The sequence below is a fragment of the Erwinia psidii genome (genome assembly GCF_003846135.1).
In the GTDB taxonomy this organism is placed as follows: Bacteria; Pseudomonadota; Gammaproteobacteria; order Enterobacterales; family Enterobacteriaceae; genus Erwinia; species Erwinia psidii.
Map to the genome: position 1 here is coordinate 57,672 of NZ_RHHM01000006.1, position 213,184 is coordinate 270,855.

180 protein-coding genes, 14 pseudogenes, 2 CRISPR repeat arrays and 1 riboswitch (1 of these 197 running past the window's edge) are annotated in these 213,184 nt (G+C 51.4%); of the genes and pseudogenes, 105 read left to right on the forward strand and 89 right to left on the reverse strand.

Annotated features, from left to right (window positions below):
• A protein-coding gene (gene hrpB, locus EB241_RS08965) for an ATP-dependent helicase HrpB (RefSeq protein ID WP_124232854.1) crosses the window boundary here: on the reverse strand, nt 1–750 show its 5' portion. 1,692 nt of this gene lie to the left of the window's left edge; only the first 750 of its 2,442 coding nucleotides appear in the window; its start codon is at nt 748–750; the stop codon falls past the left edge of the window.
• 75 nt (nt 751–825) lie between these two features.
• Here hrpB and thpR point away from each other — a divergent pair, with 75 nt between their 5' ends.
• The 12 genes and pseudogenes from thpR to EB241_RS09030 all read left to right on the forward strand — a co-directional run bounded on the left by thpR (nt 826) and on the right by EB241_RS09030 (nt 10,131).
• The gene (thpR, locus tag EB241_RS08970) at nt 826–1,365 is read left to right on the forward strand and encodes an RNA 2',3'-cyclic phosphodiesterase (RefSeq protein WP_124232855.1); all 540 of its coding nucleotides are present in this window, start codon (nt 826–828) and stop codon (nt 1,363–1,365) included.
• Complete coding sequence (sfsA, locus tag EB241_RS08975) at nt 1,362–2,066, forward strand: DNA/RNA nuclease SfsA (protein ID WP_124232856.1); 705 nt, start codon at nt 1,362–1,364, stop codon at nt 2,064–2,066. Before thpR ends, sfsA begins: the two co-directional genes overlap by 4 nt.
• Before the next feature lie 189 nt (nt 2,067–2,255).
• Nucleotides 2,256–2,711, forward strand: coding sequence for an RNA polymerase-binding protein DksA (gene dksA / locus EB241_RS08980; RefSeq protein ID WP_034937242.1), 456 nt, complete (start codon nt 2,256–2,258; stop codon nt 2,709–2,711).
• 60 nt (nt 2,712–2,771) lie between these two features.
• Nucleotides 2,772–3,644 carry a tRNA glutamyl-Q(34) synthetase GluQRS gene (gluQRS, locus tag EB241_RS08985; RefSeq protein WP_124233013.1) on the forward strand — a complete coding sequence of 291 codons (873 nt, stop codon included), beginning with the start codon at nt 2,772–2,774 and terminating at the stop codon, nt 3,642–3,644.
• A 142-nt stretch (nt 3,645–3,786) separates the two neighbouring features.
• Entirely contained in the window at nt 3,787–5,208 is a 1,422-nt protein-coding gene (gene pcnB, locus EB241_RS08990) for a polynucleotide adenylyltransferase PcnB (RefSeq protein ID WP_233592580.1), read from the forward strand.
• Nucleotides 5,205–5,684: a 2-amino-4-hydroxy-6-hydroxymethyldihydropteridine diphosphokinase gene (gene folK / locus EB241_RS08995; RefSeq protein WP_124232858.1), complete on the forward strand. Its 480-nt coding sequence runs from the start codon at nt 5,205–5,207 to the stop codon at nt 5,682–5,684. The genes pcnB and folK overlap by 4 nt, the downstream gene beginning before the upstream one ends.
• Before the next feature lie 60 nt (nt 5,685–5,744).
• Nucleotides 5,745–6,539 (forward strand): 3-methyl-2-oxobutanoate hydroxymethyltransferase, encoded by a 795-nt coding sequence (gene panB, locus EB241_RS09000; protein ID WP_124232859.1) that lies wholly within the window; start codon nt 5,745–5,747, stop codon nt 6,537–6,539.
• A 15-nt stretch (nt 6,540–6,554) separates the two neighbouring features.
• Nucleotides 6,555–7,409 carry a pantoate--beta-alanine ligase gene (gene panC / locus EB241_RS09005; RefSeq protein ID WP_124232860.1) on the forward strand — a complete coding sequence of 285 codons (855 nt, stop codon included), beginning with the start codon at nt 6,555–6,557 and terminating at the stop codon, nt 7,407–7,409.
• 88 nt (nt 7,410–7,497) lie between these two features.
• Nucleotides 7,498–7,878 carry an aspartate 1-decarboxylase gene (panD, locus tag EB241_RS09010; protein ID WP_124232861.1) on the forward strand — a complete coding sequence of 127 codons (381 nt, stop codon included), beginning with the start codon at nt 7,498–7,500 and terminating at the stop codon, nt 7,876–7,878.
• Between the two features lie 319 nt (nt 7,879–8,197).
• The gene (locus tag EB241_RS09015; RefSeq protein ID WP_124232862.1) at nt 8,198–8,413 is read left to right on the forward strand and encodes a hypothetical protein; all 216 of its coding nucleotides are present in this window, start codon (nt 8,198–8,200) and stop codon (nt 8,411–8,413) included.
• A gap of 90 nt (nt 8,414–8,503) precedes the next feature.
• Nucleotides 8,504–8,881: pseudogene (locus tag EB241_RS09020) on the forward strand (IS1 family transposase); the annotation flags it as partial.
• Between the two features lie 752 nt (nt 8,882–9,633).
• Nucleotides 9,634–10,131: a hypothetical protein gene (locus EB241_RS09030; protein WP_124232863.1), complete on the forward strand. Its 498-nt coding sequence runs from the start codon at nt 9,634–9,636 to the stop codon at nt 10,129–10,131.
• A 285-nt stretch (nt 10,132–10,416) separates the two neighbouring features.
• Here the strand turns inward: EB241_RS09030 and EB241_RS09035 are convergent, their stop codons facing one another.
• Nucleotides 10,417–11,187 (reverse strand): ABC transporter permease, encoded by a 771-nt coding sequence (locus EB241_RS09035; RefSeq protein ID WP_124232864.1) that lies wholly within the window; start codon nt 11,185–11,187, stop codon nt 10,417–10,419.
• On the reverse strand, nt 11,184–12,110 hold the full coding sequence (locus EB241_RS09040; protein ID WP_124232865.1) for an ABC transporter ATP-binding protein: 927 nt from the start codon (nt 12,108–12,110) through the stop codon (nt 11,184–11,186). Before EB241_RS09040 ends, EB241_RS09035 begins: the two co-directional genes overlap by 4 nt.
• Nucleotides 12,111–12,215: 105 nt before the next feature.
• Between EB241_RS09040 and can the strand changes: the two genes are divergently transcribed.
• Nucleotides 12,216–12,881, forward strand: coding sequence for a carbonate dehydratase (can, locus tag EB241_RS09045; protein ID WP_124232866.1), 666 nt, complete (start codon nt 12,216–12,218; stop codon nt 12,879–12,881).
• Nucleotides 12,882–12,961: 80 nt separating this feature from the next.
• On the opposite strand, the gene hpt is transcribed toward can, so the two are convergent.
• Both hpt and EB241_RS21780 read right to left on the reverse strand, forming a co-directional pair.
• Nucleotides 12,962–13,498, reverse strand: coding sequence for a hypoxanthine phosphoribosyltransferase (hpt, locus tag EB241_RS09050; protein WP_124232867.1), 537 nt, complete (start codon nt 13,496–13,498; stop codon nt 12,962–12,964).
• 148 nt (nt 13,499–13,646) lie between these two features.
• Nucleotides 13,647–13,781: a hypothetical protein gene (locus EB241_RS21780; protein WP_267432147.1), complete on the reverse strand. Its 135-nt coding sequence runs from the start codon at nt 13,779–13,781 to the stop codon at nt 13,647–13,649.
• Between the two features lie 721 nt (nt 13,782–14,502).
• Between EB241_RS21780 and EB241_RS09055 the strand changes: the two genes are divergently transcribed.
• The 3 genes from EB241_RS09055 to EB241_RS09065 are packed head-to-tail and all read left to right on the forward strand — an operon-like array spanning nt 14,503 to nt 17,453.
• Complete coding sequence (locus tag EB241_RS09055) at nt 14,503–15,552, forward strand: phosphotransferase (protein ID WP_124232868.1); 1,050 nt, start codon at nt 14,503–14,505, stop codon at nt 15,550–15,552.
• Nucleotides 15,553–15,566: 14 nt separating this feature from the next.
• Nucleotides 15,567–16,937 (forward strand): aspartate aminotransferase family protein, encoded by a 1,371-nt coding sequence (locus tag EB241_RS09060; RefSeq protein WP_124232869.1) that lies wholly within the window; start codon nt 15,567–15,569, stop codon nt 16,935–16,937.
• Between the two features lie 12 nt (nt 16,938–16,949).
• A complete protein-coding gene (locus EB241_RS09065) occupies nt 16,950–17,453 on the forward strand; it encodes an Lrp/AsnC family transcriptional regulator (RefSeq protein ID WP_124232870.1) in 504 nt (167 codons plus the stop codon).
• A 198-nt stretch (nt 17,454–17,651) separates the two neighbouring features.
• Here the strand turns inward: EB241_RS09065 and EB241_RS09070 are convergent, their stop codons facing one another.
• Genes EB241_RS09070 through EB241_RS09080 form a run of 3 tightly spaced genes read right to left on the reverse strand, consistent with a single transcriptional unit; the run spans nt 17,652 to nt 20,398 of the window.
• Nucleotides 17,652–18,980 carry an NAD(P)/FAD-dependent oxidoreductase gene (locus EB241_RS09070; RefSeq protein WP_124232871.1) on the reverse strand — a complete coding sequence of 443 codons (1,329 nt, stop codon included), beginning with the start codon at nt 18,978–18,980 and terminating at the stop codon, nt 17,652–17,654.
• Between the two features lie 23 nt (nt 18,981–19,003).
• Complete coding sequence (locus tag EB241_RS09075) at nt 19,004–19,609, reverse strand: helix-turn-helix domain-containing protein (protein WP_124232872.1); 606 nt, start codon at nt 19,607–19,609, stop codon at nt 19,004–19,006.
• A gap of 21 nt (nt 19,610–19,630) precedes the next feature.
• Nucleotides 19,631–20,398, reverse strand: coding sequence for a substrate-binding periplasmic protein (locus tag EB241_RS09080; protein WP_199737340.1), 768 nt, complete (start codon nt 20,396–20,398; stop codon nt 19,631–19,633).
• Nucleotides 20,399–20,671: 273 nt separating this feature from the next.
• On the opposite strand from EB241_RS09080, the gene EB241_RS09085 reads away from it, so the two are divergent.
• Entirely contained in the window at nt 20,672–21,322 is a 651-nt protein-coding gene (locus EB241_RS09085; protein WP_124232873.1) for an amino acid ABC transporter permease, read from the forward strand.
• Between the two features lies 1 nt (nt 21,323).
• Nucleotides 21,324–22,091 carry an amino acid ABC transporter ATP-binding protein gene (locus EB241_RS09090; RefSeq protein ID WP_124232874.1) on the forward strand — a complete coding sequence of 256 codons (768 nt, stop codon included), beginning with the start codon at nt 21,324–21,326 and terminating at the stop codon, nt 22,089–22,091.
• Between the two features lie 316 nt (nt 22,092–22,407).
• Here EB241_RS09090 and cueO read toward each other — a convergent pair whose 3' ends face one another.
• The gene (gene cueO, locus EB241_RS09095; protein WP_124232875.1) at nt 22,408–24,009 is read right to left on the reverse strand and encodes a multicopper oxidase CueO; all 1,602 of its coding nucleotides are present in this window, start codon (nt 24,007–24,009) and stop codon (nt 22,408–22,410) included.
• Nucleotides 24,010–24,195: 186 nt separating this feature from the next.
• Here cueO and EB241_RS09100 point away from each other — a divergent pair, with 186 nt between their 5' ends.
• From EB241_RS09100 to speD, 3 genes and pseudogenes are all read left to right on the forward strand, one after another.
• A complete protein-coding gene (locus EB241_RS09100) occupies nt 24,196–24,543 on the forward strand; it encodes a YacC family pilotin-like protein (protein WP_124232876.1) in 348 nt (115 codons plus the stop codon).
• A gap of 106 nt (nt 24,544–24,649) precedes the next feature.
• Entirely contained in the window at nt 24,650–25,507 is an 858-nt protein-coding gene (gene speE / locus EB241_RS09105; protein WP_124232877.1) for a polyamine aminopropyltransferase, read from the forward strand.
• Between the two features lie 27 nt (nt 25,508–25,534).
• Nucleotides 25,535–26,344: pseudogene (gene speD / locus EB241_RS09110) on the forward strand (adenosylmethionine decarboxylase).
• Nucleotides 26,345–26,395: 51 nt separating this feature from the next.
• Here speD and EB241_RS09115 read toward each other — a convergent pair.
• The 3 genes from EB241_RS09115 to dtnK are packed head-to-tail and all read right to left on the reverse strand — an operon-like array spanning nt 26,396 to nt 29,447.
• Complete coding sequence (locus EB241_RS09115; protein WP_124232878.1) at nt 26,396–27,154, reverse strand: DeoR/GlpR family DNA-binding transcription regulator; 759 nt, start codon at nt 27,152–27,154, stop codon at nt 26,396–26,398.
• Nucleotides 27,155–27,160: 6 nt separating this feature from the next.
• Nucleotides 27,161–28,141, reverse strand: a complete 981-nt coding sequence (locus EB241_RS09120; protein ID WP_124232879.1) for a D-threonate 4-phosphate dehydrogenase — start codon at nt 28,139–28,141, stop codon at nt 27,161–27,163.
• Entirely contained in the window at nt 28,134–29,447 is a 1,314-nt protein-coding gene (gene dtnK, locus EB241_RS09125) for a D-threonate kinase (RefSeq protein ID WP_124232880.1), read from the reverse strand. The genes EB241_RS09120 and dtnK overlap by 8 nt, the downstream gene beginning before the upstream one ends.
• 202 nt (nt 29,448–29,649) lie before the next feature.
• On the opposite strand from dtnK, the gene EB241_RS09130 reads away from it, so the two are divergent.
• From EB241_RS09130 to EB241_RS09160, 7 genes are all read left to right on the forward strand, one after another.
• Complete coding sequence (locus EB241_RS09130) at nt 29,650–30,801, forward strand: iron-containing alcohol dehydrogenase (protein WP_124232881.1); 1,152 nt, start codon at nt 29,650–29,652, stop codon at nt 30,799–30,801.
• Between the two features lie 13 nt (nt 30,802–30,814).
• A complete protein-coding gene (locus EB241_RS09135) occupies nt 30,815–31,699 on the forward strand; it encodes a dihydrodipicolinate synthase family protein (RefSeq protein ID WP_124233015.1) in 885 nt (294 codons plus the stop codon).
• 224 nt (nt 31,700–31,923) lie between these two features.
• Entirely contained in the window at nt 31,924–33,339 is a 1,416-nt protein-coding gene (locus tag EB241_RS09140; protein WP_124232882.1) for a sodium:solute symporter family protein, read from the forward strand.
• A 4-nt stretch (nt 33,340–33,343) separates the two neighbouring features.
• A complete protein-coding gene (locus tag EB241_RS09145) occupies nt 33,344–34,531 on the forward strand; it encodes a sialidase family protein (protein ID WP_124232883.1) in 1,188 nt (395 codons plus the stop codon).
• Complete coding sequence (locus tag EB241_RS09150) at nt 34,528–35,004, forward strand: YhcH/YjgK/YiaL family protein (protein ID WP_124232884.1); 477 nt, start codon at nt 34,528–34,530, stop codon at nt 35,002–35,004. The genes EB241_RS09145 and EB241_RS09150 overlap by 4 nt, the downstream gene beginning before the upstream one ends.
• Nucleotides 35,001–35,678 (forward strand): SDR family NAD(P)-dependent oxidoreductase, encoded by a 678-nt coding sequence (locus tag EB241_RS09155; protein ID WP_124232885.1) that lies wholly within the window; start codon nt 35,001–35,003, stop codon nt 35,676–35,678. Before EB241_RS09150 ends, EB241_RS09155 begins: the two co-directional genes overlap by 4 nt.
• Nucleotides 35,679–35,971: 293 nt before the next feature.
• Complete coding sequence (locus EB241_RS09160) at nt 35,972–41,122, forward strand: hypothetical protein (protein WP_124232886.1); 5,151 nt, start codon at nt 35,972–35,974, stop codon at nt 41,120–41,122.
• 50 nt (nt 41,123–41,172) lie between these two features.
• Here EB241_RS09160 and EB241_RS20910 read toward each other — a convergent pair whose 3' ends face one another.
• The 4 genes from EB241_RS20910 to EB241_RS20915 form a co-directional block, all read right to left on the reverse strand.
• Nucleotides 41,173–41,331 (reverse strand): hypothetical protein, encoded by a 159-nt coding sequence (locus tag EB241_RS20910; protein WP_158612401.1) that lies wholly within the window; start codon nt 41,329–41,331, stop codon nt 41,173–41,175.
• A gap of 26 nt (nt 41,332–41,357) precedes the next feature.
• Nucleotides 41,358–41,720: a protein YacL gene (yacL, locus tag EB241_RS09165; RefSeq protein WP_124232887.1), complete on the reverse strand. Its 363-nt coding sequence runs from the start codon at nt 41,718–41,720 to the stop codon at nt 41,358–41,360.
• Nucleotides 41,721–42,426: 706 nt separating this feature from the next.
• Nucleotides 42,427–43,116, reverse strand: coding sequence for a bactofilin family protein (locus EB241_RS09170; RefSeq protein WP_124232888.1), 690 nt, complete (start codon nt 43,114–43,116; stop codon nt 42,427–42,429).
• Nucleotides 43,082–43,276 carry a hypothetical protein gene (locus tag EB241_RS20915; protein WP_158612402.1) on the reverse strand — a complete coding sequence of 65 codons (195 nt, stop codon included), beginning with the start codon at nt 43,274–43,276 and terminating at the stop codon, nt 43,082–43,084. Before EB241_RS20915 ends, EB241_RS09170 begins: the two co-directional genes overlap by 35 nt.
• Before the next feature lie 228 nt (nt 43,277–43,504).
• On the opposite strand from EB241_RS20915, the pseudogene EB241_RS09175 reads away from it, so the two are divergent.
• Nucleotides 43,505–44,163: pseudogene (locus EB241_RS09175) on the forward strand (DDE-type integrase/transposase/recombinase).
• Between the two features lie 556 nt (nt 44,164–44,719).
• Nucleotides 44,720–45,526: direct repeats of the CRISPR family, unit length 28 nt; unit sequence TTTCTAAGCTGCCTGTACGGCAGTGAAC.
• A 128-nt stretch (nt 45,527–45,654) separates the two neighbouring features.
• Here EB241_RS09175 and cas6f read toward each other — a convergent pair.
• The 6 genes from cas6f to cas1f form a co-directional block, all read right to left on the reverse strand.
• Nucleotides 45,655–46,215, reverse strand: coding sequence for a type I-F CRISPR-associated endoribonuclease Cas6/Csy4 (gene cas6f / locus EB241_RS09180; protein ID WP_124232889.1), 561 nt, complete (start codon nt 46,213–46,215; stop codon nt 45,655–45,657).
• Between the two features lie 8 nt (nt 46,216–46,223).
• Nucleotides 46,224–47,228 (reverse strand): type I-F CRISPR-associated protein Csy3, encoded by a 1,005-nt coding sequence (gene csy3 / locus EB241_RS09185; RefSeq protein WP_124232890.1) that lies wholly within the window; start codon nt 47,226–47,228, stop codon nt 46,224–46,226.
• A 17-nt stretch (nt 47,229–47,245) separates the two neighbouring features.
• Nucleotides 47,246–48,199 (reverse strand): type I-F CRISPR-associated protein Csy2, encoded by a 954-nt coding sequence (gene csy2, locus EB241_RS09190; RefSeq protein ID WP_124232891.1) that lies wholly within the window; start codon nt 48,197–48,199, stop codon nt 47,246–47,248.
• Nucleotides 48,196–49,548, reverse strand: a complete 1,353-nt coding sequence (gene csy1, locus EB241_RS09195) for a type I-F CRISPR-associated protein Csy1 (protein ID WP_124232892.1) — start codon at nt 49,546–49,548, stop codon at nt 48,196–48,198. The genes csy2 and csy1 overlap by 4 nt, the downstream gene beginning before the upstream one ends.
• 414 nt (nt 49,549–49,962) lie before the next feature.
• Entirely contained in the window at nt 49,963–53,211 is a 3,249-nt protein-coding gene (gene cas3f / locus EB241_RS09200) for a type I-F CRISPR-associated helicase Cas3f (RefSeq protein ID WP_124232893.1), read from the reverse strand.
• Nucleotides 53,208–54,188: a type I-F CRISPR-associated endonuclease Cas1f gene (cas1f, locus tag EB241_RS09205; RefSeq protein ID WP_407644265.1), complete on the reverse strand. Its 981-nt coding sequence runs from the start codon at nt 54,186–54,188 to the stop codon at nt 53,208–53,210. Before cas1f ends, cas3f begins: the two co-directional genes overlap by 4 nt.
• Before the next feature lie 549 nt (nt 54,189–54,737).
• Here cas1f and EB241_RS09210 point away from each other — a divergent pair.
• Entirely contained in the window at nt 54,738–55,241 is a 504-nt protein-coding gene (locus EB241_RS09210; protein WP_124232895.1) for a hypothetical protein, read from the forward strand.
• A gap of 177 nt (nt 55,242–55,418) precedes the next feature.
• Nucleotides 55,419–56,046: direct repeats of the CRISPR family, unit length 28 nt; unit sequence TTTCTAAGCTGCCTGTACGGCAGTGAAC.
• 323 nt (nt 56,047–56,369) lie between these two features.
• On the opposite strand, the gene acnB is transcribed toward EB241_RS09210, so the two are convergent.
• The gene (gene acnB / locus EB241_RS09215) at nt 56,370–58,967 is read right to left on the reverse strand and encodes a bifunctional aconitate hydratase 2/2-methylisocitrate dehydratase (RefSeq protein ID WP_124232896.1); all 2,598 of its coding nucleotides are present in this window, start codon (nt 58,965–58,967) and stop codon (nt 56,370–56,372) included.
• A gap of 300 nt (nt 58,968–59,267) precedes the next feature.
• Between acnB and umuD the strand changes: the two genes are divergently transcribed.
• The 10 genes from umuD to EB241_RS09265 all read left to right on the forward strand — a co-directional run bounded on the left by umuD (nt 59,268) and on the right by EB241_RS09265 (nt 71,774).
• Complete coding sequence (umuD, locus tag EB241_RS09220) at nt 59,268–59,702, forward strand: translesion error-prone DNA polymerase V autoproteolytic subunit (protein WP_124232897.1); 435 nt, start codon at nt 59,268–59,270, stop codon at nt 59,700–59,702.
• Nucleotides 59,686–60,948, forward strand: a complete 1,263-nt coding sequence (gene umuC / locus EB241_RS09225) for a translesion error-prone DNA polymerase V subunit UmuC (protein ID WP_124232898.1) — start codon at nt 59,686–59,688, stop codon at nt 60,946–60,948. Before umuD ends, umuC begins: the two co-directional genes overlap by 17 nt.
• A 128-nt stretch (nt 60,949–61,076) precedes the next feature.
• Nucleotides 61,077–61,430, forward strand: coding sequence for a hypothetical protein (locus tag EB241_RS09230; protein WP_124232899.1), 354 nt, complete (start codon nt 61,077–61,079; stop codon nt 61,428–61,430).
• Nucleotides 61,390–62,403, forward strand: a complete 1,014-nt coding sequence (locus tag EB241_RS09235) for a 2-oxoglutarate and iron-dependent oxygenase domain-containing protein (protein WP_124232900.1) — start codon at nt 61,390–61,392, stop codon at nt 62,401–62,403. Before EB241_RS09230 ends, EB241_RS09235 begins: the two co-directional genes overlap by 41 nt.
• A gap of 3,050 nt (nt 62,404–65,453) precedes the next feature.
• Complete coding sequence (locus EB241_RS09240; protein ID WP_124232901.1) at nt 65,454–65,861, forward strand: winged helix-turn-helix domain-containing protein; 408 nt, start codon at nt 65,454–65,456, stop codon at nt 65,859–65,861.
• 101 nt (nt 65,862–65,962) lie between these two features.
• Nucleotides 65,963–66,499, forward strand: coding sequence for a fimbrial protein (locus EB241_RS09245; RefSeq protein WP_124232902.1), 537 nt, complete (start codon nt 65,963–65,965; stop codon nt 66,497–66,499).
• A gap of 78 nt (nt 66,500–66,577) precedes the next feature.
• Nucleotides 66,578–67,276: a fimbrial biogenesis chaperone gene (locus EB241_RS09250; RefSeq protein ID WP_124232903.1), complete on the forward strand. Its 699-nt coding sequence runs from the start codon at nt 66,578–66,580 to the stop codon at nt 67,274–67,276.
• Between the two features lie 61 nt (nt 67,277–67,337).
• Complete coding sequence (locus EB241_RS09255) at nt 67,338–69,917, forward strand: fimbria/pilus outer membrane usher protein (protein ID WP_124232904.1); 2,580 nt, start codon at nt 67,338–67,340, stop codon at nt 69,915–69,917.
• Between the two features lie 40 nt (nt 69,918–69,957).
• Nucleotides 69,958–71,073, forward strand: coding sequence for a fimbrial protein (locus tag EB241_RS09260; RefSeq protein WP_124232905.1), 1,116 nt, complete (start codon nt 69,958–69,960; stop codon nt 71,071–71,073).
• Between the two features lie 50 nt (nt 71,074–71,123).
• Nucleotides 71,124–71,774, forward strand: a complete 651-nt coding sequence (locus tag EB241_RS09265; RefSeq protein ID WP_124232906.1) for a helix-turn-helix domain-containing protein — start codon at nt 71,124–71,126, stop codon at nt 71,772–71,774.
• On the opposite strand, the pseudogene EB241_RS09270 reads toward EB241_RS09265, so the two are convergent.
• Nucleotides 71,756–72,416, reverse strand: a pseudogene (locus EB241_RS09270) (oxidoreductase); the annotation flags it as partial. The gene EB241_RS09265 and the pseudogene EB241_RS09270 overlap by 19 nt on opposite strands.
• A 186-nt stretch (nt 72,417–72,602) precedes the next feature.
• Here EB241_RS09270 and mrdA point away from each other — a divergent pair.
• Complete coding sequence (mrdA, locus tag EB241_RS09275; protein ID WP_124232907.1) at nt 72,603–74,498, forward strand: penicillin-binding protein 2; 1,896 nt, start codon at nt 72,603–72,605, stop codon at nt 74,496–74,498.
• 23 nt (nt 74,499–74,521) lie between these two features.
• Here mrdA and EB241_RS09280 read toward each other — a convergent pair whose 3' ends face one another.
• The 5 genes from EB241_RS09280 to EB241_RS09300 form a co-directional block, all read right to left on the reverse strand.
• Nucleotides 74,522–75,301, reverse strand: coding sequence for a heme ABC transporter ATP-binding protein (locus tag EB241_RS09280; RefSeq protein WP_124232908.1), 780 nt, complete (start codon nt 75,299–75,301; stop codon nt 74,522–74,524).
• Entirely contained in the window at nt 75,298–76,296 is a 999-nt protein-coding gene (locus EB241_RS09285) for a FecCD family ABC transporter permease (RefSeq protein ID WP_124232909.1), read from the reverse strand. Before EB241_RS09285 ends, EB241_RS09280 begins: the two co-directional genes overlap by 4 nt.
• Nucleotides 76,293–77,111: a heme/hemin ABC transporter substrate-binding protein gene (locus EB241_RS09290; RefSeq protein WP_124232910.1), complete on the reverse strand. Its 819-nt coding sequence runs from the start codon at nt 77,109–77,111 to the stop codon at nt 76,293–76,295. The genes EB241_RS09285 and EB241_RS09290 overlap by 4 nt, the downstream gene beginning before the upstream one ends.
• On the reverse strand, nt 77,108–78,142 hold the full coding sequence (locus EB241_RS09295) for a hemin-degrading factor (protein ID WP_124232911.1): 1,035 nt from the start codon (nt 78,140–78,142) through the stop codon (nt 77,108–77,110). Before EB241_RS09295 ends, EB241_RS09290 begins: the two co-directional genes overlap by 4 nt.
• A 73-nt stretch (nt 78,143–78,215) precedes the next feature.
• Nucleotides 78,216–80,630, reverse strand: coding sequence for a TonB-dependent receptor domain-containing protein (locus EB241_RS09300; protein WP_124232912.1), 2,415 nt, complete (start codon nt 80,628–80,630; stop codon nt 78,216–78,218).
• Between the two features lie 254 nt (nt 80,631–80,884).
• On the opposite strand from EB241_RS09300, the gene EB241_RS09305 reads away from it, so the two are divergent.
• Both EB241_RS09305 and EB241_RS09315 read left to right on the forward strand, forming a co-directional pair.
• On the forward strand, nt 80,885–81,166 hold the full coding sequence (locus EB241_RS09305) for a SelT/SelW/SelH family protein (RefSeq protein WP_124232913.1): 282 nt from the start codon (nt 80,885–80,887) through the stop codon (nt 81,164–81,166).
• A 760-nt stretch (nt 81,167–81,926) separates the two neighbouring features.
• Nucleotides 81,927–82,781 carry an MBL fold metallo-hydrolase gene (locus EB241_RS09315; RefSeq protein ID WP_124232914.1) on the forward strand — a complete coding sequence of 285 codons (855 nt, stop codon included), beginning with the start codon at nt 81,927–81,929 and terminating at the stop codon, nt 82,779–82,781.
• 79 nt (nt 82,782–82,860) lie between these two features.
• On the opposite strand, the gene EB241_RS09320 is transcribed toward EB241_RS09315, so the two are convergent.
• Both EB241_RS09320 and yghX read right to left on the reverse strand, forming a co-directional pair.
• Nucleotides 82,861–84,312, reverse strand: a complete 1,452-nt coding sequence (locus tag EB241_RS09320; RefSeq protein ID WP_124232915.1) for a methyl-accepting chemotaxis protein — start codon at nt 84,310–84,312, stop codon at nt 82,861–82,863.
• 668 nt (nt 84,313–84,980) lie between these two features.
• Nucleotides 84,981–85,868 carry a YghX family hydrolase gene (gene yghX / locus EB241_RS09325; protein WP_124232916.1) on the reverse strand — a complete coding sequence of 296 codons (888 nt, stop codon included), beginning with the start codon at nt 85,866–85,868 and terminating at the stop codon, nt 84,981–84,983.
• Between the two features lie 200 nt (nt 85,869–86,068).
• Here yghX and EB241_RS21410 point away from each other — a divergent pair, with 200 nt between their 5' ends.
• The 3 genes from EB241_RS21410 (at nt 86,069) to EB241_RS09335 (ending at nt 89,008) form a co-directional block, all read left to right on the forward strand.
• Nucleotides 86,069–86,479 carry a membrane dipeptidase gene (locus tag EB241_RS21410; protein WP_233592574.1) on the forward strand — a complete coding sequence of 137 codons (411 nt, stop codon included), beginning with the start codon at nt 86,069–86,071 and terminating at the stop codon, nt 86,477–86,479.
• A 210-nt stretch (nt 86,480–86,689) separates the two neighbouring features.
• Nucleotides 86,690–87,064 (forward strand): membrane dipeptidase, encoded by a 375-nt coding sequence (locus EB241_RS21415; protein ID WP_233592575.1) that lies wholly within the window; start codon nt 86,690–86,692, stop codon nt 87,062–87,064.
• 258 nt (nt 87,065–87,322) lie between these two features.
• On the forward strand, nt 87,323–89,008 hold the full coding sequence (locus EB241_RS09335; protein WP_148089641.1) for a methyl-accepting chemotaxis protein: 1,686 nt from the start codon (nt 87,323–87,325) through the stop codon (nt 89,006–89,008).
• A 63-nt stretch (nt 89,009–89,071) separates the two neighbouring features.
• On the opposite strand, the gene EB241_RS21420 is transcribed toward EB241_RS09335, so the two are convergent.
• From EB241_RS21420 to EB241_RS21430, 3 genes are all read right to left on the reverse strand, one after another.
• Nucleotides 89,072–89,500: a LysR substrate-binding domain-containing protein gene (locus tag EB241_RS21420; RefSeq protein WP_233592576.1), complete on the reverse strand. Its 429-nt coding sequence runs from the start codon at nt 89,498–89,500 to the stop codon at nt 89,072–89,074.
• Nucleotides 89,501–89,706: 206 nt separating this feature from the next.
• Nucleotides 89,707–89,784 (reverse strand): hypothetical protein, encoded by a 78-nt coding sequence (locus EB241_RS21965; protein WP_233592581.1) that lies wholly within the window; start codon nt 89,782–89,784, stop codon nt 89,707–89,709.
• The gene (locus EB241_RS21430) at nt 89,757–89,972 is read right to left on the reverse strand and encodes a hypothetical protein (RefSeq protein WP_233592577.1); all 216 of its coding nucleotides are present in this window, start codon (nt 89,970–89,972) and stop codon (nt 89,757–89,759) included. The genes EB241_RS21965 and EB241_RS21430 overlap by 28 nt, the downstream gene beginning before the upstream one ends.
• A 345-nt stretch (nt 89,973–90,317) precedes the next feature.
• Here EB241_RS21430 and ftnA point away from each other — a divergent pair, with 345 nt between their 5' ends.
• The 3 genes from ftnA (at nt 90,318) to EB241_RS09355 (ending at nt 93,924) form a co-directional block, all read left to right on the forward strand.
• Nucleotides 90,318–90,827, forward strand: a complete 510-nt coding sequence (ftnA, locus tag EB241_RS09345) for a non-heme ferritin (RefSeq protein WP_124232917.1) — start codon at nt 90,318–90,320, stop codon at nt 90,825–90,827.
• Between the two features lie 1,027 nt (nt 90,828–91,854).
• Entirely contained in the window at nt 91,855–93,321 is a 1,467-nt protein-coding gene (gene katB / locus EB241_RS09350; RefSeq protein ID WP_199737345.1) for a catalase KatB, read from the forward strand.
• Nucleotides 93,322–93,384: 63 nt separating this feature from the next.
• A complete protein-coding gene (locus EB241_RS09355; RefSeq protein WP_124232918.1) occupies nt 93,385–93,924 on the forward strand; it encodes an ankyrin repeat domain-containing protein in 540 nt (179 codons plus the stop codon).
• 542 nt (nt 93,925–94,466) lie between these two features.
• On the opposite strand, the gene EB241_RS09360 is transcribed toward EB241_RS09355, so the two are convergent.
• Both EB241_RS09360 and EB241_RS09365 read right to left on the reverse strand, forming a co-directional pair.
• Nucleotides 94,467–94,964, reverse strand: a complete 498-nt coding sequence (locus EB241_RS09360; protein WP_124232919.1) for a GNAT family N-acetyltransferase — start codon at nt 94,962–94,964, stop codon at nt 94,467–94,469.
• An 87-nt stretch (nt 94,965–95,051) separates the two neighbouring features.
• The gene (locus tag EB241_RS09365; protein ID WP_124232920.1) at nt 95,052–95,996 is read right to left on the reverse strand and encodes a LysR family transcriptional regulator; all 945 of its coding nucleotides are present in this window, start codon (nt 95,994–95,996) and stop codon (nt 95,052–95,054) included.
• A 128-nt stretch (nt 95,997–96,124) separates the two neighbouring features.
• Here EB241_RS09365 and EB241_RS09370 point away from each other — a divergent pair, with 128 nt between their 5' ends.
• The 3 genes from EB241_RS09370 (at nt 96,125) to abgT (ending at nt 100,500) form a co-directional block, all read left to right on the forward strand.
• On the forward strand, nt 96,125–97,438 hold the full coding sequence (locus EB241_RS09370) for a M20 family metallo-hydrolase (RefSeq protein ID WP_124232921.1): 1,314 nt from the start codon (nt 96,125–96,127) through the stop codon (nt 97,436–97,438).
• Nucleotides 97,438–98,886 (forward strand): M20 family metallopeptidase, encoded by a 1,449-nt coding sequence (locus EB241_RS09375; RefSeq protein ID WP_124232922.1) that lies wholly within the window; start codon nt 97,438–97,440, stop codon nt 98,884–98,886. Before EB241_RS09370 ends, EB241_RS09375 begins: the two co-directional genes overlap by 1 nt.
• A gap of 87 nt (nt 98,887–98,973) precedes the next feature.
• Nucleotides 98,974–100,500 (forward strand): p-aminobenzoyl-glutamate transporter, encoded by a 1,527-nt coding sequence (abgT, locus tag EB241_RS09380; RefSeq protein WP_124232923.1) that lies wholly within the window; start codon nt 98,974–98,976, stop codon nt 100,498–100,500.
• 35 nt (nt 100,501–100,535) lie between these two features.
• Here abgT and EB241_RS09385 read toward each other — a convergent pair whose 3' ends face one another.
• The 3 genes from EB241_RS09385 to EB241_RS09395 form a co-directional block, all read right to left on the reverse strand.
• Nucleotides 100,536–101,813 carry an acid phosphatase gene (locus EB241_RS09385; RefSeq protein ID WP_124232924.1) on the reverse strand — a complete coding sequence of 426 codons (1,278 nt, stop codon included), beginning with the start codon at nt 101,811–101,813 and terminating at the stop codon, nt 100,536–100,538.
• 414 nt (nt 101,814–102,227) lie between these two features.
• The gene (locus tag EB241_RS09390; protein WP_124232925.1) at nt 102,228–102,413 is read right to left on the reverse strand and encodes a hypothetical protein; all 186 of its coding nucleotides are present in this window, start codon (nt 102,411–102,413) and stop codon (nt 102,228–102,230) included.
• A 15-nt stretch (nt 102,414–102,428) separates the two neighbouring features.
• Nucleotides 102,429–102,992, reverse strand: coding sequence for a helix-turn-helix transcriptional regulator (locus tag EB241_RS09395; protein WP_124232926.1), 564 nt, complete (start codon nt 102,990–102,992; stop codon nt 102,429–102,431).
• A 652-nt stretch (nt 102,993–103,644) separates the two neighbouring features.
• Between EB241_RS09395 and EB241_RS09405 the strand changes: the two genes are divergently transcribed.
• Both EB241_RS09405 and btsR read left to right on the forward strand, forming a co-directional pair.
• Complete coding sequence (locus tag EB241_RS09405; RefSeq protein ID WP_124232928.1) at nt 103,645–105,330, forward strand: sensor histidine kinase; 1,686 nt, start codon at nt 103,645–103,647, stop codon at nt 105,328–105,330.
• Complete coding sequence (gene btsR / locus EB241_RS09410; protein WP_124232929.1) at nt 105,324–106,037, forward strand: two-component system response regulator BtsR; 714 nt, start codon at nt 105,324–105,326, stop codon at nt 106,035–106,037. Before EB241_RS09405 ends, btsR begins: the two co-directional genes overlap by 7 nt.
• 13 nt (nt 106,038–106,050) lie before the next feature.
• Here the strand turns inward: btsR and EB241_RS09415 are convergent, their stop codons facing one another.
• The 9 genes from EB241_RS09415 to EB241_RS09455 form a co-directional block, all read right to left on the reverse strand.
• Nucleotides 106,051–106,254, reverse strand: coding sequence for a YbdD/YjiX family protein (locus EB241_RS09415; RefSeq protein ID WP_124232930.1), 204 nt, complete (start codon nt 106,252–106,254; stop codon nt 106,051–106,053).
• Nucleotides 106,255–106,301: 47 nt separating this feature from the next.
• Entirely contained in the window at nt 106,302–108,455 is a 2,154-nt protein-coding gene (locus EB241_RS09420) for a carbon starvation CstA family protein (RefSeq protein WP_124232931.1), read from the reverse strand.
• A gap of 559 nt (nt 108,456–109,014) precedes the next feature.
• Nucleotides 109,015–109,725 carry a proteasome-type protease gene (locus EB241_RS09425; RefSeq protein WP_124232932.1) on the reverse strand — a complete coding sequence of 237 codons (711 nt, stop codon included), beginning with the start codon at nt 109,723–109,725 and terminating at the stop codon, nt 109,015–109,017.
• 17 nt (nt 109,726–109,742) lie between these two features.
• A complete protein-coding gene (locus EB241_RS09430; RefSeq protein WP_124232933.1) occupies nt 109,743–110,543 on the reverse strand; it encodes a transglutaminase family protein in 801 nt (266 codons plus the stop codon).
• The gene (locus tag EB241_RS09435) at nt 110,540–111,469 is read right to left on the reverse strand and encodes an alpha-E domain-containing protein (protein WP_124232934.1); all 930 of its coding nucleotides are present in this window, start codon (nt 111,467–111,469) and stop codon (nt 110,540–110,542) included. Before EB241_RS09435 ends, EB241_RS09430 begins: the two co-directional genes overlap by 4 nt.
• Nucleotides 111,463–112,899: a circularly permuted type 2 ATP-grasp protein gene (locus EB241_RS09440; protein ID WP_124232935.1), complete on the reverse strand. Its 1,437-nt coding sequence runs from the start codon at nt 112,897–112,899 to the stop codon at nt 111,463–111,465. The genes EB241_RS09435 and EB241_RS09440 overlap by 7 nt, the downstream gene beginning before the upstream one ends.
• Nucleotides 112,900–113,071: 172 nt before the next feature.
• Entirely contained in the window at nt 113,072–113,659 is a 588-nt protein-coding gene (locus EB241_RS09445) for a cupin domain-containing protein (protein WP_124232936.1), read from the reverse strand.
• A 259-nt stretch (nt 113,660–113,918) separates the two neighbouring features.
• Nucleotides 113,919–114,617 carry a FliA/WhiG family RNA polymerase sigma factor gene (locus EB241_RS09450; protein WP_124232937.1) on the reverse strand — a complete coding sequence of 233 codons (699 nt, stop codon included), beginning with the start codon at nt 114,615–114,617 and terminating at the stop codon, nt 113,919–113,921.
• Nucleotides 114,617–115,090 carry a hypothetical protein gene (locus EB241_RS09455; RefSeq protein ID WP_124232938.1) on the reverse strand — a complete coding sequence of 158 codons (474 nt, stop codon included), beginning with the start codon at nt 115,088–115,090 and terminating at the stop codon, nt 114,617–114,619. The genes EB241_RS09450 and EB241_RS09455 overlap by 1 nt, the downstream gene beginning before the upstream one ends.
• Nucleotides 115,091–115,874: 784 nt before the next feature.
• Between EB241_RS09455 and EB241_RS09460 the strand changes: the two genes are divergently transcribed.
• The 3 genes from EB241_RS09460 (at nt 115,875) to EB241_RS09470 (ending at nt 117,590) form a co-directional block, all read left to right on the forward strand.
• Nucleotides 115,875–116,870, forward strand: coding sequence for a winged helix-turn-helix domain-containing protein (locus tag EB241_RS09460; RefSeq protein ID WP_124232939.1), 996 nt, complete (start codon nt 115,875–115,877; stop codon nt 116,868–116,870).
• Nucleotides 116,845–117,219, forward strand: coding sequence for a hypothetical protein (locus EB241_RS09465; RefSeq protein ID WP_124232940.1), 375 nt, complete (start codon nt 116,845–116,847; stop codon nt 117,217–117,219). The genes EB241_RS09460 and EB241_RS09465 overlap by 26 nt, the downstream gene beginning before the upstream one ends.
• A gap of 104 nt (nt 117,220–117,323) precedes the next feature.
• Nucleotides 117,324–117,590, forward strand: coding sequence for a hypothetical protein (locus tag EB241_RS09470; protein WP_124232941.1), 267 nt, complete (start codon nt 117,324–117,326; stop codon nt 117,588–117,590).
• A gap of 151 nt (nt 117,591–117,741) precedes the next feature.
• Here the strand turns inward: EB241_RS09470 and EB241_RS09475 are convergent, their stop codons facing one another.
• Together EB241_RS09475 and EB241_RS09480 are read right to left on the reverse strand one after the other, a co-directional pair.
• On the reverse strand, nt 117,742–118,446 hold the full coding sequence (locus tag EB241_RS09475; RefSeq protein ID WP_124232942.1) for a response regulator: 705 nt from the start codon (nt 118,444–118,446) through the stop codon (nt 117,742–117,744).
• A pseudogene (locus EB241_RS09480) lies at nt 118,436–120,074 on the reverse strand (ATP-binding protein). The gene EB241_RS09475 and the pseudogene EB241_RS09480 overlap by 11 nt, the downstream one beginning before the upstream one ends.
• 337 nt (nt 120,075–120,411) lie before the next feature.
• Between EB241_RS09480 and EB241_RS21100 the strand changes: the two are divergent.
• The 8 genes and pseudogenes from EB241_RS21100 to EB241_RS09515 all read left to right on the forward strand — a co-directional run.
• A pseudogene (locus tag EB241_RS21100) lies at nt 120,412–120,900 on the forward strand (2-hydroxycarboxylate transporter family protein); the annotation flags it as partial.
• Nucleotides 120,901–120,960: 60 nt separating this feature from the next.
• Nucleotides 120,961–121,282, forward strand: a pseudogene (locus tag EB241_RS21105) (fumarylacetoacetate hydrolase family protein); the annotation flags it as partial.
• Between the two features lie 11 nt (nt 121,283–121,293).
• On the forward strand, nt 121,294–122,313 hold the full coding sequence (gene citC, locus EB241_RS09490) for a [citrate (pro-3S)-lyase] ligase (protein WP_124232943.1): 1,020 nt from the start codon (nt 121,294–121,296) through the stop codon (nt 122,311–122,313).
• 16 nt (nt 122,314–122,329) lie between these two features.
• A complete protein-coding gene (gene citD, locus EB241_RS09495) occupies nt 122,330–122,623 on the forward strand; it encodes a citrate lyase acyl carrier protein (protein WP_124232944.1) in 294 nt (97 codons plus the stop codon).
• Complete coding sequence (gene citE, locus EB241_RS09500) at nt 122,620–123,501, forward strand: citrate (pro-3S)-lyase subunit beta (protein WP_124232945.1); 882 nt, start codon at nt 122,620–122,622, stop codon at nt 123,499–123,501. Before citD ends, citE begins: the two co-directional genes overlap by 4 nt.
• Before the next feature lie 3 nt (nt 123,502–123,504).
• Nucleotides 123,505–125,031, forward strand: a complete 1,527-nt coding sequence (gene citF / locus EB241_RS09505) for a citrate lyase subunit alpha (RefSeq protein WP_124232946.1) — start codon at nt 123,505–123,507, stop codon at nt 125,029–125,031.
• Entirely contained in the window at nt 125,028–125,564 is a 537-nt protein-coding gene (gene citX / locus EB241_RS09510; RefSeq protein WP_124232947.1) for a citrate lyase holo-[acyl-carrier protein] synthase, read from the forward strand. The genes citF and citX overlap by 4 nt, the downstream gene beginning before the upstream one ends.
• Nucleotides 125,542–126,345, forward strand: coding sequence for a triphosphoribosyl-dephospho-CoA synthase (locus tag EB241_RS09515; RefSeq protein WP_124232948.1), 804 nt, complete (start codon nt 125,542–125,544; stop codon nt 126,343–126,345). Before citX ends, EB241_RS09515 begins: the two co-directional genes overlap by 23 nt.
• Nucleotides 126,346–126,419: 74 nt before the next feature.
• Here the strand turns inward: EB241_RS09515 and EB241_RS09520 are convergent, their stop codons facing one another.
• Nucleotides 126,420–127,448, reverse strand: coding sequence for a sigma-54 interaction domain-containing protein (locus EB241_RS09520; protein ID WP_124232949.1), 1,029 nt, complete (start codon nt 127,446–127,448; stop codon nt 126,420–126,422).
• An 867-nt stretch (nt 127,449–128,315) separates the two neighbouring features.
• On the opposite strand from EB241_RS09520, the gene EB241_RS09525 reads away from it, so the two are divergent.
• Entirely contained in the window at nt 128,316–128,993 is a 678-nt protein-coding gene (locus EB241_RS09525; RefSeq protein ID WP_124232950.1) for an EscU/YscU/HrcU family type III secretion system export apparatus switch protein, read from the forward strand.
• Between the two features lie 156 nt (nt 128,994–129,149).
• On the opposite strand, the gene EB241_RS09530 is transcribed toward EB241_RS09525, so the two are convergent.
• Nucleotides 129,150–130,142, reverse strand: coding sequence for a lysozyme inhibitor LprI family protein (locus tag EB241_RS09530; RefSeq protein WP_124232951.1), 993 nt, complete (start codon nt 130,140–130,142; stop codon nt 129,150–129,152).
• 167 nt (nt 130,143–130,309) lie between these two features.
• On the opposite strand from EB241_RS09530, the gene EB241_RS09535 reads away from it, so the two are divergent.
• Nucleotides 130,310–130,792 (forward strand): YlaC family protein, encoded by a 483-nt coding sequence (locus EB241_RS09535; protein WP_124232952.1) that lies wholly within the window; start codon nt 130,310–130,312, stop codon nt 130,790–130,792.
• A 22-nt stretch (nt 130,793–130,814) separates the two neighbouring features.
• Here EB241_RS09535 and EB241_RS09540 read toward each other — a convergent pair whose 3' ends face one another.
• Nucleotides 130,815–132,230: an aminotransferase-like domain-containing protein gene (locus EB241_RS09540; protein WP_124232953.1), complete on the reverse strand. Its 1,416-nt coding sequence runs from the start codon at nt 132,228–132,230 to the stop codon at nt 130,815–130,817.
• A 131-nt stretch (nt 132,231–132,361) separates the two neighbouring features.
• Complete coding sequence (locus tag EB241_RS09545) at nt 132,362–133,255, reverse strand: SDR family oxidoreductase (protein ID WP_124232954.1); 894 nt, start codon at nt 133,253–133,255, stop codon at nt 132,362–132,364.
• Between the two features lie 298 nt (nt 133,256–133,553).
• Between EB241_RS09545 and tcuC the strand changes: the two genes are divergently transcribed.
• Entirely contained in the window at nt 133,554–134,873 is a 1,320-nt protein-coding gene (tcuC, locus tag EB241_RS09550) for an MFS transporter (RefSeq protein WP_124232955.1), read from the forward strand.
• A 756-nt stretch (nt 134,874–135,629) separates the two neighbouring features.
• Here tcuC and exbD read toward each other — a convergent pair.
• Together exbD and exbB are read right to left on the reverse strand one after the other, a co-directional pair.
• The gene (gene exbD / locus EB241_RS09555; protein ID WP_124232956.1) at nt 135,630–136,052 is read right to left on the reverse strand and encodes a TonB system transport protein ExbD; all 423 of its coding nucleotides are present in this window, start codon (nt 136,050–136,052) and stop codon (nt 135,630–135,632) included.
• A gap of 5 nt (nt 136,053–136,057) precedes the next feature.
• Nucleotides 136,058–136,792, reverse strand: a complete 735-nt coding sequence (gene exbB / locus EB241_RS09560; RefSeq protein WP_124232957.1) for a tol-pal system-associated acyl-CoA thioesterase — start codon at nt 136,790–136,792, stop codon at nt 136,058–136,060.
• 240 nt (nt 136,793–137,032) lie between these two features.
• On the opposite strand from exbB, the gene metC reads away from it, so the two are divergent.
• Both metC and EB241_RS09570 read left to right on the forward strand, forming a co-directional pair.
• Nucleotides 137,033–138,232, forward strand: coding sequence for a cystathionine beta-lyase (metC, locus tag EB241_RS09565; protein WP_124232958.1), 1,200 nt, complete (start codon nt 137,033–137,035; stop codon nt 138,230–138,232).
• A gap of 105 nt (nt 138,233–138,337) precedes the next feature.
• Nucleotides 138,338–138,994 carry a DedA family protein gene (locus EB241_RS09570; protein WP_124232959.1) on the forward strand — a complete coding sequence of 219 codons (657 nt, stop codon included), beginning with the start codon at nt 138,338–138,340 and terminating at the stop codon, nt 138,992–138,994.
• A 392-nt stretch (nt 138,995–139,386) separates the two neighbouring features.
• Here EB241_RS09570 and EB241_RS21440 read toward each other — a convergent pair.
• Nucleotides 139,387–139,609, reverse strand: a pseudogene (locus tag EB241_RS21440) (IS3 family transposase); the annotation flags it as partial.
• 1,188 nt (nt 139,610–140,797) lie between these two features.
• Nucleotides 140,798–141,697 carry an AraC family transcriptional regulator gene (locus tag EB241_RS09580; protein WP_124232961.1) on the reverse strand — a complete coding sequence of 300 codons (900 nt, stop codon included), beginning with the start codon at nt 141,695–141,697 and terminating at the stop codon, nt 140,798–140,800.
• 231 nt (nt 141,698–141,928) lie between these two features.
• On the opposite strand from EB241_RS09580, the gene dkgA reads away from it, so the two are divergent.
• Both dkgA and EB241_RS09590 read left to right on the forward strand, forming a co-directional pair.
• Nucleotides 141,929–142,753: a 2,5-didehydrogluconate reductase DkgA gene (dkgA, locus tag EB241_RS09585; RefSeq protein WP_124232962.1), complete on the forward strand. Its 825-nt coding sequence runs from the start codon at nt 141,929–141,931 to the stop codon at nt 142,751–142,753.
• Between the two features lie 406 nt (nt 142,754–143,159).
• On the forward strand, nt 143,160–143,438 hold the full coding sequence (locus tag EB241_RS09590) for a YdgH/BhsA/McbA family protein (RefSeq protein WP_158612403.1): 279 nt from the start codon (nt 143,160–143,162) through the stop codon (nt 143,436–143,438).
• A 232-nt stretch (nt 143,439–143,670) separates the two neighbouring features.
• Here the strand turns inward: EB241_RS09590 and ftsP are convergent, their stop codons facing one another.
• The 4 genes from ftsP to EB241_RS09610 form a co-directional block, all read right to left on the reverse strand.
• Nucleotides 143,671–145,086 carry a cell division protein FtsP gene (ftsP, locus tag EB241_RS09595; RefSeq protein WP_124232964.1) on the reverse strand — a complete coding sequence of 472 codons (1,416 nt, stop codon included), beginning with the start codon at nt 145,084–145,086 and terminating at the stop codon, nt 143,671–143,673.
• A gap of 89 nt (nt 145,087–145,175) precedes the next feature.
• Entirely contained in the window at nt 145,176–145,913 is a 738-nt protein-coding gene (locus EB241_RS09600) for a 1-acylglycerol-3-phosphate O-acyltransferase (protein ID WP_124233018.1), read from the reverse strand.
• 121 nt (nt 145,914–146,034) lie between these two features.
• Entirely contained in the window at nt 146,035–148,308 is a 2,274-nt protein-coding gene (parC, locus tag EB241_RS09605; RefSeq protein WP_124232965.1) for a DNA topoisomerase IV subunit A, read from the reverse strand.
• A gap of 148 nt (nt 148,309–148,456) precedes the next feature.
• Nucleotides 148,457–149,227: a transporter substrate-binding domain-containing protein gene (locus EB241_RS09610; RefSeq protein ID WP_124232966.1), complete on the reverse strand. Its 771-nt coding sequence runs from the start codon at nt 149,225–149,227 to the stop codon at nt 148,457–148,459.
• Between the two features lie 152 nt (nt 149,228–149,379).
• Here EB241_RS09610 and EB241_RS09615 point away from each other — a divergent pair, with 152 nt between their 5' ends.
• From EB241_RS09615 to EB241_RS09625, 3 genes are all read left to right on the forward strand, one after another.
• On the forward strand, nt 149,380–149,961 hold the full coding sequence (locus tag EB241_RS09615) for an NAD(P)H-dependent oxidoreductase (protein ID WP_124232967.1): 582 nt from the start codon (nt 149,380–149,382) through the stop codon (nt 149,959–149,961).
• Nucleotides 149,962–150,083: 122 nt separating this feature from the next.
• Nucleotides 150,084–150,395, forward strand: coding sequence for a putative quinol monooxygenase (locus EB241_RS09620; RefSeq protein ID WP_124233019.1), 312 nt, complete (start codon nt 150,084–150,086; stop codon nt 150,393–150,395).
• A 150-nt stretch (nt 150,396–150,545) separates the two neighbouring features.
• Nucleotides 150,546–151,472, forward strand: coding sequence for a nucleoside hydrolase (locus EB241_RS09625; protein ID WP_124232968.1), 927 nt, complete (start codon nt 150,546–150,548; stop codon nt 151,470–151,472).
• 136 nt (nt 151,473–151,608) lie between these two features.
• On the opposite strand, the gene EB241_RS09630 is transcribed toward EB241_RS09625, so the two are convergent.
• The 5 genes from EB241_RS09630 to EB241_RS09640 all read right to left on the reverse strand — a co-directional run bounded on the left by EB241_RS09630 (nt 151,609) and on the right by EB241_RS09640 (nt 155,295).
• The gene (locus EB241_RS09630) at nt 151,609–152,787 is read right to left on the reverse strand and encodes a prolyl oligopeptidase family serine peptidase (protein ID WP_233592578.1); all 1,179 of its coding nucleotides are present in this window, start codon (nt 152,785–152,787) and stop codon (nt 151,609–151,611) included.
• A gap of 23 nt (nt 152,788–152,810) precedes the next feature.
• On the reverse strand, nt 152,811–153,059 hold the full coding sequence (locus EB241_RS21110; protein WP_199737342.1) for a hypothetical protein: 249 nt from the start codon (nt 153,057–153,059) through the stop codon (nt 152,811–152,813).
• Between the two features lie 20 nt (nt 153,060–153,079).
• Entirely contained in the window at nt 153,080–154,279 is a 1,200-nt protein-coding gene (locus EB241_RS09635) for a hypothetical protein (RefSeq protein ID WP_124232969.1), read from the reverse strand.
• 5 nt (nt 154,280–154,284) lie between these two features.
• On the reverse strand, nt 154,285–154,422 hold the full coding sequence (locus tag EB241_RS20920; protein ID WP_158612404.1) for a hypothetical protein: 138 nt from the start codon (nt 154,420–154,422) through the stop codon (nt 154,285–154,287).
• Between the two features lie 219 nt (nt 154,423–154,641).
• Nucleotides 154,642–155,295, reverse strand: coding sequence for an O-methyltransferase (locus EB241_RS09640; RefSeq protein WP_124232970.1), 654 nt, complete (start codon nt 155,293–155,295; stop codon nt 154,642–154,644).
• A 118-nt stretch (nt 155,296–155,413) separates the two neighbouring features.
• On the opposite strand from EB241_RS09640, the gene EB241_RS09645 reads away from it, so the two are divergent.
• Nucleotides 155,414–156,073: a TetR/AcrR family transcriptional regulator gene (locus tag EB241_RS09645; RefSeq protein WP_124232971.1), complete on the forward strand. Its 660-nt coding sequence runs from the start codon at nt 155,414–155,416 to the stop codon at nt 156,071–156,073.
• A 206-nt stretch (nt 156,074–156,279) separates the two neighbouring features.
• Here EB241_RS09645 and parE read toward each other — a convergent pair whose 3' ends face one another.
• The 5 genes from parE to nudF are packed head-to-tail and all read right to left on the reverse strand — an operon-like array spanning nt 156,280 to nt 160,752.
• Nucleotides 156,280–158,175 (reverse strand): DNA topoisomerase IV subunit B, encoded by a 1,896-nt coding sequence (gene parE / locus EB241_RS09650; RefSeq protein ID WP_124232972.1) that lies wholly within the window; start codon nt 158,173–158,175, stop codon nt 156,280–156,282.
• Nucleotides 158,176–158,228: 53 nt separating this feature from the next.
• Entirely contained in the window at nt 158,229–158,810 is a 582-nt protein-coding gene (yqiA, locus tag EB241_RS09655; RefSeq protein ID WP_124232973.1) for an esterase YqiA, read from the reverse strand.
• A gap of 3 nt (nt 158,811–158,813) precedes the next feature.
• Complete coding sequence (cpdA, locus tag EB241_RS09660; RefSeq protein WP_124232974.1) at nt 158,814–159,641, reverse strand: 3',5'-cyclic-AMP phosphodiesterase; 828 nt, start codon at nt 159,639–159,641, stop codon at nt 158,814–158,816.
• Between the two features lie 47 nt (nt 159,642–159,688).
• Nucleotides 159,689–160,120 carry a DUF1249 family protein gene (locus EB241_RS09665; RefSeq protein WP_124232975.1) on the reverse strand — a complete coding sequence of 144 codons (432 nt, stop codon included), beginning with the start codon at nt 160,118–160,120 and terminating at the stop codon, nt 159,689–159,691.
• Entirely contained in the window at nt 160,117–160,752 is a 636-nt protein-coding gene (gene nudF / locus EB241_RS09670; RefSeq protein WP_124232976.1) for an ADP-ribose diphosphatase, read from the reverse strand. The genes EB241_RS09665 and nudF overlap by 4 nt, the downstream gene beginning before the upstream one ends.
• Before the next feature lie 238 nt (nt 160,753–160,990).
• Here nudF and tolC point away from each other — a divergent pair, with 238 nt between their 5' ends.
• From tolC to EB241_RS09685, 3 genes are all read left to right on the forward strand, one after another.
• Complete coding sequence (gene tolC / locus EB241_RS09675) at nt 160,991–162,457, forward strand: outer membrane channel protein TolC (protein ID WP_124232977.1); 1,467 nt, start codon at nt 160,991–160,993, stop codon at nt 162,455–162,457.
• A gap of 140 nt (nt 162,458–162,597) precedes the next feature.
• Entirely contained in the window at nt 162,598–163,269 is a 672-nt protein-coding gene (locus EB241_RS09680) for a DUF1190 family protein (protein WP_124232978.1), read from the forward strand.
• A 6-nt stretch (nt 163,270–163,275) separates the two neighbouring features.
• On the forward strand, nt 163,276–164,436 hold the full coding sequence (locus EB241_RS09685; RefSeq protein ID WP_124232979.1) for a glutathionylspermidine synthase family protein: 1,161 nt from the start codon (nt 163,276–163,278) through the stop codon (nt 164,434–164,436).
• A gap of 16 nt (nt 164,437–164,452) precedes the next feature.
• Here EB241_RS09685 and ygiD read toward each other — a convergent pair whose 3' ends face one another.
• Nucleotides 164,453–165,256 (reverse strand): 4,5-DOPA-extradiol-dioxygenase, encoded by an 804-nt coding sequence (gene ygiD / locus EB241_RS09690; protein ID WP_124232980.1) that lies wholly within the window; start codon nt 165,254–165,256, stop codon nt 164,453–164,455.
• A 199-nt stretch (nt 165,257–165,455) separates the two neighbouring features.
• Between ygiD and EB241_RS21115 the strand changes: the two are divergent.
• From EB241_RS21115 to EB241_RS09715, 5 genes and pseudogenes are all read left to right on the forward strand, one after another.
• Nucleotides 165,456–165,924: pseudogene (locus tag EB241_RS21115) on the forward strand (sigma factor-like helix-turn-helix DNA-binding protein); the annotation flags it as partial.
• Nucleotides 165,925–165,980: 56 nt separating this feature from the next.
• Nucleotides 165,981–166,502 carry a PAAR domain-containing protein gene (locus EB241_RS09700; RefSeq protein ID WP_124233020.1) on the forward strand — a complete coding sequence of 174 codons (522 nt, stop codon included), beginning with the start codon at nt 165,981–165,983 and terminating at the stop codon, nt 166,500–166,502.
• Nucleotides 166,503–166,512: 10 nt separating this feature from the next.
• A complete protein-coding gene (locus EB241_RS09705) occupies nt 166,513–167,043 on the forward strand; it encodes a PAAR domain-containing protein (RefSeq protein WP_124232981.1) in 531 nt (176 codons plus the stop codon).
• Nucleotides 167,044–167,046: 3 nt separating this feature from the next.
• Complete coding sequence (locus EB241_RS09710; protein WP_124232982.1) at nt 167,047–168,225, forward strand: hypothetical protein; 1,179 nt, start codon at nt 167,047–167,049, stop codon at nt 168,223–168,225.
• A gap of 2 nt (nt 168,226–168,227) precedes the next feature.
• Entirely contained in the window at nt 168,228–168,623 is a 396-nt protein-coding gene (locus EB241_RS09715) for a hypothetical protein (RefSeq protein ID WP_124232983.1), read from the forward strand.
• A 451-nt stretch (nt 168,624–169,074) separates the two neighbouring features.
• Here EB241_RS09715 and ribB read toward each other — a convergent pair whose 3' ends face one another.
• Nucleotides 169,075–169,731: a 3,4-dihydroxy-2-butanone-4-phosphate synthase gene (gene ribB / locus EB241_RS09720; RefSeq protein WP_124232984.1), complete on the reverse strand. Its 657-nt coding sequence runs from the start codon at nt 169,729–169,731 to the stop codon at nt 169,075–169,077.
• 106 nt (nt 169,732–169,837) lie between these two features.
• Nucleotides 169,838–169,988, reverse strand: a riboswitch (FMN riboswitch).
• Nucleotides 169,989–170,135: 147 nt separating this feature from the next.
• Here ribB and ubiK point away from each other — a divergent pair.
• A complete protein-coding gene (gene ubiK / locus EB241_RS09725) occupies nt 170,136–170,414 on the forward strand; it encodes a ubiquinone biosynthesis accessory factor UbiK (protein WP_124233021.1) in 279 nt (92 codons plus the stop codon).
• 63 nt (nt 170,415–170,477) lie between these two features.
• On the opposite strand, the gene hldE is transcribed toward ubiK, so the two are convergent.
• The 3 genes from hldE to EB241_RS09740 form a co-directional block, all read right to left on the reverse strand.
• Nucleotides 170,478–171,905 (reverse strand): bifunctional D-glycero-beta-D-manno-heptose-7-phosphate kinase/D-glycero-beta-D-manno-heptose 1-phosphate adenylyltransferase HldE, encoded by a 1,428-nt coding sequence (hldE, locus tag EB241_RS09730; RefSeq protein ID WP_124232985.1) that lies wholly within the window; start codon nt 171,903–171,905, stop codon nt 170,478–170,480.
• Between the two features lie 104 nt (nt 171,906–172,009).
• The gene (gene glnE, locus EB241_RS09735) at nt 172,010–174,862 is read right to left on the reverse strand and encodes a bifunctional [glutamate--ammonia ligase]-adenylyl-L-tyrosine phosphorylase/[glutamate--ammonia-ligase] adenylyltransferase (protein WP_124232986.1); all 2,853 of its coding nucleotides are present in this window, start codon (nt 174,860–174,862) and stop codon (nt 172,010–172,012) included.
• 49 nt (nt 174,863–174,911) lie between these two features.
• Nucleotides 174,912–176,216 carry a CYTH domain-containing protein gene (locus tag EB241_RS09740; protein ID WP_124232987.1) on the reverse strand — a complete coding sequence of 435 codons (1,305 nt, stop codon included), beginning with the start codon at nt 176,214–176,216 and terminating at the stop codon, nt 174,912–174,914.
• Nucleotides 176,217–176,421: 205 nt separating this feature from the next.
• On the opposite strand from EB241_RS09740, the gene EB241_RS09745 reads away from it, so the two are divergent.
• Both EB241_RS09745 and EB241_RS09750 read left to right on the forward strand, forming a co-directional pair.
• Complete coding sequence (locus tag EB241_RS09745; protein ID WP_124232988.1) at nt 176,422–177,042, forward strand: TIGR04211 family SH3 domain-containing protein; 621 nt, start codon at nt 176,422–176,424, stop codon at nt 177,040–177,042.
• A 180-nt stretch (nt 177,043–177,222) separates the two neighbouring features.
• On the forward strand, nt 177,223–178,470 hold the full coding sequence (locus EB241_RS09750) for a multifunctional CCA addition/repair protein (protein WP_124232989.1): 1,248 nt from the start codon (nt 177,223–177,225) through the stop codon (nt 178,468–178,470).
• A gap of 103 nt (nt 178,471–178,573) precedes the next feature.
• Here EB241_RS09750 and bacA read toward each other — a convergent pair whose 3' ends face one another.
• Both bacA and folB read right to left on the reverse strand, forming a co-directional pair.
• Nucleotides 178,574–179,398, reverse strand: a complete 825-nt coding sequence (gene bacA, locus EB241_RS09755) for an undecaprenyl-diphosphate phosphatase (RefSeq protein ID WP_124232990.1) — start codon at nt 179,396–179,398, stop codon at nt 178,574–178,576.
• Nucleotides 179,399–179,541: 143 nt separating this feature from the next.
• A complete protein-coding gene (gene folB, locus EB241_RS09760) occupies nt 179,542–179,901 on the reverse strand; it encodes a bifunctional dihydroneopterin aldolase/7,8-dihydroneopterin epimerase (RefSeq protein ID WP_124232991.1) in 360 nt (119 codons plus the stop codon).
• 107 nt (nt 179,902–180,008) lie between these two features.
• Between folB and plsY the strand changes: the two genes are divergently transcribed.
• Together plsY and EB241_RS09770 are read left to right on the forward strand one after the other, a co-directional pair.
• Complete coding sequence (gene plsY, locus EB241_RS09765) at nt 180,009–180,605, forward strand: glycerol-3-phosphate 1-O-acyltransferase PlsY (protein WP_148089643.1); 597 nt, start codon at nt 180,009–180,011, stop codon at nt 180,603–180,605.
• Nucleotides 180,606–180,734: 129 nt separating this feature from the next.
• The gene (locus EB241_RS09770) at nt 180,735–181,022 is read left to right on the forward strand and encodes a hypothetical protein (RefSeq protein ID WP_124232993.1); all 288 of its coding nucleotides are present in this window, start codon (nt 180,735–180,737) and stop codon (nt 181,020–181,022) included.
• Nucleotides 181,023–181,073: 51 nt separating this feature from the next.
• Here EB241_RS09770 and tsaD read toward each other — a convergent pair whose 3' ends face one another.
• Nucleotides 181,074–182,096, reverse strand: coding sequence for a tRNA (adenosine(37)-N6)-threonylcarbamoyltransferase complex transferase subunit TsaD (gene tsaD, locus EB241_RS09775; protein ID WP_124232994.1), 1,023 nt, complete (start codon nt 182,094–182,096; stop codon nt 181,074–181,076).
• Nucleotides 182,097–182,405: 309 nt separating this feature from the next.
• Between tsaD and rpsU the strand changes: the two genes are divergently transcribed.
• The 4 genes and pseudogenes from rpsU (at nt 182,406) to tnpA (ending at nt 187,256) form a co-directional block, all read left to right on the forward strand.
• A complete protein-coding gene (gene rpsU / locus EB241_RS09780; RefSeq protein WP_001144069.1) occupies nt 182,406–182,621 on the forward strand; it encodes a 30S ribosomal protein S21 in 216 nt (71 codons plus the stop codon).
• A 98-nt stretch (nt 182,622–182,719) separates the two neighbouring features.
• Nucleotides 182,720–184,465, forward strand: coding sequence for a DNA primase (dnaG, locus tag EB241_RS09785; RefSeq protein WP_124232995.1), 1,746 nt, complete (start codon nt 182,720–182,722; stop codon nt 184,463–184,465).
• Nucleotides 184,466–184,827: 362 nt separating this feature from the next.
• Nucleotides 184,828–186,672: an RNA polymerase sigma factor RpoD gene (gene rpoD, locus EB241_RS09790; RefSeq protein WP_124232996.1), complete on the forward strand. Its 1,845-nt coding sequence runs from the start codon at nt 184,828–184,830 to the stop codon at nt 186,670–186,672.
• Nucleotides 186,673–186,838: 166 nt separating this feature from the next.
• Nucleotides 186,839–187,256: pseudogene (gene tnpA / locus EB241_RS09795) on the forward strand (IS200/IS605 family transposase).
• Between the two features lie 138 nt (nt 187,257–187,394).
• Here the strand turns inward: tnpA and mug are convergent.
• Both mug and EB241_RS09805 read right to left on the reverse strand, forming a co-directional pair.
• Entirely contained in the window at nt 187,395–187,928 is a 534-nt protein-coding gene (mug, locus tag EB241_RS09800; protein ID WP_124232997.1) for a G/U mismatch-specific DNA glycosylase, read from the reverse strand.
• A gap of 54 nt (nt 187,929–187,982) precedes the next feature.
• Nucleotides 187,983–188,897 (reverse strand): LysR family transcriptional regulator, encoded by a 915-nt coding sequence (locus EB241_RS09805; RefSeq protein ID WP_124233022.1) that lies wholly within the window; start codon nt 188,895–188,897, stop codon nt 187,983–187,985.
• Nucleotides 188,898–188,958: 61 nt separating this feature from the next.
• Here EB241_RS09805 and EB241_RS21785 point away from each other — a divergent pair, with 61 nt between their 5' ends.
• From EB241_RS21785 to fucO, 6 genes are all read left to right on the forward strand, one after another.
• A complete protein-coding gene (locus tag EB241_RS21785) occupies nt 188,959–189,090 on the forward strand; it encodes a hypothetical protein (protein WP_267436185.1) in 132 nt (43 codons plus the stop codon).
• A 45-nt stretch (nt 189,091–189,135) separates the two neighbouring features.
• On the forward strand, nt 189,136–189,525 hold the full coding sequence (locus EB241_RS09810; protein ID WP_124232998.1) for a tautomerase family protein: 390 nt from the start codon (nt 189,136–189,138) through the stop codon (nt 189,523–189,525).
• A 511-nt stretch (nt 189,526–190,036) separates the two neighbouring features.
• Nucleotides 190,037–192,340 (forward strand): phosphatidylglycerol--membrane-oligosaccharide glycerophosphotransferase, encoded by a 2,304-nt coding sequence (gene opgB, locus EB241_RS09815; protein ID WP_124232999.1) that lies wholly within the window; start codon nt 190,037–190,039, stop codon nt 192,338–192,340.
• A 319-nt stretch (nt 192,341–192,659) separates the two neighbouring features.
• Complete coding sequence (locus EB241_RS09820; protein ID WP_124233000.1) at nt 192,660–194,246, forward strand: methyl-accepting chemotaxis protein; 1,587 nt, start codon at nt 192,660–192,662, stop codon at nt 194,244–194,246.
• A 314-nt stretch (nt 194,247–194,560) separates the two neighbouring features.
• Nucleotides 194,561–195,754, forward strand: a complete 1,194-nt coding sequence (gene ampH, locus EB241_RS09825) for a D-alanyl-D-alanine-carboxypeptidase/endopeptidase AmpH (protein WP_124233001.1) — start codon at nt 194,561–194,563, stop codon at nt 195,752–195,754.
• A 571-nt stretch (nt 195,755–196,325) separates the two neighbouring features.
• On the forward strand, nt 196,326–197,477 hold the full coding sequence (gene fucO / locus EB241_RS09830) for a lactaldehyde reductase (protein WP_124233002.1): 1,152 nt from the start codon (nt 196,326–196,328) through the stop codon (nt 197,475–197,477).
• Nucleotides 197,478–197,675: 198 nt separating this feature from the next.
• Here fucO and EB241_RS09835 read toward each other — a convergent pair.
• A pseudogene (locus tag EB241_RS09835) lies at nt 197,676–197,854 on the reverse strand (IS6 family transposase); the annotation flags it as partial.
• Nucleotides 197,855–197,948: 94 nt separating this feature from the next.
• Here EB241_RS09835 and EB241_RS09840 point away from each other — a divergent pair.
• A complete protein-coding gene (locus tag EB241_RS09840; protein ID WP_124233003.1) occupies nt 197,949–198,275 on the forward strand; it encodes a hypothetical protein in 327 nt (108 codons plus the stop codon).
• Between the two features lie 289 nt (nt 198,276–198,564).
• Here EB241_RS09840 and mqo read toward each other — a convergent pair whose 3' ends face one another.
• The 3 genes and pseudogenes from mqo to EB241_RS21445 form a co-directional block, all read right to left on the reverse strand.
• Nucleotides 198,565–200,217, reverse strand: a complete 1,653-nt coding sequence (gene mqo, locus EB241_RS09845; protein ID WP_124233004.1) for a malate dehydrogenase (quinone) — start codon at nt 200,215–200,217, stop codon at nt 198,565–198,567.
• An 851-nt stretch (nt 200,218–201,068) separates the two neighbouring features.
• On the reverse strand, nt 201,069–201,227 hold the full coding sequence (locus EB241_RS20930; protein WP_158612405.1) for a transposase: 159 nt from the start codon (nt 201,225–201,227) through the stop codon (nt 201,069–201,071).
• 46 nt (nt 201,228–201,273) lie between these two features.
• Nucleotides 201,274–201,638, reverse strand: a pseudogene (locus tag EB241_RS21445) (GTPase family protein); the annotation flags it as partial.
• Nucleotides 201,639–201,889: 251 nt separating this feature from the next.
• Between EB241_RS21445 and EB241_RS09850 the strand changes: the two are divergent.
• From EB241_RS09850 to EB241_RS09870, 5 genes are read left to right on the forward strand one after another with little or no spacing between them, the layout of a single operon-like run.
• Nucleotides 201,890–203,446, forward strand: a complete 1,557-nt coding sequence (locus EB241_RS09850; protein WP_124233005.1) for a type I restriction-modification system subunit M — start codon at nt 201,890–201,892, stop codon at nt 203,444–203,446.
• Nucleotides 203,443–204,705 carry a restriction endonuclease subunit S gene (locus EB241_RS09855; RefSeq protein WP_124233006.1) on the forward strand — a complete coding sequence of 421 codons (1,263 nt, stop codon included), beginning with the start codon at nt 203,443–203,445 and terminating at the stop codon, nt 204,703–204,705. The genes EB241_RS09850 and EB241_RS09855 overlap by 4 nt, the downstream gene beginning before the upstream one ends.
• A gap of 1 nt (nt 204,706) precedes the next feature.
• Nucleotides 204,707–205,900 carry an ATP-binding protein gene (locus EB241_RS09860; RefSeq protein WP_124233007.1) on the forward strand — a complete coding sequence of 398 codons (1,194 nt, stop codon included), beginning with the start codon at nt 204,707–204,709 and terminating at the stop codon, nt 205,898–205,900.
• Nucleotides 205,893–209,015 (forward strand): HsdR family type I site-specific deoxyribonuclease, encoded by a 3,123-nt coding sequence (locus EB241_RS09865; RefSeq protein WP_124233008.1) that lies wholly within the window; start codon nt 205,893–205,895, stop codon nt 209,013–209,015. Before EB241_RS09860 ends, EB241_RS09865 begins: the two co-directional genes overlap by 8 nt.
• 53 nt (nt 209,016–209,068) lie before the next feature.
• Nucleotides 209,069–211,156 carry a DUF262 and DUF1524 domain-containing protein gene (locus EB241_RS09870; RefSeq protein WP_124233009.1) on the forward strand — a complete coding sequence of 696 codons (2,088 nt, stop codon included), beginning with the start codon at nt 209,069–209,071 and terminating at the stop codon, nt 211,154–211,156.
• 63 nt (nt 211,157–211,219) lie between these two features.
• Here the strand turns inward: EB241_RS09870 and EB241_RS21450 are convergent.
• The 3 genes and pseudogenes from EB241_RS21450 to EB241_RS09890 all read right to left on the reverse strand — a co-directional run.
• Nucleotides 211,220–211,330: pseudogene (locus EB241_RS21450) on the reverse strand (hypothetical protein); the annotation flags it as partial.
• Nucleotides 211,324–211,512, reverse strand: a pseudogene (locus EB241_RS21455) (Arm DNA-binding domain-containing protein); the annotation flags it as partial. The pseudogenes EB241_RS21455 and EB241_RS21450, both read right to left, overlap by 7 nt.
• 913 nt (nt 211,513–212,425) lie before the next feature.
• Entirely contained in the window at nt 212,426–212,959 is a 534-nt protein-coding gene (locus EB241_RS09890; protein ID WP_148089644.1) for a DUF2778 domain-containing protein, read from the reverse strand.
• Between the last annotated feature and the right edge of the window lie 225 nt (nt 212,960–213,184).

Here is a 213,184-nt window from a genome sequence, read left to right on the forward strand (position 1 = left end):
CGGCAGCGCGCCATATAAAGGGCAGAGATCGATATGGCTGGCTACCAGCGTCATAAGATGGGCCTGCACCCGTTGGATCTCGCCCACGCCGGGCAAAAACAGCAACAGCGAGCCGCTCTCATCACGCAGCAGCTGGCTGACCTGACGGGCGACCGCCTCATCAAATCGCAGGCTGGCAGGCAGTGAAACGTATCGGCGTTCAACCGGAAATGCGCGACCTTCAGAACAGACCGTCGGCGCATCAGGCAGGAGTGTCTGCAAGCGTGGATTATCGAGGGTGGCCGACATCAGCAAAATTTTCAGGTCGTCACGCAGTCCATCCTGTACATCCAGCAACAGCGCAAGGGCCAGGTCGGCCTGTAAACTGCGCTCGTGGAATTCATCGAGGATCACCAACGACACCCCTTCCAACATGGGGTCCTGTTGCAACATGCGGGTCAGGATGCCTTCGGTCACTACCTCAAGCCGGGTAAGCGGGCCACTGCGGCTTTCCGAACGCATACGGTAGCCCACAGTTTTGCCTGGCGATTCACCCAGCTGTTCCGCCAGCCGCTGTGCCACATTTCGCGCCGCCAGCCGACGGGGTTCCAGCAGCAGGATTTTACCCGGAAAATCGCCCTGTTGCAGGAGATGCAGAGGTAGCCAGGTGGATTTTCCCGCACCGGGAGGTGCCGCCAGCAACACCTGAGGCGAGCGTTGCAAGGCTGACAACAGCTCAGATAAAATCTCACTGACCGGTAATGCACTCACTTTTGCTCCATAACGTCATGGTCTGAATGTGCCGGGCATTGTAGCATTCCTCCTTCAGGAATACCGGAGAGCACCATGAGTGAGCAGAAAAGGCTGTTTTTTGGCATCAGTCTGCCGGAAGAGAGCAAAAAGAGCATCGTAAAATGGCGGTCGGATACTTTCACAAAAGAGGCAGGTCGCCCGGTTGCTGCGGCGAATCTGCATCTGACGCTGGCGTTCCTTGGCGATATCAGCCTGGAGAAATCCCTTGCATTGCAACAGCTCGCGGCGAGGGTTAAACAGCCGGGCTTCACCCTCGCGCTGGATGACGCCGGGCACTGGCCGCGATCGGGCGTGGTGTGGCTGGGACCAAAACGATCGCCACGCGGGTTGCTGCAACTGGCAGAGATGCTGCGCTCACAGGCCGCTCGCTGTGGCTGCTATCAAAGCCCAACGCCCTTTCATCCGCATGTCACGCTGTTACGCAACGCCACACGGCCGGTGGCATTGCCGCCACCCAATTTCCACTGGCCGTTTCACGTTGAACGTTTCGCGCTGTTTATGTCTGTTTTTTGCCGTGGCCGCACCGCATATCAACGGCTGGCAGAATGGGACCTGGAGCTGGAAAAGAGATGATTTTTGATCCCCCCTTACGGCCCGCGACGCTGGTTATGCGTTACAAACGTTTTCTCGCAGATGTTATCACCCCTGCCGGCGAAAGGCTGACGCTACACTGCGCCAATACCGGTGCGATGACCGGCTGCGCCACGCCAGGTGACAGGGTGTGGTACTCCACTTCTGACAGCCCGACGCGGAAATATCCCCACAGCTGGGAACTGACAGAGACGCAGCAGGGAGAGTGGATTTGCGTCAATACATTACGTGCCAATGCGCTGGTGAAAGAGGCGCTGGATCATCAGGCCATTACGGCATTATCCGCCTATCCCCGCCTTCGCGCTGAAGTGAAGTATGGAGAGGAAAAAAGCCGCATTGATTTTATGCTTCAGGCAGACGGACGCGCCAACTGCTATATTGAAGTGAAATCCGTGACGCTATGCCAACAGGGCAGAGGCTATTTCCCGGATGCGATAACCGTACGCGGCCAGAAACATCTGCGTGAACTTACGAAGATGGTTGAACAGGGGCATCGTGCGGTTCTGTTTTTTGCCGTTTTGCACTCGGGGATTGAGGACGTTGCCCCGGCGCGTCATATTGACGCGCACTATGCAGAACTACTGGCACAGGCGCAACGTAGTGGGGTTGAAGTGCTTTGCTATAAAGCACAGTTATCACCTGATCAAGTCTTACTTGAAAAAGCACTGGCTGTGAGGTTGTAGAGTTGTAAATTACGACGCAATTTGCTGTTATAGAGGCGATCTCAGCAATGCCGCCGTTACGCTTTTACTCACAGGTTTGTCAAGGGATGTTCAGGAATAATTGCCAACCTTGATCGCTTCTGCTATTTATAGCGACCTGTTTTTATCCCCGTAGGGGATCGATAGTGCGTGTTATCCAGGAGAAACAACATGCAAGAAGGGCAAACCCGTAAAACCTCGTCTCTGAGTATTCTCGCCATCGCTGGGGTGGAACCTTACCAGGAGAAACCGGGCGAAGAATACATGAATGAAGCCCAGCTGGAGCATTTCAAGAAAATCCTGGAGGCCTGGCGTAACCAGCTTCGTGATGAAGTTGATCGCACGGTTTCTCATATGCAGGATGAAGCAGCCAACTTCCCCGATCCGGTTGACCGGGCGGCACAGGAAGAGGAATTCAGTCTTGAACTGCGTAACCGCGACCGTGAGCGTAAACTGATCAAGAAGATCGAAAAAACGTTGAAGAAAGTGGAAGATGACGATTTCGGCTACTGTGAATCCTGTGGTGTTGAAATTGGTATCCGCCGTCTTGAAGCCCGTCCTACCGCCGATCTCTGCATCGACTGTAAAACACTGGCCGAGATCCGCGAAAAGCAAATGGCCGGTTAACGACCTGAAAGCATGTGCAGTGAGGCTGGCTCGTTGCCTGCTTCACTGCCATTGTCACCGATGATGTCATCTTCCTGCGTCGGGCGTTTTGCCCCTTCCCCCTCCGGTTCATTGCACTTTGGTTCCCTGATCGCCGCGTTGGGTAGCTATCTACAGGCTCGCTCGCAGCACGGTAGGTGGCTGGTGCGCATCGAAGATATCGATCCCCCTCGTGAAGTGCCCGGTGCCGCACAGCATATTCTTGCGCAACTTGAGCATTATGGTCTGTGCTGGGATGGCGAGGTTTTGTGGCAGTCGCAGCGCCATCAGGCCTACCGTGAAGTACTTGCCTCGCTGGCAAAAAAACAGCAGAGTTACTGCTGCACCTGCACACGTCGTCGCATCCAGCAAAACGGCGGGATTTATGACGGGCACTGCCGTAACCAACATAACGATCCTGACAATGCCGCGATCAGATTGCGTAACAGCCATCCCGTTGGCCATTTCCACGATCGCGTGCGGGGTGAAATCATCGCTGACAGAACGCTGGCCGGAGAAGATTTTATTATTCACCGCCGCGACGGGCTGTTTGCCTATAATCTGGCCGTGGTGGTGGATGACCACTATCAGGGCGTGACCGAGGTAGTCAGAGGGGCCGATCTGATCGTCCCGACGGTAAGACAAATTGCCCTTTATCAGCAATGCGGCTGGCCGGTTCCGGGTTATCTGCATCTGCCGCTGGCGATAAACCGTGATGGCAGTAAGTTATCGAAGCAGAATCATGCGCCGCCTTTGCCGCCGGGAGATCCGCGTCCCACGCTGGTCGATGCCCTGCGATTTCTTGGGCAGCCGGTGTGCGACGGGTGGCGTGACTTGTCACTGGATGCGCTGCTCCGACAGGCCGTTGAGCGCTGGAATGTGGCGACAATTGCGCGCGAAGATCTTTTTATTTAAGCCCGGCGGTATTTCAGGATTGCCAGCCACAGCCAGAAAGAGCGTCAGGACGAGAGATGAGCATTCTCAAACGGGCCACACTGAGCTATGATTAGCCGCTGTTTTTATTGCCCGGCTTTTACTGTCACTATCGAGGTGTCCTATTTTTACCCGCGTTGCTAATTTTTGCCGAAAAGTTCTGAGTCGCGAAGACAAGATGCCCACCGACACCGGTGAAGCGCTACCTCCACAGATGACCGTAATTCCTCGCGACGGCCATAACATCTCGCGTAAAGACATCAGTGAAAATGCCCTCAAGGTGCTGTACCGCCTGAATAAAGCTGGGTTTGAAGCCTACCTGGTCGGCGGCGGCGTTCGTGACTTACTGCTGGGCAAAAAACCAAAAGATTTCGATGTCACGACCAATGCCACCCCGGAGCAAATGCGTAAGCTGTTCCGCAACTGTCGGCTGGTGGGACGTCGCTTCCGCCTGGCTCATGTGATGTTCGGCCCGGAGATCATTGAAGTCGCAACCTTCCGTGGACACCACGAAGCAGAGCTGGTAAGCGAAGATCGCAACAGTTCACAGCGCGGCCACAACGGTATGCTGCTGCGTGATAATATCTTCGGCTCCATTGAAGATGACGCCCAACGCCGCGATCTTACCATCAACAGCCTTTATTACAGCGTTGCCGACTTCAGCGTGCGTGACTATGTTGGTGGCCTCAACGACCTGCAACAGGGCATTATTCGTCTGATTGGCGACCCGGAAACCCGCTACCGCGAAGATCCGGTCAGAATGCTGCGCGTCATTCGTTTCGCCGCCAAACTGAATATGTCCATCGCCGCCGGGACGGCAGAGCCGATCCCGCGTCTGGCCACCCTGTTGAATGATATTCCCCCGGCGCGGCTGTTTGAGGAGGCGCTGAAGCTGTTGCAGGCTGGCTTTGGCTACAATACCTATCTGCAACTGCGTGAATATAAGCTGTTCCAGCCTCTGTTCCCCATCCTCACCCGCTATTTTACTGAGACGGATGACAGTAATATGGAGCGGATGATTGCTCAGGTGCTGAAAAATACCGATAACCGCATTCATAATCAGATGCGCGTGAACCCGGCGTTTCTCTTCTCCGCGCTGTTCTGGTATCCCCAGCTGGAAGCGGCACAGAAAATTGCTCAGGAGAGCGGCCTCGCTTATTACGACGCCTTCGCGCTGGCGATGAATGATCTGCTGGATGAAGCCTGCCGCTCACTGGCGATCCCCAAACGCATCACCACGCTGGTGCGCGATATCTGGCAATTGCAGCTGCGTCTGTCACGCCGCCAGGGCAGGCGCGCATGGAAACTGATGGAGCATCCCAAATTTCGTGCGGCTTATGATTTGCTGGCGCTGCGTGCTGAAGTGGAAAACAACGCTGAGCTACTGCGTCTCTCCGCCTGGTGGAGTGAATTCCAGGTAGCCGCGCCGCCACAGCAGAAAGCCCTGCTGAGCAATCTCGATAACGAGCCGGCACCGCGACGTCGCACGCGTCGTCCGCGCAAACGTGTTCCCGGCGCGCGCCGGGATGGCAATAATAACGCATGAACCGCGTCTGGCTGGCAGTCGGCAGTAATCTTGCCGCTCCGCTACTTCAGGTGCAGGCCGCCCTTGATGCGCTGGCGAAACTGCCACAGACCCGGCTGGTTGCTACTTCCTCTTTCTGGCGTACTCCGCCATACGGCCCTGCGGATCAGCCAGATTACCTCAACGCGGCGGTGGCGCTGGACAGCGAGCTGACGCCAGAAGCCCTGCTGAATCACACCCAGCGCATTGAACTGGAGCAGGGGCGAGTTCGTAAAGACCATCGCTGGGGGCCACGCACACTGGACCTGGATATTATGCTGTTCGGCAATCAGACGCTGAACACACCGCGTCTGATCGTACCGCATTACGATATTCACAATCGTGCCTTTATGCTGGTGCCTTTGCTGGAAATCGCCCCGGATATCACCTTCCCGGATGGCCGTCGAGCCTCGGATATGCTTGCCAGACTGGATAGTGGTGCCATTCAGCCCTGGTAGTGCAAAGCCCCTCCCCATCCATTAAGATACGCCATCCAGACAATATCTTGAGAGATTGCGATGAAACCAACGACGGTATCAACCCTTCGCCAGTGGAAAAAGAGCGGACGCAAATTTGCTTCCATCACCGCTTATGACTTCAGCTTTGCCCGCCTGTTTGCCGATGAAGGCATCCAGGTGATGTTAGTGGGCGACTCGCTGGGTATGGTGGTGCAGGGGCATGATTCCACACTGCCCGTCACCCTGACGGACATTGTTTATCACACCCAGGCAGTGCGCCGCGGTGCGCCGAAAGCGCTGCTTCTCGCGGATCTGCCGTTTATGACCTACGCCACGCCGGAACAGACCTTCGAAAGTGCAGCACAGCTGATGCGGGCCGGCGCAAATATGGTCAAACTTGAAGGGGGGCAGTGGCTGGCCGATACTGTCCGGCTGCTTAGCGAGCGCGCCGTGCCGGTGTGCGGTCATCTTGGCCTGACGCCCCAGTCGGTGAATATCTTCGGCGGCTACAAAGTGCAGGGACGTGAAAGCGCATCGGCAGAAACGCTGCTGAATGATGCGCTGGCGCTGGAAGCCGCCGGGGCACAAATGGTGGTGCTGGAGTGTGTTCCGGTCCCGCTGGCTGAACGCATTACCAGGGCACTCACTATTCCGGTGATTGGTATTGGTGCGGGTAACCGAACCGACGGGCAAATTTTGGTGATGCATGACGCTTTTGGTATCACCGGCGGGCATATTCCAAAATTCGCCAAAAACTTCCTCAGTGAGACCGGTGAACTGCGCGCCGCAGTCAGACAATATATTGCAGAAGTCGAAGCGGAAAGCTATCCCGCAGAAGAACACAGCTTCTATTAACCCAGGAGAAACATCGTGCTGATTATTGAAACGCTGCCGATGCTGCGCCGCGAGATCCGTCGCTGGCGGCAGGATGGTAAACGTATCGCGCTGGTGCCGACAATGGGTAACCTGCACGACGGACATATGACGCTGATTGACGAGGCACGCGAACAGGCTGACATTGTGATTGTCTCGATTTTTGTCAATCCGATGCAGTTCGAGCGTCCTGACGATCTTGCCAGCTACCCCCGAACGCTACAGGAAGATTGCGAGAAGCTGAACCGTCGCAAGGTGGACCTGGTGTTTGCTCCGGCCCCCGACGATATCTATCCGCAAGGGCTGGGCGAACAGACCTTTGTCGAGGTTCCCGGTCTTTCCACGCTGCTGGAAGGGGCCAGCCGTCCCGGCCATTTCCGTGGTGTTGCCACCATCGTCAGTAAACTGTTCAATCTGGTGCAACCGGATCTGGCCTGCTTTGGCGAGAAAGATTACCAGCAACTGGCGGTGATCCGCCGGATGGTCGCAGATATGGGGTACGATATTGAGATTGTGGGTGTACCGACGGTACGGGCCAAAGACGGACTGGCACTCAGCTCCCGCAACGGCTACCTCACCACGGAGGAACGAAGGATCGCCCCTGAACTGAGTAAGGTGATGAACAGCCTCGCGCAACAGTTGTCCACAGGAGACCGGCAAATTGGCGAAATGCTCAGTGCTGCCGAAGCCACGCTGGCAATAAAAGGGCTGCGTGCTGATGGTCTGGCCATTTGCGACGCCGATACGCTGCAACCGCTGACGGTGGACAGCCAGCGCGCGGTGATCCTGATGGCCGCCTGGCTGGGCAAAGCACGACTGATTGATAACCAGCAGGTTGATCTGCTCGTCTGACCCCGCTTACGGCAGACGGCAAGCCATCGGCCTGGGTGCTTTCACGCCCGGTCGTTTTTTTCTGATTTTCCGGTAAAGGTAAAAGGTTATGAACCGTACTATGCTGCAGGGCAAGCTGCACCGGGTCAAAGTGACCCAGGCAGATCTTAATTATGAAGGCTCCTGTGCTATCGATCAGGATTTTCTTGATGCTTCCGGCATCCTGCAATACGAAGCGATTGATATTTATAACGTGACCAATGGCCAGCGCTTTTCCACCTACGCTATAGCGGCTGAACGTGGGTCGAAAATTATCTCCGTTAACGGGGCCGCCGCACGTTGCGCCTGCGAAGAAGATATTCTGATTATCTGTTCTTATGTCGATGTGCCCGATGAACAGGCGCGCCAGTGGCAGCCCAAAGTAGCCTATTTCGAAGGCGACAACCTGATGAAGCGCCTGGCGAAAGCCGTTCCTGTTCAGGTTGCCTGAACCCTATTTAAAGGCCGGTTATCCGCTAATGCCGAGGGGTAAAAACGATCGGCGGAAGACTAAAACGGTGCGGCAAAGATCCGTCATCTCTCAGGGATGTCGGATTTTTTTTTATGCCTTTCAGCCGGCTCCCACTTAATCCAGATGGCTCTGGCGTATCATGGGGATGTATAACTTTTTATCGTTCTGCTGAATGTCAGCTACTCAGGAGATCATTGCTAAATCGTCAAAAGGTCCGCGTACCCGGTAGTAAAGGCCTTATGGCTTATGGTCGGATTGATGTCCGTGGTGTCCCTGACTTTTCTAAATGTGCCGCAAGATGAAAATAATCATTTTCCTTATCGTATTTGTAGCCTCTATGGCGCTGATTCCCGACAGTCTGATTGGTGGTTTTGTTAACCACAACATAACTATCAGTGGTGATGGTGAAGAAGCGATGAACAATTTTGAGTTTACCGTCATTCTCATCAAAGGTGCTTTGTCTGCTTCGATCGCCACTATAGCACTCTGGTTTTATCGTAAACGAAGAGAGTGATTCAGTGGCCAGGTGAGACGGTGGTGCATCTAATTGGTTGAATCTGATGTATAATGCGGGCTTTTGAGGTTTTCCCATGGCCAGCGTTAACGTGTTAACGTTCATTGTTCCCGTTGTCAGTCTGCTCAGGTTTACCGCCATGGTCAGAACCCTAAAGGCCATGACAGATTTCGCTGCCGTGACTGCCACCGCGTGTTTCAGCTCACTTACGTTTATGAAGTCCGTAAGCCGGGCGTTAAAGAGCAGATCACTGAAATGGCCTTCAATGGTGCCGGGGTTCGCGATACAGCCAGAACACTGAAAATTGGTATTAACACCGTCATCCGGGCTTTAAAAAACTCGCGCCAAAGCGGATAACGTCTTGAACGTAATAACCTGACGCTCCGCACACACGTTAAGCGGTTGGCTCGTAAAACAATCTGCTTCTCGCGTTCAGTGGAGATCCACCCAATCCTCAGGCTCTTGTGAAGTCAGGCCCGGATCATACAAACAGACGTCAGTTTTTACTGTGTACATATCTTTTACCCTATAAAAAAACCACCAAAGTAAGCCTCAATAACGATTACGCCAGGTTATGCAGCGGCCTGGCGCATTTCCTCAATTTAACCGTACAACTTATAATGAATCGGCTCCGGGTGATTAAAAGCAAAAAACCCCGCCAGATGGCGAGGTTTCAGGATGAATAGTGGCATATGCATATAAAAATCCCATTTTGGCTGGACATTACGCCAACGTCAGACAAAAGCAATTTTTAATTGATCTACGCTATGCAATCTGTACTTTCAATTAATTTTAACTGGAAAAAAAATTAAACAAACCGCTTAACTGTTTGCGTTAATGAAGTATTAACCTGCTAAACAGCATAAGGATATATGACATGGACTTATAATGTAATAAACAAAGCTTTTACTCATAATGGTGAGTATAAATTTAACGCTGAATATGCGGGGGCACCAGGTTATAAGAACACCCCTGATTATGAATGCATTAAAAACAAGGGGCCTTTGCCACGCGGCAGGTATCGTATAACCGGCCCGATTGCAAATCATCCCACACGTTATTCGGCTTACGCCCGATACTGGAAACAGTATGTGTGGGCGTGACGGCTTTCTTATTTATGGTGGCAATGGCAGGGGAACTGCATCTAATGGTTGCATTGTTTTGCAGCCAGGATTCAGAGAAACAATAATAACAAGTGGCGACAGGGAACTAATCGTACAATGAAAATGGGTATTTTTTTACTTATCGTGACGCTGCTCGCCGGGTGCTCAACAGGCGCTTTAAAAAAACCAGAAGATAAACTTTATGAAAAGGTTTTGCTGGCAATAAAAACGCATGAAATAAATGAATTGTCAGAATCAGATTTTAATGAAATCTCCGATTATTTTTCAAAGGGTAAAGCGCGCTGGTTAGCACTGTATCCCAGCCTGAGTAACGAACCATTTTCAGGAATAACCTACTTTCAGGAAGGGCTGGATATATCTATGGCAAAAGCCCTGTCAAAAAAGGCGTCCGAAACATTGAAATTTGTAAACAAAGAAAATATTAAAAAAATCTGCGGCATTCCTTTCATTGAACCTGCTGATGAAGAAATAAAATCCTACTATATAAAAACGCGAACAGCTTTAAAATCACTCTCTTCTGAAAGCAAATGGAAAGATGCCTGCTTAATACAGCTGGAACAATCATTCGCTTACCTGAACAACCATAAAACTTAATTGCGTTCCCCCCTGAGCCAATCTGCACATGCGGGTTATTCGCATGTTAACGCATCACCTTTCTGAACTCTGCGCCAGCATGGCTGCCTTCAATCTCATATGTAGCCACCAGCGTTGCAAAAAACGGCTTCCGGTTTCGGCTCCTTTCCCGTAAGCCTGGCGCTGTCGGACAGCAGAGCACCATATTAGCCCGGAGCGCTAAAAAAAGAGGCCACAACGTTATTCGCTGCGGCCTGCGTTCAGAACGTCACCATCAGGGTTACGGTTATCCTGCCTTTTATCTCATCAGGTGCGGAGTCCTGTGCCGCGCTCAATAAGCCACCAGACCACGACATAGATGACCAGGATAAAAGCCAGCAGCACCCCCAGCGTAAGCACCAGCGGCACATCAGTAATCCCCAGAAAACCAAAGCGAAAACCGCTGATCATATAAACGACAGGATTGAGTTTTGACACCCCCTGCCAGAAAGGCGGCAACAGCGTCAACGAGTAAAACACCCCTCCCAGATAGGTCAGTGGCGTCAGGACAAAGGTGGGGATCAGGCTTATATCATCGAAGGTGCGGGCAAACACCGCATTCAGCAGACCCGCCAGCGAAAACAAAATGGCGGTCAATAACAGCGTTACCGTAATCATCGTCCAGGAGTGAACCTGGAACGGTACAAAAAACAAAGAAACTGCCGTGACCAGCACGCCAACACAAAGGCCCCGCGCCACGCCGCCGCCGACATAGCCAGCGATAATCACATGCGTCGGCACGGGGGCCACCAGTAGTTCTTCGATATTGCGCTGAAACTTGGCGCTGAAGAACGAGGAGGCCACATTAGCGTAGGCGTTGGTGATCACTGACATCATAATCAGCCCCGGCACAATAAACTGCATATAGCTGAAACCATGCATATCACCAATCCGCGAGCCGATCAGATTACCAAAGATGATGAAGTACAGCGTCATGGTAATGACCGGCGGCAACAACGTCTGGATCCAAATGCGGGCGAAACGGATCACTTCTCTTTCCCACATACTTTTCAGGGCAACCCAGTATAAATGCGTCATGCTTTCTCTCCTCTGCGACCATTTACCAGGTCAACAAACAGCTCCTCAAGACGGTTGGCTTTGTTACGCATACTCAGTACCTGCACCCCCTGATGGCTGAGCTGGCTGAATACGCTGTTCAGCCCCTGCTCACGCAGCACTTGCACCTCCAGCGTGGAGGTATCCACCAGCCGGTACTGAAAACCTTCCAGCTGCGGCAGTGGGCTTTTGGCCGCCAGATCGAGGATAAAGGTTTCAGATTTCAGCTTCGACAGCAGCCCTTTCATGGTGGTATTTTCCACCAGCTCTCCCCGCTGAATGATGCCGATATGGCGGCACAGCATCTCTGCCTCTTCCAGATAGTGCGTGGTCAGAATGATCGTGGTGCCTTGTGCATTCAGCTCCTGTAAGAAGCTCCACATTGAGCGCCGCAGTTCAATATCCACGCCTGCCGTCGGTTCGTCGAGGATCAGCAGTTTAGGTTCATGCATCAGCGCGCGGGCAATCATCAGGCGTCGCTTCATGCCACCGGAGAGCATTCGCGCACGCTCGTCACGCTTGTCCCAGAGATCGAGCTGCCGCAGATACTTTTCAGCACGTATCCGCGCCTCTTTTTTCTCCACGCCATAATACCCGGCCTGGCTAACCACAATCTGCAATACGGTTTCAAACTGATTGAAATTAAACTCCTGCGGCACCAGGCCCAGCTGGCGTTTAGCGTTAACGACATCCTGTTGTAAATCATAACCAAACACCCGCACCTTACCGGCGGTTTTATTCACCAGGGAGCTGATAATGCCGATGGTGGTGGATTTTCCCGCGCCGTTAGGCCCAAGCAATGCATAAAAGTCACCGGCCTCGACGTTAAGGTCAATCCCCTTAAGCGCCTGCACGCCGCCGGCGTAGGTTTTGGTCAGTTTTTCAAGTTCCAGTGCATAAGTCATAGGTTAACGAGCGCCCTGTTCTGAGTGGTTTTTTATTTACCGTTTAAAATCACGTTTCATTGCCCTATATTACAGCAACGCATATAAAGTCATGGCTAAACAGAAATGAAAGATATTGATACCCTGATTAACAATAACCGCGAGTGGTCCAGGCTGCTTAAAGAAGAGGATCCCGGCTTTTTTGAACGCCTCTCTCTTGCACAGAAACCCCGCTTTTTATGGATTGGTTGTTCTGACAGCCGCGTTCCCGCCGAGCGCCTGACCGGGCTGGAGCCGGGTGAACTGTTTGTTCACCGTAATGTCGCTAACCTGGTGATCCACACCGATCTCAACTGCCTGTCGGTGGTGCAGTACGCGGTTGAAGTACTGGAAGTGGAGCACATCATTATCTGTGGTCACTATAGCTGTGGCGGCGTACAGGCGGCAGTGGAAAACCCGGAACTGGGTCTGATCAACAACTGGCTGCTGCATATTCGCGACTTATGGTACAAGCACAGCTCATTGTTGGGCGAGCTTCCGCCACAGAAGCGCTTCGACAAATTATGCGAAATCAATGTGATCGAGCAGGTGTATAACCTGGGTCACTCCACAATTATGCAGTCAGCCTGGAAACGTGGTCAGAAAGTAACCATTCACGGATGGGTATATGGCGTTCAGGATGGCCATCTGCACGATCTGGAAGTGACTGCCACCAACCGTGAAATCCTCGAACAGCGCTACCGCCACGGCATTGCCAACCTGCTGAACAATCTGGAAAAACCCGATTCCTGACAGCAAGCGATCGTCAACAACAGGCCGGAAATTCCGGCCTCAGTCGATTGGACAGTGACCATATGCGCTGATGCAACGATCTACTCTTCGAGCATCACAACTTTGCCCACGTAGGGCAGATGGCGATAACGCTGCGCATAATCAATCCCGTAACCCACCACAAACTCGTCCGGGATGGTAAAACCAACATACTCAACGGAGACATCCACCTCGCGGCGATCCGGTTTATCCAGCAGCGTACAAATTGCCAGCGACTTTGGCTGACGCAGGCTGAGGATCTCACGGACCCTGCTCAGGGTATTACCCGAATCGATGATATCTTCAACGATTAACACATCCTTTCCGCAAATATCCTCATCCAGATCTTTGAGAATTTTGACATCCCGCGTACTCGACATGCCGCTGCCGTAGCTGGAAGCGGTCATAAAATCCACTTCGTGCGTCACCTCAATTTTGCGGCAAAGATCCGCCATAAACATAAAGGAGCCGCGAAGCAGGCCGACCAGCACGATACCACTGTCGCTGTCACGATAGCGTTCGGTGATCTGTCGGCCCATCTGTGCAATGCGACGGGCGATCTCATCTTCAGAGATCATGATATCTACAGTGTGTTTCATTATTTACATATCTCACTGATTTTATTCAGTTAATAACCATGTAAAGCCTGTGTGAGAATCAGATATTGATACCCGGTTACGATATGGGGCATCAAACAATCATGTACAACAGCGATAGCATGAGAACCTTTTGAAACGGATGATTATATCAGGGATGGTAGTGGATGGGGGAAGGATGAGAACAAATCGCCGGGCCGCTGCCAGACCAGGGCGTCCCTCTGATACGCAGACCACGGCGGCGTTGCGCGTTCAGGGCTGTCGCAACATCAGGAAGATCAATCATGCTGCGGGCGGCTGATAATTGAGCAGAAGTTACCTGATTCACACCGCATTAAGAAATTTTGTATTCGTTCAGAACGATATACTTATTTTATGTCAAAGAAAGAAGGTTAACTGAATGATTTTTAAGATAAAGTCAATCATCCACCGAACGCCCGTTAACGGCGCAATCGGACCTGCTGCGAAGGCACTTTGCACCGATCGCGTTGCTGGGAAAAGATCCCCGCCTCGCCCGATAGCGTCCGCCTCTCTCGTTCCGCGAAGGTTGCGCCTGGCCGGAGTCCCTTTCTTTGGGATGCCGGAAACACTATTCAGCGGGCCTGTAAGGCATATCACACCCAACACTGCGCCTCCGACGCCAGCCATACCAGTCTGGCGGCGCGGCGCTGATGCGGATTGCCCAACGTTTTGTGTTAGTGATCCTGTCGGATGCAAACACCGGACTTATCGCACAGGGTCTCGCCCGTCGGAAAGCAGGCTTCCACGCCGTATACACCACAAACAAATACGCCCCCGAATCGTTGCGTATTTGTTTGACCAACGGCGTTGCGCTCCTGAAGAGGGAATACACTGCTCGCCCGGCTTACGCCATGACCGGATGACAACTTCCGATGCCGGTTTGATGGCTGAGGCGAACCCTCCACCCGCCGTTGATGGCGTCCGTTAACGCCCGCGCTGCACGGCCCTGGATTTGTCCACGGGCGCCAGATGATTAAGCGAGGTAAATGATGTTGAAGGTAAACCCGACTGACGCTGCCGCATTAAGCACTGCGCCTCCCGCGATCCCTCTCTCAGAGATACCGTCTCTGGTGGCCAGGCTCTACGGGATCGAGGGCACGGTGCGGCCGCTGGCAGGTGAGCGTGATCAGAACTGCTGCATCGAACAACCTGATGGGACTCGCTATGTATTTAAGATCGGTAATCCGTCTGAATCGGCCGCCGTTGTCGATTTCCAGATTGCCGCGCTGCATCATATCGCTGATAACTCACCAACGCTGCCCATCCCCCGTGTCGTGCCGACACTGACCGGACGAACCTGTGACCACGTCAGGCTGAATAATGGGACAGATACGATTGTGCGGATGCTGACCTATCTGAACGGGATGCCGATCAAGGAAACGGTGCGAACGCCTGCACAACGTCGCACCATGGGAACCTGTCTGGCCAGGCTTAACCTCTCCCTGCAGGGATTTTCACATCCTGCTGCAAACCACGATCTGCTGTGGAATGTCTCTGCCGCACACCGTCTTACGGATAAGCTGGAAGACCTTATCGATCCTGAACGACGCCGGCTGGCCAGGAAATTTATGGCACGCTTTAAAGAGCAGGTATTACCTGTTCTGCCGATGCTCAGAGCCCAGGTTATCCACAACGATTACCATTTTTACAATGTGCTGGTCGCACCGGGGGAGCAGGAGCGTATCACAGGTATCATCGACTTTGGCGATATGCTGTATGCGCCACTGGTAGGCGAAGTGGCCACCGCTGCGGCATTCCATATGACCGGTTGCACCGATCCATTCGTGGGCGCGGCACAGTTCGTCGGCGCTTACCACCGGACGCTTGCGCTCACCGAGACAGAGCAGGAGATCGTTGCCGACCTGATGGCAACCCGTCACCTTATCACCGCGCTGATCTCCGAATGGCGTGCCGTCCGCTACCCTGATAACCGCGCCTATATCATGCGTCATAATCCCGCCGCCTGGGAGGCGCTGTCACAAATGGCCGATATCTCCCGCCACGGTGCGCGAGACCGGTTACTGTCCGACATCTGAAACGGGAGAAATCAATGAAAAGCACCACAGACCTGAATATGGTGAACGCTTACATCCCTGGTCTTGCTGACGTGGGAGAGAGTACCGCGGCGATGATCCGGCGGCGCGACGCGCTGCTGGGGCCTGCCTATCGCCTTATGTATGAACATCCTTTACATATCGTGCGCGGTGAAGGTGCCTGGCTGTTTGATGCAGAAGGCCATCGCTATCTGGACGCCTACAATAACGTGACGTCGCTGGGACATTGCCACCCGGCCGTGAGCGAGGCGATTTGCAGACAGGTTCAGACCCTGGCGACCAATACCCGCTATCTGCATGACACCATCCTGACGCTGGCCGAACGCCTGCTCTCAACCGTGCCGGAAACCTCACTGGCCCATCTTATGCTGACCTGCACGGGTAGTGAGGCAAATGATCTTGCCTATCGTATCGCCAGGATACGTACCGGCGGCACCGGGGTGATCGTCACCGAGACGGCTTATCATGGTATCACCGACGCGGTGTCTCAGTTCTCACCCTCACTGGGCACCACGGTTAATCTCGGCCCTCACGTGCGCCTGGTTCCCGCACCTCGTTCCTGGCATGCCGGGGATGTCGATACTGGCGAACGCTTTACGCGCGACGTCAACGCCGCCATTGCCGATCTGGAGCGCCACGGGATCGTGCCGGCTGCGCTGATCGTCGACTCGCTGTTCACCAGTGATGGTATTCTGCCCGGCACGAAAGGCTTTCTTAAAAGCGCGGTCGATGCAATCAGGCAAGCCGGTGGCTTATTTATTGCCGACGAAGTGCAGCCCGGATTTGGACGAACCGGAGAAAATATGTGGGGCTTTCAGCGCCACGGTGTTATCCCGGACATCGTCACGATGGGCAAACCGATGGGTAACGGTCAACCGATCGCAGGTCTGCTGGCAACTGCCGACGCGTTAGAGGAATTTGGCCAGCGCTCCCGCTACTTTAATACTTTTGCAGGCAATACCGTATCCTGTGCGGCAGCACTGGCCGTTTTGCAGACCATTGAACAGGATAACCTGATCGACAATGCCCGCCACGTTGGCAAAGTTCTGCTCGATGGTATTGCCGGGCTAAACAAACGACACGAGGCAATAGGCGATGTGCGGGGGGCCGGCCTTTTTGTTGGCGTGGAGCTGGTTACAGATCGTCAATCGCGTGCCCCGGATCGTTGGCTCACCAGCCAGGTGGTCAACCGGATGCGCCAGAAGGGCGTATTACTGAGCGCCTGCGCAATGGGGCATAACGTGCTGAAAATCCGCCCACCGCTGGTGCTGACCGCGGATCAGGCCGGCAGGATAACGGACGTACTGGATCAGGCGCTGACGGAAGCCACCGCCGCCAGAACCCGGCAATCGGCTTCGACGCTATGATATGATGCAGCGATGACAACATTTAAATCTCCAGACCGCACCGACATCAGGATCCTTGAGCACCTTCAGCGCGAGGGCCGTTGTTCAAACCTGGAACTGGCCGAGGCGGTTAGCCTCAGTCCCAGTCCCTGTCTGACGCGCACCAAACGTATGGAGCAAAGCGGTATCATCGCCGGGTACGGCGCAAAAATTGCGCTGAACAAGCTGGGCAGTCATGTCGTGGTATTTTCCGAGATTACCCTTAGCAGTCACTACCCGGATGATTTCCGCACGTTCGAGAGCGGGGCTGCCCGGTACCGTGAAATCGTTGAATGCTACAACGTCAGCGGCGGTTACGATTATCTGCTGAAAATCATCGCGCCTAACGTCGCCCTGTTTCAGGATCTGATGGAGCATCTTTTGCAAGACGAAATAGGCATCGCGAAATTCGCAAACCGCATCGTATTACGTGAGCCTTATCAGCGACGCGGAGAACCGCTCACCATGATTGCCACCGGGACAGCGAGTTGGGAATAACATCGCACTGACAGCGGGCACGGGTTGCCCTTTTATCCTGCCGGGGCCAGATCGCCCCGGATGCTCCTCTTCCCGCTGGCCGTCAGAGTTAAGTGACGGTCCTGAACGCATCAAAAACCGTTGACACCGCCGATCACCGGGCGATTTTTCACCTCAGCGTAAACCACCGGATGTGCTTCCCGCCGCACTGCGGCGTTTTTACATCATTTGCGGTTGGCGAATCGCCTTGCCCGGCGCAAAGCGGCTCAGTCTGTACGGCGACAAATCGGTGTAAGTCTGCTCATTGAGCACCAACTGTGAACACAACTTACCGGCCCCCGGACCGATGCCAAAGCCATGTCCGCTAAAGCCGGAGGCCACGATCAGACCTGGGATCTGTGAAACTTCATCAATTACCGGCACCAGATCCGGGGTGGTATCAATCCAGCCAGCCCAGGCATGATCAACGGCTATACCCGCCAGTTGCGGGAATTCATAAACCAGTTTGGCAATTGACTCGCGCAGAATTTGCTTATCTGCTGCCGGATCCAGGATGCGCATTTTCTCAAACGGAGAGACCGCATCCATCGACCAGGAGCCTGCTGCCTCCGGGCCGGAAAAGAATGAACCGTTAATGCGGATTTTCAGCTTCTTGGCAATTTTGCTGCGATACATCGGATAAAAGCGCGTTGCGTAACGCAGGTTTTGCGGTGCAAGGTCCAGTTGACCTCGCCCGGTGATCGCCACGGTGTAGCTTCCATCCAGACGACGGCGTATCGCCAGTCCCGGTATGCTCAGACAGCCTTTGGTGACTTCAGCTGCCACCGTGCTTTTAAATGCCGTGCCAAGAATATTGGCGCTGGGTAGCGCAATGCCGTAGCGCGTACAGAAGCGTGAGCTCCAGGCACCGCCGCAACAGACTACCCTGCTGGTTTTGACCAGCCCGCGCTCTGTCCATACGCCGGTGACATGCCCGCCGCTGATATCAAGCCCGCGCACGGCACAGCGCTGCTGAATATTCACGCCCAGCTGCTGTGCCCCGACAGCCAGCGCGGGCACCGCCTGTGAGGGTTCGGCGCGGCCATCGCCAGGTGACCAGACGCCCCCCATCCACGCTGTCTGACCGCCAATACGTCCACGGGCTTCACTGGCCGACAACAGCTGGCTATGGAAACCGATATTTTTAGCCTGCTGGCCCCAGCTTTCCCATTTGGCCAGATCGCTGGCACTGGTAGTACCGTACAGGATCCCGCTGCGCCGGAATCCCACATCTTTACCAATCTCATCGCCCAGCTCAGACCAGCGTTGCAGGCTGTACATAGCCATCGGCAGCTCGTAAAGGTCGCGGTTTTGTTGCCGCACCCAGCCCCAGTTGCGACCGGACTGCTCACCTGCCATCACGCCTTTTTCAAACAGCGCCACCGACACGCCACGCTTCGCCAGCTCATAGGCAACTGAAGTACCGATGATCCCGCCGCCAATCACCACCACATCGGCCTGTTCGGGAAACGTCGGGCTGTCCGGCACTGCATCAATCTTTATGCGCATAAATTGTCCTCAACGTATCGGGTTCAAAGATGGTTGTCTGGCTTGATATGCATTATCCATAACACCTCCGCCTGCTGGGAAGTATGATTAAAAATGTTATGAATCAATGCACTACTGAACTGAAAGCTGTCACCGGGAGATAAAATGGTGCGTTCCCCCGCCAGCTCCAGCGTCAGTTCGCCGCTCATCACCAGACCCGCTTTTTCACCCATTCCCATCAACATTTCACCGGAGCGCACTCCCGGCGGGATGATGATAAACATAAACTGAATATCGTGATCGCCCGTCGGCGACAGCATCTTTTTGGCAATACCGTTTTTACCTACGTTAAAATGCGGACGTTCCGCACTACGCCGGACGTAGTGACCGATGCCTTTCAGCGACGGGTCCGATTCCTCAATAAATGCGGTGAGCGGAACTTTTAACACCAGCCGTAGCTGCTCTAACACGCGAATAGTCGGGTTAGTGAGATTACGCTCAATCTGGCTGATGGCCCCCGCCGAGACATTAGCCAGCGCCGCCAGTTCATTGATGGTCATGTTGCGCGCCTTGCGAAGGCGTTTTAAGCGCGCACCAATATCGGCCTCAAGCGAACCGGGGTCATTCACCCCGGCAATCTGTTTATTCATTCCATGTATTCCCTGAAGGGTTTACGGCATACCCCATTTCGCTTTCAGCTTATCCAGCGAACCATCCGCTTTCATGGCGCTCAGCGCCGCATTGATTTTTGCCAGTAATGCTTCATTACCTTTCTTCACCCCAAACGCCATTGGCGAAACGGACTCTGGCTTGTATCCTTCCACAACATGCATTCCTTTCAGGCCACCCGCCTTTTCCTGCGCCTTGAGGATCGGGTAATCATTCAGTGCGCCGGCGATACGACCAAGCGACAGGTCACGCGTCATGTCCGCCGGGCTGTCATACACTTTAACTTCTTTTGCGATACCGCTTTTCATCAGGCTTTGCGTGTAATCAGTTCCCGCCATGCTACCCACCACCTCTCCCTTCAGGTCCTGCCATGAGCGGTACGTTTTGTGGTTGTCATCGCGGACAATCAGTCCGGCACCAAAAGCGGTGACCTGCTGCGAAAACGAAATGCGCTTTTCCCGTTCCGGGGTGGGCGTCATACCCGCGACAATCACATCGATTTTACCGGCAATCACCGACTGGATCAGCGTGGAAAAAGGCACGGCGGTAAAGGCAATATCAAGCTGCGCACGACTGGCCACTTGATGCGCAACATCCGGCATAAACCCCTCAATCCTGCCGGTTTTGGTATCAAGAAAGGTGGTGGGGGCGCTGGAAGGTGGCGATCCAGCGGTAAGACTGGCGGCCTGCGAAACCACGCTGGTCGTCATCAACAGGGCAATGGTCAATCCCCGGCAGAACGCAGTAACGATAAAACGCGATGCAAACATAGTTCACTCCTGATAGCGGTGAATGAAATGACGCAGGTTTTTTCACTATAATGAAAATAAACACTATCTGGCGCGACAGTAAATGAATAAATTTACCTGCCCGGAGAACTGGCTATATTATTCATTGATTTTAAATAAATTTAATATCCATTCTATCGTTTTATGACGGCAATAAGTAAAGCCTATGTTGATTAAAGATAAAGCCGTTGACACCATCCTGCTCAGTGGCGATATTCATTTTAATGAAAACAGGCTACCCCACAGGAGCGCGAGATGGACTGGAACAGCATCCCGAACTATTTACCTTTTCTCCTGAAAGGGACGGAAATGACCATCGTCATCACGCTTTTTTCGCTGCTCATCAGCACGCCGTTAGGGTTACTGTTTGCCGCAGGCAAAATGAGCCCGTGGAAAATAATTTCATGGCCGGTTTCATTGGTCATTAATATTACCCGCGGACTGCCGATGATCGTGGTGTTGTTTTATATCTACTTCGTCTTCCCCGATATTGGCATTACCCTTACCTCATTTCAGGCCAGTGTCATCGGCATCGCCTTCTGTTTTTCAACCTATATCGCTGAAATCTTTCGATCGGGGATTGAATCTGTCGATCGAGGTCAGTTAGAAGCCGCCCGTTCGATGGGCATGAGTGTTGGCAAAGCGATGCGGCGGGTGATCCTGCCTCAGGCGTTCCATGTCGCCCTGCCCCCTTACAGCAACACGCTGGTGATGATGCTGAAAGATTCAGCACTGGCGTCGACTATCGCCGTCACCGAAATGACGCGCCAGGGGCAGTTAATCGCGGCGTCAACGTTCGATAATACCACCGTCTACACCCTGGTGGCCGTGCTCTATCTGCTACTTTGTCTGCCGCTACTGGCCGTCAGCAAACGGCTGGAAATACGCCGGATAAACGGAGCCTGAAATGATTGAAATCAATGAGGTTCATAAGCGTTTCGGCCCGGTTGAAGTGCTTAAAGGCGTGACTTTCACCGTCAGCGAGGGTGAAGTGGTATGCCTGATTGGCCCGTCAGGATCGGGAAAATCGACAATCCTGCGCTGTATCAACGGGCTGGAGAGCTATGAAGAAGGTGAGATCCGCGTGTTAGGTCAGCGCGTTAATCATCGGGATAAAAACATCAACGCGCTGCGGCGGCAAATCGGAATGGTGTTTCAGCGCTTCAATCTTTTTCCACACCGCAGCGTGCTGGAAAATGTCATGGAAGGCCCGATACATGTCAATGGCGAGCCGCGCGCCATCGCGGAGAAACGGGCAAAGGACCTGCTGGCGATGGTCGGGCTGGCGGAAAAAATACAGGCGTGGCCCATGCAGCTGTCGGGGGGACAGCAACAGCGCGTCGCCATTGCCCGTACTCTCGCGCTACAGCCACGCGCCATTTTGTTTGACGAGCCGACCTCGGCGCTTGATCCTGAACTGGTTGGCGATGTGCTGCAAGTGATGCGCAACCTGGCGCGGGATGGCATGACGATGGTGGTGGTTACGCATGAAATGCAATTCGCCCGCGAGGTGGCGGATCGGGTGTGCTTCCTGCACAGCGGACAGATAGTTGAACAGGGGCCGGCAGAGCAGATCCTGCTACGCCCGCGGGAACCCCGTACTCAGGATTTTCTCAGAAGGGTGCTGGGTTCGCCGGAGCCTGGCGTGTGCAACCATTGTCAGATGAAAAAGTAAATAACCGGTGTCGCCTGGCGGACGTTTTCACACTTTCAATGCGCTTAACGGCCATAACCGCAACGCCCTGGTAAACGAATGCCGGATGTCGTGCCGTCAGCCAGCGTTTCCACTAAAACTGCAAACCAATCATTGCCCGAAATCTGTTCCGCTGGCACTGGCGGAATGGGCAGAAAAACGCTGCTGTCACATAGCAGTTTATTAAGCCCGGAAACCAACGCAGAGTGCGTTTATCGGGTGCTTCAACCGGGCTTGCCGGACAGAAACAGTGGATTTTCATCTGTTGAGCACCCGGTCATCAGGTACGGGAAACGACTCATTCACTCACCGTAAATCCCAGCATCATGCCGGTATCTTCATGCTCCAGCAGATGGCAGTGTGCCATATAAGCCTGCGCTTTACTGGCAGGATGATTAAAACTCACCAGCACTTCACTGCGCCAGCCTTCCACCCGAACCATATCTTTCCAACCGCTGCGGTGGGGAGCCGGCGGTTTACCATTTTCAGAAAGAATACGAAACTGGGTGCCATGAATATGAAAAGGATGCAGCATCAGATCGCCCTCGCCGGAAATGGTCCATTTCTCCATGACACCCTGCTTCACATCAAATGATGGCGTGTTCATATCAAAAGCAACACCGTTGATTTTATTGGCATTGTGGAAATCAAATGCCGCTGGGGCAGGTTTCTCATGCGCCATGCCTGGCATTGCACCATGATCCATCTCCGCCATTGGTTGCGCATCGTCAGGGGCATTATCATGCGCATCGCCACTCATACCCGCCATTGCGGCGTGACCATACCTTTCCATCAACGCCAGCATACCGCGCCTGTCCAGTTCCGGGTCCATCGTCAGTTGCAACAGGCGCGATGGTATCCCTTCCTGCTTTGGCAGGGCTGGCACCGCCACCAGCTTATCCGGCAGGGTACCACTGGCCAGAATCGCCAACGGCTGAATGGTCAGCAGCGGTAACGGCTGCTCAAAGGGTGCCAGCGTCATCCCCATCTGCTGCACCGGCAACGTTTGCAGATCAAAGGTCTTGCCATCATGCGTATCAACCAGCACTTCAAAACGCTCACCCGGCATCATCGGCAGTTCATTGAGTTGCACCGGCTCCGCCAGCAATCCACCATCGCTACCAATCACATACAGCGGGCGGCTGTCACTGGTCGCCAGCATCAGCGAACGGGCGTTACATCCGTTTAGCAGCCGCAGACGCAGCCAGCCACGCGGTACGGCATGCAGTGGACAGACAGCGCCATTGGTGAGCATGGTGTCACCGAACCATCCCGTTGCCGCACTCATGATGTCCAGCTGATAATCAATCCTGCTGCCATCCGCGCTCAGTCGCTTATCCTGCAAAATGACCGGAATATCATCCACGCCCCAGATTTTGGGCAGCAGCAGTTTTTCACTGTCGTCATCTTTCAGCAACAGCATTCCGGCCAACCCCTGTGCCACCTGGTAGCCGGTACGACCATGTTGATGTGGGTGATACCAACAGGTTGCGGCAGGCTGATCGGGAGTAAAGCTGACACGGCGAAACTGACCGGGCGCAATCAGCCCCTGTGGGCCGCCCTCTGTTTCGCCAGGAATGGCCAGTCCGTGCCAGTGGACCGTCGTCGCTTCCGCCAGCCTGTTATGCAGATTCATCGTCACCGGCTTCCCGCGCTCCAGGACAATGGCTGGCCCCAACAGTGCGCCATTGTATCCCCAGGTGGTGACGGCTTTCCCCAGCAGCCGCGTCTGTCCCTGCTGCGCTGCAAGGTTGATAACGCCGCGTGGGTCCGGCGTTAACAGTGGCGGGACAGGCAGGCTGGGACGGGGCTGCTGCGCCATCAGTGAACGGCTCCACAATGGCAGCGCACTGGCAGCGGCCATCGCGCTACTCAGCTTAATAAAATCACGACGATGCATCCGTTTTTCCTTCACCAGAAATGGTTTACAGATAGCAGCATAACCCCTGCCCCTGCACCGGGGTCAAGTTGCCTGCGGCATCACTGAAAGTTATTACAAGAAAATCGCCCACGCTCAGGCAAAATTGCCTGAAGCCTGTTAATAACTGTGCTAACGTCTGGCTATTCCAATCGGTTGAGAACAATTATGAAGAAAAGCATCCTGGCTCTGCTGTTTCTGGGGCTATCTGGCTTCTCGTCGGCAAGTTTTGCGCTTAACGAGTCAGAAGCAGAAGATCTGGCGGATCTGACCGCTGTGTTTGTCTACCTTAAAAATGACTGCGGCTATCGGGATCTGCCGGATGATCAAATCCGCCGGGCGCTGATGTTTCTTGCGCGTCAGAATCGCTGGGATTTGAGTAATTACAGCAGCTATAACATGAAGTCGCTGGGCGAGGACAGTTATAAAGATCTCAGCGGTATCGCTGTACCCAACGATATGAAATGCAAATCCCTGGCCCGAGATTCCCTGAGCCTGCTCGCATACGTCAGATAATCCTCATAATGCGCCCTCGCTGATAATTTGACCGTGCAACCACGGTCAGAGTTAGCTATTATACCGCCCCATTTTTCATGGCTATTTTCACCAGGAGAGCCTCATCATGGCTGAAAAGGACAGGTGGTATGAAACGCTTCATACCGGTTTTGGGCAGTGTTTTTCTGTTGACCAGGTATTGTACCGTGAGCAAACCGGGCATCAGGACCTGATCATCTTTGAAAATGCCGCACTGGGCCGCGTCATGGCGCTGGATGGTGTGGTACAAACCACCGAGCGTGATGAATTTATTTATCACGAGATGATGACCCATGTGCCCTTGCTTGCCCACGGCAACGCGAAGCGCGTACTGATTATCGGCGGCGGCGATGGTGCCATGTTGCGTGAAATCAGTCGTCATCAAAACATCGAACAGATAACGATGGTGGAAATCGACGCGGGCGTGGTGGAATTCTGCCAGCAGTATCTGCCCAATCACAGCGCCGGTGCTTATCAGGATCCGCGTCTGAATCTGGTGATTGACGATGGCGTGAATTTTGTCAGTCGCTGCAACGATAAGTTTGACGTAATTATTTCAGACTGCACCGATCCTATCGGTCCCGGTGAGAGCCTCTTTACTTCCGCCTTTTACGAAGGTTGCCACCGCTGCCTTAATGAAAACGGCATCTTCGTGGCACAAAACGGCGTGTGCTTCCTGCAACAGGAAGAAGCCGTTAACAGCCATCGCAAACTGAGCCACTACTTTCGTGACGTCACGTTTTACCAGGCGGCGATCCCGACCTATTACGGTGGCATCATGACCTTCGCCTGGGCCAGCGATAATCCGGCACTGCGCCAGCCGGATACCACAACATTGCAGGCTCGTCTCGCTGCTACTGGCCTTAACTGTCGTTATTACAATCCGGCAATTCATACTGGCAGCTTTGCCCTGCCACAATATCTGTTAAATGTGCTGGCCGAGTGACCGGACATTTCAAGGGGGTGAACAAAATTGCAAAAGCTTAAACTACATGGCTTCAACAATCTGACCAAAAGCCTGAGTTTTTGTATCTACGATATCTGTTATGCCAACTCCGACGCGGAGCGTGACGGATATATTGCTTATATTGATGAACAGTATAACGCTAACCGGCTGACTGAAATCCTCAGTGAAACCTGCTCAATTATTGGCGCGAATGTGCTGAATATTGCCCGTCAGGACTACGAGCCATAGGGTGCCAGCGTCACCATTCTGGTTAGCGAAGAGCCAATTGACCCGGATGATATCGATACCTCTGAGCATCCAGGCCCACTGCCTAACTCGGTAGTGGCTCACCTCGATAAGAGTCATATCTGCGTTCACACCTACCCGGAAAGCCACCCTGAAGGCGGCCTTTGTACTTTTCGTGCCGATATTGAAGTATCGACCTGCGGCGTCATTTCACCGTTGAAAGCGCTGAACTATCTGATCCACCAGCTGGAATCCGATATTGTCACCATCGACTATCGCGTGCGCGGCTTTACGCGCGACGTTAACGGCGTGAAGCACTATATCGATCATCAGATCAACTCTATTCAGAACTTTATGTCGGAAGACATGAAGTCGATGTACGACATGGTGGATGTGAACGTGTATCAGGAAAACATCTTTCATACCAAGATGTTACTGAAAGAGTTTGATCTTAAACACTACCTGTTTAATACCAAACCGGAAGAGTTAAGCCCACTGGAACACAAACGCATCACCGACCTGCTGTGGAAAGAGATGCGTGAAATTTACTATGGACGCAACATTCCCTACGTGGTGCCCAAAGCGCCCTGAATAAGAGCGAAAGCGGGCTGCCAGCGCATTGCCCGCTTTTTTGCTCCAGGATCAGGTCAACTGCAAACGGAAAGGCTGGTCCCCCAGTTCACGCTGTATCTCTTCACCCAGATGTTTATCAGTAATGATATCCGTGAGATTTTGCAACGGCGTTGCGCAAAACAGTGACCATGAACTGTACTTACTGCTGTCGGCCAGCAACACCCGACGGCGGGCATTCACCAGCAGATCCTCTTTCAGTCCGGCTTTTTCCTCGGTGGGTGCGGTAATACCCTTTTCCAGACTCCATGAATTACAGCTGACAAAGGCGACGTCAGGGTAGAGATTACGCAACAGCCTGCGGCCATGATCGCCGACACAGGACTGGCTGGAATCATCAATGCGCCCACCAATAATGGTCACTTCAATCTGTTTGAACTCCGACAGAAACAGCGCAATATGCAGATCGGCGGTGATCACCCGGAGTTGCAGATGCGTCAACTGGCGCGCCAGCTCCATCATGGTAGTCCCCGCATCCAGCACCACCGCATCGCCCGAACGCACCAGGGTCGCCGCCGCGCGGGCAATCGCCTGTTTTTCTGCCAGATTGCGCTGCATTTTCTCAAGCGTGGTCGGCTGGGCGGGAATAAAACGGTTCAGGGTCACGCCACCGTGTGAACGGCTGATCACCCCTTCACGATCGAGTTTGATTAAATCCCGCCGGATGGTGGCTGGTGACGCCTCAATGGCTGCCACCAGCTGCTCGACGGTGACCAGGTTATGGCTTTTCAGATAGTCCATAATCTGGTCGAGGCGGCTTTGTCCCTTCATATATCCTTATGCAAGCTGCATTGCCAGCTGAATGGAAATCGTCATGCTCTCAGACTTCGCTTTACCTGTCCAGGCAATATCAAATGCCGTGCCGTGGTCAGCAGAGGTGCGGATAAACGGCAGACCGGCAGTAATATTCACCCCGTCGTAGAAACCCAACAGCTTCAGCGGAATGTGTCCCTGATCGTGATACATCGCCACCACCATATCGTAGTGGCCTTCATGGCATTGCAGAAAAACGGTATCCGGTGGGCACGGCCCGGAAACATTCAGCCCCTGCGCCTTCATCGCCTCAACCGACGGACCGACGATGTTAATCTCTTCGTCGCCAAACAGGCCATTTTCACCGGCATGTGGGTTGACTCCTGCCACCGCAATGCGCGGATCCCGGTAGCCCACGCGTCGCAGGAAGGTATCCGCCATGCCAATCACCGTCGCCACGCGTTCACCGTTCAGCGTATCAAGGAATTTACGCAACGCGATATGGGTGGTCACATGGATCACCTTCAGCCGATCGGTATAAAGCACCATCGCGTAGTCTTTACTGTCGGTCAGTTTCGCCAACAGTTCAGTGTGGCCAGGGTAGAGATGCCCGGCCGAATGCAACGCCTCTTTGTTCAGCGGGGCGGTGGCGATGGCCTGCACCTCACCCGTCATCGCCAGTTCCGTCGCCCTTTTCACGCAGCGAAATGCCAGGTCGCCTGCGGCAACCTGCACCACACCCGGCCTGAGCGCCTGAGGATCGGCCAGCGGCTCGTCGATAATATTAATGATCCCCGGTGCAAAATGGGCCTCCGATACGCGGTTAAGCACCCGCAATTCCGCCTGCGGTGTGACAGCCATACTCATCACCCGTCGCAGCGTACTGGCACACCCCACCACCACGGCCGACGCCCCCGACAGCGCGCCTTCAGCCAGCGATTTAATAATAATTTCCGGGCCAATGCCCGCCGGATCGCCCATGGTAACCGCAATAATTTTACTCACCTGACTTCTCCTCAATAAAATGAAAAACGTCTACCAGGGTATTTTCATCTCCAAAACCGCCTGCTTTGGTCAGCACCAGCAGATCATTTTTACTGTTCAGCAGTTGCCCCCACGGGACACAGCCTGCCACCAGCCCACCGAGATGAATCCCCTCAGCACCCAGCCCACTGGCCACGGCGATCGCCACATCACCGCCGGAGAGATAAAGTCCTCGCGGCTGTACCTCACCCACAACATCCCGCACCAGCGCGGCCAGAAACTCACAAATATGTTCGCCCATCTGCTGACGGCTCAGGCCATAATGCTGGCAGAGGGCGTGAATGTCGTATCGCTGGCTGACCTGCTGGCAGGTGCGCACTACGCAGTGCTGCCCCCGTTGCAGGGCCTCAGTCGCCTGCTGTCGCCACGGCATATCACCCGCTCCGTCGCATAAAACCTGCCGGATATCGATGTCAATCAGGCACAGCGGATAGTGCTGCTGCAGGCGAACAATCTGGCGGCTGGCGATATCACTCATTGAGCCGATGACCGCCAGCATCGCAGCCTGCTGTCCTGGCGTTATGGGCAAGGCAGCAATGGAATTACCGTTGCCACCCAGAAACTCGCTCAGGGCGTCGCTCAGCCCGGCGGCACCCACCAACAGTGGACGCGGCGAAAGCGCTGCCGCCGTCCGCACGATATGGTGTAAATCCTCCTGCCGTTCCGCATCCAGCACAATCAGCCGCTGGCCTTCAGCTATCGCGGCGGCGAGACGGGCGGCCAGGTCCGGCTGGCGCACCGCATCCAGCGGCAGCAGGCCAGCGTTCAGCGAGCTTTGCTCCTGTAGTCGCGTAATGATGCTGGCGCTGCTGACCGGCGTCTTTGGGTCGCTGGCGTATTCCGTTTCGCTCAGTAGCTGGCCGTCGATATAACACATCCCCTGCCGCGTGGTTCGGCCCAGCGTCGGCACCGCCGGAACCACCAGCGCCGCCGGGGCGTTACTGGCCAGCAAAGCCGCTTCTGTCTCAGCGCCGGGATTGCCGCGTAGCGTGGAATCCATTTTTTTGAAGATCCAGCCGTCGCCTGTCAGCACGCGACCCCGGGTCACCGCCTCGGTGGTTCGCTGTGCAGCCAGCGCCGCATCACATGCCCGGCTGTCGGTATTGATCACCCAGACATCCGCGTCATCTCGGCTCCCCTCTCCGGTCGGGTTAAACAGGACATTAACGCGAGCGCCGGCCCTCGCCAGTCCGCCACCGGTATCGTTGGCACCGGTCAGATCGTCCGCCACCACCAGCACCGGCGTTTTCCATTGCACGTAGGCCATTTCGTCTCCTGCGCCCCTTCGGGAAAAACCTGTCGATTTGCGTAATATTGATTATATTCAATCATAATTGATTATATGTGAGCAACTTCAAATTAATATAAATCAATTTACCCTATAAAATTAATCACGAACTGCAGCACACTGCGGAAAATTGAGCGAATACAATCAATTCTCTCCAACAAGGCAGACAAGGGTAAGGCAAATGAATATCAACAGCACCGTCATCAGTGGTTATCGGGCGCTTCAGGACATCAGCTGGCTGTTACAGGGTGTACAGCGCGCCCTGCTGGTGACGGATAAAAATATCGTCGGTATCCCGGCAGTGCAGGCGCTGATCGGGGAGATGGGCAATCAGGTTGGCACCCTGATCCTGATTGATAGCGTCCCGGCGGAACCCAGTCAGCATGATGTGACGACAATTCTCGCCGGGCTGGATTGCCATGAGGTGGATCTGGTGATTGGCGTCGGCGGCGGCAGCGTGCTGGACGTTGCCAAGCTACTGTCGGTGCTTTGCATTAAAAACGCCCCCACGCTGGATGCGTTGTTGAAGGGTGAAAAACCACAGCATCGTACCGCGTCACTGCTGATCCCGACCACGGCAGGAACCGGTTCAGAAGCCACCCCTAACGCCATTCTGGCCATTCCTGAAAAAGAAACCAAGGTGGGAATTATTTCGCCGGTGATGTTGCCTGATTATGTGGTGCTGGCACCGGAGCTGACCACCACTATGCCCGCCCATATCGCTTCCTCCACCGGTATTGATGCACTGTGCCATCTGATCGAATGCTTCACCGCCACGGTTGCCAATCCGGTCAGCGATAACTACGCGCTGATGGGGCTGCATAAGCTGTTTGCCAGCCTGGAAAAAGCCGTGGCCGAACCGGACAATCTCACCGCACGCCTCGATATGCTGTGGGCATCGTATTACGGCGGTGCGGCGATTGCCCATGCCGGGACGCATTTGGTCCACGCCATGTCTTACCCACTGGGGGGCAAATACCATCTTCCGCACGGTGTGGCGAATGCCATCCTGCTCGCCCCCTGTATGCGCTTCATTCGCCCGGCGGTAGTCAGCAAATTTGCACAGGCTTATGACCTGCTGCCGGATGCAGACCCCGCCCTCACTGAAGATCAAAAATCCCATGCGCTGGTTGACTACTTCACCGCGCTGGTGAAACGGCTGCAACTGCCCGCCAGCCTTGACGAACTGGGTATTGGCGCCGATCGGCTGCCCTCACTGGTTGACGCCGCGCTGGATGTACAGCGCCTGATGAAGAACGTGCCTGCCCCGGTCAGCGCCAGCGAGGTTCGTGAGGTTTATCTGTCGCTGTTCCCGGCTCGCACCCCTGACTGATGACGAGGACATGATGAGTAAAAACATTTCCGGCGTACTGACCGCTATCGTCACGCCATTCACCCGTGACGGTGACTACCACGACGCCGCCATGCGCATCCAGATCCGGCGTCAGCTGGCCGCCGGTAACGGCATTTTCTGCGGCGGCACCAACGGCGAATTCTTTGTGCTCAGCAGTGAAGAGAAGCTGGCTGTCGCCAGAACCTGCGTGGAGGAGGTGGCTGGCAGGGCACCGGTTATCGCGCACATTGGTGAAATCGCTACCCGTGAAACGGTTCGCCTGGGCAAACAGATTGCGGCGACAGGGGTGGATGCCGTTTCCGCGATCACGCCGTGGTTTGTGCCACTCAGCCAGCAGGCACTGATGGCCCATTACCGCCAGATTGCTGACGCACTTGACGTGCCGCTGTTTCTCTACAACATCCCGGCGCGCACCGGCAACACCCTGGAACCGGAGACGGTGCGCCAGCTGGCTTCCCACCCGAATATCGTCGGCATTAAAGATAGCGCTGGCAGTTATGACAGCCTGAGCGGTTTCCTGCACGCCGCCGAAGGTATTGATCGCTTTGATGTACTGAACGGCCCGGATTCCCTGATCCATCAGGGGTTCGTTGACGGCTGTTCGGCCTGTATCTCCGGCCTGGCCAACGTTGCGCCACAAGCGATCAACGCCATCTGGTCACAGTTCCTCGCCGGGAATATTGCAGGTTCACGCCGCGCGCAGGAAAACGTCACCGGCCTGCGTACCGATCTCTACAGCATCGGTTTTTCGCCCGCGGTGGTGAAAAAAGCGGTGGCGTTGATGGGCCATGATGTGGGTGAAAGCCGCTATGCCGTGCGCTTCAGCGCCGAAGAAGAGCAGCGCATTCGCCAGCTGGTCAGGCAATACACACACTGATGTGCCACAGCGGCAATCGCCGCGACACCGGGACAGGCAAGATACCCCTGGGCGGCACTGCCTGGCTGGCCCGTCACGTTGCCACCTTCATCAACCGCTGAAACTACCGGCGTGGTGGGCGGGCAGGCCACACCTGTGCTCACCGCCTGACGTTACCTTAACCCAGCAAGGCGCGAACAGCCCCCTCAGGTCGGGCGCGCCATGAGAAACTGTGAGGCATTACAATGAAAGAGTTTTCCTCCTCAGGCACGCTGATCATTATCGGGATGGTGGTAGCCTATATTCTGTTTACCACCTGGCTCACTTACCGCCTGCGTAGTAAAAGTTCCGGCGATTTTATGGAAGGTTCACGGGCGATGCCGGCTTTTATCGTTGGCATTATGCTGATGTCTGAATATATCGGTGCCAAGTCAACCATTGGCACCGCACAGGCCGCCTTTGAGGATGGTTTTGCCGCCTCATGGTCCGTGATTGGCGCAGCGATTGGCTTCCCGATTTTCGGGCTGCTACTGGTGAAACGCATCTACAATACCGGCAAAATCACCATTTCAGGTGCGGTGGCCGAAAAGTTCGGTAGCACCACCAAAAACATTATTTCCCTGATTATGATTTACGCTCTGCTACTGGTGAACGTAGGCAACTACGTCAGCGGCGCGGCGGCTATCTCCACGGTACTGAAAGTCAATCTGCCGGTGGCCGCCTTTATCACCGCCATTGTCAGTACATTCTACTTCGCCTTTGGCGGGATGAAGGGGATGGCGTGGGTCACCCTGTTACACAGCGCGCTGAAGTACGTTGGCATTCTGATTATTCTTGGCGTGGCGCTGAAGATGACTGGCGGCATTACGCCGATGGTGCAACAGATGCCGGACTTTTACTGGACGTGGGACGGCCATGTCGGGGCCAGCACCATCGTGGCCTGGCTGATCGGCACCATTGGTTCAATCTTCTGTACCCAGTTTGTTATCCAGGCGATCTCTTCAACCAAAAGCCCTGCCGCCGCCCGTCGGGCAACCTGGGTCGCCTTTTTCTTCTGCCTGCCCATCGGTATTGCTATTGCGGTGATTGGCGTGGCGGCAAAATACCTGCATCCCGACATTAAGAGCCTCTATGCCCTGCCGGTTTTTTTACAGGATATGAGCCCGTGGCTGGCCGGGATTGTCACCACCTCGCTGGTGGCGTCTATTTTCGTCAGCGTCGGCACGGTGGCGCTGGCTATCGCCTCGCTGATTGTCAAAGATTTCTATGTGCCATACCGCCACCCCACGCCGGAGCGGGAGTTCAGAATGACCCGTCTGCTGTCGCTGGCGATCGGTTTTGCACCGCTGATTTTCGTGCTGCTGGTACCGGAAGTGCTGAAGCTCTCTTTCTTTACCCGCGCTATTCGCCTGTCGATTTCCGTGGTGGCGATCATCGCATTCTATCTGCCGATGTTCAAAAGCGCCCGCGGCGCAAACTGGGGACTGGTGGGTGCCTGCGTGGTGACCTCGGTGTGGTTCCTGCTGGGCGATCCCTTTGGCATTAACAACATGTATATCGCCCTGATCACACCGGCGGTGATCATGGTAATTGATCACCTGATCCCACGTCGGGAAAGCGACAAGCACACCAACGACAGTTTACAAAAAAGTGGAGCGTAAAATAATGGATACCGTAACCGTGGAGCATGATGGACTGATCCGTCTGGCAGATGACGACAGCGCGTTACGCGTCGCAATGCTGCCCTCCCCTTGCCCCCAGAATCACGCGGCTAATTTGCTGCCGTTGCCGGATGGCGACGTGCTCTGCTGCTGGTTTGGCGGTACACAGGAAGGGATTGCTGATATTTCCATTTGGTGTTCGCGTCTGGCAAAAGGCAGCCCACGCTGGAGCGAGCCGCAGAAGCTCTCGCAAGACAACGGCCGCTCGGAGCAAAACCCGGTGCTGTTTCTTGCCCCGGATAACATTCTGTGGCTGATGTATACCGCGCAGAAATCAGGTAATCAGGATACCGCCATCGTCCGCTATCGTCAGTCTGCCGACTTTGGCAAAAGCTGGGGGCCCATCGCCACACTGCTGGAGACGCCCGGTACGTTTATCCGCCAGCCGCTGGTGGTGCTACCCAATGGTAACTGGCTGCTGCCGGTGTTTTACTGCACAACCCGGCCCGGCGAGAAATGGGTGGGGAATGATGATACCAGCGCGGTGAAGATTTCATCGGATCAGGGGAAAACGTGGCGTGATGTGATGGTGCCGGAAAGCACCGGCCGTGTGCATATGAATATTACACTGCTGAAGGATGGCTCGCTGCTGGCGCTGTTTCGCAGCCGGTGGGCTGACCATATCTGGCTCAGTCGCTCATACGATAACGGCGAAAGCTGGTCGGTGCCGCAGCCCACCGACCTGCCAAATAACAATTCCTCCATTCAGGTCACCACGCTTGCCAATGGCAATCTGGCGTTGGTGTTCAACGCCATGAGTGCCGAAGGCGCCAGCGAGCGACGCCTGTCGCTGTACGATGAAATTGAGGATGAGGAGGACACCGCTTCCGCCGTTGCGCCGGTATCGCAGGCCGGAAAAACCGCGTTCTGGGGCGCACCGCGCGCACCAATGACGCTGGCTGTGTCGCAAGACGGTGGCAGAAGCTGGCCGTGGCGGCGAAATCTTGATGAGGGTGATGGCTATTGTATGACCAACAACTCACAGCTGAAGCTCAACCGTGAATTCTCCTATCCCACCATCAAACAGGGGATCAACGGCGAACTGCACATCGCCTATACCTACTTTCGCCAGGCGATCAAATATGTCTGCCTCAACGAAGAGTGGGTCACCCACGCAGGAGCGCAACGATGATTACCGGCAATCTGAACACCCTGACGATGGCAAACTTACCGCCTTCTCTTTACTCGCTGCTCACCAGACCGGAGCACAGTCTGGCGGCCCTGCGGGCGCAGGATGACGGCAGATTTCAACCGACAGGTGAAAGCTGGTTTTACACCATCAGCGTGGCACAGACGGCGGTGGCTGACACCCGACATACTGAGTTTCACCGTCAGTATCTGGATATTCAGATCGTGCTGGAGGGCACAGAAACCATCAATTTCTCCTGTGCTGACGCCCGCCAACAACAGGCAACAGAAACAAAACCCGATCTGTTTATTGTCGCCCACCCACAGCTGCCGCATTCGGTGCAGCTTGCTGCCGGTGATTTCGTCATCTTTTATCCGGGCGAAGCACACCAGGCACTGTGCGCCATTGGTAAACCCGCGACGGTGCGTAAAGCGGTGTTTAAAATTCCACTGGCGATGTCGGGGACGATGCGATGAGCCGCCACGCCCTGATCACGGGAGCCAGCTCCGGGATTGGCGCGGCGATTGTTGCACGATTACTGGACGAGGGCTGGACGGTAACCGGACTGAGCCGGACGCCGGTTGCACTCCCGCATCCACGCTTTACCTCGCTGCCGGTTGATCTGGTTGATACCCACGCCTTAAAGCAGGTGTTACGTACCCTGTCGCAGGTTGATGCGCTAATCCATGCGGCGGGGATGATGAAGGCAGCACCGCTCGGCCAGCTTGATGAAGAAAGCGGCCAACGGCTGTGGCAGTTACACATTGCCGTAGCAGAAGTGATGGCTAACCAGCTGGTGGATCGGCTGCCAGCGGGGGGACGTATTATTCTGATTGGCAGTCGCACCTCGGTGGGTGCCGCAGGACGCAGTCAGTACGTCAGCACCAAATCGGCAATGAAAGGGATGGTAAGAAGCTGGGCGGCGGAGCTGGCCGCACGCGGTATTACCGCCAATATTGTGGCCCCGGGAGCGACGGCCACGCCGATGCTCACCATGCCGGGACGGGAAAGTTCCCAGCCGACCATGCCCCCCATCGGCCGTTATATTCAGCCTGAGGAGGTCGCAGGGCTGGTCAGCTTTTTACTCTCCCCGGCTGCCGATGCAATTACGGGTCAGGAAGTGGTGATTTGTGGCGGCGCATCACTGTAATCTCCGTCGTCATATGCTCATAACCGGTTACGATGGATACTTTATCCCCTGCTTATCACGGACGTTAAAATAATACTTTCTCCTGTTATCAGCCGGTGTAAAAAAATCCGCTGTGCGGGTAAACATCGTTTTGCTGTCCATTTTTGAAAATGTCACTTTTTAAGCATCTCTTTTCTTCTGATCCATCTTTTTCAATTGAATTCTTATATTACTCTTCAGACTGATAAGCGTTTTCCTGTATCAAAAATCATCCGTTTTTTGCTATATAAAAACATGCAAAAAAGGAGAAAAAAATGCCATCTGTTCATACAAAATGCCTTCCCTCATCATTTACCAGAACACCAGAAGTCATCGCAAAACCAATAACAAAGGAAAAAAACATATGGCAAGACATTATTGACCAGGGAAAAAATGATATTTGGAAAGACGTTATTAGCCATGAAGAAGATGATATCTGGAAAGATATTATCAACTGGGAAGAAAACGATGTCTGGAAAGATATTATAGACTGGCAAGAAGTTAATGAAACCAGTTTTAATGCCAACGATCAAAGAACCACCGGAGAAAGCGCCGTGTCGGAGAAAGCTGACTCTCATGTCTCCCTGACAGAGGACAGCTACCGCGCGCTCCAGCAATTATTCCAGTTAATGGCCAGCAACGGAAATAGCAGGATTATATCAACCTGTCTTTCAGCATTACTTCCCGGTATTTCTCCACGGATAGCCGTGGCCGCCATCAGCCTCTATAATGCCGTTACCAGAAAAAGAAATATTGACTATGCCATATTAAATACTCTTGAGCTGTCATCATGGTTACTCCCTGATAATTTGAATATTATCTCTGAACTGGCAAATTTTATCAGGAAAAATATCGTCGAATGGATTGGTGAATCGTTTTCACATCCCTTTCCAGAGGGAGAGAATACCGCTCTCTACGAACATATTCTCATTGCAATGGCCGTTACAGCCATTGCAGTAAAACCCTGGATGAAAAACAATCAGGCACCACAGCGCTGGTGCCTGAGGATACCCACCATTATGGCGGATTTTTTAATTCGCGCTAACGAGTACTGGAATAAGCTGGGAGATATAGCAGGCACTCCTGCACCAGTCGCGGCCTACCATGAAGAAAATATTCCTCTCCACCGGATACCCGCTTTTGAGGTGGATACCTGCATGCAAACATCCATCAGCAGACGTGATGATCGCCTGGGAGCATCCTCTTCTCTTATCGGGGACATGACCGCTTTTTCATCGAACTCCACGGCACGATATGATGCGGCTATCCGCGCCACGGTACAAAATAACCCCAAATCCCTGGCACTTGAAAATTACTCTGTTGCTGAGAAAGCACACTGGCTGGCAACAGACAGACTCCGGCAGGAAAGTGGATTTTCAGGCCTGTCATACTGTGCTACCCGCAAGACAGAAACACGCCATCACACAGATGAACAGATAATCACCCACAGCCATTTCAATACCCAGTGCGATGCCACAGCGCATTCGACAACGCTTGCAGAAGAGAAAAACGCGGTAAATACCATTGTGCCGCAAACGCCAGTTTCTTCAGTACCGAATCAACAGATAGTGAACTTACCCAATCCAGGAATGGTTGCGACGACGTTTGCAATAACGGCGTATCTCTCGTCCATAGCGGGAGTAAAAGGTAACACGATTTCGCTGGCTACCATCGGCGTTTTCTCCTGGGGAAGACATCTGTGGAACAGGCTAAGGACACCGCACCAGGAGCACATCCCAGATGGGAGTACAGACGCAAAAAACTCAACAATAAATCTCTCTCCCACCTCACTTTCGCAACCTCATATGCGATCCAAACGAGATGTAGTGCCTGACGAATCCCCGCTATACGCTGGTGATGATGTATTCGATGCGGAAATTCACCACTCGCTGATTGATTTTTTACAAAACGAGAAATTACTTCCCGATACAGAGATCGATAAATTTAAAACGGGTGACGTCGCCGCCGCCATCGCCGGGTATATCATGCCAGCAGATAACCATCGTCAGCAGACTATCTCCAGTGTGAAAATACAACTTCTGGCACAACATATTCTGACTGACAGCAACCTTTATGGCGGCAAAAAAGGAGAGGCAATATCTAACAGCTTCGCTGAATCTGTGGTCATGGATATGATATTTCGTACCATCATGGGCATGTCACCTGAATGGTATCTGGCTGATAAACTTGCCGTTAATAAAGCTCCTCTAACAATCAACGCGCTGAAGCAAACGCTTTCGCTGAAAAAAATACTCGCAGAGAGACAAATAAACATTCCTGAAGAAAAACGAGCCAGTATTGAGCATATCTGGTCTTTATTTATGAAGAAGAGGTTCCCTCTCTTTTATCATCCCATTGATAATATTGATAACATTTCAACAGACGATCCTGAGTTTAACTGGTATTACAGCGGCTCTCTCTATCTGGCTGATAAAGGAAAATTGTCTGATTTTACCTCTCAGGAGATCCTGTACCTTGGTAAAGCAATATGGGAAACGGCATTTGCAGAAGACATGAGTATCCACTCTTTTATTTTACTTCCCGCCCTTTTACTGATGGCAAAAATCAGGCCGGAAGAAATCCATGCTCAGGAAGATATGTTTTATCACCATGTGATAGCCATTAATCAGTATTTTCAATACCAGGATATCAGCCTTAAGTTTGAAGCTTATCGTTCTGCCGTCAAAGAATGGATGAGCAGAGGAAAGTTAGCAGAAAAAATTGTTAATGACTGCGGTGAGGCTATCCCCCCTACAATGGACGTGGTTATTGAGCAATCCCCGTTATATTTCAATACAGAGATGGACCTTCTCCTCAGAAGAGAGGAAGCAAAGCAGGACTATATGGATGGTATCTCTAAGCCCTGTGCTCAGGCTCCTGAAGATCTTGATACAGCCTGGAAGAAACTCACAGAAAAGGTTGCCGACAGTTTTGCCGATATCAATTTTTATATTCTCTGGTCCACGTTCTCCAGTATAGAAAAAAAAGATGCCAATTTTATATTTTCTCCTGATGCCATTATTTATCCAACATCGTTTACTATGGAGCCCAGCTACAGTGTAGAGAAAGACCTTCTTTTTTCAGAAAAATTAGGTGAACAGGATTTATACAACCCGGGAACCAAACATTTTTTTGAAAAAATATCAGCACCTGCCGTAAAAAATATCAACCTGGACAAGGCCGAACTTATTACTGTTCAGGTTGGAGATGAGAAACGTATTTACGCCCTCAAGAGTACAGGAAATGGAGATGAGAGCAAATACAGGCTGATACGCGTTGATAATGACATCAGTAATTTTATCCATGCTGACATTCTCGATTACCGTCCTGTGAATGGTTTTACGAAATTCTCCGACAATGGCGTTAAAGATGGAACTGGTCAGTTATTTTATTTCTCCACCACAGAAAATAAGAATGAGAATATAAACAGGCAGAAAAATGAACTGGGATTGATCAATCATTTCAACCAGATATATCGTGAAAAATTATATAAATCTGTTTACGACGCAGGCAACGATAAATCGACAAGGCAGAAAACATGGGATTTTTTCAAACACTTAATTCCCTTTTATGACTGTGTTGAAGGTATACAAAATAATGACCCTTCTCAGGCAGTTCCTGCCTGTTTGTTAGACGCACTGACGTTTTTTGATACATTTATTAAAATCGGCAGTATGAGTGGGAAATTTGGCCAGGGCCTGGCCAGGGGAATGTTAAAAGGAACGCAGGGGGTCCCCCAATCAGCAGTAAAGGGGCTTGTAAAAAATCTGTATCAGGAAGCGTCATTCCCCACCATCAAAGAACTGGCAAAACTTGGAAAAAACGTACTCAGAAGCGCCGATCCCGGATTTGAGCTACTGACAGACACGTATCGAATATTGCCAGTTTATGTATTAGACGTGCTGAAAGAAAATCATGCTTCGTTAGGGAAAAGAATAGAATCAATTAACACTGCGGCAAAAAAAGGTCTGCACTCAGAAAATTACGCTACCGCAAAGTTGCCACACACGGATTTTCGCGTTCCTGTAAAAGGAATAAAAGATGATAATGGTAAATATTTTTACGTTCAGATGGATCCAAACACCGGAAATGTATTTGGCAGACGCTATCAGTTAGATACGGACATTCTTAAGCCACTGGGTCAACTGGGTCACCCTGGCCAGGATTATGCTGATGGCTTGTTGGACAAACTCCCCCTTTGTTCCAGCCGTGTCAGGAGAGGAATTGATGGCGTTAAGGATACACTATTTTGTATAGACAAAAAATGGAAAGTTAATGATGAAAAATTATTAGAAGACATCAATAAGTTACCTGAAGGAATGTTGGGAAGATATAAAAACATATATATCAATGAAAAATCTTCACTTCCTGATTATTATATTAAACAGGACGGTGATGTATATAAGGTGAAATGGCACGAGAGAAAACACCAATGGCAGGTGGTCAATGTTGCCAATCCAGAGACACATACCATCCCCGTCACATTAAATGAAATTGGAAGATGGGTAGCAAAAAATGAAGCATCCTGGCCTAAAGGATTACCCTGGGAAACATCAGCCGGGACGGCCAAAATCGTAAAAGAAGAGTTTATTCTGGATAAGCATATGGGGATGATGGAAGTCGCCACGGAAAAAGGCAATTTTGCCGTCAGCTTCCGTAAAGCAGGAAAAGCAACGCTCAATGCTCTTAAAAATGGCGCAGCGGCAAAGCCCCATTCTATTCTGGAAAAGACCATTAAAGAAAGCTCATTGAGTAAGTATTATCCGCAAAACAAAGATGAGATGATGGCAAAAGTTCATAATGCAGGTATTGAAGGACTGGTTGGCCACTGGGATGAAAAAAAGGGACTGGTGGGTATTTATCTGACAAATAATATGCAACTGGAAAATGTCATGACAACTAGTGAAGGAATATTTATTTATCCTGTAGATATCAATCAGCTTGATACGTCATTGCACGCCTTGAAGCAACATAAAAACTGGATAACAAACTGCTATACTGGCGATTACGATATGCACGACCTCATCGTTTTTAACCATGCAGGGCGCCCCAGAACACCGTTAATTGGTAAAGAAGAAGAAGACTTAATTAAAAAATTAAATCAGGAGATAAAACGGACAGATGCTCTTCGTAGCCATGACTCCGCCACGCATCGTGCTGTTCAACATGGCGCTCAGATCAACTATGCCACCTATATGATCAAAAATAATTTTGAAGGCGGTGATGGAATGGTTCTTGACGTTGCTAACCCCGGGGAGTACCCCATTGCTATGCTGGATCGTGGCGTATGGAGCGTTATCCATAACCTGGCGGAACACGAAAAATATTACCAGCAGATTGGTGCAAAATTAAAAGAAACCTGGAGTGCCGATGGCAGCGTTGTTCTGACCAAGGGAGGAATTAAACCTCGATCACACCAGGAATGACACGACCTTTTCGGGGAGCCTGTCTGTAATTCTGTGTCACTGTCATCGTATTAAAGGCGATCGCTCAGGCGAGCACCTTTAATACGATAATCAAGCGACTTATCGCCCACCGTCAGCTTTGGATCAACATACTCCATTTTTTCGATGCGAACTGAACGACAGGGGCAATAAACTGACGAACTGAGTCTGGCAGAAACGCTTTTCGTCAATAAATTTGCGTCCCGGCGCTTTCCCCTTAGCCCTCCCGACAAAAGGCCCGGTAGGCGGCAATCACCGCCAGGAAATCCTCAACGCCGCAAAAACACAGGCTCTCTTCATCATAGTAACGCATTCCTTCCTCCAGCCCGTCGTCTTCCAGACTGAGAAGGTTGGCACGAATAATCACCTCTTCTTCATCCATCCACAGCGTATATTCACGGCCCACGCGCTGCCACTGGCGCTCACTGCCTTTTACCCCTGCGATGGCGTTTTCCACCTCGTCAAGCAGGGCGAGGTTATTTTCCACTTCTTCGTTAAACCAGTGCCCCACGGCTTCATGTCCCATCGACATGCGCACCCTCACCTTACCGGTGCTATCCCGTAAAAATTCGTATTCCATGGTGCTGTCCTCTGTCAGTTGACTTCACTGCTGGGTGTGATTACGGGCCTTTGTATTGTCCACACGGCCGACCATAACGGCGATATGGCACACATTATCGCAGTCCGGCCCCAAAAAAACAGTGTCTGTCGCCCGATGAGACGCAGATTGCCACCCGGTATTTTGCCGGCCAGCTGTACGGCAGTGAACTCACGCCAACGGCGCGCAAACGTTGCTGAGTCGCCTGTACGGCAGTCAAAGGCGGCCAATGAGATGGCGGCGACGTCAACACGGTAAGACAGTGAAAATAACACGACGGTGATCTTAACGACGCGGCTACGGGGACGTTCATGTCCCCTGCCCCAGGGCAGCGGCAGCTCACCGAAGTAACGCTATCAGGTGCGGGCATGGCGAACTGAAACGAATAATTGGATTGAAATCAATGCAGGCCGCTTACGCCACGATGAAGGGAATTAAAGTGATGCGTGTGCTGCGTAAAGACCAGACTGAGTTATTTTACTTTGGCCCCACTGGGCGCGATGCGTCCGGTGAGCGGCGTTTTTGAAATGTAAGGCATGGTAAACAGGCAAAGAGTTATTTGTCCTCATTTTTGCAACACTACCGTATAAAGCATGAGAGCTACCTTGTGTTTATATAAGGATCCGACACCCCTGTTAAAACCAATAACTCTCAACCTTTCAGGACCCAGGATCGGATCACGTCGCGACTATATATCCTGTAATTCCACAGACTGAATCTCGGTTGAAATATCTGTTATCCTGTTTTTCTCATTATTATGAAGTACAGGATCTGCCTGACCAGAAAGTATGCCACCATGCTTTATGCTCAGAGTATGGTAGGTAATTTTCCCGGACACTTTGCCATTTTCTGTTATTTCCATATTTTCGCTAAAGCAATCTCCCCTCAATTCCCCGTCAATGATAACCTTTTTGCATTTTATATCCCCCTCAACCATGCCGTTGCTAACAATTTTAATTAAACCTGCCTCTGTATTTATATTTCCCTTTAAAACCCCATAAATATACACATGACCGATTGATGTAATATTCCCTTCGAAGCATACATTTTTGGCAATCACAGTTGATTCATCTGTCTTGAACTCGGTCTGTTTTTTTTCATCTGATAAAGAGTTTCCTTTATTGGCAAGAATGAGGGAAGTGGTATCTACAGGTTTTTTTTTAAACATAATTACATCCTGATTTGTCAGAATATGGATAATGAATGCTGCGACAGATAGCATTCCAGCTACCATTGTCAGGGCATATCTGTGGCCGGAATGCCAACCAGCCAGTGCGAGGATCCAGAAAAAAATAGCACAATTTATGGCAAAGTGGTCTGGTTTTTCTTTGTGAGCAATAGAGTTAACTTTCTTTTTCTTCAGAGATGATATTTTCAAAATAGATCTCCATATCTGAAACCCCCTCTATGACTATCGACAACACACGATTATTTTTCTCAAGTTTAAAATTTGTTTCTATTTTTTTATTGGATGTATATTTCTCAATAAGTTCCCTTATTTCCTTTAACATACAAGCTAACATTTCCTCATCATCCATAATTATAACCTAATAATATTATATAATTTTCAAAATTTATGATATTAATTCCGTTATCACAGATGCGTTATAAATATCATAATAGTTTACCTAATTAATAGTTAATATTTCAGGATATGTGCATTTTGATTATTCTTTCGTGATTTTCGGCAAAATGAAGGTGACGTATCGCCATGCCGGCACTGTTGCAAACATCTGACGGGGATATGTCGGCCGAGGGCGCTGCATATGACCCCATTCCAGGACTGTCATTTTCAGTACAGCATTATCCCGTGGAGGGTATGCCGGTACTGCAAATACGGTGGCAATAACAGAAAATACTTACTGAAAGCGGCACCAGTGTTAATCATTGTACGATTTACCATTGGCCACAGTGCTGTACGCCGGAAATGGAAAAGCAAGTCGGCTGGTACTGGCACCCTCCGATCTCAGCATCCTGACATATTGACGGGACATACATCAATATTAATGACCACTGGGCTTATCGGTACCGTGCCGTCGAGAACAGAGGTTGTACCGTCGTTTTTACCTCTCCTCCTGCCGGAACAATACCGCTGCGTTCCGGTTTCCGCGAAACATTTTAGCAGCGTTATATAGTGGCAGCTCCTGCGCTTTATCAATAAGGATAAAGCGACAACACTGCGCCAGGCGTATGCCCTGCTCAGGCGCGAAGGCCGATACCCGACAGACGTTGAGCACTGGCAGATAAAGTACCGGAACAAGCTTATCGAATGTGCTTATGACAAACTGAAAAGAATAATCAGCGCCATGCCTGGGTTCGACGCCATGATAAAAGGGGTTGAGGTAATGCGGGTGCTGCATAAAGGTCAGACGATTGACTGCCCCTGAACAAAATGCGTCTGGTGAGCAGCATCTCTGAAATATAACGCTTTATTTTTACCACGTGAGAAGCCCCCCTTCTGATATTTGCAACAGTGCCGAAAACATTCCGCATGTGCCTTTTCTCTTTTTCCGCATATTCTCAGAAAAATCGCATCGCTATTATCAGCAGCGACCGGACTTATGCCTGACAGGATAAATCATCCTCAGGCCTGAAAAGGGGCTATTGGTTTATATTAAAAATCACGTTTCAGACAGGAATTGACTGAATAGATTCTATTTACCACAGTGACAATTATATATAAATAAAACCTGTAAAATCCTTTTTTCCAGACAGAGGAGGAAAGCAGATCATATGCACAGGTAGTTAAGAATTATGTTTCAGGTATATCAGAAAAAAAAGATCAAATAGTAAAGCTGACCGATAATTTTCAGATACCCGCCAGCGGAGGGCTGATTACGATATCCGGTAATAGTACAGTTGCATTTTGCAGGGGGCGCATCTGTCCTGCCAGCATCGTTTTTATTGGGCGGTACTGAGCATGGATACTATCCCCGCCTGTACGGGACCATACTAATTTACCGGTTCTTTGCCTGATAAGTTTTCTGAGCTGCCTGTACGGCAGTGAACACCACGTGCGGGACTTTTGGTCTTGATGTGTGTTTCTAAGCTGCCTGTACGGCAGTGAACGATAAAAAAACAATATTTTGACGATGCGCTGTTTTCTAAGCTGCCTGTACGGCAGTGAACGTTCAGCAGCTGAAAAAACCTGAAACGCCGGATTTCTAAGCTGCCTGTACGGCAGTGAACCATGGCTTCTGCAGTTGATCTGAAAATCTGTTTTTCTAAGCTGCCTGTACGGCAGTGAACGGTATGAGGCCGTATCAGCCACAGATGAAGAATTTCTAAGCTGCCTGTACGGCAGTGAACGTTTAATGTTTAAGGAGATTCTTCTGCTAATCTTTCTAAGCTGCCTGTACGGCAGTGAACTATTTTTTCACCTTCTGTTTGCGAGGCGCAATTTCTAAGCTGCCTGTACGGCAGTGAACTTAAAACAACTGTTCTCACTATGGTTTATCCATTTCTAAGCTGCCTGTACGGCAGTGAACAGTATCAGCAGCCTTATAATCTGTTTCGAGCTTTTCTAAGCTGCCTGTACGGCAGTGAACGTCAGGGTATTCCGACAGCCTGGCCGCATGATTTTCTAAGCTGCCTGTACGGCAGTGAACACCAGCGTTATTGGTCGCCTGATGGTTCGTAATTTCTAAGCTGCCTGTACGGCAGTGAACATGGTGTTTCTGGCAATCTCCGTTTCTTTGATTTTCTAAGCTGCCTGTACGGCAGTGAACGCCTTCCTCCTTTTACTGAGCAGCCTTGCTCTTTTCTAAGCTGCCTGTACGGCAGTGAACCGTTAGCTTTTAAGCCTAACGCTTTACGAATAAAAGAAAAAAAGGGAATTCCGTTAAAAAACCCTTTTTTCCTTTATCCAATTCTGGCACTACATATCAACAGGTTAGGAACAGACCTGAAAAAAGGGTCAGAACCAGGGAACCGTTGCCTGCGAACTCAAACCATAGGCGCTGAAGCGTCCGGGAACCGGCTCAGCAACCAGCGGCCCCTGTTCAATAAACAACAGAAAGGTTTGGCTGCTGGAAAGGCTTTTCAGCCGGAGATACGGCAAAGATAAGAGCCGCTCTTTGGCGTAAGGTATACGCACCTTGGCTTCCTCTTCGCTTAACCAGCCTTTCCTTACCGAACGCCGACGCAGCCGTTCCGCGCTGCTTTGGCACTGTACCCGGCGAACAATACGGTACTGTGCCGTCTCAGGCACCGGCAAAATACCACTGTAATCCGTATAATCAGTTAACCCCTTGCGCCAGGAGAGCGCTTCCAGACGGGAAAGTGCCGCCCGTGAGCCATGCAGCCGTATTCTGTCTCCCGGTGTGGTTGCCGCGCCCGGAAAGCTCACCCCAATGCCCCCTTCCCCGGCGCTGACCAGTGCCCGGTGCAGTTTGCTAAACAATGCTGCCATCAGCCTCGCTTCGCTTAACTCCAGGTCAGGATCGGGCAGGATGCGGATTTCAATGTAATGATCCATACCCGCCCCTATTCACCTTTTTCACCAAACACGCCACCGCGGATCAGCACGGCCATCACGTAATGCTGTTGCTCCGTCTCAGGTTTGATCCCTTTGGTCACCCAGTTATCCAGCAGCGTGTAGAAGTCCATTTTATCTTTCGGTTGGCGATATGCTTTACCGCGGCTGGTCACCGAGCCATACGGCTCAACCGCGATCGGCCCCAGTTCCAGCGTCGCCGCCGACGGATACCAGCTGTCAATGGTGCGCAGTGCATTACCCACTTTCTGTGAGTGCAATGCCGCACAGCCATCCACCTGATACAGCACTTTGCTTTTTTTACTGTTGCTGTCCAGCACCAGCTCCTGGGAAGGGAATATCTCCTGCCCTTTCCCCAGGCGCACGAAAGCATCAATACTGAAAAAAGCGAAGCTGTCCCCCGTCAGCCCCTGTTCAATTTCCCGCGCCAGTTGCGCCAGATCTCCCGCAGGCTGGCTGAATTCACGCAGGCTCAGCCGGGTACTGTCAAACTCAAAAGGTTGGCTTTTACCAGTGACACACACGCGGATTTCGTCCGCACCAACGCGGTTGCGCCACAGAAAACGGGCATTCGCCAGATTTTCCGCATAGCGGGCGGCCAGCACGCCCATCCCCTGCTCCGCGATATAGCGGTTAATCACCTCCGACAGCGCGGCCTGATATTCCTGATCGTTACAGACGGAGGGCACCGCCAGATTACCCAGTACGCGCAGGGTGAAACTGACGTTAAGCGTGTCGGCATCAAAAGGCAGGGCGGCAATATCCACCCGCTGCAGATTGGCCTTCTGAATTTCTGCGTCCAGTTTTGCCGGATCGCTGACCAGCGCATTTTTGAGGCGATTGGAAATCGTACCGCGCACCGCCTTTTCTTTAATCTCAATCGCCTGACGCTGTTCGGGTTGTTGCCAGTTGCAGGCATACATCATCGCGTCTGAATTGGATAATTTGCGTTCGAAAGCCAGCACGGAAGCGGTTTTAATCGTTGATTTAGCCATTCGGTTATTCCTTTACGTTATTCTTCGTCAATGAATTCATATGTGTCAGTGGGTGCAGACAATACAGAACAGCAACGGTACAGCCCATCCTGATAGTCATGGCACCACAGCAGTGTGTTCAGATCGGTAATCCGGTGCAGGCTTCGCCACTCACCGATGCCGTATATCGCCTCAACAAAGCGAAAAGGCGTGGCAGGATCGCGGGATTTCTCCACTTCTCCGGCGGGAAACAGCGGGGAGACGGATTGCCAGCCGGTCTGGATCGGCACCAGATAGCCCGGCTGAGGTTTGGCAACATAACGCCACTCTGCCGGGGTTTTCGTGGAGGTGCTGGCATCGCCGTCCACCGCCAGCGCCGACATTTTGACCACGGCAAAATCCAGCCAGGCGTCGATCATTTCTGCCTGCGGATTTTGCTGCTTTAACGTCTGATAATGTTCGGAAAGACAGGCAGAGCGATCCAGTAAAGCAAACCCTGGTAGCAGACGATACAATACGCGCCGCAGTGACTTCTGCTCATGCGGATAACCGATGACTCTGGCTTCCGCCATGCTGATGACTGTGCCACCCGCCAGACGTTGCCTGACGCACAGTGTCTGAAGATGTGCCTCCAGCGCTTTTGCACCTTCCCGGCCATTCGCTATCGCCCCCTGACACTCAATTAATAAAGAGACCGTCATATGCATACGCCCCTCTTCATTGAAGGCAGCGGTTTTTGCCTCTCTGGTCAGCGGATTTCGTGTCAGCGAGAAAACCGCATCACGGCCACCGGAAGCATGGGCGTGATGCTGTTGCTGATGGCAAATCACCGCGCATTTATCCAGCGTCAGACCGTGGCTTTGCTGCAACCTGCGTGAAAGTGCGTGGGTGTACCCCAGAAAATGGGTGATGGCGGGAAACCCCCAGGTCAGCCCGGCAACGGTATTGGCGTTTTCCACACGAAGATGCCGCAACAGGATTAAACTGCTCATTGCCATTCCTCCTTCACCGCCTGTTCAAACTCCCGCAGCCGCTGCTTAAACAGCGATGCCGTCGACCATTCCCGCCGTTCCGTCTCGCTCATGTTCAGATCTTTATGTTTTAGCTGCCGGTTAAGCCAGAGACCAAAATCCACAGCAAGCTCTTTCTGCCATTCACCGCGTTCACGTTCGGCACAAAATTGCTCATCGCCTTTTGCCCTTCCTGGATCAAGCCACAGCTGCTGCGATCGCTTTAGCTGACAGGCGTCCTGCGCACTCCAGCCTTGCTGCATATCGTCATGCTGAACGCCAGCCGCATAGTTAAACAGCATGTCGATTATTTCATCGGTATACGCCAGCCGGCGCTGACGTATCTCCATGTTATTTGGCTGCCCTTTCACCCTGAGTAAAAATTCACGAAGTTGCCAGACAGCAGAACGGGCCATCTGGCTGAATGCGCTGTAGCGGTTAAATACCGAGGTGTGCTTTACCGGTGGTACGGGCTGGCTGTGCCAGACGGGTGCCGCACAGGAAAGCAACCAGCTCCGCCCACCCCGTACGCTGTTAAGGTAAGAGATGTTTTGTGGCCTGGAGCCGCCCGGATTTTGCGAAGCCATATTGAGGTAGCCGATCCGTGGTGCTGAATGCCAGCGTTTTTCCCTGAAAGCCGCGTTAATTTCTTTCGCGTTATCGCTGAAACGCGCCTCAACGATGCGCTGATGTAAAGCATGGGCCAGTGAAGAGGAGAACAGCGGCCCCAACAGATGATATTGATTGTCACCCACCGGAAAGTAGAGCTGTTTCGCCAGCTTATGTGAGCTGGCCTGCCTGTCGTGCAGCACCTGCTGAAAGCCTTCCACCCACGCGGTGAGCTGCTGCTCAGATTCGGCCAGCGGCGCCAGCGGGGAATAATCGCCCCGGCTGAGCGCGGCAATTAACGATTCGCCCTGATATTCGATCTGCAATAGTTTGGCAACATCCAGAGCCGCCGCATTGCCAACGGCATCAATCGACGGTTTGTGCAGGGTGGCGGTGGAAAGATAGTGAGCGTCAGTTTGTCCGCTGGATGCCTCAAACCGGCTGCTGCCTTTGGCGTCACTGTGGGTAAATTTCAACGCATGGGTGACCAGGCTGATTTGACCGGCCCGACTGGCTGCATCACTCAGCCAGCGTTGCACCTCGTAACGCTGTTCAAGCTCGCGCCGCTGGCTGGCCAGGTTCTGGCGTGCCAGAGAGATTTGCGCACTGTCGCTGAGTTCAACCAGCGTCTTTTCCGCCGCTTTATCAAACGCTTCCAGCTTCGGCTGACCACGCGCCCGGATATAAGCGGTAATCAATAACGTGAATCCTTCATCCGCCATGACTGGCTCCTTAAGCCTTTCCGTTAGCTATGATTTGTTATGGTTAAAGATGATTGAAAACATTGAAAAATTTTGCTGTTTTATCCCCACTGCTGACTCGTCGATTAATCTGAAATTGCTGACATTAGATTTAGCAAACAAGATGCACGTAGCAAGGGCAAACAACAGAAATCCCGAAATCCAGTACTTGCGCACAAAAAACCATCCTTAATAACTACAATCTAAAGATGTGATATTTTACACAGACAATTTTTCGCTACAAGTATATTTTTTGTTCATATCAGTAAGCGTCATCTTTAAGCCCTGGTTTTCTGGAACTTCATTCTTTTTATTTGTAAAATGCCTGAACTGTCGTTCAGACAGCTTAGAAGTTAATAACTACTGACTTTAACTGCCGTACAGGCAGCGGCGCACTCAGTCGGGTGCGCCAAACACCCCCAGCAGCGGATGGTAAAACCACCGCGTATCATCATCCTTTTCCGCCAGGCTTACCTCACCAAATCGCTGGCCCACCTGCCACAGCGGCATCTGCAACGTCTCCGCCAGGTGTTGGTACACCTGTGGATAATCCACCACTATCCAGGGACTGATCCCACTGGCAAAACCGATCTGGCATGGCTGAAAACCCGCGCTGTCTTTCCAGCAGCCGGGCAAGACGTCAGGCATTTTAAACACCGGCAGTGAGCTCTCCTCCTCAAGGCACAGGTAGTGCAGCTCTTCAGGGGCAGAGCGTCGGAACGGGGTGATCCTTTGCTGTTCACCGCTCCAGGTGGCCTGTTCCCGCCACCACTGCGCCGCGTAATAGTGATGTTGCCGCACGGGTTTGATTAGCATGGCGTAGAGTGCGGCATGTTCCAGCGCGGCTAAATTGCCTGCGGCATCGGCCTGCGCAACCGGTTGCACCCTGGGGATGGCATTGACAATCTGATACTGAGACGGCAGCAGGATCTTACTGAGATCGTGGCTGCTCAGGGGAAAACGCGCCGATTCAAAACCAGGCCGACAGTAAGCCAACTCCATATTTTTCAACGCCCTGCGGTTTTTTTGCAGGATAAGCAGATTGGCGATATGACACGCTTCCCGGCGATGGCGCTGAATACGTCCGGCCAGCTGGATCAGTGAACGAACCGAACTGGGTTCCGCAATCGCCCAGTCGTAGTCATGATCCCGGCCGACTTCCGCAACGGAGGTGGCCAGTACCACAAACAGGTGGTGCCGTTCAGGATGGTTAAAAACAGGGCTGATGTCCGGGCGCTGCCAGATAGCCTGCGGGTCATGACGGGTCAGCGTGGCATCCAGACACTGCTCAAGGTGCGATCGCATCGCCAGCGGATGCTGACTGTGATACACGCAGTAGTGGATGTGCATATCCGCCGGTGCCGCCGTCTGCATCAGGCGTCTGGCGACCGCGACCAGCGGATCGATATTCGCCATTCGAATCAGCCCAACCGAGAGGGTTTTCCCGGACGCGTGTTGTTGATGGTGGCAATTATGCAGCCTCTGCATGGCTGCCAGCATGGTTTCTGCCATGCTGTCCAGCACGTCCTTTTCCCGCGTGCCAGGCGCGTTGATGGCCAGCAGCTTCCCCCGGCGAAGCACCCCGACATGTTGCAATCCCCGCACCCGACGGCTGACGAAATCGCCATGATGCTGCACAAAAGCGTTAATCGGCGCAATATCGTGATGCACACAGTGATATTCATCAAACCAGGCACAGCAGATATTTACCGGAATATCCGGCTCCCCGCAGGCACGTTGATATTCTGTCCGGCCCGCCCGGTAAGCGCTGAACAGAGCCTGTACCAGCGCGGGCGGCAAGGTCGCAGAGGAGAGCAGGACCCGGCAACCCAACATGCCGGCCCAGTTCACCAAACGGCATAACGCGGGCAGGTCGTTAATATCGAAGTCGTCAGGTTCATCCAGTACCAGGTCAGCTGTCAGTAAACGCAGCATCGGCGCGATTTGCTGACCGCCATGGGTCCCTTCCGTTGCGCCAATCAGATGATCGATGGTGCTCACCAGTACCGGCGCACTGAGCAACTGATGTAACCCCGGTGAGCGACCAAGCCAGTGACGTAAACGCCCGTCATCAAGCGCACCGTCGTAGCGAACATACTGATGTTCAGCAAATATCGCTTCTGCATCATCCTGGCCGTTATCGGACGGAAGGGTGTTTTTTTTATAATGCAGATCATGCAATTGCAATACCGACTGCGAGCCAATCAGGACCGCCAGATCGTCATTCTCCAGCCGCAGTTTTTCCCTCAGCGCCTCACCGGTTTGCAGCGTCAGGGTGCGAAGACCCAGGGCTACCGAAAAACGGCATCCCTGTTTTTCATCCGCCAGCGCATACATAATGCGTGCATTGGCAAAGGTTTTACCGCAGCCGGTTGAGGCCATATTAATGCCGAAAAAACCCTGCGCCCGGCTGCGTTCACGCAACGATAAGGCCAGGTCACAGGCTTTGTCCTGCCAGCGGAATTGCGCCAGCTTGCTGCGCTGTTTGAACCCTTTATGCCGGGTTATCGCCGGTAAGGTACTGCGTAACTGCGGCAGGCAGCGGCCAATCAGCAGGGCATTCTGACTTACACCAATATTATGTTCATCCAGCCGTTGCTTTAATGCCGTCGTCTGCCGACAGGTATTCGCCCAGGTTTTACCTTCCGGGTCCTGCCAGCCTTTGGTGGCAGGCAGCCCTGAATAATGGTGGTCGGCCAGTATCAGTACCAGCCGCGCCATATGGCTGGTGAAACGCTGCTCCAGGCCACCAGCGTCGCTCAGTGAGGGTAATTTCAGCGCACGCGCCGCGAACTTTTGCGCCTTTCCGCGCCATGTCGCGCTACGAAAAGGGGTGCCATCCGGGAAACACCAGGCGTCGGAGCGCTCCTGTTCTGTCCACGGATGCAGGTGATTGGTTGCGTTCCATTCCGCCGTCAGTTGCCCGGTGAGCCAGTCAGACATGCGCGATATATCCGGCGGGTATTCTCCGCCAGAAGGGCTGGCAGGCAGGTGATGATGAGAAAGGATCAGCCACGCAACGGTGGTCGCCACAGGCGGTAAATTCATAAAGGGGTTTTGATAAGGAGGATCGGAGTCCTGATACAGGTTCTGCCATACCTGTTGTTCATCTGCCGCGGTGACCTTGCTGAGTGCGGTTAACCATTCGCGGTCGCTCCTGTTGCCCACCCAGGCACAGAACAGTCGCAGCGATACCCACTCGTGCCGCCAGGGCTGATAGCGTTTTCCCGTTCCCTTCAGGGTATTCTGAAACAGCGCGTTAGCCTTACCGAAATCATGAAACAGCCCCGCCAGGGCAGCCAGCAGGCTGATGCTTTCCGCACAGTGCCACCGGTCTTCATCATGCTTTTTCAGAATATCACGCTGCGTGCTGTGCGTTGGCACCGCGCCCTGGGTATTAAAGCGCCGCAGGTTACCCACAATCCACACCAGTTCAGTCTGATGACCGGCTTTAATCCAGTGGCAGGCCACCGCCGTATTGCGTCGCGCCGTTTTCTTCAGCAGTTTACGCAGGGTATTGAGTCCCTCCAGCGTGATCGCGGTATGCCAGGTTCTCTCGCCTTTGCGCTCAGCAAATTGATCGAGGATGCGCCTTGTCTCTGTCAGCGCCTGTTTAGTGCATTGTGACACCAGCAAAATATTCATTTACTCACCGTGCTGAGCGAGTTTGCGCTGCGTTGCAATGCATCAATCATCACCTCAAGGGCATCCGCCTTTTGCAGGCTGCGAACGGCGCGCTGCCGGAATTCCTGTTCATCTTCCCCGGACATAGCAGCAATAAAAGCCTGCGGTAAAATAAGCGCATCCTTAATCAGGTCAGCGACGTCAAAGACCAAACCTCCACGCCGGGTTTTACCATGCAACACCGCCAGCCCATGAGGTAAGCCGGTAACCCAACAGGCCACGGCAGCCAGTCCGTAAGCCAGGTAGTTGCCGTGATCAAGAAAACGATTAGCCACATCCACGCCACCGCCCCGTTTTGCCCGCCTAAAACCACCATAATTTACCGTCTGCGCCGCCAGTCTGTAGAGGCCTTTGCTCATCACCGCTTCGAGTGATAACACCTCCGATGTATGCCGGCTTTGCGATAAACCTTTTTCAAACTGAGTAAGGAGTGTGGCTAACGTTTCCTGATTGCAGGGAAACTTTCCGTCTCTGTTTAAGGCGTCACTGAGCCAGTGCCGCTCAATTTGAGCCATACGTATGCGTTGAAAAGTTTTAGCCGCCTCCAGGCGGCTGTTATCATCAAACCAGAAACTCACCCACTGTTGCAGATATTCCGTAGGGCGATATTCGCTTTGCGACGTCAGCCAGGAAACGGTGGTTTCGACCTCGTTTGCTGCATATAAAGGGGTGCCACTACCGCCACAAAACCCAACCAGAACGCCTGCCCTGGCAAATTCACGCATCGCCGCCTGCGTGACCGAGGTTCCGGTCCCCAACATAACGACCGTGGTATTGGCGATGGGTATATTCCAGTAAAGCGATTGCCGCCCTTCTTCAGTGACATATTCAACCTTTCCACCATTCACCAGCACCCGACAATATTGCAGGTAATAAATATTACTTCGTTTGGAATGTAGAATTGTTTTCAAATCTGAAGGTTTAACCGATTCCAAAATGCATTTTCCTTATGCTGCTTTCAGGTTCAGCTCATACTGTTAACTGCATTTATTTTTATCTGCGAAAACCGTCTCAGTTTGAAAGTCAGCATTTTCAGTCCATATCTGAAAAAGCCGCAATAAAACGGGCGAACGGATCAGGATGAAAACGCCCCGACATCAGGAATATCAGTCATCATCCGGCTTCGCATCGTCTGCTGATAATACGTTTTGCCAACAGTATTCGACGTTCTCCCGAACAGGCCAGGCGTGGACATAAATATTACCCTTCCTTTAAAACACGCCCTCAGGAGGACATCGCCCGTAGCCGTTCAGGACCAGATTTAGCCAGGATGGACGAAAGCCCGATAAAAAACAACCGCAAATTACATTTGCATTAATAATATTTTTTTTCAGGAAAGACATTCACCCTGATATTGTTAAAACAATTAAACACAATAAAAACAACACATTAAAATAAGATATGTGTTTTATCATGTGTTTTTTTTAGATGACATTATAGTTAAATATTATTTTTACTTAACAAAAAACAAATACAGGAATTAACTCATGTCTAACTTTAAGCGGTCAGTAACATCCAGTGATGCAGATGTCAGCCCGGCCATACCTGTGCACAGACCAACACGGGCGGGAACGCTCAAATCCTGCCTGCTCTCCTTGCTGCCTGTGCTGGGCCTTTGCGCATTCTCCGGTCAGTCACTGGCTACCGTGTATGTGTGTAGTGACGACAATTGCAGCAGCTGGACGCCAATTACCCGGGCGCAGCTTGATACCAAATCCACCGATGGGGAAAATACCACCATTGAGCAGACGCTGAGCCAGTCAGCGGAGCAGAGCATCACCAATGGCGTGAGTAATCCTGGCGTTGGCAGCACCAATCTCTATCTGAAAAAAAGTTTGTGGCATATTGGTGGCGTTGAGCCTTTCAAGGGCAAGCAGCATGTGACGGCGTACATATACAAAGCTACCGATCTGCATACCCGCCTGAAAACCTGCCACGCTTTCTCCATAAAAAATGCGGGTGGGAAAAAATATCACGCCACCTGTAGCTAAGTTCAGGAGCCTTGTCTCGCTGGCTAATGCTGTATAGCGCTGTTTAATGATGCCTGATGGCCAGGTGCTTTTCGGCAGACGTCGGGTTTATGGTCGTGGACAGGCGGTTTTTTCACCGCTATTTTTGCGGCAAAATGACAGTAAACGGGCTGTTGGCAGCAGCAGCCCGTGTATTGGTTTCCGTGCTGCCTGCACGGCAGTGAACGGTGTATTTCTGTACAGGCAACATTGGGTACATTTCTAAGCTGCCTGTACGGCAGTGAACGTGGTCGAATTTATGCCCCGGCCATTCGTCCGATTCTAAGCTGCCTGTACGGCAGTGAACTTGTCGCCTCCCTGCTCACCGGAGCGGAGCTGTTTCTAAGCTGCCTGTACGGCAGTGAACTAATAGTGCGTAAAATTTTTAGTGTTGCTGCCTTTCTAAGCTGCCTGTACGGCAGTGAACTCTGCGATACTTTTATTAAGACTTGCTTTTGTTTTCTAAGCTGCCTGTACGGCAGTGAACATGGATCGCCGGAATCACTGGCTAGCCCTACATTTCTAAGCTGCCTGTACGGCAGTGAACCTGATGCGCGACCTTTGCAATGTTGACCTGTTTTTCTAAGCTGCCTGTACGGCAGTGAACATCTCCAGTCCGTTCATTGTCTGCTTCACCCCTTTCTAAGCTGCCTGTACGGCAGTGAACCCGATCACCCCAGCCAGCACACTGGCAATCATTTTCTAAGCTGCCTGTACGGCAGTGAACTCTTAAATTCGTTATACGGTAAATTTGCAGAGTTTCTAAGCTGCCTGTACGGCAGTGAACGGTAGCCTTTTAAGGCTAACTTACCGATAAAAAAAGAAATTTGACCTGAATCGCTAAAATACCCTTTTTTAAATGCATCTGCCAGCAGCATTAAATATCAAACGGTTACGTTGAGACTAAAAAAAAGGGTTCTGTTATCCTCCCCTGCCTATAGTGCGCAACTATACCCTGATGGCGAGAAATCGTGGGCAACCGGAAGTCAGAGACAGCGGCACCCTCAGAAACCGGGATAAAAAAATCCGGGAACGCAGGTTCCCGGATTTTCAACGGTAGGGTGCTGTTTAAGCTCCTGGTACAGGAACTTTCTGCCAGACCCCGCAGGCTTATACCGCCGTCTGGAAAATAACGCCGTCGGCTTTCTCGGTGTACTGCGACAGCTGGTCAAAGTTCAGATAACGGTAAGTATCCACCGCCGTCTTATCGACCTGGTTCATAAACTGCTGGTATTCGTCCGGCGTGGGCAGTTTGCCCAGCAGAGACGCCACCGCGGCCAGTTCGGCAGACGCCAGATAAACGTTAGCGCCGTTGCCCAGACGGTTCGGGAAGTTACGGGTTGAGGTGGACACCACCGTCGCCCCGTCCTTCACCCGTGCCTGGTTGCCCATGCACAGTGAACAGCCTGGGATCTCAATACGCGCACCGCTCTTACCAAAGACGCTGTAGTAGCCCTCTTCCGTCAGCTGGGCCGCGTCCATCTTGGTGGGCGGAGCCACCCAAAGACGCGTTGGCAGCTGACCTTTATGGCTGTCCAGCAGCTTACCGGCCGCGCGGAAATGACCGATATTGGTCATACAGGAACCGATAAAGACCTCATCGATTTTCTCGCCCTGCACGTCCGACAACAGGCGGGCATCATCGGGGTCGTTCGGCGCACACAGGATAGGTTCTTTGATCTCCGACAGATCGATGTCGATCACCGCGGCATATTCCGCATCGGCATCCCCTTCCAGCAGTTCAGGTGTGGCCAGCCATTTCTCCATCCCCTGAATACGGCGCTCCAGCGTGCGACGATCGCCATAACCTTCAGAGATCATCCACTTCAGCAGCACAATGTTCGAATTGAGATATTCGATGATCGGATCTTTACCCAGCTTGATAGTACAACCCGCGGCAGAGCGTTCAGCCGACGCATCGGAAAGCTCGAATGCCTGCTCAACTTTCAGATCCGGCAATCCTTCAATTTCCAGGATACGGCCAGAGAAAATGTTTTTCTTGCCTTTCTTCTCAACGGTCAGCAGCCCCTGTTTGATGGCATACAAAGGAATGGCATGAACCAGGTCGCGCAGGGTGATCCCCGGCTGCATTTTTCCTTTAAAGCGCACCAGCACGGACTCCGGCATATCCAGCGGCATCACGCCGGTCGCCGCGGCAAAGGCCACCAGGCCAGAACCCGCCGGGAACGAAATACCGATCGGGAAACGGGTGTGTGAATCCCCACCGGTGCCTACGGTATCCGGCAGCAGCATACGGTTCAGCCAGCTGTGGATAATGCCGTCGCCCGGACGCAGGGAAACACCGCCACGGTTCATAATAAAGTCGGGCAGCGTATGGTGCGTCGAGACGTCAACCGGTTTGGGATAAGCCGCAGTATGACAGAAGGACTGCATGACCAGATCGGCAGAGAAGCCCAGACACGCCAGATCTTTCAGCTCATCACGGGTCATCGGGCCGGTGGTGTCCTGAGAACCGACAGAAGTCATCTTCGGTTCGCAATAGGCACCAGGGCGGATCCCCTCGGTACCACAGGCACGCCCCACCATTTTCTGTGCCAGTGAGTAGCCACGGGTGCTTTCAGCAACATCTTTCGCCTGGCGGAACACGTCGCTGTGCGGCAGTCCCAGGGATTCACGCGCTTTGCTGGTCAGTCCACGCCCGATGATCAGCGGAATACGACCACCGGCACGCACTTCGTCCAGCAGCACATCGGTTTTAAGCGCAAAGTTTGCCAGCACTTCACCGGTTTCGTGGTTCAGCACTTCACCTTTGTATGGGAAGATGTCGATCACATCACCCATATTCAGCTTGTCTACATCCACTTCAATCGGCAGAGCACCCGCATCTTCCATAGTATTGAAGAAGATCGGCGCGATTTTACCGCCCAGCACCACGCCGCCGCCTTTTTTATTCGGCACAAAAGGAATGTCTTCTCCCATAAACCACAGCACCGAGTTAGTGGCAGATTTACGCGAGGAGCCGGTACCCACCACATCGCCCACATAGGCCAGCGGGAATCCCTTTTCCTGTAAGGCTTCGATCTGCTTAATCGGGCCAATATTGCCAGCGTCATCCGGTTCAATACCCTCGCGGGCATTTTTCAGCATGGCCAGCGAGTGCAGGGGAATATCAGGGCGGGACCAGGCATCAGGTGCAGGCGAGAGATCATCGGTATTGGTTTCGCCGGTGACTTTAAAGACGGTAACGGTGATTTTTTCTGCCAGTTCCGGGCAGGAAAGATACCATTCAGCATCGGCCCAGGACTGCAAAACCTTTTTGGCATGGGGGTTGCCAGCTTTGGCTTTTTCTTCCACATCGTAGAAGCTGTCGAACATCAGCAACGTGTTGCACAATGCTTTAGCGGCGATGGCGGCCAGTTTTTCATCATCCAGCGCGTCAATCAGCGGGTGAATATTATAACCACCCTGCATGGTACCCAGCAGCTCTACGGCTTTTTCCGGGGTGACCAGGGGAGAAGTGGCTTCACCTTTCGCAACCGCAGCCAGGAAGCCCGCTTTCACGTAAGCGGCTTCATCAACACCCGGCGGAACACGGTTAATTAACAGATCGGACAGGCATTCTTCTTCACCCGCTGGCGGGTTCTTCAGCAGTTCAACCAGCGCGGCCATTTGGGAAGCATCTAACGGTTTAGGAACGATCCCTTCGGCTGCACGCTCGGCAACGTGCTTACGGTATTCTTCTAGCACGACGTTCTCCTCGCTCACATTGTAATGGCTACCGGACGACCTCAGGTTTAGTGCGAAGTGATTTGCTCATTCTGTAGGGTAACGCGCCCGGTCCCGCGTGGGCCAGCATAGCAGGATTTCCCTCCCTTGTTAATCCGTTTACAAAAAAGCAACATTATTTGTCGCGGTAAGCAGGCTATATCCCGGTGATAACTAAATTTCCCGGTGCATCAACGCGTTCAGATTTTAACATGAGAACGGACTTGCCCGACCATGCCAGTCGTAATACTGTATATAAATACAGTTAAAAAGAGACCAGTAATGCAAACCCTATACCGTCCTGCTATCGATGGCGCCCTGTACCTCCCCCTTTACCTTGAGCGGGTACCCTGTGGTTTTCCCAGCCCGGCGCAGGATTATGTCGAGGATGCGCTCGACCTGAACAAGCTGGTTATAAAACACCCGGGCGCAACGTATTTTGTCAGGGTCAGTGGTGATTCAATGATCGGTGCCGGTATCAGCGATGGCGACCTGCTGGTAGTGGATCGCTCGTTGTCGGCTGAACATGGCGATATTGTGGTGGCGTCCGTCGCCGGAGAGTTTACCGTCAAGGAGCTTCGCATCAGACCTTTCGTGCAGCTTATCCCACACAATACTCATTATTCCCCGGTGAATTTCCAGGGTGAAGAAGAGTTGCAAATATTTGGCGTGGTTACCTTCACCCTGAAGTCGAATAAACATGTACGCGCTGGTTGATGTAAATAACTTTTATGCCTCCTGTGAAACGGTTTTTCGCCCGGATCTGCAGGGGAAACCGGTTGTGGTGGTATCAAACAATGATGGCTGCATTATTTCACGCTCGGCAGAAGCAAAGGCTCTGGGCATTAAGATGGCAGCACCTTTGTTCAAAATAAAAGAACAACTGCGTCAACAACAGGTTACTGTTTTCAGTTCGAATTATTGCCTGTACGCCGATCTCAGCCACCGGGTCATGCTGACGCTCACTGAAATGGCCCCCGCCATAGAAATCTATTCCATTGACGAAGCGTTTATTGATATGAGGGGAGTCTCCAACTGTGTGTCACTGAGCGCTTTCGGACATCAGATGCGCAATCAGATCCTGAAAAATACCGGTCTTACCATAGGCGTGGGCATTGCCCCCACCAAAACACTGGCAAAACTTGCTAATTATGCAGCAAAAAAGTGGCCTGCCACCGGAGGGGTTGTTGACCTGTCTGATAAGCAGCGCCAGCGAAAACTGATGGCCAGAGTACCGGTGGAAGAAGTCTGGGGCGTGGGTCGCCGGATCGCTAAAAGGCTTCAGGCGATGGGGATTGAAACGGCCTTACAGCTGGCTGACAGTACCAGTTGGGTTATCCGTAAAAACGTTAATGTCGTTCTTGAACGCACCGCTCGTGAGCTACGCGGTGAGTGCTGTCTGGCATTTGATGAAGTGCCAGCCGCCAGACAACAAATTATCTGTAGCCGCTCTTTTGGCCATCGAATTACCCGTTATGACGATATGCGTCAGGCAGTGTGTACTTACGCTGAACGCGCTGCGGAAAAACTTCGCGCCGGAAACCAGTTTTGCTGTGTCATCAGCGTGTTTATACGCACCAGTCCACATGCTGACCAGAGCATATTTTATGCACCGCAGGCCAGTGGCCGCCTGGCAATACCGTCTGACGATACCCGTGACATTATACGCGTAGCCATCAACTCACTGGAGCGAATTTGGAAAGCGGAGTTTCGCTATGTGAAAGCAGGCATCATGTTGAGTGACCTTTACGGCGAGGGCGTCGCGCAACTCAATCTGTTTGATGAACATCCGCCACGCCCGGCCAGCCATCAACTGATGCAGGCGATCGATAAACTTAATCGTTCCGGCCGCGGGACGGTATGGTTTGCCGGACAGGGCACCCGGAAAAGCTGGGCCATGAAGCGCGACATGCTGTCACCGGGATACACCACACGCTATTCAGATCTGCCGGTGGCTAAATAAGACATAACCGTTGACCAGTGCTTTTCACATGAGCGAACGGACGTAAGAAAAAATTCAGCATAACAGTACAGATGAAATTTAATCACTCAAAAAGATAAATAAAATCGCCAATCGGAATACGGCTATGAATGATACCTGCTAATAAAGATGAAAATATTTCCGTTAATAAAATTATAAAAAATGGAACAAAAACAGAACCGAACACCATTTACCTTAACCAGGATATTTATAATAAAAATACACGTCTGAAAAGAGATGAGAGAAATTTTATTTACCGTAAGGAACCGCAGGGGTTTAATTGCAATAAAAAACAAGGTAACATATATTCCCCGCACCATGAATTTATTAATAACTTACTTACTGGTATTACTCTGACATTCCTTTTCAGCCTGCCTGTGGTTATGTATTTTTTTAGCTATTTTAATCCTGAAGAGTATAAAAATGAAATTTACCCTACCAGCGATCGTCACTGGCAGCGATGAAGATCGCCAATTGGGCCGGGAAATGATTGAGGTATGGCGTCGTGATGGTATTTTCGAAGTGCAGCTCACGCCAGAGCAGGCGACAATAGCCGACGCCGCCATTGCAAGCAGTAAGCGTTTTTTTAAAGAGCCGGTTGAAAAGAAAAAAACGTTTCTTAATGACACATCATACAGTGGGTATATTGCCAGCAAAGAAGAGATTACTGCTGGTGAAGAAGACTATTCAGAAATATTCACCGTATACAAAGATCTACCGTTATCTGATGCGCGAGTGGCAGCAGGCTGGCCCTGCCACGGCCCCGTGCCATGGCCTGATGATGTTTATCAAAAAACGGTAACCGATCACACGAATGCAATGGGAGACATAGTTGATAGATTATTGCAACTGGCTTCACTGGGACTGGGATTAGCACTGAACCAGCTAAAATCCCTGACAGAAGATGGCTGGCACCATATGAGAATTCTGCGTTTTCAGAAAGCTGTACCCGAATCTGACAGAGGTATTGGATCACATACGGATTATGGCTTCCTGGTTATCGCGGTGCAGAAAGATGCTGAAGGTTTAGATATCCGTCCTCCTCTCGCCGCTGACGGAAACAGGGAAGTAAGGAAGAAAAACTGGCTGGAAGGGCAAAGTACTGCGGGAGAATATCAGAGCGATCCACACTGGGTCACAATGCCACTTACCCCAGATGTTGTGACCGTTTTCCCCGGTGATTTACTCCAGTATCTGACAGGCGATCATCTTATTTCAACGCCACATAAGATAGTTTTACATCCTGACAGTGAACGATATGCTCTGGCTTATTTCCATGAACCTAATTTTAAGCAATCTGTAAGGCCACTGATGGGTCAGAATGAGCCTGAATCAATTACCTATGGTGAACATTTCACTAATGTGTTTATGCGATGCTATCCTGACAGGCCAACCACCCTGCGTATTACTGAAGAAAATCGCCAGAAGAATTACTGATATCGAATATTATATTAATCCGGGACCACATAGTAAAAATACCCTGATCACTGCTGCGTAATAAAAACATTACGTTATTCTTTTATGGTCCGGCACCACAAAAAAGCAAAATACAGGACTTTTTTTCCACCGGAAATATCCGTTTGTATACCAGGTAATTGTCACTGCCGGACGAGGGTGTCTGGCAGTGAATGAAAATTATTAATATGCCGTAATAGAAGGCTAATAATAATGTCAGCCAGATAACCCCACGCAAGTGGCTGGTGACACTCAGTCTCACAAACAACACTGTTTATCAAAAAAAACCGGCATCCGGCCAGGTCCCTGGTAATAAACGCCGTTGCGCTCCACATCCTTCCGGTAGTCGCCTTTCCGTCACCGTCTGGCATTTCAATCGCTTTGCAGCCGCCATCTTTTGTCCCCCGTCTTCGATCGCAGGGTACTTCTCAATTTCTGAACTGCCCTGACAGAGGCTGCCAGAACCTTGCCGGTAATGGTAAACGCCTGTTCCCGGTTCAGTTAAACACGCAAACGGGATACAGAATCGCGGTCCACGCCGGTTTCATACCCGGACAGGCTGCCGGCACAACGGTACGATCCGAAAGCGTATCGGCATATAAGCCACACTACCCGGACAATAACAGAACAGTAGTTGCCTGAAAGTCTTCTGTATTGCCACCACGCAACTGACAGATTATTTCTCTGCAAGGTGATGAAATAGCAGTCAGTATAATCTTAGATTATTATATTTTCATAATTACCCTTCATAGGATATTAACCTAATCCAATTGCGTGGACGTTCAATATTAAAGGGCCAGCGTAAATCAGGAATATCCGCAAACAGATAAGAAAATGCGGCGGACAGAGTGGAAATCCAGTGAAAAGGACTAATCATTTATGGGTATCCGTCAGAAAAAAACCATACTTCACCCATGCAAAATATTTAAGACTCAAAGGAGAGATTGGTTATTAAAAATCAATATTTTTAATTAAATAAAATGTCCTGTATTCACCTCCGATAATCTGTCCAATCCCGGAGAAAGAAACATAACAGCGGCAATAACATTGCAAGTGCATATGAAAAAAAATCAATTATATCAATAACAAATATAAATAATTTTTAAAAATCATACGATTATCAATCTCTTTTTTTCTGTACAAAAAATAAGCACCACAAAGACATCGCTATTTCTGAACAGGGGAAAAGTGCCATCTTTTTTACGAAAAAAAATATAATTTATAAGACACTTTCCCATAAAAGCAGAAAAAATATAAACATATCTAATCAACATGACAGGGGGTTAATCTGTAAAATAATCGCCATCAAGGTAATGGATTTATAATAACCAACCAACAAAAAACTCACATATCAAACAGCAGTTTGATCTATTAACAATTGGACCATATGACATGCCCGCAGAATACTATTATGTTACGCAACACACCGATCAGGCCGGTTTTCACACTCTTCACCGGGCAGGGTGTTTGAAGATGCCTGCGAGGAATATGCTGGTTTTTATTGGCAGTCTCTACACTTCGTTACAGGCACTCACCATTGGCAAAGTCCGCTTTGGCGACAATGTAAAGGTCTGCTGTTTCTGCTGCCAACGACATCAGATAAAGGGGGGCAAAATATCCTATCCTCTGGCATCCCCACAGCGACATCCATTAAACAGTGCTGCAGAATAGCGAGCAATATGACACGTCATAAAAAGCCGTAATAAAATGCACTATTGCAGAGGTCAGATGCGGGATAAAGGCAGTTTCATCACGCAGAACTGACCTCAGGTCATTGATGTTATAACAACAAAAATCCAGCGTCCCTCTGAGGCATTATGGTGCGCGAAGCAGGATACAGAATGGCCGTTATTCCCGCCGATATAGCAGGTAAAGAAGCCCTGTTGAAAGACAATCAATAAGGTTGCCAGCCCCAGCCACGTTGATATTCCGTGTTAATGGGCCTGGATTGATCCAGAAATCTTTCTCCGTCTGGATTACTGGCTGGGAAAAAGCCTTTCCGTTACAGCATCCGATATCGACAGGCCTGGCCATACCCCAATCGGCTGAAGCGGATGGGTGGTGACCATGGCTGCGCATTACGCGACACCGATGTCATTCTGACTGACTCAGGCTCTATCGATACCGGCATCTGCCGACCTCAACGCGAGCAGTTTATTTAAGCCGGAGAACATCCCGGTAACGGGTATTGCCGGGAAAGGAAAACTAACTGACCGGGCATGAAGCAATGCTGCTGGTTCATACCCGCCCTGGCAAAGCTGTAAACGCGATTATGGCCGGGACTGGAGCAGATAGCAGATAGCAGATAGCAGATAGCAGATAGCAGATAGCAGATAGCAGATAGCAGATAAAAGGAATTACCCCAATAATTGGTGCGATGAGGCGTATAAAGGAGACGATTAACGCGATTGCTTGCGCAATGTTATCTCGCAGTGCCAGTCTGAGCGTCTCATTATTTAAAATTAAATTACTGCATTCTTATTATTTTGCTTTAATATGGGATGATTCTTATTAAAACAGAATGACAATCATGATTGGGCATCCCATAAAGTTAATTTTCATCACAATTAAGATTACACCTGGCTGAAAACCCCTCTCAAAGTAAATTTAATTAACATAAATTAAATGGCCATATAATAAGATGATGGTTAACAGATTAAAAATTAACAAAAAAATCCGTTATTGACATATTAACTACGCAAATCTTGTTTTAACTAAAATTAAACAAATTACAATCAATCCGCTTTTAATTCTGTACGAAACAATAAAAAAGAATATCATTTTGATGATTGTTTTTTTGATTAAAACAGGATTTCTATCTAAAAAATCAGCAATTGCAGAGTTAAATAACAATAATATTAATAAAAAATAAGAATATTGTACCAAACTGATTGAAAACAGAACAACTCTCACTATCCCACAGTGTGGTTGAGCTTATTTAATAAGAGAAGATAATATTTATTTATACATTCACACCACAACCTCTCCTTAATTATAGTTATAGTTACAGTGACTAACATAGAGGCAAAAAAATGGATCAGCATAGTAGGAAAGTTTTTGGCTATGTGATTGAAAGGGATATTCAGGTCAACATTATACAGAGCAGGGTTATCAACATTAACCATTTAAATCATGACGATATTACGGCAATAGTAACGTTAAGGAAAACCATGATGAGGCTGTTTATATACCTACTGGAAAATGCTGATAGCGGCGTAATTCAACATGAAGATATTTTACTCAACGTCTGGGATAAATATGGCCTCAGCTCATCGAATCAGCGACTGTGGCAGGTAATGCGTTGCTTGCGAAATAAACTTTCCTCCCTTGGCATACCTGATGACTTTATTACAAGAATAGAATCAGGACCACATCGGGGGTATCAGATAAGTAAAAATAAAGTCACCACTGTTTATTATTACGTTCAAGAGAATTTGTAGTCAATCTACAAATCCCTCGCGTTTGCGGGAAGGGTACGTAGCTCTATAGAGGAAAAAAGAGCTACTTAATTTATATTGGTTATCTAAGGAGTTATTTAAATATGAAATATGCAACATTAGTAGCAGCGATGCTGGCTACATGTTCATCAGTCAATGTGTATGCAGTCGCTGAAGGGACCATTACGTTTAATGGCACACTTCAGGCAACAACCTGTAATAGCAACATTAACGGTGGCGATGCCAGTGGTGAAGTAGCACTCCCCATTGTTGGTGTTAACCAACTGGCTACACAGGGGCAGACAGCAGGTCAGACCGAATTTTCCATTGGCCTTACCGACTGTGCGGGTGTGTTGACCACCGCTGCAGCATTCTTTGAAGCAGGTGATAGTGTTGACACTAACGGTCGCCTGATCGATCAGAATGATACCGCTGAACAAAAAGTCGCATTTCAGTTACGCAACGCAGGTAACCAGTCCATTATTGTTGTGGGTAATGCAAGCCAGCAAACCAATAATACTTATGGTGAAATGGTTGACGGTAATTTGACTCTGCCGTACATGGTAGAATACTACGCTAACTCAGCGGCAGGTGCCGGTGTGGTCACCAGCTACGTGACTTATTCTGTTATGTATAAATAACAGAGCTTGCAGCAGAGAGATAATATCTCTCTGCCTTTTTACGTTTCAACTACCTTTTGCTCAATTAAAGAAACCAGTATGAAAAGACTGTTTTTTTCTGCTTTATTTATCACTGTTGTTGCGACGCTGTTCAGTCCTGTACTGTATGCGAGTATTGTAGTTAATGGCACGCGAGTAATTTATCCAGCCAGCGCCCGTGAAATTAGCGTAAAAATGACCAATATGGGTCAACGCCCATTACTGGTACAAAGCTGGATTGATGATGGCGATATAAAAGCTAAACCAGAGAATATCCACGTTCCTTTTGTGCTCTCACCTCCTTTTAACCGCGTCGATGCCGGAAAAGGCCAGACCTTAAGGATCAGTCAAACCGATCCCGACTTACCGGAAGACAGGGAATCCGTGTTCTGGTTAAACGTCCTTGAAATTCCGGCAAAAAGTGCAAAAACGGAAAACATCAACTCTTTACAGATGGCCTTTCGCACACGCATCAAATTTTTCTATCGTCCTGACAACCTTGGCGGCGAGGCCGACGATTCAGCCAAAATGCTCAGGTGGCAACAACAGGGAACACAGATCGTTGCCAGTAATCCCACGCCTTATTATGCCTCACTGGTTACTGTCATATTAAATGGCAAAAAAGTCGAAGGAGAAATGGTGGCCCCATTTCAATCGCAACCATTCAGCCTGTCAGGTAAGGCCGGCGATAAAGTTACCGGGGAGTTTATCAATGACTATGGGGCGCTCATCGCATTTCAGGCCACGTTACAGGAGTAACGCAGATACCTGACATTAAAAGCGACGGTAGTTAGTAAGGACGTTTCAGAAAAGGATTTCAATGAAAACATCTCGCAATGGCAAAGGTGTAAGAAAAACACTGCCGCTCTGTTTTCTGGTTCATCTCACTGGATTTGCCTCCACGACAAATGAAAACGTCCCCGAACAGGCACAGGAGGTGCAATTTGATTCGTCTTTCCTTTATGTCAGTGACAAAAATTCCATTGACCTGAGCCGGTTCGCCAAAAGTGCGTCCGTGCAGCCCGGTACCTGGCGCACTGAGATATATGTCAATGACATGGCGATGGGAAAAGAAGATGTCCGCTTTATTGCCGGTAAGGATAAGGTAGTTTATCCCTGTTTAAACACATCATTGCTGAAAAAGATCCCTTTTGCGCTGGAGAAACTGCCCGCGGATTTTTACAACGGCGAAGATAATCCGACCACCTGTGTGGATCTCAGGAAAAAACTCCCACAGGCGGAGGTTATTCATGACAGTAACGAACAGCGTCTCAATATCAGCATTCCGCAAATTATGCTGATCAAAAAAGCGCGGGGAGCCGTTGACATGGAACAGTGGGATAAAGGAATTACCGCTCTGCCTCTTGGCTATACCGTCAGCGCCTGGCGCCGTGAAAGTCAGGGCAGCGTCTTTCAGTCTGCTTACGGTTCGCTGAATGCCGGACTGAATCTGGGTCCGTGGTATTTGCGGCACAATGGCCACAGCAGCTGGCAGGCGCATCAACCATTCAGCTACAACACGGTGAACACCTGGCTGCAACGTGACATACCTGTTTTGCAGGGGCGGTTACTGATGGGCCAGACTTCCACGCCTGGGATAATTTTCGATACGCTGCCTTTTACCGGCATACAGCTCGCCACTGATGACCGTATGCTTCCCTACTCGCAGCGCGGCTATGCACCTGAAATCAGAGGCATAGCCCGCACGTCAGCGCGTGTCACCGTGCGGCAAAACGATCAGCTACTCTATGAAACCACGGTCCCACCGGGTGAGTTTTTAATTAACGATATTTATCCTGCCGGATACGGCAGTAATCTGCATGTCACCGTTCACGAATCGGATGGTAGCGAACAGCACTTTGAGGTCCCGTACTCCTCTATTGCCCAGCTGTTGCGACCGGGTAATCATCGCTATTCATTCACGGCAGGCAAGATCCGCAGCGCCAGTCTGCACAGCAATCCATCATTCTTCCAGAGTTCCTGGCAGTATGGTTTCAGTAATGCCATTACCGGCTGGGGTGGACTGCAATTTAGCGAACGCTACCAGGCGATACAATTGGGTGCTGCCTTGGGGACTTCGGCTGGCGCATTTGCGTTGGATATTACCCATGCCCGTGACAGGGAAGATCGCTGGCGTACACCTCAACGTGGAGGGGGTGAGAGCTATAAGCTTGCCTACAGCAAAACGATCGATGCCACCAGCAGTAATCTTTCCCTTTCTGTCTGGCAATTTTCTACCCAGGGTTATCAGGATCTGCTCAGTACCCTGCAACACCGCCAGGCATTAAAAAGTGGAACCTCTTCTTTCGCAAGCTGGCGAACCCGACAACGCCTGACACTCACCCTCAATCAGGCACTGCCGACAGATTTTGGTCATCTGAACTTTGCTGGTTCAATACAGAACTATTGGAACCAGCAGCACGATACCCGGCAGTTTCAATTTGGCTACAGCAACAGATTTAAATCGCTCTCGTGGGGGATGACTGCCAGCAGGACTTTTTCTACTGACGGCAAGGCAGAAAACAACTACCTGCTGAACTTTACCCTTCCTCTCAGAGGATATGCCAACCGTACCACCTCACAGCTTCGCATTGATTTAAATCGGGATGGCGACGGGCGCTACGCTAAACAAGCCACGCTGACCGGGGCAATCGGTGAAGCTAATCCATTCAGCTATGGTATCACTGCAACAAATGAGAGCAGCAGTGGCACATCCGGTTCGCTCACTGGCAGCTATCGTACCCGGATGACCTCGCTGAGCGGAAGCTGGAGCCAGGGAAATAGCTACAGAAGTGGCTCAGTCAGTCTTAGTGGTACGGTACTGGCACATGCCGGGGGATTGACGATGACACCTTACACTTCTGACACCTTTGCACTGGTGGAAGCACAGGGTGCCGAGGGAGCCAGAGCCTCCACCTATCCCGGCGTGTATGTTGATCACGCCGGATTTGCCGCGGTGCCCTATCTCAATCCCTATCAGTTTAATGACATCGCCATCGATCCGGCAGGAGCCTCCAGCCACATTGAGCTAAATAGCACGACCCAGCAGGTTGTACCCAGGGCGGGGGCTGTTGTCGCGGTGAAATACAGTACCCGTTTTGGCACACCATTGTTGATCAGGGCGCACTATCAGGGAGAGCCGGTAAAATTTGGCGCAGAAATTATCGACCATCGCGGCAATTCACTGGGCTCAGTGGGGCAGGCCGGCCAGATTTTTGTGCGGGTAAATGAAACGCAGGGCCAGCTAAGGGTCAGATGGGCTGACGGCCCGGAGGGCGAGTGTACGGTGGCGTATTTCCTGCAACCCACTGGAAAGACAAAACACCCTCTTCTTCAACGTTTTGACAGTCAGTGCCTGAATACAGCACACGACCCGGCCTCAGGGGACAACAGTCGTTAACACGCTGAACATGACCGGATGACTAAAAAAGGAGTTTGCTATGAAAATAATGCCCGGATCTTACATTCCCGTTATCATCCTTATGGTGATGGCCGGGTGTTCCTCCTGTTTGGCTGCCGGTTGTGACGTCAGCAACCCCGCGCTTGCATCATCCCCTGTGCTACCTTTGCAAGGCGGCGCAATCACGGTTGGACCGGATGTCAGCAACGGCACAATTGTCTGGCACCAGCATTTCCGACCCACTTCCCCCGTAACACTCGACTGTAAAAATGAGATACCCATCGCGTCATCAATCAGGGGGGATTTCGCCACCGGGCTACGGCCTTCAAACTGGTCCGATGGTCGTTTTCCTCCTGGCTCAGTTTATCAGACCGACGTACCCGGTATCGGTGTGGCTGTCTACGCTTATGACAGTACGCAATACACCGTCCCCTTTACCTACCCCCTTACGGCAATCCAAAAAGATAATTATCCCAATGATAAATGGATGCCGCATGAAGGAATCGAATTTGATGTTGTATTAATCAAAACCGGCGTTATTATACCCGGCAGGATTGGCGGAGAAAATTTACCCTCGGTCAATTACAGCTTGCACTCTAAAGATCGGTCGCCGGTTAGTCTTGGCAGTCTGAGATTCTCAGGCGAGATTAATATCATATCCAGAACCTGTATCACCCCGGATATTAATGTTCCCATGGGGGATTATGAAATATCAGGAACCTTTAAACAAACCGGCAACCATAGCCCCTGGAAAGATGCCTCAATAAAACTGGTCGACTGCCCCCGTTTACACGGCATAATAACTGAAGGCAAAGGAGCAGAATCTGGAAGGCTTCAGGATGGAGATAAAATAAGCAACAGTATTAAATTATCGCTTTCCCCAAACACTTCGATTATTAACAGCTCCCAGGGTATTTTAGGTTTAAAAAATGGCACTGACAGTGCCTCTGGCGTGGGTATACAGCTGGCATGGGGAAATCTGAGCGATGCTTCCCCGCAGATGGTGAATTTTAGCGAGAACAAGCAGTATATTTTGCCGGATGACGGTTCGACACTGTTCTCGTTGCCTCTTCTGGCGCGCTATATCCAGACAGCGCCACTGGTCACACCGGGCAAAGCCGATGCCACCGTGACATTTACTATTTATTATTACTGAAACCAGCGATGCCAAAGGATTGTTAAGGATAATCAAACATAGAGGGAATTATGTGTATATATATTATTTCTGATGATCATTTCTTTGTCCGGGGGCTGGAAAATATCCTCGCCACCTCAAAGAAAGAACTGAAGCAGTACAGTTACGCAAACGGATTACTTCTTTTTTGTTATTGTAGCTTTCGGCAGGAAGATATCGTGATTGTTGATATCCATTATTCACAAATGGCTCAGCCGCAAAATGGTCTTGCCCACAATACCAGTTACTTCGGTGTAAATATTGTATTTGTGGTGGATTTACCTTTACAGAATGAACCGAGTAATTTCTACCCATACTGGATAGTTTCTAAAAAATGCCCGATAAAAAGTGTACTCCCGTTGCTAAAAACCATCGCCGAAGACAATCCGATGCACACCGACCATCTTTCCAGGAAAGAAAATATCGTGCTACGGGAACTGGCGGTGGGACATTCAACGGACTTTATTTCCCGTAAGCTGAATCTCTCCACTAAAACCATCAGTTCCCATAAACAGAATGCTTTCAGAAAGCTGGGGATGACCAGACTCAACGACATGTCGCTGATTTGCTACCGCCAGATCCTCAATCTCTATGCAGGGTTTAACCGTTTGTCAGCCCAGCGCGCAGGCGGAAGCGCACTCCTGCCAGAAAAAAAAGCAAAGCATTATTCGCTGATCCGGTAACGCTCCAGCCAGTGCGCGTAAGGAGCAGGCAGAACCCAGGATGCCTGTTCTTTTTTCAGCGTCAGCGCGGCCTGATAAGGCCAGTGTGGATTGGACAGGTGCGCACGCCCCACCATAACTATATCCCGTTCATCGTTTTCAATCGCCCGGTTAGCGGTGGGGGACGCATCAATTCCCCAGGCAGAAGCGACCGGAATATTTACCTCACGGCGGACACGTTCAGCAACCGGTGCCAAAGCCAGGGAATGTCAGCATCCGGCGTAGAGAAGCCGATACTGACACTGAGCAGATCCAGCTCTCCCTCACGAAACTGGCGGGTCAAGGTGATGGCTTCTTCAAGTGTGGTTTCGTCACGTCCATCATATTCAATCACACCGAACGTGCGGTCAGGGGGAGATGCTGCGGCCACTCATCGCGCACTGCGGCCTGTGTCTCCAGCAGAAAACGACTACGCCCCTGCAGGCTGCCACCATATTCATCCTGCCGCTGATTGGCATGGACAGAGAAAAAGCTTTGCGCCAGATAACCGTGGGCAAAATGCAATTCCAGCCATACAAAACCGGCATCCTTTGCGCGACGGGCGGCGGTAACAAAGTCGCTTTTTATGCGGGAAATATCTGCCGGCGTCATTTCATGCGGCACCATTGTTTTGCAACAGGGCTTCCCACTACCGAAACCGGACCGTTAATGAACAAAAAACAACCTCAGTTGTAACATTTTTAATAAATGTCACACTTTAAGCGGCGGAGATGCATCTTTCTGGTCGTGATTTGTTGCGCAATCTCTATCATTGGGCAAAAAAAGAGACCATGACACGATTTCCCGGTAATGAAATTCAGAGATTTTGCAGAAGAAGAAAAACTGTTTGTTCGCAGGGCACTGGTAGCCTTTGGCCTGGTGCTGGCCGGTTTCGTCACGCTTGTCGTCAATCTGTGGCATGTGCAGATCGAACAAAATGAGTATTATCAGACCCGCTCCAACCAGAATGACATTAAGATGATCCCCATCGCCCCGACGCGCGGGATCATTTTCGATCGTAATGGCATCCCGCTGGTGAAAAATGTTACCTGGTATGACATTGAGATCCTGCCCTACAAAGTTCAGGATATGAAAGATCTGCTGGCACAGCTAAAGCCAATTATCGACCTCACCCCTGACGATATTGATAATTTCACCCACTCACTGCACGCCAACAGCCGTTATAAGCCTGTGGTGCTGAAAACCGAGCTAACCGATGAAGAAGTGGCGCGCTTTTCAGTGAATCAGTACAAATTCACCGGTGTAAACATCAACAGCTACGAAGATCGCCAGTACCCCTACGGCCCCGATTTGGCGCATGTCATTGGCTACGTTTCCAAAATTAATGACAGTGACTATAAACGCCTGGATAAAGAAGGTATCGGCGAGAATTACGCTGCTGACCACAATATCGGTAAACAGGGTATTGAGGGCTATTACGAATCGGTGCTGCACGGCAAAACCGGCTATCAGGAAGTCGAGGTGGATAACCACGGTCGGGTGATCCGTGTATTGAAAGAAGTGCCGCCAGTGGCGGGCAAAGATCTGTGGCTGACACTGGATTTGCATCTGCAACAATACGTCGAAACCCAGCTGGTTGGCCAGCGGGCAGCGGTACTTATTGAAAACCCACAAAATGGCGACGTGCTGGCGATGGTCTCCAGTCCAAGTTACGATCCCAATCCTTTTGTTAAAGGGATTGGCTATAAGGCCTATAAAGCGCTGCTCAATAACAAAGATCTGCCGCTTATCAACCGCGTCACTCAGGGGCTCTATCCACCCGCCTCCACCGTAAAACCCTACATGGCGATGTCGGCGCTGCTCACCCATGTGATCACCCCATCCACCACTTTCTTTGGCGCTCCCACCTGGACACTGCCCGGTACAACACGGAAATATCGTGACTGGAAAAAGACCGGTCACGGTACGCTGGATGTCACCCGCGCTATTGAGGAGTCAGCTGATACCTTTTTCTACCAGGTGTCGTTTATGCTGGGGATTGACCGTATACATACCATGCTCAGTCAGTTCGGCTACGGCAAACCCAGCGGTATCGATCTGAATGAGGAGTACAGCGGTCTGCTTCCCAGCCGTGAGTGGAAACAGAAAGTACATAAAAAAAGCTGGTATCAGGGTGATACCGTCTCCGTGGGTATCGGGCAGGGTTACTGGATTGCCACGCCGGTTCAGATGGTGAAAGCGCTGGCTACCCTGATTAATAATGGCCGGGTGATTCAGCCGCATCTGCTCTATCAGGAGAAACGGGGTAAAGAGGTGGAACCCTGGAAGCAGACCATCCCTGAACAGCAAATTGGCGATGCCAGTTCACCTTACTGGGGATTGGTGCGCCGCGCGATGTTTGGCATGGCCAATGCCCCCAACGGCACTGGCTATAAATATTTTCACACCGCGCCATACGGCATTGCGGGTAAAAGCGGCACCTCACAAGTGTTTGGCCTGAAGCAAAACCAGATATATAACGCCAAAATGATCCCACAACGCCTGCGTGACCATATTTTTTATACCGTCTTCGCGCCTTTTAACAATCCGAGGGTGGCGATGGCATTAATTCTGGAAAACGGCGGCGTCAACGGTGTCACTGCCGCACCGCTGGCAAGAAATATTCTGGACCATATTTTCCTGCCGCCGGATGTCGCACCGATGCCTGCCACTGCCGATCCTGGCAGCAACACCACGGCACAGTAAGTCCGTGGCCTGCATCGCCGTCATTAACGTCGCAGGACAATTTGCGGCACCGCATCCTGGCTGTGGTGGTGAACCTGCAAATCCGCCTGATACCAGCGGGTCAGTATCGCTTCGGTCATGACTTCAGTGGGCGTGCCACTGGCGACCAGCGCGCCCTGATGCAACAGCAGTATCCGGTCTGACCACAACGCGGCAAGGTTAAGATCGTGCAGCACACAACAGACCATCAGCTGCCCCTTGCGGGTGAGCTGATGCAACAAGCGTAAAGCGTGCTGTTGGTGGAAGAGATCCAGCGCCGATGTGGGTTCATCCAGAAACAGCCAGCCATGGGGTCCGTCATCATGCCAGAGCTGTGCCAGCGCCCGCGCCAGCTGAACCCGCTGCTGTTCGCCGCCGGAGAGATAGCGATAGTCCCGCCATGCCAGCTCGTCACAACCGGTCAGATGCATAACCCGGTCAATAACCGGCCCGGCGGGTTTTTCCGGCCACGGCGCACGCCCCATCGCCACCACCTCACGCACCGGCACGGCAAACTCAATGTGGCTTTGCTGGCGCATCACCGCTCTGCGTCGGGCCAGCCGATCGCCGGGCCACTGTTCAATCAGCCGATCGTCCAGCGTGCAACGGCCTTCACCGACCGGCAAAAAACCGGTCAGTATTCTCAACAACGTGGATTTTCCGGCGCCGTTAGGTCCGATCAGCGTCACCATCTCTCCTGGACGTAACGTCAGCGAAACCCGGTCAATCAGCAGGCGTTGCCCGGCGCGATAAGAAACGTCAGCCGCCTCAAGAACCGCACTCATCGGTGGTCTCCCTGTCGGCGTAGGATCAGCCATAAAAACCACGGCGCACCCAGCATGCTGGTCAGTAGCCCTACCGGCATTTCCGCCGGAGCAACCACCGTCCGCGCCAGGGTATCCGCACCCAGCATCAGAATAGCACCAAGTAGCGTCGAACCGGGGAGCAACCAACGGTGATCGCCCCCCATCCACAGCCGGATAAGGTGCGGCACCACCAGACCAACAAAGACAATAACGCCACTGACAGCCACCGCAGCCGCGACCATCAGCGCACTGAGGATAAGTAAGGTGCGCTGAGTTCGCCGCACATCCACCCCCAGGTAATGCGCTTCTTCATCACCCAGTTGCAGCAAATTAAGCCGCCCTGCCTGCCACTGGATCACCAGCATCGTTGGCAGGATCAGCCCGGCACAGGCCAGTACCGTTGACCACTGTGCCTGGCCAAGCGATCCCATGCCCCAAAGGGAAAGCTGGCGTAACTGCTGATCGTTGCTTATCCACGACAGGATACCCACCGCTGCTCCACAAAGAGCGTTAATGGCAATGCCAGCTAACAGCAGGCGGGAAAGCGTGCCGCTGCGATGGCGACTGAGTACAAAAATAATCATCGTCACCGCCAGACTACCGGTGAAGGCCGCAAGCATCGGCCACCAGAGCGCCAGCACCAGAGGCAATTGGATCGGCAGTACCACGGAGAACGCCAGCATCAGTGATGCACCGCTGCTGATCCCTAACAGGCCGGGGTCGGCCAAAGGGTTACGGAACAACCCCTGCATCGTTGCGCCAGACAGTGCCAGCGCCGCCCCCACCAGCACCGCAAGAAGCACGCGCGGCAGGCGAATATTCCACCAGATTTTCCATTCCATACTGTCGGCTTGCGCATGCCAGAGCGTGGTCAGCGACAGGCGCATCGCGCCGAAATTGGCGGCCAACACTATCATCGCCAGCATCACGATGAGCATCACCAACAACGCCCATTGCACGTTCGCCCTTTTCATTGCGCGATGGTTTCCGCCGCCTTACGCAGTTTGACGATCGCCCCAGGCGTCTCAATGCCAAAACCCAGCAACGCCATCTCATCGACCACCAACAGGCGGTGATTTTTCCCGGCCGGCGTCAGCGCAAGCCCGGGTAACTGCCATATTTTATCTTCGCTGCCCATCGCTTTCATGCTTTCTTCACCCATCACCACCAGCTGTGGCGCGCTGGCAATGATGCCTTCCTGCGTCAGCGCCTGATAGTGAGGAATATTGCCCATCGCATTTTGTAATCCTGCACTGCGAATAGCGCTGTCTGCGGCAGTTTCCGTACCGGCCGCCATCACCTTCATGCCAGAATGGTTGATGATATACAAAACCTTAATGGGCAGCGGTTTATCCGGTACGCCAGCCAGCTGGCTGGCGATCTTTTCCTCCAACGCCTTGCCCTCTTCCTCTTTGTGCAGCGCGCTGGCAACGGTGGCTATTTTCTGCTGGATCGCGCTCAACGAATACTCGCCAGTGACGGTGATCACCTTAACGTTCGCCTGCTCAACCTGCTTCAATGCCACTGACGGTTTGGACAGCTCACTGGCGATCACCAGGGTTGGCTTCATCGCGAGGATCCCTTCAGCATTGAGCTGACGCATATAGCCGACATCAGGCAGTTTGGTGACCACGGCAGGATGCAGACTGGTGGAATCACGGGCCACCAGGCTTTGCTGGGCGTCCAGCGCATAAATAATTTCCGTTATGTCGCCGCCAATAGAAACTATTCGCTGCTGTGCCAGCAAGGTAAAAGGCATCACCAGCAGTGCTATAAACCAGGCTTTCATGCCACTTCCCCCACACCATTAGTGACAATGGCCATCTGTTCCCGCCAGCGCGTCTGCTCTGGCTGACCTTCAGTGCGCTGTCCGTTCAGTTGCGCAATCTGCGTGCCATCGGCGGCAAACAACTCCAGACTGGTCACTATGCCATCAACGGTGGGTTTACGGACAACCCAGCTTTCTGCGATGGCGTCTGCCATTAAATGCATGGTAAAGGTTGGATTGAAGATATTCAGCCAGTTATCCATCGGCATCAGTTTCTCCACCACGCCGGTGAAAATCTGTACACAGCCCCGATTACCAATAAAAATCATGATCTCATTGCCGTCATTCTGCGCGCGCTTGAGAAGCTCATCCAGCGCACGGTTATCCACCTGCTGAGCCAGATCGCCGGGAACCATACGAAACGCCTGCTGGCGGGAAATATTATGACGATTCAGCAGGCCAAAAAACTGATGAACATCCGTCATGGCTCGCCATTCCTGCTCTATTTTCGCCGTGTCTGGCTGCGAATTAAATGTGTCAGGCAACGGAGCAGTCACGCTCAGTCGCCCGGCATTATCCGCGGTAAAGCTATCAATTAGCGTCTGCCAGGCCGTCATATTGCTTTCAGGCGTGGTGTAGATCTTCAGTACGGAATCACCATGCGCATCAAAAATCTGGATGCTGTGACGCTCGCCCCGGGCGGTTTTCTCCTGCAAAGCAAAAGCGCTTTTCCATTTCGTTGGAAAAAAACGCAGGTCCAGCGCACGCGGGTTAAGGATTAGCGCCGCATGATTGCCCAGCCGCAGATTCTCATAACGTCCCACCTGCTCATGGACAGCCCAGGCATTACGGGTGATAGATTTGGTTTCTCCCACCGCTTCCAGCGCCGGTAGCAGCGCGGTGAAGTCCGGCCGCAGCGCGATGGCATCGTCCTGAGTGCGGGCTTCGGTCAGTTCTGCCTCACTGACGCCAAGCATACTGGCCAGATCACGGGCATATTTTTTTGGCTGTTCTGCCTTAATATCCTGATAACGTTTAAAAAGAGTGTTCATTTCCATTTGCTCCCATACAGATGCCCTGCAAATACATGCAGGGCAACAGGTGATAAGTAAATCTGTATTACGATCAGAAATCGACGTTCATACCCAGCTGGAAGGTACGACCTGGCATCACCGCCAGCGCTTTATCATACGCATCCTGGCTGGTGGTTTCGGTGAGATTGCGGCTACTGAGGTAATCCCAGTATTTACGGTCAGTCAGGTTATAAATGCCCCCGTTAACTCTGACGTGCTTCGCCACCTGCCAGTAGGCGGTCATATCCACCAGACCATAACCCGGCACACGCATATACTCACTGTCTGAATCAGTCAGCGCACTACCGCTGTTGGCGTAGGATTCACGATTCGTATCGGTGGCACGCTTACCTTTGACGAAGGTCGCGGTGACGGCGGCACCATAACGCTTCGCCGGATCATCCCAGGCCATACCAACAATGGCTTTCACCGGTGCCACGCTGTCAAGGTCGACATAGCGATCGCCGGAGTAGCTTGATTTGGACTTGCCTTCGCTGTAGCCCAATGCAAAGGTGGCGCTCAGTCCGTTGACCTCTTCATACCAGGTGCCAAAGTTCACTTTGGTACTCACCTGACCACCATAGATATAGGCTTTATCGCGGTTCTCAGCCTGATAGATAGTGTAGATATTTGACGGCACGTTGCTGAACATACCGGGGTTGGCTGAACGGGTGTAACGGGTGTAGGCAATAAAGTTTTCATAGGTGTTATAGAACATCGCCGCATTCAGCGTCACCCCTTCTACGGCCTGACCTTTCAGCCCCCACTCAACGTTGTTGCTGGTTTCAGTTTTCAGATCGGTATTACCAATCAGCGCATACTGCTGTCGGCCAGCATAGCTGGAACCAAGGTTCCATGAGCCATACAGCTGACTGGCGTTCGGGAACTGTGCGCCACGCTTGTACATCAGATAAGTCATTAGCTGCGGCGTGATATCGTAATTAAAGCTAAGAGAAGGCAGTACCTGCGTATCTGAATTGTCTTTGCCGTACAGGGTTTGCAACTGAGATTCAGTCAGCACGCTGCTGCCGGCCGTCAGACTACTGAGGTTCTGTGGTTTGGTGGTCTGATGCGCCACACGCACACCGGGTACAATACTGAAATCATGGCCGCTAAGGTCAAAGTGGATTTTATCCTGCAGATAGCCGCCAAGCGCATAGCTGCGGCTGTCCGCTTCCGGCTGCATGATCACGCTGTACTGACTGGCTGCTGGCTCCTGACGAAACGGGCGTGTGGTCTTATTGATGCTACCATTCAGACCGCCACTCAGCTCATGCCGTCCAAGTGATTTAGCCAGCTGCGTTTCAAATCCATAGGTATCAACGTCATAATCTGACCAGACGCGCTGCATTGCTGTGGCACTGGAGGGCATCCAGGTATTGTCATGGGCCTGCGTCTGCTGGTAGTAAACACGTGACGTCAGGCTGTCAATAAAGGCGTTGGCAGGCGTCCACTCATCTTTCAGGCTGACACCCCAGCGACGCGTATTGCTCTGCTGCTGTGCAGTACCCCAGATGGCGCTGCCTGCCGTGTTCCACGAATCATAATGCGTATGATTGGTTTTGTCGTAATAATCGACGGTGCCGGTCAGCTTGTGCTCATCGTTCGGCTGCCAGATACCAGAGGCCATCAACGCATTGGAGTGCCAGTTTGCCGGATACGCGGCAATGGTGCCGCTATTATTGCGGGTTTGCTGACCATCGCGGCGACTGTAAACAAATACGCCACGCAGGGTTTCATCACCGGCGGCGGCGGTAATGCCATTGTGCCAACTGCGGTTGGAGGAATCATAATCGGACTGGTAGCCAAAGTAAGTCTGTTTATAGGGTGAGAGATAGTCGTCCGCTGATTTAGGTACAAAGGAGACCGCGCCACCAATGGCGTTGTTAGCCTTTGCCGTGGAGGTGGCACCGGATTCAATGTCCACCTGACCATAGATGTAGGGATCGATGTAGTCGCGTCCGATACCAAAGGTATTCACACCAACGCGACTAACATAGCTGCGGCCGGTTGCCTCTGGCTGTGGGATGCCATCCACATCCAGCCCGACACGGTTGCTTTCCAGGCCACGAATGTTGTAGCCAGTATAGCCGCTGCGGTCAAAGCCGCTCTTGCCCGCTGAAGATCCGCCACTGCTGCCAGTGGCAGCGATTAACGGCTCATAACGCATTACGGAACCAAAATCGTTGGTACCTTTTTTTTGCATCTCTTCTGCACTGACGGTGGTCTTACTGCCCGCTTCTTTTTTCAACCGCGGCGCGGTTACAACCATCTGAGGTTCAGCGGCATTAGTGTGAGTTGAAACGGCCTGTGATTTACCAGAGGAATTGGCAGCCTGAAGCAAGGTAGCAGTGTCGGCAGTATTGCTGGTGGTGTTTTCTGCCCCGATGGAATAGCAAGAGGTGACCAGCGCACTGCACAATACAGACGTCTGGACAATTCCCTTTGAGGAAATAAGTTTACGCATTTTAGTAAGCCTTTATTCTTTATTAGTATCGACTCATACATTGCTGCCACAGGCGTAAAATCCGCAAAAAGAGCGTGCGCTTGCTGCGCCTTATAAATGTCGATCCCTGACCAAAACAACAAATGATAATGATAATGATAATGATTAAGCTTATCAACTCATACTGAGATTTATTCGCAATTCAAAAAAGAACAGATGTTGACAGTATGTTTCCACCGCAAGATGATGAATCAATCACTCCCGGAATACACCTTATGAAAACACCGCCGACCATCACCATTCACTACTGTTCACAATGTAACTGGCTGCTGCGCGCTGGCTGGATGGCGCAAGAGCTGCTGCATACTTTCAGCACCGATCTGGCTGCCGTCACGCTGATCCCCGGCAGCGGCGGCATTTATCAGATAGCGATTGACGGAGTGCTGATTTGGGACCGTAAAACAGATGGCGGTTTTCCTGATGTGAAGGAACTGAAACAGCGAGTACGCAATGTCTGCTTCCCTGATCGCGATTTAGGACACATTGATAAACCTTAACGCACTGATGAACGGACCAGTCAACTTCCCCGGACTGTTTCACGTTGGATGGCAGCATTTCTTGTGTACTGAACGCCGGACCAGGAATGCAGGCTCCTGAATGGATGTGTAAGCTGCTCCTTTAGCCAGCAGGACAGCATCAATTGGCTACCGCTGGGTAATGCATACGGTTAACAGAACAGGTGTTTTTCGATAAAGGTCCCGGCTGCCGCTACCCGACCGTCACTGGTCAATGGCATGCGTTGTGCCACCAGGTCCCGGCAGCTTGGTGGACAGGCGTTCGGATCAGTTTACCGCCGGTTTTGTTGCGTTTGTTAAGCGTAAGTGAGCTGAAATACGCGCTGGCAGCCACGGCCGCGAAATCTGTCATGACCTTCAGGGGTCTGGCCATGCGGTAAACCTGAGCGGACTGACAACCGGAACAATGAACGTGAACATACCGTCAAACATGGGTATTCTTTCGGTCACTATGGCTATCGGCCTTTTAACAATAAAGATAGTAACTTTTTCTCCAAAGAAATAAGTCGGTTGATTCTTTACCGTGCCCCTGTGCCATGGGCAATAAATACCTGGCAGGCTGTAATTCCCCCGGCAATAACCACCTCAGCACAAGGGATGCCTGTTGGTACTATAGTTTAAAGTACGTCTGCAGTGACGGATTTTAAATCTGCTGAATATCTCAATTTCTACGGCTGTTATTTGACTGAGCAACAGTGACAAAATTCTCCAGGTTCCTTTCCACAATCCAATAAGGACTGATATGACCAAAATGCAAAGCTGGAGTGTTGGCGAACTGCGCATCACTAAACTGTTTGAACAGTGGATCAGCCTACCCGCAGAGGCGCTGTTTCCTGAGGTGACTGAGCAACATCTCACAACGTTTTCATCCGGGATGACGCTACAGAGCCCGCTGAAGTTAAGCGTCCACAGCTGGCTGGTGGAGTCACCGCAGGGCCGATTTCTGATTGATACTGCATCGGGTAATGATAAGTCTCGTCCTTCCAGTCCACTGTTTGACCGGCTGAACAGCCCATGGATGGAGAACTTTCTTGCCACCGGCTTGCGCCCGGAAGACATCGATTACGTTTTACACACGCATTTGCACATTGACCATGTTGGCTGGAACACCCGTTGGGATGGGACACAATGGGTGCCGACCTTTCCGAATGCCAGATGGATCATTGCACAGGAAGAAATTGACTGGCATCAGACACCGGCTGCCGCGTCACAGGAAGTGATTTTTGCCGACAGCGTGCAACCACTGATTGAGGCTGGCAAAGTGCAGACCATAGCAGGAAGCGGGGGTGAGATCCTGCCGGGTATCCACTTTTTGCCTACCCACGGCCACAGCGCCTGTCATATGAGTATTGCGTTTGAATCCGCAGGAGAGATGGCGCTGTTTACCGGTGATGTGATGCACAGTCAGTTGCAGGTAGCTAACCCGGATCTGGTCTCCGTATTTTGCCTTGATAAAGACGCCGCGCGGCGCTCACGGATGTGGTTACTGGATTATGCCACCAGCCACAATGCCACGCTGTTTAGCGTACATTTTAACGACAGTGCGGTAGGTCGGCTCAGCAAAGTGCCAGACGGCTACCGCTGGACAGCGATCTGACGCTGCTGCGCATCGTCTTATCCGCGTATTTCCCGTCTGCGGCCTGTTGTGCAGACGGGTCTCCGGGCCTGCTTCACCGTCAGGCAAACCTGAATACGCCAATCGCCTGTTTCAGGGCATCCGCCTGCTGTTGCTGCTGTTGAGCTACCTGCACTGTCTCGCTGACGTGGCTGACATTATCCTGCACGCTGCGATCGATACTGGCGATGCTGTCACGCATCCGGGTGATACTGCTGCACTGCTGCTCACTCATGTCGGACAACTCATTCACCAGCTGCGTCAGTCCCTCAATACTGGCAATAATCTCGCGCATGGTATGTCCGGCCTGTACAACCTGCTGTGAACCGCTACGGGTACACTCCGCCGAGGCACCGATCAACTGGTGGATCTCTTTCGCCGCCCCTTCACAACGCAAAGCCAGAGTGCGTACTTCTGAGGCCACCACGGCGAAACCTTTACCGTGGACACCCGCGCTGGCTGCCTCTACCGAGGCATTCAGCGACAGAATGTTAGTCTGAAAAGCAATGCTGTCGATCAGCTCAAGCGCGGCATTTATCCGACGTGATTCCTCACCAATTTGCACCATTGACTCCACGGCATCGTCAATTTTCTCGCCGCCTTTCAGTGCCACCTTATTGGTACTGGCCGCCAGATCACGCACTTCCTGCGCCTTTTGGCTGGCCAGCATCGCCGCCGAATTCATCTGTTCCATTTCGCTGGCTGCGCTGGCTAACGATGACGCCTGCTCATCGGTTCGCGATGACAGTGCAGCATTACGCTGCAAAATGCTCTGCGACGCAGTGAGCAATTCGCCTACGCCATCGCTGACCTGGCACAAGGTGTTGCCCATCGTACCCAATGTGTTGTTAAAGGTTTTACCGAAGGCCGTTTCCGTCGCCTTTTCATCCTGTGTCAGGGTCAGTTTACCCGGCTCGCGGGTGATCCAGGACGCCAGATACGCTATCTCACTGGCTGAACGGGCATCTGCCGCCATATTCAGGGCAATGGCAATGAGAATAGCAGCCTGCGCCACCACAAACAGCGCATGAAATACCACCATATGAAAACCGGGATGCATAAACACCACCACATCCCACAGCCCCTGCTCCTGTAAATAATTAAACAGCACATGGTGAACCGCTGCCGTTACCGCGCCCATCAGCAAAGGGCGGTAATCGCGGTAGGCCAGCAACGCTGAAAGCAGTACAAAAATAGAAAAATGGTATTCCGTATCGCCATCACCCAGCTGGATAATCAACCCGGAGTAGGCGATCAGTACGAAAGCAAACCAGAGTCGGGTAAACAACCTTCCCGACAGCAATGCCCTGATCACCGTCGCACTGATGGTTAACATCGCGCCGGCAATCAGTGCCAGTTTAATCTCATCGTTAAACCAGCCAATCGCTACGGCAATAAGCAGCAAGCCCCAACAAATAAACAGCATTAACAGATCGGCCTGACGCCATATTCGGTCAAGATAAACCTGCCGCGCCTGCTGATTTTTTGCCTGAGTTCGATTTGTCGATAACATGATATTCCCGGTGGTTATGTGTCCACGTCATTTTCCGCACAAGGCACGGGACGTGTCTTCGTCGTTCAGATTAGGGCCGCTGCACTGTCATCGTCAACGTGATTTATTTTCAATGATTACGACAGCGGACGCAGATACTGAGGTAAATATTAGCGAGGAAAATAACAATATCCGGTAAAGTATTTTACGGCACTATATTTGTGCGACTTAATGATTATTGGGCGTAGTTAATGGCATTTTAACCCTCATTAAATCGCGGTCATCTGATTGTAATACCACCCGCAGTCCGGGTGACCGTTTAGCGCCCTTATGCATCGGACAGCACAACGGTAACGTTAGCACGCAGATCGGCTTACCGCCGTCATTTTACAAACTGACCCTAAGCCCCTTTTTCGAAGATGAGCACACTGGCCATGCTCGCGACTGATGCACTCTGGCAAATGCAGAGCTGTCGCTTTGCATATGTTCCCACCCGGCATGGTAACCCATTCTGGCAAACGCGGTGCAAACCGCGGGACGAGCCAGGGGACAAAGAGGCGTATCAGGCGACGATAGGCGAGCCTCATGATGCAAATGGACAGATGACGGCCACCTCAGTCGGTGGCTCTGGCATAAAAGCAGCACTGCGGAGTGCCCGACACGATGATGACGTAATCGCTTTATTATTTTTAAACCAGATATTTATTGAACCACCCCAGCGTCCGTTGCCAGGCAAGGTCAGCGGCAGACTTGTCATAGCGCGGCGTCGAATCATTATGAAAACCGTGGTTCACTTCCGGGTAGATGTGCGCCTCATAGACTTTATTACCGGCTTTCAGTGCCGCCTCATATGCGGGCCAGCCCTCATTAATACGCGTGTCCAGTCCGGCGTAATGCAACAGCAGCGGGGCTTTGATCCGTTCAACATCCTTCGCCGCAGGCTGGCGACCATAAAACGGCACCGCACAGGCCAGCTCCGGGTAAGCCACCGCGGCCGCATTCGCCACGCCACCGCCGTAGCAAAAACCGGTAATGCCCACTTTGCCGGTGGTGCGTGCATCCTGCATCAGAAACTCAATCGCGGCAAAAAAGTCGTTCATCAGTTTGGTGGGATCGATCTGCTGTTGTAACTCACGCCCTTTTTCATCATTACCGGGATAACCGCCCATCGCACTCAGACCATCCGGTGCCAGCGCAATAAATCCGGCTTTCGCCACCCGCCGCGCCACGTCTTCAATATAGGGATTCAGCCCACGGTTTTCATGAACCACCACTACCGCCGGAAGCTTGCCGTTCGCTTTGGCCGGACGCACCAGGTAGCCACGTACCGTCTGGTTGCCGTGTGGCGAAGGGTAATGGATATATTCCGGCAGGATACCCGGATCGGTAAATTCCACCTGCTGTGCCAGCGCGTAATTGGGGGTGAGCGAGGTCAGCAGGGCCGCCGCCGTCAGTCCCCCCACCGCGAATTTTCCGGCCAGCGAAAGAAACTCGCGTTTATTGATTTTGCCGTGCACGTAATAGTCATAGATTTCGAGCAATTCAGGAGAGAAGTCTTTCGCAGTCAGTCGGGACATCAGAGGGCTCCTTCATGTTATTTATCCTGCACAGCACATTTTGGCCAGGCAGACGTGGGGAATTTCAATGCATCCTTTATTTAACATTGCATACGTCGCCTGATAACAACAGGCCTGATTTGATAATTTATCATGACCGGTTCCCCTGACGCTTTTCGCCAACCCATCTTTGATGGCCACAACGATTTGTTGTTGCGGCTGTGGCTAAGCCAGTCCGACAATCCGACAATCCGACAGACGATTTTCTTCACGGCTCTCTGGACGACCATCTTGATATGACCCGTATCCGCCAGGGCGGCTTTGCCGGGGAGTTATTTGCCGTGTTTGTGCCACCCGTACAGTATGTTAAGCAACTTCAGCCGGATTACGATGAACGGCAATACAGCGCGCTGGCCATTACCGAGGCACAGATCGCCCTGCTGCATAACGTGGCAGAACGATCGCAAGGGCAAGCCCGCGTCTGCCGCACTACCGGTGAGATCGAACAGTGCACAGAACAGGATCTGCTGGCAATGGTGCTGTACATTGAGGGCGCGGAAGCACTGGATGTCGGATACAGCCAGCCCGACGGTTGGGTTGCCGCCGGGCTGGCCAGTACCGGGCCACTGTGAAATCTGCCAAATGCCTTTAGCTACCGCGTAACCGGCAATTTTCCCGGCTCGCCGGGCAGTGGCGACGGACTGACGCAAGCCGGTCTGAATCTGCTGCGGGTACGCAATCAGCAACGGCTGCTGATCGACCTTTCCCAAACGACGTCTTTGTCGATAGCGACAACAACACCACGAACATATGAATGAAAAAGCGTTCTGGCAGCGCCGCTGGTGGCCAGCCACTCGAATGTCCATGCTCTGTGCAATCAGCCACGCAATCTCACCGATGATCAACTGGCCGCCAGCGGGAGTTTTGTCGGGGTTAACTTCGGTAACGCGTTTCTGCGTGCCGACGGCAAACGCGACAGTGATGCGCCGCCTGGTGAAATAGTCCGTCATCTGGACCATTTGCTGGAGAAACCGGGAGAAGATGGCGTGGGCTTCGGCTCCGATTTCGACGGCATCAGCGTGCCTGAACCACTGGGTGACGTCGCCGGATTGCCACGGCAGAACTGGCAAAAAAATCCTTCTGCAGCAGGCGACGCTATCCACTCAGCCCCTGCGGTCCGGCACAGTGTGTCGGACACTGGCAGCATCAGCAGCTGAACCTGGCATCTCTGACCCCGGCGATTTATTAGCAGATGACCGTGGATACGCTTAATGCGCTACAGCTGACATTAAGCAAAACCCATCGCTGGTGGTATCTGAATAATCAGCCAGCACCGCCTGTTCACTGAACCTCATTCCTTTTTAACCGTGCCCTTCGCTTATCGTGACGTTATTTTGCTGCGTAAGAGATAAAGTTCTGATGCTATCGATCCGATAACCAGTTAAGCAGTCATCCACCACAACTGAGTACATAGCATGATTAAAAATATAAAGGTCGTTACCAGCATAATTATCATGCTGGTGGTATTTAGCGGACTGCTGTTGATCTCCAGCGCCCTCTCTTTTAAAGCCATTAGCCAGGATAAAAATAATTTCATTCACGCTAACGTGCTCAATTACCAGCAGGGGCAACTCAGTCACAGCTGGCAAACGCTGCTCAAGACCCGGGTTATTATCAACCGGGTCGCTATCCGCATACTGAAAAAGCAAACCGATCCGGCGGCACAGGCAGCCATCGCCAAACTGCTCACTGATGCTTCTGCTTCACTGACGGTGGCCGCGGATCATTTTGCCCTTTATAAAAATTCTCCCGCCGTTAGCGGGCAAAGTCCTGAGCTGGCGACACAGGTTGCCAGCGATTTCCAGCAGCTGTCAGATACGCTATCGATGTCAGTCCAGTACCTGCGGGCAAATAATTATGACGCCTACAGCAATCTGGATACGCAAAAAGCCCAGGAAATGATGGATGACATTTACAGGCAATGGTGTGCTCAAAACGATGTGCTGTTGGCGGGCGGAATGGAGCAGAATCAACACAGCTACAGCCATATGACATGGACGCTGGCCACCGTGCTACTGGTACTGGTACTGCTGGTACTGGCGATCTGGGTGGTGATCAGAACCGTGCTGCTGGCCCCGCTGAACCAGGTGACAACCCACATTAAGGGCATCGCCGGTGGCGATCTTTCCGGCCAACTGCAAGTGGAGGGGCGCAGCGAGATGGGACTGCTCGCAGCACATCTCACCATGATGCAACAGTCATTGCGCGATACCGTCGGCCATGTGCGCGACAGTGCCGGGGCTATTTATAGTGGTGCCAACGACATTTCCCAGGGGAATAACGATCTTTCTGCCAGGACGGAGCAGCAGGCAGCCTCCCTTGAGCAGACCGCCGCCAGTATGGAACAGCTGACCGCCACCGTGAAACAGAACGCCGAAAATGCCCGCCAGGCTTCACAGCTGGCGAAAAGCGCCTCCGAAACCGCCGAAAAAGGGGGTCAGGTGGTGGATGGCGTGGTGAAAACCATGAGTGAAATTGCGGGAAGTTCACAGAAAATAGCCGATATTATCAGCGTAATAGACGGCATTGCCTTCCAGACCAATATTCTTGCGCTGAACGCGGCGGTGGAAGCTGCCCGCGCCGGTGAACAGGGACGCGGTTTTGCCGTAGTGGCCGGTGAAGTACGCAATCTCGCCCAGCGCAGCGCACAGGCAGCGAAAGAGATCAAAACCCTGATTGAAGCATCGGTCAACCGGGTCGACGCCGGATCTCAGCAGGTGACTGTCGCCGGTGAAACCATGCACGATATCGTCGCCGCCGTCATGCGCGTCACCGATATTATGGGGGAAATTGCTTCCGCCTCTGATGAACAGAGCCGGGGTATCGATCAGATTGGTCATGCCGTTACCGAGATGGATCGCGTTACACAGCAAAATGCCGCGCTGGTGCAGGAGTCTGCGGCCGGCGCCGCTTTACTGGAACAGCAGGCCAGCCGTCTTTCACAGGCGGTTGCAGCATTCAAAACAGACGGACAGGCAGCGCGGTTGAACCAACTGCAAAATACCCCGGTACCATCTGCAGCAGCCATGCCTCCCCCGAGGCGCCTGCCTTCACCACCGAAGGCGCAGGCGGCAGAGGAAAGCAACTGGGAAACGTTTTAAACCTTAACATCAGCTACCTCGTCGGGGCCTGAGTACCGCAGATAACCGGTAAAACCTGCCACATCAGCGCCAGAAATTTACGCAGTTTGGCAGGATAATATCGGCCCAGGGACAGACCAGATAAACAGGCAGCGGCTCTGCACGCCATTGGGAACAAAGGTGCAGCAGCCGCCCGCTGGCAATATCGTCAGCTACCACCCATTTCGACGCCACTCCCGCCCCCTGTAGCACACTGTGACGGAAGGCATAAAGACTGTCGGTAAATAATCGTGGGCGAATATCGATCTGCTCTGTCTCGCCGTGGTCACTGTGCAGCATCAGCTGATGGCGGTAAAAGGTGCTGAACGCGACCCAGGGCAGATCGGCGAGTGCTGCCGGATGGTCACGGGCGTTGCGTAACGGGAATAAATCCACGCAAGCCACCACAATACGCGGAACCTCGGCCACCAGTACCGCCACCACGGAAGGATCGGTTAGTGCTCCACTATGCACCGCCCCCTGCAATAAAATCGGGCCGTCGATCGCTGCGCATCTATTCCAGGGACATTTGCGGGTAGCTTTGCAAATAACGCTGTAGCGGCGCGATCATTTGACCTGGCCAAATGCATGGGGGACCAATACCCGCAACAGATCCCCAGGATCTTCTGTGGTCCCACGCGGATCGTCCTCAATCGCCTGCCAGCTCTCCAGCAGCGCCCTCAACGTTCCCCGTCTTCGGTGAGTTTCATCACATAGGTGGTACGCTGCATCAGCTTGAGTCCGAGTAATTTTTCCAGCGACTGTAGTCGTCGGGTGACGGGTGGCCGGGCGCAGTGGCATTACTGACGCTGAGTGGCTGCGGCAGTAATGCCACTGCGCTGGACAAAGATAACCCCACCTGCGGTGGCAGATTAGCCAGCGGCAGGCGACAGGCGACAGGCGACAGGCGGCAGGCGGCAGGCGGCAGGCGGCAGGCGGCAGACAATTATGCAGCGGCCCACAACGGTAAAATCTTTCCGCGACAGATGATAAAAATATCATTAAATACCAATTTCATGGCCCGGAGAAAATAAATATCCCTGTGCAGATATAGCCCGATCCAGGCACATTAATTTAATACGGATTAATAATAAGAATGGTTATCAAAACCATTTAAAAAATGGAATGATTGGAATTACCGGGGGAATAATTATCACTTATCTTTCATTACATTAGAAATAAATAAATCAGGATAAAAAAATCAACTAACGGTTTTTATTTTGCACTCTACCGTGCATAATGCGCGCAATTATACCATTATTAAAATTCACCGTAAAAATATGGAGCCGCTATGCTGACCAGCGAAATGACCGCCAAACTGAACGATCAGTTAAATCTGGAATTCTTTTCTGCCAATCTTTATTTGCAGATGAGCGCCTGGTGTACTGATAAAGGGTTTGAAGGCGCTGCCGCCTTCATGCGTGAGCATTCTGCTGAAGAGATGCAGCATATGCAGCGCCTGTTTAACTACCTGAGCGATACCGGTGCCATGCCGGTACTTGGCGCGATCGCCGCGCCGCCAATCGCGTTTAACTCGCTGAATGAGGTGCTGCAGCAGGCTTACGATCACGAAAAACTGATCACCAGCAAAATTAATGAGCTGGCCCATGCAGCAATCACCACACAGGATTATTCCACCTTTAATTTCCTGCAATGGTACGTGGCTGAGCAGCATGAAGAAGAGAAGCTGTTCAAATCCGTGCTGGATAAACTGGCGCTGGTAGGCAACAGCGGTGAAGCGCTGTTCTTTGTGGATAAAGATCTGATGAAGATGAGTAGCGACAGCCACCCGCAGTCGTAACCGACAGCAGGGCGGAGTATCCCGCCCTGCAAATACCGCCGCTTTATTCCGCCTCACTCTCCCGGAGACTGAATACAAATATCCGCTGGATGTGCTCAGTTCAGGCAGTCACCTCATGAACCGCGGCGTTTCGCTTTAAACACCCCCACCATTTGCCACAAAATTCCCTCTTAGTGAAAGAAACAGGTACTCTGCGTAGGGTATACCCGGTAGTCCAGCCACCGGCCTGCGGCAGATGGATGATATGCAGGGGCATTTTGCCCGGCTGGAAAAGCACCAGCGAAACTCCGGTGATTAACCCAACGGAGATGGCACCCGGCGCCTTCGTTATTTTTCATCTCCTCTTGTACGCCAGATTTTTTTAATCAGATACGCATGTCACTTTTTCATCAGAAACCAGTGATGCCAAAAGAGTCTCTCTGCACAGCTGGTTTACACCTAACCATCTCAAAATGAAGGAAACAGTGCTACACCTCTTATGGTTCAGCGTGGCCTGTTGCCGCTTCTCCGCCTTTACCTTTTTCACACGGTAGTAACATTTCACCTATTAATTTGATAGTTGACATTGGCTCTCTACTCAGCGCAATTCCATGTAAGGTATGTGTGATTTCAGGCAGATAGCCTGTATCATCCAACGCAGAAAAAGCCAGAGCGGCACCCACCAGCAGATTGAGGTGGGGAATAACAAGCCCCGATAAGCAAAACGATCGATAAGATCCTTCACAGCAAAAATAATAAGTGTCCTGAAAGTTTTCGGTGATTTCACGTCGTGCGTGAAGCAGCGATGTCTTTTGCGTTTTTTAGCAGATGGCATCGCTCGTCGACGAATCATCCGCTAACAGGCGGCTTTCCTTAATCTGTGCCTTTGTGCCGTAAAAAACAGGCTGCTGACACAAGCGACTCTGCGGAAATACGTTTTACCCCAATAACCGATGAGGATAGTGTGATGAGCAATGACCATATCACCGGCGGATTCAATAACCGGAAAAAACTCCTGCTTGCTATAGTCTCGCTGACCATTAGCCAGATGACGATGGCAGAGACCTTAACCCGCGATAATGGCGCACCAGTGGGTGATAACCAAAACTCGCAAACTGCCGGTGCCAACGGCCCGGTGCTGTTACAGGATGTGCAACTGCTGCAAAAGTTGCAGCGTTTCGATCGCGAGCGCATCCCTGAGCGCGTGGTACATGCCCGCGGCACCGGGGCACACGGTGAGTTCACCGCGACGGCAGATATTTCCGACCTGACCATCGCGAAAGTGTTTACCGTTGGCAGCAAGACCCCGGTATTCGTTCGTTTCTCCAGTGTGGTACACGGTAACCACTCACCGGAAACGCTGCGCGATCCGCGCGGATTCGCCACCAAGTTCTATACCACCGATGGCAACTGGGATCTGGTCGGCAATAACTTCCCCACGTTCTTCATTCGCGATGCCATCAAGTTCCCGGACATGGTGCACGCATTCAAGCCGGATCCCCGCACCAACCTGGATAATGATTCACGTCGCTTCGATTTCTTTTCTCATGTGCCGGAATCAACCCGTACCCTGACACTGCTTTACTCCAACGAAGGAACACCGGCTTCCTACCGCAACATGGATGGTAATGGCGTTCATGCCTATAAGCTGGTCAACAGCAAGGGTGAAGTGCATTACGTCAAGTTCCACTGGAAAACGCTGCAGGGGATTAAAAACCTCGACCCACAGCAGGTTGAGCAGGTACAGGGCAAAGACTACAGCCACATGACACACGATTTGGTGGCGGCGATCGATCGTGGCGATTACCCCAAATGGGATCTCTACATCCAGGTGCTGAAGCCGGAGGATCTGAAGACGTTTGATTTTGATCCTCTGGATGCCACCAAAATCTGGCCAAACGTACCGGAGCGTAAAATTGGCCAGATGGTGCTGAATAAAAACCCGGATAACGTATTCCAGGAAACCGAGCAGGTGGCGATGGCTCCTTCCAACCTGGTGCCGGGAATTGAACCGTCGGAAGATAAGCTGCTTCAGGGTCGTCTGTTCGCCTATGCCGATACGCAGCTCTACCGTATTGGGGCCAACGGACTAAGCCTGCCGATTAACCGTCCACACAGCCCGGTTAATAACGGCAACCAGGATGGCAGCCTCAATAGCAGCCACACGCAGGATAAGGGGGTCAATTACCAGCCAAGCCGCCTGTGGCCGCGTGAAGAGCTGGCCTCCGCCCGCTACAGCCATACGCCGCTGGAAGGCACCACGCAGCAAAGCAAAATCCAGCGCGAGCAGAACTTTAAGCAGGCCGGCGAGCTGTACCGTTCTTACAGCAAAAAAGAGCAGGACGATTTGGTACATAGCCTGGGGACATCGCTGGCCGATACCGATACGGAAAGCAAAAACATCATGCTGTCCTGGTTCTACAAGGCAGATAAGGAGTACGGCACGCGTCTGACCAGGGTGGCAAAAGGGGATCTGGCCAGGGTACAGAAACTGGCGGATAAGCTTTCCGACTGATGTAACCGGTACGCGCCCGCACCCCCGGTGCGGGTTGCCTGATATGCTGATGAGGAAAACGCGATGAAAACGCTTTATCTCCTGTTTTGCCTGTTGGCCGCACCGGTGTGGGCCGTTCAGGCGCAGAATGACGTCAACCAGCAACAGATTAAACAACAGCTTAACAATTATCTGTGGGATGCGGCGAGGGCTGGCGATGGCAGCATGATCGATAGTTTTATCGCCGCCAGATACGATCTTAACGCGCAGGATGAACACGGCTATACCGCGGTGATCCTGGCCGCCTACCATGGCCATCAAACGGCGGTGGAACACCTGCTGAACGCCGGAGCCGACCCCTGCCTGCGTGATAAGCACGGCAATACCGCGCTGATGGGCGCGATTTTTAAAGGCGAACTGAAGATTGCCCGCCGGCTTATCGCCGCAAAGTGCAATCCAGATACGCGTAACAATGCCGGGCAAACGGCGGCCATGTACGCCGCATTGTTCCAACAGCATGCGTTGTTAAAACAACTCAAGGCGAAAGGTGCCGATATGCACGCAACCGACGTCAATGGCAATAGCGTTGACGCGCTGGCGCGCGGGAAAATTAACGGTCATTGAACCTGGTTGATATTCGCCCTGGAGAGATTATTCGGGCGCCATTACAAAGATCGCCGCACAGGGAACCTTTGAGGCGCTCATAATCCCCACTTTCAGGAGCGAGATTATGGAGAAACATCCCTCCAGGTACTGGCGAGATGCTTCCAAACTCTGCTGATATCATCGTGATGAAATCTGTGTGCAAATGCATGGTCACAGGCCGATCTGTTCAGGTCAGTTGACAGAACAGGGCTGACTGTCGGTTTTTATCTCTCCAACTACTGTAATACAAAGGCCGCTTAGCGCTTTCCCAGGAAAACCTTAACCACCTGAGACACTGGCCGCTCGCGCATGAGCAATAGGGAGAAAAAACCAACATGCGGGCATACGCTGGTCCTGCTGAGACGTGATGGAAAATGCCCGGCTAATGTTAAATACAAACAGATAAAGTGCGGCAACAACCTACCCCACTACAGCGCCAACCGTCCCGGCCCGACGAACAGATGATAATTTGTATAAGTGGATAAATAGCATCTGATAACTCACTGACCACGATCCCGTTCTTAGCGCAGGGCCAGCCGGTAAAATTTGCTGTCCACCTTCATTACCGGAAAACTTCCCGGTAATGTGTCACGTCCGACTTCGCGGAAACCGTTCTTTTCATAGAAACGGTGCGCCGCAAGAAATTTACTGGTGGTGCCCAGGTAAATATCATGTAGCTGCCGGTGCGCTGCGTGTTCCAGCAATATGCTCAGCAACGCGTTAGCAATGCCCTTTTCTCTTCCCCGCCAGTCCTGTGCAACAAACATCTTGCGCAACGCCGCCTGCTGATTGCCGATATCCTTCAGCCCAATGCAGCCCACCACATTGTCACCCGCCACGGCCAGCCAGAAATCACCCTTACCCGTCTGATAAAATCCTGCGATATCACTGAGATCCGGCTGCTGTGCCGCAGTGATATCAATAGAAAATTCTTCATTCTGGATCGGCAGGATCAACGCCACCACGCCAGACTGAAAGCGCGGCTGATACCGCACCAAAGATACCGACTGCTCTTGCATAAGACTGACTCCCGCTGGTTATTGCAGACAGACAAAGGATCTGCCCGCGAATATCTCACTGATATAAGCTGCACTTTAACAGCATGATTATTCATCTGTAACCTGTAGACTGGCCTCACTGAGAGGAAATTTAATGCCACGGCAGTGCATACGAAACAGCCGCGCCAGATGGGCCCCCATCGGCGTCAGCGTGGTGTCCTTACGCTGGATTAAATAAAACGTGGCTTTGGGCATTCTGTCCTGCAAATTCAACGCCACCAGCTGGTTGCCATGCAGCGGATCGGCAATCACATCCTGCGACAAAATGCTGACAAAGTCACTCTGTGCCACCAGACTGACACAGGCCATAAAGGTTTCACAGGTCACACTGACTGACGGCGCTATCCCCATATCAGTGAACAGATCGTGCAGCAGACGGTAATAGCTGCCTTTCGGCGTGGGCATCGTCCAGTCGCAGTGCTGCAAGGCCGCCAGTGAAGTAACATGCTGCAACGGGTGTCCCTTGCGAACTACCACCCGGTACTCACGTTCCATCAGCTTTTCATAGTTCAGTTCGTTATCCAGATGACTCTGATAATAGGTGTTGATGGTGAAATCCAGCTCTCCCTGACGCAGTTCAGGGAGCATCGACACCAGCTGTCCTTCGACAATACGCACTTTTACCTTAGGAAACTGACGATGAAACTGAGTTATCACCTGTGGCATCACCGTGCGGGCCACGCTGCCGCCAACGCCGATATTAACTGACCCTCCCGCCAGTCCCAGACGCTGCTGAATATCTTCCTGTGCAACCCGTAACTCTTCCAGAATCAGGCAGGCATGTTGAAAGAAGGTGTCGCCCATTACGGTCAGCGTGACGCCCTGCCGACGGCGGATAAACAGCCGTACACCCAGCACATCTTCCAGTTCCTGAATCGATTTCGTCAACGCGGGCTGCGACAGACAGGAAGCGCGACTGGCAGCACGAATGCTCCCCTGGCGGGCAACATCCACAAAAGCGCGGAGCTGATGAAGCTTGATGGCAGCAGGCATAAATCCCCAAAACTGATGATAACCATAGTTTATCAAAGCAAAGATATTGTCATCTTCTGCCCCCCTGGGCCAGTGTGTACAGTCGAAAAAAACAACATTTTTAATCCCGTAACGGTGAGGAAAAGAAAATGGCTCGGTCTGTTGCTGATTTTGTACAGGAAATTTATCCGCGCCTGCAAAGCTGGCGCCGCGATCTGCATAAATATGCCGAATCAGGCTGGCTGGAATTCCGTACCGCCACGCTGGTGGCTGAAGAATTGCATCAGCTGGGTTATCAGCTCCAGCTGGGTAAAACGGTGATCGATGCCGATGCACGCATGGGGCTGCCCTCCGCTGAAGTACTGGCGCAACACGAGCAGCGGGCCATTCAGCAGGGCGCACTGCCGCAGTGGCTGGGGCATTTCTCCGGCGGTTTTTGCGGCATCGTCGCCACGCTGGAAACCGGTCGTCCGGGACCGGTGATAGCGTTCCGCGTCGATATGGATGCGCTGGACGTGGTGGAGATGCAGGCGGCAGAACACCGCCCTTTTGCGCTGGGGTTTGCCTCCTGCAATGAGGGCATGATGCACGCCTGTGGTCACGACGGACACACCACCATCGGCATCGGTCTGGCACAGGTGCTGAAACAGTTCGAATCGCATCTGTGTGGCACCATCAAACTGATCTTTCAACCGGCGGAAGAAGGCACGCGCGGCGCAAAATCAATGGTGGCGGCAGGCGTACTGGACAATGTGGACTTTTTTACCGCTATTCATATCGGCACCGGCGTGCCTGCTGGAGAGCTGGTATGCGGTAGCAACAGTTTTCTTGCCACCACCAAACTGGATGTCAGCTTTCGTGGTGTGGCGGCTCATGCCGGAGCCCGCCCGGAAGAGGGAAAAAATGCCCTGTTGGCAGCGGCACAGGCAACGCTGGCCCTGCACTCGCTGGTACAGCACAGCGCCGGAAGCTCACGTATCAACGTTGGCGTCCTCCAGGCGGGGACCGGGCGTAACGTGGTGGCAGACCGGGCGCTGATGAAAGTGGAAACCCGTGGCGCAACCAACGAGATTAACGACCATATCTGTCAGCAGGCGCTACAGGTACTGGCAGGTGCGGCGACAATGTACGGTGTGCAACATGAAGTGACGCTCATGGGTGCCGCCCGCAGTTGCCAGCCAACGCAGCCGTGGGTCGACTATATCCGCCAGCAAGCTGCTCATATCCCCGAACTGACCTCGTTGGTGGATAGCAAAAACCAGGCGGCGGGTTCCGAGGACGCCACCTACATGATGGAGCGGGTGAAAGCACGCGGTGGGCAGGCGTCCTACATTATTTTCGGCACCGAGCTAACCGCCGGACATCACAACGAGAAATTCGATTTTAACGAACAGGTGATGGCGGTGGCGGTAAAAACTCTCGCGGCGCTGGCTTTTAATATCCGGCAATTCGGGGAGGCCTGATGAGCACAGATTTCAGCGCCTTTGTGGCGGACTATATCGACCAACATCAGGCCCGTTTCAGCGCGCTGAGCGATGCGATCTGGGATCGGCCAGAAACCCGCTTTGCCGAAACCTTTTCTGCCGCGCTGCTGGCTGATGCGCTGGAGGAGGAAGGGTTCAGCGTGACGCGGGGCGTGGGCAATCTTGCTACCGCCTTTATTGCCAGCTATGGCCAGGGCCAGCCGGTGATCGCGCTGCTGGGTGAGTTTGATGCGTTGGCAGGCCTCAGCCAGAAAGCCGCCTGTGCGGCCCGCGAACCGCTGGTGGAAAACGGCAATGGCCACGGCTGCGGTCACAATCTGCTCGGCACCGCAGCCCTCGCCGCCGCCTTTGCCGTTAAAGCCTGGCTTAAACAGCAGGGGATGGCGGGCACGATACGCTTTTATGGCTGCCCCGGAGAAGAAGGCGGCTCCGGCAAAACCTTTATGGTGCGCGAAGGACTGTTCGACGATGTGGATGCGGCGCTCACCTGGCACCCGGAATCCTTCAGCGGCATGTTCAGCACCAGCACGCTGGCCAACATTCAGGCCGCCTTTCATTTTAAGGGCGTTGCGGCACACGCCGCTAATTCTCCACATCTGGGGCGCAGCGCACTCGATGCAGTCACCCTGATGAACACGGGGGCAAACTTTCTGCGTGAGCATATCGTACAGGAAGCCCGCCTGCATTATGCCATCACCAACAGCGGCGGCAATTCGCCCAATGTGGTACAGGCCAATGCGGAAGTGCTCTATCTGGTGCGTGCTCCACGACTCGATCAGGCGCAGGAAATCTATCAACGGGTTTGCAATATTGCGCAAGGTGCCGCGCTGATGACCGACACCACCCTGACCGTTCGTTTCGATAAGGCCTGTTCAAACTACATGCCTAACCGGGCGCTGGAAAGCGTGATGTATCGCTACCTGCAACATTATGGCCTGCCGGATTACAGCGCCAGCGAACGCCAGTTCGCCCAGGAAATTCGTCAGACGTTAAGCGAGGATGACCTGCGTAATGCGAAGTTGAACATGGCCCGTACCGGCGGCGAGGCGGGAAAAATCTGGGTGGCCAGCCTGGGGGACAAACTGCTGATGGATGAAGTCGCCCCCTATGCGCCCGTTGATGAGATGCTGTACGGCTCCACTGACGTGGGCGATGTCAGTTGGGTGGTCCCCACCGCGCAGTGCTTCACCCCCTGCTTTACCCCAGGCACCCCGTTGCACACCTGGCAGCTGGTGGCACAGGGCCGTACTACCCTCGCCCACAAAGGCATGTATCTCGCCGGAAAAACGCTTGCGGCCACGGCGCTGGCCCTGCTAAGCGACAGAATCCTGCCAGAGGCAGCCCGTGAAGAGTTTCTTCGCGCACGCGATGGGCAGCCTTATCACTGTCCGATCCCAGCCGGGGTGCAACCCTCACCGCTGGTGTAAGTTTATCCGCTGCATCACGAGGCAAGGCCAGCATCCGGCCCAACAATGACAACAATAGCCAACATCACAATCACCAGAGGGTAAAAAATGAGTGACTTCAACAACACAGGGAAAACCTCCGGCAAGATTTTTAGCTGGATCGAACGCATCGGCAATAAAGTGCCGAACCCTTTTTTGCTGTTTGTCTGGCTAATCGTGGTATTGATGCTCGCTACCGCGCTGCTGTCATGGCTCAATGTGACGGTGAAAAACCCTGCCAACGGCGAGATCATTCAGGTTAAAAACTTGCTCAGTGTCGCCGGGATGCAGTGGATTTTGCCGAATATCATCAAAAACTTCAGCGGATTCACGCCGCTGGGGGCGATTCTGGCGCTAATGATCGGTGCCGGGCTGGCAGAAAAAGTGGGATTGTTACAGGCGTTGATGAACAAAATGGCTTCTTTCGTCAGCGCCCGCTACGCCAGCTATATGGTGCTGTTTATCGCCTTTTTCAGCCATATCTCCTCCGATGCGGCGCTGGTGGTCATGCCTCCGCTGGGGGCGCTGATGTTTATTGCGGTGGGCCGGCATCCGATAGCCGGACTATTGGCGGCCATCGCTGGTGTAGGTTCCGGCTTTACCGCCAATTTACTGATCGTCACCACCGACGTGCTGCTTTCCGGTATCAGCAGCGAGGCCGCCAAAGCGGTCAGTGACACGGTCCACGTCAGCGTAGTGGATAACTGGTTTTTTATGGCAACGTCGGTGATTGTGCTGACCATTGTCGGTGGACTGCTGACCGACAAATTTATCGAACCACGCCTGCCAGCATGGCAGCAGGATGGCCGTGATGACACTCTGGAAAAACTGACACCGTTACAGAGTCGTGCCCTGAAACTGAGCGGCGTCGCTGCCCTGATTTTTATCGCGCTGGTGGCGCTGCTGGTGGTGCCGGAAGGCGCACCGCTCCGCGATCCCAAAACCGGTACGATCATTCCTTCACCGTTTATCAAGGGGATCGTTCCGCTGATTATCCTGTTCTTCTTTGTGGTGGGCATTACCTATGGCGTGGTGACAAAGCAGATCAAACGGCCAGATGATATTCCGCAACAGCTGATTGATCCGATGAAAAGCATGGCCGGATTTATTGTGATGGTATTTCCACTGTCGCAGTTTGTGGCGTTTTTCAACTGGAGCAATATGGGAAAATTTATGGCCGTAGGCCTGACTGACCTGCTGGAGAAAGCCGGAATGACCGGCGTACCGGCGTTTGTTGGGCTGATGTTTCTGTCGGCTTTCCTCTGCATGTTTATCGCCAGCGGGTCAGCAATCTGGTCGATTCTGGCCCCAATTTTTGTGCCGATGTTTATGCTGCTTGGCTTTCATCCCGCCTTTGCCCAGATGATCTTTCGTATTGCCGATTCGGCGGTGCTGCCACTGGCCCCGATGTCGCCGTTCCTGCCGCTGTTCCTGGGCTTTTTGCAACGCTATCGCAAGGATGCCCAGCTCGGTACCTATTACATGCTGATCGTGCCTTATCCGCTGGTTTTTTTCAGCGCATGGATAATCCTGCTGCTTGTCTGGTACGCCACCGGTCTGCCGATTGGCCCCGGCGTCTGGCCACAAATGCCCTGAAAGAAAAAGGCGGAGACAGCTCCGCCCTTGTGTTATCAGCCGCCGTGATGCGCGGCGCTGACGGCAGCGGAGAGATCGAGACGCTGCCAGAAATTCTGCTCTGGCGTGTTGCCGGAAAGCGGATAACCACCGGGCAGCGCGGTCGAGACCATCAGCTGACGGCGCTGAACGGCACTCAGGTGCGGCAGTGGCCCTTCCAGCAGCACTTCCGCTCCTTCCGGCACCACCACTGGCGAGGCTTTCACCTTCTCCTGCGGCAGGTGATAAGTCATGGTGTAGCGGTAGAAGGCTTTCATTTGTGGTGCAGTGTAGGGATCGCCCGCCCCCTGAGGTTTGGCGCATTCTGCAAGCGACGTCCCACAGGCTTTCTCCAGCGCGGCGCGAAGCTGCTGGCGGGCTTCATCAAACAATGCATGATATTTCGCATCATTGAGATAACCGGCGACGTTACGCTGTGCCACCATCCTCGATCCCATCAGATCGATGGGGTAGTGTACGCCAAGGACCATCCGTGAATAGCCATAGCGGGCAGCGCGATCCACTAACGGCACAAAGCGCTCCGGCAGCATCTCACCCAACAACAGGGCGTCGGTGTAGGCAGTGTTAGTGTGTCCGCTGGGATAAGAGCCTTCGGTGGCTTTGTAAGGCGCATTGTCCTTAACAATGGCGGTATCCGGCACGAAATGAATGGTATTGCCGGGGATCAGGAAGGGACGCGGATTATTAAAATGCTTTTTCGCCGTGCCAGTGCCCACTTCGCTGGCTTTGATTAACGCCGCCGCTTTACCCAGCTCACCATTATTGTAAGCACGGATGAACGCCTGCCCCAGTTTTGGCCCCAGCGCATCGGCAAGGAAAAACAGGTGATCCTGCCCTTCTGCATCAATCAGCGCCTGGCTACGCAGCCCCTGACTGGCATTCAGATTGACCTGTTCCACCGTTTTCAGGCTGGCATCAATAGTGGTTTTCGGCAGCAAAGGAAAAGCGCTTAACAGTGAAATACTCGCCTGCTGCTTCTCTTTTTTCGCAAAGTCGTAGCCGCTCGCTTTCAGCCATTTGTTGTCAGCCAACTTATCGCTCTGTTCAGCATCCTTTAATTGATCGCGTGTCAGCTTGTCGGCATCCCCCTGCAACGCCGCAATCAATGACTGCTGGATAGCGCTGTCCAGCGCTACAAACTGCGTATCGGTGCTGGCAGGCGTTGTACTGTCGAGGATAGCGCGCAGATGTTCTTCAGAAAGATCGGTGGTTTTCGCCTGTGCCAACTGGCTAACCAACAAAGTCGCCGTCAGCAAAGTGTATCGGATGCGCATTGCTTTTCCTTTTTAAAATGAGGTGTTGTAAATGAAAGAAGAGTGTCAGATTGCAGATATTATGTTGGGTAATAAAGATGACAGAAATATGGCAAATTATTAATGACGACTGAATGAGGCATTTCTGAAAGTTGCGCTGATTTTGCAGTCGTTAAACGACCATCAGGCGATCGTGGATGGCAGCATGTGGGCTGCCACGGGAAATATTTAGTCAAACGACCTTGCTGCCACACCAGCAGAACCTCGCCGGATACACGCTATTCTTACTCCAGTGCCCCAACCGGAGCAGCATATGGGTCCGGGCGGTCTCAGATTTTCCTTCTTCAGGCTGTCTGTGATGGAACGCAGCACATCAGTGATGATCATCCTGCTCACCGTGAATATTCGGTTATCCCGATGCCTGTTCCACGCTGTTCAGCCATTTCCGACAGCACCCGGCTGAATAAATCGATGACGTTTTTTCACATAACAAAGGCCTGCGGCGCTTTTGGCCAGTGTAATATGTGGCGCAATGCGCCAATCAGCTTTAGTTGTAAACACCGGTAGCTCTGTGGGTATTTTGTCGCGACAGCAAACCAGCTTAAAGAGCAGATCGATCATTATGCCGGACCAGCATCACATGATGCAGGTTTCGCCAGTGTGCATATGGGTGAGAAACTGCACTCTTTCATCCACTTTTTCGCTGGCTTTTGAAGCACGGACACGCAGAGCAAGATTCCACTGATCCAGCTCCCGTGCATTTCTCACCAACGGATTATCCGCTGACATCCGGCCACTGGCCACCAGCCATTCCGCCACCTCCGCCCAACTCCACAATGGTGATTGCCCCGTAATGCGGTGTATTGGGTTGGGAAAATCCCCGTTTCCTCTGGTGCCGTCTTTTAACAACGCGATAGCCTGCCTGGACAGGTTGGCCAGCTCAGCAATATCGCTCAACCCCACCAACGTCGAGTCCACTGACTCAACCCGCGCCCCAATCCCGGCACCTTCGATATCACCGATCGCGCCCGATACTGCAGCGTTAAGCGTGACGGCTTCACGGTCAAACTCCAGATAAACCGCCGTGCCATAAAAACAGATCAACGCATCATCACAGCCCGCCGTAAACAAGGCATCTTCCAGTTTTGGTGTTGACGACCTTACCCCTGACAGTACCAGCGTAAAATTCCATAGCGCCATATTCATCTCCTTAGTGTCGACTCACGCACCGTCTCAAACCGCACCAGCCTGACGTTACATAACGTTTGTGAGCTCATCAGTTTATCGTTACCGGTGTGCATTGCCTGACCTTTCTGACAATCTGCTTCGCATGATTTTCTGGATTTCCCGGCGTTGACCAGATGCTGATCGTGTGTTCCAGGTGCCCGGCAACCCCACAGCGCAGTTTGGCAAAACAATGCGCAGACTTCCCTGCCACAATCAGTATCCAGCCATGTTCCATAGCAAATTCAATAGCCTGTTGTATCTGCCTGTTCCTATGCTTCCTGCTCATAATTTTCGCGGTCCCTGTACATTATTTGAGTTGTTGACGGATGTCAACGAATAAATTCAACCCCCATATCTTCGTCGGCAGGCACGCTGTGGCCATCTCAGCCGATACCCGCAGGAAAGCACATTAGCAGAATGAATGCGTCTACCCACCTGCCGACCGGCTGCTGATGCGGATTTAGTTTCTTTTTGAGCAATCTCTTCAGAAAAAATTTGCTGCTGACAATTTTCAGAGGAGTTATTACCAACGCAGATCACGGTTTAACATTTTAGTATCCTTGCCTCCCCCCTTTTCACCGGTTTCAGCGTATGTTTCGACTTTCGGGAAAGTGAGACGGCAGATATGTATAACGTTGATCTGGTTTTACTGTTGCTGCAGCAAATGTGTGTTTTTCTGGTTATCGCCTGGCTGATGAGCAAAACGCGTCTGTTCACCCCGCTGATGCAGATCACCGTTCGTCTGCCACACAAATTGCTTTGCTATGCCACCTTCTCTGTTTTCTGCATTCTGGGCACCTATCTTAGCCTGCACATTGAAGGTTCCCTGGCCAATACCCGCGCCATTGGGGCGGTGATCGGTGGGCTGCTGGGTGGACCGGTGGTCGGAGGGCTGATTGGTCTGACCGGTGGGCTGCATCGCTATGCGCTGGGTGGCATGACGGCAACCAGCTGCATGATCTCCACCATCGCTGAAGGGTTGTCAGGTGGTCTGGCACATTGCTGGCTTATCAGAACCGGCCGTACCGAAAACGTATTGAGTCCGCTGACCGCAGGATGCATTACCCTGGTGGCAGAACTGCTCCAGATGGCGATTATTCTGTTGGTTGCCAGACCCTTTCAGGACGCATTGCATCTGGTACACAGCATCGCCGTGCCAATGGTGGTGACCAATTCCCTGGGGGCCGCCATGTTTATGCGCATTCTGCTGGACAAACGGGCGATGTTTGAAAAATACACCTCGGCCTTTTCCGCCGTCGCGCTCAAAGTTGCGGCCTCGACGGAGGGGATCCTGGGCAGGGGATTTAACGAAGAGAACAGCCGGAAAGTGGTGCGGATACTCTATTCAGAGCTGAAAACCGGCGCGGTCGCTATTACCGACCGTGAAAAGTTACTGGCCTTTACCGGGATCGGCGATGATCATCATCTGCCGGGCACAGCCATCTCATCATCGTGTACCGTACGGGCAATAAAAACGGGCAAGGTGATCTATGCCGACGGTAATGAAATCCCTTATCGCTGCTCCCTTCATCCCGCCTGCAAACTTGGCTCAACGCTGGTGATCCCGCTGCGTGGCGAAAATCAGCAGGTTATTGGCACCATTAAATTGTATGAGGCGAAACACTGTCTGTTCAGCTCAATCAACCGTACGCTGGGTGAGGGGATCGCCCAGTTGCTGTCCGCACAAATTCTGACGGGTCACTATGAACAACAAAAATCCTTGCTGGCACAGGCGGAAATTCAGTTGCTCCATGCCCAGGTGAATCCTCACTTTCTTTTTAACGCGCTGAATACCCTGCTGGCGGTGATCCGCAGGGACCAGCAGCAGGCCGTACAGTTGGTCCAGCATCTGTCAACGTTCTTTCGTAAAAATCTCCAGCGCCCCTCACAAATTGTCACACTCGCCGATGAAATTGAGCATGTGAATGCCTATCTGCACATCGAAAAGGTTCGTTTTCAGGCGCAGCTGGGGGTGCGATTGCAGATTCCATCCGTCCTTTCACATTTCCGGCTTCCCGCATTCAGCCTGCAACCCATCGTTGAAAATGCCATTAAACACGGTACGTCCCAGCTGGCGGATAAAGGAGAGATTTTGATCGAAGCACATCAGCAAGAGGGGCATTTGATTCTGACCATCGAAGATAACGCAGGCCTCTATCAGCAACAACATAACTCTGCCGGACTGGGGATGGATCTGGTGGATAAGCGTTTACGGGCACATTTTGGTGATGATTACGGTATTACCATTCGCTGTCAGCCAGACCATTTTACCCGTATCAGCCTGCAACTGCCGCTGGAGGATAAATGCTGAGAGCCGTCATAGTTGATGACGAACCGCTGGCAAGAGAGTATCTGCGACTGTTGTTGCAGGATGAGCAGGATATTGCCATCGTCAGCGAGTGCGCAAATGCGATAGAAGCCATTGGTGCGGTGAACCGCCTGAAGCCGGACGTGCTGTTTCTGGATATCCAGATGCCGCGAATTAACGGGCTGGAAATGGTCAGTATGCTGGATGACGGCCATCGCCCGTCCATCGTTTTTCTCACGGCATTTGAAGAGTACGCGCTGAAGGCGTTTGAAGAACATGCCTTCGACTACCTGCTGAAGCCCGTCGCGGCGGAACGGCTGAATAAAACCCTGCATCGCCTGCGTCAGCAACGCCAGATAATGCCTGCCCCGTCCGAAGCACCACAGCCTTTACAGTTTATCCCCTGTAGCGGGCACAGCCGTATTTATCTGTTGCAGATGCAGGATGTGGCTTTCGTCAGCAGCCGCACAAGTGGGATCTACGTGACCGATAATCAGGGCAAAGAGGGGTTGACGGAGCTGACCTTGCGCACGCTGGAGAACCGCACACCACTGGTGCGCTGCCACCGCCAGTATCTGGTTAATATGGCACAGTTGCAGGAGATCCGCCTTCACGACAACGGCCAGGCGGAGTTGCAGCTACGCTGTGGGCCGATCGTGCCGGTCAGCCGCCGCTATCTGAAACCGCTGAAGAAAAGCATCGGATTATGACCCGCAGATCGATTCAGCAGCAGCGCATTCCACCCTTGCCATTACCGCCATAGCGAGCCTGCTGCCGTTCACGGAAAAATGCCTTATAAGTCATCACCGGCCGATCGGGATGATGGGTTTGCATATGCTGCACGTAAGTTTCGTAATCGGGGATACCGACCAACATCCTCGCCGCCTGCCCGGCATATTTACGTATTTTACCCAGATGAACAAACATAAGCTTTCCTGAGTGAACCGCCCCGCCAGAGCGGGGCCGACAATGTTTTAATGACCGGAAGAAACCTTTACACCTTCTTTCGGGATAGCGACATAAGGCGTTTCTTTGTCGGTACGCTCTGCTGAACCACGGGCCCTGATGGCGCAACGAATACCGTAAAAAATAATGCTGTAAACCACCACAAGGAACAGAATGCTCAATGCCGCGTTGGTGTAGTTGTTGATCACAATATGATTCATATTGGCAATCTGTTGTGCGTTCAGCCCCCCGCTACCGGCCGCTATTCGGGCTTTATATTCAGCTGCCATATAAAAAAAGCCTTCCATTTCTGGCCTGCTGCTGAACAGCTTCACCGCCAGCGCCCAGCTGGTGCAAATCAGCAGCCAACATGCCGGGATCACCGTTACCCAGATATAACGGGTACGCTTCATTTTAATCAGGATCACCGTCACCAGCACCAGCGCAACCGCCGCCAGCATCTGGTTGGAAATACCAAATAACGGCCACAGGCTTTTGACGCCACCCAGCGGATCCACCACGCCCTGATAGAGCAGATATCCCCACAGGCCAACGCATCCCGCCGTACCAACGATCCCCGCCACCAGCGAGTCACTCTTTTTCAGGAAAGGCACAAAGTTGCCCAGCAGATCCTGCAACATAAAACGACCGGAACGGGTGCCCGCATCCAGTGCGGTCAGGATGAACAGCGCTTCAAACAGGATCCCGAAGTGATACCAGAAGCCCATATCCGCTACCGGTATAATTTTATTGAACACCATCGCAATGCCTACCGCCAGCGTTGGTGCGCCGCCCGCCCGGTTCAGCACCGATGGTTCACCAATATCACTGGCTGTTTGCATGATTTGTTCTGGTGAAATCACAAAGCCCCAGGCGCTGATGGTTGCCGCCGCGTGAGCGGTGACCTCGTGCAACTGGGCCATAATAGCAGGTGCGTTGGCCCCTCCCAGTTCATGCAGGTTAGGCATGGTGATCCCCAGTCCGGCAGGCGGTGTGTTCATGGCAAAATAGAGACCGGGTTCAATAATGGCTGCCGCCACCAGCGCCATCACCGCCACGAACGATTCCATAAGCATGGCACCGTAACCAATAAAGCGCGCTTCGGTTTCCAGCGCCAGCAATTTTGGCGTGGTGCCGGAGGCAATCAGCGCATGGAAACCGGACACCGCACCACAGGCGATGGTGATAAACAGAAACGGGAATAAGGCCCCTTTCCACAATGGGCCGGTGCCGTCGATGTACTGGGTCAGCGCGGGCATTTTCAGGTCAGGGTTAAGGATAATAATCCCTACCGCCAGTCCAATAATCACCCCAATTTTCAGGAAGGTCGCCAGATAATCACGCGGGGCAAGGATCAGCCAGACCGGTAGCAGCGCGGAAACAAACGCATAGCCAATCAGCGTAAAGGTAATGGTGGTGTCTTTGAAGGTCAGCGCCGGTCCCCAGTAAGGATCGTGGGCAATCACGCCGCCAAACCAGATGGATACCAGCAGCAGGACGATACCGATAACAGAGACTTCGCCCACCCGACCCGGCCGGATAAAGCGCATATAAATACCCATAAACAGCGCAATGGGCACCGTGGAACAGACGGTAAACACGCCCCAGGGACTTTCAGCCAGCGCTTTCACCACGATTAAGGCCAGCACCGCGAGAATAATAATCATAATAATAAAGCAGCCAAACAGGGCGATGGTTCCCGGCACAGGCCCCATCTCTTCTTTTACCATTTCACCGAGCGAAGCTCCGTTACGGCGGGAAGAGATAAATAACACCATAAAATCCTGTACCGCGCCGGCCACCACCACCCCGGCCAGCAGCCAGAGCACGCCGGGAAGATATCCCATTTGTGCCGCCAGCACCGGCCCCACCAGCGGCCCTGCACCGGCTATCGCAGCGAAATGGTGACCAAATAACACGAACCTGTTGGTCGGTACATAGTTAAGACCATCGTTATTGAGCACTGCCGGGGTAGCACGCGTGGCATCCAGCCGCATTACTTTTTGCGCAATATAGAGGCTGTAATAGCGATAAGCGACGAGATAGACCGAAACAGACGCAACCACAATCCACAACGCGCTGACGTGCTCACCACGGCGCAACGCCACCGTTGCCAGACAGAAAGCGCCGATAATGCCGATAATGGCCCACGGAAGGTGCCTGAGTATTTTTTTATTGTTCATAGAGCGTCATGCCTGATGTCAGAGGAAAGACAATAAAGCGGTTCTGTCCGGCCAGTCGGTAAAGAAGCGTTATTCAGGCGCGGTTACCGATCCAGACCAGATGCCATGTTGACGAATTTTTAACTCAGCCGGGAGAATAAATTGATGAGCGGCAAATTTGCCGCTTAAGCGGCCACTGGCTGTCACCAGCGGTTAAGAGCGGTGGTTTTGCCTAAGCCAGCGATCCACTACACTGGCACGCATGATGGTCATTTTTGTTAATAAAATCAAACCAATAGAAACCAGACGCCCGGCACCGGCAACAACAGGGCTAATGACCGAGGATCGGTACAACAGGGGAGTGTGTTTGCGATATGCTTACTCTGCGTTGATGAGATTGTGACTCATTTCACAAATGCGGAAGATATGCAGGTATTAATTAGAAATATTTAAGATTAAACGCATGGAAGAAAAATGATTCTTAATTAGTATCTTAAGTGGACCTGTAGTGTTTTCATTATTTGACGTTTTTTTTGATACCGGCACCCTGCCGGTATCTTTTTGTTTATGATTAACCCCATTACTCATCCAGCTCCAGTGGCGGCAGGCGGGCAAAGACGCTGAGTAATCCGGCACTCCATAACTGACGAATTTGTGAAAAATAGGGGTGCTTATCGGTCAGATGATACTGCTGGGCAGCACTGAACGTATCACTGTGATACATCATCACGTCCAGCGGTAGCCCAACCGAGATATTACTGGCCAACGTCGAATCCATTGAGATCAACGCACACTGCATCGCCTGATCCAGCGGAGTGTCGAAACGCAGCACCCGATCGATAATTGGCTTGCCGTATTTGCTCTCACCAATCTGAAAATAGGGTGTATCGGTGCTGGCTTCAATAAAATTGCCCTGCGGGTAAATTTGGAACAGTCGTGGCTCCTCGCCTTTGATCTGCCCACCAAGCATCAGCGTACCGCCAAATTCCTCGCCGTCCCGCTTGATCACTTCGCGTAGCGTTTCCCCCACCAACAGGGCAACATCATACATGCTGCTACCGCTCATCAGGTTGGGCTTTTCAGCGCCTTCACAGCTTCGTCGCAGCAGGCTCAATGCGCTTTGCGTCGTTGCCAGATTGCCCGCGCTTTGCAGCACCAGCGTTCGCTCGTCATCCTGCTGGAAAACATGCAGTTTGCGAAATGACGAAATATGGTCAACGCCCGCATTGGTTCGCGAGTCGGAAACGAAAATCATCCCTGATGATAAGCGCATTGCCACACAGTAGGTCATAGTTAGCCCGATTCAATTTACTGCTGCAAATGGATCTGTTGTACCGTAGCCACCGCCAGCATATCTTCACTTCCGCCTCCCAGCCGCACGCCTCTGACCGGACAGGCATCCATATAATCCACGCCAACAGCCAGCTTCAGATGCTGCCGGGTGCTACGCGTATTGTTGGTAATGTCAAAGCTGTGCCAGCTGCCATCCACCCAGGCTTCCACCCAGGCATGGGTCGCCACATGCTCCACGGCATCAGTGTAAAGATATCCACTAACATAGCGAGCAGGAATATTCAGGCTACGGCAACAGGCGAGAAACACATGGCTATGATCCTGGCAAACCCCGGTTCCGGCGGCAAACACTTTTGCTGCCGTATCGGTCACCGTAGTGCTGCCCGGCTGCCAGGGCATTTTCAGCAACAGTTCCCCCATCAACCGTTCAAGGCTGAGCAGCGGTGCTTCAGCGCGAAAGTAACGCTGGGCAAAGTCGCGGATCGCCTGGTCGGGCTGGGTTAGCCGGGTGAAGCGCCGAAACACCAGCGGCGATAATATCGTGTCAGGGTCAGGCATCATTTCCCCCTCATCAAGGATCTCCACCACGCCACGTGCCTCAATTTCGATTGACTGATGCGGCGTATCCAGCGTCAGGACGTGCAGCACATTACCCCAGGTATCGGTGGTGCAAACTGCCTGGGCAGGCAGCCGCAGTTCCCATGACAGAATGTGCTGGTGGATCGAGTCCTGTGGCGTCAGACGCAGGTACTGGGTGCTCTGTTTCACCTGATTCTGATAGCTGAAGCAGGTCTTATGGACAATATCCAGTTTCATTTAGCCTCCAGATAAGTCTGTTGAATGCTGCTGGCAATCTGATTCAGACTGGTAAGAAAATTCTCCAGCCAGCGGTGCAGACCTTCGCTGACCAGGGTGTCATAGCAGGTAAAACGCAGTTCAGCATGAAGCACGGTAACTAACTGGCGTGGACGGTTTTCACCGCTGCCACCAATCAGATCAAGCTGATTGTCTATTTCTTCAAGGCAGGATCGCAGCGATCGTGGGCTTTCTTCCCGCAGGAGAAGCATTTCGTTGACGCTATCACTGGCCAGCTCATGCCGGTAAATGGTGTGATAGGCTTCGCGGGCAGAGACCGAACGCAGCAGCGTATCAAGGCGATAGTATTCCCGCACGGAGTCGTCATCCTGTTCGCTGAGATAGCAGGTCACATCCAGTAATCTTGCCGTACAGTCAGCCCGCTCCAGCAGCGTCCCCAGTCGAATAAAGCTCATGGCATCACCGCGCATCAGGGTGCCAAACATCGCGCCACGAAACAGGTGTGACCGCTCTTTTACCCAGTCAAAAAAAGCATCGGCACCGCTACTGTTTACGCCCTTTCGACGCAGCTTGCGTAGTTCAATCCAGCTGGAATTAATACTTTCCCACACCTCCGAGGAGAGGCTGCCCCGCACTGCATGTGCGTTATTCCAGGCGGACTCCCAGCAGCAGAAAATGCTGCCCGGATTGCGGTCGTCCAGTACAAAAAAGGAGAACAGTTGCGGCATCGTCAGCCGGTCATTCAGCGTCCAGAACAGTTCGGAGGTGGACGTCAGATTCAGCGGCACCCGCAGCTCATCATCGGAGTGGCTGCGAACCTGCATCAACGACATCCGGTGCGTGACATCGAGCACACGGGCAATATTTTCGGCACGCTCCAGATAACGCGCCATCCAGTACAGGCCACTGGCCGTGCGACTTAACATGCGTCATCCTCCAGAACCCAGGTATCTTTGGTCCCGCCGCCCTGCGATGAGTTCACCACCAGTGAACCTTCCGTCAGCGCAACCCGTGTCAACCCTCCTGGCACCAAACGAATTTCCGCGCCACTGAGGGCGAAAGGACGCAGATCGATATGCCGGGGTGCCAGCCCCTGGTCAACAAAGGTCGGACAGGTGGAGAGTGCCAGGGTGTGCTGTGCAATGTAGTTTTCTGGTCTGGCGAGCAGCAGGTTACGAAACGCCTCCAGCTCTTTCTGGCTGGCAACCGGGCCAATCAACATACCGTAGCCACCGGCACCGTGGACCTCTTTCACCACCAGCTTCGGCAGATTGGCCAGCACCCAGGAGAGTTCATTCGGGCGGCGGCATTGCCAGGTCGGGACATTATTCAGGATCGGGGCTTCATCTAGGTAAAATTTAATCATATCCGGCACATAGGGATAGATGGATTTATCATCCGCCACGCCGGTGCCAATGGCATTGGCCAGCACCACGTTTCCGGCACGATAGACCGACAGCAATCCCGGCACGCCAAGCATCGAATCAGCCCGAAAAGCCAGCGGATCAAGGAAAGCGTCATCCACCCGCCGGTAGATAACATCCACTTTGCACGGCCCGGCCGTGGTCCGCATCACAACGGCACCCCCCTTCACAAAAAGATCGGCGCTCTCTACCAGCTCCACGCCCATCTGTTGCGCCAGGAAGCTGTGCTCAAAATAGGCGCTGTTGAAGCGCCCCGGCGTCAGCACCACCACAACCGGATCGTTCACCGGGGAGCTTTCCTGCAATGTTTTAAGCAGATGTGACGGATAACGCTCTACCGGCGCGATGCGCTGCTGAACAAACAGCTCCGGGTAAAGTCGCATCATCATCTTGCGGTTCTCCAGCATATAAGAGACGCCGGATGGGGTACGCAGGTTGTCCTCCAGCACGTAATATTCGCCATCGCTGTTACGGACCATGTCCACACCACAGATATGCGCGTAGATATCACGATGCAGACTCAGTCCCTGCATACAGGGCTGGTATTGATCGTTCACCAGCACCTGCTCCGCCGGGATAATATTCGCCTTCAGAATGTGCTGCTGATGATAAATATCGTACAGGAACGCATTAAGGGCCTGTACCCGCTGGCGAATGCCTTTGTCCAGATGCGCCCACTCACCGGCTGGGATAATGCGCGGCACGCTGTCAAACGGGATTAGCCGCTCTGCGCCGCCATCCTGTCCGTAGACATTAAAGGTTATCCCAACGCGGTGAAACAGCAGTTCTGCCTCGTCCTGCTTGCGCGCAATTGCCTGCTGATCGGCCTGTTTCAGCCAGTGCCAGTAATCACGATAGTGCGGACGATACTGACCATCGCCCAGCAACATTTCATCGTAAAAGGGTGAAGCTGATTGATAGCCTTGATTCATGATTTCCCTTTTGCTGTCGGTGAACTCAGCAGGATTTTGCACAAAGCATGCCAGTCCGCGAACCACTCAGAAAGCGGCTGACGCACCGACGATGCAACCGTCCATGGACGTTGCAGAGCAGATGCTATCCCTGAAAAGCATGTGGATGCGCACCATCACGGTGCGGGAAGATTCAGAGTTGCTGCAAGGGGTGCCAGATTTCAGTGACCGCGCCTTCCCCTCCGGTAATCGGGTCATGCAGCGGCATTGGCACGCGAGCAATCTCTATGACAGATTGCTCAAACCATTCCTGTTCGTCACGGCGTGTTTCCGGCTGCACGCCACGCGGGTAGGCACCGACGGCAAAAAAATCCTCGCTGGAGGCAAGCTGCTGATGACCGACACCGGCCGGAATAAGCACCGCATCGCCGACGTTCAGCGTTACAGCGCGTCCCGTTTCCCCGCCGAACAGAACCTGTGCCCATCCCGCACTGATCCCCAACAGCTCATGAGCATTTGGATGATAATGCGTATAAGGATAGATCGGATAGCGCCAGCGCGGCAGCCATTGATGGCGGGCGAAGAGATCTTCGAAATAGCAGGCGATATCTTCTTCTTCTTCCGACACCACCTGAGGATAGATGATCAAAGGCAGCGGACTGTTCGGGAGGCCATTGACCGGTTGGAAGGTCATATATTGCGGATTGGTTGACGTCCCGGCTGCAAAACTACCCGCCGCAAAAGACATCATGGTGAGCAAACTACCGGTATGATGTAGCATACAGTGTCTCCTGTTAGCTGATAGCAGATTTGAAGAAATTGTTTAATTAATTGTGGCACCTGCGGGCCAGGATGCAATCCTTTGGTCAGGGTTCGATCACATAACGCATTAATTTAACGCAACTTAAGTCAAATCAACTCCCCTTGAAGAAGACGCATAATCATCACGGCGGTAAAGGCAGGACCAGGGCGCTTTACTGCTGTGGATCAGCAAATAACAGCGTCTCTCATTCGGTCCTGAACCGTTTTACCATTTCACGTTAAAAGAATGCCTTGATCTTCTCAGCAATCTGCTTGTTCAGCTGACAGACCCTGGCCTGAGTAAGATCCAGCACCATCGCAATCTCTTTCAGGCTCAAATCCTGTTTGTAGTAAAGACTGAGAATGACTTTTTCACGATCGTCCAGTGAATCGATAGCCCTTACCAGCGTGCGCTGTGTTTCAATTTCCTCCTCCAACCGCCGCCCGGCGAAAGCGCTGCCCTTCCCTTCTCCCGACAGTAGCAGGTCAAGACTCTCAAGGGTGCTGGCACTGTCGAGCATCAGATATTCCTGATAAGCTTTCATGCTCATTTTCAGTTGCTGGCAGATTTCTGTCGGCGTCGGTTCACGTCCCAGACTTCGCGACATCATGCGAATCGCATCGTTGATCTTGTGTGCTTTTTGTCGCATGCTGCGTGGTCGCCAGTCATGCTGGCGGAACTGGTCCAGCACGGCACCACGGATGCGCTGGGCCGCATAACCGGCGAACTGTTCGTCAGGCTTGCCATAGCGGCGGAGGGACTCCAGCAGGCCCATCAATGCGATCTGCTCAATATCTTCCCTGCCAATCATGCTGTTGGCCTGCGGGGCCAGTTGACGAACAATGCGTTTTACCAGAGGGAGCCACTGCTGCATGTATTGACTCTCTTGCGCCGGAGTGAGTGCCGGCAACTCACTAACCACTTCCTGCTGTAGCATTACTTAAAGACCATTTTTGAAAGAGTGAGATCGGTGAAGGGCATCACCACGTTGAGGGCGTCAAAGCCTGACTGATACTTTTCCATCATCAATTGACGCAGCTCAGTGAGACTCATGCTGCGTAACTCGTCGGATGTCAGAGAACTGAAAATATCGGCGGTAATACCTTTGATGACTGGCAGCATATTTTCTGTGCGCTGAGAACGCAGGTCATCAGGTGTAGTGAATATCAGGTCCAGTAACACAGCCTGTTCACTGGCATGATCGTCGCGTAAGTTCATCGCCAGGTTTTTCACCTCCACAAACTGCAACATATGCCGTTTTGGCGTTGCTGACAGAAAAGCCAGTGGAGAGGCGTTATATCCCTGTTCGACAAGCCGGACATAATGTGTGCCAATCACTACCAGCCCGGCATTAACCACAGCGCCAACCAGTACCAGTAACAAAATGAGGAAAAAAACTTTTATTTTCATTAGGTAAGCCATTGTAAGTATTATACCTTTGGTACACAGTGCTAAAGGTTGTTTCGCTCAAAAGCCCGGCCGGGCCACCGTTCGTTCACCTTTGATTACGTTGTGGCGGCTTCAGGCTATATCCTTTCAATAGCAATGGTCATGCCAGAATTTAAAACTATTAATATTCAAATGGTTGTATTTTTATAGCGGAAATATTGCTTCCGTCAGTACGGAAAGAAAGTGTCAGAGGAAGGAAAAACATCGTGCTCAAGCAGGATCGACACCATAATTTCAGTGGACAGGCAGTGAATGCGGACCGTCGCGGTGACGAAGTGCATCGCCGTAACCTCTGCCTGTAGGTTGAAATATTCACAATACTGCGGGCGAGAAGCGAGAAAAGCATTATTTATCGGGCCGAATGGCACTCACTTTTTATCAGTGCCATTGTTAAACAAAAACACCCCAACATATACCAACACCGCAAGGCCAAATAAATAACAAAATTGAAATATAAAAACCAATAATACTCTTATTATAGCTGGCGTTATATTACTGAATATATCGCCAAAATATATAAAATATAATCAGGACAATGTAATTAAAATCGCTACAATGATTGCAAAAAAAATAAATAACGCCATCGATTCCCAGCATCACCGTCAAGTTAAAAAATGACAAGAGAAAGGATAAACAGTATGACACCAGTGATAAATTACCGACTGTATATGTCAAAAGATAACGCTTATCCGAAAAAAATATTGCTATCCTGTCGTTCCCGGACTGAAATGCGGTTGTTCGTGCCATGAGCTCACGCTGTGTCATTCACCACTGGCTAATTGATATTGCCTCAGGCTCATTAATTCATCAGCAAACCGGCGAACAACGTCGTCTGGGAGAATATCAATTTAAACTGCTGATGGTTCTCGTACAGCATGCCGGACAGATCCTGACCCGTGACGAGCTGAACACGCTGGTGTGGGAACGCCGGGTCATCGGTAACAACAGCCTGCCAAATGCGATTCATGCGCTTCGCGTGGCGTTGGAAGATGATGGTAAGCAACAGCGCATTATTAAAACCATTCCCAAGAAGGGCTACATCATCGAAGCCGAATTTTGTACCGTTCAGCAACAGCAAAGCAGAGACGATGCAGCCACCCACGTTCCTACCCATCACCGAGGCGCTCCCACACGGCCTGATGTCGGTGAAACATGGAATGAGGAGTCACGAAGAGAGCACCCGCCACTGACTCAGCCTCCTCAGGAAAAACATAAACGTTTCTGGCGTTGGATGTGCCTGGCCCAGACTATCCTGCTGGTACTGGTGGTGGGATTCCTGTCGCCTGGCGATTCAGGAAAGGCCCGCGATAGCCTGACAGAGCAGGAATTTCAGCTATACAGCCAGATACGGATTTTTGCGCTGACCCAGGTTAATGACGGGCAAACGATCAATGAAGATATTACTGGCATCATGAGCAACACCTTTTTTGCGCTGAATGAGATGCTGGCCGTTAAAGGCATAACAATGCAGGTCTTCTACTCCACTACCAGCACCACGCTGAAATATACGCTGGTGATCGGCAATGCCTGCGATCATCGTCAGCTGGCAATGAATATTGCCCAGTTTCGCAGTAATACCGGGCAACTCAACACCCTGATCTACCGAGAAACAGAGCGAAAAATTAATGAAATGGCAAACTGCATCAATCGGCCTGATGGCACTGACGTTAATAATCACCGGATCGGCACTGCTGATGGACCTGTTGGTTCCGGGGATGAAACAGTCCATGCTGCTCAGTGAAAATATCAATAACTTTAATCTTCAACTGGGTTATTACGATTTACTGTCTAAAAACAGTGAAATTTATAATCCTCACGTTGATATCAGGCAAAATACCGTGGTGATGAAACTGTCTGACCCGGATGATAACCGGATGCAAATCATTATTCATATGAAGCTGAAAAAAGTAACGCCTCAGGGCATATGGTACGGCTATAAATCTGTCTCAGTGCCGGAAAAAAGTAATGATCTGCTTATTGCCAACACGCTGGGCTACCTCCAGAACCAGCATATTCTGTTCAGCGGTATCAGTTATCCCGGCGGCAAAGTGACCGTGACTTCATTAGGACTGATCATCAGCCGCCCTTAGCGCAAGTGACCCGGAAACGACGGCCCGGTGCAAAACTGAGGGATTTAATTTTGCCATTCGGCCTGCCGCTTTGTTGAAACACCGACAAAGCTATTCAGGGGAAAATGGTGAAAATAACGCAGATCGGTAAGGCTATGACCCGAAAATCCACAAAAAATGCCACCACTGAGCCACAACCTTACCACAGTATAAATGATGACCGCATTCTTCTGGTGATGCACAGGCTGCTGGTCCAACTGCCTGAGGTCAGTATGTCGCGGGTAAAGGCAATGCAGATCCATAGGGATACGTTGTCACCGCCTGGGGATATCGCACTGGCGATGCTGGCCTGGCACCACTGTGGGGTCTGTGCCGGATCGTGCAGGAAATAGCACAACTTATTTACGGCGGGGCACAGCATGATTGGCAAACCCGCTGCGAGGTCGCCAGCAGACCCACCGTCTGCGACATTTGTTATTGAGTTTAACATTGTCGGAAAACATACCGCTTAGTACTGGGGTAAGGGATGGCCGCTTTTATGCTTCAGCCGTGAGGCACCGCAGCACTTCGCCTGTACATCCTTCGAGGGTGGCCAATCTTGCCATACCGCATTTCTACGCTTAAAAAACCCACTTCCACACCGTGTTCCAGATAACGTCTTATGGTGGTCTTGCTCAGCCCTGTTGCCATCATCACCTCATCCACCGAAAAACAGTGACAGGTATTGTCGTTAAACAGCGCCTGAATCCGCGTCAGGGTATTTTCTTCTATCCCCCTTGCGCCACTCTCCTGGCGATAGTTTTTCGCCTGCAACTGATAAAGTGAATCGACATTTTGCTGATCGACAATTTTCCACGCCCGCTGCTGATCGTTGAACAGCAGAAACCGCGACAGCGACTGCTCAAGTCGTTTCCAGGAAACAGGTTTAAGAATATAGTCAAATGCACCATGACGAATTGCGTGGCTACAGGTATCCATATCACTGGCGGCAGTAATAAAAATTACCGAGCAGTTAGCCGCCGCCAACAGCGGATCGCCAATAAGCGCAATGCCTTTGCCATCCGGCAGGTAGTTATCCAGCAGCATCAACCGCGGTTGTTTATCCGCCAGCAGCGCCTGTGCCCTGGCAAGCGACGATGCGGTACCTATCAGCCTGAGACGCGGATGCCTGCCGATCAATTCTGCATGCAGCTGTGCCAACTTATTCTCATCCTCAACAATCAGCACATCGATCGTTTCATGTTGCATAAAGAATATTTTCCATTTCCGGTGTGGAACACCTTGCCGTTTCCGCGAGAGGAATGAACAGGGTGAAAATGGCACCGCGTGGCGTGTTATCAGCCACTTCAATCGTGCCGCCCATCTGCATGACATAGCTTTCAATCAGGTAAAGCCCAATACCATGATCGCCCTGAGTTTTCGTGGTGACACCACGTTCAAAGATACGCTCGCGGATCTCCGATGTTATGCCAACGCCCTGGTCAGCCACTTCAACGATCAACTCACGCTCACTCAGCTTAATCAGAACCTCAACCGGCGCATGGGGTAACGACGCACGCTGCGTCGCCTCAATCGCGTTATCCAGCAGATTACCAATAATCGAGATCAGCTCTCCTTCCGCAAGGGGAACAAAAGGGCGGTTCATCCCGCAGCCGGGATCAAAATTCAGCACGACGTCTTTTTCACTGGCGCGGGCGGCTTTCCCTAACAGCAGACCGCACAACATCGGTGAACAAAAGCGTGAAGAGATAAAATCCAGCAGTTCCTGAGCATGTTCAGAGTGTGCCTGAATATAATCCGTTGCTTCCTCATAACGGCCCATATGCAATAACCCGGAAAGGGTGGCCATGCGGTTCAACTGTTCATGACGCATGATCCGCAGATTATCCACATAGCGTTTTACCTGACTGAGCTGGGCGTTAAGTGAATCGATCTCATTGCGGTCACGGAAGGTAATCACCCAGCCCTGCAACGACGTTTCCAGCATGATCCTGACACGGCTGGCAATCACCGTGAGCTGATTGAAACGACACATTTCATCGTGTGTGTCTTTTTCCAGCATGGCGGAGAGCAGCAGAAAAGGAACCGGTGCGATAACCCGGTCGATCGGTTGCCCACGAAGTTGGATGTCAGGTTGCTCCAGCCCCAGTAGCTTGCGCGCGGCATGGTTGATCACCTCAATACGCAGGTCGGCATCGAGGGCAATCACGCCTTCATAAATTGATTCCATAATTGCTTTCTGCTGACGGGCCAGCAAACCGATTTCTCGCGGCTCCAGTGAGAAAATCTGCTTCTTAATGCTGCGGGTGAAAAACCACGAGAAAACGAACAGCGCCATCAGCAGCAAAACCGCCGCAATCAGGATGTTAACCACTTTGCTGGCGGTAATTGTATCAAGATGGCGGGTAAGATACCCCACCGAGACAAGGCCGATGACCTCATTGTCATCGTTAAAAATGGGGGCTTTACTGCGAAGTGAGATGCCCAATCCGCCCTCACGGATAGTGGTAATGCTTTTCCCCTTCAGCACCTCCTCATTATCCCCCCCCACCAGGGTGGTACCAACCCGGTTTGCAAACGCTGAATGAAACAGATGTAAACCGGTGTTATCACCCACAACGATAAAGCTGGCATCGCTGTGAACAACGATTTTTCGCATAAAATCCCTGATTGCCTGAATATCCTTTTTAGCAACGTCCTTCCTCAGAACAGGAATAAGCGCAATTTCTTCAGCCTGAATTTTGGCCCTGACACTCATCTCCTGATAGAGCTGTCTGCTAACATCAGCATAATAATATCCGCCTAACAGGGCAAACAGCACCGAGAAAAAAAATAACCAGAGAAAAAAACAGTTTTATCTGGAATGATAATTTCATTTTTATCACGTAAAATATTTATCCATGTACAGGTAATATATCATCTTTTTACACCAGACCACCTGCCCCACCAGAAACTTGTGATCTTTTACGCAACATTACTGCGTTATATAAAATTAATTAATAAAAACATAAAATTAATGTTGTTTATTTGTTTAATATATAATAAAAACCATTAAAACCATGAGGAATAGTTCAGACGCGACTCACATAAAATAAAATAAATCATTAAACCCATAGCCACCATTAAAGCTTCTCATTTAATATGCGCACCCTTACGTTAAGTCATCACCTGGCACTTTACCCTACGAAAGAAAAATAACCCTGTGACTTAATTATGAGTACAACTGACAATAATTTTACTGTTACTCTCGACCCGAACGATATTATACGCCCATCGTTCAAAGCGCGCTGGTGGCATATTATGGATACGTGGAAAGTAGGCATTATCCCTCTGCCGCTGTTTGTGTTGGCAGGTGTGCTGATTACCATTGACTGCCTGGGAGGACTACCGAGCGATATCGTGGTAATGATCGCCACGCTGGCTTTCTTTGGCTTTGCCTGCGGTGAGTTTGGCAAACGTCTGCCGCTGGTCGGTAAGCCTGGCGCGGCGGCAATCTGTGCCACGTTTATTCCCTCTGCGATGGTTTATTACGGCCTGCTGCCCGATACGGTAGTAGCGTCCACCACCTCCTTCTACACATCCACAAACATTTTATATGGTTATATCTGCTGCATTATTGTCGGCAACATTATGAGTATGAACCGCACCGTGCTGATTCAGGGCTTTTCAGGCATCTTCTTCCCTATGCTGTGCGGCGACATCGCCCGTGACTGGCAACACAGCTGGTTTTCGGCGGGGGAAAACCGGCGACAAACCGGCGCATTTGGCCTCTGGATGACCATCGCCGATGAAATTCCTGACCCGCACCGGCTTGCCATCAGAACATGGCTCAATGGCCACAAAGTGCAGGAGGATAACACCAGTCGCATAAGCCACAAGGTAGCGGAACTGATTGAGTACATCATCACCTTCACCCCCTGGCGATGTGATCATTACCGGCTCACCGGGCGGTGTGGGTAAAAAGCGCAATCCTCCGCTGTTTATGCAGGAAGGCGATCGCATTGAGGTAGAGATTAAGCATATCGGTCATCTCAGCAATGTGATCAGGGAAGCACCGGCAACCACACTAACGGCCTCACACTGAGCAACAGCACTATGTACACGCAAACTGGTATCGATTTTCGCCTGACGGATGTGGCGAAACACCCTGAAAGAGTAGAAAAAATCCGTACATTCCTGGCCGACAGTGATTTGGGGCTTGATCGGGATATCACCTTGTTTGTTGAGGCATGGTGCGGCCCGAAGCTGGTCGGCTGTGCCGGGCTGGTAGCCAATGTGATCAAATGTGTAGCGGTGGATCCGGCACTACGCGGGGTGAACCTCAGCGCCCGTTTGCTGACAGAGGTGGAAAATGTGGCGATTGCTCGCGATCATTTCCACCTTTTTCTCTGCACACGCCCCTGTCACGAAGCACGCTTTGCGCACAATGGCTTCTGGCCCATCGCACGCGGTGGCGACGACGCCGTGTTGATGGAAAACACATCCCAGGGTATTGCACGCTATTGCCGTTCACTGCAGAGCCTGCGCAAGGCTGGCACACAGATCGCCGCCATTGTTATGAATGCCAACCCTTTCACTCTGGGCCACCTGTATCTGGCTGAACAGGCTGCGAAACAGTGTGACTGGCTGCATCTCTTCGTGGTACGCGAGGACGCCTCGTATTTTCCATTTCACGCCCGTCTGGAAATGGTGCGAGCCGGTGTGGCACATCTGCCAAATATTATCGTGCATGAAGGTTCACCTTACATTATTTCCCGCGCGACTTTTCCCGCCTACTTTCTCAAGGCCAGCGGCCAGGTGGACCAGGCATGGAGTGAAATCGATACGCTGATATTCCGCGATTACATTGCCCCAGCGCTGGGTATTACGCATCGCTTTGTCGGCTCGGAACCCTTTTGCAACCTGACCAGACACTACAACCAGACGTTGCACAGATTATGCGGTGACCTTCTCAGGGTCGTGGAGATCCCCCGCATCGAAACATCGGGCAGGGCGATTTCCGCTTCGGAAGTGCGCCGCTTGCTACGGGCACAACAGTTTTGCCTTATACGGGAGTACGTCCCGCAGTCCACTTTTGCCTGGATCGAGGCACATTACCATGCACAAGTGGCATAACTGTCAGGAAATGAATATGAAAATTGTCAGAGAGGCGCTGGCCGGAACGCTTGAATCCAGTGACCTGATGGTAAAAATCGCCCCCGCTGAAGACGGGCTGGAGATTGTCATCCACAGTGACGTCATCAGGCAATTTGGCGAGCAGATCCGTCGGGTTGTGGAAGAGACATTACGCGCTATGGAGGTCCACCGTGGGTTAATTATCATTGACGATAAAGGTGCGCTGGACTGTGTGATTCGTGCCCGCCTGCAAAGCGCCCTGCTCCGCGCGAGCGATGAGCAAACCATCCACTGGGAGAAACTGCAATGAGTCAACTTCGTCGCAGTATGCTGTTCCTGCCGGGATCAAATGCGGCCATGCTTTCCACCGCCTTTATTTACCGCCCTGATGCGATCATGTTTGATCTGGAAGACGCGGTGTCGTTGCGCGAGAAAGACAGTGCCCGACTGCTGGTCTGGCATGCGCTTCAGCACCCGATGTATCAGCAGACTGAAACCGTAGTACGCATTAACCCGCTGAATACCCCATTCGGCCTTAAGGATCTGGAGGCAGTCGTCCGTGCCGGGGTGGATGTGGTGCGCCTGCCAAAAACTGACAGGCCGGAAGATATCCATGAACTGGAAAGCCACCTGGCACGCATTGAACGGGAATGTGGGCGTGAACCCGGCTCCACCCGGCTGATGGCGGCTATTGAATCTGCCGTCGGCGTGATTAACGCCGTGGCAATTGCCCACAGCTCTCCACGACTGATTGGTATCGCGCTGGCCGCTTTTGATTATGTTATGGATATGCAAACTGAACGCGGTGATGGCACAGAACTCTTCTATGCCCGTTGCGCGGTACTGCACGCTGCCCGTGCCGCCGGTATTGATGCTTTCGATGCGGTGTGGTCAGACGTTAACGACGAGGCAGGATTCCTGCGTGAGGTTGACCTGATCCGCAAAATGGGCTTCAACGGCAAATCACTGATTAATCCCCGCCAAATCGATCTGCTGCATAATGCTTATGCGCCTACCCGACAGGAGGTGGATTACGCCAGACAGGTTATTGAAGCGGCAGAAGAGGGAGAACGCAACGGGCTGGGTGTGGTTTCGCTTAATGGCAAAATGATCGATGCCCCGATCATTAACCACGCGCAAAAGGTGCTGCAACGTGCGGCGGCTTCTGGCTTACGTCAGCAAGGATGACTTATGAATCAGACAGAACTTCTTCATGCCCAGTTCCCCCACCTGCGGGAGCTGGAGCCATTTGACCACGCACTGAGCAGCACCCCCTGGCTGGCCGACGCAAAAACAAAACGCCGCCGCAAACTGTGCGATACGCTCGAACAGGCGGTAGCCTTCTGTGGCCTGCAGGACGGCATGACCATTTCGTTTCACCATGCTTTTCGCGAAGGCGACGAAATTATCAATCGCGTGATCGACACGCTGGCGGAGAGGGGTTTCAAAAACCTGACGCTGGCGTCCAGTTCGCTCATGGGCTGTAACGACGCGCTTATCAGACATATTGAAAATGGCGTAATCAGCCGGATTTACACGTCGGGGATGCGCGGCAAACTGGCTGAAGCCATCTCCCATGGACTGATGGCAGAACCGGTACAGATCCACTCGCACGGCGGTCGCGTCAAACTGTTACAGGATGGTGAACTGAATATTGACGTGGCGTTTCTCGGCGTGTCCTGTAGCGACGAATTCGGAAACGCCAACGGCACGCATGGCACATCCTGCTGTGGCTCACTTGGTTATGCAATGGTTGATGCCCACTTTGCACGCAAAGTGGTGGTACTGACCGCACAGCTTGTGCCCTTCCCCAACACACCTGCCAGCCTGGTACAGGATCAGGTTGACTGTATTGTGCATGTGCCGCGCGTCGGCGATCCGGCGAGGATCAGCGTGGGGGCGGCACGTGTCACCAATAACCCACGTGAGCTGATGATCGCCCGGTGCGCCGCCGAGGTGATCGAACACTCTGGCTACTTCCGGCAGGGTTTTTCCCTGCAGACCGGCTCCGGGGCAGCGGCAACCGCCTGTACCCGTTTTCTGGGAGAAAAAATGGCGCGTTGCGGTGTTAAAGCACGTTTTGCGCTGGGTGGCATTACCGGAAGCCTGGTGGCGTTACATGAACAGGGGCTGATAGAAAAGCTGCTTGACACGCAAAGCTTTGATGCCACAGCAGCCACCTCGCTGGCGAGCAATCCGAATCATGTGGAGATCTCCACCAACGTTTATGCCAGCCCCGGAAGCAAAGCGGCCAGCTGCGATCAACTGGACGTGGTGATCCTCAGCGCACTGGAGATCGACGTTGATTTTAACGTCAATGTGATTACGGGTTCAGACGGCGTGATGCGCGGGGCATCAGGCGGTCATTGTGATGTGGCAGCGGCGGCCAGCCTGACCATTGTGGTCGCCCCATTGCTACGCAGTCGCATACCCACCGTGGTGAAGCAGGTTACTACGCGACTGACGCCAGGCGAGTGTATTGACGTGCTGGTGACCGACCACGGCATTGCGGTTAACCCGGCGCGTCCCGAAGTGCGGCAGCGGTTGACCGAAGCCGGGCTGAAGGTGACCGACATCGGTGCGCTTTATCAGCGAGCAATATCATTAAGCGGTGAACCACGTCCTATTGAATTTACGGATAAAATCGTCGGCGTCATCCGCTACCGCGATGGTAGCGTCATCGATACCGTACGCCAGGTAAAGGAGTTGGCACGATGACCGCAACACCGTGCAAAACCGCCATCAGCATGGAAAGCTGGCTGGCAGCAAAAGAGCACCGCGCAGCCCGTCAGAGCAACTGGCTTGCTGAGTATCAGCAACCGGTGCTCTCCCTGACCCTGATCACCCCGGGCGGTATTAAAAACAGTAGCCGTTATCGTAATCTGATGGGGATCGCGCTACAGCAGTGCGATCAGCTACTGTGGGAACATCGCTGGCTGGTGCTGGATCGCCAGCTACTGTGGCTACCAACCGGACCGGAGGCAATGTGGTGCGTGCAACACCCTGCGGCGGAAATTAAAACCCACTGTATTGCGCTTGAACAGTCGCACCCGCTGGGCAGGCTGTGGGATCTGGATGTCATCTGCTCACAGGCCGGCCATATCGGACGGCAGCGCATTGGCTTACATTTGCGTCGCTGCCTGATCTGTGACGCCCCGGCCCATGTCTGTTCCCGCTCGCGCAGGCATGCCACTGAACAGCTGGTTGCTCACGTGGATAAGATGATTGATGACTGGTTTGCCCGCGACTGAGCGGCCCGCTGTCAATGTCCCCCACCTTGCAGAAGAAGCGCTAAGGATGGAGCTGGCATTAACGCCGAAACCGGGATTGGTCGATGCACATAATAGTGGCGCACACCGCGATATGGATTACACGCTGTTGGCACGCAGCATTGACGCGATCGCTCCGTGGTTTTCCCGTTTCACCCAGCTGGGCGGTGAACAGGTAAACTGTCCCGCCTCAGAACAGCTGTGTCTGTTACGTCCAATGGCGCTGGCATGTGAACAGGCAATGTACCGTGCAACCGGCGGGGTAAACACCCATAAGGGGGGGATTTTTGCTCTCAGCCTGCTGTGCTTTGCCGCCGGGCGTCTTGAACAGGTAACATCACGACATCTTTGCCAGGAAGTCAGTGACATCTGCCAGGGACTGGTAACCCGTGAGCTTGTTGGGCGCGACACATGGATAACCGCGGGAGAAAAACAGTTTCAACGCTTTGGACTGACCGGCGCACGCGGCGAGGCGGAAAGCGGCTTTGCCACGGTGCGCCGCGTCTCTGTCGGCTGGGATCGCCGTGACCTGCATACGCTGCTGCTACGTATCATGGCCGTCAACCCCGACAGTAATCTGGTGTCGCGCGGGGGGCTGTCGGGGCTGCAATATGTGCAACGATATGCACAGCGATTACTGGATAACGGCTGGGATATTCAGACAATGGCAGAGATGGATCGGGCTCTGATAGCCAGAAATCTCAGCCCGGGTGGCAGTGCCGATTTACTGTCAGTAGGGTGGCTTTTGTCCTGCTGTGACTGACATGCATCGTCCACTGACAGACAGATTATCCTCCTCCCTCACCGGAACCGGCAGGCTCCGGTGGGGTGGTTTTATTACCTACCTTCGGACGTGGCGTGGAGAGAAAAGTTGATAATGTTGTCAAAACCCTGTTCACGCATACTGGCCAGACGATAGCGCAACGCGCGCGGCGTGATACCGAGAAAAGCGGCGGTACGTGATTTATTGCCCTGATAACGTTTCAGCAGATCGGTGAGGTACTGGAATTCCGCCAGTTTTCCACGTTGCTTAATCAGATTATTTTCGCCACGTTCCGGGACTGAAAGGCTTTCCTGCCGGCCAGGCAAAGGCACAAGGCCAAAACAATTGGCATCCAGCGCACCGCCCTCGCACAAAATCAGGGCGCGCTGCACGGCATTTTCCAGCTCACGTACGTTGCCCGGCCAGTCGTGGGCCAGCAGCGCGCTGCGCGCCTGCTCCGTCATACGGGGATTGCTGATGGAGAACATACGGTATTTTTCAATAAATAATTCGGTTAGCGGGATGATATCTTCCTTTCTTTCACGCAACGGAGCGACGGGAACAGGTACCACAGAAAGACGGTAAAAAAGATCCTGGCGAAAACGACCCTCTGCAATTTCCACAGCGAGATCTTTATTGGTTGCGGCAATCAGGCGGATATCCAGCAGAACGGATTTATGGCTGCCTAAGCGCTCCACTTTTTTCTCCTGTAAAACTCGCAATAATTTCACCTGTAACGCCATCGGCATATCGCCTATTTCATCCAGCAGGATGGTTCCGCCATTCGCCTGTTCAAATTTTCCGGGCTGGCTGTTTATCGCCCCGGTATAAGCCCCTTTTTCGTAGCCAAATAAGATTGCTTCCAGCATATTTTCTGGAATTGCAGCACAGTTCACGCCAACATAGGGTGCATCATAATTAAAAGCATGATGATGAATATATTTTGCCACGCACTCCTTTCCCGTACCGGTTTCACCAGTTATCAACACGGGAACATTGACTTCTGCCAGGCGACGTGCCATTGACAACAGTGAAACACTGGAATGAGAGTGCGCAACGAAATAAAAATCATTGCGATTAGATGGTTTCCTTTTCATTTTCATTCGGACTCACCTCACAGTGATAATGATTTATTGCGTCCTGTCAAACCTCATTACTAAGTCATAAGAAAGGCATGAATAAGAGAGAAAATTATTCATAAAATGGCAGCTCCTCCGCCGCCACTTGCTATGGGGGTAAGTATACATTTTTGTTGTTTATCTTCTTAACTTTAATTATATATTAAAAAATAAATTGATATATTTCAAAGGATTAAAAATTAACCACACAAAATAATGGGTTAAATAATAAAAAATTAATAATCTTTGAGGGGTTGCCTGAATGAGAAAACAGAGGTCTAATTTATTTTACCAATGACAGCCTGATTCATTTTTAAGTGTTAATGAAAAAGGAGAGAGCCATGAGCAAAGACGGGAAAGAGAAAAGCACAAAAACAAACATTAACATAAAGGAAAATGTGTTTATTTCAGACCATTTTAAATCACAATTACATTATGAAAAAACATTTCTCAGTGAGGTGCAGATATCATTTCAGTAGCGGAACCACAGGCATTGAAATCCAGATTAAAAAACATTATCACTGACAGACTCCGTGATGATGATATTCAGCGTAAAAGTAGAAAAACCGAAGAATAACCATCAACAAGTCAACAGTAATGAAACAGATGAGTGATCTGAAAACACACTATCAGCCCGGTTGAAATTTAATATCTGGATACAGAACGTTGCACGGAAAACCGGGTGACCAATATCTGGTATACGTGGCAGAAACATCGACGTTCATTAATTATCCCGATGCTGGTTGCACGGACATTACCATCAGCACGCTGCTCCTGCTGTTGGTTCATCTCACAATATTATCTGGCACACCAATAAACTCTGACGCAGTATGAACGGTTAAAGGTGAACTGATGCTCTTAATTAATAATAAAAGTAAAAAAAACAGAGTCCGTAAACTGAAAAAATTACGCGAATACGAAGATATTTCGCATCCAAAAAACATGCGACTGGCAGTAGGTCGAATCACCTGCCTGCTGGTCCTTATCGCATTTACCCCATGGTATCACGGTGTAGTCTGTCGATCGTTGATAGCCATACGACAACTGGCATTCCATATCCATGAAGCAGGTTCACTGCATAAATTTACGCAGCTGATAGCCCTGATGGTGCTGAAAGTCTCGCTTTCTCTGGTGGTCATCCTGCTGGCCTCTGCACTGTCGCACAGGCTCCCCGACGGCTGGATTTTTATTGCGCGACGTATTCCGCCTGGGGTGAGAAAATGCAACCCTCTCACTTATATCAAACACCTGACAAACAGCCAGCGCGTCGCAGCAATGCTGAAAGTGCTACTGAAATGCGCCCTGTTGCTGGTTATAACCGGCATCATGTTGCAACAGAAGGTACCGTTATTGCTCAGTCTGGAAAGCTATTTTCTGAACCATGCCATCATCGCCGTTATGTTGCAGTTCACCGAAATTATGCAGCGGTTTATTATGATCATTGCGCTCTTTGCGCTGCTCGATATCCCACTGAACCAATTTATGTTTTTCAAAAAAGCGCCCGCTGGCCAAAGAAATCTGTATGAGTAAGGCAAAAACAGCCAGGGCTATCGGCACACTTGCCGCTGATGGCTGAATATAGCCTCCGCGTTGCCGCCACCCCACGTCTCTCTTCTCCTGCGATGAAAGTGCCGGACAAGGTGGTTTTGCAAATGGGCACCGCGCATGGAACATCCCCTACGCAGGCTAACTGTCAAATAATGCACGCCAGTGGTTGATAGTATTCGGCGGATTTTTCTGGCCTTTTTCGGTGGTCATGTAGTCGGTATGTACCTCGCGTTGTTTGTCACTCTTCGGCATCACCCGCGAAGCCCATATCCTGCCGTCCGGCGTATACATGATTATCGCCGCATGATGGCTTGCATCCCCTTTCAGCGCCAGTGTGACCACGGTTGCATTGATGTCATCCAGATCGGTAGCATAGGTAATACTGTTCGCCACATTGACATATTGCTGATAATCCTTGCCGACCAGCTGACGAAAACGATCGTCGAGCGCTTTCGAGGGAAATATTCCCATCGACAGCAATGCGGCCGCAGGACGCGGGTCGTTATCTGCTCGCTGATAAACCCCATCTATCGCCATACCGCGTTGCATCAGTAACTTACAACTGCCACCGTTGTCACTGCTGATGGTGATCTTGCCGTCGGGATGTGGGATAAAAATAACCGGGCAACCCGCTCCCCATTTGATGTTATCGACAAAACCCACGCCCCTGAACATCCTGACATTGCCACGCAAGGTTGTTTTATAGGTTCCTCCCCAGACCATGGCATCAAAATCAAACGTCCACTGATTTACGTTGCTGATAATTAACCGACCACCATTGCCATTGGTGGCCGATGTATTCCACCATTCTCCGCTCCATGAGAATGATTCAGGAGCATGATATAACTGCCCAATTCCCTGAAGGTAAGCCCAGCGCAAACAGACGCTGCTGGTACAGACGTCACGCGAACGCTGCCATTGCTGCGTCATTTTATTGACCCCTTGCGGGTTTCCCAGCTGCATCATATTGCGATAAGTATCATTTAATACGGAATCCAGCCACACCAGTTGGGGAGATTCGCAAATGGTACTCTCCACGATAGTGGATGCCCTGGCGCACTCTATCGCCAGGGCTTGAGAGGTGCAGACAAGTGTAATACCACAAACAAGCATGTTGATGATTGATTTCATTAATCCTGCCAAAAGATAAACTTCCAGAACTTTACGGATTATGGTCTGTTAAACGCATAATTTCATGCTTACGATATGACTGTTATAACTTTATTGAACCTGACTGTGGCTACTGCTGACCGATGATTTGTAGTGAAATACGGCCAGTTATTTCCGGGAGATTTACTATGGAAAGCGTTAAACAAATTTTGCTGCGCGAGATTGAGATGCTGAATAAGGCAGAACGGCGTGATAACCGACCACGACTGAGTTTTTCCTTTCTGAAAAACCATCCCGGACTCTGGGCATCGATGTACCTCTGTTATGCCCTGACCGTGACACTTATTTTCACTACCGAATTTTTGGGCTGGCCAGCGTTTTGGGGGGCAACATTTTTTGTGCTGCTGATGAGCGGACTGATGTTGCTCGATGTTAATCCCCGCTATCGTTTCGAAGATATCGATGCGCTCGATCTGCGGGTCTGCTATAACGGCGAATGGTACTATGTACGTACTCTTTCACCGCGGGCGATTGAGGAAATTCTCACCCACCCTGAGGTGCCAGCGCACATCAGGCAGGGCATTGAGAAACTGTTGCTGAAAAAGGGTGAAGTGGACTTTTACGATGTCTATCACCTCGCATGGGGACAACAGCGAGCTTCCCTCGTCTGATCACGTCTCTTTGCATGGGGTATCATTCAGCCAGCATTTCCGCTATCAGCCTGCCCAGGGTCGCCACAGCCCTCTCCTGCTGATCACCCCATTCCCATGCCGCATTAAAGCGAAAACAATTGGAATACTGCTCACCGGACGAAAACATTTTCCCAGGCGCAATACTGATGTTGTGCCTCAGTGCCCGGTAGCAGAGTTGCGTGGTGTTGATGTGCTTCGCCAGAGCGATCCACAGAAAGTATCCTCCCTGGGAATCATGGATCCGGGCGTCGGCAGGCAGGTGCCGTTTCAGTGCATGAAGAGCCTGATCCTTGCGCTGTTCCAGCTGCTGCCGTAGCCGACGCAAGTGGCTGTCATAGCGACGGGTAGTAAGATAATTTGCCAGAGCCAACTGCATTGGCGCGCTGGTGGAGAGGGTGCTCATCAGTTGCAAACGTTGAATACGCTGTGCATGTCTGCCAGCGGCCACCCAGCCAACGCGAAAACCGGCAACCAGATTTTTTGAGAATGAGGAGCAATGAAGTACGCGATCGTCGCGATCAAACGCCTTTGCCGGCAGCGGCTTTTCCTGACCAAAATAGAGTTCGCTGTAAACATCATCCTCAATCATCATGACCTGATACCTCTTCAGCAGCGCCACCAGCTGCTGCTTTTTCTCCCTGGTCAGCGTGCAGCCAACCGGGTTTTGCTGATTGCTCATCATCCAGCACGCTTTTACTGGCAGACGGGCCAGCGCACTTTCCAGCTCTTGCAGGTCAATGCCATACTGCGGGTCAGTCGTAATGGCTACCGCTTTCAGTTTCAGTCGCTCAATGGCCTGTAACGCCCCGTAAAAACAGGGGTTCTCAATGACCACCCAGTCTCCCGGTTCAGTCACCGCCTGCAGACTCAGATTCAGGGCTTCCATCGCACCGTTGGTGATCACAATTTCATCCGGCGAAATGTGGATCCCCTGGATAGCGTAGCGCTGCGCCAGCGTCTTACGCAAAGCCTCATTGCCCGGAGGCAGGTTGTTGATAGCATCAGCCGGTTTCAGTGAATGCGACACGGCAGTCAGCGAACGCATTAGCTGCCGCTGAGGAAACAGCTCCGGGTCGGGAAAGGCTGAGCCAAAGGGCAAAATGTCCGGGTTACGGCAGGCCTGTAAAACCTCAAAGATAAATCCGTTAATATCAACAGATCCAGCCAACTGGACTTTCTGGTGGCTGAAAGACTGATTGGTTGGCTCAGAATGCGGTGCAACAAAATAACCTGATTGCGGACGGGAGCAGATCAGCCCCTGGCTTTCCAGTACCTGATACGCATGCAGCACCGTCATCAGACTCATGCCGCTTTGTGCCGCCTGCTCACGCAGGGAAGGGAGTTTTTCGCCAGGCAACCAGATTTCCGCAGATATCTGCTGCCGAAGTTGGTCGATCAATTGCTGATACTTGGTCATAACCGTGGCAGAACCGTCGAGAGGATTTGGTCACTATTATAACGCGACCAACCGCCAGGATGACACCAGCGGACAAACACAGAGGAAAAGGCGGAGTTTATCCGCTCTTCACACCACATCCGGGCCAGGGATCAGCCAAGATGATTACCACCGGTGACACCATGCACTTCAGCAGTAACGTAGCTTGACTCCTGCGAGGCGAGATAAACATAGACACCGGCAAGTTCAGCAGGCTGACCGGCACGCTTTAATGGCGTTTGCTGACCAAATTCAGGGATGTTTTCCTGCGTCTGTCCTCCCGCAATCTGTAGTGGTGTCCAGATGGGGCCAGGCGCCACACAGTTGACGCGGATACCTTTCTCTGCCACCTGCTTTGCCAGTCCGCGAGTGTAGTTGAGGATGGCCGCTTTAGTGGACGCGTAATCCAGCAGATACGGACTGGGCTGCCAGGCCTGAATGGATGAAGTGGTGATAATGCTGCTTCCTGCGGGCAAATGAGGAATAGCCGCCCTGGTAATCCAGAATAATGACATCACGTTGGTATCATAGGTTTGACGAAACTGTTCGGTGGTCAGCTCGGCAATATTTTCCACCGCAACCTGCTTTCCAGCCACCAGCGCCAGAATATCCAGGCCGCCCAGTTGGTTGCGGGCATCGGCAACCAGCTTAATACTGGTGTTTTCATCACTGATATCACCTGGCAGCAATACCACCCGTCTCCCTGCCTGCCGGATCAGGCTGGCCACGTCTTCCGCATCCTGCTGTTCATCCTCCAGATAGGAGAGAGCCACATCGGCACCTTCTCTCGCATAGGCAATGGCAACAGCGCGACCAATCCCGGAGTCGGCGCCGGTAACCAGCGCTTTACGTCCTTCAAGACGCTGGCTTCCACGGTACGTTTTTTCACCACAGTCCGGGAGGGGTTGCATCCTGGCCTGTACTCCCGGTGCCTGCTGGCGCTGTTTTGGATATTCACCGGCATAATACTGGGTGAGCGGATCTTGCATTTTATATTGATCTGGCATGGTGACTCCTCATTAAAGATAACGCGACCTGACCTTTAGCCTGGCAGACTGAGTAGATACGTCCAGTTCCAGAATTTTTTCGCAAAAAAAAGGCCAAAAGAGCGGGAAAACAGAGTAAAAAACAGCAATAAGCCATTTTTAAATTAATTTACGTTGGAAATTTCCTGACGAAGAACAACCTCCTCTTGTTAATTTTTTGTTACTAATATGAAAAAATCACAGTGCATTAACGGTGAGATCAGTCACATTAAAAAGTGACAGACTGGGCTAGAAAGGAAAAAAACATAAAGGAAGCTGTATGACCGAATTAACTTCTCCTGCTAAAAAACCTCAGGGCAATGCCAAAACTATTTTCAACGTGACCAGCGGTAACTTTCTGGAAATGTATGATTTTATGGTATTTGGATACTATGCCTCCGCCATCGCTAACACCTTTTTTCCTGGCGATGATCCTTTCGCCTCGCTCATGCTGACGCTGATGACTTTTGGTGCCGGTTTCCTGATGCGCCCGCTGGGCGCCATTATTCTCGGCTCGTATATCGACCATCATGGTCGCCGCAAGGGGCTGTTACTGACACTAAGCCTGATGGCTCTGGGCACTCTGACCATTGCGCTGGTGCCTGGTTATCAGACACTGGGTGCCGCCGCGCCGATCCTGATCCTGCTGGGACGCCTGCTTCAGGGATTTTCGGCGGGTGTGGAATTGGGTGGAGTGTCGGTCTATCTTGCTGAAATTGCCCCAAAAAACCGCAAAGGCTTTTTTGTCAGCTGGCAATCCGGCAGTCAGCAAGTTGCGGTGATTTTTGCCGCCCTTCTGGGTCTGGGGCTGAATCACCTGCTGGCAAAAGACCAGGTGAACGACTGGGGCTGGCGTATTCCGTTCTTTATCGGCTGTATGATTGTGCCTTTCCTGTTCTGGATCCGAACCATGCTGGAAGAAACTGAAGCATTCAGCCAGCGTAAGGTTCATCCCACTACCGGGCAGATCCTTCGTTCCGTGGCCAGTAATTGGGCGCTGGTACTGGCAGGGATGCTGATGGTGGTTACCACCACAGTGATGTTCTATATGATCACCGCTTTCACGCCAACGTTTGGTAAAACGGTGCTGATGATGAGCGATAAACAGAGCTTTTTTGTGACGCTGTGCGTCGGCCTGTCGAATCTGATTTGGCTGCCGATAATGGGATCGGTTTCCGATCGCTGTGGCCGCCGACCACTGTTACTCCTGTTTACAGTACTGATGATTGCCACAGCCTGGCCTGTTCTGCACTGGCTGGTTGGCTCACCGAGCTTTAATCACCTGCTGCTTGCAGAGCTTTGGCTCTCTTTCCTGTATGCCAGCTATAACGGCGCAATGGTGGTATATCTGGCAGAAGTGATGCCTGCTGAAGTCCGTGCTACCGGATTTTCTCTGGCTTACAGCCTGGCAACCGCGCTGTTTGGCGGCTTCACACCGGCTATATCCAGCTACCTGATCCATGTTACAGGTGACAAAGCAATGCCAGGCGTATGGCTGACCGTTGCCGCAATATGTGGGCTGGCGGGTACCATGATTATCAAACCGCTGGTTCGCCAGTATCAGACGAAACACCCCGTTTCTCCAGCGGTACAGGTATAGCGCCATCGCTGGCGGGCAAGGGGGATAAACCCCATTTTGAATGTTGAGCTGTTTCAGGCAACCACTCTGCGGAGTGGTTTTTTATCCCTGGATAAACACCACCAGCGCTAATTTAAGCAGATGTTCGTCAGGCGGAACCTCTGAGGGAAATGGCATCGCCACGTCTTCCGTTCAGGTTCCATTGCAAAATCTGGCGGTGAAAAATCATCCCCCCTTTGCTGACGGAGCAGCAGATGAATCTATTCAAAGGCCGGCATTTTCAGAGAGAAACTTTACCTGCCGGTTGATGTTACCGGGGTTGCCCGCCGGGACCGCCGAAATTTCCGTGATGCACAATTTTGACACCTGGCAACGGCCTGTAAGTAAGACCGCCCGTTAACCGCAGAGCAAAGGGATCACCGTTCGGGGCGAAGAATCACTGATTGCAACATCTCACTCCGCTGGTCTTATTGACGGCAGCATAATCGTGCGCATTGATGCCAACCAATTGCGCAAAAAAGAGTCGACATTCTCACGCCGGCAATTTCGGTGCAAAACTCCGTAAAGATATTTTCAGCCATCCAGCCATGCCTCTGTTAAAAACAGAGGCATGGTTCACGCTGATTTTCCATTGCACGCTAAAAAAGAGAATTATCGCAAGAAGATAAGGCACAGGCCGACAGGGATGCTCTTGCGGCATTTATACACGGAGGTTTTCAACAGTCTTCAGGTAAATTAAGCCGACACGACGTGTCGACATGGGTTATCTGACAAAGATTATTTACCGGCGGTTTCCATTCCCACCAGACCAATCTTCAGATAACCGGCCTGACGCAGCTTATCCATTACGCCCATCAGCGTTTCATAATCAACTGACTTATCAGCCTGAAAAAAAATAGTGGTGTCTTTGTCGCCCTGCGTTTCCCCATCCAGTTTGTCGACCAGCGACGCTGCACTAACCCTATCGTTGCCGATAAACAGCTGTTTGTCAGCTTTAATGGAAAGATAAACCGGTTTTTCAGGCCGCGGCTGAGGTGCGCTGGTTGAGGCAGGAAGATTGACACGAACATCCACCGTTGCCAGTGGCGCGGCAACCATAAAGATAATCAGCAGCACCAGCATTACGTCAATGAACGGCGTCACGTTGATTTCGTGCATTTCACCGTTGCTATCAACATCTTCATTTAATCGCATTGCCATAATACTTATCCTGCCCGCAGTTTCTGCGCCGGATGCGCACGCTGTGTATTGCTGCTGGCCGCGAGGTCCAGATCGCGACTTTGCAGCAGCAGAATCTGAGCGGCAAGATCGCCCAGCATCGCTTTGTAGCTGCCAATCATGCGGGCAAATACGTTATAAATGACCACCGCCGGAATGGCGGCAACCAGACCGATTGCCGTGGCCAGCAGGGCCTCTGCGATGCCCGGCGCGACCACCGCGAGATTCGTGGTCTGGGTCTGCGCAATGCCGATAAAGCTGTTCATAATACCCCATACCGTACCAAACAGGCCCACAAACGGGGCAATGGCACCAATGGTTGCCAGAAAGCCGTTGCCACGACCGGCATGGCGGCCAAAAAACGCTACGCGACGTTCCAGCCGGAAAGCCGTGCGTTCTTTAATACCAGCATTATCGTCGGATCCCTGCGACAGCAGCAGCTCATTTTCGGCTTCTTTCAGCAACTGGATACTCTGACTGTTGGCATTGAAGCCTGCACAGGTATCAGCCGCTTCTTCAAGAGAACGGGCGCTGGCCAGAGCCAGTTGTTCACGTTTCAGCCGCCGTTTTGCCCTGCTCAGTTCCGCACTTTTGCTGAAGAAAATAGCCCATGTCACAACCGACGCCAGCAGCAGACCAATCATTACCACTTTAACCACAATATCTGCATGGTGGTACATGCCCCAGACGGAGAGATCCGTCTGCATAAAATCATTCGTCATGCTGTCTCTCCAAGGAAAAACGGATAAAAAAAACCAGCACGGATCATACCAAATCAATGACGAATTGATAGTGGTTATCATTACTATTTGACCAAGGGACACCGATTTTTATACTTCTCCGACAGATTTTCGCGGTCAGCATTTGCTAAATCTTATCAATTATTCGGTTGACGAATTTCCCACTTCCGCCCGGCATGTTAACGTTAGAGACAACTCGCTAACCGCAAACAGATCACCACCATGAACAGCAAAAAAATTGAAACGACGCTGATTGCCGCCGGACGCCGTAAGCGCTATACCCAGGGGGCAGTTAATAGCGTTATCCAGCGCGCTTCATCACTTGTTTTTGACACCGTTGCCGATAAAAAACGCGCCACCGCAGGCAGGGCTGATGGGGAATTGTTCTATGGCCGCCGGGGCACCCTCACCCACTTCTCGTTGCAGGAGGCGATGACTGAACTGGAAGGCGGTGCTGGATGTGTACTTTACCCCTGCGGTGCCGCCGCAGTGGCAAATGCCATTCTTGCCTTCGTCTCTGCCGGAGATAACGTGCTGATGGCGGGTTCGGTCTATGAGCCGACTCAGGACTTTTGCAGCAAGATCCTTAGTAAAATGAAGGTATCGACCAGCTGGTTCAATCACTGTAGCGGTGCCGACATTGCACAACAGGTGCAACCCAATACCCGGGTGGTATTTCTTGAATCCCCTGCCTCCATCACCATGGAAATTCAGGATATTCCTGCTATCGTCGCGGCGGTGCGCAGTAAAGCACCTGAGGCGGTCATCATCCTTGATAACACCTGGGCGGCGGGTATTTTGTTTCCGGCGCTGAACTATGGGATCGACATTTCTGTCCAGGCTGGTACCAAGTATCTGATTGGCCATTCTGACGCGATGATCGGTACCGCCGTTGCCAATCAACGCTGCTGGGCACAACTGCGTGAAAACTCTTATCTGATGGGACAGATGGTGGATGCCGATACCGCTTATATGGCAAGCCGCGGACTGAGAACGCTGGCGGTCCGGCTTCGCCAGCACCAGGAAAGCGCTTTGCAAGTGGCAAACTGGTTGGCGGAGAGAGCGGAGGTCGCTGTGGTTAACCATCCGGCGTTACCACAGTGTAAGGGGCATCAGTTCTGGAAACGGGATTTTACCGGTAGTAGCGGGCTGTTCTCCTTTGTCCTGAAGGCACGCCTTAGCGACCGGCAGCTGGCGGCTTATCTCGACCATTTTGAGCACTTCAGTATGGCCTACTCCTGGGGAGGCTTCGAATCGCTGATCCTGGCCAATCAACCCGATGAACTGGCCGCTATTCGTCCGGTGGGCGGCATCGATTTCAGTGGCACATTGGTACGGGTGCATATTGGGTTGGAAAATGTCGATGACCTGATTGCCGATCTCGCCGCAGGGTTTATCCGTCTGGCCGACTGTCCGGCCTGAACAGGCTAAATGGCCGTTGCATCAACGCCTGTGCGTCAGCGCTCAAACTGCAACGGTAAGATGATAAGTACAATGTGAAGTGCGACAAGGTAAACAGGATACAACATGGTGGTTTTACACGAGATTATTCAGGCACTCTGGCGACAGGATTTTGCCGCCCTGGCTAATCCTGAAGTAATTTATATCGTCTATGGCATTATGTTTTTGACACTCCTGCTGGAGAACGGCCTGTTGCCAGCCGCGTTCCTGCCAGGAGACAGCCTGTTGCTGTTGGCAGGAGCAATGATTGCAAGAGGGGCAATGAGTTTTGTACCCACCGTTGTGATCCTGACACTCGCCGCGAGTCTGGGCTACTGGTTTAGCTATTTGCAGGGGCGTTGGCTGGGCAACACCCGGATAGTGAAAAGCTGGCTGCTGCATCTACCGGTCCAGTACCATCAAAGAGCCTGGGACCTGTTTCACCGGCATGGCTTGATGGCCCTGTTGATCGGACGGTTTCTCGCATTTGTTCGCACAATCCTGCCCACTATGGCGGGAATTTCAGGTCTGAATGGCACCCGTTTTCAGATTTTCAACTGGCTGAGCGGGATACTGTGGGTCGGGATTCTGGTCACGCTGGGCTACACCATCAGTCATGTGCCATTCATCAAGCGGCATGAAGATCAGGTGATGGCAATCCTGCTAATCCTGCCACTGGTGCTGCTGTGCGTTGGAATACTCACCAGTCTGGCCCTGATATGGAAACGGGTTAAAGTAAGCTAAAAATCTGCACGGCAGTGTGAGAAACAGGCCGTTATCTGTAGCGACTCGCCATTCAGCACAGATTTCGGCCCACATTAGCTGAGAACAGGTTCGCATTCGTTCTGTCAGACTTGCACTCCATTTCAGCGGGCTGACAATAGCTGCAAATCAACAATGGCCTGGCGTTAATCGTGTTTGCCCATTTTTTTGTAAAATTGCCATTCTGATGAAACGAATACAATCGATAAAATTTACTCCTGAGCGCCAAAAAAGAAACGATCAGAATCTCCAGACTTAACGCCAACCAATCCCGGAAGCCTTATTTCAATTCAGAAAAGATAATGAATAAATTTTTTCTTTTTCTGTCCCGGCACCGGATAAGACTACCCCGTCACTTTCTGATGTGCCGCAGCCTGCTCCGTCAGCTGCTGCTTAGGGCGGACACTTTCAGCTGCTAACTCACTTTCACGAGATTTACTGTTTGCAACGCCAGCTACAAAGCCGGGATTAATACAAACAGAGTTCACACGCCGCAGCGGCAACGCCAATACGCTCAGCAAGCTTCAGGGCTTCGCTGCGCAATTCAGGCGAGAATGGTTTACGGGACTTCCTGTTGGTTGAGGCTGGTTTTGTCATGAGTTACCTCTGATTGAGCGTTTACTCACCTGGTCCCGTGTCCTCTGTTGCTGGGGGAGATCAAATTATTTAACTGAATACAATGAAAATCACCTTTATCCCATAAATAGTTAAAACTTCCGGTATAAGCAGTACTGTTAGATTGGCTTACTACAGTGACATCCCATGATTTTTTCAAGAGAGAGTGAGTTATAATGAACGATGAACTCCCTCATCGTATCGGTTGCCGCACCATTATTTTTCTCATCCAAATAATTATTTTTAATATCATGGTTCCCTAATCCATATCGATGAGGCCCATTGAGTACATTTAGCAATTCGGCCATTTTCAAGCGTTACCAGCCATGGCCAAACGCCGTAAGATCACCATTAATCAAAACCATTGTTTGGGATCTGCATCCAGCAATATACTGATTATTCTCATTATATTACTCTCTTATTAGTGCTTCAGAACGGGCCTTCCTGCCATTCTCACGTTCAGAAGTCCCGCTATCTGTATTGGCTGTCCCAGAGTATTGTGGGTCTGATGCAATCATTTAATCATAGCCCGGCCCCAGGGAAACGGAAAAACGATAAAGTAAATAACTCCATCCTGGAAGGTGGCTTCAACCTCACCTGTCAGCAGCGTGTAAAAGACCTTAGAAAAGGCCTCTTGCCGATCTGGAATTTAAAAAAAACAAAGCCGAATCCGCACCATCGGAAACATCCCACTCACAACATGACTTCAGTTATAAGCTGTCCCAAAAGCGTTATTGTGAAAGCAGGTCTGTACACGACCAGCCCCGCGGAGCTTGCAGGCAGCAGCTAAGGATGCAGGGCACCGTCGCATAAAAAATGATATATTTTCGTCCGTTCAGGCAGACCACAGTTAATAAAAATAAAGCGTAAAATTTATTCTGCTTATGATTAAATATCATTATATTCAGCATATCAATTGCAATTATTAGCATAAACTAATCAGGGTTTAAAAATAACGTCATCACCGACACTATAAACGACCCTCAAAATTCATTACCACAAAATAAAAACCAATATATAATATAAAAATATTTCCCCTTCATTAGAAAAGGTGTTATTTAAAAATGAATATGTTCTTGCAGACAAAAATACACCCCTGATAAAAAAGGATATTACCGCAGTATCGAGCCATATTTTCCATAAGGTATGCAGGTCTGAGATAGTTAAACGCTATTTCGGTCCAGACTGGCGCATACGGGCAATCTCTTCGCCTGGTGTGACGCCAAAATAGCGCTTAAACTCGCGTGAGAACTGCGATGCACTTTCATACCCCACCCGCAGCGCCGCAGCGCTGGCCTTCACTCCCTCCTGTAACATCAGCATACGCGCCTGATGAAGACGATAGCTTTTCAGGTATTGCAGCGGTGAGGTGCTGGTCACCGCTTTGAAATGATGATGGAAGGCTGAGACGCTCATATTTACTTCAGAGGCCAACCTGTCCACGCTGAGATTATCGGTGTAATGACTTTCAATACACCGCACCGCACGGGCAATCTGGCTGAACTGTGTCTGACGGCTGACCAGTGCCATTAACGCACCTCCGCATGGCCCCAGCAGGATGTAGTAGAGAATTTCCCTGATAATCTGCGGTCCCAGAACACGGGCATCCCGTGGTTCCTGAAGCACATTCAGCAGCCGTTCTGCTGCGCAAAGTATCTCTTGCGTAAGGGCCGAGGAGTGGATCCCACGGGTTTGTGGCTGCGGCTGAAAGCTGTTGTCATCACCAATGGCCACCACCAGATCCTGTAGCTTAACCGGGTCAACATTCAGCAAGATACCGGCCAGTGGCTCTTCAGGGGTGGCGAAAGTCTCACATTCTACTGACAACGGTACCGTCAGCATCAGATATTCGGTCGCGTCATAGTGAAAAACGCTATTGCCAAGGTAGCCTGTTTTACGGCCCTGAAACAGAATGACAACCCCTGAGCTGTACAAAACCGGGGTACGTCCACTTGGCTGGTTAGCATAAATCAGGCGAATATCCGGCAATACGCTTATCGCCGATGTCCCAGCTGAGACCAGATCCACCACCTGCCCAGCCAGCCGGGTACAAAGGGTGCTGCGATCCATAGTTTATCCTCTCAATTTATATGCCTCATGATGGCGAATATCCCCGTAATACGCCAGCGTTGCGCAGAAGCAGGCAACAGCAAGAGAGAAACATGTGCAGCACCCACCATTACCACAGTTAGCCTTTCTGACCACCACAAGATTTACCTGATGGTCGGCTAAACTCAACTAAACTTAGGATCACTCAGTCGGCACACGTCGGCGGCTTTACTGGCTGTAAAAGGAGACATCATGACAGAGCAAACGGTAATTAAACTCCGCGATGGCACTATGATGCCGCAAATCGGCCTTGGCGTATGGCAGGCCAGCATTGATGAGGCACGACACGCCGCCCTGAAAGCGCTGGAGGTGGGCTATCGTTCCATTGACACTGCGGCAATATACAAAAATGAGGAAGGAATCGGACAGGCACTGCAGGAAACGGAGGTGGGGCGTGATGATATCTTTATCACCACCAAACTCTGGAACGACGATCAGCTCAATGCGCCGGCAGCGCTGGAAACCAGTCTTAAAAAATTGCGGCTGGACAGCGTAGATTTGTATCTTATGCACTGGCCCTGTCCGGCAAAAGATAACTATGTTGCCGCATGGAAAGCAATGATTGAGCTACAGAAACAGGGGCTGACCAAAAGTATTGGCGTCTGTAACTTCAATGAGACCCATCTGAAACGCCTGATGGAGGAAACCGGTGTCAGTCCGGTTATTAATCAGGTAGAACTGCACCCAATGCTGCAACAGCGTTCGCTTCATGCCTGGAATGCCCTGCATCAAATCCAGACCGAATCCTGGAGCCCACTGGCACAGGGCGGTAAAGGGGTGTTTGAGCAGGACGTTTTCAAAAATCTGGCGAAGAAATATGGCAAAACACCGGCGCAAATTGTGATCCGCTGGCATCTGGACAGTGGGTTGGTGGTGATACCAAAATCGGTCACACCATCGCGCATAGTGGAAAACTTTCAGGTATTCGACTTCCGTCTGGAAAAAACTGAAATTAGCGAAATTACCTCGCTGGACAAAGGCCATCGTCTTGGGCCGGATCCTGATACGTTGAATTGATATTAAGGCTGGTTAGTTTTTAATTAACAATCCAGCTTAATTATTTTAATAGACAACGGACCTTAATTAACACCAGGGAAAGCCTGTGTAGCAGCAGGCTTTCCACTTCTCTTTGTCATTACTTTAAACCTTTTTTAAATCAGAATGATATTTTCTTATTATTCTTAAAAATACAATCATGAAGAACCAAAAATTAATGCAGATCAGAGGAACTTGCAGTTAAAAAAACACATCTTTTCATAGGAATACACAAAAAAAGAAAGTAAATGATATTAATAACAGCGGATAAAAAGACTGCAACCGCAGATAAATTTACAAAGTAGCTCTGGATATTTCATATTAAAATTGCATACTGTTTATAAATGAAAGTTTCAACCAATCACCTTTAATTATGGATGGTTTTACAATGAAAAAAATGATTTCATTTATCGTTCTTACCATGTTGAGTAGCTCAGTTTTCGCAGCACAGATCATACCCAAAAACGAACTCAATAATTACATTAAGAAAGAACGCGTGTCCGTATCGAACGTCAGAGGTGGTAAGACAAAAGCGGTTGATGCGCTGAGAGCAGAGGTCGATAAGAAAGGCGGTGAATATATGTATATCTCATCCCTGGGCCGTCCGGGCGACTCAAGCCATTGGCGTGGCACGGCCATTGTTCTGGAAAAGAAAAACGAACCTTAAATCTGTCAAAAAAATACCCTAATACTGATTATTCCATACCCTGGCAACACAATTTATTGCGCGGCCGGGGTTTTAATGATTCCCCCACTGGCATTCTGCAGAGCAGCGCTAAGTTAATTATTTGCATTGTTCTGAAACTGTATCAGGACCAGCACGGCATAAATTTCAAATAAAATTATTAACCTCGCCGAGAATAAACAGCCGTGACATGCAGGCTGTTTCTCTCTCGCGCTTAAACCGCTGGCTGTGTCTGAAGTTGTCCGCCACTTCCACGATCGGCCATTTCAAGCGTCTGACTGTAGTAGACAAAAGGGAAATGAGCGGAAGACGGTTGCGTAAAAGCAACAAACAGCTCCACGCTGCCATCCACCCAGACCGTATCCTTCCATCCGCGGTCTTCCACCATTGGTTGCGCACCGTTGACGTTTTTAATAAGGAACATCACGCCCTGAATATGAAATGACTGTGGCAAATCAGCATAAATTACCCAGCGCTCATAAGTGCCCAGCTGCGCCTGAGTATCTATGCGCCCCACATCCCACAGGGCACCATTGATTCCCGGCTGAGCATCACCCAGACGAAATTCCCGCGTTCGGCTGACGCTGCCTTCAATCACCTGATCGGCCAGCAGTCGCATCGGCAGATTATCCGTGACCAGCGGCAACAGCCCGGTAGGGCTAAGCGTCAGCACCATCGTGGAGGTCAACATGCTGGATGGCTGGAACAACCCCCGCAGGCGTTCGACAATGCCCGCAGCACGACCCGCGGTAATCGACACCTCATCCCCCTGGCTCATATCCACCAGAATCTCGCGTCGCTCTCCCGGTGCCAACGAAAGCTGCTGCACGGCCACCGGCGCCGGGAGAAGTCCCTGATCGCTGGCAATAACGTTAAATGCACGGCTGTCACTCATCTGCAACAGGTAGCGACGGGAGTTGGAGGCATTGAGCAGCCGTAAGCGCACCCAGCCACGGGAAACCTCAACCCAGGGGTTCTGTACCCCGTTAACCAGCAGCGTATCACCAACAAAGCCACCGCTGCCGGGCGGATCGTATTCCGGCGAGCCGAAATTATCGATGCGTTTGTCCTGAATAATCAGCGGAAAATCATCCACGCCATAGTGATTTGGCAGCGGCAATGCTTTACTTATCTCATCTTCCACCAGCCACATTCCTGCGAGACCGTTATAGATATGCGAGGCCATGTGGTTTGGCGTAATGGCATGATACCAGCAGGTTGCCGCAGGCTGGCGAACCGGCATCACGGGTGCCCAGTCGACGCCCGGTGACATCAGCCGCGGCGCTCCTCCCATCAACGCCCCCGGAACCTGAAGACCGCTGATCGTCATCGCCACCGGCTCACTGAGGCGGTTACTGTAGATCAGTTTGACATCATCACCATTCCACACCCGCACGGTAGGGCCAAGGTACAGGCCGTTAATCCCCCATACCTGAGCTTTACTGCCACTGGTAAATGACCAGTGACTGCGTTGCAGGGTAAGAAAAACCGGCTGTCCACGGCGGGATTCAACTAATGGAGGAACCGGTAATGGGGTGCCCGGACCGGCAGCGTGAACGCTGAAAGGCAGCGCGCTGGCGCACAGTGCCGTGCCGGATGTCTTAAGAAACTGACGACGACTAAAGGACATAAACACTCCGTGACCCAAAAGCTGCCCGGTAACCGGGCTACTATCCATTTTTATGATTGTGATAAATGCTGTGTGTGGCGAGGCCGGTGCTAGCGGTTACCGGCGGCTTCGCGAGTGGCTACTTCCGCGTTCAGTTCTTCCAGTTTAGCCGCCATCAGTTCACGGCAGTGGGTTGCCAGCTTGCGCACCGACTGGTCGGCAAAGGAGGAGGTATCCACCGGTGGCAGCATCTCAACAATGACCAGGCCGTTTTTCAGCCGGTTCAGTTTAATTTTGTTGTGTGTGTCACTAATCACTATTGGGATAACCGGCACACCGGCTGCCATTGCCGCATAGAAAGCGCCCGTTTTGAACGGTAGCAGCCCACGCCCACGGCTACGGGTGCCTTCCGGGAACATCCAGAATGAGATTTTTTTCTTTTTGAACTGATTAACCAGCTCAGCAATGGTGCCATGTGCACTGGCCCGGTTATCACGATCGATAAGCAAATTGCCCGCCAGCCAGTACAGCTGCCCAAAAAAGGGGATCCACAGCAAACTTTTCTTGCCGACGGTGACGGTTGTCGGCTGCACAATGTTGGCCGCGGTGATCATGTCGTAATTATTCTGGTGGTTGGCTATATAGATAGCATTCGGAAAATTTTCCGCCCCGGCGGGTTTACGCAGTTCAACCTTCAGGCCAAAAACCGTCGACAGGCGGCCAAACAGATGACCAAACGTTGCCACATGACGTGGATTGCGTGGGCTGAAGAGGCAATAAATACTGCCAAACACACAGACCAGCACCGAATAGGTAATTACTATGATGAAACGTAAAATGGAGAGCATCACATCCTCGTTATTGCTTTCAGACCCGGCCAGCAGGCCCGACCAGAGTATATCCTGAGTGGGTGGAATATGCCGCATTTCACCGGGTTAGCAGCGCTTTTGCCGCTCACCCGACGGGCGGTTACGCTTCGCTGTCGCCCGTTTTCGCACGCGCTGGCACATCCACTTCAACCCGATCAATGCGTTGCAGGCCACGCGGCAGCTGCGTACCCTTTCGTCCACGCTCTGCGCGGAACTTCTGAAGATCTTCCGGGCGTAAAGTGAGTTTTCGCTTACCCACGTGGAGCGTAACAGCCGCCTGCGGTGACAGCAGCAGCAGCCAGCTGAGCTTATCCTCACCGGAGGCCGCCTGGGCCGCCGGGACAGACACAATTTTATTGCCTTTCCCTTTCGACAGCTGAGGCAAATCAGCAACCGGGAACATCAGCATTCTTCCGGCTGCAGTAATAGCCAGCAACAGTTCATCGTCGTGATGAATGGCGATGGGCGTCATCACTTTCGCGTTTTCCGGCAGGCTCAACAGCGCTTTCCCTGCACGGTTACGTGAGACCAGATCGCCGAAAGTACAGACGAAACCGTAACCGGCATCAGACGCCATCAGCAGTCTTTGTTCATCGGATTCCATCAGCACCTGTTCGATGATGGCACCCGGCGGCGGCGTCAGCTTGCCGGTCAGCGGCTCGCCCTGCCCGCGCGCCGATGGCAGAGTGACAGGATCCAGCGCGTAGCTGCGCCCGGTAGAGTCAATAAACACCACCGGCTGATTGCTCTTACCGCGCGCGGCAGCATGGTAGCTGTCACCCGCTTTATAGCTCAGGCCACCGGGATCAATGTCATGTCCCTTGGCGCTTCGCACCCAGCCCATCTGCGACAGCACAATCGTCACCGGCTCGGAAGGCACCAGCTCGTTTTCGCTGATGGCTTTCGCTTCTTCACGTTCACGCAGTGGAGAACGGCGATCGTCGCCATAGGCATCGCTGTCAGCCTGAAGCTCTTTTTTCAGCAACGTGTTCATCTTCCGTTCAGAAGCCAGGGTCTCCTGCAACCTGTCACGCTCTTTGGCCAGCTCATCCTGCTCACCGCGAATTTTCATCTCTTCCAGTTTGGCAAGATGACGTAATTTCAGTTCAAGGATCGCTTCGGCCTGGGTTTCGCTGATACCAAAACGCGCCATCAGTTCCGGCTTAGGTTCGTCCTCGCTACGGATGATATGGATCACCTCGTCGATGTTGAGGAACGCAATCAGCAAACCTTCAAGTATATGCAGCCGTTTCAGCACTTTTTCCAGACGGAAGTTCAGGCGGCGACGCACGGTTGCACGACGAAAAACCAGCCATTCGCTGATAATCTCCAGCAGGTTTTTCACCGCCGGGCGGTTATCCAGACCGATCATGTTCAGGTTGATGCGGTAGCTTTTCTCCAGATCTGTCGTGGCAAACAGATGATTCATCACCTGTTCCATCTCCACGCGACTGGAGCGCGGAACAATTACCAGCCGCGTCGGGTTCTCATGGTTGGACTCATCACGCAGATCTTCCACCATCGGCAGCTTTTTGTTACGCATCTGCGTGGCAATCTGCTCCAGCACGCGCGCGCCGGAAACCTGATGTGGCAATGCGGTGATCACCACATCGCCATCCTCTTTTTTCCATACGGCACGCATCCGCACTGAACCACGTCCGTTCTGGTAAATTTTACGGATCTCATTACGCGGCGTGATGATCTCTGCTTCGGTGGGGTAATCCGGCCCCTGAACAATGTCCATTAACTCATCCAGCGACGCGTTGGGTGAGTCGATCAATTTGATCGCCGCCTGCGCAACTTCACGCAGGTTGTGCGGTGGGATGTCGGTCGCCATGCCGACGGCAATGCCCGTGGTGCCGTTGAGCAGAATATTTGGCAAACGGGCAGGCAGTATGGAAGGCTCCTGCATCGTTCCATCGAAATTCGGGATAAAGTCAACGGTGCCCTGAGCCAGCTCACTGAGCAACAGATCGGCATACTTAGACAGCCGCGATTCGGTGTAACGCATCGCCGCAAAGGATTTGGGATCGTCCGGTGCCCCCCAGTTGCCTTGCCCATCGACCAGCGGATAGCGATAGGAAAAAGGCTGTGCCATCAGCACCATCGCTTCATAGCAGGCACTGTCCCCATGAGGATGATATTTACCTAACACATCACCGACCGTTCGCGCTGATTTTTTGAACTTGGCACTGTTATTCAGTCCCAGCTCCGACATCGCATAGACGATACGACGCTGCACGGGCTTAAGCCCGTCGCCAATATAGGGCAGCGCACGGTCCATAATGACGTACATGGAATAGTTAAGGTAGGCTTCTTCCGTAAACTTATGCAGGGCACGACGCTCTGCACCATCCTGCGTCAGATCACTCATTATTCTTGGTTCCTCATATCGCGGCGTGATCGACACGCCACAGCGGGATCGTTTGGCGAGGATAGTACCTTATCCGGGCAGGTTCTGTCACAGGTAACCGTGGAGCAAGATGGATGACGGCGGGCGTCTGTATTTCCCGCCGGGTGCGCTATTGTGCGGTGGACAACCACTCTCCAGCCGCCTTCTGATATTCGCCAGTGGCGAGGCTCAGGTGCAACCACTGATCGACATACAGTTTCCAGCTCATGTCATCACGCGGCAGCATCCAGGCCTTTTCACCATACTGCATCGGCTGCTGGGGATTGACTGCACAAAGCTCTGGATAATGCTTCTGTTGATACTGCGCTTCAGAGGCGTCGGTTATCATTACATCGGCTTTTTTATCCACCAGTTGCCGGAAGATGGTGACGTTATCGTGAAACAGCGTCAGGTTTGCTTTCGGCAACACATCACGGGCGAACGCTTCATTGGTACCGCCTGCCGGTTCAATCAGCCGTACCGAAGGCCGGTTTAGCTGATCGACCGTGCGGTACTTTGCCTTATCAGCACAGCGAACCAACGGGATTTTACCGTTACTGCCCAGGGCGCTGGCAAACCACGCGGTCTGCTGGCGCTTCAGGGTGACAGAAATACCTCCTACCGCAATATCGCACCGCGCCGACAGAAAGTCCTGCATCAGCGTTTTCCAGGTAACCGGCACCCATTTGATTTGTGCGTCAAGGCTTTTCGCCAGTGACTGTGCCATCGTTACGTCAATCCCCTCATAGTGACCATCCGCGCGCCGCACACTGTAAGGCCGGTAATCTCCTGTGATACAGACCGTCAGCACTTTACTTTCCAGTACCTGATCGAGGTGTGATTGTGCACTGGCGCTCCCGGCCACAACCAGTAACAGCGTGGCAAATCCTGTTTTTATCATGGCGATCTCTCCCGTTATGTCAGAAAAACAGTGCTGACAGGTTATCGCCTGTTGTGGTGCTGATAGCAACGGTGTTATGGCAAGACAAGGATTTCTCAACGGGTCTGATACACGTAAACTAATGCGCATCACGTAATTCGGAGAGAGACACGATGAGCAACATTCTAATCCTTGATGCAGGAAAAAGCTTTGGCCATTCGAAAGGCGAACTGAATCACACCCTGTGCGAGGTCGCGACGCGCTGGCTGCGTAATGCCGGCCACCGGGTGGACATCACCCTGGTGGATGAAAATTACGAGGTTGCCGATGAGGTACAAAAATACCTTACTGCTGATACCATCATTTATCAGATGCCGGGTTGGTGGATGGGCGAACCCTGGATTATGAAAAAATACATTGATGAAGTCTTTACCGCAGGACACGGGGCGCTTTACGCCAGCGATGGGCGTACCCGTGCAGACGCCAGTAAAAAGTATGGATCTGGTGGCCTCGTGCAAGGCAAAACTTATATGCTGTCGCTGACATGGAACGCGCCGCTGGAAGCCTTTACCGACCCGGACCAATTCTTTGAAGGCGTTGGCGTCGATGGTCTTTATATGCATTTTCATAAGGCTAATCAGTTCATTGGCATGAAAGCACTGCCCACCTTTATCTGTAACGATGTGATTAAACAACCGGATGTGCCGCGCGACATAGCGCGCTATCAAACCCATCTGAGCCAAATTTTTGCTTAACTGATATAGCAGGCCGGCAACCGACAGGTGCCGTTTACTTACCCAGGCCAGGTAACGACGCCGCAGAAGAACTGGCAATCCCGCAAGGGGAGCTGATGGCGTTTAACTCAGAGGGAATCAATATGCTCACCGTCATTGCTGAAATTTGCGTCAGACCGGGCCGTCGTTCCGCCGTCATAGAGGAAATTGAGAAACTGATCCCTTTGGTGTTACAGGAGGAGGGATGCGGACGGTATTTGCCACTGGTTGACCATATCGCCCAGATCCCGTGGAAACAGCACTCCCCGGACTCGATCTTTATGATCGAACACTGGGATTCAATGCGGCACCTGGAGGAACACCAGCAGTCACCACACATGGAAAAGCACCGTAGTCTGATTAAAGACGATGTGGTGGAAGTGAAAATTTTTGTGCTGGAGGCGACCAGACAGTAATGCACCACCTGGATTAGGCGGCTCTCGCAACGGACGTCGTTTTCCCGGCCACCGCAACGTACACGCAGGGGGTCAGGATGGCGAGTCAATAGCCTGATGGGCCTGGCTACAAGGCGAGGCGCCATTTTCCCAACTGAACCTGAGAGCACAATGAACAAGATAATCTTTGATACTGATATCGGCGTGGATGATGCGTTCGCGTTGGCTTATGCGGCTAAAACGCAACACATCGTAGGGATTACGACCGTTTTTGGCAACGTTGCGGTAGGTCAGGCGGTGAAAAATGCCCGCCTGTTTTCACAACAGATTGGCCTGAATGTCCCCATATTTCGGGGATGTTCACGCCCACTGGCCCTGCCGCAGGTGACAGCCGCTGCGAATGTCCACGGCAGTGACGGACTGGGTGATGTGCTGGAAAATCCCTTTGACGATCGGGCAGAAAATGCCGTTGAGTTTATTATTAACACCGTCAGGGCACAGCCGGGCGAGATCACGCTGGTTGCCATCGGACCACTGACCAATCTGGCGATGGCGGCAAACCTGGCACCGGATATTGTTCCACTGGTGAAAGAGGTGGTGATCATGGGCGGCGCCTTTGGCACGCACGGTCATGCGGGGAATGTGACGCCGCACAGCGAATTCAACATCTGGAAAGATCCTCACGCCGCCGATCGGGTGCTCTGTGCTGCATGGCCGGTGGTGATCCTGCCACTGGATGTGACACATCAGGTATTGATCGGCGGGGAGGAGATCCGCAGCCTGAATCTGCCCGTGCTGGAGGCCATCTCAAAAGGTTATCTGCGTTACAGCCTGGAGAAAGAAGGCTTTGAGGGTATGGCGCTGCACGATACGCTGACCATCTCATGGCTGAACCATCCAACACTTTTTACCACGGTACAGTCACCGGTCAGGGTCGTTTGCGAGGGGATCACGCTCGGCCAGACGGTCCGGCAGCTAACGCATCTGGCCTCGCGCTATAATCCTTTTGCAGCCTGTCCGGCGCAGACACTCTGCCTGGAGGTACAGGCTGAAGAAGTTAAAAACGCCTTCCTTGAAACACTTCGCGTGAGGCACTGAAGATCAGATTTCGCGCGCGTCCCTTTCCATCTTTACTCCTGCAAAACAGGAGCGCTCCAGGATGGCGGAGCTGACGTCTGACTGACTTTTAACGCCCCCCGAACTCTGGCCAGCACAACACGCTGGCGTATCCCTGTTAATTTTTTTTCTGCCTGAACAGCCATTCACGCGCGGCCTGAATATAAAAGAACTTACGGGCAGAGGCCATATGATCGATCCCTTTAAAGGTAAGAAAAGTAATATTACCGCCTTCTGCCAGATAACGGTTCACCTGATCAGAAAGCTTACTCTGATTGCCAGGCGGAAAAATCAACGTAGGATCGAGCATCTCCTCAGGCCGGGTAACCTTACCACCCGCCTGTTGCCAGACAGGAACACATTTCTCATTCCACGGCGTGGCTTTATTATCTTCCGACCCCGTAATAATCAACAGCTTTTGCTTTGCGAGAGTAACGACATCTTTTGGCCGCTGCTGACCCGCAATAATAAGCCCAGCCGCAAAGGTTTCCGGGTGCTTCGCCATCAGCCAGAGCGAGGTCATGGCGCCCATTGACCACCCCGTACAGTAAACCCGCGCGGGATCTATTTTCAGCACCTTGTCCCGACGATCATCAAGATTGGGGTTTCCGTAATCCCAGCGATTGCTCAGCAACGACTGCACCAGGCGCCAGGTATTTTCCACATCGCTGGTGTGTTGCCAGTAGTCATTCATGGTGGTGCGCTCATAGCGTGGCGTAATCACCACACATTCATGCCGCTGCTGCTCTTGCGGCATACTCCAGATGGAAGCAATGCACTGTTCGGTTAATGTCCGTGCACAGGTACCATCGTAGCTGGTACCCGAATGGGTGATCGCCAGCACCAGCGGATATGCTTTATCTTCTCCTCCCGGTTTCAGAAACGACGGCGGCAGATAAATACTGTATTCCAGCCATGCAGAATGCTCGTCATCCCTCCACCAGTGGTTTTGTTCCCACTCATCCACCCCGCGGATCACAACATTGTTGCCATGCACCCCGGCATTGCTCCATTGGGTGCCGCTCGCGGCATAAACTTTACCCTTCAGGGTATGAACATTTTTTAGCTGTACCAGCGAAACGATGTCGCTGTCCTGCGTCGGTAAGCTGAGGTCGGGATCATGACTGAATTCAGTAATGACATATCTGCCCGTTACGCTTTCATGTCCCGATAACAGTGCAGGTTCGGCATTCGTATAGATACTGCTGACCGCCCGTGGCTGTGGAGCGGCCTGGCTGGTATTTTTATCAGGTTCGTTTGGCATACCGGCAAAGAAACCTTCCGCTGCCGGAACCACTGAAGCCTGATAGGTGTTCAGCGTCAGGCTGGCAGGATCGATGCGGCAATGCCGTAGATTTTTTCACCACCGCCGGTGACTTCACAAAGCGCATAAATGCACTGTATTCCAGGGCCTCTGTTGACACCTTTAGTTGGCTTTCCCTGTTGAGACGCCGCCATAAATCCGGTTTGGTTTGCCGCTCTGGCGTCCCGGGCAAGTCCCGCACCTGAAATGGCACCAGCCAGTACAGTTCCGGCCACCATAAATGATCTTCGCGATAAATCGGGCATAGTTTACCTTCCTGGTAGATTTACTCTGATGCGGGCATTGTCCACATTTCTTTTAATTGATTGATGATGGCCTGAGCAGCCACCTCCGCCGCGCCCGGTGCATAGGGCGAAGAGCACGCCTCATAGGTCAGGCGTTGGTAACTGGTCACATCAGGGAGATATTTCGCCGCACCATCCACCATGGTCATAACAAAAGTCTGGACAAAGGGAGAAGCTGCACGTATCTGCGCCCCTGTGATGGCCGACAGTTCTGGCTGTACCCCAACCAACACAATATCCCCCCGCTGTATGAACACCACAGGCAACGGAGTGACACCGTTAAGCTGATAGTGACAGGCGCTAACCGGCCCCGTTACCGGGTTGCGTGGCGAAAATTTTTGCGCCCCAAGAAGGATGTCATGACGACTGAGCCTGAAGATATTTGCTGGCTTCCAGGTAATGCGATCGAGCACCTTTGTAACCTCATCGCCAAGTCGCTGTCCAAACAGTGCCAGCAGCGCAAAACCCTTTTCGTGGGTATCAGTACGCCCCACGCTGCCATCAGCATGGACAACATGACGACTGGCCTGCAGATAAGGCACCTGATCGCCTGCGCATCCCACCAGATAAAAAGCGACCGTAAGGTCATCGTAATGACGTTCGACATAACGGGCGACGGCACCGGCCAGATCGGCACTGACCAGACGGCCTCCTGCTTCCTTTTGCGACGCATCCATCACCGCGGGCTGTACTGCATAGTTGAGCAACACTGCCAGCAGTTTGCCATCCTCCCCACCCAGGGCGATCACGCCAATGTGTGGATCTGTGTAACCTTTATCGTCAGCACCTAACCACCAGCCGTAAGGGGTATTGATATTACGGTTTACGCCGACGCGACCGTAGCCACTTCCGCTACCCAGGCGGGCAGGTTGTAAGTTGTTGACCGCCAGTAAGGCCGCAGAGTGCAGCACCGTCTCAAAAGCCGCCAGCACGGTCTGGGTCTTTGTAGTTTGGCTGATGATATGCGGGGTTGAGAAAGAGTGGCTGGCGTTGACTATGATGTTATCAGCAGCCACAGCGGCCACTCCGCTCAATACCGTTTTCATTCTCACAATCACGGGCTGTGTCAGCGATGTCATATCCACCAGCACAATTGCCTGCCGCTGGCCATTGCATTCCATTAACAATACGCGCACGTAAAGAGGATCATGCTCACTGACAAAATCATCCAGTGGATACAACCCGGTCAGCCTGACAATGGCGCGACCAGCTCAGCATTGAAGTTGCCCTGATCCATACTGCCCGCAGCCGACAAGGTGAAAGGCAGCATGGCCATGACGCCGAATCCCAGACCAGCGTGAAGAAAGTGTCGTCGGGTGAACATTAAGGCTCCACAGGTTAATAATGACGTTTCAGGAGAGATACAGATGCCCCTGATGCTTCCAGACGCAGATCATGCCCGGTTATTTAATGGCGATGTCGTCTGCTTTTCGGGAAGCCATGTCTTCGCTCACCGGGCGTTATTCCTGCACCGGCCAGGTGATATTTGCCTGATGCAATCCAGACCTGGATGAAATATGCGTCACGTTTTTCGCAACGCGGTTTAGCTGATTTTTAACGCCAGTTCTGTACCACGCTTGATTGGCAGCGTGACGGAAATGAAGCCATTTGCCGGATCGCGGATAAATTCGAGGAAATCAGGTTCCGCATTGTCATTCAGCACGTAGCCACCAACACGCAGTTGAGGCGCCATTATTTCAATGACCTGCCTTGCCAGCGTAGGTCCCTCAGCAAGCGGCCAACCATCAATCAGGACAAAATCAACCGGACCACCCACGTCTTTGAGCGTTTCACGCGCATCGCCGACACGAACGGTAACATAGTCATCCAGCCCAGCGGCGGCAAGATTCTGATATGCCGTTTTCACTTTTGCCGACACTAACTCCGCACCGATCACCTCTCCGCCACCGTTATCCCGCATCGCGGCGGCAAAATAGATGGCAGACATCCCCACGGAGGTCGCAAAATCCACTACCCTCGTGGCCTTCATTGCACGGCACAACAGATAGATAAGATCGCCCTGTTCAGGATGGATTGAAAATCCATAGTCCGAAAACTGCTCAGGATCGGGTGAACCCGGCCCCGCAAATGCGGCGGCATCCGGGCGGTTGCGGCGTTCATTCATTCCCTGGAGCACGTTTAAAATTCGGGGATCGCGGATAGTGGCAGACGCCTGCTTAGACCGATCCGATATCATGAGAATTCCTCCTGAAGTCGCGTTAATATTGGCAAAGATTTGAATAATATCCTGTACCATTTTATGGTACCAGACAAGTACCATATTAAATTTCCTCTTCAACCACATGTAATTAAATATGAACAGTTTCCCTACCCAGCCTTCGCCACGCCGTGGACGGCCCCGCTCTGAAGATGAGACCAGCCGGCGTCACACGATTATCGCCAGTGCATATCGTGCCTTTATTGAACTGGGGTTTGCCAATACCAGCACCGCGGAAGTGGCCCGCCGGGCAAAGGTGTCGAAACGCACTCTGTATGAAGTATTCAGTGATAAAAAGGCGCTGTTTGCTGCCGTTGTCAGCGAATATCGCCATTTGCTGTTGGATTTACCCAGGCCAGAACAGGAGCAATGTTCACTGGAAACCTGCCTGTTTCGTATTTTTCGCCTCGATATCAGTGATGAGGCGTATCAGGAACGTGAAGCGATTTTGAGGCTGATGACGCGTGAATCGGCGCTGTTTCCTGAGCTTGCTGATTATCTCTATGAAAGCAAAGCGGTGCGATCAAGGGAAATGCTGATGGAATGGTTAGAATATGTCGATCCGAAGAAAAACCTGCGGCCCGGGCAGACAGAAATCTATGCGGGTATGTTGATGGATATTGTTTTCGGCGCACTGGCGACGCACCGACGCGCAACCGATATCCGGCAACGACAGGAGATCGTCGGGCACATTAAAGAAAGAATTCTGATAATGCTGAGGGGAATAGGCTGGCTTTCCGCATCCAGCGGTGAGTGAAAACGTTACCCCTGTGTGGCGGACAGGGGAATAACCGCATTGTTGTTGACCGGCTCATCCGGGACAGAAAAGATCGCCCCGAATACATGCCAAGAAATGCAGACGGCAGTCAGCGCGTAAATCCTCATGCTCACCGGGCTGATGGCAGCAGCGTAAAATGCCCGCCACAGACGCTGACTGCCAGAACAGCATTCGGCTGCGGCGGCTCAGACCTCGATTTCCGCCGTATGACCATTTTCCTGTAGCCAGTTGCGACGATCTTCTGCACGTTTCTTCGCCAGCAACATATCCATTACCGCCATCGTCTGTTCAATCTCATCATCATTTATGGTGAGCTGCACCAGGCGACGGGTGTTGGGATCAAGGGTGGTTTCGCGAAGCTGCAGTGGGTTCATCTCACCCAACCCTTTGAAGCGCTGCACATTTGGCTTGCCTTTTTTACGCCGTAGCCTGTCCAGAATGCCCGCTTTTTCTTCTTCATCCAGCGCATAATATACTTCTTTGCCCAAATCGATGCGGAACAGCGGCGGCATGGCAACATACACGTGACCGTTTTTTACCAGCGAACGGAAGTGACGGACAAACAGCGCACAAAGCAGCGTAGCGATATGCATACCATCGGAATCCGCATCCGCAAGGATACAGATTTTGCCATAGCGTAGCTGGCTCAAATCTTCGCTATCAGGATCTATGCCGATCGCCACTGAAATATCATGCACTTCCTGCGAGGCCAGTACCTCATCTGAGGAAACTTCCCAGGTGTTGAGGATCTTGCCCTTCAGCGGCATGATCGCCTGATATTCACGATCGCGCGCCTGCTTGGCCGATCCGCCCGCCGAGTCGCCTTCAACCAGAAAAAGTTCGGTACGATTCAGATCCTGCGCGCTACAGTCAGCCAGTTTTCCCGGCAATGCCGGTCCGCTGGTCAGTTTTTTGCGCACCACTTTTTTGGCCGCCCGCATCCGGCGCTGGGCGCTGGATATCGCCAGTTCGGCCAGCATTTCTGCCGCCTGTACGTTCTGATTCAGCCACAGGCTGAACGCATCTTTCACCACGCCTGACACAAAGGCAGCGCACTGACGTGAAGAGAGACGCTCTTTGGTCTGCCCGGCAAACTGCGGCTCCTGCATTTTCACCGAGAGTACATAAGCACAGCGATCCCAGATATCCTCCGCCGACAGCTTTACACCACGTGGCAAAATATTGCGGAACTCGCAGAACTCACGCATCGCGTCCAGCAGCCCCTGACGAAGGCCATTAACGTGCGTCCCCCCCTGCATGGTCGGAATAAGGTTGACATAGCTTTCCGTCAGCAGTTCTCCGCCTTCCGGCAACCATAACAACGCCCAGTCAACGGCTTCAACGTCACCAGAAAATGCACCGACAAAGGGTTTCTCTGGCAATGTGGGTAAACCGTTCACCGCTTCACACAGATAGTCGGTCAGACCGTCGGCGTAGCACCAGGTCTGCTCGGTGTTATTAACATGGTCTTTGAAGACGATCTCCACGCCAGGGCAGAGCACCGCTTTCGCTTTCAGGAGATGGCTGAGACGTGAGACAGAGAAACGCGGGCTGTCAAAGAATGACTCGTCCGGCCAGAAGCGGACGCGGGTCCCGGTATTGCGCTTGCCGACGGTTCCTGTCACGCGCAGGTCTTCTACTTTGTCGCCGTTCTCAAAGGCCATTTCGTAGACCTCAGCATTGCGACGCACCGTGACTTCCACCCTTTTCGACAGGGCGTTGACCACGGAAATCCCCACGCCGTGTAAGCCGCCGGAAAACTGATAGTTTTTACTGGAAAATTTACCGCCTGCATGAAGCCGGCAGAAGATCAGCTCGACGGCAGGAACGCCCTCTTCCGGGTGAATGTCGACAGGCATACCGCGTCCATCGTCGATCACTTCCAGCGACTGGTCAGCGTGCAGGATAACTTCGATGCGTCTGGCATGTCCCGCCAGCGCCTCATCGACGCTGTTGTCGATCACTTCCTGACCTAAATGGTTTGGACGTGAGGTGTCGGTGTACATTCCCGGACGGCGACGAACGGGTTCAAGGCCGCTGAGTACCTCAATGGAATCAGCGTTATAGCTGGATTGAGTCATCTTATAAATCTGGTTGGTGGCTAAAAATGACTGGACAGGCTCTGCGGCTTGCTTCAGCCACCTGACAGTCCAAGGAAGTCGATCATCGCAGAAAAATGGCGTTCGAATCCGACATAGGCATGATTTCCGCCCTCTTCCACCGTCTGACGGCAGGCTGCGTAGTAAGCCAGCGCCTGACGGTAATCGAGCACTTCATCACCCGTTTGCGCCAGCAGCCAGAGTAAATCCGGCGACACTAACGGCTCGATCTGCATCACTTTCAGATCGTAAATGTGGCGAGACTCTAACACATATTTCTGGCCAGTGTATGGGTTCTCGTTATCGCCCAGATAATCCATCAGCAGCTCAAAAGGGCGAACGGCGGGGTTGACCACGACGGCGGGTAGTGCAAAACACTGCGACAGCCAGGTAGCGTAATAGCCGCCCAGTGACGATCCCACAATCCCCAGTGGTTCACCTGCCGAGGACATCACGATATCTTCCAGCATAGCTGCCGCTTGATCTGGAAATGCCGGCAACTGTGGAACGTGGATCCGAATCTCTGGATAATGTTCTGCCAGCCACTGACGAAAGTATGTGGCTTTGACGGAGTGCGGCGAACTGTTAAAACCGTGCAGATAAAGCAACATGCTCATCGTTCAGTACCCTTCTGCATCGGGATCCGGGCTGAACGCACGGGTTTGCAAACGCTGCACCAGCGTTTCCACCCGCCCATCATCGTACAACTCCAGCCAGCGCCAGCCGGGCGCTTCAGAATCGATAGTAAAGTTGGTGCAATGCGGTTTGAACTGAACACAGGTGGACGGTGTGGCCAGCAGGCGACGACCATTCCAGTTCAGATCCAAATCCTGATGGATATGGCCGCACACCAGGGTCGACGCTAACGGATAGCGCTGCAACACGGCCTCAAGCATCGGGGAGTTACGCAGGCTGTGCTGATCGAGCCAGTTACAGCCGCATGGCAGTGGGTGATGATGCAACAACACCAGCGTATGCCGGTCTGGCGCTTTCGCAAGGGTGTTATCCAGCCACTCAAGTTGGTAATCGCTAAGTTCCCCATGGGGTACACCAAAAACCTGACTGTCCAGCAACACTATCTGCCAGCATTCCCCCACCATCACATGTTTTGCGTCTGCAATTTGCGTCTCAGCAAGCGTGCTGTACATGGCGGGCTGAAAGTCGTGATTGCCCGGTAACCAGACGCAGGGCGCGGCCAGACGCGCGAGGCCCTCAGCGAAGTGCTGATAGGCCTCGACGGTATGGTCCTGAGCCAGATCGCCGGTGGCGACGATCAGATCATACGGCTGTTCACTGGCTGAAATAGCCTGTAGCACCGCGTCAAAACTGGCCCAGGTATTTACACCAAGCAGCGTTTCGTGTTTACCCGCAAAAAGGTGGGGGTCCGTTATCTGTAAAATCCTGATGCAGGCCCCACTTTCTACAGGAATTTTTAGCAGGCTATCCAATCACAATCCTTAAGATTAACGCTATTGCAATAGGTACTGTAACCGGATCAACAAACCGGAGCAGTCACCGTGCCATGTGCTAAACAGTAGCGCAACCAGTCGGCAAGAAACTGGTTTATCTGATGCTTTTCATCACGCTGATGCAGCTTTTTATTTGGGTAATCATAGCGTGCTTTGAAGCGGAGTATCTGCTGGGTGGAACACACTTCCGCGACCATCGCGTCATGATAGAGACGAACGGTCATGGCAGGCAGGCTCCAGTAACTTACTGCCGGGGCAATTTGTTTAATCTCCACCAGCGTGGTGTAGCGGGTCGATTCCAGAATCGCCACCGTGTAACTCGCACTGTTAACCTGATAAGTCACTGACCCCACGGCCCGATCGTCCTCAGGTCTGGGCAGCAGGCGGCGTAACTGCGCGAAATTGGTCTCACACAGACGCATCATTTCAGGGAAATCAGGAACATAGCGTTTTATCATTCGATTTTCCACTCTTCTCGCAGTTTTTTATGGTGCAGCTCAAGCCATTGCAAAGCGATGACAGAGGCGGCGTTGTCTATTTTCCCCTCTTCCACCCACTGGTAGGCCTGTTGACGGCTCACCACATGAACAAAAATATCCTCATTCTCTTCCTCCAGACCGTGATTTCCATGCGCCACACTGGCATCCACTTCTCCAACCAGGATCGACAACCTTTCGCTGGTGCCGCCTGGGCTTGCCAGGTAATTCAGTACGGGCTTAACGCGACCAGGTGTCAGACCTGCTTCTTCTTCAGCTTCACGACGGACGACATCTTCCGGCGTTTCTCCCGGCTCAATGATCCCCGCGACCAGCTCCAGCAGCCAGGGCGTCGCGCTGCTGTCGTAAGCCGGGATACGGATTTGTTCAATCAGCACAACTTCATCACGCTGTGGATCATAAGGCAGCATGGCAGCGGCATGTCCGCGTTCGAAAACATCCCTTTTTACTACCCCACTCATTTCGCCATTGAACAGGCGGTGACGAAAATGGTAACGAATGAGTGAAAAAAAACCACGATAAAGTGTCTCCCGTGCAATAATTTCTACATCGTCTTTTGTGAAAGTCACCGGGTATTTTCTGTCTGATCCCATCAGGTTCTCCCTTTGTGCTCATTGAGTGGTAAAAACAGGAAAACGCAATCCCTGTTGCGCGCACAGTGTAGTTCTTAATGAATTATTTAAGTAAATTATGGCAACATGGCACTTTCCGCCAACTTATCTCTCTTGTTTACTCTGTTAGAATCGGCGGTAATTTTTTGGCTTACGTTAGCGCTACCAGAGTAACTTTGCTGCATAACACAGTCACTTTGCTGCACAACAAGGAATGCAAATGAAGAAACTGCTCCCGTTACTTATCGGCCTGAGCCTGGGCGGCTTCAGCGTCGCCAGTCAGGCTGAAAATCTGCTGCAAATCTATCAGCAGGCCCGGTTGTCTAACCCCGATCTTCGCAGTTCTGCAGCCGATCGCGATGCGGCCTTTGAGAAAATTAATGAGGCGCGTAGCCCCCTTTTACCTCAGTTGGGTCTTGGGGCCGATTATACCTACAACAACGGCTACCGCGACAGTAGCGGCCTGCACTCCAACACCACCAGTGGCTCGTTGCAACTGACGCAGACCATTTTTGACATGTCCAAATGGCGGACCCTGACGTTACAGGAAAAAACGGCTGGTATTCAGGATGTCACTTATCAGACAGCACAGCAAACGCTGATTTTGAATACGGCCACCGCGTATTTTAACGTCCTGAACGCGGTTGATACCCTTTCCTATACGGAAGCGCAAAAACAATCGATTTATCGTCAGTTAGATCAGACCACGCAGCGTTTCAATGTGGGTCTGGTTGCCATTACTGACGTACAGAACGCCCGCTCTCAGTATGACAGCGTGCTGGCCAGTGAAGTCACTGCACGCAACACGCTGGATAACAATCTGGAGACGCTGCGGCAGGTGACAGGTAACTATTACCTGAGCCTGGCGTCGCTGAATGTGGATAACTTCAAAACGGAAAAACCACAACCAGTTAACACTCTGCTAAAAGAAGCTGAAAGCCGCAATCTGAGTTTATTATCTGCCCGTCTGAATCAGGATCTGGCACGGGAGCAAATTCGCTCCGCTGAAACCGGCCATATGCCCACGCTGGATCTGACCGCATCAACGGGTCTCTCCAACAGCAAATATGGTGGTAGCCGCGCCAATCAAAGCAGTTCTACCACTGACAGTATTACCGGCAGTAACCAGGTTGGCCTGAGCTTCTCGCTGCCGCTGTACGCCGGTGGTGCCGTGACATCCCAGGTGAAACAGGCCCAGTATGCTTATGTGGCTGCCAGCGAACAGTTAGAGAGCGCACACCGCACGGCGGTCCAGACCGTGCGTTCCTCTTTCAACAACGTTAATGCATCAATCAGCAGTATTAACGCCTACAAGCAGGCGGTGATTTCTGCTCAGAGTTCGCTCGATGCGATGGAAGCCGGCTATCAGGTGGGCACACGCACTATCGTAGATGTGCTGGATGCAACCAGCACACTCTATAATGCAAAACAGCAACTTGCTGATGCACGTTACAGCTACATGATTAATGAACTGAATATCAAATCGGCCCTGGGCACCCTGAATGAACAGGATCTGCTGGCACTTAACAGTCGTCTGAGCAAAGAAGTGCCGACCTCACCAGATAGCGTGGCCCCCGAAAATCCGCAGCAGGTTGCGGCAGTGGATGCAGATCAGCAGGTTTCCCCGCCGCCGCAGACCCACCCTGTTACCTCCGCTGGCAACAGGCGTAATCCCTTCAGTCATTAATGGTCAGGGCAGCGTTCGCTGCCCTTTCATCCCTGAACGTATAGCAACGTAAAGATACCCTTATACCGCCGTCGCCTGCTTCAATTTTCACCGCGGTTCCCCTATCCTGAGCGCTCCCTTTGGGCACAGGAATGAAGACAATGAAACGGACTAAAAAAATCAATCATGCCTCCTTTCGCAAAAGCTGGAGCGCACGCCATTTAACCCCGGTGGCCCTGGCGGTTACGGCGGTATTTATGCTGGCGGGTTGTGAGCAGTCAGACGAGACTGTCTCACTCTATCAGAATGCCGACGACTGTTCCCAGGCCAATCCGGGCAAAAGCGAACAGTGCACGACGGCATACAATAACGCCAAAAAAGAAGCGGAAAAAACGGCACCTAAGTATGCCACCCGTGAAGACTGCGTGGCTGAATTTGGTGAAGGCCAGTGTCAGCAGGCTCCCGCTCAGGCCGGGATCGGCACCACCAGTGCAGAGTCTCATCAAAGTGGCAGCTTCTGGATGCCATTGATGGCAGGTTATATGATGGGCAGACTGATGGGAGGCGGGGCAGGTTTTGCCCAGCAACCGCTGTTTACCTCACGCGCACCGGGTAGCCCGGCCAACGGCAAATTTGTTGATGCCAGCGGCAAAAGCTTTGGCAGTGCGACAACCGGCCGCACCATGAACGTGCCCAAAACGGCAATGGCCCCTAAACCCGCCACCACCACCACCGTCACCCGTGGCGGATTTGGTGAGAGCGTTGCGAAGCAATCGACCATGCAGCGCAGCAGTGCCAGCACCTCCGGCACCCGTCGGTCAGTGGGGGGCTAACCGGTAATGAAACGTCTTCCTGTTACGGAATGCCCCGGCTGGCGTGAAAAGGCAACCGAGTTTGGTTTCCGCTTCCACACCATGCATGGCGAGCCATACTGGTGTGAAGATGCTTATTACCAGTTCACTTTGCAGCAGATTGATAAACTGGAAGATGTCACCAGCGAGCTGCACCAGATGTGCCTTCAGGTAGTGGATAAGGTCGTAGGCAGCGAAGAGCTGCTTGCCAAATTCCGTATTCCTGAGCACACCTGGGATTTTGTGCGTACCTCATGGCAAAGCAGCCAGCCGTCGCTCTATTCCCGACTGGATCTTGCCTGGGACGGGCAGACAGAGGCCAAACTGCTGGAGAATAATGCTGATACACCAACCTCGTTGTATGAAGCCTCATTTTTCCAGTGGCTGTGGCTGGAAGATCAGCTCAACGCCGGTAATCTCCCCGCCGGCAGCGACCAGTTTAACAGTTTGCAGGAAAAGCTGATTGAGCGCTTTGCGGTGCTGCATCAGCAGCATGGTTTTGGCTGGCTGCATTTCGCCTGCTGCCGTGACAGCGATGAAGATCGCGGCACGGTGCAATATCTTCAGGACTGCGCCACGGAAGCGGGCCTGCCATCGGAGTTCCTGTATATCGACGAAATTGGCCTGGGTGAAAAAGGTCAGTTTACCGATGTGCATGACCAGGTGATCGGTAACCTGTTCAAGCTGTATCCATGGGAATTTATGATGCGTGAAGTGTTTTCCACCAAACTGGAAGACGCAGGTGTGCGCTGGCTGGAACCGGCGTGGAAAAGCATTCTCTCCAACAAGGCACTTTTACCGACGCTGTGGAAAATGTTCCCTCATCATCCCAATCTGCTGCCTGCTTATTTCGCACAAGACAGCGTTCCGGCGATGGATAAATACGTGGTCAAACCGCTTTTCTCGCGTGAGGGAGCTAATATCAGCATCGTGGAAAATGGCAGGGAAATTGCCCACGTTGACGGCCCCTATGGTGAGGAAGGCATGATTGTACAGCAGTTCCACCCACTGCCAACATTCGGCGACAGCTATACGCTGATCGGCAGCTGGCTGGTAGACGATCGGCCCGCCGGGATCGGCCTGCGTGAGGATCGCTCCCTGATCACCCAGGATCTCTCACGTTTCTATCCCCATACGTTTATTGAATGAGGATAAAGGGCGGAATTCACTCCGCCCTGGTTCCCTGCCCAACCAGCACCGAAAGCATACTCAGTGATGCCATTTCCAGCCCCTCAACCGGAACGGATACCGCCTCGCCAGGCTGACAGGCACCAAGCACATACAGCAGCGGCAGATAGTGCTCGGGCGTTGGGTTAGACAGTTCAGCGCCATCATGCTGCATAAAATTCACCAAAGGATGCCGCTCTGCCGGCCCTTCCCAGTTGAGATTTTCCCGCACGTAGTCATTAAAAGACGAAGCCCATGCATAAGGCACAGTGTTACCCTGCCACTGTGCCATACGCAGGTTATGCACCACATTACCACTTGCGACAATCATGATGCCTTTGTCACGCAGGACCGCAAGTTTACGACCCAGCTCATAGTGCACAGCGGGAGGCTGAGTGCTGTCAACACTGAGCTGAACCAGCGGAATATCAGCCTCAGGGTACATTTTGATTAGCACGCCCCACGATCCATGATCAAATCCCCACTGCCGATCAAGATCAACGCTCACCGGTGACAGCACTTCAGCCACCTCACGGGCCAGGGCTGGCGATCCGGGTGCAGGATAATGGGTATCAAACAGCGCCTGAGGAAAGCCACCAAAATCATGAATAGTCCGCGGCCTCTCCATTGCCGTTACCGCGGTTCCCCGCGTGTACCAGTGAGCAGAAACAGCAATAATCGCTTTTGGGCGGGGCAGCGTTTCACCCAGTTTTCGCCAGGTTTTGGTATAAACATTCTCTTCCAGCACATTCATCGGGCTACCGTGACCAAGGAAAAGTGCGGGCATACGTGTCTGACTCATCATAACTCCACGGAATATGTCGGCTTGATGATGGCTACACTACGCCCATTTCACCGCCGATAAACCCGGATAAGCCTGATGAAGATCTTCAGGAAATTTGAATGCTGTCAGAACAGATATCATCGGGCTCCGTTTGGGAAACGGAATCTATTGTAGTTACGGTTGTTTTTTTACAGAGTGACACCAACAGGTCGTAAACAATGATATTTTACTGGTCGAGCGGACAGACCGCCTGACCCGTCTGAGTAACAGCGACTGGATGACACTGAAACAGCAGACAGAACAACATGAGCTGCGGATGGTCAGCCTGGATGTCCCCACATCATGGTAGTCGCTGTCAGATAAAAATCCTTCGCAGGCCAACCCGCTCACCGGCGCCGTGATAACCGCCATCAATAACATGCTTATCGACCTGATGGCCGCGATGTCGCATAAGGGCTGACTGAATCGCCACCCGCGCCAAAAGCAGGGAATTGAACGGGCGTATACGCTGGGTAAATACCGGGGCAAACAGGCCGATCGGGAACGGCATCAGCAAGTCCTGTATTACCGGCAGGGCAGGAAACTGAGTATTTGTGAAACAGGCAGACGCGACAGGGTACAGCCCATCCCGGATATGCCGCATCCAGGCGCTGTACCGACAATCAGAAGCGAGTGATTTGGGTTAAGTTGTGATTATTGTATGATGCGGGTGAGGATAACCATCTATATTGAGGGATTAATGATGGCAAGAGCGCTGGCCTGCCTTGGCGACAAAACGAGTTACGGTGAGATTATTTCTGCCACCGCGTCCTGGTTCGAAGGAAGTAAAGCCATAGCCTGGACTGGCGACAAGGCATCATGCAGCAAATGCAACGGGTATTTTGAAATCCTTGCCTCCGCACAGGACTGGGCAGAAGAAGGTAAAGCGTATGCTGCCACAGGTGACAGAGTGCTGTGCCGTTGCCCCGATCACTATGTTTACGGTTCAGCCACACAGTCTACCAGCACAGGTACTGGCTCTCTGACCTCCCGCAATACACGTCAGTCGTCCGTACCGGCACAGCAGGCACAGGATGCCAGCGCCCGGAACTGTATTCGCTTTCAGTACGCCGGTGACGATGGCCAGCTAATGGCCGGCTGTCGCTACACCCTGATGTTCCTGGACGGACGTTCTGAAGCTGGCGTTACCGATGAGCACGGGGTGACTGGATGGCATTATGCCGAATCGGCAGACGATATCAGCCTGCATATTCTTACGGACTGAGTAAAAGTGTATGTCAGACATCAGATGGAGCGGTGTACACGGCAAAAATTCCGGGCTTGATGGCGATAAAACATCAACAGGGGCAGTCTGTTATGCCGGAAGCCAGGGCTGGTCAGTGAACGGCAGGCGCAAGCTTTACGTGGGCGATAAAACGTCACCCTGCCCAAAATGCGGACAACCAGGAGTGATTACTTCCGGCGATCTCCGGCAGACCAGCCCACAGGGACGGGCTGTCGCCGTTGATGGTTCACCGGTACGCTGTGGATGTGCGACCGGGACGAACTTCGTTATTGCAGCGGGAAACCCATCAACGGTCAACATTGTCAGCGCACAGAGCCAGCCTGCACAACAACCGCCTTCGCGTAACACCCTTCGTTTTCAGTGTGCGGATGATGATGGCAGGCTGATGGTGGGTTGCCGGTACGTTCTGATGTTCCCGGACGGTCATACAGAAGCGGGGAATACGGATAGCCAGGGGATGACAGAGTGGCATTTTGCCGAATCTGCTGAAAATATTAACCTGCATATATTAATGGATTAACTTATGGCTGTTTACCACCTTAGTACCCGTATTAACTCTAATGTTCCGGCGGATTCCCTCCGGTATGACCTGTGTATTTACCGCATGGACTCCGAAAGGAATAAATATCCCCTGATTGATGTGAAGCAACAGCCGTTTCAGGGAAGTTATGCAACACAGAGTCACATGACCGGAAATATAAATGAGCCACTCCCGACTATTTATATTATGGAAATGAAACTTTACCGAAAAACCATGTTGCATACGCATTGTGTGACTCCCGTTCCGTTCACTAAAATGTATACCCTGGAAGAATTTGTGTCAGGCAAAGCCTGGTCTCCGGTGAAGCGGGAGAACCCCTGCTATTTTGAGTCAAAAGGGACAATGAAGCCTGAGAGTCAGGGGGGCGAAACAAAGCACATTAAAATCACTATCCCGGAACGTCCCTTTATTGCGGAAGAATACCCTCTTGGTAATTCCAGAGACCCTTTTGATAAAAATTTAATAGAACGTCAAATAGATGAAAGATTTAACGGATTTTATTTCCCTAATCAAATAGCAGCAAGTGTATGTGGACCTGCTGCATTTTTTTACTGTGTTCAAATGGACCGCCCTGATGTATATGCGCAAGCTGCCCGTGAACTATGGAGGTACGGGAAAACTAAAATAGGTGACTTAATCATCTCACCAGGTGAAGGTTGCCGACACCCGACAGGTACATTTTACTTTGATGACGGTAGGCCGAAGATAGCCGGTACTGACTGGATGACGCTGGCTGGATTAAGGGATTCAGAGAATACGGTGCTAAGCTTTGATGCTCTTGATTCTCCAGTCGCTGGTATCACAATGTGGCAAACACTGACTGAATGGTTTGAAAAAGTCGGTTATGAAATGGTCTTTAGTAATGTAGGAATCACTCAGGCGGGCATCCAGGGAATAAGAGATTTAAATAAATATATTGAGCAAGGCTATAAAGTCGTCACATTAATAAACGATGGACTTCTTGTAAGCAGTACAAACAAAACAACATTACCTACACATTGGGTTGTCTGGAATGGTTCAGTCATACAAGATCCCAACGGATATATCAGTGTGGAATTGTTTTCTTGGGGTAAAACAAGAAACTGGATAAAACCTAAAAGAGATTTACAGTTCTTTATCAACAGATTTTTTGGAGGAGTGGTTTTTAAACCATTGAAATAAAAATGAGAAGATTATTTTTTGTTTTATCTTTTTTTTTACTATCTGCCTGTTCGTTACAGGCAGAATTTACTCCAGAAGGAGTAATTCTTAATGATGCAACTGTTGGCATCCCCTATTATAACCAAATAAATATATTTGGCGGAATAGTTCTTTCTTATGATATTTATGGTAAGCAAGTCATTGCAGGTGATATTAATCCCGATAATTTAGGTCTCCACCTACAGTATTGTGATGAAGATGAATTTAATAATTGCATTCAGATTAGAGGGACACCAACAAAAGCAGGTATAGCTAAAGTGCGAGTTCATGGTGGCTTAGGTGGGGGAATGCTTTCAAAATCAGGAGAATTCGACAAAACCTATACTATTACGATCAAACATTCAGAAGGATCTTCTTAAGATCATTTAAGTAGTGCGCCGTATCGAGCTTCACCAGAAGATACGAGAAACTTTTCAGGTTGCGGTTCTCTCGTATCGAAACGGTCAAAATTCAGCTTTAGCGTACAATATTTTCCGTTTTGGAAACGGAGCCCTAATCTATCGACCAGCAGATTTTCCCTCGTTCAGTCGTGAAACAGAAACAATCCGGTACTGTTCCTACAGCTATACATTCGAGAATACAAACATTTTTCTCTGCGCTGACCGTGTCCAGACTTACTGCGAAAATTACGCCTGCTGGGACAGACTCTGAAAATGATAATACCAACGTCAGATAATTTTTATGATGATAATTAAGGAAGCGCTGAACGGGGCAACAGCCATCAGAGCAGATCAGTTAAACGTTCGTTGATCATCACAAAACAAAACCGGGAAAAGACCCGGTTTCAGCGAATGAAAGGAAACCCTCGGCTTAACTGGCCTGACGTGTCTCGCGGTGACGTCGGTAAGCCACCAGATCGTCAATAGTCACTACCGGCATATGATACTTCTCCGCAAATACAATAACTTCAGGTGCACGGGCCATCGAACCATCATCATTGGTCAGCTCACACAGTACACCCGCAGGTTTAAAACCGGCCAGTGTCACCAGATCGACAGTGGCTTCCGTGTGACCGCAACGGCTCAACACACCGCCGTCATGGGCACGCAGCGGGAAGACGTGACCGGGACGGTTTAAATCTCCCGGCCTGGCATTGTCAGCAATGGCAGCACGGATAGTGGTCACGCGATCTTTAGCCGATACCCCCGTGGTCACGCCTTCTGCCGCCTCGATAGTAACGGTAAAACCAGTGCCATAAGCGCTGGTGTTATTGTCCACCATCATTGGCAGCTCAAGCTGCTGGCGGCGTTCTTCGGTCAGGCAAAGGCAGACGATCCCGCTGCCGTGGCGGATGGTCAGTGCCATTTGTTCCACGGTGATAGTTTCTGCGGCAAAGATCATGTCTCCCTCGTTTTCACGATCTTCATCATCCAGTACCATCACCCCCCGACCATCACGCAGTGCGGCGACAGCACGTTCCACACGCTGTTCCGGCGTGCCAAATTTTGATAAAAGCGACTGATTCATGGTAAGTAAACCTTATTAAATGTATGAGTTACCAGAATCAGGGCGAGCTTAGGAGTGTCATGCAGACAAAAAATAACGGCGAGGCGGACAAAAAGCCGACTGGAATCGTTACTCTCTCCCATCCGGACTGTAACCGTCGGCCCCGGAATTACACCGGATCTGCTGACCTTCAGACCGGCAGGTCTGAAGCGCTCGCGGGCTTTCAGCAACGCTGATTTACCGCCGGTGGGGAATTTCGCCCCGCCCTGAGAATAAGCCCGTTTACTATAGCGCCGAAAAAAACGCAGGGCAACGGACAAAATCCGCAATAAGTTGTCCATTCTGCCGCATTGCAGTTTTCAGGTTTGTCCTTTACGGTTATGGCATTACAATTAGAGAAACTTTGCTGCTATCAGGACGCCGCCATGATCGACCCCAAAAAAATTGAACAACTCGCACGCCAGGTTCATGAGGCAATGCCGAAAGGAATACGCGAGTTTGGTGACGACATTGAAAACAAAATCCGTCAGACTTTACAATCACAGCTGACGCGACTGGACCTTGTGAACCGCGAAGAATTTGATGTGCAGACCCAGGTGCTGCTTCGCACCCGCGAGAAACTGGCCGCGCTGGAGCAGCGTATTGCCGTACTTGAGGGCGGTAACGCAGCGGAACCCACAGCGAAAAGTGAAGAACAGCCATAACAGAAAAGGGCGATAGTTTATCGCCCTTAACATTACGGTCTTACGCTTTCACTTTCTGCCCGGTCAGTGATTTGACCTGATAGCGTTGATAATGTTGGTTGTGGAGATGCCATCTTCAAAATTCAGCACCCGCACTTCCCCTCCGTTGGCCCAGACCTCTTTACTACCCGCAATATCTTCAGGTTTGTAGTCACCGCCTTTAACCAACAGGTCGGGCAGGATATCTGCAATCAGTCTCTGTGGTGTGTCCTCTTCAAACGACACTACCCAGTCCACCGCTTCGAGCGCACCCAGCACAATCATTCTGTTCACCAGTGGGTTGACCGGACGACTTTCACCTTTTAAACGTCTGGTGGAATCATCACTGTTAACCGCAACGACCAGCCGATCGCCGAGTTTGCGGGCATTGGCCAGATAGGAAACGTGCCCGGCGTGCAGAATATCGAAGCAGCCATTGGTCATTACCACTTTCTCACCACGAAGACGGGCGAGGGCTACCGCCTCCCTGAGCTGCTCCTGGTTCATTACGCCAAAGCCTGATTCTGGCCGGGCGCGGATAGCATTCTCCAGTTCTACCGGTGAAACCGTGGATGTGCCAAGTTTTCCTACCACCACACCCGCCGCCGCGTTCGCCAAAAAACAGCTTTCTTCCAGCGAATTACCCGCTGCCAGTGCGGCAGCAAGGACACCGATAACCGTATCGCCCGCCCCCGTCACATCGTAAACTTCCTGCGCCTGAGTTGGCAGATGGAATGGTTCTTTACCCGGCTGTAACAACGTCATGCCATTTTCTGAACGGGTGACCAGCAGCGCTGACAGATCAAATTGCTGCATCAGTGCCATCCCCCTCGCCACGAGGTCAACGTCGTCTTTGCACTTACCCACCACCGCCTCAAATTCAGAAAGATTCGGCGTCAGGAGCGTCGCCCCCCGATAACGTTCGAAATCGGTTCCTTTCGGATCGACCAGCACCGGGACATTCGCCTCGCGAGCAATACGAATAATGTCTTGCACACTTACCAGCGCGCCTTTGGCATAGTCAGATAACACCAGCGCACCAGCCTGCGGAAGTGCCTGACGAATACGCTGGTGCAGAGGTGCAACATCCACCCCCTCAAAGCCCTCTTCAAAATCCAGACGGATCAGCTGCTGGTTACGTGACAACACACGCAGCTTGGTAATGGTGGGATGAGTGGCAACCGCAACAAAATCGCAATGCACGTTTACACCACTCAGACTCTCATCCAACGCCCGCGCCGCATCATCAACCCCGGTTAATCCAACCAGATGTGATTGGGCGCCCAGTGAGGCGATGTTCATCGCCACGTTGGCTGCGCCGCCCGGGCGCTCTTCAACGTTATCCACTTTAACCACCGGAACAGGTGCCTCAGGAGAAATACGGCTGGTCGGGCCGTACCAGTAACGATCTAACATCACGTCGCCAACGACAAGAACACCCGCACGGTTAAAATCGGGCAGCGTAATTTTCATTCCAGATACTCCTGACCAGTGTCAAAAAAGATTGCGCGCGATAATAGCACAGACTGGGTAACACACACATTTCCCCTTAATTCCTGCAGCAGATGCCATTGAGACTAGACGCTCTGCGCTTTATCATCATCAAACCAGTACTGCCAGCTGGCGTTCACCACCGTTTTCTCCGCCGTAAACCGTTCAGGAGGTACCTGTCCCGGCTGCTGCTGTAGGGCCAGATGATGCAGTTCGTTGCGCAACGTAACCCAGGCATGAGTAAGCGTCATTGCCTCATCGTCGTCAATCCGACCATTTTCCGCCATCTGCGCCAGAATACGCACGTTATCAGACCAGTGCGCCAGTCTGGGGTCCTCACACGCATAGCGTAAGACAAGATATTGGGTGATGAATTCAATATCAGTGATACCACCGCGATCGGCTTTAATGTCCCAGCGATCTTTATATTTGCTACCGAGGTGAGTGCGCATTTTCTCTCTCATCTCCCGCACCTCTTTTTTCAGCGTCTGTTCGTCACGTGGCAGGCATAAAACAGCACGACGAATCCGGTCAAACTTGTCACTCAGCGCCACATCACCAAATACGATACGCGCTCTCACCAGCGCCTGATGTTCCCAGGTCCAGGCCTCATTACGCTGGTACTCATCAAACGCATCGAAGGTGCTGACCAACATACCCGCTGCACCGGAAGGACGCAGGCGGGCATCCACCTCGTACAGAATGCCGGACGACGTGCGGGTACTGAACAGATGCATCACCCGCTGGGCCAGTCGAAGGTAAAACTGTCTGCCATCAATGTTGCGCTCACCCGTCGTGATGACCTCAGCAGGGCAGTCATGCAGAAAAACCAGATCCAAATCGGAACTGTAGCCCAGCTCCCAGCCGCCCAGTTTTCCATAGCCAATAACCGCGAAACCGCGCGCCTGCTCATCGTCAAGATGTGCAGGTCGCCCATAACGCTGTACCATCATCTGCCAGGCCTGCTGCACAACCTGCTCAATAATCGCTTCAGCCAGCCAGGTAAGGTGATCGCTCACTTTCATCACAGGCAGCGTTCCGGCGATGTCTGCCGCAGCAATACGCAGGTGCTGTGCCAGCTTGAACTGCCGCAGCGCCTCAAGCTGCTGCTCCTCATCCTCTTCCGGGATGCGCAACAAATACTGACGCAGTTCGCAGCGATAAGCATCTGTCGCCGTCGGATGATACAGCGTCGCGGGATCGAGCAATTCATCCAGCAACAAAGGGTATCGTGCCAGCTGGCTGGCGATCATTGGCGATGCGGCACACAGGCGGATCAGGTGTTTTAACGCGCCATGATACTCGGTCAATAGCTCCAGATAGGTTGTCCGTGTGACAATCCCCAGTAGCAGAGGTGTCAGTCGATGCAGAATGATATCCGCATCGTCACGTGGGCAGACTTCGCACAGCAAACGAGGCATCAGTTGGTCCAGCGCCTGACGGCCTCGTGGGCCAATCGTGCGCTTATCAACATCCTGATGGAAAGCAGAGATAGTTTGTAGCAGGCGCTTACTTACTTTTGCATTCATCTGTGGCACCAGTGGTGCCAGCTCAGTTTCTTCCATACGATCCTGCCACAGCAGGCCATACTCCCCATTCACCTGGTTTTCACCCGCTTCCGGCGCGTCATCACCAATCAACTCGTCAAAAATAGCGCGGACAGACGCCATATGCTGTTCCAGCTGTTGATGCAGTGCAGGCCATGACGCCGAAGCCATCGCCCATGCAAGGCGCTCACGGTTCAGTGGATCAACGGGCAGTGTCTGGGTCTGTTCATCGTTGATGCTCTGCAACAGGTTTTCCAGACGGCGCAAAAAAAGGTAGGCTTCGCTAAGCTGGCATGTCTGCTCAGACGACAGCAGATTAAGTTCACCAATAGCCCGTAGGGCGGGTAACAGCGCTCGCTGTTGCAGGCTACGTTCACGCCCACCGCGGATTAGCTGAAAAACCTGCACAATAAACTCGATTTCCCGAATACCGCCTGCACCCAGTTTAATGTTATCAATCAGGCCACGCCGCCGCACTTCACGGGCTATCATACTTTTCATATTACGCAGCGACTGGATCACGCTGAAATCAATGTAGCGCCGGTAAACAAACGGGCGGAGCATGTGCTGTAGCTCCCGACTCCAGCGGTCATCTGCATTTCCCATCAGCCGGGCTTTTACCATCGCATAGCGTTCCCAGTCACGTCCCTGCTCCTGGTAGTAGTCTTCCAGCGCGGCAAAACTCAACACCAACGGGCCGCTGTCGCCAAAAGGACGCAGCCGCATATCCACGCGATAAACGAAACCATCTGCGGTGGGCTGATCGAGGACTTTAATCAGGCGCTGCCCCAGTCGGGTAAAAAATTGCGCGTTATCCAGTTCACGACGGCCGCCTGTCGTCGTACCATTTTCTGGCCAGATGAAAATCAGATCGATATCAGACGAAAAATTCAGTTCACCACCGCCCAGCTTACCCATCCCCAGGATCAGTAGCGGCTGAGCTTCACCGGCCGCGTTAACCGGCGTGCCCCATTCCCGACAGCATGCCTGCCACAACCACTCCTTTGCCGCGACAATCAGCGTCTCTGCCAGTACGCTGAGCTGCTGAAGTGATGCTGCCGTGCTGCTGATTGCCAGCGTCTGCATCCACGCGATGCGGGTGAGCATATGACGGCGAAACAGTCGCAGTTGCCGCATCAGGGCATGTTCATCGCTGACTGAAACCAGTTCCGCCGCCAGCCAGCGCGCGTAGTGTTGCCACTCATCCTCTGCGGGCGCGTTCTCTCGCAGTGAATCAAGCCACTCCGGGTGGCGAACCAGGTTTTCGCTGATAAAGTCACTGAAAGCCAGCACGGCCTGCTCGGTGGCATTTAGCGGTCCCGCTGCCGTGGTAAGGCGCAAAACCTGCTCTGCTAACCTTTCAGGTAGTAACAATGAGGGTGATGGCAACATAAAGGCTCCCTGAATGCGTTATGTCAACCTGCCGCGTATGCGGCCAGGTTCAGATGTTGCCGTTCTTCCAGAAGACAGCCTGCTTCATGGCCTGACGACACTGGCTCTCCAGCCAGACTTCCTGCCCGGATTCGATAGCCTGAGCCAGTTGCTGCCAGTTATTGAGCCAGCTATCCACCGCGGCAGGATCGTAAGCACCCGCAAGTAAACGAGTTGCCAGCAACTGCCTATGCAGCCGGGGCAGTTTGTCCTGATATTCATTCAGCTGATGCACTCGCCCGAAGACGTCTTTCAAATCAGCAGAGATACGACCCAGCATAATATCACTGAAACGCTTGAAGGAGCTTTGTAAGCGACCGTTGGTGTTAGCATCAACGAAATTGCGCCAGCGCTCGCTGGCCAGCCAGTCAGTAAGCGCTAACTGGGTTTGCAGCCAGAGCGGACTGAAGCAAAGCGTTTCTGCCGGCACCGTATCATCCAGCAGGGACAGTTCCAGGCTTGCCAGCAACTGGCGAAGTTCACCACTGGCTTTACGTGGAACCAACCCACCAAACAGCGAAAAAGTCTGACGCAGGGTTTCCAGCGCCTGATAAATTTCACCCCGCGCGGCCCGGTTGCCACCAAGCCAGAGTTCTTCGTGATACTGCCACTGACTCAGCGCCAGCATAAAAGCAGCACGCATACCCTGCTCAACCGTGGCTTTCGGTTCTGTTGTCATTACCGGAACAGGACGCAGGTCACGAGGCGGATTACCTTTTGCCAGCGCATAACCTCTGGCTGCCTTACTCAGGCTACCCAGCCGCAATCCTCCCACCACGGTCAGCTCGGCCGCAAAGGCCAGCAGATCATCGCGCTGACCACTTTTCAGTTCCAGCTCAATTTCGTTCAGCGCTTCGCTGCGTTCACCGGCGACAATCTTACCGGTATCAAAAGCCACTTCGATCTCGCTGTTAAGGTAAGTAACCACCCACTTTTCACGCACAAAATGGGTGCTGAACAGTGGATTAAGTTGCCGCTGTAAAGCAGCAACATCGCAGCCTTCTGGCCAGATCCCGAGGGGTAGTCTGAAAAGATCCAGCACCGGTTTTTCCACCGGCACATTGTATTCCGGTCGCTGGTGCAGGCCACCAACCGTTTGCCCTGCAGTTTTCAGCGTCATCTCATAGCGGTCGCCAAAACCGCGAATACGCAATCCCATATCCCATTGCCGTAGCTGGCTGTCTGCCGTCTCGTAGTAGATATTGCTCAGTTTTTGCCCTGAACCGTGCTGATGCGGCCAGCCAGCCAACAGAACGGGTATTTTTTGTGCACCTTCAGGCGTGGCAATGAACTTTAATTCGATTTCGATGGTCATATTTTTTTATCAGTTAGTTACCGGCATGGTCAGTACGTTATCACGGTGAAGAGTAATGCAGAAATGCCGAGGCTGTCCTGACTTTACTGGCATTTTGCGTGTTGTTTCGCAGGAGAGAGACCAGGACAGTTCTCATTCAGCTTTGTGCGTGCCCCTCTCAGACTGTGCCATCACTTTTGTTGAGAACTTACGTAAAAGATATCGAATGAAAAAAACGCATCTTATTGGTCTTACTGTACTGACTTTCAGCGTTGCCGCATCCGTTCACGCCGAAGAAAAACGCTACATTTCTGACGAGCTTTCAACCTGGGTGCGCAGTGGTCCCAGCGACAGCTATCGTCTGGTGGGTACTCTCAATGCAGGGGAAGAAGTCGCCTTGCTACAAACCGATGACAGTACGCATTATGCTCAAATACGTGATGCTAATGGCCGTACAACCTGGATACCGCAGGCGCAGTTAAGCCAGCAACCCAGTATCCGCACCCGCGTTCCACAGCTTGAACAGCAGGTTAAAGATCTGACCGATAAGCTTTCAAATATCGACAACAGCTGGAACCAACGCACCGCGGAAATGCAGAAAAAAGTAGCGGGCAGCGACAGTGCTATCAACAGTCTGAAGGATGAAAATCAGAAACTGAAAAACGAGCTTATTGTGGCACAGAAAAAAGTCAGCGCCGCGAATGTTCAGCTCGATGATAAACAACGCACCATTATAATGCAGTGGTTTATGTACGGTGGCGGCGTTGCCGGCGTTGGCCTGTTACTTGGACTGTTCCTTCCCCACATGATCCCAAGCCGCAAAAAGAAAGACCGTTGGATGAACTGATTTTATTTCTTTGTTCACCGTCAGACTGTTCATCCGTTGAGTTAAGTAGCACGGTTACCGACATGCTTCGATGTCCGTAACCGTCTTTTCTGGCGTCACGTTTCTTCCCTTTCCCGCAGCAATGTGGCAGCTTCTCCACTTCGCGTATGATGTCCTGACCAATCAGTGAGGAGCACAGTAGTGAAGATTTATCTTGTTGGTGGCGCGGTACGCGATGCCCTGTTAGATCTGCCGGTCAAAGACAGGGACTGGGTGGTGGTCGGCGCCTCCCCCGAAGAGATGTTGCAGCAGGGCTACCAACAGGTGGGGCGTGATTTCCCGGTGTTCCTGCACCCCAGCACTCAGCAGGAATATGCACTGGCCCGCACTGAACGCAAGCACGGCAGTGGCTATACCGGCTTTGTCTGTTATTCCGCCCCGGATGTCACCCTCGAACAGGACTTACAGCGTCGAGACCTGACCATCAATGCCATCGCCCAGGATCAGGATGGCAGCTATTACGACCCCTGCGGCGGCCGCAATGATTTGGCACAACGGCTGCTCCGTCACGTTTCTCCTGCCTTTAATGAAGATCCGCTGCGGGTACTACGTGTGGCACGCTTTGCGGCTCGCTTTGCGCACCTGAATTTTACCGTGGCGGATGAGACACTGGCGTTGATGCGTGCAATGGCTGAGAGTGGGGAGCTGAACACCCTGACAGCTGAACGGGTGTGGAAAGAGACGGAAAAAGCGCTGGAAACCCCTCATCCTGAGGTCTACTTTCAGCTGTTGCGCGATTGCGGCGCACTGGCAGTGCTTTTTCCTGAACTTGACAACCTTTATGGCGTTCCGGCACCGGCAAGATGGCATCCCGAAATCGATACGGGTGTGCATACGCTGATGACCCTGGCTATGGCTGCCCGGCTTAGTGAAGAGGTCGCCGTCCGTTTTGCCACCCTTTTTCATGACGTGGGCAAAGCGCTAACTCCCCGTGAAAAATGGCCCAGTCACCATGGTCATGGGCTGGCCGGTGTCCCGCTGGTAGAAAACCTGTGTCGGCGATTACGGGTTCCCAATGCGCTACGGGATCTGGCTCTGCTGGTGGCTGAGTTCCACGATCTGATCCATGTGGTTGAGCGACAGACTCCTGAGACGCTGGTTGCCCTCTTTGACCGTATTGATGCCTGGCGAAAACCACATCGGGTGGAGCAGATTGCCCTGACCAGCGAGGCTGATGTCCGTGGTCGTGCTGGGTTTGAGCATAAGACTTATCCGCAGGGGAACTATCTGCGTGAAGCCTTTGCGTTGACGCAGAATGTCCCCATAAAAGAAGTGGTCGCGGCAGGCTATAAGGGAGCAGAAGTTCGCGAAGAGTTAACCAAAAGACGCATTGCCATGCTGAGACAGTGGCAAGAAAACCACCCGCTATCCAGAACCGAAATGAAGTGACCTCCACCGGGAGACAGGCTTGTCTGCCGGCATGAGGTCACTGCCCCTAACTCGCCGGATATCCAACTTTTGGGGAATTCTTCATGCGGGTTGGTGCTTGTTTTCAGATCTGAACAAAGAGAAACCAGACCCCAATCGCCACAATGAAGCGATAGATAGCAAAAGGCACAAAAGAGATATTCTGGATCAGTTTCAGGAACACCTTAATGGCAATCAGCGCGACAATAAAGGCGGTGATAAAGCCAACGGCAAACATTGGCAAATCTGCCAGGCTTAAAAAGCCCCTGCTCTTATACAGGTCGAGAACAGTGGCGCCCAGCATCATCGGTACAGCAAGGATGAAAGAGAACTCCGATGCCGCATACCGACTCACGCCCATAAGCATCCCGCCAGAGATGGTGGCCCCGGAACGGGAGAAGCCAGGCCATAACGCCAGACACTGGAAACAGCCAATCACAAACGCCTGCCGGTATGTCATATCATCAATCCCGACAGCTTTGGGCTGCTTTGGTTTGAGAAATTCAGCCGCCAGCAGCAGCACACCACCGACCACCAGCGCATACATCACGTTCACCGGATTAAATAACAATTTAATTTTATCGTGGAAAATCAGACCAATGACCACGGCTGGCACCATACCCAACAGAATGTGGATCAGGGTCAGATGACCTTTACCCGTACCCTCATGTGGAACTTTACCAAAATGGATACCGATCAGTCCGAATAAGCGACGCCAGAACATCACTACCACGGCCAGAATAGAGCCCAGCTGAATAACGACTTCAAAGGTATCTGCCTTGTCTCCTTCAAACCCAAGCAGATGACCAACAATAATCATATGCCCGGTGGAAGAGACAGGCAGAAACTCTGTTAATCCCTCAACAATGCCCAGTATTGCTGCCACCCATAGCTGATGTAGATCTGCCATCAAATACCCCTATCCGCTAAAAAAAACATTAAAAAGGCGGTCGCTGTATGCTACCGCCGAAATTTTGTCAGCCCTGGGTTAGGCCAACCTTAAGACAGTCCATAATGTCGTTCGCTTTAAGTGTGATGGCAATCACTCTGACTTTATTTCGGATTAGTCCCGCGCTCAATAATTACTCCCACCTGAGTGGCATGGGCAACTGCGCCAGGTTTGCTGAGTTTGATACGCACCCAGGGGGTAGCGAACTGCGTCAGTAATAAGCTGGCAACCTCTTCCGCCACCCGCTCCACCAGCGCGAACCTGCCGCTGGCTACATAATTAATAATGGCCTCAGAGACCTCGGCGTAGCTCAGGCAGTCTTTCACATCATCGCTGGCCGCTGCCTGACGATTGTCCCAGGCGAGTTCAACATCGAACACCAGCTTTTGCTGAATGGTTTGTTCCCAGTCATAGACACCAATGGTGGTGATGATGGAAAGTTGTTCTATAAATACGATATCCATGATGTCACTCTCTGTTTTTGTGGTTGCCGGATACCACTTCCAGCATTTTATGCGTATTATCCACAGATGATGAGTTCAAAACGACCCCAGCAAGATGGAACGGTGTTATGAGTGTATTCGCGCTTGGTATGATTGTTTTCGCGTATCTTTGCGGCTCTGTTTCCAGCGCAATTCTGGTGTGCCGACTGTTCAGATTACCGGATCCCCGTCAGCATGGTTCCGGCAATCCCGGTGCGACTAACGTATTACGCATTGGTGGCAAGGTTCCGGCGCTGGCTGTGCTGTTTTTCGATATTCTCAAAGGTATGCTGCCTGTCTGGCTGGCTTACCATTACGGCGTCAGCCCGTTTTATCTTGGTCTGACGGCCATCGCAGCCTGCCTTGGCCACATTTATCCGGTATTCTTTCACTTCAAAGGCGGAAAAGGCGTTGCCACCGCCTTTGGTGCCATCGCGCCAATAGGATGGGATTTGACCGGATTGATGACCGGAACCTGGCTGCTGACCGTGTTGCTGAGCGGCTACTCTTCGCTGGGGGCCATTATCAGTGCACTGATTGCACCGTTTTACGTCTGGTGGTTTAAACCACAGTTCACCTTTCCCGTCGCCATGCTCTCGTGTCTGGTCCTGCTACGTCATCACGACAATATTCAGCGACTGTGGCGCAGGCAGGAACCGAAAATATGGAAGAAAACACGAAAATAGCGTTTTAAAACATACAATTACTCAGATAGCACCTCTTTGAAATACCCTGTTGTAATCATTATAATAATCACACCACTCAATTGAATGGTATGAATTAGCCTCAATAAAACTGATTACAAGGAGTTGTAAATGAGAGAATTATCGCTGCAGGAAGTGTCTCAGGTTAACGGTGCAGGTGTTATTCAGGACACATTAAGCAGCGTTGGTGGAAAAATCGGCAACAGTTTATATGGGCTGATTTCAAATATAACCATTGAAGTTCCAGTCCTCGGAAGTGTCTCTTTAGGTTCCATACTGCCCGATGCTGGCGCGAGTCTGGGCTCCAGCATCGGTAGCCAGATTGGCGGAACCGTTGAAAACCTACTTGCCAGCATTCCTGTCATCGGTTCCTGGCTGAACAGCTTGCTGGGTAACTAACAGACTCACACAAGACTATGCGCCATCGCCTTTAGCGATGGCGCTATGACATCAGCCATTTTCCAGAGGCATAAGCTCAGACAGTGGCCACCGCGGTCGCACAGTGATGCCCAGCTCATCCCGCAAACCCTCCTTCAGCCGAACCATACCGGCATAAGCTATCATTGCGCCGTTATCAGTACAGAGTTCAGGACGGGCATAAAAAACTTCGCCGCCGCGTGCTTTCATGACCTCAGCCATTTTGGTCCGCAACGTATGATTGGCACTGACCCCTCCCGCAATCACCAGTCTTTTAAAGCCGCTTTGTTCCAGGGCTCGCTTACATTTGATCACCAGCGTATCCACCACCGCATCTTCAAATGCTCTGGCAATATCAGAGCGGGTTTGAAGGTCATCACTGTTTTCACGGATGGTGTTGGCAGCAAACGTCTTCAGCCCGGAGAAGCTGAAATCAAGTCCCGGACGATCGGTCATTGGTCGCGGGAAAATGAAGCGTTTTTCAACCCCCTGCTGTGCCATTTTCGACAGCATCGGCCCCCCCGGATAATCCAGACCAAGCAATTTTGCCGTTTTATCAAAAGCCTCACCAGCAGCGTCGTCAACAGATTCACCCAACAGGGTATATTCTCCAATTCCGGTAACGCCAATCAACTGCGTATGCCCACCGGAAACCAGCAGTGCGATAAACGGAAATGCGGGCGGATTATCCTCCAACATTGGAGCCAGCAGATGCCCTTCCATATGATGAATCGGGATTGCCGGCACATCCCAGGCAAACGCCAACGCACGCCCGATTGTCGCCCCAACCAGCAATGCCCCAACTAACCCTGGCCCCGCCGTGTAGGCTACGGCGTCAATATCATGCGCCTGCAACCCGGCCTCTTTTATCGCAGCCTGAATTAACGGTACGGTTTTGCGCACATGATCGCGCGAAGCAAGCTCTGGCACCACCCCACCGTATTCGGCGTGGAGTTTGACCTGGCTATAAAGCTGGTTGGCTATTAAGCCGGAGACATCGTGGTAAATCGCGATACCGGTTTCATCGCAGGACGTTTCTATTCCGAGCACACGCATATCTTTTCACCTCTTTTCTTGCGGCGCGCAGTGTAGCATGAAGGGGCGCTTATCGGCGGCACTTTTCAGACGGTTAACCGCGCCTCGCGGAAGGAGTGAACGGAAAATATTTTTCACCGCGGCGGATGATTCAGGTATAATCGCCCACCTGAAAAAAAACCGGCAGCGGCACAGGCGGCGCATCTGTTGGTGACATTACGCTATGGTGCTTTACAACGCAGCCTGTGTTGGAGTAGAATTTCGCACCATTTTGAAACAAGCTGGCACTGACGCCAGCAGCAAAACCGAATTTATCGAGGTAAGAGTTACATGCCGGTAATCAAAGTACGTGAAAACGAGCCATTTGACGTAGCACTGCGTCGCTTCAAGCGTTCCTGCGAAAAAGCAGGCGTTCTGGCTGAAGTTCGTCGTCGTGAGTTCTATGAAAAACCAACGACTGAACGCAAGCGCGCTAAAGCGTCTGCCGTCAAACGCCACGCGAAGAAACTGGCTCGCGAAAACGCACGCCGCACTCGTCTGTACTGATTTTACGCTTTACAGACAAGTAATTAGTATAAGAAGGCCGTGCTTTCCGAAAGGAATGCGCGGCTTGTTCTCGTTTATGAGCTGATAAACCGGGGCTTATGGCTGGACGAATTCCACGCATATTTATCAATGACTTGCTGGCTCGCACGGACATCGTGGATCTGATTGATGCCCGTGTGAAGCTGAAAAAGCAGGGAAAGAACTATCACGCGTGTTGTCCCTTCCATAATGAAAAAACCCCCTCTTTCACCGTTAATGGTGAAAAACAGTTCTACCACTGTTTCGGCTGCGGTGCGCACGGTAATGCTATTGATTTCCTGATGAATTACGATCGTCTGGAATTCGTGGAAAGTATTGAAGAGCTGGCCACACTCTACGGACTGGAAGTGCCGTATGAGAGCGGAAGTGGCCCCAGCCAACTGGAACGCCATCAACGCCAGAGTCTTTATCAGCTGATGGATGGATTAAGTCGCTTTTACCAGCAGGCTCTGAAGCAGCAACAGGCCTCTGCTGCACGTGATTATCTGCAAAAACGTGGATTGAGCGACGAGGTGACTGAACATTTTTCGATTGGCTTCGCGCCTGCGGGATGGGATAACGCCCTGAAGCAGTTTGGCAGCAATCAGGACGACAGACAGTCGTTGATTGATGCCGGCATGCTGGTCACTAACGACCAGGGACGTAGTTACGATCGCTTCCGTGAGCGGGTCATGTTCCCGATTCACGACAAGCGTGGCCGGGTAATTGGTTTTGGTGGACGTGTTCTTGGCGATGCACTGCCAAAATATCTGAACTCACCAGAAACCGACATTTTTCATAAGGGGCGTCAGCTGTATGGCCTTTATGAAGCACAAAAGAAACATCCTGAACCGGCAAAGCTGTTAGTGGTCGAAGGCTACATGGATGTGGTTGCACTGGCACAGTTTGGCATTGATTATGCGGTTGCGTCACTGGGAACCTCGACGACCCCTGAACACATTCAGCTTCTTTTCCGTACGACAAATAACGTGATTTGTTGCTATGACGGTGACAGAGCTGGCCGAGAAGCCGCATGGCGTGCTCTGGAAACCGCATTGCCTTACATGAATGATGGTCGTCAGCTACGCTTTATGTTTCTGCCGGACGGCGAAGACCCGGATACGCTGGTACGTAAAGAAGGGAAAGACGCATTTGAAAGCCGAATGGAGAAAGCCATTCCACTTTCTTCTTTCCTGTATGACACGCTGCTGCCTCAGGTTGACCTGAGTACGCCTGATGGACGTGCACAGTTGACGACGCTGGCACTGCCGTTGCTCAGCCAGGTACCGGGAGAGACATTACGCATCTATTTGCGGCAGGTTTTGGGGGATAAACTGGGCATCCCGGACCATGTGCAATTAGAAAAACTGCTGCCAAAACAGGATGAGAGCGCGAAACCTTCCCAGCCCCCGCAGCTAAAGCGTACAACCATGCGTATACTGATTGGGTTGCTGATACAAAACCCTGATTTGGCGACAATGGTACCGTCGATGCAGGGATTGGAAAATTCAGACGTGGCAGGTTTTCCTCTGTTTGTAGAGTTAGTGGAGACATGCAACGCTCATCCTGGCCTGAAGACCGGACAGCTACTTGAGTTATATCGTGGAACAAAATTTAGCCAGAGTATTGAAACCCTGGCGACCTGGAACCACATGATAGTAGATGAAGAGGTTGAAACCATGTTCAAGGATTCGCTGGCCAGCATGTACGATGCAGCGTTGGAGCGACGGCTCGAAGAACTGATTGCCCGCGATCGCACACATGTACTGAACGCGGAAGAACGCCGGGAATTTTGGACCCTGAGTCAGGCGTTGAAGAAACAGTAACCGTTAGCAGCTTAAACAACGGTCAGTAGCTGGTTTGATACCCTGTCAGAGCCTGTAGTTTAGCGCTGACAGACAACAGAAATGACGGACGCAATCAGCGCCAACCGTTTTTTGTGCGCACAGTCTGCATGAACCGCAGTGTAGATAAGTACCTAAGGATTCAGCGCAGGGCGCAAACAAAACATGGTCTGATATGAGAGTCATGAACAGAATATCCGCGGCTTAAGTGCCGACTATCCGTCAGGTAGAGCCTGGCAGCCGCCATGATGGGCAGCGGCAATAATCAAATGCCCTCACTGTTATTGTTGGCTGCTTAGCCGACCGACACCAATCTAATTTAACAGAAGTGTGGATACCGTCTTATGGAGCAAAACCCGCAGTCACAGCTGAAGCTGCTTGTCACCCGTGGTAAGGAGCAAGGCTATCTGACCTATGCTGAGGTCAATGACCATCTGCCGGAAGATATCGTCGACTCCGATCAGATCGAAGACATCATCCAGATGATTAACGACATGGGCATACAGGTTGTGGAAGAAGCACCTGATGCCGATGATCTGATGCTGAATGAAAACACCAGTGATACGGACGAAGATGCTGCCGAAGCGGCTGCTCAAGTGTTATCCAGCGTTGAATCGGAAATTGGACGTACCACCGACCCGGTGCGCATGTACATGCGTGAAATGGGTACCGTTGAACTGTTGACGCGCGAAGGTGAAATCGACATCGCCAAACGCATTGAAGACGGGATTAACCAGGTACAGTGTTCCGTTGCTGAATACCCTGAAGCTATTACCTATTTACTTGAGCAGTATGATCGTGTCGAAGCGGGCGAAGCCCGGCTGTCCGATATGATTACTGGTTTTGTTGATCCAAACGCTGAAGAAGAGATGGCGCCTACGGCAACGCACGTGGGCTCTGAGCTGTCTGAAGAGGAGCGCGACGACGACGACGATGAAGACGAAGATTCTGACGATGACAGTTCTGACGATGATAACAGTATCGATCCTGAACTGGCTCGTGAGAAGTTTAACGATCTGCGTGTGCAGTACGAAAAAACCCGTACGGTGATCAAAGCCAAAGGTCGCAGTCATGCGGATGCCGTTAGCGAAATCCAGAATCTGTCCGACGTCTTCAAACAGTTCCGACTGGTGCCAAAGCAGTTCGATTATCTGGTTAACAATATGCGTACCATGATGGATCGTGTCCGTACTCAGGAACGCATCATCATGAAACTGTGTGTTGAAATTTGTAAGATGCCGAAGAAAAACTTCATTACCCTGTTCACCGGTAATGAAACCAGTGAAACCTGGTTCAAAGCGGCACTTGCCATGAATAAACCCTGGTCCGAAAAACTGAAAGAAGTGACGGAAGACGTACAGCGTAGTCTGACGAAACTGTTACAGATTGAGGAAGAAACTGGCCTGACTATTGAGCAGGTTAAAGATATCAACCGCCGTATGTCCATTGGCGAAGCGAAAGCACGCCGGGCGAAAAAAGAGATGGTTGAAGCAAACCTGCGTCTGGTTATTTCCATTGCCAAGAAATACACCAACCGCGGTTTACAGTTCCTCGATTTGATCCAGGAAGGCAACATCGGTCTGATGAAAGCCGTTGATAAGTTCGAATACCGCCGTGGTTACAAGTTCTCAACTTATGCCACCTGGTGGATCCGTCAGGCCATCACCCGTTCGATTGCTGACCAGGCGCGAACCATCCGTATTCCGGTGCATATGATTGAGACCATCAACAAGCTCAACCGTATTTCCCGCCAGATGCTGCAGGAAATGGGGCGTGAACCGACGCCGGAAGAACTGGCCGAACGGATGTTAATGCCGGAAGATAAGATCCGCAAGGTGTTGAAAATTGCCAAGGAACCGATCTCTATGGAGACGCCAATTGGTGATGACGAAGATTCTCATCTGGGCGATTTTATTGAGGACACCACGCTGGAGCTGCCGCTGGACTCGGCCACCTCTGAGAGCCTTCGTTCAGCCACCCATGACGTGCTGGCGGGTCTGACCGCGCGCGAAGCAAAAGTGCTGCGCATGCGTTTCGGTATCGATATGAACACCGACCACACGCTGGAAGAAGTTGGCAAACAGTTTGACGTTACCCGTGAGCGTATCCGTCAGATTGAGGCGAAAGCGCTGCGTAAGCTGCGCCACCCAAGCCGCTCTGAAGTGCTGCGTAGTTTCCTGGACGATTAATCCCGGCCCGGTTCCTGCTCGCTGAAAGCCCCTGTATACAGGGGCTTTTTTATGCGCAAATAACCCCCCCCCTGTGGAGGGGGTCAGCAACAAATTGGCTCTGCCAGTAATGCTGCACATGGGAAAATCCGAATCTGTTATCCCCATAACCGATAAGGATTTAACCATAAACAGATTCCAGAAAGCATCGCATGTGCTGTGGTGCTGTCAATATCACATCGTATGGACACTCAGATACGGGTTCCGCATTCTGAGGAATAATCCAGCCAGGGAGGTTTACAGGCAGATAAGGATTTCGAATGAACAACTCAGGATAGACGTGGTGGAGCTGGATCATGTTCACTTGCTGATAAAAGTCCCGCCGCGACGTTTAATTTCGCATGTCACTGGTCATTTAAAAGGTAAAACGGCTGTTCAGTAAATTCCCGTATCGGAGAAAAAATAAATTATGGGGAAACCACTTCTGGGCACGAGGCTACTGCGTAGAAACCGTTGGTACAGACGAAGAGATGAGCAGGAAACAGGTGAAGTATCAGGAAAAGCATCAACAGGAAGAAAGCCAGCTTCGTTTAAAAGAAGTCTGAGCGAAAGCTCTCAGAGTCAGAACTAAGTACGCCCCCGTGGGGCGTAATCAATACCATCTGCTATGCAGGTGGATTTTTATGTCGGATGCGTGCCACAGGCATCTTCTGTCTGCGAATACAATAATCTATCGGCCTGTATCACAGCCCGCGCATCGCTAACGCCGTGTCCAGCTCACGGTATGATTCGGTTAATTTCTCCTGGGAAGCACGATTAAGGCCGCTGGGATTTGGCAGCACCCAGACCTCTGTTTTCCCCACCGTTTGCGGCTGCTTACCCCACTCTGCTTTAGTCACCCGGAACGCCTGTCTAAACGCCTGCTTACCCAATACAGCCAACACATCCGGCTGATAATGCAACATTTTATGCAGTAAGGCTTTACCACCATCGCGCAATTCCAGCCCGGACAACTCCGTCGCCTCTTTGGTTGGCCGCTCCACCAACATGGTGATACCACAACGTGTATCCAGCAATTGCATCTCTTCTTCCGGTTTCAGTTGTTTGCTGGTAAAACCGGCCTGCCAGATCGTTTTCCAGAAACGGTTACCCGGATGCGCAAAATGAAAACCCATATGGGCAGAAGACTTACCGGGATTAATACCGCAAAACACTACCCGCAATCCCGGCGCAAGAATATCGGTGATGTTATGTTCTTCTGATTCATGCTGATACATTTTCTGCTCTCCCGACAATAAGCAAGCGTTGCCCTGTCAATCCGGTGTAGGTGGTTATCGTGGCTGAAAAGCGTCCCGCAGCCAGTGGATAAAACCTCTGACGGCCCGCGGCACCTGAGCTGACCACGGACGTACTACATAAAGCGCACTGGCAAACGTGCCGACAGTCTGCCACTCAGCCAACAGTTCGACCAGATGCCCGTCACGTAACGCACTTTGCGCACTGAAATCAGGTAGCATGGCAATTCCCAGCCCCTGCAACGCTGCATCCCTGAGAGATTCACTGTTATTGGTGGAAAATGGCCCGGTGACATGCACGGTAACTATTTGCTGTTCTTTTCTGAACGTCCAACACGGTGTTTCCACCCCGCGTGGATAATAAAGACAGTGATGCTCCCCCAGTGCCTGGGGCGTTTGTGGACAGCCATGTATCGCCAGATACTCTGGTGAGGCCACCAGCAACGCACGGGTGGCGCACAGTGGCTGAACCACATGTGTATCCGGTAACGTTTCACTGTGACGAATGGCTAAATCAAACCCTTCAGCGGCGAGAGAGACAAGTCGGTCAGAGACCTCCAGCTGTACATGGACCTGTGGATTCTCACGCAGGAATGCGGTCATATGCGGTACCAGCTGCTGACGGGAGAATGCCACAGGTGCCGTAACGCGCACCCGTCCACGCAAAGGCCCGGAGGAATCTCTGATACTGGAAAAGCTCTGTTCAATATGCGCAAACGGTGCACGAAGTTCCTCTACCAGTTTTTCCCCGGCGCTGGTCAGTCTTACGATGCGGGTGGTGCGCGTCACCAGCGGAACACCTGCCTGTTGCTCCAGCTCTTTGATCTTCTGACTCATGGCCGACTTGCTCACTGCAAGCCGTTCGGCGGCACGCGTGAAACTCCCCTGCTCCGCCAGAACGGTCAGCCAGTGCAAATGTATCCACAACGCCCCGGTACTCACATCCCTCATCATGATTGTTCACTATGGTAAATAATAAGTTCAAGTATAGCGCTTTTTCACAGTGGACTCTTTGGCTAAAGTAAGCACCAGGAATGAGATAACCATTGGCGGCCGACGCCTGGCCAACATCAACCACACCAGCAATAAAGCGTTGGTACTTCGCCAGTGGTCACTTTCCTGCCTGAAATATAGTTTGCTGTAACAGCCAGTTATAGCAATCCCATAATCTGATACGCGGAGAAAATGAATGCCGTTACTCCAGTTTGATGTTATTGAAGGACGTTGTGAATCAGAGCTGAAAACCCTTCTGGATGCTGCTCACCGTGCGGTGCTGAAAGCGTTCAATGTGCCTGAAAGAGATCGCTATCAGATTGTTCATGAAAACAAACCTCATCATATGATTTTTGAGGATACCGGCCTCGGGCTGAAGCGCACTCACCATCTGGTTATGGTCAGGGTATTTACCAGCCCACGGAGCGACGAGCAGAAACAGCTATTTATGGCAGAACTGTGCCGTGAGCTGAAGGAAAATTGTAATATTGCCGGGAGTGATTTGATGATTAGTTTTATCACCAACGGTAAAGGCGACTGGAGCTTTGGCAACGGCGTGGCGCAATACATCACCGGTGAACTGTAAGCAGTGGGCGTGGTGATGCTGTTGTTACCCGCGAAGCCACGCATAAAATTAAAACAATATTAGCCAAAAAACCTATTGAGGATGGCATAAGCCACTGGGGATGACGAGCCGATTGCGAAAAGGCAACAGAAGATATAATTGATTCTCCCTGATGAGAGAGGCCAGATGAAAATGTGTGCTGCAAATCTGAATAATAATTAATCACGTAATATCACTATCGCACTTCATTAATTTAACTTCACATTAATCACTGGCATAAAGCATTCAAACTCTTATCCCAGGTTACCGCTTTGCCTTTTTGCCGGTATTACCCTGTCGCTAATACTGTGTTCACCTAAAATTCAATAAACCTTCAACAAAATGCAGTAAAACCGACCTGTACCCCGTCAGCCCTTTCCCGCCTCAGCATTGCCAGAGAGAATTCGCTACGCTAAATTGATCCGCCGATCGCAGATCGGACCATCGCCAGATACGGCCAGGGATCGTGCCATACAAGGATTAAAGATACACAATGAGTTCCGAATTACTTTCACTGATACTGTTTATCGCTTCAGTCGTGCTTTACAGCTGCAAGGCTGGCAGAAACAGACTGTGGTTTGCAGCTATTTTGCTGTTTCTGGGCATTTATATTCTGCTTAATGCCTCCATGCTGGCGAGCAATTATTTTACCGGAGAAGGGATCAATGACGCGGTAATTTATACTATCACCAGCAGCCTGAATGGTGCAGGCGTCGGGAAATATCTCCTGCCGGGCATCGGGCTGATTGTTACTATGGCGTTATTGTTTGGCGTGCTTTCATGGGTTTTACGCCTGCGTAAAAGGCCCCATCACAGCAAAATATACAGCCTGATGGCGGTCATACTGGCTATCGCTTCGATCAAAACCACACCGGCTTATCAGCAGGTGACAGACCTGATCAAATCACAGGTAGGTAAAGGTAATTCAGACTTCTACAGCCACTATAAAGTGCCAGGTAAGCAAATTGGCGGCAACAAGCCCAATCTGGTTTACATTTATGCTGAAAGTCTGGAACGCACCTATTTCGATGAGAAGGCCTTTCCGGGCCTCGCGCCGGAACTGAGTAACATCAAGAACAATTCGCTGGACTTCAGCAATACTGAACAACTGCCCGGCACCGAATATACCATCGCAGGGATGGTGGCATCACAATGTGGTATCCCTTTATTCGCCCCATTCGACGGTAATGCCTCCAGTTCACTGTCGACCTTTTACCCGCAAAATATCTGCCTGGGTGACATCCTGAAATTCTCTGGTTATCAAAATTATTTCTATCAGGGTGCCAGTCTGAACTTTGCGGGTAAAGATATTTTCCTCTCTTCTCATGGCTTCGATCCCGACCATCTTTATGGATTTAACGAGCTGAAAAGTGTCGTCAAAGATGCAAGCTATCGCAATGACTGGGGCTGGTATGATGACACGCTGCTGGACGTGGTTTTTGACAAGTATCTGGAACTGGCCCGGCTTAACCGTCCTTTCTCACTGTTTGCCCTGACCGTGGATACGCATCATCCTGACGGTTTTATTTCCCGCAGTTGCCAGCGTCAGAGCTGGCCATATGCAGGCAAACCGAATAAATCCTTTGCCGCCGTGGCATGCAGTCAGGAGCATATCGCCCGGCTTATCGAACGTATTCGCGCTACGCCGTACTTTAAAAACACCATTATTGTGGTCAGCTCCGATCATCTGGCGATGAACAATACCGCATGGAAATATCTCAACCAGCACGAGCGTCGCGATCTGTTCTTTATGGTGCGCGGCGATGCCCCCTCCGGTAAGGTTATCCCGGTCAGGCGCAGCACACTGGATAATGGGGCTACTGTACTGGATGCCATGGGCGGCGATAACTTCATCGGCCTGGGACGCAGCAGCCTGTCGACCATCTCGCTGGCTACCACCTATCTGAATCTGAAAGAAAAAATGATCGAGTGGAAGCCAGACATCATCAAATTGTGGAATTTCCCCAAAACCATCTCTGATTACCATATCGACACGGTAAAAAACACCTTCACCTTCTCCGGCGTCCATTTTAAGCTGCCGCTGCTTCTGTCGGTCACAGCAAATAAAATAGAGCCGAAGTTTGATGTTTACCTTGCCACACCGCTCAAGCAGCAGCTGGCAAAATTTGCCGCAGATGAAAAATTTGTCTGGATCGATCGCTGCTTCAAAATGGGCAGTATCTGGGATAAAGGGCTGGAGCTTAACAGCAATTTATGCGTGGCCGATGGGACGCTCAACTCTCCACCGACCATTACCCAGATAACATCCGGCTCTGGCAGCGGGCGCGTTTCCTTCCGGCAAACCGGCGACCAGAGTGACGGGCAATATCAACATACCGTCACCCGCCTGAAGATCGCCGATGATGATTTGAAATACAGCGCTGACGGCATTCTTTTTGCCCTTCCGGGCTTGCCTGAAGAGGTGCAGAAGGTATCCGGCCTGTCATATATCGACCCCTGGGGCGGACGCTGGTCGGATGCCAATCTGCAACCACAGGTCAGTATCCGCTATCGTGAACCATTGCCCACCTCATTTGATCTGGAACTGAGCGCACGCGCATTTGGTGACAACAGCCAGCAACCGTTTACGGTGAAAGCTGGTAACATCACACAGCAGTTCAGCCTGAGTCATACCGATAGCACAATCAGATTGCATTTCAGTCTTGCAGAGCCAACTGACACAATAGATATTCAGCCACCCAAACCACAGGAAACCGCCGAAGGAGCGATTGACGGCTTCAAAGCCCGCAAGCTGGGTATTGGCCTGAAAAGTCTGAAAATTATTCCCCGTCCCTGATGCCTCTGCCCCGGCATCTTATGTCGGGGCAAGCCCTAAAAAACCATTTTCTCCAGGTCTAACTGGCGGGCAGATGCTGTGCATGTGCAGTGTCAACATGGAAAGTAACACAGTCCCGACAGGACAGATTCCATTCATTCGCTGGCCGTTGATGTTTTACTTCCGTTCCATTCAGATCTTCACAATTTATTCGATAACGTGTTGAAAATAGCATCAAGTTTTTACTTTTGTGGCCGATGTAATTGTCATAAACCCGTATAAAAATCTGGCCCACTTACTTTAATGATAAGTTTCAATCCACCAGCAGGGAATAACAAATATGCTATCTGTCAAAAATATGAGAGTCGGCACACGGCTCGGTGCTGCTTTTAGTCTGATCATCCTGTTGCTGATTATCGTCAGCATCACAGCCATAATCAAAACACGTCACATTAACGAAATGGTTGATAGCATGGTCAATGACCGCTATCAGAAAGTCCGGCTGGCTTTTGCCGTGCGCGATGGCATCAACGATCAAATTAAATATTTACGCGGCATGGTGATTGATACCTCGCGGCCACAGAACAATATCCAGCGTCTGGGACTGCTAAACGGCGCGGCCGAAAAAACCAATAAGCTGATTGAGGAAATCGTCCAGCGGCAGTCAACTGAAACTGGCAAACAGAAAATTCAGGCGCTGAAAGAGGCAGCGCAGGCTTTTGAAGCCTCAAAAATTGAGCTGGTGAAGCTGATACAGGCAGGTGACGAAAATATTGCGGCTGAGTACGCATTAAAAAAAATCACCCTGACACAGGGCGTTTATCTGGATACCGCAGTAAAATTTGCAGACTCGCAGTCACAGCAGTTGCAAACAGAGGGGGACAAAGCGCTTACTGATGGTTCGGACGCTATCCGGGTTACCCTGTTCTTCTCCTCCCTTGCCGTACTCGCAGCCATTATTTTGGCTTTTTTCCTGACAAAATCGGTCGTGCGGCCCCTGCGTGAAGCAGTGAAAATTGCCGGAAACGTGGCGGCTGGCGACCTTCGTACTGCAATCAACGTCACGTCCTCTGACGAAACCGGTCAGTTAATGCGGGCGCTAAAGAATATGAATGACAATCTGCTACGGATTGTCACGGAGGTACGCTCAGGTTCTGACCTTATCACTACCGCCTCCGGTGAAATTTCCACAGGTAATATCGATCTCTCATCACGCACCGGGCAGCAGGCCAGCTCGCTGGAGGAGACGGCATCAGCAATGGAACAGATGACCGCCACCGTTAAGCAAAATGCAGATAACGCCCGGCAGGCCAACGAGCTGGCAGCGCTGGCATCCGGTGTGGCACTGCAAAGCGGAGCAGCAGTGAAGCAGGTGGTCAGTACCATGGAGCTGATTAACGGTTCGTCAAAGAAAATTGTCGATATCATCAGCGTAATTGACAGTATTGCTTTTCAGACCAATATCCTGGCACTGAACGCCGCAGTGGAAGCCGCCCGTGCAGGTGAACAGGGCCGTGGTTTCGCCGTGGTCGCCTCCGAGGTACGCAACCTCGCCCAGCGCTCTGCCTCCGCTGCGAAAGAGATTGCACAATTGATTCAGGATTCCGTGGCAAGGGTAGACGAAGGCGGCAGGCAGGTTGCCGTTGCAGGAACCACCATGGAAGAGGTGCTTAGCACTGTAAAGAGCGTGACGGAAATCATGGGTGAGATCTCCGTTGCCAGCAATGAACAGAGCGCCGGCATTGCAGAAATTAATATGGCCATTACCCAGATGGATCGGGTTACTCAGCAGAACGCGTCGCTGGTCAATCATTCGGCCGCTGCCGCACATTCACTGCAGGAGCAGGCCATACAGCTTTCCAGGGTTATCAGCGTGTTCAAAGTGGGTGAGCAAACACAGCCTGAAAACCGCGCGCTGAGTGTCTGACAGAGATTACCTTAATCCGTAACAATTCAGCGCCTGTCCACCTGCCACAATACGCATAGCCAGCATGGCCCCGAATGACGCAGCAGTACCGCAGGATACAGCGGTCGGGGCCAAAACAGCATACCAAGCGATCACGGTGGAACTGGTGCCGTACAGCCAGCCTGTACCGGTTTCTTTATCCGCCAGACCTTGATTGATTGTGTCGTTATCACCACCACCAGGGTGTCTGATGCGTTAACGGTAAAAAATCAAAGCGTGCCTGTTGAAGGCCACGTAAAACAGATTACTATACGGATACTTTTCTGCTCAGGCTGATGGAATTACCCACCTTGAAACCCTTTGTTCACCCATTGTTGGTACTGGTAGCTACGGTCTTCCCGTTGAGCAGCCTGGCTGCGAAGGTTGCCCCCGATCCATTGCTGGCATCCCAGATTGTTGATCGTTACGCACAGAATATTTTCTACAACACCAAAGCAACCGGCATGGCGATGGTGGCAATTGATGCCAATCAACGCGTTTTTGCCAGCATGGGGGCAGTGCGGCCTGGCAGCAGCGTCAGACCACAAAAGGACTCGGTTATCCGTATTGCCTCATTGACTAAGCTGATGACCAGCGAACTTTTGGTGAAGCTCGCTGAAAAGGGCGTGGTACGGCTGGATGATCCGTTGAGCAAATACGCGCCCCACGGAAGCGCTGTGCCAACCTATGCCGGACAAACCATTCGCCTGATAAATCTGGCTACGCACACCAGCGGTTTACCGCGTGAGCAGCCGGGTGGCAAAGCAAACCGCCCGGTGTTCGTCTGGCCTGGCTATAACCAACGCTGGAAATGGCTTAACAACGCACAGCTAAAAGCGGCCCCGGGAACTCAGGCAGCGTACTCCAATCTGGCCTTCGATCTGCTGGGCGATGCGCTCTCCCACGCCGCAGGTGTTTCTTATCCGGCGCTGCTTCAGCGTGAGATCACCCGCCCGCTGGGAATGAAAGACACGACCTTTACCCCTTCTCCCGATCAATGTTCCCGACTGATGGTGGCAGAGAAAGGAGCCAGTCCCTGTATGAACACCCTGGCAGCAATTGGTAGCGGTGGCATCTATTCAACGCCGGACGATATGGGTCGCTGGATGCAGCAGTTTCTCTCGTCGGACGTTTATACCCGTTCGCCTCAGGCTGACCGTATTCAGACGATGATTTATCAGCGCAGTCAGTTGACCAGGGTCGATGGGATGGATGTGCCGGGCAAGGCTTCAGCACTGGGTATGGGTTGGGTTTATATGGCTCCGCAAAATAACCGTCCCGGTATTATTCAGAAAACCGGCGGCGGCGGCGGCTTTATCACTTATATGGCAATGGTTCCGCAATACAGCGTCGGGGTATTTATTGTGGTGACACGCTCATCACAAACTCACTTTACCTCGATGAGTGATGGTGTAAACAATTTGCTGACTGAACTGATTGGTAATACGCCAGACAGCGCACAATTGGCCGCCAGTATTATGTCGAATTAAAATATTATCACCCGGTGATTAAGATGGTGTGCTCTCCGGGTGTTCACTTTTATGTTTTAACTGAATACGAATGGAATATGCGGTCGATAACAATAGGTTGTCGGACTGCATACATCCTCCTTTGGTAAAAAAAACACCGCCCGCCTTTTCCCGTGCATCTTCTCTTCAGGTATTTCCGGGACTGCATATTATCTTTCCTTTTTAGCGTAACGTCTCACCAACATACCCAACAAATAAGGCGCAGGCGAGCCTCCGCCGTGCGGCAACCGAAACATCGCCGTCAGTCAGATCGTGGCAAAAATCTATAAAACATGACCTTATCAACATCAGCAGTTCTGAAACCCCGCCCAAAACACGCTGTTGAGAAGGAGGTGCGTTTTACAACCCGTTATTCAACGCATTAAAAACAGACCGGTTAGCCCGACTGACGCAGTGGTGCGGTGATGCTCATAATTTTCCTGCTGAATCACTTCAAACTGATCTCTGTCAAGATAGCCATAATGATTCCTCCGCATATTTTCCGACGGTCAGAACAATTAAAAATGCAGCTTTCACTCCACAGGAGAACAAAATGCAACACCGTATGATACTGAACGAAACGTCATGGTTTGGTCCCGGTTCCATTTCTCAAATTGTAAATGAAATTTCCAAAAGAGGCCTGAAAAAAGCACTGCTGGTGACCGATAAAATATTGATTCAGGCGGGTGTCATTGAAAAAGTGACGGCGTTACTGGATAAGCATCAATTTCCCTACGTGATTTATGACGAGGTGGTGCCTAATCCCACTATTAACGTGGTAAAAAATGGCGTGGCAATGTTTAAAGCCTCACAGGCTGATTACCTGATCGCTATTGGCGGTGGTTCACCGCAGGATACAGCAAAAGCGATTGGTATTATTATCAATAACCCGGAATTTTCTGACGTACGCAGCCTGGAAGGCGTGGCAAACACCCAACACGCCAGTGTGCCTATTATCGCTATCCCGACAACCGCCGGCACCGCCGCTGAAGTGACGATCAATTATGTCATCACCGACGAGGAAAAACGCCGCAAATTTGTCTGTGTTGATCCACATGACATTCCCGTTGTGGCGATTATTGATGCTGAAATGATGGCAAGTATGCCGCCTTCCCTGAAAGCAGCAACCGGTATTGATGCGTTGACCCATGCGATTGAAGGCTATATCACCAAAGGCGCCTGGGAACTGACGGATGCGCTCCATCTGAAAGCGATTCAGATTATCAACCGCTCATTGCGCGCTTCCGTGGCTGGCGAAAGCCAGGGCGTTGAAGATATGGCGTTAGGACAATACATTGCCGGTATGGGCTTCTCCAACGTTGGCCTGGGACTGGTACATGGTATGGCGCATCCGCTGGGAGCCTTTTATAACGTACCGCACGGTGTAGCCAACGCCATTATTCTGCCCCACGTCATGGCATGGAATGCAGATTATACCGGCGAGAAGTATCGCGATATTGCCCGCGCAATGGGCGTTACCGGCGTATGTGGTAAATCGTTAAATGAGGTCAGAATCGCCGCCGTTGAAGCAGTGAAAAAACTTTCTGACGATGTTGGTATTCCTGCCAGGCTACGTGATGTGGGAATGAAAGAGGAAGATATTCCGGCCCTGGCGCAGGCCGCGCTTGATGACGTCTGCACCGGTGGTAATCCGCGTGAAGCCACACTGGCAGATATTCATGAGCTTTATCGCCAGCTTTATTAATATTCACCATGCAGGTGGCTTCGGCCCCTGCTTCGTTTCAGCACAGCCTGCGGCAATAAATCACCAGGCAGAGCACAACAGAATGATGAAGTTTAACGCCAGAAGCTCAAAACGTGCATGGAACTGAAGCAGGTATCTTTACACACAGGTTTCATCAATGTGCAACGTGTTGAAACGCGAAGGGTCAGGTCAATATCATCTCAGTCGCTTTTCCATGTCAGGCGCAGAACGCCATTGGCGGGGTCGACGTTCACATCACATTCGGCCAGTAACTCACGGTAGCTGATGCCATATTTACAGTACCGGCGTAGTGCCCACAGGATAATATCGCGGTGAACAGGTCGGTTTTTGAACAGATTAACCTGCCACTTCCACAGCCGAATGGCGGTATCACTTTCGCCCCGACAGAGACTTGCAACAGTGTCATTCAGATTATGTTGGTGCCGAACAGGTTAACTAAAGGAGGAACTTATGAAAAATACCATCATTGCCCTGTCAGTGCTTTTACTGGCCTCTCCGGTCTTCGCTGATACGATTAATCAGGCAACCGATGCTGCGGTTCTTGAGGCGCACAAAGGTGCCGATACCGCCAAAGAAAAACTGCATGAGACTGAAGATCAGGCCGCTGAACTGAAGCTAAAAGCCCAGCATGCTGCCGAAGGGGAAAGTGATTCGACAACCAGCAAAATTTCAGAAGGTAGCCAGAAAGCGTGGCACAAGACTAAACAGTTGACCGAGAAAACCTGGGATACAACCACGCGGGGTGTAGAAAGCCTCAAAAATAAAGTGACTGAGTAAAGCGACACAATGCAAAAAGGCCGGAGTGATCCGGCCTTATCAGGTTCATAGCCACCCTGTGGGCAATAAGCTGACAGGGGGTTTTATTATTGATGACATGGACAGGATAGCAACCAGCGACTGAATCTGGCATAAAAGCCCCGTAAGCCGGGGACTTTTATCAGATTCAGATGATGTAACATCATCGTGGTGCCGCTATTACGGTTTACCCGATACCGGCCAGATCCATGCGGGGCCATCATCAGTCACAATCAGTATTGCAAAACCAGAGAACAGAAATTTTTACGGCTCAAAGCGCCATATCGTGCTGTCCTTTCGCCGTAGCCTTTTGTTGTTCAACTGGCGCACTGGCTGGATTGCTGTCGTTCATCTGAATAACCGGTGGCTTTGCCAGTTGCAGGGTTGCTGCGGTGTTATCCCACACCTGCTGCGTCAATGCCACATTGCCATTCAGTTCCTGACCAAAGCTTGGAATGATTGCCTTGATCTTGCCCTGCCACTCTGGCGAACTGAACTGCTCCGGGAACAACTTTTTGATGACATTCAGAGTGATAGGTGCAGCGGTTGAGGCACCAGGCGATGCGCCAAGTAACGCAGCAACGGTTTTCTGTCGATCGGTAACCACCTCGGTGCCCAGCTTCAGTAATCCGCCTTTTTCTGCATCTTTTTTGATGATCTGCACACGCTGTCCTGCCTGAATCAGCTTCCAGTCTTCTTTACGGGCAGCAGGATAGTACTCTTTCAGTGCTGCAAAGCGATCGTCATCATTGAGCATAACCTGACCGATCAGATACTTAACCAAGTCAAAATTATCCATTCCCACATGGGTCATTGGCATAAAGTTGCTGGTTGTGGTGGTTTTCAGCAGGTCCATATAGGAACCGTTTTTCAGGAATTTGGTTGAGAATGTCGCAAAAGGACCAAACAGCACCACACGCTTCCCGTCAAGGAATCGCGCATCCAGATGCGGAACAGACATTGGCGGCGCACCGACCGAAGCCTGGCCATACACTTTTTCTAAATGCTGGCTGGTGATTGCCGGATTTTCAGTCACCAGGAAAGATCCACCCACCGGGAAACCGGCATAGTTATCCGCTTCAGGGATGCCGGTCTTCTGAAGGAGCTTCAGTGCGCCGCCACCTGCGCCGATAAAGACATATTTCGCATCTATCGCATGTTCTTTACCGTCTTTCACATCGCTAACGGTTACGTGCCATGAGTTATCGGGATTACGTTTGAAACCGGTAACTTCAGTGGACGTTTCCAGCGTAAAGTTATCATGTTTTTTCAGGCTGCCGATCAGCTGGCGGGTAATTTCGCCATAGTTAACATCGGTGCCGACAGGTGTCCAGGTCGCGGCAACCTTCTGCTGAGGATCGCGTCCATCCATGATAAGCGGTGCCCACTGTGCAATCTGCTTATGATCGGTGGAGAACTGCATCCCCTGGAACAGCGTGGTTTGCTGCAAAGCTTTATAACGTTTAGTCAGATAATCAACGTTCTTATCGCCCCACACGAAACTCATATGCGGAGTGGAGTTGATAAAAGAGTGCGGATCCTGCAACACGCCGCGCTGAACCTGTGCGGTCCAGAACTGGCGCGAGATCATAAAGGATTCGTTGATTTCCAGCGCTTTGCTGACATCAATTGAACCATCAGGACGTTCCGGCGTGTAGTTCAGTTCCATATTCGCAGAGTGCCCTGTCCCGGCGTTGTTCCAGCCGTTAGAGGATTCCAGCGCCACACCGTCCAGTTTTTCCACCATCAGCTGTTTCCAGCCGGGCTGAAGTTCCTGTAACCAGGTACCCAAAGAAGCGCTCATGATACCGCCGCCGATCAGCAGCACATCCGTTTTTTCCGTTGTACTTTCAGCGTGCGTAGGAGAGCAAACCAACAGCGCCGCAAGGGAAAGAGCTGGGGAAATTTTACTTAATTTATTCATTTTAAATGACATATATAAACAGTTTTATAAAGAATTAAATAATATATTAACAATCATGGCGCCCTGTTTCAAACTTACTAAAGTTACAAAAGCATCGCGGTGAATGAAAACGGGTCGATGAAATGACCCTGCATTTAATACGTTCAGGATCCAATAAAGACTTACAAAATAGCGGAGTATATCTCCACGGCATATCATGTCCCCACATTCTGATAAGTGTAATCAACCAGTTAGCAGATTTGACCATTTCTGAAAAATTTGCCGGCGTTGAATATAAAAATATTCAACCATGAAGTAACTGCGGTGTGTGGCGGAGGAAGGCTTCCGAGCAGCAGAACATTTACTTTCCAGTGAAAGCGCCAATGATTTTTTCGTGGATTACGACAGTATATGAAAAACATATCGTTGTACGGCTTCACTGCCGGTAAAAGCCCATTGCTTATCGGCTTCGCAGGACAACGGCGATGTCCTCAGAAGAGGTTATTCTGGCTGGCAGAGGCTTTTTAACGCCAGTATGACGGTATTGATGCCGATCTTCAGCACTGATTTTACCCGGCGATAGTGGATACAGGAATAAGTGAATAAACTATCAACCAGAGGTAGCCCACATTACAAATGTCCGTTTCAGCCGGTGAGCAGCACAGGTCTGAATTCTGCAATGAAGCCGTCAAACTTACTGAGCGTATTCAATAGTTGTTAACGAAGTTGTCACCCTTAATGAGTTTTCAGGCTGCTTTTTCTTTTCGCGCCAGCTCACGTTAAAGTTTTTTCTGTTTATCCTGTTGATTTAAATTATATTTAACCGAAAAAAACATCGTTATTCTGTTCGATAAAAGTCGGCTTCCGCGGTGTTATTTGCTGTGGACAACGCCTTTTGCAACATTACACCAGGTATACAGGATTGTGTCAGAAATCCCTTCCTGCTGAGCCAGCAAGGAGACGATCATCTTGTAAGGCAGCAATAATTTTGCCAATACCGCGGCTTTACGTTCTGGTGAATAACGTTTCATACCCCATTTAGATTTTCAATAGGGGACAACTATCCTGACAGAGGGGAATCAGCCACAACACCAAAACCAGAACGGGGAGCTGTTGACGGTAAAGCACGGCACACGCTTTATCACTAGCCCACTTTTGCCTACTCCTGGCATATTGAGGGTTGTCATAAAGTGCTCACCACTCTGCAAACGCAAGCGCTGTGATTCGCGTTCACAGGCAGCAACATCACTGACTGCCGATACTTCGCCAACAAACAACGCGTTACACAGCAATGACCTACCTGCCCATGTTTTGCCCTTAATGCCTGTCACTGGCTCATAGTGAATAAGCTGATTTATCTGCTACACAGTTCGCTCCGATACCCACTGTGGCGAACCAGAGAGCGAGTGTTGCAGCGACTGCAAACATTCTGATTTTTTCATCATTACCCCTCTGATATAAAAACAAAAACGGCAGAACCGTGAGGTTCTGCCGTTAATCGGGTATGTTCATAAGAATATCTGAAGATTTATACAATGCACACAGATACGGGTAAATGGCATAGCCTTCCTGCGTCCGCGAAGCCACTTACCGGCAAAGGCATCACTGGATCTGATACAGATACAGTCGTTAAGAACAAATTACGATAAAATCGCATCAACAGAGATGCCAGGAACCGAACACAGGATAAAAAATGACAAGCTTACAACAGCGTGCAGAACTCCACCGTCAAATCTGGGCCATCGCCAACGATGTCAGAGGCTCGGTAGATGGATGGGATTTTAAACAATATGTCCTTGGCGCGCTTTTTTACCGCTTTATCAGTGAAAACTTTTCCGGCTACATCGAAGCCGGTGATGACAGCGTCCACTATGCTGCATTGGATGACAGAATCATTACCGATGACATTAAAGACGACGCCATCAAAACCAAAGGTTACTTCATCTACCCAAGTCAGCTCTTCTGCAATATTGCCGCTAAAGCGAATACCAACGACAGGCTGAATGCTGATTTAAACAGCATCTTTGTCGCCATTGAAAGTTCCGCCTACGGTTATCCGTCTGAAGCTGACATCAAAGGCCTGTTTGCTGATTTTGACACCACCAGTAACCGTCTGGGTAACACCGTTAAAGACAAAAATAGCCGTCTGGCCGCCGTACTGAAAGGTGTTGAAGGTTTAAAACTGGGTAACTTTAATGACCACCAGATTGACCTGTTTGGTGATGCATACGAGTTCCTGATTTCTAACTATGCGGCAAATGCCGGTAAGTCTGGTGGAGAGTTCTTCACACCACAGCACGTTTCAAAACTGATTGCTCAACTTGCAATGCACGGGCAGACCCACGTTAACAAAATCTACGACCCGGCAGCCGGCTCTGGCTCTCTGCTGCTACAGGCTAAAAAGCAGTTTGATGACCACATTATTGAAGAAGGATTTTTCGGGCAGGAGATTAACCATACGACGTTCAACCTGGCGCGTATGAATATGTTTCTTCACAACATCAACTACGACAAATTTGATATCAAGCTGGGGAATACCCTGACAGAACCGCATTTCGGTAATGAGAAGCCGTTTGATGCCATTGTTTCGAACCCGCCGTATTCGGTGAAATGGATTGGCAGTGACGACCCGACGCTGATTAACGATGAGCGTTTTGCACCGGCAGGTGTGCTGGCTCCAAAATCAAAAGCTGACTTTGCGTTCGTGCTGCATGCGCTTAGCTACCTGTCCGCCAAAGGCCGTGCGGCGATAGTCTGCTTTCCGGGAATTTTCTACCGTGGTGGTGCTGAGCAAAAAATTCGCCAGTATCTGGTCGATAACAACTATGTTGAAACGGTGATTTCACTCGCACCAAATCTGTTCTTCGGCACCACCATTGCCGTTAATATTCTGGTGCTGTCAAAGCATAAAACAGATACCAGCGTGCAGTTTATTGATGCAAGCGGACTGTTTAAGAAAGAAACTAATAACAACATTCTCACCGATGCCCATATCGCTCAGATTATGCAGGTGTTTAGCAGCAAATCAGATGTTGACCATCTGGCGAAATCAGTGGAGTTAGAAAAGGTTGCCGCCAATAGCTATAACCTGTCGGTAAGCAGTTATGTCGAAGCCCAGGATACCCGCGAAATCATTGATATTGCGAAGCTGAATGCCGAACTGAAAACGACCGTCAGTAAAATCGAACAGTTACGCAAAGATATCGATGCGATTGTGGCTGAGATTGAAGGTAGTGAGGCGCAGGCATGAGCGAGTTGAGTTATCTGGAAAAGCTGTTAGATGGGGTTGATGTTGAGTGGGTGTCGCTGGGAGATATCGGCAATTTCATACGTGGCAATGGACTACAGAAAAAAGATTTCGTTGAAAGTGGGTTCCCAGCAATACATTATGGTCAGATTTATACAATGTATGGGTTATCAGCTGATAAAACATTTAATTACGTGTCGCCAGAGCTAGCCAATAAGCTGAGAAAGGCTCAAAAAAATGACTTATTGCTAGCAACAACATCAGAAAACGATGAGGATGTCGTAAAACCTTTAGCTTGGCTTGGTAACGAAGCTGCTATTTCCGGAGATATGATGTTATTTCGCCATCAGCAAAATGTTAAATATCTCGCCCACTTTTTCCGATCCGAAATATTTCAAACGCAAAAAATGAAATATATTACCGGGGCTAAAGTCCGTCGGGTTTCCAGTGCCGATTTAGCTAAATTTAAAACCCCAATTCCTTGCCCAAACGATCCGGGAAAGTCCTTTGTTATCCAGTCAGAAATCGTCCGGATTCTGGATAAATTTAACGCGCTTACCGCTGAGCTTACCGCTGAGCTTACCGCTGAGCTTACCATGCGTAAAAAACAGTACAACTTCTATCGCGACCAGTTGCTGAGTTTTGAGGAGGGTAAGGTTGAGTGGAAGACATTGGGAGATGAGGATTTATTTCACATCGGTTCTGGAGGTACACCATCAAAATCGAAACCAGAGTACTGGGATAATGGGACTATCCCATGGCTAAAATCAGAATCATGTAACAATGAACCTGTTCATGTAGCGAAAAATTTTATCAGCGAGTTAGGACTGAAGAAATCTAGTGCAAAACTTCTTCCGAAGAAAACCACTTTAATCGCGCTCGTTGGTGCAACCATATTTAAAACTGCATTTCTTGAATTCGAAGCAACAACAAATCAAAACATAGCCAGTATAAAATCCATAAAAGAAGGGTTTATCAATGATAAGTTCATATATTATTTTTTAACTAATTTATACGATAAACTTAAATCTGAAATGCGTAACTATGGAATGCTCAATCTGACAAATTTAAGGCAATTCCGAATCCCTGTTCCATCCATGGATCAACAAAAACGTATCGTTTCCATTCTGGATAAATTCGACACGCTAACTAACTCCATCACCGAAGGCCTTCCCCGCGAAATCGAACTTCGCCAAAAGCAGTACGAATATTATCGGGACATGCTGTTTAGCTTCCCGAAGCCGGAAGCAGCAGAGGCATGACATGAGCAAGACACTCCCGGAAATAGCCCAACAGCTGAGTACGCCTAAGAAAGTCAAAAAAACTGTCTCTGAAACAACGAAGGAAGTTGAAGAGACCAGGCCCGTGCCAAAGGTGCAGTTAATCTACGCTTTCAATGGCACGGGGAAGACCCGTCTTTCCCGGGATTTCAGGCAATTGATTGCGCCCAAAGTCATTGGCGGCGAAGGTGAAGCTGAACAGTCCGGGTTGTCGCGCAAAAAAATCCTCTATTACAATGCCTTCACCGAGGACTTGTTCTATTGGGATAACGATGTGCAAGAAGACGCAGAACCGAAGCTGAAAGTACAGCCTAATTCCTATACCAACTGGTTGCTGACATTGCTCAAGGATTTGGGGCAGGATGGCAATATCGTCAGTTATTTCCAGCGCTATGCGAACAACAAGCTGACACCACACTTCAATACAGATTTTACCGAAGTCACTTTTTCCATGGAACGGGGCAACAATGAGCGTTCCGCTCATATCAAGTTATCCAAAGGTGAAGAAAGCAACTTCATCTGGAGTGTATTTTACACCCTGGTGGATCAAGTGGTAACCATTCTCAATGTCGCCGACCCGGATGTGCGCGAGACCCGCGCATTTGATCAGCTGGAATATGTGTTCATTGATGATCCCGTCAGCTCTCTTGATGATAACCATTTGATTGAACTGGCGGTTAATCTTGCGGGGCTGATCAAATCCAGCCAATCCGATTTGAAGTTTATTATCACGACGCACAGTCCAGTATTTTATAATGTGCTTTTCAATGAGTTGAACGGTAAAGCTTGCTACATGTTGGAGAATTTTGAGGATGGCACATTTGCCCTCACAGAAAAACATGGCGACGCTAACAAGCGTTTTTCCTACCATCTCCACCTGAAGCAAACCATCGAACAGGCAATTGCTGACAACAACGTTGAAAGATATCACTTCACGTTACTGCGCAATCTTTATGAGAAAACGGCCAGCTTTCTGGGCTACCCTAAATGGTCTGAACTCTTGCCTGACGACAAGCAGCTTTATCTTAGCAGAATCATCAATTTCACAAGCCACAGCACGCTATCGAATGAAGCCGTTGCAGAGCCAACGCCAGCGGAGAAAGCAACTGTCAAACTGTTGCTCGATCACCTGAAAAACAACTGTGGCTTCTGGCAGCAGGAGCAAAAAAATGGTTGATTGCACCAAGCCAATTGCTGAGTCCAATAATTTCATCATCCTGGATACCTACAGCCCGGAATGGAAGATGACCGAGAACTACCAGAGCGAAGGTGATCTGGAGCGTGAGCTGATTCAGGATTTGGTTAACCAGGGCTATGAATACCTGCCAACCCTGAACAACGCCGGGGCGATGCTGGCTAATGTCAGGGAACAGTTGCAATCCCTTAATAAGGTAGAGTTTCTGGACGCTGAATGGCGTCGCTTTGTAGAAACCTGGATGGACAAGCCCAGCGATGGCGTTGTCGAAAAGACCCGTAAGATTCATGACGACTATGTTCATGATTTCGTCTTCGACGATGGCCGTATTCAGAACATCTATCTGCTGGACAGAAAAAACATTCTTCGCAATAAAGTGCAGGTGATCAGGCAGTTCGAGCAAACCGGCACACACGCCAATCGCTACGATGTCACCATCCTGGTCAATGGCCTGCCGCTGGTTCAAATCGAGTTGAAAAAACGCGGTGTAGCTATACGTGAAGCCTTTAATCAGATACACCGTTACAGCAAGGAAAGCTTTAACAGCGACAATTCTCTGTTTAAATACCTGCAACTGTTTGTCATTTCCAACGGCACCGATACCCGTTATTTTGCCAATACCACCAGGCGGGATAAGAACAGTTTCGATTTCACCATGAACTGGGCGAAGTCCGATAACACGCTGATTAAAGACCTGAAGGACTTTACTGCCACTTTTTTTCAGAAGCACACCCTGCTCAATGTGCTGTTTAACTACAGCGTGTTTGACAGTAGCCAGGCGCTGCTGGTGATGCGCCCCTATCAGATTGCTGCCACCGAGCGAATTCTGTGGAAAATTAACGGTTCCTTCAAAGCAAAGAACTGGTCCAAACCGGAAAGCGGCGGGTATATCTGGCACACCACCGGATCAGGTAAAACCCTGACCAGTTTTAAGGCCGCCCGTCTGGCAACCGAACTGGACTTTATTGATAAAGTCTTCTTTGTGGTAGACAGGAAAGACCTCGATTACCAGACCATGAAGGAGTACCAACGCTTCTCACCAGACAGCGTCAATGGTTCTGACAATACAGCAGGCCTTAAAAGGAACGTGGATAAAGATGATAACAAAATTATCGTCACCACAATTCAGAAGCTGAATAACCTGATGAAAGCGGAAGCTGACCTGCCCGTCTATCAGCAGCAGGTGGTGTTTATTTTTGATGAATGTCACCGCAGCCAGTTCGGAGAAGCACAGAAGAGCCTGAAAAAGAAATTCAAACGTTTTTACCAGTTTGGTTTTACCGGCACCCCGATTTTTGCCGGTAAAAATGCGCTGGGGGCCGAAGACACGACAAGTGTCTTCGGCGTGGAGCTGCATTCTTACATCATCACCGATGCCATTCGTGATGAAAAAGTGCTGAAGTTCAAAGTCGATTACAATGATGTACGTCCGCAGTTTAAAGCATTAGAAACCGAAACTGATGAGAAAAAACTCAGTGCAGCCGAAAACAGACAGGCCCTGCTTCACCCAATGCGAATTAGCGAAGTTACGCACTATATCCTGAAAAACTTCCGCCAAAAAACGCACCGCGCGTTTTCCGGTGCAACGGGTTTCAATGCTATGTTTGCCGTCAGCAGTGTCGATGCAGCAAAAGCCTACTACGAAGCCTTTAAAAACATCCAGCAAGCAGCTATTGAGCAGGATAACCGCTACAAACCACTAACGGTTGCCACCATCTTCTCTTTTGCCGCCAATGAAGAGCAGGATGCAGTCGGGGATATTAACGATGAAAGTTTTGATGTCACTGCCATGAACAGCAGTGCCCGGGAGTTTCTGGAGTCGGCGATAGAGGATTATAACGCCACCTTTAAAACCAACTTCAGTACCAACGGGAACAGTTTTCAAAACTACTACCGTGACCTTGCGAAACGGGTTAAGGAACAGGAAGTTGATCTGCTGATAGTGGTCGGCATGTTCCTGACTGGCTTTGATGCCCCGGCACTCAATACGCTATTTGTGGACAAGAACCTGCGCTACCACGGGCTGATGCAGGCATTTTCCCGCACTAACCGGATTTACAATGCAACCAAGACTTTCGGGAACATTGTCACCTTCCGTGACCTGGAGCAGGCAACCATCGATGCCATCACTTTGTTCGGAAAAAGTAATACCCGAAGCGTGGTAATGGAAAAAAGCTACACCGAATATATGGACGGCTTTACGGACAGTCTAAGCGGTGAGGCAAGACGCGGTTTTATGGATATCGTGACCGAACTGGAGACTCGCTTTCCACACCCTGCGGGTATTGAATCTGAAAAAGAGAAAAAAGCTTTCGTCAAACTGTTTGGAGAATATCTGCGAGCAGAAAACGTACTGCAAAACTACGATGAATTTACCACGCTGAAAGCCCTGCAAACCGTTGACCTCAGCGATCCAGTTGCCACAGAAGCGTTTAAAGACGCACATTATCTGGACGATGAACAATTCGCTGAGCTACAGATAATTCGCTTACCGGCTGAGCGTAAAGTTCAGGACTATCGTTCAAGCTACAACGATATCCGCGAGTGGCAGCGCCGTGAACGTGAGGCCAATGAAAAAGACAGCAGCACGGTTGACTGGGATGACGTGGTCTTTGAGGTGGATTTGCTGAAATCGCAGGAGATTAACCTCGATTATATTCTTGGACTGATTTACGACTATCACCAAAAGAATACCGACAAAGCAACAATGAAAGATGAAGTGATACGGATAATTCGCGCAAGCGTGGGCAACCGGGCAAAAGAAGGGTTGATAGTTAATTTTATCGAACAGACGAACCTCGATGATATGCCGAGTAAAGAAAGCATTATTGAAACCTTCTACACCTTTGCTCAGCAGGCTCAACAGCGTGAAGCGGAAGCCTTGATCAAGGAGGAAAACCTGAATGATGAGGCGGCCAGACGCTATATCAGAAACTCGCTGAAACGGGAATATGCAACGGAAAACGGCACGGCACTGAATGATGCCCTGCCTAAACTCAGTCCGTTAAACCCCCAGTACAAAACCAAAAAGCAGACGGTCTTCCAAAAGATCAGTGCCTTTATTGAGAAGTTTAAAGGGGTCGGTGGCCAGCTCTAGCCATCACCTGATGGTAAGGAATTTATCTCCATGTTTAACAAGGAAATTAAAGGATGAAGGCTAAAGAAGCCAAGTTGCTCAACTTTCTGCAGACTGCACCTCAGTTAGTCATCCCGATCTACCAGCGTATTTACTCCTGGAGCCTGAAAGAGTGTGAACAGCTTTGGGATGATATTCTGCGTTGCGGACTGGATGAGAACAATCAAGGACACTTTATAGGTTCCGTGGTGTATATCGAAAATGGGCTTTATTCGGTTACCTCTCAATCACCCTTGTTGATTATTGATGGTCAACAGCGCGTCACTACAGTGTCACTGTTAATCGCAGCTTTAGCCGAGGCCGTGGGCGAGCAAGAGTTTATTGAAGGGTTCAATCAGGCCCAGTTACGTGGTTTCTATTTGACTAACCCCTTACTGTCAGGCGAGAAGCGTTATAAACTTATTCTGACGCAAACGGACAACGAGACGTTACGTGCAATTATCGATGAAAAATCTCAGCCGGAGAATTACTCTTTACGTGTTACGGAAAACTTCGAATACTTTAAAGATAAACTAAAAAATGAAAAAATTTTGGAGACTGTCTGTAAAGGACTCAGCAAATTAATTGTGGTGGATATATCTCTCCAGCGTGACCATGATAATCCACAGCTTATATTTGAAAGCATGAACTCAACGGGTAAAAAATTAAGTCAGGCCGATCTCATCCGCAATTATATCCTCATGGAGCTGGAAAGTGAGCGCCAAACGGCATTGTATAATGATCACTGGCGTAAAATGGAACTTTTGTTTGGTCAGGAGGCTTACTCCGAACAATTCGATGCTTTTATGCGCCACTACCTGACAGTAAAAACCGGTGATATCCCTAAGATTGATGATATTTATGAGGCGTTTAAGCAGTACTTTCGTCGCAACAGTCAATCTGTTGAGTCTGTTGTTGCGGATATACATAAATATGCCATCTACTATTGCGCTATTGCGTTAGGTATTGAAAAAAACAAACACCTCAAAGATATATTTCATAACATCCTTGAATTGAGAATGGATGTTGCATATCCGCTGATGCTGGAGCTGTATGATGACTACCAGCTGGATATTCTGAAACTAAGCGATTTTTCGGAAGCCCTGCATCTGATGGAAAGCTATGTATTTCGTCGCGCAGTATGTACCATACCAACCAACTCAATGAATAAAACCTTTGCCGGGTTGAGTAAAAGTTTTGATAAGAACAAATATTTAGAAAGCTTTAAAGCTGCGTTTATATTGTTGCCATCTTATCGTCGTTTTCCGACTGATGAGGAATTTAAAAGAGATATACAGACTCGGGATCTTTATAACTTCAGAAGTCGTAGCTATTGGCTTAGAAAGCTTGAAAATCATAAGCATAAAGAACCGATCCCGGTAGATGAATACACTATCGAACACATCATGCCGCAGTGCGATAACAAAGCAGAGAAAGTGCCCGCTGCATGGAGAGCTGAGCTGGGAGATGAATGGCAGCGTATATGGGAAACATGGCGTCATTCGCTTGGGAACCTGACACTGACGGGCTATAACTCTGAGTATAGTAATCGCTCATTTGCTGATAAGCGCGACATGGAGGGTGGTTTCAAATACAGTCACTTACGCCTGAATGACGGGCTTTCTTCTCTTGATAAATGGAGTGAAGAAGCCATTATATCCCGAGCAAAAAAAATGGCCCATCAGGCAAGCAGTATCTGGCCAAGTGCCAATCTTTCCGATGATATTCTAAAAAATTATCAGCCTAAGAGCGAAGGTAACCTCACTTATGGCTTCGAAGACCATCCCTATCTGGTTAAGGAGCATGTTAAGGTGTTGTTTGAAGCGTTCCGTAAAGCAACGTTGCTCCTTGACCCTTGTGTCACAGAGGTTTTCCTGAAGCTTTATATTGCTTATAAGGCTGAGGTAAATTTTGTGGATGTTGTACCGCAAGCAAAGCGGCTGCGTCTTTCACTGAATATTCCATTTGCTGAAATTAATGATCCGCGTGGATTATGCAAAGATGTCACCAGTTTGGGTCGATGGGGAAATGGCGATGTTGAGGTCGGATTTGAGAAGCCAGAAGATTTGCCTTACATTATCTCTTTAGTAAAACAAGCATTTGAGCGACAAATGGATAATTAGTCTTTAATAAATACAAGGGCTGAAAGTGTGATTTCCAATCTACAAGAGTGGCAATATGAAAATTTCCCCTTTACGGATATGGCGTCTGCCATGCCGAAGGCTGTGAGAACGGCGTAAATGCTGAACATTCAGGTGGTGTAGTGCTTCACGACTGCGAAAGTACAGCGTTTTGCTAGCGAGATAAGAGGATAAGCGCCAAAAGCAATAGGTCTTTCCTTACCTGCAAAGCGGTACTCGAGATACCAGCGCTTAGAACCATCAGGGCTTATCATCAGGTACAGGCCATGTGCATCTGCGAGTTTTTAGGCTTTCTCGCGCGGCCCAGCGGTGCGGGCTACAACGTCTGTCAGGGCCATAATTGGGGTCCACTCCTACCCGAAGTGAATTGACCCCATCCTGCCCCCCAAACCATCTGGATGTCAATGGACAAAAAAAGCGCGGATAAAACGAACAATTCAGGGGAGAAGAGAGATAACACTTAATATTTAATAAACAATAAGATATGGATATTAATGGAGGATTATGGACATAAAAAAGCCACCCAAGGGTGACTCATTTTCCACAATGGTGCGAAGGCCGGACTCAAATAACATCTCAACTATATATTTTAAATGAAATTTAATGAAATAAAACCTAAAAGTGCCCCTTTTTGTGCCCCCACAGTAAATTATGGCTATCTATTTAAAAAGATATGGTTTTGAAATAGATTCAAAATCACTCATTTATTTTTTAAAAATTACTCCTTCGGTTTGGTTCCGAGCTGTAGACCCTTACCGGCGCTACCGGCCCTAAAAATTTAGGGCCAATCCAGAAAGAAAGATTTTAAGGAAAAGTGTTCACCCTGTTCACTTTTTAATTTTAATTATCATTTAATTAAGTGGTGATCACTGCACGGTGAGTCTCCACTACTGTTCACACGGGGTGAACAGTATTCATCATCAGACATAAAAAACCGGCCAAGACCGGTTTATTATGCACATTATGACTACTCACTCAGGTCAAGGCATTTTTGTTTAAATAAAAAACTATATTTTTTTTCTGATGGTTCTGAACAAAACCGAAAGTATTACCGCTATAGCTACTACAAAAACTATCATCATGATATTACTTGCAGGATCCAAACCCCATTCGTAATCTCCCTTAATTAGTTGGGCAGATCTTAATAAATCAAAAAGTTCAGAAGAAGACCACAGATAGAGGCTGTTAATTGGTTTGACCCATGCCGTAATGCAAAAGGCCAGCACTATAAATAAAATCGATGAAATAATTTTAAACATCACACTTCGCATAGTCTGGGTTTCCTCTTACTGACACTTTTCCATAGGCCATCATTCCTGTGCGAGAGCCGGGAACCTTAACCTGCTCTGTGCGAAGTAATGCCCTTCTGACTTGTTGAAAATCAATAATGTTAAAAAAGGTTATACATCCCCAGGACTGGCCTGAACCGTCAGGCCTTAATGGATGTAACCTGAACTGGCCGCGTTGAACACCATTAACAAACACGCTGTCTGAAAGTGTCCTTGCGCTGAAGAGGCCAAACCACTCATCATGGTTAGTATGGTTTACAATATCTTTTAGCTCTCTGAGTAGTGTATTAGCTAATCCACTCGATGGCATTTTAACTATCCAGTAATCACCAACCGGGATAGATCCGTAATCCGTGACGTAAGAACAGTTTACATTATTGATAAATTTCTCTTCGCGTCCAGACAGTACTGGGAATTTACCGATACCGTATACTGTCAATACAGCCCGCCCGGAACGTCTGGCGTCATCGTCATATATCATGCTCATCTGAATCATTCATTATTTTCCATAACAATACACATACTTAAGAAATTATACACTTTTACAGAAACCGCGTTCAAGTAACCATCTCCCAACAATTTGATACAAGGTTCAGGGTGTAGTGGCATAGTGAATTTGGCCACCTGAATAGAGGTGATATCATCACCTCATAGCCAAAACAGGTGACATTATGACCGGACGTAACAGACGCAATTTTAGCCCTGAGTTTCGCCTCGAAGC

Excerpts from the sequence above, each read along its gene's own strand:
- thpR (WP_124232855.1), top strand. The coding sequence starts at position 826 with ATGAGTGAGCAGAAAAGGCTGTTTTTTGGCATCAGTCTGCCGGAAGAG.
- sfsA (WP_124232856.1), top strand. The coding sequence starts at position 1,362 with ATGATTTTTGATCCCCCCTTACGGCCCGCGACGCTGGTTATGCGTTAC.
- dksA (WP_034937242.1), top strand. The coding sequence starts at position 2,256 with ATGCAAGAAGGGCAAACCCGTAAAACCTCGTCTCTGAGTATTCTCGCC.
- gluQRS (WP_124233013.1), top strand. The coding sequence starts at position 2,772 with ATGATGTCATCTTCCTGCGTCGGGCGTTTTGCCCCTTCCCCCTCCGGT.
- folK (WP_124232858.1), top strand. The coding sequence starts at position 5,205 with ATGAACCGCGTCTGGCTGGCAGTCGGCAGTAATCTTGCCGCTCCGCTA.
- panB (WP_124232859.1), top strand. The coding sequence starts at position 5,745 with ATGAAACCAACGACGGTATCAACCCTTCGCCAGTGGAAAAAGAGCGGA.
- panD (WP_124232861.1), top strand. The coding sequence starts at position 7,498 with ATGAACCGTACTATGCTGCAGGGCAAGCTGCACCGGGTCAAAGTGACC.
- EB241_RS09015 (WP_124232862.1), top strand. The coding sequence starts at position 8,198 with ATGAAAATAATCATTTTCCTTATCGTATTTGTAGCCTCTATGGCGCTG.
- EB241_RS09030 (WP_124232863.1), top strand. The coding sequence starts at position 9,634 with ATGAAAATGGGTATTTTTTTACTTATCGTGACGCTGCTCGCCGGGTGC.
- EB241_RS09035 (WP_124232864.1), bottom strand. The coding sequence starts at position 11,187 with ATGACGCATTTATACTGGGTTGCCCTGAAAAGTATGTGGGAAAGAGAA.
- EB241_RS09040 (WP_124232865.1), bottom strand. The coding sequence starts at position 12,110 with ATGACTTATGCACTGGAACTTGAAAAACTGACCAAAACCTACGCCGGC.
- can (WP_124232866.1), top strand. The coding sequence starts at position 12,216 with ATGAAAGATATTGATACCCTGATTAACAATAACCGCGAGTGGTCCAGG.
- hpt (WP_124232867.1), bottom strand. The coding sequence starts at position 13,498 with ATGAAACACACTGTAGATATCATGATCTCTGAAGATGAGATCGCCCGT.
- EB241_RS21780 (WP_267432147.1), bottom strand. The coding sequence starts at position 13,781 with ATGATTGATCTTCCTGATGTTGCGACAGCCCTGAACGCGCAACGCCGC.
- EB241_RS09055 (WP_124232868.1), top strand. The coding sequence starts at position 14,503 with ATGATGTTGAAGGTAAACCCGACTGACGCTGCCGCATTAAGCACTGCG.
- EB241_RS09060 (WP_124232869.1), top strand. The coding sequence starts at position 15,567 with ATGAAAAGCACCACAGACCTGAATATGGTGAACGCTTACATCCCTGGT.
- EB241_RS09065 (WP_124232870.1), top strand. The coding sequence starts at position 16,950 with ATGACAACATTTAAATCTCCAGACCGCACCGACATCAGGATCCTTGAG.
- EB241_RS09070 (WP_124232871.1), bottom strand. The coding sequence starts at position 18,980 with ATGCGCATAAAGATTGATGCAGTGCCGGACAGCCCGACGTTTCCCGAA.
- EB241_RS09075 (WP_124232872.1), bottom strand. The coding sequence starts at position 19,609 with ATGAATAAACAGATTGCCGGGGTGAATGACCCCGGTTCGCTTGAGGCC.
- EB241_RS09080 (WP_199737340.1), bottom strand. The coding sequence starts at position 20,398 with ATGTTTGCATCGCGTTTTATCGTTACTGCGTTCTGCCGGGGATTGACC.
- EB241_RS09085 (WP_124232873.1), top strand. The coding sequence starts at position 20,672 with ATGGACTGGAACAGCATCCCGAACTATTTACCTTTTCTCCTGAAAGGG.
- EB241_RS09090 (WP_124232874.1), top strand. The coding sequence starts at position 21,324 with ATGATTGAAATCAATGAGGTTCATAAGCGTTTCGGCCCGGTTGAAGTG.
- cueO (WP_124232875.1), bottom strand. The coding sequence starts at position 24,009 with ATGCATCGTCGTGATTTTATTAAGCTGAGTAGCGCGATGGCCGCTGCC.
- EB241_RS09100 (WP_124232876.1), top strand. The coding sequence starts at position 24,196 with ATGAAGAAAAGCATCCTGGCTCTGCTGTTTCTGGGGCTATCTGGCTTC.
- speE (WP_124232877.1), top strand. The coding sequence starts at position 24,650 with ATGGCTGAAAAGGACAGGTGGTATGAAACGCTTCATACCGGTTTTGGG.
- EB241_RS09115 (WP_124232878.1), bottom strand. The coding sequence starts at position 27,154 with ATGAAGGGACAAAGCCGCCTCGACCAGATTATGGACTATCTGAAAAGC.
- dtnK (WP_124232880.1), bottom strand. The coding sequence starts at position 29,447 with ATGGCCTACGTGCAATGGAAAACGCCGGTGCTGGTGGTGGCGGACGAT.
- EB241_RS09130 (WP_124232881.1), top strand. The coding sequence starts at position 29,650 with ATGAATATCAACAGCACCGTCATCAGTGGTTATCGGGCGCTTCAGGAC.
- EB241_RS09135 (WP_124233015.1), top strand. The coding sequence starts at position 30,815 with ATGAGTAAAAACATTTCCGGCGTACTGACCGCTATCGTCACGCCATTC.
- EB241_RS09140 (WP_124232882.1), top strand. The coding sequence starts at position 31,924 with ATGAAAGAGTTTTCCTCCTCAGGCACGCTGATCATTATCGGGATGGTG.
- EB241_RS09145 (WP_124232883.1), top strand. The coding sequence starts at position 33,344 with ATGGATACCGTAACCGTGGAGCATGATGGACTGATCCGTCTGGCAGAT.
- EB241_RS09150 (WP_124232884.1), top strand. The coding sequence starts at position 34,528 with ATGATTACCGGCAATCTGAACACCCTGACGATGGCAAACTTACCGCCT.
- EB241_RS09155 (WP_124232885.1), top strand. The coding sequence starts at position 35,001 with ATGAGCCGCCACGCCCTGATCACGGGAGCCAGCTCCGGGATTGGCGCG.
- EB241_RS09160 (WP_124232886.1), top strand. The coding sequence starts at position 35,972 with ATGCCATCTGTTCATACAAAATGCCTTCCCTCATCATTTACCAGAACA.
- yacL (WP_124232887.1), bottom strand. The coding sequence starts at position 41,720 with ATGGAATACGAATTTTTACGGGATAGCACCGGTAAGGTGAGGGTGCGC.
- EB241_RS20915 (WP_158612402.1), bottom strand. The coding sequence starts at position 43,276 with ATGGATGATGAGGAAATGTTAGCTTGTATGTTAAAGGAAATAAGGGAA.
- cas6f (WP_124232889.1), bottom strand. The coding sequence starts at position 46,215 with ATGGATCATTACATTGAAATCCGCATCCTGCCCGATCCTGACCTGGAG.
- csy3 (WP_124232890.1), bottom strand. The coding sequence starts at position 47,228 with ATGGCTAAATCAACGATTAAAACCGCTTCCGTGCTGGCTTTCGAACGC.
- csy2 (WP_124232891.1), bottom strand. The coding sequence starts at position 48,199 with ATGAGCAGTTTAATCCTGTTGCGGCATCTTCGTGTGGAAAACGCCAAT.
- csy1 (WP_124232892.1), bottom strand. The coding sequence starts at position 49,548 with ATGGCGGATGAAGGATTCACGTTATTGATTACCGCTTATATCCGGGCG.
- cas3f (WP_124232893.1), bottom strand. The coding sequence starts at position 53,211 with ATGAATATTTTGCTGGTGTCACAATGCACTAAACAGGCGCTGACAGAG.
- EB241_RS09210 (WP_124232895.1), top strand. The coding sequence starts at position 54,738 with ATGTCTAACTTTAAGCGGTCAGTAACATCCAGTGATGCAGATGTCAGC.
- umuD (WP_124232897.1), top strand. The coding sequence starts at position 59,268 with ATGCAAACCCTATACCGTCCTGCTATCGATGGCGCCCTGTACCTCCCC.
- umuC (WP_124232898.1), top strand. The coding sequence starts at position 59,686 with ATGTACGCGCTGGTTGATGTAAATAACTTTTATGCCTCCTGTGAAACG.
- EB241_RS09230 (WP_124232899.1), top strand. The coding sequence starts at position 61,077 with ATGATACCTGCTAATAAAGATGAAAATATTTCCGTTAATAAAATTATA.
- EB241_RS09235 (WP_124232900.1), top strand. The coding sequence starts at position 61,390 with ATGAAATTTACCCTACCAGCGATCGTCACTGGCAGCGATGAAGATCGC.
- EB241_RS09240 (WP_124232901.1), top strand. The coding sequence starts at position 65,454 with ATGGATCAGCATAGTAGGAAAGTTTTTGGCTATGTGATTGAAAGGGAT.
- EB241_RS09245 (WP_124232902.1), top strand. The coding sequence starts at position 65,963 with ATGAAATATGCAACATTAGTAGCAGCGATGCTGGCTACATGTTCATCA.
- EB241_RS09250 (WP_124232903.1), top strand. The coding sequence starts at position 66,578 with ATGAAAAGACTGTTTTTTTCTGCTTTATTTATCACTGTTGTTGCGACG.
- EB241_RS09255 (WP_124232904.1), top strand. The coding sequence starts at position 67,338 with ATGAAAACATCTCGCAATGGCAAAGGTGTAAGAAAAACACTGCCGCTC.
- EB241_RS09260 (WP_124232905.1), top strand. The coding sequence starts at position 69,958 with ATGAAAATAATGCCCGGATCTTACATTCCCGTTATCATCCTTATGGTG.
- EB241_RS09265 (WP_124232906.1), top strand. The coding sequence starts at position 71,124 with ATGTGTATATATATTATTTCTGATGATCATTTCTTTGTCCGGGGGCTG.
- mrdA (WP_124232907.1), top strand. The coding sequence starts at position 72,603 with ATGAAATTCAGAGATTTTGCAGAAGAAGAAAAACTGTTTGTTCGCAGG.
- EB241_RS09280 (WP_124232908.1), bottom strand. The coding sequence starts at position 75,301 with ATGAGTGCGGTTCTTGAGGCGGCTGACGTTTCTTATCGCGCCGGGCAA.
- EB241_RS09285 (WP_124232909.1), bottom strand. The coding sequence starts at position 76,296 with ATGAAAAGGGCGAACGTGCAATGGGCGTTGTTGGTGATGCTCATCGTG.
- EB241_RS09290 (WP_124232910.1), bottom strand. The coding sequence starts at position 77,111 with ATGAAAGCCTGGTTTATAGCACTGCTGGTGATGCCTTTTACCTTGCTG.
- EB241_RS09295 (WP_124232911.1), bottom strand. The coding sequence starts at position 78,142 with ATGAACACTCTTTTTAAACGTTATCAGGATATTAAGGCAGAACAGCCA.
- EB241_RS09300 (WP_124232912.1), bottom strand. The coding sequence starts at position 80,630 with ATGCGTAAACTTATTTCCTCAAAGGGAATTGTCCAGACGTCTGTATTG.
- EB241_RS09305 (WP_124232913.1), top strand. The coding sequence starts at position 80,885 with ATGAAAACACCGCCGACCATCACCATTCACTACTGTTCACAATGTAAC.
- EB241_RS09315 (WP_124232914.1), top strand. The coding sequence starts at position 81,927 with ATGACCAAAATGCAAAGCTGGAGTGTTGGCGAACTGCGCATCACTAAA.
- EB241_RS09320 (WP_124232915.1), bottom strand. The coding sequence starts at position 84,312 with ATGTTATCGACAAATCGAACTCAGGCAAAAAATCAGCAGGCGCGGCAG.
- yghX (WP_124232916.1), bottom strand. The coding sequence starts at position 85,868 with ATGTCCCGACTGACTGCGAAAGACTTCTCTCCTGAATTGCTCGAAATC.
- EB241_RS09335 (WP_148089641.1), top strand. The coding sequence starts at position 87,323 with ATGATTAAAAATATAAAGGTCGTTACCAGCATAATTATCATGCTGGTG.
- ftnA (WP_124232917.1), top strand. The coding sequence starts at position 90,318 with ATGCTGACCAGCGAAATGACCGCCAAACTGAACGATCAGTTAAATCTG.
- katB (WP_199737345.1), top strand. The coding sequence starts at position 91,855 with ATGACGATGGCAGAGACCTTAACCCGCGATAATGGCGCACCAGTGGGT.
- EB241_RS09355 (WP_124232918.1), top strand. The coding sequence starts at position 93,385 with ATGAAAACGCTTTATCTCCTGTTTTGCCTGTTGGCCGCACCGGTGTGG.
- EB241_RS09360 (WP_124232919.1), bottom strand. The coding sequence starts at position 94,964 with ATGCAAGAGCAGTCGGTATCTTTGGTGCGGTATCAGCCGCGCTTTCAG.
- EB241_RS09365 (WP_124232920.1), bottom strand. The coding sequence starts at position 95,996 with ATGCCTGCTGCCATCAAGCTTCATCAGCTCCGCGCTTTTGTGGATGTT.
- EB241_RS09370 (WP_124232921.1), top strand. The coding sequence starts at position 96,125 with ATGGCTCGGTCTGTTGCTGATTTTGTACAGGAAATTTATCCGCGCCTG.
- EB241_RS09375 (WP_124232922.1), top strand. The coding sequence starts at position 97,438 with ATGAGCACAGATTTCAGCGCCTTTGTGGCGGACTATATCGACCAACAT.
- abgT (WP_124232923.1), top strand. The coding sequence starts at position 98,974 with ATGAGTGACTTCAACAACACAGGGAAAACCTCCGGCAAGATTTTTAGC.
- EB241_RS09385 (WP_124232924.1), bottom strand. The coding sequence starts at position 101,813 with ATGCGCATCCGATACACTTTGCTGACGGCGACTTTGTTGGTTAGCCAG.
- EB241_RS09390 (WP_124232925.1), bottom strand. The coding sequence starts at position 102,413 with ATGATCGATCTGCTCTTTAAGCTGGTTTGCTGTCGCGACAAAATACCC.
- EB241_RS09395 (WP_124232926.1), bottom strand. The coding sequence starts at position 102,992 with ATGGCGCTATGGAATTTTACGCTGGTACTGTCAGGGGTAAGGTCGTCA.
- EB241_RS09405 (WP_124232928.1), top strand. The coding sequence starts at position 103,645 with ATGTATAACGTTGATCTGGTTTTACTGTTGCTGCAGCAAATGTGTGTT.
- btsR (WP_124232929.1), top strand. The coding sequence starts at position 105,324 with ATGCTGAGAGCCGTCATAGTTGATGACGAACCGCTGGCAAGAGAGTAT.
- EB241_RS09415 (WP_124232930.1), bottom strand. The coding sequence starts at position 106,254 with ATGTTTGTTCATCTGGGTAAAATACGTAAATATGCCGGGCAGGCGGCG.
- EB241_RS09420 (WP_124232931.1), bottom strand. The coding sequence starts at position 108,455 with ATGAACAATAAAAAAATACTCAGGCACCTTCCGTGGGCCATTATCGGC.
- EB241_RS09425 (WP_124232932.1), bottom strand. The coding sequence starts at position 109,725 with ATGACCTACTGTGTGGCAATGCGCTTATCATCAGGGATGATTTTCGTT.
- EB241_RS09430 (WP_124232933.1), bottom strand. The coding sequence starts at position 110,543 with ATGAAACTGGATATTGTCCATAAGACCTGCTTCAGCTATCAGAATCAG.
- EB241_RS09435 (WP_124232934.1), bottom strand. The coding sequence starts at position 111,469 with ATGTTAAGTCGCACGGCCAGTGGCCTGTACTGGATGGCGCGTTATCTG.
- EB241_RS09440 (WP_124232935.1), bottom strand. The coding sequence starts at position 112,899 with ATGAATCAAGGCTATCAATCAGCTTCACCCTTTTACGATGAAATGTTG.
- EB241_RS09445 (WP_124232936.1), bottom strand. The coding sequence starts at position 113,659 with ATGCTACATCATACCGGTAGTTTGCTCACCATGATGTCTTTTGCGGCG.
- EB241_RS09450 (WP_124232937.1), bottom strand. The coding sequence starts at position 114,617 with ATGCTACAGCAGGAAGTGGTTAGTGAGTTGCCGGCACTCACTCCGGCG.
- EB241_RS09455 (WP_124232938.1), bottom strand. The coding sequence starts at position 115,090 with ATGAAAATAAAAGTTTTTTTCCTCATTTTGTTACTGGTACTGGTTGGC.
- EB241_RS09460 (WP_124232939.1), top strand. The coding sequence starts at position 115,875 with ATGAGCTCACGCTGTGTCATTCACCACTGGCTAATTGATATTGCCTCA.
- EB241_RS09465 (WP_124232940.1), top strand. The coding sequence starts at position 116,845 with ATGAAACAGTCCATGCTGCTCAGTGAAAATATCAATAACTTTAATCTT.
- EB241_RS09470 (WP_124232941.1), top strand. The coding sequence starts at position 117,324 with ATGGTGAAAATAACGCAGATCGGTAAGGCTATGACCCGAAAATCCACA.
- EB241_RS09475 (WP_124232942.1), bottom strand. The coding sequence starts at position 118,446 with ATGCAACATGAAACGATCGATGTGCTGATTGTTGAGGATGAGAATAAG.
- citC (WP_124232943.1), top strand. The coding sequence starts at position 121,294 with ATGTACACGCAAACTGGTATCGATTTTCGCCTGACGGATGTGGCGAAA.
- citD (WP_124232944.1), top strand. The coding sequence starts at position 122,330 with ATGAAAATTGTCAGAGAGGCGCTGGCCGGAACGCTTGAATCCAGTGAC.
- citE (WP_124232945.1), top strand. The coding sequence starts at position 122,620 with ATGAGTCAACTTCGTCGCAGTATGCTGTTCCTGCCGGGATCAAATGCG.
- citF (WP_124232946.1), top strand. The coding sequence starts at position 123,505 with ATGAATCAGACAGAACTTCTTCATGCCCAGTTCCCCCACCTGCGGGAG.
- citX (WP_124232947.1), top strand. The coding sequence starts at position 125,028 with ATGACCGCAACACCGTGCAAAACCGCCATCAGCATGGAAAGCTGGCTG.
- EB241_RS09515 (WP_124232948.1), top strand. The coding sequence starts at position 125,542 with ATGACTGGTTTGCCCGCGACTGAGCGGCCCGCTGTCAATGTCCCCCAC.
- EB241_RS09520 (WP_124232949.1), bottom strand. The coding sequence starts at position 127,448 with ATGAAAATGAAAAGGAAACCATCTAATCGCAATGATTTTTATTTCGTT.
- EB241_RS09525 (WP_124232950.1), top strand. The coding sequence starts at position 128,316 with ATGCTCTTAATTAATAATAAAAGTAAAAAAAACAGAGTCCGTAAACTG.
- EB241_RS09530 (WP_124232951.1), bottom strand. The coding sequence starts at position 130,142 with ATGAAATCAATCATCAACATGCTTGTTTGTGGTATTACACTTGTCTGC.
- EB241_RS09535 (WP_124232952.1), top strand. The coding sequence starts at position 130,310 with ATGGAAAGCGTTAAACAAATTTTGCTGCGCGAGATTGAGATGCTGAAT.
- EB241_RS09540 (WP_124232953.1), bottom strand. The coding sequence starts at position 132,230 with ATGACCAAGTATCAGCAATTGATCGACCAACTTCGGCAGCAGATATCT.
- EB241_RS09545 (WP_124232954.1), bottom strand. The coding sequence starts at position 133,255 with ATGCCAGATCAATATAAAATGCAAGATCCGCTCACCCAGTATTATGCC.
- tcuC (WP_124232955.1), top strand. The coding sequence starts at position 133,554 with ATGACCGAATTAACTTCTCCTGCTAAAAAACCTCAGGGCAATGCCAAA.
- exbD (WP_124232956.1), bottom strand. The coding sequence starts at position 136,052 with ATGGCAATGCGATTAAATGAAGATGTTGATAGCAACGGTGAAATGCAC.
- exbB (WP_124232957.1), bottom strand. The coding sequence starts at position 136,792 with ATGACGAATGATTTTATGCAGACGGATCTCTCCGTCTGGGGCATGTAC.
- metC (WP_124232958.1), top strand. The coding sequence starts at position 137,033 with ATGAACAGCAAAAAAATTGAAACGACGCTGATTGCCGCCGGACGCCGT.
- EB241_RS09570 (WP_124232959.1), top strand. The coding sequence starts at position 138,338 with ATGGTGGTTTTACACGAGATTATTCAGGCACTCTGGCGACAGGATTTT.
- EB241_RS09580 (WP_124232961.1), bottom strand. The coding sequence starts at position 141,697 with ATGGATCGCAGCACCCTTTGTACCCGGCTGGCTGGGCAGGTGGTGGAT.
- dkgA (WP_124232962.1), top strand. The coding sequence starts at position 141,929 with ATGACAGAGCAAACGGTAATTAAACTCCGCGATGGCACTATGATGCCG.
- EB241_RS09590 (WP_158612403.1), top strand. The coding sequence starts at position 143,160 with ATGAAAAAAATGATTTCATTTATCGTTCTTACCATGTTGAGTAGCTCA.
- ftsP (WP_124232964.1), bottom strand. The coding sequence starts at position 145,086 with ATGTCCTTTAGTCGTCGTCAGTTTCTTAAGACATCCGGCACGGCACTG.
- EB241_RS09600 (WP_124233018.1), bottom strand. The coding sequence starts at position 145,913 with ATGCTCTCCATTTTACGTTTCATCATAGTAATTACCTATTCGGTGCTG.
- parC (WP_124232965.1), bottom strand. The coding sequence starts at position 148,308 with ATGAGTGATCTGACGCAGGATGGTGCAGAGCGTCGTGCCCTGCATAAG.
- EB241_RS09610 (WP_124232966.1), bottom strand. The coding sequence starts at position 149,227 with ATGATAAAAACAGGATTTGCCACGCTGTTACTGGTTGTGGCCGGGAGC.
- EB241_RS09615 (WP_124232967.1), top strand. The coding sequence starts at position 149,380 with ATGAGCAACATTCTAATCCTTGATGCAGGAAAAAGCTTTGGCCATTCG.
- EB241_RS09620 (WP_124233019.1), top strand. The coding sequence starts at position 150,084 with ATGCTCACCGTCATTGCTGAAATTTGCGTCAGACCGGGCCGTCGTTCC.
- EB241_RS09625 (WP_124232968.1), top strand. The coding sequence starts at position 150,546 with ATGAACAAGATAATCTTTGATACTGATATCGGCGTGGATGATGCGTTC.
- EB241_RS21110 (WP_199737342.1), bottom strand. The coding sequence starts at position 153,059 with ATGCCCGATTTATCGCGAAGATCATTTATGGTGGCCGGAACTGTACTG.
- EB241_RS20920 (WP_158612404.1), bottom strand. The coding sequence starts at position 154,422 with ATGTTCACCCGACGACACTTTCTTCACGCTGGTCTGGGATTCGGCGTC.
- EB241_RS09640 (WP_124232970.1), bottom strand. The coding sequence starts at position 155,295 with ATGATATCGGATCGGTCTAAGCAGGCGTCTGCCACTATCCGCGATCCC.
- EB241_RS09645 (WP_124232971.1), top strand. The coding sequence starts at position 155,414 with ATGAACAGTTTCCCTACCCAGCCTTCGCCACGCCGTGGACGGCCCCGC.
- parE (WP_124232972.1), bottom strand. The coding sequence starts at position 158,175 with ATGACTCAATCCAGCTATAACGCTGATTCCATTGAGGTACTCAGCGGC.
- yqiA (WP_124232973.1), bottom strand. The coding sequence starts at position 158,810 with ATGAGCATGTTGCTTTATCTGCACGGTTTTAACAGTTCGCCGCACTCC.
- EB241_RS09665 (WP_124232975.1), bottom strand. The coding sequence starts at position 160,120 with ATGATAAAACGCTATGTTCCTGATTTCCCTGAAATGATGCGTCTGTGT.
- nudF (WP_124232976.1), bottom strand. The coding sequence starts at position 160,752 with ATGGGATCAGACAGAAAATACCCGGTGACTTTCACAAAAGACGATGTA.
- tolC (WP_124232977.1), top strand. The coding sequence starts at position 160,991 with ATGAAGAAACTGCTCCCGTTACTTATCGGCCTGAGCCTGGGCGGCTTC.
- EB241_RS09680 (WP_124232978.1), top strand. The coding sequence starts at position 162,598 with ATGAAACGGACTAAAAAAATCAATCATGCCTCCTTTCGCAAAAGCTGG.
- EB241_RS09685 (WP_124232979.1), top strand. The coding sequence starts at position 163,276 with ATGAAACGTCTTCCTGTTACGGAATGCCCCGGCTGGCGTGAAAAGGCA.
- ygiD (WP_124232980.1), bottom strand. The coding sequence starts at position 165,256 with ATGAGTCAGACACGTATGCCCGCACTTTTCCTTGGTCACGGTAGCCCG.
- EB241_RS09700 (WP_124233020.1), top strand. The coding sequence starts at position 165,981 with ATGGCAAGAGCGCTGGCCTGCCTTGGCGACAAAACGAGTTACGGTGAG.
- EB241_RS09705 (WP_124232981.1), top strand. The coding sequence starts at position 166,513 with ATGTCAGACATCAGATGGAGCGGTGTACACGGCAAAAATTCCGGGCTT.
- EB241_RS09710 (WP_124232982.1), top strand. The coding sequence starts at position 167,047 with ATGGCTGTTTACCACCTTAGTACCCGTATTAACTCTAATGTTCCGGCG.
- EB241_RS09715 (WP_124232983.1), top strand. The coding sequence starts at position 168,228 with ATGAGAAGATTATTTTTTGTTTTATCTTTTTTTTTACTATCTGCCTGT.
- ribB (WP_124232984.1), bottom strand. The coding sequence starts at position 169,731 with ATGAATCAGTCGCTTTTATCAAAATTTGGCACGCCGGAACAGCGTGTG.
- ubiK (WP_124233021.1), top strand. The coding sequence starts at position 170,136 with ATGATCGACCCCAAAAAAATTGAACAACTCGCACGCCAGGTTCATGAG.
- hldE (WP_124232985.1), bottom strand. The coding sequence starts at position 171,905 with ATGAAAATTACGCTGCCCGATTTTAACCGTGCGGGTGTTCTTGTCGTT.
- glnE (WP_124232986.1), bottom strand. The coding sequence starts at position 174,862 with ATGTTGCCATCACCCTCATTGTTACTACCTGAAAGGTTAGCAGAGCAG.
- EB241_RS09740 (WP_124232987.1), bottom strand. The coding sequence starts at position 176,216 with ATGACCATCGAAATCGAATTAAAGTTCATTGCCACGCCTGAAGGTGCA.
- EB241_RS09745 (WP_124232988.1), top strand. The coding sequence starts at position 176,422 with ATGAAAAAAACGCATCTTATTGGTCTTACTGTACTGACTTTCAGCGTT.
- bacA (WP_124232990.1), bottom strand. The coding sequence starts at position 179,398 with ATGGCAGATCTACATCAGCTATGGGTGGCAGCAATACTGGGCATTGTT.
- folB (WP_124232991.1), bottom strand. The coding sequence starts at position 179,901 with ATGGATATCGTATTTATAGAACAACTTTCCATCATCACCACCATTGGT.
- plsY (WP_148089643.1), top strand. The coding sequence starts at position 180,009 with ATGAGTGTATTCGCGCTTGGTATGATTGTTTTCGCGTATCTTTGCGGC.
- EB241_RS09770 (WP_124232993.1), top strand. The coding sequence starts at position 180,735 with ATGAGAGAATTATCGCTGCAGGAAGTGTCTCAGGTTAACGGTGCAGGT.
- tsaD (WP_124232994.1), bottom strand. The coding sequence starts at position 182,096 with ATGCGTGTGCTCGGAATAGAAACGTCCTGCGATGAAACCGGTATCGCG.
- rpsU (WP_001144069.1), top strand. The coding sequence starts at position 182,406 with ATGCCGGTAATCAAAGTACGTGAAAACGAGCCATTTGACGTAGCACTG.
- dnaG (WP_124232995.1), top strand. The coding sequence starts at position 182,720 with ATGGCTGGACGAATTCCACGCATATTTATCAATGACTTGCTGGCTCGC.
- rpoD (WP_124232996.1), top strand. The coding sequence starts at position 184,828 with ATGGAGCAAAACCCGCAGTCACAGCTGAAGCTGCTTGTCACCCGTGGT.
- mug (WP_124232997.1), bottom strand. The coding sequence starts at position 187,928 with ATGTATCAGCATGAATCAGAAGAACATAACATCACCGATATTCTTGCG.
- EB241_RS09805 (WP_124233022.1), bottom strand. The coding sequence starts at position 188,897 with ATGAGGGATGTGAGTACCGGGGCGTTGTGGATACATTTGCACTGGCTG.
- EB241_RS09810 (WP_124232998.1), top strand. The coding sequence starts at position 189,136 with ATGCCGTTACTCCAGTTTGATGTTATTGAAGGACGTTGTGAATCAGAG.
- opgB (WP_124232999.1), top strand. The coding sequence starts at position 190,037 with ATGAGTTCCGAATTACTTTCACTGATACTGTTTATCGCTTCAGTCGTG.
- EB241_RS09820 (WP_124233000.1), top strand. The coding sequence starts at position 192,660 with ATGCTATCTGTCAAAAATATGAGAGTCGGCACACGGCTCGGTGCTGCT.
- ampH (WP_124233001.1), top strand. The coding sequence starts at position 194,561 with ATGGAATTACCCACCTTGAAACCCTTTGTTCACCCATTGTTGGTACTG.
- fucO (WP_124233002.1), top strand. The coding sequence starts at position 196,326 with ATGCAACACCGTATGATACTGAACGAAACGTCATGGTTTGGTCCCGGT.
- EB241_RS09840 (WP_124233003.1), top strand. The coding sequence starts at position 197,949 with ATGAAAAATACCATCATTGCCCTGTCAGTGCTTTTACTGGCCTCTCCG.
- mqo (WP_124233004.1), bottom strand. The coding sequence starts at position 200,217 with ATGAATAAATTAAGTAAAATTTCCCCAGCTCTTTCCCTTGCGGCGCTG.
- EB241_RS20930 (WP_158612405.1), bottom strand. The coding sequence starts at position 201,227 with ATGAAACGTTATTCACCAGAACGTAAAGCCGCGGTATTGGCAAAATTA.
- EB241_RS09850 (WP_124233005.1), top strand. The coding sequence starts at position 201,890 with ATGACAAGCTTACAACAGCGTGCAGAACTCCACCGTCAAATCTGGGCC.
- EB241_RS09855 (WP_124233006.1), top strand. The coding sequence starts at position 203,443 with ATGAGCGAGTTGAGTTATCTGGAAAAGCTGTTAGATGGGGTTGATGTT.
- EB241_RS09860 (WP_124233007.1), top strand. The coding sequence starts at position 204,707 with ATGAGCAAGACACTCCCGGAAATAGCCCAACAGCTGAGTACGCCTAAG.
- EB241_RS09865 (WP_124233008.1), top strand. The coding sequence starts at position 205,893 with ATGGTTGATTGCACCAAGCCAATTGCTGAGTCCAATAATTTCATCATC.
- EB241_RS09870 (WP_124233009.1), top strand. The coding sequence starts at position 209,069 with ATGAAGGCTAAAGAAGCCAAGTTGCTCAACTTTCTGCAGACTGCACCT.
- EB241_RS09890 (WP_148089644.1), bottom strand. The coding sequence starts at position 212,959 with ATGATTCAGATGAGCATGATATATGACGATGACGCCAGACGTTCCGGG.